The organism is Sulfurivirga caldicuralii (assembly GCF_900141795.1).
GTDB classification, from domain to species: Bacteria; Pseudomonadota; Gammaproteobacteria; order Thiomicrospirales; family Thiomicrospiraceae; genus Sulfurivirga; species Sulfurivirga caldicuralii.
Genome location: NZ_FSRE01000002.1, coordinates 339,820 through 519,028, shown reverse-complemented (window position 1 = coordinate 519,028; position 179,209 = coordinate 339,820). Strand labels below are relative to the sequence as shown.

Sequence of the window (179,209 nt, the reverse complement as noted above, 5' to 3'; positions counted from 1 at the left end):
ATAACAAGGTCATTCGCCAGATCCCAAGCGAAGAAGCTTTGGCCAGGCTGGAGATGATCCAGCGCTATCTGGAGCAGAGTGATTATGGGGATGGTGAAGTTCGCGAGGCCATTACAGGCATCTTGCTTAATCAACACTCCTAAACAAGCCCCCAGCCCTTGGGGGCTTTTCCTTTCTGCGAAAAGTGAACATTTTTCTCAAAATTGTCCTAAAGAATCCCGGTGTGATGACGATAACCTAAGTGAGGGCGACGGAGAGCGACCTTCAATAAAAATAAATACTTGCAATCACACAAGGGAGAGATCATCATGGCTATGGTCATCAACACCAATATGGCGTCTGAAAACGCCGTTCGTCTTCTGGACGTAGTTTCTCGTTCACAGAAAGTTTCCATGGAGCGCCTGACATCGGGCCTCCGAATCAACCACACTGCTGATGATGCCGCAGGCAAGGCTGTCGTTACCAAGATGGACTCCCAGATCCGCGGTACCGATATGGCCATTCGCAATGCGCAGGATGGTATCGGCGTTGTCCAGACCCTGGATGGTGCGGTAGAGGAAGTGGTCAATATGCTGCAACGCATTCGTGAGCTTGCGGTGCAGATGGCCAACGATACATACACTTCCGCACAGCGTTTGGATGCGCAATATGAAGTTTCACAGTTGAAGATTGAGATCAGCCGGATTGGGCAGACGTTGAAGTTTAATGGTATAGCACTTCTGAATGGTTCCAATGCTGGGTTGAGTATCCATGCGGGATGGGAGGCAGACAAAGCTAATGAAATTTCGATTCCGCTGGTTTCCATTGCGGCGGCCAATGCAAATATGAGCTTTGGCGGGGCAAATGTCTCCACTCAGGCCAGTGCCCTGAAAACGCTCAGCCGAATGGATCGCGATATTTCCTATCTGAATCTCGTGCGCGCGCAGTGGGGTGCAATTCAGAACCGCTTTGAACATACCATTACCAACCTGCAGAACGTCAATGAAAACATCAAGGCGTCTCGCAGCCGAATTCAGGATGCCGACTTCGCTCGCGAATCGGCCAACCTGGCACGGACTCAGGTGCTGCAGCAGGCAGGCATGGCCATGCTGTCACAGGCAAACCAGCAATCACAGCAGGTCGTGCAGCTGCTTAAATAATCCATAAACATAACAACAGAATAGTGTGATAATTTAAGGGACAAAACAGCCAGGGCTGGGCCCGGAAAGCGGCGCAAAGTTCCCTTGTGTGTTGGCGGCACCTCATCCTTTGTGATGACGGCCGCTTTTTTTGTTGGCGCACGGGTGAAAAAAGTCTTAAAATCAATAAGAAAGGAGGGGCGTATGCTGCCGGAACGCATTACACCATCCGTTTCTTATCCTTCAGAACCTGGCCGCCTTGTACCTCAGAAAGAGAGGGGTGGGGACTCTGCCGGCTTGTCGGATGCAGCGAACCATCTGGCTGAAGGCGCCGCCCGTTCTTCATCCGAGCAAGCGCTTCCTGAGTTCTTGTCAGATCTGGCGCGTGCGTCGGCAGATTCCAGATCTCATGATCATCAGGTGCGACCTGACGAAATTTCCGAATCCACTCGCCAAGCCTTTGCCAGCCGCAATATACGCATCGCGTTTGAAATCGACAAGGAAACCCAGCGCATGTTCATTGCCCTGCGTGACATGCAGACCGGTGAGCTTATCCGCCAGATTCCACCGGAAGAACAGCTGCGCTGGGCCGAACGTATTGATGCCTACCTGCAGTCTCTCCAACTGGCGCGTGAAACCGATACAAGCGGTGAGAAGGGCCTGTTGCTCTCTACTCGCGCCTGAGTGGCGCATATCTTGCTAAGCCCGCTGCGGCAGGAAACACCTCAACTTATTGCTGTTGCTGTCGATAAAGTCAGTATAAAGAGACATACACAGCGACCAGAGTAAAGGAATTACCCCATGGCAAGTGGAACCAGTGATATCGGACTTGCACTGCTGAACAGCATGGGCGCCAGTCAGTTTGACGTGAAAACCATGGCGCAGGTGCTGGCGAATGCCGACGTGGCGGCGCAGCGCACTAATCTGGAAACCAAACAGCAGAAGCTCAACTACAAACTGAGCGGCTATGACCTGCTCAACCAGGCGCTTAACGGTTTCAACAGTCAGGTGCAGTCGCTGCTGTCGCTGGATACCTTCAATAAGAAGACCATCTCATCATCGGACGAGAGTGTTATCAGCGCTGAAGCCACTGGCAAGCTGGTGCCGGGGACCTATCAGGTCGAGGTACAGCAGTTGGCGACGCACCATACCTTGGCGACCAATACGGACTTTTCCTCCACAGCCGATGTGGTCGGCGAGGGCACATTGAGTATCACCGTAGCCGGCGTGCAGCACGACATTACCATTGACAGCAGCAACAATACCCTTGAGGGCATTCGTTCGGCCGTAAATAGCGCCAATATTGGCGTTTCAGCCACGATTGTGAATACCGGAAGCGGCTACAAGTTGATGTTCACTGCCAGTAATTCCGGTGCAGCCAATGCGATCAATATTTCCGTTACGGATAGCGATGGCAACAATACCGATGCGGTCGGTCTGTCTCAGCTTATCAATGCAAACATGCTGGAAACTGTTGCTGCCCAGGATGCGCAGATTAACGTCAATGGCCTCACCATTACCCGCAGCACCAATGTGGTAGAGGACGTCATTGATGGCGTACGCCTCAATCTCAAATCGGCCGCGCCCGGGCAGGTCAAGACGCTCACCGTGGCATCGGACACGTCCGGCGCCAAACAGGCGGTGCAGGATTTTGTCGATCTCTACAACAGCCTGCAGGACGTGTTCAAGATATTGAGCTCCTATGACAACACGCCCAGCGAAGAAGATCCCACATCGGGCGCATTGAAAGGCGATTCTACCCTGCGCATGCTCAAGGATCAGGTGCGCAATATGATCGCGCAGCCCATTTCGGGCAGTGGGCCATTCAGTAGTCTGGCCGATCTGGGCATTCTCACCAACCGGGATGGCACGCTGGAATTTGATGCAGCCAAGCTGGATCAGGCCTTGAGTGCCAATCCTGAAGCTGTGGGCAAGCTGTTTGCTGCCAGTCTGGACGCGACGGATCCTCTGGTTCAGTATGTGGGCTCCAACGACAAGACGCCGGAAGGAACCTGGGACCTGTTTGTATCCCAGGCGGCGCAGCAGGCAACCTTGACAGGTGCAAATCTGGGGACGGGTGCGGGCGCTAACATTACGCTGGATGGCACCAACAATACCCTACAGGTGACTGTGGACGGCACCCAGACCGCTGTGCTCAATCTGGCTGCCGGCACCTACAGCAAGGACCAGCTGGCCAGCCTGATTCAGAATGCCATTAACAATGATGCCAATGTGGCCGCCAAGGGCAGCAAGGTGCAGGTTCGCTACGATGGCACCAATGATGCGTTTGTCATTCTGTCCGAAAAATATGGCAGTGCTTCCAAAATCTCGCTGGACGCCGGCACGCTGCTGGACAGTGGTGTGGTGGGCTGGACCAGCGGCAGCAGTGCCACCGGTCAGGATGTGGGCGGTCAGATTACGGACCCTGTCACGGGCAACTCCTACACCTTTACCGGACAGGGCAAAACTGTAAAAGTCAGCGACTATGCGCTGGACGGTCTGCCCAAGGGGCTGGAGCTTACCATTGACGGCTCGGCCACCGGTTCGCGCGGTACCATTACCTTTCAGCGAGGCATAGCTGATCAGATGGTGACGCAGTTCAAGCAATGGATGAGCAGCGACGGCGTGGTCGGTCAGAAGCTGGACAACCTGCACAAGAAAGAGCAGGAATATGCCGAGCAGCAGGAAAAGATCGATGCTCGTTATGAGCGCCTGGAGCTCAAATATCGTATTCAGTTTGGACAGCTGCAGTCGGTGCTCAGCAGCATGAAGCAGACTCAGGCCTCGCTGGCCGCTCAGCTGGCGGCCCTACAGCCCAAGAATGATCAGTAATTAACAGACCGCACAAGGGAGAACAGGGATGTACAACAAACAGAAAATCCTGCAGCAGTACAAGAACACGGACGTAGAGAGTCTGGTCTTCAGTGCCACGCCGCACAAGCGGGTATCCTTGCTGTATGAGGCGGCCATCCGCCATGCACGACTGGCAAAAATTGCTGCTGAAAAGAAACAGATCGAGCCGCGGGCGCTGAATACCGGCAAGCTGATGGATATTGTCAGCAGCCTGCGCGCCAGTCTTGATCATGGCAAGGGAGGGGAGCTGGCCCAGCAGCTGGACGCACTGTACGACTTTATACTGCGCCACGCACTGGAAGCCAGCAAAACCTCCAGTCCGGAAAAATACGATGTCATCGTGGAGCTGCTGAGCACGCTCAAGGATGGCTGGGACAATATGCCCGAAAAATACCGTGTACTGGATGATGGGGCGCTGGAGAAGTTGCGCGCAGAAGCCGGCTGACATGAGCAACTGTTATCTCACCTGCCTGAATCTTTCTGCACTGATGGAACAGGCCATTCAAAAGAGGGCGTGGGATCAGCTCCAGTACCTTCAGGCGCGCTGGCAGCACGAAGTGGCGTCCTGCATTCAGACAATGGAGGCGGAAATGGAACGGGATGATGTGTTGGAAAAGCTGATGCGCCTGCTGGAAGATGTGCAGCAGAAAACACAGCTGCTTGAGGCTGCCATGCAGGCCCTGTCCCGCGAACATCAGCAACAGTTGGCCGGGCTGCAGAAAACACGCACCTATTTACGTGCCGAATCTTAATGCCAAAATTTTGACATTTGGCTTTTGCGTCTGTATAAATGGCCTGAAATCATTTCAGGCCATTTTTTATGCATCCTGCTCTGGACAGTTTGATTGGTCGCAGCCCCGCCATGGTGCGGGTCAAAAAACTCATTCTTCAAGTGGCGCCCACCGATGCCACGGTCCTTATTCTCGGTGAATCCGGTACGGGCAAGGAAGTAATCGCCCAGGCGATTCATCGCGCTTCCAACCGCTGCGAAAAACCCTTTGTCCCCATTAATTGCGGTGCCATTCCAGGTGAACTGCTGGAATCTGAACTGTTCGGTCACGAAAAAGGTGCCTTTACCGGTGCCATTACCGCCCGCAAGGGCCGCTTCGAGATGGCTGAGAAGGGCACGCTGTTTCTGGACGAAATCGGTGACATGCCACTGCCCATGCAGGTGAAATTGCTGCGAGTGCTGCAGGAACGCACCTTCGAGCGCATTGGCTCCAACAAGAGCATTACCTGCGATGTGCGCGTGATCGCTGCCACCCATCAGAATCTGGAAGAGCGCATTGAAGAAGGCGAGTTTCGCGAAGACCTGTTTTATCGCCTCAATGTATTTCCCATCGAAGTGCCGCCGCTGCGGGAGCGAAAGGAAGACATTCCGCTGCTGCTGGAACATCTTTTTTTCCGCATTGAGGCACGTGGCTTTGAAACCCCCACGCTGGATGAGGATGCCATGCGTGCGCTGCAGTACTACGCCTGGCCGGGCAATGTGCGCGAATTAAGCAATCTGGCCGAGCGCCTTTCCATTCTCTATCCGGGCGAAACGGTGGGCTATGACCAGTTGCCCCCCAGGTACCAGATCGAATTGAGCGATGAAATGGTGCTGCTGCACCCACCCGAAGTGCCCGGCCTTGAAGCGTCCGATACGGACACCGCCTTGAAAGAGGAAGCCGATGCAGCAGAGCAGGCGACAGCAGACCCTCAAAAGGCCGATACGCAAGAGGGGGGTCCCCGACTTTTTACAGAACCCGAAAATCTCGATTTGAACGCAGGGCTGGATTTGAAGTCCTATCTGGTGGAAATGGAGAAAACACTCATTCAGAAGGCCCTGGCAACGACCCAGGGCAATGTTTCACAGGCGGCCAAACTGCTGAAGATGAACCGCACCACGCTGGTAGAGAAAATCAAGAAATATGGCCTCTGAAACTTCGTCTGCCGTTCGTGATGAACAGGCTCGCATCCGTGAGCTGGAGGAAGCCTTTGCGCTGTTCAATCAGACCTCGCTGCAGCTGACACAGGCTTACGAGGGCCTGCAGAAACAGCTGGCCTCGGTTCAGGTCGAGCTGGCGGAGGCCAACCAGGCACGTCGTGAATTGAGCGAGCGTCTGGAGCGCCTGCTCGATCTCCTCCCGGCGGGTGTGCTGCTGCTCAACGCGCGTGATGAAATTGTGGAAATGAACCCCGCTGCAGAGGCGATACTGGGCAAGGATGCCCAGGGGCGCCTGTGGGAAGTGGTGGTGCGCAACGTCTTTCTGCATGTGACCGATGTGGGTGAACTCATCACCCATGATGGCCGCGTCTATCAGCTCTCGTCGCGCACCCTGGATCAGCCCGCTGGACGTCTGCTGCTGATTCAGGACGTGACCGCCGCGCACCATCTTCAGCAGCACCGCAGCCGCCATCAGCGCCTCAACTCCATGGGGGAGATGGCTGCTTCACTGGCGCATCAGATCCGTACACCACTTTCCACCGCGTTGCTGTACATGAGCCAGCTCAATAACGACATGGACCCGGACAAGCGTCAGCGCTTTGTGGAACGTTCCCTTGGCAGTCTGCGCCATATAGAAGGGCTGGTCAACGACATGCTCCAGTACGCCCGCGGCGGCCGTAGCGCCAGCAAGCCGGTTGAAATCGAAACCCTGTTGACACGACTGCAGCAGGCACTCAAGCCCCAACTGGATGCCACCCACAGTACGCTGGCCATCCGCAATGACAGCGAACGCACACATCTCGTCGGCGATGAAGAAGCCCTGTTGACCGCCCTGCACAACCTGGGGGCCAATGCGCTGGAAGCCGGCAAGGAGGGTGTGCACGTGTCGATCGATGTGTGGGATCAGGAGCAGGCAGTCATGCTGAGCGTGACCGATGATGGCCCCGGCATTCCAGAGGAAAACCAAGAGCGCATCTTTGAACCCTTTTTCACCAGTCGCGCCCAGGGTACGGGGCTTGGGCTGGCGGTTGTGCGCGCCGTTGTAGAAGCGCATAATGGCACCGTATGGGTGCACTCCCGAGAAGGGCAGGGCAGCACCTTTTATATCAAACTTCCATTGCAGCAGAGTGAGCGAGACGGGTGACACTGGCCAAGATACTAGTCGTGGAGGATGACCAGCAGCTGCAGGAAGCGCTGGCTGAGACCCTCAGTCTGCACGGCTACGAAGTGGAGACCGCCAACAGCGCCGAAGAGGCACTCAAGGCGTTGCGCGGGGATATTGGCATGGTGTTTTCCGATATCCGCATGGATGGCATGGACGGTGTCACCCTGCTGCGGCGCATCCGCAGCCACAAGCCCTGGCTGCCGGTGGTGCTCATGACCGCGTATGGATCCGTGGATCAGGCTGTGGAGGCCATGAAACTGGGCGCGGTGGATTACCTGACCAAGCCCTTTGAGGCGAACGCGCTGGTGGAGAAGGCAGAGCGCTTTTTCAACCGGGTTGCCGCGAGTGAAGACGATTTCATTGCAGCGGACCCCACCACGCAGCAGATCAAGGCCATGGCGCGCAAGGTGGCCCAGAGCGACGCCAGTGTCTATATCAGCGGCGAAAGTGGCACCGGCAAGGAGGTGCTGGCACGGTATATCCACGCCAACTCGCCTCGCAAGGAGGCGCCGTTTGTCGCCATCAACTGTGCCGCCATTCCGGAAAACATGCTCGAGGCCGTGCTGTTCGGCTATGAAAAGGGGGCCTTTACCGGCGCGGTTAAATCCATGCCGGGCAAGTTCGAACAGGCGCAGGGGGGGACGCTTTTTCTGGACGAAATCGGCGAAATGCGTCCGGATCTGCAGACCAAGCTGCTGCGCGTGTTGCAGGAAAGGGAGGTGGAGCGGCTGGGCAGTCACGAGGTGATCCCGCTGGATGTACGCATTCTCAGCGCATCCAATATCGATATTCAGGCCGCCATTGAGCGGGGTGACTTCCGCGAGGACCTGTTCTATCGCCTCAATGTCTTTCCCATCCACCTGCCGCCGTTGCGCGAACGCAAGAAGGATATTCCCTACCTGGCCGAATACCTCATTCAACGCCACTGCGGGCGCAAGCGTGTCTGTCCGGTGCTGAGTGCGCCGGCGATGAAAAAGCTGCTGGAATATGACTGGCCGGGCAACATTCGCGAACTGGACAATGTGATTCAGCGTGCACTGGTGCTTGCTGAAAGTGAAACCATCCAACCGGAAGACATTCTGCTGGACAGTCAGAAGTGGCTCAGCGAGCTGGCGGGGCCAGCAAGCCTGATGCGGGATGTGGACGTTGTTCCAGCGTCAGCTGTGCCTGCTAAAAGCGCCAATGTCAAAATGGCCAATGAGCTCAAGGCACACGAGACGCAGGTGATTCTTGATACGCTGCAGCGCTTTGATGGTCATCGGCAGAAAACCGCCGAAGCGCTTGGGATCAGCCCGCGCACGCTGCGCTACAAACTGGCCAAACTGAAAGAGGCGGGCTACGATATTCCCTGATGTTGGGATCTTGACAGTGGCACAACCTTTGCTTTAACGGCCGTAACAGAGAAAACTTGAGAGTGCACCATGAGTCCAGTCAATACCCAGAATCTGTTGATGCAAATGCGCGCCCTTGCGGCTCAGGCCGAGCAGATCAAGCCGGATGCCGTTCAGCAGACTGAAGCACCGCAGGGTGCGGAAGCTTTTGCCGATCTGCTCAAGCAGGGCATTGAGGGCGTCAACGCCGAGCAGCACAAGGCCTCCGAGCTGAAACAGGCCTTCGAGTTGGGTGAGCCCGGCGTTGAGCTTTCGCAGGTGATGCTGCAGGCGCAGAAGGCGTCGTTGTCCTTTGAGGCAATGACCCAGGTGCGCAACAAGCTTGTGGAAGCCTACAAGGAAGTGATGAACATGCCGATCTGATCGGCCTACAGGAAACCATTGAATGGCAGAACAGCCTGAAGTCCAAGCCACGACCGCCTCGCCCGATCCGCTGGGAACGCTGATCGGGCGTCTTTCATCTCTGTCCGTCGCCAAACAGATCAGCCTGCTGGTTTCCATTGCAGCGGTGGTGGCGATGACCGTCGGTCTGCTGCTGTGGAGCGGCAAGAGTGACTACACCCTGCTGTTCGGCAGCATGGATGCCAAGGAGATGCAGACTGTGGTCGAGTATCTCGAGCAGAACAAGGTGGACTACAAGATCGATCCGAGCAGCGGTGCGGTGCTGGTGCCGAAGGATGAGGTTTACAAGCTGCGTCTCAAGCTGGCTGCTGCAGGCTTGCCCAAAAGCGCCCCAACCGGCTATCAGCTGCTGGACAAGGATCAGGGCTTTGGCGTTTCCCAATTTCGTGAAACCACGCAATACAAGCGCGCCCTAGAGGGCGAGTTGGCCCGCTCCATTGAGTCGATCGATGCCATCGCTTCGGCCAAGGTCATGCTGGGCCTGCCGAAGCGTTCCGTATTCGTGCGCAAGCAGGAGCCGGCCAAGGCCTCCGTGGTGGTGCGGCTGCGTCCCGGGCGTCAGCTGACACCCGAGCAGGTCAACGCCATCGTCTATCTGGTGGCCGCTAGCGTGCCTAACCTGAGTCCGAAAAATGTCACCGTGGTGGATCAGTACGGCAATCTGCTGTCCGACAACCAGGCGGGGCAGATGCGCGTCAGTCTCAAGCAGCTGGATTACACCCGGACCGTGGAGCAGACGCTGTCGCGGCGCATTATCGATGTGCTGGCGCCGGTGGTCGGCGGTGCATCGCGGGTGCGCGCACAGGTGACCGCGGATATCGACTTCACTCAACAGGAACAGACACGCGAGAACTATGAACCCGACCCCATGGCGATTCGTTCCGAGCAGGTTATCAAGGAGCTGGATCGCGACAAGGGGCCCCAAGGCATTCCGGGCGCGCTGACCAACCAGCCGCCCCGCGCCGGCATCGCACCGGAAACCGGCTATACAGGTACGGATGTCGCAGAAGCCAATGCGAAGCGCCTCAAGGAGAAAACCACGCGCAACTATGAGATCGATCGCACAGTCAGCCATGTCAAGAGCCAGATTGGCACCATCCGCCGTCTCTCCGTCGCCGTGGTGCTGGATGACAAGACCCAGGTGGATGAACAAAGCGGCGAAGTGAAGCGCGTGCCTTGGGCACCAGAAGAGCTGGATCGCTTCAAGAAGCTGGTCAGTGACGCCGTGGCGCTGGAGCCGGCGCGTGGGGACACCTTGAGTGTGCTTAATGCGTCATTTGTGAAACAGGAAGCACTGGAAGAGGTTCCCATCTGGCAGGAGCCGTGGTTTATCGACCTGGTCAAGCAGGGGCTGGCGGTGCTGGGCGTGCTGGTCGTCCTCTTCGGCGTGATCCGACCCATGATTAAGGATCTCACTAAGCCGGATGAAACCCTGCAGATCGAGTATCCGGAAGAGCTGGAAGCTGAAGAAGCCGAAGAGACGCTGGAAAACCTTGAAGAAATTCACAAGGCGCTGGAGCAGATTGACGAAAGCGTCGAACAGACCGTGGAAGAGATTGCCCACGGTACGGATGAAGAACAGCAACTGATGGAAAAAGTGCGCAGCATCGTGCAGAACGACCCGAAAGGCGTGGCTCATATCCTGAAACAGTGGCTGCAGGAGGACTGAGATGGCCGAAGAACTGGCGCCGGAAGAATTGGAAGAAGGCCTGTCCGGACTGGACAAGGCGGCCATTTTCCTCCTCGCAATCGGCAAGGATAATGCCGCGCGGGTGCTCAAGCACATGAACCCGCGCGAGGTGCAGATGATCGGCACCACCATGGCGCAGCTGGAAAATATTACCCGCGAAGAGATCAAGGCTGTCTTTGAAGAGTTCCTCGATGAAGTGGGTGAGGACGTGCTGGGCATTGACCCGAGCGAATATGCGCAGGAGCTGATGGCTGAAGCCCTGGGCGAGGGAGGCGCCATCCTCGATGCACACATGCTGGCCGATCAGCTTAAGGGGCTGGAAGCCCTCAAGTGGATGCACCCCTCAACAGTGGCCAATATGTTGCGCAATGAGCACCCGCAGGTTATCGCCGTGATTCTTTCCTACTTCGAGCCGGATCAGGCAGCAGAAGTGCTAAAGGGCATTCCGCAGCGGTTCCATGCCGAGGTCATCTACCGCATCGCTACGCTTGAGGCCGTTCAGCCCAATGCGCTGTTCGACCTTAACGATGTGATTGAAAATGCTTCCAAGGACGGGCGCGGAGGCAAGCTGGCAGCCATTGGGGGGACCAAGCAGGCAGCGGAAATCATCAACATGCTTGGCAGCACCGGCATCGAAATTCTCGAAGAGGTGGCCTCCGAACACGAAGACATTGCCCAGAAGATTCAGGATCAGCTGTTTACCTTTGAAGACATCAAGGGGCTGGATGACCGCGCCATTCAGACCGCGCTGGCCGAAATTCCCAACGATGTGCTGGTGCTGGCGCTCAAGGCGGCGGACGACGAATTGCGCAACAAGTTCCTCAACAACATGTCCAAGCGCCAGGCCGATATTATGCGTGATGACCTGGAAAATGCGCCGCCTGCCAAGCTCAGCGAGGTGGAAGATGCCCAGCGCACCATTATTCAGGTGATTCGTCGCCTCGCGGACGAAGGCAAGATCACCATGCCGGGTGGCGGCGAGGAGATGCTGTAAATGACGCTGAAGAAGCCACAGCCTCAACCAACACGACCGCTGCGCGCACCGGCTGATGCCGTCAAGCCGGTGGATCAGGCAGACTGGGGTCTGGAGCGTTTTGCACAAACCGAAGCCCGGCTTCAGGCTCAATTGGACGCGCAGCTGCTTGAGCAGATGCGCGCCGAACTTAAGCCCCGCCTTGACAAGGAATTGGCACAGCTGAAGGGCAAAGCGCGGGAGGAAGGCTACCGGGCCGGTTTTGAGGCGGGTCGGAAAGCTGGCTATGAAAAGGGCTATGCGCAAGGGCGGGCTGCGGCCGCGGAAGAAGCCGCTGTGCAGCAGGCAAGCTGGCAGCGGGAGACTGAAGCCCTGTTGACTGCCTTGAACCAGCCGCTGTCCGATCTGGATGAGCGCCTTGCCGATACGCTTGCAGAGGTGGTCACACGCAGCGTAGCCACTTTCTTGCAGAGTGATCCTCAGCTTGAGCAGACCTGGCTGCGGACGACCCTGCAGAAGGTGGTGCATACCCTGCAGCAGCAGCGCGCCGGCGTGGAGATTTATGTGCCGGCCGGGGCACAAACACGCATCGCCGAGCTGCTGGGACCTCTGGCGGATCATTGCACCCTGTACGAAGATCCGGAACTGCCATCCGATCACTATCGCGTGACACAGGATGCCAGCGAAGTGACGCTCAATCTGGCCACTGCGCTGGATGGCTACCTCGAAGCGCTTCGTTCGCAGTTGGCACACCATGTCAAAGATACTGTCGCACACACTGCAGACTAGTCTGCAGCAATTCATCCCGCCCGAGCCTGCTCCGCCGCAGATTACCGGCAAGCTGGTCCGCGTGTCGGGTCTGACGCTTGAGATGGCCGGTCTGCAGGCGCCCTTGGGCGCCCGCTGTCTGGTGGCGCGGGGCGAGGGTGCACCGATCGAGGCCGAGGTGGTGGGCTTTGAGGCAGGGCGGCTGTTTCTCATGCCCATTGAGCTGGTTTCCGATCTGGTGCCCGGTGCCAGGGTGTGGCAGCGCCAGCAGATGGCACACTTTCCGGCAGGGCGCGCCCTGCTTGGGCGGGTGGTGGATGCCCTCGGACGTCCGCTGGATGACCAGCCGCTGCAAACTGTCGAAAGTGTTGTGCTCAATGCGCCACCCCACAATCCGCTCAGCCGAAAGCCGATTACGGAGCCTCTCGATGTGGGCGTGCGCGCCATCAATGGCCTGTTGACGCTGGGGCAGGGGCAGCGCGTTGGCCTGATCGCCGGCACGGGGGTGGGCAAGAGCGTGCTGCTGGGCATGATCACACGCTTTACCGAAGCAGATATCGTCATCGTCGGGCTGATCGGTGAACGGGGGCGCGAGGTCGGGGACTTCATCCGTTCCAATCTGGGTGCCGAGGGCCTGGCCAAAAGTGTTGTGGTAGCCGCGCCGGCCGATACGTCGCCATTGATGCGTCTTCAGGGCGCCCTGTACGCCACCGCGCTGGCGGAATATTTCCGTGATCAGGGACATCGGGTTCTGTTGTTGATGGATTCTTTGACGCGTTATGCTCAGGCGCAGCGGGAAATCGCCCTCGCTGCAGGTGAACCGCCGGTGACCAAGGGGTATCCACCCTCCGTGTTTACCCGCATTCCGCAGCTGGTCGAGCGTGCCGGTAACGCTGGTGAAAGCGGCGGCACCCTGACTGCCATCTACACGCTGCTGGCTGAAGGGGATGACACGCAGGATCCGGTGGTGGATGCAGGACGCGGTGTGCTGGATGGGCACATTGTGCTGTCGCGGGCGCTGGCGGATAGCGGCCACTATCCGGCCATCGATGTGGCGGCGTCCGTCAGCCGCTTGATGGTGGAGATCACCACGCCACAGCATCAGCAGCTGGCGCGGCGCTTCAAGCAGCTATACAGTGCCTATGAAACCAATCGGGACATGATCAGCCTCGGCATGTATCGCCAGGGGAGTGACCCGCTCGTGGATGAAGCCATTCGCCGTCGCGAGGGCATGAATGCCTTTCTGACCCAGGCCATCCAGGAACGCGTGCCTTTCGAACAGAGTGTGCAGCAGCTCGCACAGGTGCTGCGATGAAAACCCTTCTTCAGCAGCGGGATCGCTACCGCAAGGTTCGGGATCATGCACAGGCCCAGCTGGATCAGCTTGCCCAGCAGATTTCCATGCTGCAGCAGCAGCAAGTGCTGCTGCAGCAACAGCTGGAAGACCTCAGTCAGTACACGCTCAGTGTGGATCAGCTTGCCGGATCCTTGTCCGCGCAGCAGGTCATGCAGCGCAAGGCGTTCGTCCAGCAGCTTTTGCAGGCACGGATGCATCAGCAGCAGCAATGTAAGCAACTTGCCGAGCAGATCGAAGCCCTGCAGCAGGCGTGGCAGCAACAGTATCGCCAGGTCAGCGCTCTGGAAAAACTGCTGCAGCGTACCGAGCAGGCGCTGGCGCAGGCTGAAGCGCGCCAGCTGCAGAAAGAAACGGACGCGCTTGCAGCTCGAATGCCCTCCCGCTAAAAACGGCACAGTTGTTGCTCATCTCTTGGCAGACTCAATGACAGGACAATGTTATGGCCTTGAATCCAATTGCAAGCATGACAGCTGTTAATCCCTCCGATGGCTTGGTCGCCAGCAGTTTGAATAAGGAAGCGTCGTCGCAGTCTGCGGTGGCGGATTTTGCCCAGTTGTTTCAGCGCGCCTTTGCCCAAATGGATGGCAAGGGTGAGGTTTCTGTACCGGTGGAAGCCAATACGCTGACGGATGATCAGCAGGCCGCTCTTGAGAACTTGATGGATGCAATGAGCGGTTTTCTTGAGACCTTGGAAAATCGTTCGGTATCGCTGGGGGGAAAAAACCTGCAAGCCGATGCACTGCATGAAGCGGTCCAGAGTCTTGCTGATGCACTGCAGGCCTTTTTTGCCTCGCTTCCCGAAGGGCAGAAACGATTGGCTGAAGAGCGTGACATTACGGTGGATGGGGATCAGCGAGAGGCCCTTGAGGCGCTGTTTGGTACCGATCTGCTAAAGGAAAATCGATTGTATGGTGGTGATGACCAGGTTGAGATGGCCTCACTGCAAGGCAAGGGTCATGCAGCTGAGCGCACCCTGTCTGATGAAGAAAAAAAAGGTGGACAAGGCATCGACCTGGGCTCGTTGGTGCAGGGGCTGGCACGGCTGGGGGCATTGCTGGCTCATCAGAACGTGGCAGACAGGCATGCTTCGAAAATCGACGAGGATTACCGTCCGGCGGGTGATGGGGCGGCAATTCTTGCCGCGCCAGCATCCCAGGCTGCCGGTTTGAGGCAGCTGGATACAGACCCTGAAACAGAGTATGCACTTGCCAATTCTGACAAAACAGGCGCAGGACAGACTGACGTGCTGAAAAGCGAAGCCGGTACACAGAGGAATGCCTCGGATGTGCTGATGAAGCGTCTTGCGACATTGCACGCGCGCCTGCAGCAGCTGGCTGCACACGCCTCTGTTGCCGCAGCGGATGATAAGCCGAACAAAACCGCCCCGGCTGAAACCTTGGTCACCTTTTCCTCAATAGTGGATGAACAGCGAGTGGTTAGTCAGGAGATTCCCTTGCTGGCCCATGCCGTGCGCAATCTTTTGAACCCGCGCATGGATCAGAGCGTCTCCTTGCGCGAGGGGCTGATTCAGCGCTTTGAGCAGCTTTCCGAGCGTCCCGTCTCTGCACAGATGACCCAGGGCGACACTGGAAATGGTGCGATGAATCAGGGACAGGGACAGCCATCCTCCACGCTGGGCATGCTCCGTACGGATGCCGGTCAGTTGCCTTCGCCAGCCCAGTCAGCCATTGCGCTGCCCCTGCGTCACCCGGACTGGGGCAAGGCCTTGGCGCAGCGGGTGATGGTGCTGGCGCAGAACAATCAGCAGCTGGCACAGGTACGCCTGCACCCGGCACACCTGGGGCCGATCCAGATCAAGATGAAACTGGACAAGGATCAGTCCGTTCAGGTCAGTCTGCACGCCCATCATGCACTGACGCGCGAGGCGATCGAGCAGGCGTTGCCGCGACTGCGGGAGATGTTTGACCAGCAGGGACTCAACCTTGCCGGTGTGACAGTGTCGCCGGATGAACAGAGCCATGCGCAGGCGTTTGCCGATGCCCGCCGTGAAGGGCAGGCTGAAGGTCGTGGCGGTGCGGCTCCCCATGCGCAGGCAGATATTGGGGCCGAAGAAGAACTTGCCGTGCGCCAGTGGACCCGCGTCGATGCGCTGGTGGACCATTTTGTTTAGACTATGCCGCGTTTTTAACGCACAGCCTTTGAGAGCCTAATTCATGAAAGCGATTGTCGGCACAATCATCGTAATCGGGTGTGTACTGGGGGGCTACCTGCCTCACGGTTCAATCGGAATTTTGATCCAGCCCCTTGAGCTGGTCATCATCTGTGGTGGTGCATTCGGCGCTTATGTTATTGCCACGCCGGGCTGGGCGATCAAGCAGGGCTTCTCCAAAGCCGTGGGACTTGCCAAGCCCAATCCCTACAACAAGGAAATGTACCTCGAACTGCTGGGGCTGATGTTCAAGATCTTCAACAAGGCACGTCGCGAAGGGCTGATGGCCATTGAGGCGGATGTGGAAGATCCTCACTCCAGCGAGCTGTTCAACTCGGCCCCCAAGGTGGCGGCGGATCACCATGTGGTGGACTTTATCTGTGACTACCTGCGTCTGATGATTTCAGGTGCCAGCAACCCCTATCAGCTGGAGGATCTGATGATTCTCGAGCTGGATCTGCATCACCATGAAGCGGCACTGCCCGGCTATGCCATCGGGGAGGTGGCGCAGGCGCTGCCGGCCTTTGGTATCGTGGCGGCAGTTATGGGGATCATTATTACCATGGGCTATCTGGATGCCGGCCCGATGGAGATCGCCCACCACATGTCCGTGGCACTGGTGGGAACCTTCCTCGGTATTCTGGCGGCCTATGGCTTCGTGGCGCCCATCGGCAACGACATCGTCAACCGCGCCAATGACGAGGGCCATTTTTACGGGGTAATCAAGACTTGCCTGATGGCCAACCTCAATGGGTATGCACCGCAGGTGGCGGTGGAGTTCGGCCGCAAGGCGGTGCCCCATGTGGAGCGGCCTTCCTTCCAGGAACTGGATGAATACCTTCAGTCCATTAAGTAATCAGTAGCGGAAGCGCGCCATGAGCGATGAACAGTCCATAATTATCAAACGGGTCAATAAATGTCCCCATGCGGCGCATGGCGGGGCATGGAAGATCGCGTTTGCGGACTTCATGACCGCCACCATGGCGTTTTTCCTGCTGCTGTGGGTCATGGGGGGCACCAATGACGAGGAAATGAAGGCGATCGCCGAATACTTCCGCAACCCCACGGTGATCGATGCCTCGCCGGAAGTGCTGGTGGAAAGCAAGTCGCAGGGGCGTCAGACCAACACCATTATCGATGCGGGCGGTTTTCAGGACATGCCCACCGGCAAGGAAGGGGATGAAAGCGGCTCCGGCAAGGCCAAGGAAGAGGCCGAGATGGAGCAGCTGAAGCTGGAGATCCAGAAAAAGATTGCTGCTGACCCTGAACTGAGCAAGCTCAAGGATCAGTTGAAACTGGATGTGACGCCCAATGGCCTGCAGATCCAGATTCTGGATGACCGCAAGCGCCCCATGTTTGAAGCTGGGGTGGATGTGCCACGGGACTATGCTGCGAAACTGATCAAGGAAGTGGGTCAGATTCTGGCGCATACGGATCGACCCATCAGTATTGCCGGTCATACCGACTCATCCCGCTATGCCAGCCAGGATTACACCAACTGGGAGCTGTCGGCGGATCGCGCCAATGCTGCCCGTCGCCTGCTCATTCGTGGCGGCGTGCCGGAGAAGCGCATCGCGCAGGTAGTCGGTCTGGCGGACACCGTGCCGTTCGATAAACAAAACCCGTATAATCCTCGAAATCGGCGTATCAGCATTATCGTGCTGAGCCAGGATGCGCAGCAGCGGCTCAAGAGCTTGAGCGAGGCGCCGGGTGTGGAAGACCTGAGCAAGGAACTGAAACTGGGTACCCCGGTGCAACGGGCGCCCGCACCCGCTGCGCCTGCACATCATTGATTCAATACTCTGAGGAGAGAACACCATGGCTGAAGAAGAGGACAAGAAAGAAAAATCTGGTGGCGGCAGCAGTACACTCTTGCTCGTCCTGATCATTCTGCTGTTTATCATCGTGCTGGGCCTGGGGGGCCTGGTGGCGTGGCTGCTGTTGAGCCAGAACCACGACAAGGGCGGTGACAAGAAGGAGCATGTTGCCGAAGCGTCAGCCGAGCATGGCGAAGGTGGCCACGGCGATGGGGAAAACCCGCATGCCAAGCACTATTCGCCCAAATTCAAACAGTTCGATCCGCCACCCCCGGATGCACCGCCGCTGTATTTCGAGATGAAGCCTTTCGTGGTCAATTTCCATGGCGAAGGCAAGGCCAAGTTCCTGGCGGTCACGCTCAAGCTGATGACCTATTACCCGCAGCTGGTGGGTGAGCACGGCGAGCTGGAGCATCTGCGCCCCGTATTGCGCAACGACATCACCATGCTGCTGCGCAAGCAGCACTACTCTGAGCTGGCCACGGACGATGGCCCCGAAAAGCTGCGCAAGGAGATTCTCGAGCTGGTTCGCAAGGATCTTGAAAAGCATGGTATCTACCCGGATCTGGTGGAAGACGTGCTGTTCGAGCGTTTTGTGATGCAATAAGGCAAACTGAACCAATTCCATGGATGATATTCTCAGTCAAGATGAAGTCGATGCGTTGCTCCGCGGCATGGATGAGGGCGACGTCGAGACGGAGACGGATCAGCCCGAAGACGGGCTGCCCATCCGTCCGTACGACTTCTCCAATCAGGAGCGTATCGTCCGTGGGCGCCTGCCGGCGCTGGATATCATCAATGAGCGTTTCACGCGAGGATTCCAGCGCCAGTTCAACGAGTTGATCATGACTTCCATCGAGGTGGCGGCGGGTGAGGTCAAGATCATCAAGATGATCGACTATCAGCGCAATCTCTTTTTCCCCACTAGTCTCAACCTCTATCGCCTCAATCCGCTGAATACCGTGTCGCTGTTCACGCTGGATTCCAAACTGATCTTTACGGCGGTGGACCTCTATTTCGGCGGTACGGGGCTGCTGCCCTTCAAGATCGAGGGGCGGGAATACAGCCCGGTGGAAACCAGCATGATCCGCAGCATTCTCGATATTGCAGTGGAAAACATGCGCAAGGCCTGGGCACCGGTGATGGATCTGGAAATCGAGTACATGCACTCGGAGATGAACCCCAAGTTCGCTTCCATTGTCGATCCTACCGACATGCTGGTGGTCAGCCCGGTGCATGTGCGTTTCGAGGCTACGGAAGGGCGCATCGATATCGTGATTCCCTACGCGGCGCTGGAGCCCATCCGTGACAAGCTGGAAGAGGGTCTGCAGAATCTGCAGGGTGACAGCGACAATACCTGGGCACGCACCATGCGTGACGAAGTCAAGAATATTGAGGTTGAGCTCAGCAGCACCCTGGCAGAATTGCAGCTGGGCGTGGATGACCTGGTTAACCTGAAGGAAGGGGATATCCTGCCGTTTGACATGCCGGATCTGGTGACGCTAATGGCGGAAGATATCCCCATCGCCCGCGGCAAGCTGGGTATCAGTGAGCGCAACAAGAAGGCCATCAAGATCGAATCGATCATACGCCACCCGGCGTACAAGGAGCCTCCCATAAATCCTGTCAGAGGACTGGACGATGAGTGAAGAAAACAATACGCCTGAAGACGACGATAACGCGGATTGGGGCGATGCCCTCAAGGAACAGGCCAAAGCCGAACAGAGCGAAGGTAACGGTCAAGGCGAGGAGGGGGCTGCGGACGATTGGGCCGCTGCCCTGACTGAGCAGGCCGAAGCCACCGATGATGCAGTCAGTACCGAGGAAGCTGCAGACATTTTCAACGCCCTGCGTGCGGACAGCGATGGTAACAAGCTCGATCTGGATGTGCTGCTGGATATTCCGGTGACGGTTTCCCTGGAGATCGGCCGCACCAGGGCAACCATCCGTAATCTGTTGGCGTATTCACAAGGCTCGGTGGTCGAGCTGGATCGACTCGCCGGTGAGCCGCTGGATGTGCTGGTCAATGGTACGCTCATTGCCCACGGGGAAGTGGTGGTCATCAACGACAAGTTCGGTGTGCGCCTGACGGATGTGATCAGTCCACAGGAACGCATTAAAAAGCTTAAGTGATGAACCCCAGGTATTTGTTTTGTAAGGAATTTTTCGGGTCCCAAAAACGGCTTTTCAAAAAAGTCGGGGACCCCCTCCTTGGGTTTGGGCTGATGGCATGCGTTCCGGCGCTGCAGGCTGCCGAGAGCCCGGCCAGAGTGGGCGAGCACGCCTTTTCTGCCAGCGGTTATGCTGGACAGGTGGTGTTGTCGCTGCTGTTTATTCTGGCGCTGATCTTTGTCGCCGCATGGCTGCTGAAGCGATTTGCCGCCATTCCCGGGGGCAATCCGAATGCCCTGCGCGTCATCAGTGCGCTCTCCGTGGGGCGGCAGGAAAAGATCGTACTGCTCGAAGTCGGGAAACAGCAGCTGCTGGTGGGGGTGACGCCGAGCCGCATCTCCCTGCTGCATACCCTTGCGGAGCCTGTGGAAGTGGCCGATAATGGCAGCAACGTACCACAGGGCGCCTTTGCGAAACGGTTGCACGATGCACTACACGGCCAAGCCGATCGTCACGACAACGGCTCGAAAGCTGATTAGAATCCTGCCGTTTCTGTTGCTGTTCTGGCCCTGGCTGGCCCAGGCCGCACCCGGCATTCCCGCCTTTACCGTCAGTGTGGATGAACAGGGCAATCAGGATTACACCCTGACCATCCAGATACTGCTGATCATGACCGGGCTGACGCTGCTGCCCGCCGCCTTGATCGCCACCACTTCATTTCTGCGCATCATTATCGTGCTGGCCCTGCTGCGGCAGGCGCTGGGTACCATGCAGACGCCGTCGAATCAGGTGCTGATCGGGCTGGCGCTGTTTCTCACGCTGTTCATCATGGCACCGGTGCTGGACAAGATCTATACCCAGGCCGTTTCCCCCTACATGGAAGAAACCATCACCTTCAAGGAGGCGGTGGAGCGGGCATCGAAGCCCATGCACACCTTCATGCTACAGCAGACGCGCGAGGATGATCTGGGCATGTTCGCGGAGATGGCGGGTGTGACCTTGGAGCAGCCGGAAACGGTGCCGTTCAAGGTGCTTATCCCTGCGTTCATGACTTCCGAGCTGAAGACCGCATTCCAGATCGGCTTCATGATCTTTATTCCCTTTCTGATCATTGACCTGGTCATTGCCAGTCTGCTCATGTCCATGGGGATGATGATGCTCTCGCCCATGATCATCTCGCTACCGTTCAAGATCATGCTGTTCGTGCTGGTGGATGGCTGGGAGCTGATTCTGGGCACGCTGGTCAACAGCTTTATTGTGCCGGGCAGTGGGGTGTAAGCCATGAACGAATCGACGGTATTGCAACTGGGGCAGCAGATGATGGAAATCGTGGCCATGCTCTCGGCGCCGCTGTTGCTGCCGGCGCTGATCGTGGGGCTGCTGGTGGGCATGTTTCAGGCTGCCACACAAATAAACGAAATGACACTCAGCTTTATCCCCAAGCTGGCGATTGTTGCCCTCTCCACAGTACTGTTCGGCCCATGGATGCTCGATGTCTGGACCAGCTTTACCGTGGAACTGATCCGCAACATTCCTGCGACGCTGGGGCTGTCGCACTGATTGGGCATGGTCTTTAGCTTCGATCAGTTTCTGCAGCTGCTGGGGCAGTATTTCTGGCCTCTGGTGCGCCTCGGTGCCGCTATGGCCATGATTCCCATCTTTTCCATGGCCGCTGTGCCGGTCAGGGTGCGGCTGCTTACGGTCGTGTTCATCGTGCTGGCCGCCGCCCCCCAAATTCCGCTTCCGCCGCCCATCGACCCCTTTAGTGCCGAGGGCCTGCTGGTGGTGATGCAGCAGGTGGTCATCGGCTTGGCCATGGGCTTGATCTGGTTGGTGGTGTTTCAGGCCTTTGTGTTGGCCGGGCACTTCATCTCCATGGGCATGGGTCTGGCTTTCGCATCCATGGCTGACCCCATCAATGGGGTCAGTGTGCCCATACTCAGCCAGTTTTTCACCATTCTGGCCACGCTGTTTTTTCTGGTGCTCAACGGGCACCTGCTGGTGATTCAGGTAGTGGTGGACAGCTTCAACACCCTGCCGGTGGGTGTGGATATGCTCAGCCCCGAGAGCATTAGGCGGGTGGTGGCCTTTGGGGCCTACATCTTCAGTGCCGGGGTGGTGATGGCGTTGCCGGTGGTGACCAGCCTGCTGCTGGTGAACCTGGCGTTTGGCATCATGTCCCGTGCGGCACCGGCTATGAATATCTTTGCGGTTGGCTTTCCGATCACCCTGTTGTCCGGTCTGGTGCTGCTTTCACTGATGGGGCCGATGATTCTGGAGCATCTGCGTACGCTGGTGCATCTGGCCATGGAGCAGACACAGGCGCTGCAGTTGAGGTAAGGCATGGCAGAAAACGCAGACGGTCAGGAAAAGTCGGAACAGCCAACGGAGAAAAAACTCCGTGAGGCCCGTGAAAAGGGACAGGTGCCGCGCTCGAAAGAGCTGGCCACCGTGCTGATGCTGCTGGGGGCCGGGGTCTATTTTCTCGTGCTGGGTCCTTATACGGTGCAGCAGTTCGAGGCGCTGATGCGCGAAGGGCTGTCGCTGGATCGCGCCCACGCTTTCGACTTGAAAAAGGATCTGGAGCTGATCATCGGCCTGTTTGTGCAGGCGTGGGCTATTGTGTGGCCGTTTCTTGCTGTCATGGTGGTCATTGCCGTGGCCTCGCCGCTGCTGATTGGCGGTTGGAACTTTGCGCCCAAGGCGCTGGCGCCCAATTTCGCCAAGCTGAACCCCATTACTGGCTTTGCCAAGCTGTTTTCCCTGCGCAATCTGCTGGAGCTGGTGAAAGCGCTGCTCAAGGTTTCGCTGGTGGCGCTGGTGGCGGTGCTGGTGATCGGTCAGATGCTGGATCAGCTGCTGGGACTGGCCAAATTGAGCCTACTTAACGCCATGGGCGAGGCCGCCAGCATCGTGGTGTGGTCGTTCATCCTGATCAGTCTGTCGCTCATCGTGGTGGCACTGATTGACGTGCCCTATCAGCTGTGGGAGCATACTCGGCAGATGATGATGACCCGTCAGGAGGTCAAGGAAGAGTTCAAGCAGCAGGAAGGGGATCCGCAGGTCAAGGGGCGCATTCGCCAGCTGCAGCATGAGATGGCGCAGCGGCGCATGCTGCAGAAGGTGCCTGAGGCCGACGTGGTCATCACCAACCCCACGCACTTTGCCGTGGCGCTCAAGTACGACCCGGCCACCATGCGCGAACCCATTGTACTGGCGATGGGGGCGGACCTGATGGCGAGCCAGATCCGCACCCTGGCGAAAAAGCATCATGTGCCCGTGGTGGAGGCGCCCGCGCTGGCGCGAGCCCTGTACTATAATGCCCAGGAAGGGGCGCCGATTCCCTATCAGCTGTTCCGCGCCGTGGCGGCCGTACTGGCCTATGTCTATCAGCTGCGGGATGGCCAGGCGGCCACACCGCCGGATTTCGAGCATCTGCCCGTGCCGGAAGAGATGACCCAACCCCCGCCATGAGGATTGAGAACGACACCCTATGACATTGACGGCTGTGTGGGAAAAGATCAAGCAGGGCGCTGGCAGTGGCCTTGGGGTGCCGATCGCCGTTCTGGCACTGCTGGGGCTGATTACCATCCCGCTGCCGCCGTTCCTGCTCGATGTCTTTTTTACTTTTAACATTGCCCTGTCGCTGGTTGTTCTGGTTGTCACGCTTTACGTCAAGCGCCCGCTCGAATTCGCCATCTTTCCCACCATTATTCTGGTCACCACGCTTTTCCGTCTTGCACTCAACATCGCTTCGACACGGGTTATTCTGCTGGAAGGGCATAACGGCCCGGATGCCGCCGGCAAGGTGATCGAATCCTTCGGTGAGTTTGTCATCGGTGGCAACTATGCGGTGGGTCTGGTGGTGTTCGCCATTCTGGTGGTGATTAACTTTGTCGTGGTCACCAAGGGTGCGACTCGTGTGGCTGAAGTGAGCGCTCGCTTCACGCTGGATTCCATGCCCGGCAAGCAGATGGCCATCGATGCGGATTTGAACGCGGGGTTGATCACGCAGGAAGAGGCTCAGCAGCGCCGCAAGGAGATCGCCATGGAGGCGGACTTCTACGGTGCCATGGATGGTGCCAGCAAGTTCGTGCGCGGCGATGCAGTGGCCGGCATTGTCATTCTGTTTATCAACATCGTCGGTGGTCTTTTTATCGGTCTGCTGCAGCACAACATGAGTTTCAGCGACGCCATTCAGACCTATACGCTGCTGACCATCGGTGACGGCCTGGTAGCGCAGATTCCCTCCATCCTGCTCTCCACAGCCACCGCCATCATCATTACCCGTGTCAACAGCGACAGCAATGACATGAGCCGGCAGGTGCAGAAACAGCTGTTTGCCAATCCGAAAGTGCTGGCGGTGACGGCGGGCATTATGGCCATCATCGGCGTCATTCCGGGCATGCCCAATTTTGCGTTTCTCTCTCTGGCGGCAGCCCTGGCCGCATTGGCATGGTATGTGTCCCGGGAGGCAGCGCAGGTCAGTGACGAGGCCGCGCTGGAAGAGGTTGAAGAAGAGGAGACGCAGGCACCGCAGGACGTGGGCTGGGATGATGTGGGGCAGGTGGATCCGCTGGGACTGGAAGTGGGGTATCGTCTCATTCCGCTGGTGGACAAGAATCAGGGCGGCGAACTGCTGGATCGTATCAAAGGGGTGCGGCGCAAGCTGTCGCAGGAACTGGGTTTCCTCATTCCCCCGGTGCATATTCGTGACAACCTGGAGCTCAAGCCGACCCAGTATCGCATTCAGGTCATGGGGGTTACCGCCGGCGAGGGTGAGGTCTATCCGGACCGGGAGCTCGCCATCAATCCGGGCCAGGTATATGGCGAGGTGGAGGGCATCCCAACCAAGGATCCCGCTTTCGGGCTGGATGCGCTGTGGATCAGTCCATCGGAGCGGGATCATGCCCAGGCCATGGGCTACACCGTGGTGGATGCCAGCACGGTCATAGCGACCCACCTGAGTCAGATCATTCAGGAGTATGCCTGGCAGCTGCTCGGTCCTGATGAAGTGCAGAAGCTGCTGGACCGCGTGCGCGAGCACTCGCCAAAACTGGTGGAGGAGCTGGTACCGGACAAACTGCCGCTGGCAACTGTGGTGAAGGTATTGCAGAACCTGCTGCGTGAAAAGGTGCCGATTCGCGATCTGCGCACCATCCTGCAGACGCTTAATGAATACGCCACGCAGACACAGGATCCCGAGCAACTCACCCAATACGTGCGTGCGGCTCTGGGGCGTGCCATCGTTGACATGCTGGCGCCGGGGGATGCGCCACTGCACGTGATTACGCTGGATCCGTCTCTGGAGCAGCTGCTGCTGCAGGCGGCACAGAACTCCCCGCCGGGACAGATCACCATCGATCCGGGACTGGCCGAACGGCTCTATACCGCGCTGGCAGAGCAGGTGCAGCAGCTGGAAACTCAGGGACACACGCCGGTCCTGCTGGTGGCACCGCAGATCCGTGCCGCACTGGCGCGGCTGTTCCGCTACAGCCTGCCCAATCTGCACGTGCTCGCCTATACGGAAGTGCCGGAAAACCGCCAGATCAATGTGGTGGCATCCGTTGGCCAGCAGCACAACGCTGAAGGGGCATCCCCATGAAAATGCGTCGTTTTGTTGCCCCCACGCTCAAGGCGGCGCTGGCGGAAGTCAAGGCAACCCTGGGGCCGGATGCGGTCATCCTCTCCTCGCGGCAGGAAAACGGTCAGTACGAAGTGGTGGCTGCCATGGATGATGTCGAGGCCCCGGTTTCGCTGGAGCGCCCTGCTGCCCCTCGGGCACCTGCCAACAGTGCTGAGCTGGAACGACTCTCGTCCGAGCTGCAGTACATGCGTCAATTGCTGGAGCAGCAGATGGCCGGATTGGCGTGGGGTCAGGCCGAGCAGCAGGCACCCCAGCGCGTTTTTCTTTTGAAAAAACTGCTGAATATGGGCATCGGCTGGGAGCTGGCCCAAAGCTTGCTTCAGCAGGTTGAGCCGATTACAGATGAAGATGCGGCGTGGTCGCAACTGCTTGGGCTGGTTGCTCAAGGGCTGAAGCCCAGCGAGCGGGACATTAGCCGGCAGGGCGGTATCGTTGCGCTGGTGGGACCAACCGGTGTAGGCAAGACCACCACCATCGCCAAGCTGGCAGGCCGTTTCGTCATGCGACAGGGCGCGAGCCAGCTGGCGCTGGTGACCACCGATTGCTATAAAATAGGGGCGCAGGCGCAATTGCAGACCTTTGCGGACCTGATGGGCGTGCCGGTGCATGTGGCTCGGGATCAGAGTGAACTGGTCACGCTGCTGATGGGTCTGCGCGGCAAGAAACTGGTGCTGATCGATACGGCAGGCATGAGCCAGAGGGACATTCGCATTGCCCAGCAGGCGACCAACCGACAGGGAGGGGGCTTGCCGGTGCGCAATCTGCTCGTGCTCTCGGCAGCCACGCCGCTGAAGGTGATGCGCGAAGTGGTTGAGGCCTTCGGGCAGTTGAAGCTGGATGGCCTTCTGTTCACCAAGCTTGATGAAGCCACCCAGCTGGGCAGTGCGCTGACGCTGGCGACGGAAACCGGCCTGCCGCTGACCTACTTTTCCGAAGGGCAGCGGGTGCCGGAAGATCTGCAGGTCGCGGATCCGCAGGAATTGATCGATCGCGCCATCGTATTGGGGGCGCAGCAGACGGACGAACGCGCCGACATGGCGTTCAAACTGGGATTGGGCAAGGAGTATTTCGATGCACACTGATCAGGCGGCAGGACTGCGCGCCATGCAGAAAAAGCCGGCAGGAAGCACGTCGAATCCCACTGCAGCGGCGGCGAAAAAAACGGCCCCCGAAAAAGTCGGGGACCCCCCCTCTGGCAAGCCGGTGCGTGTGATTGCCGTCACCAGCGGCAAGGGCGGTGTGGGTAAGACAAATGTCTCCGTCAATCTTGGTGTGGCCCTGAGCGCGAAGGGCAACCGGGTTCTGCTCATGGACGCAGACATGGGGCTGGCCAATGTGGACATCATGCTGGGGTTGAGCCCGCAATATAACCTGTCTCACGTGCTGGATGGCCAGAAAAGCCTGCGCGAGGTGATTGTAGAGGGGCCGGGCGGCCTCAAGGTCATTCCGGCCGCGTCGGGCGTCAAGCGTATGGCGGAGCTGAGTGCACTGGAGAATGCAGGCATCGTGCACGCCTTTTCCGAGCTTGCCAACGATCTGGATGTGCTCATTGTGGATACGGCGGCAGGCATTGCCAGCAGTGTGGCAACCTTTTGCCAGGCAGCGCAGGAAGTGGTGGTGGTCGTGTGCGACGAACCGGCTTCACTGACTGACGCCTACGCACTGATCAAGGTGCTCAACCGGGATTATCAGCTTAATCATTTCCGCGTGCTGGCCAATATGGCCCAGAGCGAGCAGCATGGGCGCAAACTGTTTCTGAAGCTGGCGACCGTAACCGAGCGTTTTCTGGACAACGTGCAGCTGGAGTATCTGGGTACGGTTCCGTTTGACCCGGCGCTGAAAGAAGCCGTGCAGAAACAGGTGCCCGTTACCCTTTATAATCCCACCAGCGTATCTGCCGGCGCCTTCCGGCAGATTGCCGAACAGGTCAATCGCTGGCCGGTGCCACAGGGGGCCACCGGGTATATTCAGTTTTTCGTGGAAAACCTGTTTCAGGGATAGGAGAGCCAGTAGCGGATGAAGGGCGCAAGCGCATACGAAAAAGTGGCTCGAAGTAGCTCACCTGAACTGGGTGATGTGGAGAGTTATCTGCCGTTGGTTAAACGCATTGCCTGGCACTTGAAAGGACGCCTTCCGGAAAGTGTGCTGGTGGATGATCTGATCCAAGCAGGAGTGCTGGGGCTGATCGAGGCCATGCAAAATTTCCGCAACGATCAGGGCGCCACCTTCGAAACCTATGCCGGTATCCGCATTCGTGGTGCCATGCTCGACGAAATTCGTCGCGGCGACTGGACGCCCCGCTCCGTGCACAAGAAGGCCCGAGAGGTCAGTGAGGCCATTGCAGTGGTCGAAGCACGGGAGGGGCGTGAAGCGCGGGACGAAGAAGTGGCCGAGGTGCTGGGGCTGACCCTGACCGAGTATCATAAGATCCTTCAGGATACCAATTCGGCCCAGCTGCTTTCCATAGATGAGCCGGATCACGACGAGTTGAACGAAGATCAGCTGGTGTCCCACGGTCCAACCCCCTTGCGGGAAGTGATGGATGATGCCTTTCAGAATGCGCTGGCGGAAGAAATTGGCCGCCTGCCTGAAAAGGAAAAGCTGGTGATGGCACTGTATTACGACGAAGAACTGAACCTGAAGGAAATTGGCGAAGTGCTGGGTGTGAGCGAGTCGCGCGTCAGCCAGCTGCACAGCCAGGCCATCAAGCGTCTGCGGGCGCGCCTGAAGAACTGGATATAACAGACGGGAGAATCGAATGAATATCGATCGCGATATCAACATTTTGGTGGTGGATGACTTTTCCACCATGCGTCGAATCGTGAAGAACCTGCTCAAGGAGTTGGGCTTCAAAAACTTTGACGAGGCCGATGATGGCGCCACCGCATGGCCCATGGTGCAGAGCGGCAAGTATCAGTTAATCGTCAGCGACTGGAACATGCCAAAAATGACCGGCATCGAGCTGCTCAAGCGTGTGCGTGCGGACGAAAAACTGAAGGATACCGCCTTCCTGCTGATTACCGCCGAAGCCAAGAAGAGCCAGATTCTGGAAGCAGCACAGGCCGGGGTGGATGGCTATATCGTCAAGCCCTTTACTGCCGCGACACTGGCTGAGAAATTGGAAAAGGTGTTTGAACGCTACAACGCCCGCATGGCGAAGAAAAAGCAGGCTGGTGCCGCCAAATAAAAAGATTATAAAAAGATTAAAGATTAAAGATTAAAGATTAAAGATTAAAGATTAAAGATTAAAGATTAAGGCATCACGCGTCCGACCAGAAAACGAAAGGATCCCCCATGGACACCAAACTGACCGCCAAAATGAAGGATCGGCTCAACCAGTTGTGCAAAGCGGTTGCAGCCAATGACATGGAACAGATCGAGCACCATCTGGACTGGCTGACCGTCCTTCACGAAATCAAAGTGGCCGAACAGCTGAAAGATTTGAAGCAGATGCTTGATGTGGCCGGCTCTGAAGATGAGCAGGGCAATATTATCGAAGCCAGCGCCCAATTGAGCGATGCGGCGGAACGCCTGAAATACATTCTGGAAGAAACGGAAAAGTCCGCCAACACCAGTCTTGATATTGCGGATGAGCTCAGCGAAGGCCTGCACACCCTGCTGGAGAAGGCAGACAGTGATGAAGACAGGGCGCTGATTCAGATCATGCTCAAGCGCACCCAGGACCTGGTGATGGCGCAGGAATATCAGGATCTGACCGGCCAGATTCTCAAGCGCATGATTCCTGCGTTGGCGGAAATGAACCAGATTCTTGACACGCTAGTGAAGGCAACCGGGACAGAAAAGCCCTCCCGAAACGAGGACATCATGAAAGGGGTAGGGCCCAATGTTACAGCCAAGAGCAAACAGGACAGTGTGTCCTCTCAGGATGAGGTGGATGATCTGCTTGATTCGCTCGGGATTTGATCGTTTTCGTCAAAAGGGGCTTCGGCCCCTTTTTCGTTATATGGCATGAGCCTTGCTTTATTCCCCGCGTCCAACGTCAAAAATTACACAGGGAGCAAGCCGTGGACGAAGACATTTTGCAGGACTTTCTCGCCGAAGCGCAGGATCTTCTGGAGCAGTTGAACGAACAGCTGGTGGACCTTGAACAGGTCCCGGATGATATCGAGCTGCTCAACGCCATCTTTCGTGCGTTCCATACCATCAAGGGGGGAGCCGGGTTTATCGGCATCAAGCCGCTGGTAGAGGTGTGCCATCGCGCGGAAAATGTGTTCGACAAGATTCGCAACAGCGAGATGACCTATACGCCTGAGGTGGCGGACATCATCCTGCAGGTGTACGACACCATTACCGACATGATCAATCGCCTGCAGGAGGGGGAGCGCGAATTTGAAGACGTGGATCCCGACCTGCTTGCCCGGCTGGATGCCCTGGTCAAGGGCGGTTCGGCGACGCCTTCCGAAAGCACAGAGTCGTCATCCGCATCGGATACCACCATGAGCGAAACGGCTGCTGTGGCCGAGGTACCGCTGGAATTGCCGGAAGACTGGGATCCGGATGATGACATTACCGATGAAGAATTTGAATTGCTGCTGCAGATGCGCGAGCAAAAGCTGGCGGCCGGAGAAGTCGGCGCAGACGACGACAACAAGGCGCTCGCCGAAGTGCCGCTGGAGTTGCCGGAAGGGTGGGATCCCGACGAAGACATTACCGATGAAGAATTCGAGCAGCTGCTGCAGATGCGTGAAGAGAAGCTTTCACAGGTGGAAAGCGCTGCCGAGTCGGATGGGGCAGACCACGTTGAACCCGAGCCGGCCCCAGCTGAAACGGGTACTTCTTCTCAGCCAGCTGCCGTTGCTGAACATTCACAAATCAGGCAAGTGAACGAGGAACCTGCCATGCCTGCGGATAAAACAAAGGCGGCCGAGCCAAAGGCCGAATCGACTGCACCGGCTGCCAAGTCTGAAAGTACGGTGCGCGTGGACACCAAGCGGCTGGATGAGATCATGAACCTGGTGGGTGAGCTGGTATTGGTGCGCAACCGCCTGCTCACGCTGCGCAATGGTCAGGAAGTGGATCTGGAAGAGATTTCCAATGCGGTGTCAAATCTGGATCATGTCACCACCGACCTGCAGGCCGCCGTGATGAAAACGCGCATGCAGCCGGTCAAGAAAGTATTTGGTCGCTTCCCGCGCGTGGTGCGTGACCTGGCCCGCAAGCTGGGTAAGCAGATCGAGCTGGAACTGCGCGGTGAAGATACCGATCTGGACAAGAACCTGGTGGAAGCCTTGGCAGATCCCCTGGTGCACCTGGTGCGCAACTCCGTTGACCATGGCATCGAGCCGCCTGAAGAGCGTATCAAGGCGGGCAAACCGCCTGTGGGACATATCATTCTCGCGGCGGAACAGGAGGGGGATCATATCCTCCTATCCATCACCGACGATGGCCGCGGCATGGACCCTGAAAAGCTCAAGCGCAAGGCGATTGAAAAGGGGCTGATCGACGAGATGACCGCTGCGCAGATGAGCGACAAGGAAGCATTTGAGCTGATCATGGCGCCCGGTTTCTCTACTGCGGAAACCATCAGCGATATTTCTGGCCGGGGTGTGGGTATGGATGTGGTCAAGAGCATGATTACCCGCCTGAACGGCAGTATCGAGATCGATTCCGTGCAAGGTCAGGGAACGCAGATCAAGATTCGCGTGCCGCTGACGCTGGCGATTCTGCCGACGCTGATGGTGGCCTTCGGCGAGGACAGCTATTCCATTCCTCTGACCAGTGTGCAGGAGATCTTCGACTACAACCCCGATGAAACCAACCGCATAGATGGACAGATGATGGTGCAGCTGCGCGAACGCAGCATTCCTCTGTATTTCCTGCAGGAGTGGCTGGCGCCGGATATCGAACCGCAGCCCGAGGGCAATGAAGCCGAGCGGGACAAGGTGGTGATCGTCAACGTAGGCGGCCAGCGTGTTGGGCTGGTGGTGCAGCAGGTCAAGGGCCAGGAAGAGGTGGTTATCAAGCCGCTGGGCGTCATGCTGCAGAAAGTGGCCGGCTATGCAGGCGCCACCATCACCGGCAATGGCAGTATTGCCCTGATTCTGGATCTGCCGGGCGTGCTGCAACGCTACAATCAAATGCATTGAGGGACAGACAATGGAAGTGACAGAAGCCATGCAGAACGAACCTTACCTGACCCCCGCGGAAGCGGCAGAAGAAGAAGCCATCGGACCCATGCAGCGGTGCGTGCTGTTTAATCTGGACCGGGAAACCTACGGCATCGACGTGTCCAACATCCGTGAAGTGCTGCGTGTGGGTCGCATCCGCAAGGTGCCGGGCGCTGATCCGCGCCTGCTGGGCGTGATCAACGTGCGCGGTGTGATTGTGACTGTGGCGGACATGCGCCGCATGATTGACGTGCCGGTATCGGACCTGACCCACGAAAGCCGCATCATCATTGTAGAACTGGAAGAAGATTGCCCGGTAGGGCTGCTGGTGGATCGTGTGCAGGAAGTGCGCGATATTCCGGAAAAGCGCATTGAGCCGCTGGGATCCAGTCAGGAAGACAATAGTCGCTACATCCAGGGTATCGCCCACTATCGCGATCAGGTCATTATCCTGGTGGATGTGCCCAGCCTGTTCGAATCCTAGGCGGAGATGGCCGAATAATTACTTGAAAACCCTGGTGCGAGCCAGATCCAGCGCATGGCAGATAATCGCCGTGCCGGCGATCAGGCGGGGCCCAGGTCGTTGGGTCAGATCGGCCGGGACAGGAAAAAGAGCCCCCCGCTTAACCACGTCCATAAAAGCGCGCTTGCGCTGCCATGTTTTCAGCCAGCGCTGTTGCAATGTCGGTTCTCCCCCCAATAGCACCACCTGTGGATTGCGAGCCAGCAGACTCTCTTCCATAACGGTAATGCTGGGGCGGCTGACATCGTCGTAAATGTTGATGCCGCCGCACAGGTGAATGGCCTGGTCGATAAAATGACCATGGCCAATGGTCATCAGGGGCGGTTCCCAGATTTCGTAAAAGACGCGAATAGGCGGACGCCTGCCAAAAGTGTGCAGTAATGCCTTTAGCTGATTTGTCAGGACACGCGCCACGTTTTTAGCCTGCGCCTGTGTTCCCAGCCGAATTCCCAGTTGTCGAATGATTTGAGGAATATCTTCCAGTCGCTTTGGGGAGACATCCAGCAGCGGCAGGTTGAGCATCCGCAGTTTTTGGAGCACCCTGGCAGACAGACCCCCTGACCAGTAGACCACCAGATCCGGCCGCAGCTGTATCAGCCGTTCGATATTTACCGCTGCGTAGCTACCCACATGAGGCAGTTTTTTCAATTGCGCTGGAAAGTCGGTATGGTCTACCACAGCGATAATGCGATCGCAACCACCCGCCGCACAGACCAGCTCACCGGCATGGGGGGCCAGCACCACGATCCGTTGAGGTGGTGCGCCCAGCACTGCAGTGGTGCAGAGAAGCCATAAAAAAAGCCCCGCAAGGGGGGCTTTAACTCCTCGTTTTATCATCAGAACTTCCCGCGCAGGCCAACGCGCCATTGGAAGCCGCCAGTGTTGTAGCCGTATTGAGGTGGTGTCTGCTGATCGGCAGCAGTGTAGTAATCCACGTCGAATAGATTGATGGCTTTGGCATAGAGGCTGAAATGACGATTAAGGGCATAGTCGGCCTTGACGTTGACCAATGTATAGTTACCCAGGTTCTTGCCGCTGGAGCCGTCGGTGTCATGGTAATCACCCATGTGCTGGACTTCCGTACCCAGATGCCATTTGCTGAAGCCATAGTAATCGAGAGTCAGCGTGCCTTTGTCATGAGGGACCCGGGCCAGGAAAGTATCGTTTTTATCTCGTGCATCCAGCCAGGCATAATTCAGCCCCACATCCCAGTCGCCCCAGCCACCGCTGTAGCTGAATTCCCAGCCGCTGAAGCGGTTTTTACCCTTGGCGTTGGTGTAGTAGTCATTTGGCCAGGTGCCTGCATAGATAATGGCATCTTCAATGGACTGATCATAATAAGTTAATGTGGCACCAAAAGCGCTAATGCCCAGATCCCAGCCTTTGCCAGCTTCAGGTTTCAGATTCTGTGTGGCACCATAGCTGACCTGGAAAGGGGTTGGGGCGTTGTAACTGGTGCCGTAATTGCCCTGTAGGCTGAATGTCTCAAAGGGAAGCTTGAAGCCAAGTTTACCGGTGGTGGCGTCCTTGAACTTGTCAAAGTGATCCGTGCGTAATGCTTCGGTCAATTGCAGACGACCCAGTGTGTGCACGTGGGTGATGCCGGCATAGTCGTGCCAATAGGCATCTTTGTTACCTTGCAGACGCTCGTTGCCTGCGGTCAACTGGAGGGTGCTGTGTGGTGTATAGGTATAACCGGCCAGCCCGCTCCAGCGGGTGAGATTGCCGTGGGATGAATAGGGACCCCAGCTGGAGTAGCTGGTGCGCTCAATGGTGTATTCGGACACGCTCAGCTTCAGATTCAGACCGCCGTGTTGAAAGGCATACCAGGCACGTTTATTCAGCAGGTCGCGTTCGTTATGCGTGGCTGTCTGTTCAGGATTGTTGCTGTCATCAAATTCGGCATTGGCCGTCGTGTGCTGCAGCGATACACCCAATGCATGTCCTTTGCGGGGTGACACGCTTGCCTTGAACAGCACATCATCCTGCCGGAAGCCGTCCTTTTCATTGTGCTTGCCGGCGCTGCCGTATTTCTTGACTGCCGTATAACCTTCTGTATTGACACTGGAGAGGCTGGCCAACAGGCTGTAGCGTTCTGTTTTCTTACTGGCTGTGGCACTGATACGGCGCGTGTTTTCGCTGCCACCTTCCACGAGAAGCGTTTGATGACCTGCTTGGCGGGTAATGATATTGATGACCCCGGCCGAGGCGTTGCTGCCCCAGATGCCCGATTGGGGTCCCAGCACTACTTCGATGCGTTCTACCTGATCCAGGGAAAGGTTCTCGATTGTGGGGGACAGGGTTGTTCCACCCGGATCGGCAACCATCTGGCCGTCGATCATGAAAAGAATGCCTTTCCCGTCTTGCCCACGCATGCGCACGGTTGTCAGAGTGCCAGGGCCCCCGGCGCGGTTGAAGCTCACACTGGGTAAACTGGTCAGTGCATCGGTCAGTGTTTCCCAGCCGCGCGTGTCGATTTCCTCACGGGTAATCACGTAGGTGGGACTGGTGACACTGGATATGGGCTGTTCCAGGTTATTGGCCGTGACCACAATCGGGTCCAGCTGTTCAGCGTATGCCGGCGTATACAGGATGCTCGCAATCGTTGCAGAAAGCAGATGTCTTTTCATGTTTCGGGTCCTTTGTTGTCACGCAACAAAGGCAAGGGGAGGCCTGCACGTCATGACCGTGCCGTACCCACCATTGCCCGCCGCAATGTGGTTGATGTGCTTGCATCAGGCCGGTCTCCGGGCTGAGGAGCCATTCCGCTGCGCCTTCCCGGCGGTTGGCCAGTGGCGTTGTGCAGCGTCTTCTCCATCACCGTTGCGGGGGCAGCGTCGGACTTGCACCGAACTTCCCGATTATCCCGTACAGGGCACCTGATGCGCTTTTGAGGGCGCGTATTGTACAGCGTTTCGTGTTGAATGCAAAATCAAGGGGTTAGCAGGCTTTTGAGGCAGGCGAGATAAGCCTGTTCATCAGGTGGTCGTTGGCTGCGCTGCGCCTGCCAGAGCGCTTCGCCCAGGCAGTCCATCATGCGATGTTCGGCTTCGTGGGATCCGCCGGACTGTAGCGCCAGCCGGTTGAAAACATGGCGGATGCCCTGCGGGCGATCGGTGGCGATCTGTTCGCGCAGGGCCAGGTGCATGCCCATGTGCAAAAACGGGTTTACCTCGCCGCTTTCCGGCAGGAATTCGCGCTGCATGGCTTTTTCCGTCAACAGGGCTTGGTACTCAGGGTGCTCTGAAATAATCTCCACCACCTGCTGTGACAATGGGTCCAGTGGCTCGCCGCGTTGGCTTTTCTGCCAGGCATCCACCCAGAATTTGCGCAGTTGATCACGGTCTTGTGTAAACACGGTTACTCCACGTACTTGCTTTTGTCGGGGAATTCGCACAGGTCGTAAATGCAGCATTTGCCGCATTTTGGCTTGCGCGCCGTGCAGGTATAGCGGCCATGCAGGATAAGCAGGTGGTGTGCATCCTTCAGGTGGCGCTTGGGCGTGACCTTCATGAGCCTGTCTTCCACTTCACGCACCGTCTTGCCGGGTGCCAGCCCGGTTCGATTGGCTACACGGAAGATATGGGTGTCCACGGCGATCACCGCTTCGCCAAATGCCGTATTGAGTATCACATTGGCGGTCTTGCGGCCTACACCCGGCAGGGCTTCCAGTTCCTTGCGTGTGCGCGGGATCTGCCCGCCGTAGCGTTCCACAAGAATGCGGCTGGTTTCAATAATGTTTTTTGCCTTGGTGTTATACAGCCCGATGGTCTTAATGTATTCCTTCAGGCCTTCCTCGCCAAGCTCAAGCATCTTTTCAGGCGTACTGGCCACCTTGAACAGCTTTTCCGTCGCCTTGTTAACGCCCTTGTCGGTAGCCTGGGCAGAGAGGATGACGGCTACCAGCAGTTCGAACGGGTTGCTGTAGTTGAGCTCAGTAGTAGGGTTGGGAATGCATTCCGCCAGGCGGTCAAAGATGGCTTCACGCTTTTTCTGGTTCATGGGAAGGCATGTTTTCCGCTTGAGGCTGGGCGTGCAGTCGTTCTTCACGGCGTAGCTCAATCCATTGCTTGATGGCAACGAGGATGCCCAAGCCAAGGAATGCGCCGGGGGGCAGGGCGGCGAGCAGGACACCGTGCGGATTGTCCGTAAGATGCAGCGTCCATGCCTTTGCGGTTGGGCCAAAGAGCAGCTCTGCCTGATCCAGCAGGGTGCCTTGCGCCAGCAGTTCGCGCATGCCGCCGAGCACGACCAATACAATCAGAAACCCGATCCCCATGGCCAGGCCATCCACGGCGGATTCGAGCACCGGGTTGCGCGAGGCAAAGGCTTCGGCGCGGCCAAGAATGACGCAGTTGGTCACGATCAGCGGAATAAAGATGCCGAGGATGCCGTGCAGGGTGTGCATATAGGCGTCCATGACCATGTCAATAATGGTGACGGCTGTGGCGATAATCCCGATGAAGATGGGGATGCGCACTTCACGGGGCACATGGGCACGGATCAGCGAGACCAGCACATTGGAAACCACCAGCACCACGAGCGTGGCAATGCCCAGTCCAAGGCCGTTGATGGCGTTATTGGTGACCGCCAGCATGGGACAGAGCCCCAGCAGGGCAACCAGCGCCTGGTTATTGTTCCACAGCCCTTCGTAAACGATTTCGCGCAAGCGTTCCAAGGTCATGGCTGCCAGATCCTGTCTTGATACTGTTGATAAAACGCAAGTGCCTTTTTCACCGCCTTGACCACGGCGCGTGGAGTGATCGTGGCACCGGTAAACTGATCAAAGATGCCGCCGTCCTTTTTAACGTGCCACTGTGCTTCATTTTCTGGCGTGAGCCGTTTGCCGTCAAAGGAAAGGATCCACGGTGATTTTTTAAGTTCGATTTTATCGCCCAGACCCGGGGTTTCACGATGTTCAAGCACACGCACCCCCGCAATGCGTCCATCAGCGTAGATGCCAACCAAGAGGTGTATGTCGCCGCTATAGCCGTCAGGGGCAATGGTTTCAAACACAACGCCCACCGGCTTTCCATTCTTGCGGGCACGGTAGAGGGTAACGGGCTTGTCGGTACCCAGCAATTCCGGTGCCCTAATCATTACCGTATCCTGCAGGAGATCGTTGTCGTAGGCCGTCTGCGGAATAGTCTCGTTGAGTTGGCTTTTCAAAGTCTCCACGCGTGCCTGCTCAATTTTGGGTTCCAGCCAAGCGCGCACTGCCACCAGCACAATAATGGCCAGGCCAATGAACAGCACCATTTTTCCAGTGGCCTGGCGGATATGGCGGAGGAGCTCTTCCCGTGGCGTACTCATTTGCTGTACCCCTTGACGCGTGGTTGCGTGTACTGGTCGATCAGCGGGACAAAGATATTCATCAGCAGTACGGCAAAGGCAATGCCGTCCGGGTAGCCACCCCAGGTGCGAATCACATAGACCAGCACACCGATGCCCATGGCATAGATCAGTCGTCCCTTGGGCGTGGCGGCCGCCGTGACCGGATCGGTAATGATAAAGAAGGCCGCCAGCATTGTGCCACCGGAGAGCAGATGGAACAGGGGCGGGGCATAGTGAGCGGGGTCGATGGTGTGGAAGATCCACGCCAGCAGCGCCAGCGTGCCAAGAAAACCGACCGGATACTGCCAGCGAATGGTGCGCGTCCACAACAGATAAAGACCACCGAGCATGAAGGCAATATTGACCTGGATCCAGCCGTGTCCGGCAATGCCGTTCCATATGGTCTGGCTGTGGCTCAGCACATCGTGAACCGTGCCGCCGTTATGCAGACCGGTTTTGACATGATCCAGCGGGGTGGCGCCAGTCACCTGATCGATGAGTCCCTGTGGAAGATGACCGGTAAAGATTTTGATCATGGAATCCATGATGCTGAGCGTGTGGCCGCTGACAGCGCTGGGCAGGGTCCACTGGGTCATTTCCGCAGGGAAGGAGACCAGCAGGAAGGCATAGCCAAGCATGGCCGGGTTGAATGGGTTGTAGCCCAGCCCGCCATACAGGTGCTTGCCAAAAATCAGGGCGAAGGAGACGCCCACCACAATCAGCCACCAGGGACTTTCGGGTGGAATACAGAAGGTGAGGCCCGTCACGGTGATGACGGCACTGCCGTCCAGCAGGAAGGGTTTCACAGGACGGCCGCGCAGGTGCAGCATGGCGTACTCCACCACTAGCCCGGTCATCATGGCCAGCATCCACTGTACGGCAATGCCCCAGCCAAAATAGTAGATATGGACCAGCAGAGGCAGGATGGATGCTATCTGCACCTGCATCATCACCTTGCCGACAGACGCATCGGCATGGGTAAAGGGGGCGCCGGCCGGCGGCCAGAGATTACCGTTGTTGCTCATGTGTCGTTATGCTCACTGTTCTGTTGGGCCTTGCGGGCTCGCAGTGCGGCTGCCCGTTTGCGCGCAGCCTCCATGGCGGCCTTGCGTTTGGAGTCGCGAGAAGGGGGGTCCCCGACTTTTTCGGTGTCGCGTTTTTCGGTGGCTGAAGGCGTGGCTGCAGAAGTGGGGTTTTGAGCCGTTTGAGCATTTTCAACGGGTGTTTGGTCCTTGCCGGCTGGTGTTTCCTCTCCAGTCTCCTGTTTCTGTTGGCGAAGAGCCGCTGCACGGCGCCTGGCCGCTTCCATGGCGGCCAGGCGGCGATCTGCCTGTGCAGTTTCCTCTGTTGCCTGATCGGAACCGGGGGGCGTGCTGGTATCAGTAGAGGATGCGGCTTCCTGTGCCTTTTTGGCGCGTTGTGCCGCGGCGCGCTTGCGTGCAGCCTCCATGGCGGCCTTGCGTTTCGCGTCGGCGCAGAGGGGGTCCCCGACTTTTTCGGAAGGCGTTTTTTCGGTTGCCGAGTCGGTGGACGCCTTTTGGGCTTTCAGGGCTTCGGCACGGCGTTTTGCCGCTTCCATGGCAGCCTTGCGCTTCTCTTCCGGGCTTTGGGCCGGTTCGTCTGATGTATCAGCTTTTCGTTTGGCGGCAGCGCGCTTGCGTGCAGCCTCCATGGCGGCTTTGCGCTTGGCTGCGGTATCATCCGTTGCGGTCGGACCGGATTCCTTCGCAGCACGGGCCTTTGCCGCTGCGATGGCGCGTTCGCGGGCGGACAGTCCCGCTGACTGGGCATCCACGGACGGTGTGCTTTGGGCGGCCTGCTTCTTGACGGCTTCCTTCTTCGCCTTGAGGCGTGCTTCCTTTTCCGCTTTTTCTCGTTCCAGTCGAGCCAGATGGGCTTCATGGCGTCGGCGGGCGTGTTCCTGAAATGCCTGCTCTTCGCGCAGCTTGCGAATCTCGCCCTTAGCGTGACGATAATACTGCACCAGTGGAATATGGCTGGGGCAGACAAAACTGCAGCAGCCGCATTCGATACAGTCAAACAGGTGCAGCTTTTCCACCTTGTCCCATTCGTGAGCATGGGCGTGCCAGTACATCTGCTGGGGCAGCAGGTTGACCGGGCAGGCATCCATGCATTCCCCGCAACGGATGCAAGGCATGGCCGGGGTGATCGGTTGCGGCGGATTGGCAAGGATGCAGTTGGTGGTCTTGATCACCGGCACCTGCGTATTGACCACTTCGTGTCCCATCATGGGGCCGCCCATGATGAGGGGGTAGTCAAGTGGCTGTTTGGGTTTGGCGACGTTGGCCAGGGCTTCGAAGGGGGTGCCCAGCAGCGCTTCGATATTCATGGGCTCAGCCAGCCCTTCGCCGCTGACGGTCACCAGGCGGCTGACAAGCGGCTCGTGGTACTCGGCTGCGCGATAAATGGCGGCCGCTGTGGCCACGTTGAACATCAGCAGCCCCACATCCACGGCATGGGCCTTGGCTGGCACCTCGATACCGGTGAGCTGTTCGGTGAGCTGCTTTTGTCCTCCCATGGGATACACCGTGGGCACGGCCTGAATGTCGACGCCGGTGCCCTCAGCTGCCTGGCGCATGGCCTTGAGGGCAAATGGCTTGTTGTCCTCGATCCCAACGATGATTTTTTCTGCTCCAATGCACTCGGCCACTTTTAGCGCACCCTGAATGATGTCGTGCGGGCGTGTCTGCATGAGCAGATCGTCGCAGGTGATGTAGGGCTCACATTCGGCGCCATTGATCAGCAGGGTATGAATCTGCCCCTGCTTTGTGGGCAGTTTGCGCCATGAGGGGAAGCCGGCGCCACCCATCCCCACGATGCCAGCCTGCAGGATCATCTTCTTGAGCGAGGCCGGGCAGGTGGGCGTTTGAATGGCAACGGGCATGTCGCCCGCTTCGTCCTGACCATCAGGTTCGATCACGATGCACCAGTCCGGCAGGCCGGAGGGATGAGGCAGTGGGCGCTTTTCAATGGCCTTGACCGTGCCTGACGTCGGCGCATGCACGGGTACGGACAGTCCCGGTGCCGGTTTGGCGATCTGCTGGAATTTGCGCACACGTTCTCCCACTTTGACAGTGGGGATGGCCGGAACGCCCACATGCTGCTGCAGTGGTAGAATCAGTTCGTCCGGCAGGATGGGCGCGTGCAGGGGATGACGCGCGGAAAGTTCTTTCTTGTACTGTGGGTAAACGCCACCGGGAAAGCGCTTGAGCCAGCGCCTGGCCATGGGGTACAGATAGGCAAGGCCACGAATAAGCGTTTCTTTCAGGCTCATGGGTGTGCCCCCTTGACCGGTGGGGTGACGGTCGGTACCAGTTTTTCCGGATCGGGCCAGATCCAGTCGCGAGGTGTGACCGGCTCCGGTCGCATTTCAATGCAGTCGGTCGGGCACACGGGCACGCACAGCTCGCAACCGGTGCATTCCTTGAGAATGACGGTATGTACGGCCTTGGTGGTGCCGACAATGGCATCGACCGGGCACGCCTTGATACAGTGCATGCAGCCGATGCAGTCGTCCTCGTGGATAAAGGCCACCTTGTGACCCACGATTTCTTCACCGTCTTCGGCGGCCTTCAGCGGTTTGGGATCCACATGCATGATTTCGGCGATCTTGAGCATGACCGCCTCGCCCCCGGGTGTGCACTGGTTGATATCCGCTTCACCGTTGGCAACGGCTTCGGCATAGGGGCGGCAGCCAGGATAGCCACACTGGCCGCACTGGATCTGCGGCAGTACACTGTCGATTTCTTCCACAATGGGGGGCTCTTCCACCTTGAAGCGCACTGCCGCATAACCGAGCAGGGCACCGATAACCAGAGCAAGGGCGAGGAAGATGAGAATGGCTGAAAGCATGGGCTATTTCACCAGTCCGCTGAAGCCCATGAACGCCAGCGACATCAGTCCGGCGGTAATCAGCGCGATGGGGGCACCTTGGAATGGACGCGGGACGTCGGCCACGGCGATGCGTTCACGCATGGCGGCAAAGGCAACCAGCACCAAGGTAAAGCCCAGCGAGGCGCCGAGACCGTAAAAGGCCGATTCAATGAAATTGTTCTGCTCGCCCACGTTCAACAGCGCCACCCCCAGCACGGCGCAGTTGGTGGTGATCAGCGGCAGGTAGATCCCCAGCACCTGATAGAGCGCAGGACTGGTCTTGTGGATCGCCATTTCGGTAAAGCCGACCACGGCCGCGATGGCAATGATGAAGGCGATGGTTTTCAGGTAGGCAAGATCAAAGGGGATGAGAAGATACTGATAAATCAGGTAGCTGAGCACGGAACTTAACGTCAGCACGAAGGTCGTTGCCAGCCCCATGCCCAGTGCGGCATCGGTTTTTTTGGAAACGCCCATGAAGGGACACAGGCCGAGGAATTTCACCAGCACGAAGTTGTTGACCAGAATGGTGCTCAACAAAATCAATGCATATTCGGTCATGGCAGTGTCCTGTGTCGATTCATGCAGATTGTAGCCTGCAAAGCCCCATGGGGGATAAGCCTTTTTAATCTCTCCCCATCAGTGGATGCGGTCGCCCGGTCTGGCCCCTTCATCGGGGGAGAGAATATGGATCTCCTTGCCGCCCGGGCCCGCTGCCAGCACCATGCCTTCCGATACGCCAAAGCGCATCTTGCGCGGTTTGAGGTTGGCGACCATGACGGTAAGTCGGCCCTCCAGCTCTTCCGGCGCATACGCGGACTTGATACCGGCAAAAACGGTGCGCGTTTCAAAGCCAATGTCCAGTGTCAGCTTCAGCAGCTTGTTCGCCTCCGGCACGGCCTCTGCCTTGACGATGCGCGCAACGCGCATGTCCACCTTCATGAAGTCGTCGATGGTGATTTGCGGCACCAGTGGTTCAAAATCGGCTTCTTCAGACGAGGCTTCTTTCTGGGGTGCGGCTTTTGCCGAAGACGACTGTTGCAGGGTTGCCTTTGAGGCTTCAACCATTTTTTCGATGCGATCCATCTCAACCCTCGTCATCAGCGGCTTGAACTTGTTGATGGTGTGGTCCATCAGGGGTGCATCGAGTGAGCTCCAGTCCCAGCCATTAATATTGAGGAAGCCAGCAGCCTTGTCGGCCATGACGGGCACAACCGGGGCCAGGTAGGTCATCAGTGCCCGGAACAGGTTCAGGCTGACGGAGACCACTTCGTGCAGTTCGTCCTTTCTACTGTCGTCCTTTGCCAGCACCCAGGGCGCCTTGGCGTCTACATATTCATTGGCTCGATCGGCCAGCGCCATGATGTCGCGCATGGCGGCATTGAAGTCGCGGGCTTCGTATTTGGCGGCAATGGCTTCGCGCGCGTCCACGAACTGCTGATAGAGGGCGCGGCCCTCTTCGGACCACTCCGCTGCGAGGGTGCCGCCGAAGCGCTTGTTGACGAAACCGGCGTTGCGACTGGCCAGATTGACCACCTTGTTGACCAGATCTGCATTGACGCGCTGGGCAAAGTCTTCCAGGTTCAGGTCAATGTCGTCCACACGGCTGGTGAGCTTGGCGGCGTAGTAGTAGCGCAGATACTCAGGATCCAGATGCTCCAGGTAGGTGCGCGCCATGATGAAGGTGCCGCGGGATTTGGACATCTTCTGGCCGTCCACGGTGAGGAAACCGTGTGCATTGACGAACGTGGGGGTGCGATGGTCGCTGCCGTGCAGCATTGCCGGCCAGAACAGCGCGTGGAAATAGATGATGTCCTTGCCGATGAAGTGATACAGCTCGGTATCGCTGTCCGCTTTCCACCAGGCATCGAAATCCAGACCGATGCGCTCGCACAGATTCTTGAAACTGGCCATGTAGCCGATGGGGGCATCGAGCCAGACGTAAAAGTACTTGTCCTTTTCGCCGGGGATCTGGAAGCCAAAATAGGGGGCGTCGCGTGTGATATCCCAGGGCTGCAGACCGGCCTCGAACCACTCCTTCAGCTTGTTGGCCACTTCCGGCTGCAGATGGCCGGCCTGAATCCACTCCTGCAGGAAGTCGGCAAACTGGGGAAGATCAAAGAAATAGTGTTCTGTCTCTTTTTCCACCGGTTTCGCGCCGCTGACGGCCGAGTAGGGGTCGATCAGCTCGGTGGGGCTGTAGGTGGCACCGCAGACTTCGCAGTTATCACCATACTGATCAGTGGCCTTGCACTTCGGACAGGTGCCTTTGATGAAGCGATCCGGCAGAAACATCTCCCGTTCGGGGTCGTAGAGCTGACGAATGGTCTTCTTGAAGATGGCGCCCTTTTCCTTGAGACGCAGGAAAATGGCCCTGGCCAGTTCGCGGTTTTCAGGCGAGTGGGTGGTGTAATAGTTGTCGAAGCCGATGTTGAAGCCGTCAAAATCGGCCTTGTGTTCGGCATGAACGCGCTCGATGAGCGCTTGCGGCGTAATGCCCTCGTTCTGTGCTCGCAGCATGATGGGGGTGCCATGGGCGTCGTCCGCGCAGACGTAATAGCATTCATGTCCCTGCAGTTTTTGAAAACGCACCCAGATGTCGGTCTGAATGTATTCCACCAAGTGCCCCAGATGGATGGGGCCATTGGCATACGGAAGGGCGGATGTCACAAGGATTTTGCGCGTTTTCTGGCTCATGGGGCTTTGACAGGATCGTTAAAATAAGCGCAATATTATAAACGGAACCCAGGCTATGAACCTGTTCAAGAAACTTTTTGGCAACGGTATCGATGAAACGCAACAGCAGGCGATTGAAACGGCACTGAAAAAGGTGGTGGTGCCTCATGCAGCCCGTTCGCTGGCCGATCTGGATGCGCTGCAGGACGCAAGGCTGAAAAAGGGTGTGCTGACGCTGACGCTGGCGCTGCCCTTTCCGGCTCGGAGCCTGTGGCAGCAACTGACCGAGCAGCTGGAAGCGGCCCTGCGTGAGGCTGGCTTTGAGCAGGTAAAGATTACGTGGCAGACCGCCGTAGAAATCCGCGAGGTACAGGCGGGGGTCAAGCCGCTTGAAGGGGTCAAGAACATCATTGCCGTGGGTTCCGGCAAGGGGGGGGTGGGCAAGTCCACCACGGCAGTCAATCTGGCGCTGGCCCTTGCACAGGAAGGTGCACAGGTGGGCATTCTGGATGCGGATATTTATGGTCCCAGCCTGCCTACCATGCTAGGGGTGCATCAGCGACCCCAGTCGGAAGATGGCCAGCACATGCAACCGATTGAGGTGATGGGCATCAAGGCCATGTCCATCGGTTTTCTCATTGAAGAAGACACGCCGATGATCTGGCGTGGGCCGCTGGTCACGCAGACACTGGTGCAGCTGCTCAACGAAACCCGCTGGGGAGGGCTGGACTATCTGGTCATCGACCTCCCGCCCGGCACAGGCGACGTGCAACTGACGCTGGCACAGCAGATCCCGGTCTCTGGCGCGATTGCGGTTACCACGCCGCAAAAGGTGGCCGTGGTGGATGCTAAAAAGGCCATCGCCATGTTTGACAAGGTGAAGATCACCACGCTGGGCATTATCGAAAACATGAGCACGCACATCTGCTCATGCTGCGGCTGTGAGGAGGCGATTTTTGGCGAATCGGGTGGGGAGGTGCTGGCGCAGGAAAATGGTGTGCCCTTGCTGGGCAAGTTGCCGCTGGATAAGCGCATCTGCGCCGACATGGATGCGGGCAAACCCACCGTGGTTGCTGAACCGGACAGTCCACTGGCACGCCGTTATCATGAGATCGCCATCAAGGTGGGGGGCCGACTGGCGGAGAAGAAGAAGGAGTACCGTCAGCTCTTTCCGGAAATCGTGGTCAAGTGAGTGCCTCCGCCTTTTGGCGGGACCTTTGGCACCTCCACAGAACCTCTGAACGGTCGCGACAGTGGCGACTCTGGTTCAAGGCAAGGCGTGGCGAGCGCAGCATGGTCTTTCCATGTAAGCGAGCTACAGCGAAGCATGGAAGCCAGAATTACCCTGTCCCTTCGGGTTGCGGTGGGATGGCGGCATCTGCAGCGTTGCTCGCCTTGGATTTGCCCCCGCCAGACCCTGCGGCTTGCGCCTTGCATCTGCCGCCATCACGTCTGCAACGCGAGTGTATTCAGAGGTTTTTTGCGTAGATACCTTTATTTCTGCTTGGCCTTTTCGATCTGCGCCTGCTCCAGTTCCTTTTTCTGAATAAAGAAAATGAGCTTGCGGCGATCGTTTTCCGTCAGGTTTTCAAACTCCACGGCGATCCGTTTTGCCTGTGGGCTCTTTTCCGGCGCAGGCTGAATATTGACCACATGACCGCGCACCAGGATGGGGTCTTCCTCCGGGAGGGGTTGCATGAGCAGGTCGATCTTGTCGGTCGGGTGAATGGCATCTTCGATAATGAAGGCAAGACCGCCACCGCTGATATTGACACGACGTAGCGGCATCAGATGCGCCAGTTGGCGCTTGTCCACTGTCTGTAGCGCCAGATTGATCTTGCTGTTGAGCGCATGCAGTGCGCTGGCGAGCAGGTCGCTCTTGCTGGCAATCTTTTCTACTGCGGTGTGCAGCTCGTGTTCGATTTTCTGCAGCGTATCGAGAAAGTGACGCTCGATATAGGCGCTGTTCGCTTCCTCTTTCGGCAGGGGTTCGGCCTTGGCTTCTTCCTCGCTGAGGATGCGATAGCTCAAGGGAATCATGACGTTGAGACGATAAAAACCCCGTTTGTTCTGGCTCATGTGACGTGCCTCTGATTCGCGTTTGCTGGTTGAGATAATCAGGATGCAAGCACAAAGCGCGCCAGTTCAGACGGCCTTGAGCTTCTGTTCGGGGATTTGGTTCTTGATGGCGGTGATGCGATTTCGCTCATCCACATACACCAGCGTGGGCTGGAAATTTTCGGCTTCGGCCTCATCCATCTGTGCGTAGCTGGCGATAATCAGCAGATCGCCCACCCGGGCCTTGTGTGCTGCTGCGCCATTGACGCTGATGGTGCCGCTATGGGCTTCGGCGCGAATGGCATAGGTGGTGAAGCGTTCGCCATTGGTGATGTTGTAGATCTGGATCTGCTCGTATTCACGAATGCCAGCCCGGTCGAGCAGGTGACCATCAATGGCACAGGAGCCTTCGTAGTCCAGCTCCACCTGTGTGGCGGTTACGCGATGCAGTTTGGCCTTGAGCAGCGTTACAAACATAGGTCTGAGTCACTGAAGTTTAATGCTTGAATTATAGCAGATATGGGGATAACTGCCGCGAACCCAAGAGGGCTGGCGGCAGATAGCGTGCACGTGGGGCCGGTCAGCCGGTGTTGCGCATGCCGGCGGCGATGGCATTGATGGAGCGCAATAGCGGCGTCAGCCACTTTTCCCGCTCTTCTTCCGGCAGGCTTTCATTGTGATAGCGGCGCAACAGCACCACCTGGATATGGTTGAGGGGATCCAGGTAGGGGTTGCGGCGCTGCAGCGAGAGGGCAATGGTGGGGACATCGGCCATCAGATAAGGGTTGCCCGAGACGTCCAGTACGCGATCCACCGTGCGGGTATGCTCTTGTGCAATCATGTTGTAGATTTTCTGTGCGGTCTGTTGGTCCTTTGCCAACTTGCTGTATTCCTTGCCGATCTTCAGGTCCGTCTTGGCTAGTGCCATCTGGATATTGCTGATGATGGCGCGGAAGAAGGGCCAGCGCTCGTACATGTCCTTGAGTTCAGCATTCAGCCCGGCTTCATGCTTTTTCTGCAGGGCATAGCCGGTGCCATACCAGGCCGGGAAGGTTAGGCGTGCCTGTGCCCAGCCGAATACCCACGGAATGGCGCGGATGGAGCTCTTGCCCAATACCGTCTTCTTGCGATGGGAGGGGCGAGAGCCGATATTGAGCAGTCCAATTTCATTCACAGGGGTGATCTCGTAAAACACTTCGAAGAACCCGGGTGTGTGATCGGTTAGCTCACGGTAGTGGCGCTCGCCATCCTTGGCCAGTTTCTTCATCATCTCCAGGTGTTTCGGATCATCTTCCGGTACAGGACGAATCAGACCCAGGCTGGCTTTCATCAGGCCGGTGACACCCAAGGACAGCTCGTAGGCAGCGGTTTCCTCGTTGCTGTACTTGTAGGACAGTACTTCACCCTGTTCGGTGAACTTGATCTCGCCACGGACGGTGCCCGCTGGCTGGGACATGATCGCCAGGTGCGTCGGGCCGCCGCCGCGACCGATTGTGCCACCCCGGCCGTGGAACAGGCGGCAGTCCACGTTGTAGCGGTCAGCCAGGGCGATGATCTCCTTCTGCGCCTGATACAGGCTCCAGGCCGACGCCAGATTGCCACCATCCTTGGCAGAATCGGAGTAGCCCAGCATGATTTCCTGCTGATTGCCGCTGGCCTTGAGCAGGGCCATGTAGGTCTCATTCTGGAACAGGGCTTCGGTGACCGGTACGATGTGCTCCAGATCCTCAATGGTTTCAAACAGCGGGCTGACGTTGACGAAACAGTAGGGCGTCTTGCCATGGTAGCCGGCCAGCCCCGCCTGGTGGGCGAGGAAGAGCACTTCCAGTACGTGGCTGGCCTGATGCGTCATGGAGATGACGTAGTTATTGAATGCCTTGGGGCTGATCTCGTCGCGCATGCGGCGCATGACGTGGAAAACCTCAAGCACTTCGCGCGTCATGGGCTCCAGCTCGAGGTGCTGCGTATCGATAATGGTGGCCGAGGCGATATGCTCGGCCAGCAGTTTTTGCCGCTCGGTTTCGTCGAGGCTCAGATAATCCACATTGACGTTCTTGAGCAGGTCAGCAACGGCGTCCGTGTGTACAGTGGATTCCTGGCGAATGTCGAGGCGCATGAGGTAAAAACCAAAGGTTTCTACCAGACGGATCAGGTCGCGCAGGTCGGCATTGGCCAGATCCTCGTCGCCGTGTTCACACAGGGAGTCGTAGATGATGCGCAGATCATCCAGCAGCTCCTCTTCATTCTGATAGGCAAAACGGCTTTTCTGGATGGGCTGGTCGTTGAGCTTGCCTTCCACATAGTTGAGGTTGCACTGCAGTCGCCCGTGAATCAGGTAAAGGAAGCGGCGGTAGGGCTCATCACGGAAACGGTCAGCCCGTTTCTTGAACACCATGCTGATCAGATCGGCATCCACGATGGTGACGCGGTTAAGCACGTCCTGCTTGATGTTGCACAGATAGCGGGAATGGGTCAGTTGCCCGGCCAGCTGGAAGATGCGGCGCTGGTATTCATACAGGGCGGCACGCGCATGCATGTACAGCGCATGCTCGGTGGTTTCATGGGTGACGTAGGGGTTGCCGTCGCGGTCGCCACCAATCCAGGAACCGAAGGTCATGAAGTTGGGGATAGTAAAGATTTTCTCCCCGTAGTTGCGCGCCACGGCCCGTTCCATATAGCGATACACTGCTGGAATGGCCTTGAACAGAGACAGGCGAAAATAGTAGATGCCGTTACGAATCTCGTCTTCCACGGTGGGCTTATGGCGGCGAATTTCATCGGTCTTCCACAAGGTCTGAATCTGATACTTCAGCTTGTGAATGATCTCTTCCTGCAAGTAGGTGTTCTGGTACAGCTCGGCTTCATTCAGCTCACCGATGGTTTCAAAAATGCGGCGTTGGTTTTCCATGGTGACGCGGCGCTTGGATTCGGTGGGGTGTGCCGTGAAGACCGGAATGTAGTTGAGTCGGTTGAGCAGAAGCTCCAGCTCTTCGCGGGTAATGCCTTCCTTCTTGAATTCGTTCAGGGTGCTGAGCACGGAGCCGAACCACAGGGGGCCGTCGGACTTGACCTGAGTCTGGCGCTCATGGAACTGATGCTCTTCCTCGGCCAGGTTGACCAGGCCGAAATAGATATTGAAGGCACGAATGATGAGGATGAGGGAGTCGGGGTCCAGCGATTCGATAAAGTGAATCAGTTCTTCGCGCAGGGCGGGGTCGTCCTCTTGCCGCAACTGGATGAAGCCCTTGCGCAGTTTCTCGATGGCATTGAGAATTTCGTCGCCGTGCTCCTTGCGGATGATCTCGCCCAGCAGGTTGCCCAGAAGCTTGACGCGCGCGCGCAGTCGCTGATCTCGAAGTTCTTCGCTGGCCATGCCAACTCCCATTGTTAAGTTCAAAACCGATACATTATACCGGGTGAAGCGTGCGGCTTCATGCCGGTAAAAACGAAAAGCCCCGCAGAGCGGGGCTTGAATGGCTGGCGAAAGGAAGCGTTATTTTCCGCTGCAGAAGTTTTCGTGGGCCTCGAGGATTTCCTTCTTGGCCATGTTGACGTCTTCCCAGCCTTCTATCTTGACCCACTTGCCTTTCTCCAGGTCCTTGTAATGGCTGAAGAAGTGTTCGGTCTGCTCCTTGATCAGCGGCAGGTCTTCCACCTTTTCCACATGATCATAGATGGTGGTCATCTTGCTGGTGGGGACAGCGATGATCTTGCTGTCTTCACCGCCGTCGTCGGTCATGCGCAGCATGCCGATGGGACGGGCGGGAATGACACAGCCAACCATCAGTGGATGGGGGGTGACCACCAGTACGTCAACCGGGTCGCCGTCGTTGGCGAGGGTCTGGTTGATGTAGCCGTAGTTGGCCGGATAGGCCATGGTGGTGGCCTGCAGGCGGTCTACCCACACAACCTGGGTGTCCTTGTCGATTTCGTACTTGATCGGCGGGGCAAACGCCGGAATTTCAATGATGACATTGATTTCGTGGGGAATGTTCTTGCCAGCGGGTACGTCTGCAAAACTCATGCTCAGCTCCTTGTGCCTTGAGGAAATGAAAAACACCCGCTTGCGCGGGTGTGAATGTCATGGAATACCGGTTGGCGTTCAGCCCTCCTGGTGGTAGCGCATGACGGTTTCAACTTCGTTCTTCGAGCCCAGAACCACCGGTACACGCTGGTGAATTTCCGTAGGCTGAATATCCATGATGTCTTCGCGCCCCGTTGTGGAGCGGCCGCAGGCCTGCTCGACGATGAAGCTCATGGGGTTGCCTTCGTACATCAGGCGCAGCTTGCCGGCCTTGCCGGGATCGCGGCTGTCCCAGGGGTACATGAAGATACCGCCACGCACCAGGATGCGGTGCACTTCGGCCACCATGGAGGCAACCCAGCGCATGTTGTAGCGCTTGCCCAGGGGGCCTTCTTCACCCTGCAGGCAGTGGCTGATGTAATCCTGCATGGGCTTTTCCCAGAAGCGCTGGTTGGACATGTTGATGGCGAATTCCTTGGTGTCTTCGGGGATGCACACCTTTTCCTTGGTCAGCACGAATTCACCGATGTGGCGATCCAGCGTAAAGAAGTTCACGCCCTTGCCGGTAGTCAGCACCAGAATGGCGGAGGGGCCGTACAGGACGTAACCGGCAGCAACCTGGTTGCGGCCGGACTGCAGGAACAGCTCCATGTTGTCACCGGAGCCTTCGCCCTGAGCTTCCAGAATGGAGAAGATGGTGCCGACAGACAGGTTTACATCGATATTGGATGAGCCATCCAGCGGATCGAAGGTCACCAGATACTTGCCATCATCGTTGGCGGCAACGGTGTTGTCTTCCTCTTCGGATGCAATGCCGCGCACGTTGGGGTCCTGCTTGAGGATATGCTTGAGAACGTCGTTGGAGATGACGTCCAGCTTTTTCTGCGTTTCACCCTGTACGTTTTCGGTTTCGGTAGAGCCGAGGATGCCGGCCAGCTCGCCCTGGCTCAGTTTGTGCGCAATTTCCTTGCAACCGACCAGAATGTGGTTGATAACAGAGCGCAGTTCATCGGATGCACCATCGCGGCGCAGGATTTCGTCGACACGCAACATAGGGAACTTCTCCTGGATTTAGCTAAAATGATTCTGCAAAGCATAGCCGAAAAAGCCGCAAAATAAAAGGTGATCGACCTTGGGTCGATGTATTCCCGCTGCAAGGCGACCGACGGCAGATGTGCTATCTCTCCCTAATAACCTTTGAGACACCCATGCGATATATCGTCAAACTCTTTCCGGAAATCATGATCAAGGGCGCCAGCGTCAAAAAGAAAATGACCGCGCAGCTGGCAGACAATCTGAAGCGCATGCTGCTACAGCGCAACATGGCGCCACAGGTCAAGCGCTTTCTCGACAAGATTGAAGTGGAGGTGGATGACGCACATGCCAATGATGCCGAGGATCTGCTGACCCATACACCAGGTATCGAGCAGGTTCTGCGGGTACGGCAGTTTCGTCTTGATCCGGTTTCCCTTGAGGAAATTGCACGCATTGTCGTGGAGCAGGCCGCCGACCGGGTGCGTGCCAAGACTTTTGTGGTGCGGGTGAAGCGCAAGGGGCAGCATGTCTTTACCTCACAGGAAATCGAGCGCCATGTGGGTGGTGCGCTGCTGCGGACCGGGGAAACGGCAGGCGTCGATCTGCACCACCCGGACGTGCGTGTGGAGCTGGAGGTGGAAAACAATACCCTGAGTCTGATCGACGCGCGTCTCCCCGGCCTGGGCGGCTACCCGCTGGGCTCCCAGGGCGAGGCGTTGTCGCTGGTATCGGGCGGGTTTGATTCTACGGTGGCGTCCTACCTGAGCATGCGCCGTGGCATCAAGACCCACTTCCTGTTTTTCAATCTGGGGGGTATTGCCCATGATATTGGTGTGAAGCAGGTGAGCTATTACCTGTGGCAGCGCTTTGGCAGTTCCCATCGGGTCAGGTTCATTTCCGTCCCCTTTGAAGGTGTGGTGGAGGGGCTGCTGACGCAGGTTCCCGACAGCTACATGGGGGTGATGCTCAAGCGTCTGATGCTGATGGCAGCCGAACGGGTGGCAGACGAGATGGGGCTGGACGCACTAGTGACCGGCGAAAGCGTTGCACAGGTGTCAAGTCAGACGTTGCGCAACCTGGCCCTGATCGATCAGGCCACGGACAAGCTGGTGCTGCGTCCACTCGCCATGATGGACAAGCCGGACATCATCCGTCTGGCGGACCAAATTGGCACCCGTGAATTTGCCGAGACCATGCCGGAATACTGTGGCGTGATTTCACGCAATCCGGTGACCCATGGGTCCTTCAAGAAACTGGCTGAGGCGGAAAAACGCTTCGATTTTTCCCTCCTGGAGGATGCGGTCGCACGGCGCGAGCGTTTCAATGTGGATGAGCTGGTGGCCAATATCAATGCACAGCAGGCGGTTCCGGTGGTCAATGCGGTGGCAGACGGGGATGTGGTGGTGGATATCCGCATGCCGGAGCAGGCACAGGCGCGTCCATTGCCCGAAGCTTCGCTGCAGATCTCGTTTCATCAACTCAACCGCCGCTTTGCAGAGCTGGATCCGAGCAAGCGTTATCTGCTTTATTGCGACAAGGGCGTGCTCAGTCAGCTGCACGGGCAGCATCTGCTGACGCAGGGGTTTGATGTGCGGGTGTATCGTCCTGACGGGCGAGAAGGTTCAGCTTGACGCGGCGCTGGTGTTCTTCAAGGGCCTCCATCAACCGTAGCGCGGTTTCGGTCTTGCGTACGCGGGCCACATAATTGACGGTTTCGTGCCCAATACGCTGACGTGCGACGATTTCCACGTTGTAAAACCACTTGTAGGGATCGAGTCCGCGTGCAGCGGCTTCCTTTTGCAGTTTGCGAACGCGGGTAGGGCCGGCATTATAGGCGGCTAGCACAAAATTGAGACGTTCTTCGGGCGTGTAGCCGGGTTCATCAAAATAGATATCCCGTAGCCAGGCCAGATAGGCGCTGCCGGCAAACAGGTTGTCATAGGGGTCGTACAGATTGCGGATGCCAAACTGACGGGCAATGACCGGCTTGATCTGCATCAACCCCACCGCCCCGGCACTGCTCCTCTTGCGAGGGTTCAGGTGTGATTCCGTATAGGCGACAGCAGCCAGCAGATGCCAGGGAAAATCGAAGAAATCTGCAAAAGTATGCAGCCACGGCTTGTAGCACCGGAAGCCTTTCCGGGCGCTTTGCGTGAAGTCCTGATTCAGCCAGCGCGTGTTTTCAAAGTAGCGTTTGTAGAGAATGTTGCTGAGCAGTTTGCCCGGCCTGGCATAGCGCTCAATGAAGTCATTGAGTGAGCGAAGCAACTTGGGGTTGGTCTTGCGCACTGCCCAGCCGATTTCGCCACCATAGTGAAACACGAAATTCTCGTGCACGCGGATATTGGGCAGGACCTTTTCCCACAGCGCAGCGATATGGCTGTCCACAACGGTGTAGTCCACGAGTCCCTCGTTGACCAGCTCAAGAATATCCTCTGCCTCCAGGGTGGGGTCGGCCTGAACCACCTCCATGGGCTGCAGGCCAGCCTGTCCCAGTGCCAGATTGAAGAGCTGCAGATGGGCGGCATAGCTGCTGTGACGCACCACAACCACCACCTTGTTAGATAGGTCTTCCAGCCGCCTGGGCTGCGGTACATCAGCAGCAGTGACAAGTACCTCATTGATGCCTGTGAGATAGGGCTTGGTAAAGGCTACCAGATTGGCGCGTTCAGGGGTGATGGTCAGCCCGGCCGCACCGATGTCACCCTTGCCGGTTATCACCCCATCCAGCACGACACTGAAAGGGGTGGGCAGATAGATAAGGTGAATGCGGTAGCGCTGTTTTCGCGGGCCGCGATTGAGAAATTGTTCGTAGCGGCTCAGCAGTTCATGCTCGATGCCGCGAATGCGATCGCCTTCGAAAAAAAAGTTGGTGCGTGATGGATTGACGAGTACGCGAATCAGGCGGCGCTGCTGCATTTCGGGCAGGTCCCCTTGAAAAGGCAGCAACAGGCGCCCATTAAATGAATACGCTTCGTCTTCCTGCGCCAGGCCACCCGCAAGCCACCCTGAAAGGAGGCAGGCGAATAGCCAGCGCCATTTACGGAAATTCATCATCCGGCATCCATGCTCCTCCACAAGGCACCTTCAGCAGTCTACCACGCACTGGAAAGTGTGTAAGGTAAAGATAGGGCACCTCCGCAAAACCTCTGAACGGTCGCTACAGTGGCGATTCTGGTTCAAGGTAAGGCGTGGGGAGCGCAGCATGGTCATTCCATGTCAGCGATCCACATCGCAGCACTGGCTCAGAATCGCCCCCTTCGGATTGCGGCGGGATGGCGGCATTTGCTGTGTTGCTCGCCTTGGATTTGGAGCCACCAAACCCTGCGGCTCGCGCCTTGCATCTACCCCATCGCGCCTGCACCGCGAGCGCACTCAGAGGTTTTGCGCAGATGCCAAAGGTGTTCTGCCGTTTTATGCCGTGGTGCATAAAGTATAATCGCGACCACACCCTGCAAAACCTGTGTTTTTTTGCAGCATGTTGCAAGAATTGACAGGTTTTGGAGGGTGTGACAAATCGGTGCAGACCGCGTCTGGCCAAGACGTGTGGCGCACTCGCTGACTTCGGTCAGCATTGAATCATCCTGCAACAAGAAAAGGTTAAGAATCAAAATGCAAGATCAGGAAAACAACAAGCGCAGCAAGGTTGATCCCATTGCTGCAGATCCGCACGCCGAGCGCGAAGCGGAAAAGTATGAAAACCCTGTCCCCAGCCGTGAATTCATTCTCAAGTTTCTCGAGGAAGAAGGAAAGCCGCTTCCATTCAAGGTGATTGCGGCCCGTCTCGGTATTGAGGACGAAGAGCGTCTGGAAGGCCTGTCACGTCGGCTCAAGGCGATGGTGCGCGATGGCCAGCTGCTGCGCAATCGCCGCGGTGCCTACGGCATCGTCAAGCGCATGCATCTGGTCAAGGGCCGCATCATTGGCCATCCGGACGGCTTCGGCTTTCTGGTGCCGGAAGATCCGGAGGTGAGTGCAGAGGACATTTACATCCCCGCCCATGAAATGCACAAGGTGCTGCACGGCGACGAAGTGCTGGTTTCTGTCGTCGGCGAGGACAAGCGAGGCCGCAAGGAAGGTGTCATCGTCGAAGTCATTCGTCGCCATACACAGAAGATTCTCGGCCGTCTGCATCTGGATGAATACGGACTGGCCTGGGTGCAGCCCAGCAATCCGCGCATTACGCAGGACCTTTTCATCCCCGGCGACGGCCTGGGGGGTGCGAAGGAAGGCCAGGTTGTTCTGGCAGAAATCATTCGCCAGCCCACACGCCGTTCAGGTCCCGTAGGTCGTGTCATCAAGGTGCTGGGTGATTATCTGGATCCCGGTCTTGAAATCGAGTCGGCCATCTACGCCTATGACATCCCCAATGAGTGGTCTGCCGAAGCTCTGGCCGAGCTGGATGAGATTCCGGATACGGTGCTTGAGGAGGAGAAGAAGGGGCGCAAGGATTTGCGTCATCTGCCACTGGTGACCATTGACGGGGTGGATTCCAAGGACTTTGATGATGCCGTATTTGCCAAGCGACGCAAGAACGGCTGGCGGCTGGTGGTGGCCATCGCTGACGTATCCCACTATGTGCAGCCTGGCAGCGCGCTGGATGAAGATGCCTATCGGCGGGGCAACAGTGTCTATTTCCCGCAACTGACCGTACCCATGCTGCCTGAAAAGCTTTCCAATGGGCTGTGCTCCCTGAACCCGCACGTGGATCGTCTGTGCATGGTGGCGGACATGGAAATTTCCGAAGAGGGCAAACTGCGCCGCAGCCAGTTTTACCCGGCGGTGATGCATTCCCATGCACGTCTGACCTATGACGAGGTTTATCAGGCGCTGACGAACGAAAATTACGCCTGTTCCGAAGATCTGAAAGCGGTTTTGCCGCACGTCAAGGAACTGTACGAACTGTATCAGGTGCTGCGCAAGCAGCGTGAACAGCGCGGCGTATTGGACTTTGATACGGTGGAAACCCGCATCGAGTTTGATGAAAACCGCAAGATCAAGGAGATCGTGCCGGTTATCCGCAACGATGCGCACAAGTTGATCGAGGAGTGCATGCTGATGGCCAATGTGGCCGCGGCCAAGCATCTCGCCAAATTTGATTTCCCAATCCTGTACCGCGTGCACGAGCCGCCCAAGCCGGAGCGTCTGCAGGAATTGCGTACCTTCCTGGCCGACTTTGGCCTGACGCTGCGGGGTGGTGATGCGCCCACTGCAGCCGATTTTGCGGCAGTGCTCAAGCAGGTGGAAGGCAAGCCCTATGCGAACCTGGTGCAGACGGTCATGCTGCGTAGCATGAATCAGGCAGTGTACCAGCCGGAGAACAAGGGGCACTTCGGTCTGAATTTCGACTGCTATACCCACTTTACCTCACCCATCCGTCGCTACCCGGACCTGATTATTCACCGTGCCCTGCGCCATGTGCTTGAGAAGGAACTGTATCCCTATGACCTGCCGCGTATGGAAGAGATCGGCGGCCACTGCTCCGAAACGGAGCGCCGCGCCGATGAAGCAACACGCGATGCGGTGAACTTCCTCAAGTGCGAATACCTCTCCCACCATTTAGGCAACGAGTATGACGGCATCATTTCGGCGGTAACCAATTTCGGCATATTTGTGGAACTGCAGCCGCTGTATGTGGAAGGTCTGGTCCATGTAACCGAGCTGGGTGACGACTATTTTGTCTATGACCGGGCCCGTCACTGTCTGGTCGGTGAGCGCACCAGGCGCCGCTTCCGTATCGGCGATCCGGTGCGGGTTCAGGTGGCGCAGGTCAATCTGGACGAGCGCAAGGTGGAGTTGCGCCTGCTCAAGGCGCCTGATGAGCTGGGGGTGGACAATGAAGCCGGTGATGTGACTGAGGCTCAGGCCGAAGCCGGTCGCGATGAGGAGGCGAAAAAGCGCAAGCCTCGTCGTCGCGGCGGGCGCGGGCGTGGTAGCAAGAAAGCGGCCGCTCAGGTCGGCGGCGCGGATGCGGATAAAAAGGCGACGGATGCACCCAAGCGCAAGCCGCGTCGCAAGCGGACACGGAAGCCCAGGGCACAGGCATGAGCGACTGGGTTTACGGCCTGCATGCTGTTGAAAAGCTGCTCAAGCAGGGCGGACAGGGGGTTTGCCGCCTGGTCATGGGGCGTGGGCGGCTCAATACCCGTCAGCAGAAACTGCAGCAGCTGGCGCAAAAGCAGGGCATCACTGTCGATTTTGCCGACCGCCGCTTTTTCGAACGCTTCGAAGGGGTTCACCAGGGTGTGGTGGCGGAGCTGGCCAAAAGCGCTTCTCCCCGCTTCACTGAGACCGACTTGCCCGAGTTGATCGGTTCCGTTGAACAGCCCCTCATCGTTTTTCTCGATGAAGTGCAGGATCCCCACAATCTGGGCGCCATTTTGCGCACGTGTGATGCCACAGGTGCTCAGGCCATCGTCATCCCCAAGCATCAGTCTGTCGGGGTGACACCGGTGGTGCGCAAGGTGGCCAGCGGTGCGGCCGAAACCATACCCGTCATTGCGGTCAACAACTTGGCCCGCGCCATGGAAGCCGCCAAGGAGGCTGGTCTATGGCTGGTGGGCCTGGCGGGCGAGACGGATACGGTGTTGTTTCAGCAGGATCTCACCGGTCCCGTGGGCCTGGTGTTGGGTGCGGAAGGAAAGGGGCTGCGCCGCCTGACGCGAGAGCAGTGTGACTTTATCTGTGCGCTGCCCATGGTGGGCAGCGTGGAAAGCCTCAATGTTTCCGTTGCTGCCGGGGTTGCGCTCTATGAAACCCTGCGGCAGCGTCGCTATGCCTGAAAGGGCCATTTTTGCCTTCTGAGCAGCCCGCTTCTTGCAGCGGGCTTTTTTTGTGCTTTCAAAAAAGTCGGGGACCCCCTTTGTAATTCACGCTTTCAGTCGCTTTCGGACGTATCGGCATAGATATTGCCGTCCTCATCAATGCGGATAGGGAAGGGCGTCAGGTGATCGCCGTAACAGGGGCCTTCGACACATTCCCCATCATCCACCTTGAACCAGGCATCGTGCACTGAGCATTTCATGGTTTGGGTAAAGGGATTGACGTCCACCTTGTAGGCTTCGTTGAGCGGAACATGCTGATGCGGGCAGTTGTTGACCCACGCGCGGATTTTCCCTTCACCATCCTTGATGAGAATGACGCTGAACTCCTTGCCAGGGACGCGCGCAATGGTGGCGCGGGCGTTGGTGACATTGTCCACATGCGTCAGTGGCTGGTCATCCGCTAAAGGAGCGAGCAGATTATCAAAACCCTGCTGGCGAATCTTGCGTGCCGCCAGCTCTGCGGCAAAGCGGACGGCCTCATCAATGGGGGCGCCTTCTGCCAGTTTATGCAAAAGTCCGGCATTAAAGGTGTCGCCGGCCCCCAGTGTGTCCACAACGCGGGGAACAGGAATGGCTGGCTGGTGCCGAATGGGATTCCCCGGTGAGGCAAACCAGGCGCCATCACTGCCCCAGGTGCAGACGAGTGTGGCTTGAGGCGCAAAGGTGCGCACATGCTCGATAGCCGCTTCTGCATCCGCCAATCCCGTATCGTTAGCATAGTGTCGCGCGATAATAATAAGATTGGGCACGCCAAAGAGCGCTTCGATACCATCGCGCGGCTTTTCCAGCTCGAGGCTGATAGGCGTATTCGGGCAGAATGTGCGGGCGATATTGAGCATGCCTTTGAGGTTGTCCACATTGCGACCTTCAAAGTGGAGCCAGTCAAAACGCTCGATTTCTTGCCTGGCGAAGTGCTCGAAGTCCAGTTCGGCCAGATCGCGGTAGTGCACGATGGTGCGGCTGCCGTTTTCCTTGTTGACCAGTACGTAGCTGGTTGGCGTAGCCCCCTTGAGGCGTTTCTGACACAGCGATGTATCAATACCGCGGTCACTGACGGCCTTGAGCAGCTTGCGTCCGCTGTCGTCCACGGCAATAGCGCTGGCAAGGGCGCACTCATGTCCAAGTTGCTTGAGAACATAGAGGGTGTTGGCCGCATTGCCGCCGGGCTGCAGCTGGCGCGCCTCTGCCCGCATTTCCTCGTTTTCAGCTGGAAAGTGGCTGGTCGTCAGAATGGTGTCCAGTACCAGGTTGCCTACACCAAGAAAGCTGCTCATCGCCTGTGATCCTGAAGTGTTAAAGGGACTGTATTTTAAGTGATGGTCGAACCTGTCTGAACGGCTGTTTGCTGGGGGCGTTCTGGCTGGCGATGAAGCAGCGTTTTTATTGATGCGGCAGGATGCTGCCATGGTTGCGATTCGAGCTTGCAGTGGTGATAGGTTGTGTCAATCAGGCGCAGGGATCAACCCTGATCCACCTCGTGCATGTTACGGGGGCTCGGTCAGGGATAAGATTCCATAAATAACTTTTGCCCCTTTTATAAAAAATCCGGTGAATAACTTTGCTTTGACGGGTTGACAAAGCACAAATCTCACCAACGTTAACTTTTTAAAGCTGTTTGTTAATAGTTGTGCAAGCGATTGAAATTAAAGAGATAATGGCGTTATTCTGCGCCTAAGGCATTGATATTTTTTGAGGTGTGCATTATCCACAGAATCTGTGGATAACTTTGTGCATTGTTTGCAACAAGCTTGCCGCAATCGCCAATGATTCCAACGCTTGGCGTTAAACTGATTAAAAAATAGACAGTGGATTGGTTGCATGGGAATGTATCATTTCCATTGAAAAAAACGGCGCAACAACCTACCATGATCACAAGCGAGGCGAGGTTGATCCGATGCTTCTCCATGGCGTTGTGTCCATGGCGCGAGCGCAACGGGTGATGCACCGATCTCGCCACATAAAAATATAAGTACACTCCATCCAAGCGGGCTTGAATCAATGCATATTTCCTGTGCGCACTGTGGACTGCAGCGGATCTGTTTCCCCAAGAGTCTGTCCAGTAACGAAATCGCACAGCTGGATCAGATTGTTTCCTCTCATCCGGCTATCCCCCGTGGCAGTCAGCTGTTCAGCGCCGGAGACGCTGCAGACTTCCTCTATGCACTCAAATCGGGTGTGGTCAAGCTGAGTCGTTTCGACCAGGCAGGCAATGAGATCATTCATGCCTTTTATCTGCCCGGTGATGTCCTGGGCATGGAAGCGCTTGATAGCCCGGTGTATCCCTTCGACGCCATTACGCTGGACAATTGCACCTTCTGTCGTATCCACCGCGATGATCTGGAAACCCTGGCGCAGAAAATTCCCACCCTCAATCGCCAGATCCTCAGCATGTTGGCCCAGGATCTGCGCCTGGAGCGGGAGCACTTTGACCAGTTGCTCAACAAGACCGCTGAAGAACGTGTTGCCGCCTTTGTGCTCAGCATTGCCAATCGCTTTCATGCACGGGGACTGGATTCAACCTCTTTCCGACTGCCCATTCTGCACCGGGAAGTGGCCACTTATCTCGGTCTGACACCGGAAACCTTCTCCCGCGTATTAAATCGTTTTCAGAACAATGGCTGGCTCAGCTGGCGACGCAAGCAGGTGGATATTCTCGATGCCGAGGCCTTGCAGGCTCTGGCAGAAGGGTGCGCCCAGCCGGAATGTCACTATCGCGCGCGAAAACGTGGCTGAAAATTGATCTGGGTCAAGTATTCCCTATCTTAAATAGGGTTTAATGGGAACTGCTGATGGAAATCGATTTGATCGGTTCCTCCATAATGTAGCCCGCTTGACCCGGACAGATGTCCGGGTTTTTTTGTTGGTGGGGTTGAAAATGATTGCCTGATCCATATATCCTGCACAGTATCCAACTGATCATTCTTACCTTTTGAAGGAGCGTGGCATGAAAAAACTTCATATGCTGTTTGCGGCAGGTTTTCTGGGACTGGCCCTGACAGGGTGTAGCAGTACACCGAAACAGGAAGCAACGCCAGCAGAAGCAGCGAAAACAGAAGCGGCTCAGGACGCAGCCAAGACAAACGTCGCAGCAGAAGAAGCGGTGGAGTCTCGCGAGGTGCTGCAACAGCAGATGGTGGCTCTGCGCGAAAAGCGTGTTCATTTCGATTTTGACAAGTCAGCCATCAAGCCTGAATACTTCTCCGTCATTCAGGAACATGCCAAGTTCATGGCGGCGCATCCTGAAGTGAAAGTCACCATTGCCGGTTACTGTGATGAGCGTGGCAGTGATGAATACAACCTGGCACTGGGTGAGCGCCGTGCCAATGCAGCCTACAATGCGCTGGTAGCTGAAGGTGTCAGCCCCAGTCGCATTCAGACCGTAAGTTACGGTGAGGCCTATCCGCTGGATCCGGCGCACAATGAAGAGGCGTGGGCGAAAAACCGCCGTGCAACATTCGTGTATGGCATTAACGCCTTCGTCCGTCCGCACTGATCATTACTGAATCGATTCAACCGAAAGCCTTTCGTTGCACTGCAACGAAAGGCTTTGTCATTTCTGGAGACTGAATAGCCAATGCGTGCACCTGTTGAACACCGCCTTGAAGATTATCAATCCCCCGCTTTTGCCATTGATGACGTCCACCTGCTTTTCCAGCTGGACCCGGTTGCCACCCGAGTCACCAGTACACTTGCCATGCGGCGGCAACGGGCGGAGGAACCCCTGCAGCTGAATCTGGAAAACCTGGTTGTCGAGTCTGTTGCACTGGATGGCATTGAACTTGGCGAGTCAGCCTGGCGGATCGAGGACGGTAGGCTGATCATTGAGGACGTGCCCGAACGCTTTACCCTGCGGATTCGCAATCGCATCAACCCAAAGGAAAACACGGCGCTGGAAGGGCTGTATCTTTCCAGTGGCAATTTTTGCACCCAGTGTGAGGCTGAAGGGTTTCGCCGCATTACGCCGTTTCTGGATCGTCCGGATGTACTGGCCACCTACACTGTGCGAATCGAAGCGGACAAGTCTGCGTATCCGGTACTCCTATCCAACGGCAATCTCATTGAGCAGGGGGATTTGCCTGATGGGCAGCACTATGCGCTCTGGCACGATCCGTGGAAAAAGCCCTGCTACCTGTTTGCGCTGGTGGCGGGCGATCTGCAGTTCATCGAAGATCACTACACCACGGCGGGAGAGCGTGACGTGACGCTGCGCATCTACGTGGAGCCCCACAATATCGACCGCTGCGAGTTTGCCATGCAGGCACTCAAGCGCGCCATGCGCTGGGATGAGGAGCGTTTCGGGCTTAGTTACGACCTGGACGTGTTCAATATTGTCGCCGTGGATGACTTCAACATGGGGGCGATGGAGAACAAGAGTCTCAATATCTTCAACTCCAAGTACATTCTCGCCAGGCCGGAGACGGCTACGGATACTGACTATGAAGGCATCGAGTCGGTGGTGGCGCACGAATACTTCCATAACTGGACGGGCAATCGGGTGACCTGCCGCGACTGGTTCCAGCTGACGCTGAAGGAAGGCTTGACCGTTTTCCGGGATCAGGAATTTACTGCGGATATGCTGCTGCCGTCCATCAAGCGCATTCAGGATGTGATTCATTTGCGTCGCTATCAGTTCCCGGAAGATGCGGGACCCATGGCGCACCCCATCCAGCCCAAGTCCTATATCAAGATGGACAATTTCTACACCATGACGGTATACGAAAAGGGCGCCGAGGTGGTGCGTATTTACCAGACGCTGCTGGGACGCGAAGGCTTCCGCAAAGGTATGGATCTGTACTTCCAGCGCCACGATGGTCAGGCTGTCACCGTGGATGACTTTCGTCAGGCCATGGCGGATGCCAACGGGGTAGACCTGTCGTCCATGCGAGCCTGGTACGATCAGCCTGGGACGCCTCATGTTAAGGTGCGGCGTCACTATGATGCGGACTCGCAACGCCTGACGCTGGATTTGACGCAGTCGTTGCCAAAAGTGGGCGAGGGCTTTACGCCATTGCCCATTCCAATTCGCTTGGGATTGCTGGATGCCTCAGGCAATCCTCTACCGTTGGTGGTAGGGGGTGAAGAACTGGGCATGGAGTATGTCCATCTGTTCGATACCCGCCATCAGCAACTGGTGCTCGAGCAGGTGCCGGAGGGTGCAGTGCCGGCGCTGTTGCGGGACTTCTCTGCGCCGGTGATTCTGGAGACAGATCTTGATGACGCGGAATGGGCCCTGCTGGCAGCGCACGACCCCGACGACTTCCTGCGCTGGGATGCACTCAATACTCTTGCCCTCAAGGCGCTGATGGAGGCGGTCACTGCAATCGAGCGGGGCGAGGCGCCTGCATGGCCACAAACCTATCTCGATGCCGTCGGCGTGCGCCTGCAGGCTGCCCTGGAAGATCCGGCCTGGCATGCACTGGCGCTGACACTGCCTGATGAGGTCACCTTGGGCGAGCAGTTCGAGACCATTGCGGTGGAGGCGATTCATCAGGCTCGAAAAGCGCTACAGAGCGAGCTTGCGCAGCGTTTTGAAGTTCAATGGGCGAGCATTTACGACACACTGTCTGCTGAACTTGATCAGCCCTATACCTTCAATGCCGAGCAGTATGGAAAGCGCAGCCTGCGAACCCTGGCACTGCACTATCTGGTGCAGACCGGTAAGGCCAAGTGGATCGAACAGGCGCTGTACCACTATCAGCATGCCAATAACATGACCGACCGCTTCGGAGCCTTGCGTGCCCTGACAGGGGTGGAACATGCGGCGCGCAAGACGGCGCTGGACGACTTCTACTATCGTTTCCGCAACGATCCGCTGGTTATCGACAAGTGGTTCGCGCTGCAGGCGGGCAGTGATCACCCGCACACCCTGGAGCATGTGCGCATGCTGACGCGCCACCCTGATTTCACCTATACCAATCCCAACCGTGTGCGTAGTCTGCTGGGCGTATTCGGGCAGAATCGCGCTGCCTTTCACCGTGCAGACGGGTCAGGCTATGTATTCCTGGCGGACGAAATCCTCAAGGTGGACAAGCTCAATCCGCAGATTGCTGCGCGGCTGCTGTCGCCCTTTACCCAGTGGCGTCGTTTCGACACGGCACGACAGGCGCTGATGAAGGCACAGTTGGAACGCATCTTGCAGGTACCCAGTCTGTCGAGCAACAGCTATGAGATTGTGGAGAAATCCCTCACTCTGTCATGAAGACGCCTACTGCTGAACACTTCAACATGAACTGGCTGAAAGCGGCAATTTTTGCCGCTTTCTGCTTTCTGGCAACTGCAAGTCAGGGGCAGTCAGTCGAGGCGCCTGTCCAGTTGGACCAGGTGGAAGTGGAAGTCAAGATTCTTCGTGCGGAAATGGCATTGATCGATGGCCGTCTCCAGGTTGCTCGCGAACTGTTGCAGACGGTCGAACCACAGTTGCGCTTTTACCCGCTGTATCGTCCCCGCTGGACGCGACTGATGCAGCAGTTGAAGGACGTGCCAGCCGTCGCCCATGGCAGTGTATCGGCGCATGGGCCGACACCCTTTTCCTGTGCCAGGACCTTTGTGGCCCTGCTGCCGCTGTCCGGCCCCCTCGCCAGCGCGGGGCAGGCCATTGTGAATGCCCTGAAAGCGGCAGACTGTGCACCAGTGGATGTGCTGGATACGGAACTTTTCGATGCCGAAGCATTGCAGCAGATGGTGGCGCTTTATCGACCCGAGTGGGTGCTGGGGCCCCTGCGACCGAACAGGGTCGATGAATGGGTGGAACAGGCACCGGAATGGCCGACACTTCTGCTGGGACGGAGCCGGCGTGGCATGCCGTGTCCTGCCTGCTTCAGCCTCACGCTGCGTCCGCAGGACCAATTGCCTGGGGTTATGGATGATATTGTCGGCAAGTCAGGCATCAATCTGGTTGTGGTGCCGGACAGTCTGCGTGGGCAGCTGCCACCGCTCGAGCAGCTTTCCGCCCAGAACACCTGGCTTTTTTTCCGCCATCGGCTGGGTGATGCACTGCAATCGCGTCTGGGTATTCAAGCCAGCCGCAACCGTAGCCGCTATCTGCAGCATGTCCTGAGTCATCCCGTCAAAACCGTTCCCCGGGCCCGGGCGGATTTGTTCAGTGTGGTGATGATGGGTTCATTGGCGCAGGCACAGCAGATGAGTGCATTGCTGGGTTTCTGGCAGGTTTCCACCCGATTTGTTTGGTTGCCTTCACGGTTGCAACGCACGTTGCCGCGTGCACTGCGAGCGCAAACCTGGCCTGCCATGGTGGCTATGCTGCCGCCGTTTGTATGGCAAACCGACGTGGATACTTTTGAAACTGGCATGTTCCGTGCTTTGGGTGAGAGTGTGGCCAAGCGCCTTCAGGTAGAGCCTTCCCAGGCGGTGATGACGCCACTGGGGCGATTGGACTGGGCTGACGGGCAATTGAAGGTGACCTTCGTGCCCTATGTGCATGAACGCGGTCCGCAGTGGCAGCCGTTGATGAAGACGTTATCCGACGAATAATCAGGACAGCTTGTGGCTCGAGATACGAAAGACGAACTCAGCGAACTGGATAGCATTGATGCGCTGCTCGAAGAGGCAGAGCAGGCCGCTGCTGCAGCGGAAGAGGCTGTAGAAACGGATGTGGCAGATGCCACGGAAGCAGACGCGCCATCTGAAGAAACATCAGAGGCGGCGCAGTCAGAGGGAGAGGCGGAGGCTTCGGAAGCGGACATGGATGAGACCCCCGCTGAAGCCGAAACAGCGCCTGAAGTGGCCGAAGAGAGTGAAGAGGATCCGTTCGCCGCGCTGGCTGATGCCGTGCCGGAGCAGGCGGAACCTGAACAGGATGAGGCAATAGAAGACTTTATTCCCGAGCCGGAGAAGGAAGATGAGGACGAACCGGTAGAGGCTGGCCCGCCAGTGGAAAAACCGCAAGCAGAGGCGCAGGAGCAGCCCCCACCGGCCGAGGAAGAGGCAGAACCCATACCGGAACATTTCAAACAGCCTCTGGCTGAAAAATTCGAAACCAAAGACGAACTGACGGCGGAAGAAATGGATACCTTGAAGAAACTCATACTCATATTCGGCATAACGCTCACCACGCTGGTGGTTATAGGGCTCGGGTTGACGACCTGGGCAGCGGTGTCGGCCTCCAATCATCATCTGGATGAAGAGAGTCATGCGCTGCTGGAGGATGTGAAGGCGGGCGTCGAGCACGTGGTGGTCAAAACGAGTCAGCAGGACAAGGCGCTGGAGGCCATCGAGAAAAAAATCGATGCGCTCAGCTACCAGCTGGAACAGATCAATAGCGATCTGGGCAAGCTGGAAGAAGCCAATCCGGGATTGGCGGCGCAAGCCGCAGCCCATGCAGCACCAATGCACGGCCCGGCGGCTGCTGCAGCACATGGCGGCGACACCCATGGCGCAACGCATGGCGCAACGCATGGCGGGCATGAAACGGTCGCTACGGCAGGCCATGCTGCCGCCCCGGTTCAGACCGCTGCCGCCCCGACAACGGTGGCAGTGGATCCGGATGTGAAGAAAACGCTGGGCAGCGTAAACAGTCGTCTGACCCGCACGCACAAGAAAGTGGAGGCTATTTACAGCCGTCTGGTGCGTCTGCAGGAGGACTACCGCACACTGCTGGTGCAGCTGAAAAGGATGCAGATCCTGCTGAAAAAACAGGCTGAAGCCAAAAAGAAAGCGGCCGATAAGACGAAAAAGGCACAGGAGGGCCGTGAAGACTACTTCTACCGCGCCACGCCCTTCGACCCGGCACATGTGAATTCATACCCATGAGACAGGCAGTGCTCATGTCATCCCAAAACAAGAAACTCGGCAAAAGAAGGAGTACTATCATGATAAAGACAACAATCCGCGCCCTGGCTCTTGGCATCATTGCGGCGACGCTGGTTCTGAGCGGCTGTGCCATGCAGCAGACGCAACCGGCTGAACCCCAGCAGGTGGTCATTAAGGTAGCGCCGAAGAAGGTTCAGTCTGCTCAGCAACGCAAGAAGCCGGAGCTGATCAAGATTGTCGGCATCGGTTACGGTTCAGAAAGCACCTATGAAGTTTATACGCCCGGTCAGCGCCGCCTGATGGCGATCCGTGCTTCCAAGCTGGATGCCTATCGTTCACTGGCCGAGCAGATCTATGGCATCAAGATCGACTCCAACACCACTGTTTCCGCCATGATGGCCAAAAACGACAGCTTCCGTGCGCGAGTGAACGCCGTGGTGCGCGGTGCACGTATCGTCAGTGTGACCCCCATGGCGGATCATAACTACGAGACCGTGCTGGAGGTCTATGTTGACAAGAATTTCTTCCGCCAGAACTTCGTTTACACCGGCGACTGCCCGGATGGCGGGTGCTACCCGGAAGAGGCGTATCAACCCATTGAATTGAACTGTGATGCGCGCATGAACTGCATCGAAGCCGGCCAGCAGCATTGAGGAGGTGCGCATGAAAGCGCCAAACTGGATTTTGTGGCTGGGGGTTGTGCTGATTTTCGCTGTGCAGAGTGTGCAGGCTGCCAGTATCAGCACGCGGGTACGCATTCTGGAAAGCAAGGTCAAGAAGCACGACCGCCAGATTCGCGCCAACACCAAGGCGATTGCCGTGCAGCGCAATGCGGTGAAAAAACAGGGCGAACGCATCGATAAGCTGGAAGGGCGGGTTGGGCACCTGGAAAGCTTTATGAAAAAGCGCCGCGGCGCCGTGGACAAGCGTTACTTCTATCCCTGATTTTCCTTCTTTCCTGCCGAGTGGAAGGGGGGTCCCCGATTTTTTACGGGCCGATTTTTTCGGCCCGTTTTTTGTGCCCGCAAAAAGCGCGGAAAACGGCTTAGCGGCTCAAAATGCTATCCCGACGCATCCAGCCGGCAATACTGACTCGGGGTTGGTGGGTGGGGCGCACTTCGTGGGGAATCTGTGCGCTCATGAAGGTGACTAGCATGCCCGGTTGCGGCACGATCGTCTCCCGCACGGTTTTTTCATCCTCTGCGTACAGCACCAGCTCGCCACCGCAGTCGGATGACCAATGGGGGTTCAGGTAAAGCACGGTGGTCACGAGGCGGTTGCTGCGGCCGCGGAAATTGTCCCAGTGGGTGCGGTAGTAGCGCCCCGGCGGATAGTAGGCGAAATGGGCTTCGTAGTTATTGATGCCCAGATAGAGGGACCGGTTGAGCAGGGCGCGATAGGCGTCCATTCTTTCCAGAAAGTCGCGCTGGGCAGGCGTGCTGCCGTCTAGCCACACAATGCTGTCGCCGCGGATGGACGTGTTTATCTGGTTGTCCCGTCCCTGCCCGATGCTGGCCCGATGCATGCCGTCGCTCTGGTACGACTGCACGGCCTGCTGATACAGCGCATTGCGCAGGGATTCGGGTAGAAAGTCTGGAACGACGGCATAGCCCTGCTCGGTGAGTCCATCGAGCACATCTTCCATTGCGGCGCGGGGCGCAGCCTCTACAATACTGTTCATGTTTCCTCCCAATGGACAGCCAACATGAGCGAGTTTGCAAGGGTACGTTTGCGCAAGAATGAAGAGCGGCGCATCCGCCAGGGTCATTTATGGATCTATTCTAATGAAATCGACACCTCGATTTCACCGCTGAAGGCGTATGAGCCGGGTCAGCCGGTGGTGGTGGAAGCGGCTAATGGCAAGCCGCTGGGCATTGGTACCATCAATCCTCATTCACTGATTGCGATTCGTCTGCTCAGCCGCAATCTCGATACCCAATTGGGGGCGCGCTGGTTCAAGAAACGCATCAGCCATGCGCAGGCGTTGCGAGAGCGCTTTTTCGGCAAGCCCTATTACCGTCTCGTGTATGGCGAAAGCGATCTGCTGCCGGGGCTGGTGATCGACCGGCACGGCGATGTGTTCGTCCTGCAGATTACCACCGCAGGCATGGAACGCCTCAAACCGCAGATTATCACCGCGCTGGAAGCGTTGTATTCTCCCCGTGCCATGGTGTTCCGCAACGATCTGGACAGCCGCAAACTGGAAGGGCTGCCGCTGGAAAACGAAGTGGTTGGCGTTCTGGATGAACCGGTTTGGATTGAGGAGAACGGCACCTGGTTTGAGTTGCCAGTGGAAAGCGGCCAGAAAACGGGCTGGTTCTACGACCATCGCATGGGGCGGCGCAAGCTGCAGGCGCTGTGCAAGGGACAGCGGGTGCTGGATGTGTTCAGCTATCTGGGCGGCTGGGGCGTGGAAGCCGCTGTGGCCGGCGCAAGCGAAGTGGTATGCGTGGACAGTTCCGCGCAGGCGCTGGACTATCTGGAACGGGCGGCCGTGCGCAATGGGGTTATCGACCGCGTCACCACCTATCAGGGCAATGCGTTCGAAGTGCTGCCGCACTTGCTGAACGAGGGGGAACGCTTTGACATTGTCGTGGTGGATCCGCCGGCGTTCATCAAGCGCAAGAAGGATTACCGCAACGGGATGGAAGGCTACAAGCGCGTCAATGCGCTGGCCATGCGCCTGCTGCGCAGCGATGGCATTCTGGTCAGCGCCTCCTGTTCCCATCATCTGCCGCGGGAGGCGCTGCGAGAGCAGATCCAGCGCGCGGCGCGCGAAGTGGATCGCATGGCGCAGATTTTCGATCAGGACGGGCAGGGGCCCGATCATCCAATCCATCCGGCCATGCCCGAGACCGAATATCTGAAAACCTACTTTGCCCGCATCTGGCTGGAGCGTTGAGCAGGATGAGAAATCCTCTTGGACGCAGCGGCATCAAGGTGTCGGAAATCTGTCTCGGCACCCTGAAAGGGTGCATCAGCGGTAAAAGGCCCGTCTGCTGTAAGGCGTATGCGGGCCTTTTCCTTTTACAACGTCTTCTATCCCGGTCCCGGGTCGAAAAGGGCAAGAGCGCTGACACTTTTCTGGCACGTGAGGTTTTGCGGGTTGCCACACGTGCCATTTTCGTCACAGGCGCCGTTCAGTCGCCTTCCACTACCGGGTAGGGCAGCGGCTCGATGGTCAACGCCTCGCCGCTTTCCAGTTTCAGATCGCCCTGAGCGTTGGCGAGGGTTTTCAGGTTGCCCACCGCCTGAATCATGACGCCTTCGATGGGGTCAGGACGGCTATAGAGCACCTCGAATTCGATGCGCTTGCCGCTTTCATCGTGCACCTCAAGCGTCTCGCCAGGAGCCGGCACAATGTCAGCATCGGTGTGCAGCTTGAGCATGCGCTTGGGTACGGTGGCGCGGAAGTGCAGGCGAGCGATGATTTCCTGCCCCGGGAAGCAGCCCTTCTTGAAATTGATGGCGTTGAGCTTGTCCAGGTTGAGCATCTGCGCCACGAATTTGCCGCTGACCGCTGCGGTCACCACCGGCACGCCGGCGGCAATGTCCATCAGGTGCCAGTCGTACTGATTGGTCCTGTCGCCGTTAATGAGCAGGGTGTTCCATGCGGTTTCCATTTCGGCTTCGGGACCGACCAGCAGATAACGATGATACGGCCCCGGAATCTTAATCGCCTTGATCTTGCGCACGCCCTCCTTGGGCAGCATGCCGCATTCCCACGTTTCCTTGACCTTGGCGTCAAAGGCGCGCTGCAGATCCAGATCGCCGAAACTGCCGCCAAAGCCGACCTGAACCAGTTCGTCGGTGCGGTCAACCAGCTCCACCTTGCTGCGCAGGATAAACATCTGCAACCGCTTGAGAATGGCGTCCTTGAGGCTGGCATCGAAGCTGAGGTAGTAGTCGCGCTGATACATGAATACGACAAAGGTGGCGAGTACGTTGCCCTTGGGGTCGCACCAGGCGGACAGCTGCGCCCGCTTGTTGCTGACCTCTTCGATGTCGTTTGTCAGCTGCGCCTGCAAAAAAGCCTTGGCATCGTCGCCTGCGACCTGAACCAGCGCCTGATTGGCGAGAGAGGTAATGACAGGGCCGTGCTTCACCAGCACCCGCTCCAGTTCAGGTTCGCCAAAGGTGATGACATTGTCCAGCTCGTCGAACTGGGCACCCTGACCGCTGAGAAAGGTTTTCCACTGTGCGTTCATGCTGCCGCTCCTGTATTCATGCGTGTGGGCAAATTATACGCCTGCCTTTCCGTTCAGCTCAGCAAATCCCATGTGGACACCTGCTGCCAGTCGGGGAAATGGTGCAGCATGGCGATAAACAGCTCTGCCGTGGCGATGGCATCTTCCAGGGCGTGATGAGGGGGCCTGTCAGGCAGATGGAAGCGTCGGCGCAGGTTATAGAGTCGATAGGGATTGGGATCCCCCTGCTGACTGGCCTGGGGCAGGCGCCGTTGTGCCAGCGCCAGGGTATCGACCATGGGCAGCGGCGGTGCCCAGTGCCACAGGTGTTGACAGGCCTGGGCGAGGAAGCGGCGCTCGATAGGCGCGAAGTGCACCAGCGCCACCCGTCCGGCCAGCGCCTCAAACAGCTGCGGCAACACCCTTTCAAGGGACTGACCGGCGGCCATGCGCTGGTGGGTAATGCCGTGGATCTTGATGCTCTCTTCAGAAAGGGGCTGGTCGATGCGGATAATGTGATGGTCGCCCTGGCCCGCAAGGACGCGCCCGTTTTCAATGGGCACCCAGCCGATGGACAGAATGGCATCCCGCTTCGGATTGAGGCCGGTGGTTTCAAAATCCACGGCCAGATAGCGCTGCTGCTGGGCCGGCGTGGTGAAATCCGGCAGGCTCTTCAGAGCAACGCAGGGTGGTATGTCTTGGCAGGTCCTGCGCGCACGCTTCAGACGCCAGATCCAGAGGAGCTTTGCCAGCAGATCCATCTAGCCTCCGAACCGCTGTGCCATGGCGTCCTGCATCTCGCTGATCACCGCAAAGCTGTCGCGCAGGTGGCGTCGTTCCAGATGAGACAGCTGGCGCGGATCGATCAGGTTGTCGGGTTCCAGCCCGGCGTCGATCTGATTCAGCTGATGGCGCAGACGCGTGGTGGCAATGAAATCCAGTGCATCGCGCAGGTCCTCGAAACCCTGTCGGCTCAATGCACCGACCGCCTGAGCCTGCTGCAGCCGCTCCCAGGTGTTCAGCGCAGGCAAGCCCTCGGACAGGGCATAAACCCGCGCCATTTCCACCACAGGGGCGATGCCGCGCTTTTTCAGGTCCAGCACCTTGCGATGGTCACCGGTGCGCTCGAGAATCAGGTTGCGGAAAAACCCAAGCGGGGGACGAAACGAGAGCGCATTGGCGGCCATGTGGTGCAGAAACAGGCCACTGTCAGGCGCCCACTTGAGGAACTGGCTGCGCAGGTGGTCAAACAGTGCCGTATCGCCATGAACGGCCTGCATGTCGAAAAAGATGCTCGCCTGCAACAGGGCTTCGGCGGTGGGCGCCTCGATCCACTGCCGGAAATCCTTGAGCCACCGATGCAGCGGCTGCCGCCAGCGCGGATTACTGGCCATGATCCCGCCGGGGCAGTACGCGTAGCCGGCGGCATTGAGCTGATCGCTGACCGTCTGGGCAAGGGTGGCAAACCAGTTGTCGTGCAGCGCCTTGTCGAACGCGTCCGCCTGGATGAGGCCGGAGTCCTGATCGGTATGCAGCGTCTGTTCGCCCCGGGCCATGGAGCCGGTGATGAAAAAACAGTAGCTGACCGGCGCTTCTCCCTGTTGTGCTTCGGCCAGTGCCACCAGACGTGCGGTCAGCGCTTCGCCCAGGCTACTGATCAGCAGGCCCACCTCATAGGGCGGAGTATGGGCACGCACCAGATGGGCAAACAGCTGGCTGAAATGCTGGCTCAGTTGGATAAGTTGCTCGGTACTTTCGGCTGCGGGGATGGCACTGGCAAGTGCCTGGGGCGAGTCCGGACTGTCGTGAAAGTGGCGGATATCCAGTACGCCAACAGGTTCATTTGCGTTATCGACAACAATCCCGGCCGTCTGCCCCGCCCGCAGCAGCATCACCAGCGCGTCCGCCAATGGCCTGCCGGCAGGCAATAGAACCGCGGAGCGCTTGCGTATGCAGGTCGCCACGGCATCATCCGGCCCGCCGCCTGCAGCGAGGTGGCTTGCGAGCACCTCCGGAGTCAGCAGGGCGTGAAGTGTCTGCGTGCGTGCGTCGCGTACGATCAGCGGGGTGCGCAGGGTTTGCCACTGCCTTGCAGCGGCTTGCACCGGGGTATCGAGGTCGATAATGGCGGTGGTCTGGGCCAGCGTGCTGATGGCCTGATCCAGTGGAATGGCGAGCGTATCGTGGCGCAGCTGTTGCAGCGCCTGGCGCAGCCGCGAAGGCTTGTGCTGGGCGAAAAACTGCTGAAAGGATGGGTGCTGTGCGTAATATTTCAGAAACAGCTCAGCCGGAAAGCAGTAGAGCAGGGTGTCCTCTGCCGCTCGAATGGTCAGACTGACCTGGCCGTCATTCAATACGGATCGGTAGCCAAGCCAGTCGCCTTCGGCCAGTGCGTTCACCAGTTCGCCGTTGGCATCGAACACGTCAACGGCACCGCTGCGGATTAGACAGACTTCGCGATTGGGCTGTTCGGGCGAGAGAATGGTTTCGCCTGTTCGGAAGTAGGCGATCTGTACGGCTTCCACCCAGCGCCGCAGGGTGGCGTCATCCAGCGTGGACAGGGGCGGTGTCTGCTTCAGGAAGCGAAAGAGCTCCCGCTGTTCAATTTCCATGACGGCTCCTTACGGGGCAGCAGTCAGCTCACCCAGATAGTTTTGCCAGTGGCCGGCAATGACAAAGTGCAACGTGGCTTTTTCCGGCAGGGATTTGGGCAGGGTCCATTGCCAGATATAGCCGTCTGCATCAGCTTGGATGCCCTTGCTAGGTGGCAGGATATCCACCGCCTCGAGCATGGCGTCTTTGATGCGCTGATTGCCCTTGATGATAATGCGATTGTCTTCGGCACGGAGGGTGATCACAAAGTCCTTGGCATGCAGCTGGCATCCGTTTTGCAGCGTACAGCCCGGGGTGTCCAGTCTCAGCGGCAGCAGGGCAGACTTTTGCTGATCACGCTTCAGATACCAGTCGGTGAGGGCATAGCCCACAAAGATCATGAACGGCACCATGATGGTGGCGATCAGAAAGTGCTTTTTCATAGGGGGGTCCCCGACTTTTTGGAAGACACTTTTCCGGCCGCGGGATTGCAATACCGGAAAAGGGCCCTCTGGGCAGAAAAAGCCCCGCAAAAGCGGGGCTGTGCAGTTATACCAGGTGTTCAGGCTCAGTGTGCGCCTTTTACCACACTGCTGGAGCCTTTGGGGATGCGAATGTCATCCACCAGGTCCTGAATGTGAACCGGTGTCGGCGAGGTGTACTTGGTCACCAGGAAGGCCACGACAAAGTTCACGATCGCACCCACGGCGCCGAAGGCGTTGGGCGAGATGCCGAAGAACCAGTTAGGCGACATGTCACCCAGGAAGGATGTGCCTGGAATGAACATGATGCCCTTGTGCTGGAATACATACAGCAGCGTCACGGTCATGCCGGCGATCATGCCCCACATGGCGCCTTCACGGTTAATGTGCTTGAAGAACACACCCATGATCAGCGCCGGGAAGAGCGAGGCCGCGGCAAGACCGAAGGCGATCGCCACGGTGCCGGCGGCAAAGTCAGGTGGATTCAGGCCAAGATAGCCTGCCCCCAGTACGGCCAGTGACATGGCGATACGCGAGGCGCGCAGTTCAGCCCGTTCGGACATGTCCTTGAAGAAAATGCCCTTGAGCAGGTCGTGGGAGACGGCTGAAGCGATTGCCAGCAACAGCCCGGCTGCGGTGGAGAGCGCCGCGGCCAGACCACCGGCCACCACCAGCGCGATCACCCAGTTGGGCAGGCCAGCAATTTCCGGGTTGGCCAGTACCATGATGTCGCGGTCAACCTTCAGCTCTGAGCCCTTCCAGCCCCACTGTTCGGCCTTCTTGGCGAACTCCGGGTTCTTGTCGTTGTAGTACTGAATGCGGCCGTCACCGTTCTTGTCCTCAAATTTCAGCAGGCCGGTGGTTTCCCACTTCTTGAACCACTCGGGACGTTCGCTGTAGTTGAGGTTGCCGCTGGGGTCGCCCACCGGACCCACCTGGACGGTGTTGGTCAGGTTCAGACGGGCCATGCCGCCAACAGCTGGTGCAACAGTGTAGAGCGCAGCAATAAAGACCAGTGCCCAGCCGGCAGAGATACGGGCATCCTTTACCGTCGGCACGGTAAAGAAGCGCATGATCACGTGTGGCAGACCGGCGGTACCGATCATCAGCGTCAGGGTGTAGAAGAACATGTTGAGATCATTGCCCATGCGCTGGGTGGTGTACTGGGCAAAGCCCAGATCGGTCAGCAGCTGATCCAGCTTGTCCAGCACATAGGTGCCGTCGCTCAGCAGGCGGTCCCCCAGGCCCAGCTGCGGCAGCGGGTTGCCGGTCAGGTGCAGGGAGATGAAGACTGCAGGCACGGTATAGGCGAAGATGAGAATCACATACTGCGCAATCTGTGTGTAGGTGATTCCCTTCATGCCCCCCAGTACCGCATAGAAGAACACGATCGCCATGCCCACATACAGGCCGGTATCATAATCGGTCTCCAGGAAGCGCGAGAAGGCCACACCGATTCCTTTCATCTGCCCGATAACGTAGGTTACGGAGGCAAGAATCAGACAGATGACCGCAATGATGCGCGCGGTATCGGAGTAGTAGCGCTCACCGATGAACTCGGGCACAGTGTACTTGCCGAACTTGCGCAGGTACGGTGCCAGCAGCATCGCCAGCAGCACGTAGCCGCCGGTCCAGCCCATCAGGAACACGGATGCGCCATAGCCGTTGAAGGCGATCAGACCCGCCATGGAGATGAAGGAGGCGGCAGACATCCAGTCGGCGGCGGTCGCCATGCCGTTGGCAATGGGGTGCACGTTCCCGCCCGCCACATAGAAATCACCGGTGGACTGGGCGCGGGCCCAGATGGCAATGCCGATGTACAGCGCAAAGGTGGCGCCGACGACAAGATACGTTAGGGTTTGCAGATCCATGTATTCGGCTCCTTATTGTTCGTGGACGTCATGGTGACGGTCAATCTTGTTCATGCGTGATGCATAGCAGAACACGAGGAAGATGAACACATAGATGGATCCCTGCTGGGCAAACCAGAAGCCCAGAGGATAGCCGCCGATGCGAACCTGGTTCAGCACATCCACCAGGATGATGCCGAACAGGTAGGACACCGTAAACCAGATGGCCAGACAGGTCACCAGCAAACGCAGGGTATCGCGCCAGTGCCCGTCATTGCGTGTAGGGGTATTGGTTTCTTCGGTCATGTGACCTCCTTTTTTTATTGCTTTTTTGTTGGGATGATCAACAGCAGTCTCCAGGCTTGCTGCAGCCCGAATTGTGCGCATGCTACCACTTAATGAGGTCTGCTTGGATAAGCCCTCTTTATGCCCTGTAATATTTGCTTATTTCAGCAAAATGCGAAAGAAAGTTAAGCTGTTGAATGCCTTGACTTCGCGTGCTTTGACCCTATAATTTGCCTGTATTGAAATTGGTGTGCGCGTGCAGTGCACACGCCCTGTTTGGTCGTCTGACCGGGCAGGGTGGTGAAAACCCCGCCGTGTCGGGGTTTTTTGTTAATGGAGAAAAAGAAACACGCATGAGTCGCATTGAAGACAGGATTGAACAACTGGTGCGCCCGACCATTGAAGAGATGGGCATGGAATTCTGGGGGTGCGAGTATGTCCCCGTCGGAGGGCGCGCCACCCTGCGCATTTATATCGACAAGCCGGGCGGTGTCACCGTGGACGACTGCGCGGATGTCAGCTACGAAGTCAGCGGCATTCTCGATGTGGAAGACCCCATTGCCAATGCCTACAACCTGGAGATTTCATCGCCAGGGCTGGACCGTCCGCTATTCAATCGCGAGCAGTTCGAGCGCTTTCGCGACGAAACCGTTGCGGTACGCACCCACGACCCGGTGATGGGCCGCCGCAAGTTCAAGGGGCCGATCACGGATGTGAATGAAGACGGCATCGCCATGGAAGTGGATGGCGAAACCTACGAAATTGATTACGACAACATCGACAAGGCCAACGTCGTTCCCAAGTTTTAACGAGGACCCACCATGAGCAAGAACAAGGAAATTTTGCAGATCGTCGAAATCATGTCCAACGAGAAGGGCGTGGATGAAGAGGTTATTTTCGACGCCATCGAAACGGCGCTGGCAACCGCGACGCGCAAGAAGCATCACGACGAGATCAATGCCCGCGTGAAGATCGACCGTGAAACCGGCGATTATGAAACCTTCCGCGTGTGGGAAGTGGTGGACGACGACGCCGAAATCGAAGAGAACGAAGGCTGGTACATGCGTCTGAGCGAAGCGCAGAAGCGTGATCCGCACGCGCAGGTGGGCGATATCATCGAGGAACCGATTGAGTCGGTGGACTTCGGCCGCATCGGTGCACAGACGGCCAAACAGGTCATCATCCAGAAGGTGCGCGAAGCTGAGCGCAAGAAAATTGTGGAAGACTACAGGGACCGTGTCGGTGAACTGGTGTCCGGCCAGGTTAAGCGGGTGGACCGTGGCGATATCATTCTCGACCTGGGCGATAATGTGGAGGCGGTGATACCCCGGTCAGACGTTATTCCCCGCGAGCATTTCCGCCTGGGCGAGCGCGCCCGCGCCTATCTGAAGGAAGTGGAATACCGCCCCCGCGGGCCGCTGCTGGTCTGTTCGCGCACCTGCAACGAATTTTTGATCGAGCTGTTCAAGATCGAAGTGCCGGAGATCAACGAAGGCCTGATCGACATCATGGGCGCGGCACGCGATCCGGGATCCCGCGCCAAGGTGGCGGTGCGCTCCAATGACCCGCGTCTGGACCCCGTCGGTGCCTGTATCGGCATGCGTGGTGGCCGCGTCAATGCGGTGAGTAACGAGCTCAATGGCGAGCGCATCGACATTATCAAGTGGGATGAAAATGATGCCCAGTACGTCATCAACGCCATGGCACCGGCTGAGATCGTTGCCATTACCGTGGACGAAGACAAGCACGAAATGGATCTGGCGGTCGAGGACGAGCAACTGTCGCTGGCCATTGGTAAGAACGGCCAGAACGTGCGCCTGGCCTCTCAGCTGACCGGCTGGGAGCTCAACGTCATGAGCGCTTCCGAAATGGAGGCCAAGCACGCCTCCGAAGCGCAGAAGATCATCGAGATGTTCAAGGAGAGTCTCGGCATCGACGACGATCTGGCGCGTGTACTGGCCGAAGAAGGCTTCACTACGCTGGAAGAAGTAGCGTACGTCCCCGCTATTGAAATGCTGGAGATCGACGGCTTTGATGAAGAGCTGGTCAGCGAGCTCAAGCAGCGCGCCAAGGATGCGCTGCTGACCAAGGCGATTGCCGAAGAAGAAAAGATCGAAACCGCCAAGCCGGCCGAGGACCTGTTGAACCTTGAAGGCATGACAGAGGAGCTGGCCAACAAGCTGGCTGCAGCCGGCGTGGTCACGCAGGAAGATCTGGCCGAACTCAGCACCGATGAGCTGATGGATATTGCCGGTATCGACGAGGAAACCGCTGCCGAGCTGATCATGAAAGCCCGCGCACCGTGGTTCGAGTAAACAGAAAGGAGGTGCCGCATGGCAGGAACAACGATTGACAAATTTGCACAGCTACTGGACCTTTCTGTTGAAAAACTGATTAGCCAGCTGGAAGAGGCGGGCATCAAGGGCAAGCAGCCGACCGATCCGCTGACCGATGAAGAAAAGCAGCAGCTGCTGTCGCATCTGAAGAGCAAACACGGTCAGGACGCCGAAGCGCCCGAAAAGGTGACCCTGCGCCGCAAACAGGTGAAAACGCTCAATGTGGACGGCAAGCGCAAGGTCAGCATTGAGGTGCGCAAGAAGCGTACCTATGTAAAGCGCAGTGTCATTGAAGAACAGCGTGCCGAAGAAGAGGCGAAGCGCAAGGCGGAAGAGGAAGCCAAGCGCAAGGCCGAGGAAGAAGCCCGCAAGCAGCGTGAAGCGGAACTGGAAGCGAAGCGCAAGGCGGAAGAGGCCAAGCGCATCGCCGAGGAGCAGGCCAAGGCGGCCAAGGCCACCGAGACGGCACCCAAGCCCAAGGCAGAGCCTAAACCCAAAACCAAGGCTGAAGCGGACGAAAAGGCGATCAAGAAAGAGCTAGAAGCCGACGCCAAGGCGCTGGAAAAGCTGGAACAGCTCAAGAAGCTGAAAGAAAAGCCCAAACCGGCGAAGAAAAAGCCGGGCAAGAAGAAAAAGGGGCTGCTGGATGATGCCGTGGAGGAAGACGATACCACTGCCAAGGTGGTCAATCCGCTGCTGAAGAAGGACAAGCCCAAACCGTTCGAACCGAAGAAGGAAATCAAGATCAACAACAGGCACGGCTTCAAGAAACCCGCAGGACCGGTGGTGCGCGAAGTGCGCATTCCGGAAACCATCACCGTAGCGGAGCTGGCCGACCGCATGGCGGTCAAGGCCACCGAGGTGATCAAGAAATTGATGATGATGGGCGAAATGGCCACCATCAACCAGTCCATCGATCAGGAAACCGCCGTGCTGGTGGTGGAAGAGTTCGGTCACAAGCCGGTCACCGTGAGTGAAACCGAGCTGGAAGAGAAGGTGATCGAGCAAGTGGAAGGCCAGTACAGTGATGTGCGTCCGCGCCCACCGGTGGTCACCATCATGGGCCACGTGGATCATGGCAAGACCTCGCTGCTGGACTACATCCGCAACTCCCGCGTTACCGCGAAAGAGGCGGGCGGCATTACCCAGCACATCGGTGCCTATAGCGTGGAGCTGCCCTCCGGCAGGATCACCTTCATTGATACCCCGGGGCACGAGGCCTTTACCGCCATGCGTGCCCGCGGCGCGAAGGCAACAGATGTGGCCATTATCGTGGTGGCGGCGGACGATGGCGTCATGCCGCAGACCATTGAGGCCATCCAGCACGCCAAGTCGGCGGGCGTGGCCATGATCGTGGCCATTAATAAGATCGACAAGGAAACCGCCAATCCTGACCGCGTCATGCAGGAGCTGGTGCAGCACGAAGTGGTGCCGGAAGAATGGGGTGGTGACGTACCTTTCGTCAAGGTTTCGGCCAAGACGGGCCAGGGCGTGGACGAGCTGCTGGAAACCATCCTGCTGGTCTCCGAAATTCTCGAGCTCAAGGCGCCTTACAAGGGGCCTGCGAAAGGGGTCATTCTGGAGTCCCGTCTCGATAAGGGACGTGGTCCGGTGGCGACCGTGCTGGTGCAGGCCGGTACCCTGCACAAGGGGGACATGATGCTGGCGGGCACCGAATACGGGCGTGTGCGCAGCATGATCAACGACCTGGGCAAGCAGGTGAAGGAAGCCACACCGTCCACGCCGGTAGAGGTGATCGGCCTGTCTGGCGTGCCGGCAGCCGGTGACGAGATGCTGGTGGTGCCCAACGAACGCAAGGCCAAGGAAGTGGCCGAGCAGCGCAAGGAGCGCATTCGTCAGGAGCAGCTCAAGCGCCAGCAGAAGACCAAGCTGGAAGCCATGTTCAACCGCATGGGTGAAGCCGAGCTGGAAGAGGTCAATGTCATTATCAAGGCAGACGTGCAGGGCTCGCTGGAAGCGCTGCGCGAGTCGCTGACCAAGCTCTCCACCGACGAGGTAAAGGTCAATGTGGTTTCCGCCGGAGTGGGTGCCATTACCGAAACCGACGTCAACCTGGCCATGGCCACCCACGCCATCATCATCGGCTTTAACGTGCGTGCCGATGCCACCGCCCGCAAGCTGATCGAGCAGGAAGGCGTGGACGTGCACTACTTCTCGGTCATCTACGATGCCGTGGACACCATCAAGCGCGCCATCGAAGGCAAGATGGCACCGGAGTTCAAGGAAGAGATCATCGGTGTCGCCGAAGTGCGCGACGTGTTCCGCTCGCCCAAGTTTGGCGCGGTAGCGGGCTGCATGGTCACCGAGGGCGTGGTCAAGCGCAACAACCCGATCCGCGTGCTGCGCGACAACACCGTCATCTACACGGGCGAACTGGAATCCCTGCGCCGCTTCAAGGAAGACGTGCAGGAAGTGCGCCAGGGCATGGAGTGCGGTATCGGCGTGAAGGACTACAACGATGTGCGCGTTGGAGACCAGATCGAGGTGTTCGAGCGTGTGGAAACCAAACGGACGCTTGACTGATGGAACGGGACTACAGCCGCACCGACCGCGTCGAAAGCGAGATTCAGCGCATTCTCGCCACCCTGCTGCAGCGCGAGGTCAAGGATCCGCGCCTGCAGGGCGTGACCATCACCGAATGCAAGGTCTCCAAGGACCTGAGCATTTGCAAGGTCTATTTCGACGTGCTCGGCGCCAACCGGGACGACCCGCAGGTGCAGGACGCTCTGGCCGGATTTGAGAAGGCGAGGGGCTTTCTGCGCAGCAGCCTCGGCAAGCAGCTGCTCCTGCGCATCACGCCGGAGCTGCGCTTCTATTACGATGAAGTACCGGAAAAGGCCAGCGAGATCGAAGCGCTTATTGCCAAGGCACTGCACAAGCGGTAGGCGCCCCGAAAGGGGGGTCCCCGACTTTTTTGAAATGAATTTTTTCGCCCTGGATTCCAGGGCGTTTTTGTATGGGGTATGAGCAGCGTTATGGCTAAAAAACGACGTGGCAAGCCGATTTCCGGCGTCGTGCTGGTGGACAAGCCTGCAGGCATGACATCCAATGCTGTGGTGCAGCGGATCAAGCGCATCTACGACGCACAGAAGGCCGGGCATACCGGCACGCTTGATCCGTTTGCGACCGGCTTGCTGCCCGTGTGTCTTGGCGAGGCCACCAAGGCGAGTGCCTTTTTGCTGGATGCGGACAAGACCTATGAGGCGACTCTCAAGCTGGGGGCACGCACGGACACGGCGGACTGCGAGGGTGAGGTGATCGAAACGGCGCCACTGCCCCTGCTGACGCGGGATGGCATTGTGGCGGCCATGTACAGCCTTACCGGCGAGATCGAGCAGATTCCACCTGTCTATTCAGCGCTGAAAAAGGACGGCAAGCCGCTGTATCACTATGCCCGCAAGGGCGAGGCTGTCGAGGTGGCGCCGCGGCGGGTGCAGGTGCACCGTTTCGAACTGCTGGATTTCGACGACGCCCACATTCGTTTCCGGGCCACGGTGGGCAAGGGTACCTACATTCGCACGCTCGGCGAGGATCTGGCGGTGCAGCTGGGCACGGTAGGCCATCTCACTCAGCTGCGACGCACGGAAACCGGTGGTTTCAAGGTGGACATGGCGCTGCCGCTGGAGGTTATCGAAGCCTTTCCCGAAACGGCGCTGCTGCCGGTGGATCGCCTGCTGAGCCATCTGCCTGAAAGGTTGCTCAGTCCCGAGCAGGCTGAGCGTTTTCAGCATGGCAATCCAGTGGCGGCCTCCAGCCAGACAGTGGAACGTTGGCGGGTGTATGACGGGGAAGGTCGTCTGCTGGGCATCGGCGTTCAGCGTGACGGACAGCTGTGGCCGCAGCGTATTTTCAACCTGCCTTCTCCATCGGCGGGTTGAGGGGCGTTCCGCCATGGCAGGCCGGTATCTGACGGGCCAGGCCCTTTCCCCATGAAGCCTTGCTGGCTCGATTTTCGGTCCGAGGCCGCTTTTGCGGCTGGGCATGTGCCGGGCAGCGCCCATTTTTCCTGGCCGGCACTGCGGCTGTTGCAGAATGCGTTGCCGGCGCCGCATGTTGGTACGCTCCACCTGATGGAGCCGCCCTCCGATGCGGTGGACTGGCTTCGGGCCAAGGGTTATGCGGTACAGCTGCACGACTGGTCAGCATGGACGGGCCCGGTGGAAATGGGTTCTGACTCGGCACGCCTGTGGCAACCCACTCCGGCGTTGCAGCAGTGGCTGGAAGAGGGAACCTTGCCCGTGGGACGGGCACTCGATCTGGGGTGCGGCGGCGGACGGGATGCGGTCTGGCTGGCCATGCAGGGTTGGTCGGTCACGGCCATTGATCGCGAAGCGCGGGCCCTGGCACGGGCCGAGGCGCTGGCCCGGCATGAAGGCGTAGTGGTGGATTTCAGGGCGTGCAATCTGCGTCAGCCTGACTGTATGCCCACGGACCCGTTTGATTTGGTTCTGATGGTGCGCATGCACCTGCCCGAGCTGTTCGAAACCATGGCGTCGCGTCTTGCATCGGGCGGCCACGTATTTGTACTCTGCTTTCATCCGGATGCCAGTAAGCCGGCCGCTGCAGCTCACAAGGCCACGCCCGAGCAGTTGCAGCGCGGATTTGCCGCACTGACGCCAATCACTGCTAAAATAATTCAATCGTCAGACGGGCGGCCCATGTCGCTCTACATTGGGAGGAAACCATGAAAGAAATCACCCCGGAACAGCTTTACGACTTTTTCCAGCAGTACAAGATCTGTGAATCCCTGACCCGGGACGAGGTCAAGCGACTGAGCAATTACCTGCATGAGCGCCACTACAAGCAGGGCGACATCATTTCCGACATGGGCGAAGTGGGCGAAGCGCTCTATTACGTTTACGAGGGCAAGGTGGGTTTCTACAGCAAGAATGGTCACGAAGTGGTGGAAGTCGGCACCCAGCCGGAAGGCACGCTGATTGGTGAAATGTCCTTTTTTGACCGCAAGCCGCGCAATCTGCGCATGCAGGCCGACAGCCGCGAAGTCATTCTGCTGGAGCTGACCCGCCCCATGTACGACCGCCTCAAGGTGGAAGAGCCCTATATTGCGGTAAACATTCTGGAAAACGCTATCGTGAGTCTCGATCATCTAGTGCGCACCATGAGTCAGGACATTTCCGCCATGGAGCACTATCTGATGGGCACTGGCAAGCGTTAAGCGACACCGTATCAACCCTGTTTAAAAAGGAAGGCCGCGCTTTGCGGCCTTTCTAGTGTGCACTGTTGCGGCGCTGCAGCCAGCTGTCCAGCACCTGGGCGAACTGGCGTCGATCCCGCTCGCTGAAAGTGGCCTTGCCGCCAGTCTGCACGCCGCTGTTTCTCAGTTCTTCCATGAAATTGCGCATGGAGAGGCGCTGGCGCACACTCTGGGCGTCGTAGCGCTCGCCCCGCGGGCTGACAGACAGCGCCCCTTTCTCCACCACGATGGCTGCCAGGGGAATATCCTGCGTGACCACCAGATCATTCGTGCTGACCTGGTGCGCGATGACGCCATCGGCCACATCGAAGCCGGCGGGCACCTGCTGAAAGGACACCCAGCTGCGTTGCGGCAGGGGCAGGGGATGGTTGGCAACGAAAGTGACTGGGCACTGCGTGCGCTGGCAGGCACGCAGAATCATCTCGCGCACCGGCACCGGGCAGGCGTCGGCATCCACCCAGATCCGCCCGCTCATGAGGCTGCCACGAAGCGCCCGGCGGTGCGATCCTTGCGCACGCCGTGCCAGGGGAACAGCTCACCCTGCATGCTGATCCATACGCCCGGTGTTGCCAGCTGGACAGCCATCAGGGCGGCACCGAGATTGAAGAGGGCGTCGCTCTTTCCGAGACGGAAAGGGCGCATGGCGCCGGTGAGGACGAGGGTCTTGTCGTGCAGGCGCACATCCTGCGCCAGCACGCGCGCCGTTTCTACCATGGTGTCGGTTCCGTGGGTGATGACCAGCTGCCGGGCGGGATGCTTGGCGCAGGCATCTGCAATGCGCTGACGATCCATATCGGTGAGTTCGAGCGAATCCTTCTGAAGAATAACCTGGAGTTGCACGGGGTGGCTGACGCGACCCTGCTGCAGCATGTCGGGCACGCAGGTGCCCGGGAAGACCAGCTCGCCGGAAACAGCGTCGTAATCCTTGTCGAGGGTGCCGCCGGTGATGATCAGGCCGATCATGGCTGGCGTACAATGGCGCGCACGATGCCGAGGATTTCCACATCCTCGTTCTTGAGGAAGATGGGTTCCATGGTGGGATTGGCGGGCTGCAGACGCACGCCGCCCTTTTCGATATAGAGCTTCTTCATGGTGACGGTTTCGTTGTTGATGCGCACGATGACCGACTCGCCGGTGGCCGCACTGGAAGAGCGCTCGATCACGACCAGGTCGCCGTCCCGAATGCCTTCCTCGATCATGGAGTCGCCCTTGACTCGCAGGGCAAACGTCTCCTTTTTCACCAGCGATGCCGGCACCTGTACCGTATCGTAGTCCAGCTCCATCTGGATGGGTTCGCCCGCAGAGGTCCAGCCCAGCACGGGAACGGCCACCATGGGCTCATCCAGTGCTTCAAAGGCATCTCCCCAGTCAGACTGGGACTTTTGCGCCCGACGGGGCAGGAGAATATGCACATTACTCATTTGGGGAACACCTTCTTGAAGGGCTTGACGGTCACATTGGCATACACGCCGGCTTCCACGTAGGGGTCGGCATTGGCCCAGCGCTGCGCTTCTTCAAGATCTGCAAATTCTGCCACGATCAGGCTGCCGGTAAAGCCGGCTTCGCCCGGGTCTTCGCCATCCACCGCCGGAAAGGGGCCGGCCAGAAGCAGACGGCCTTCGTTCTGCAGGGCGACCAGTCGCGCCAGATGCTGCTCGCGCACACTGCGGCGCAACGGCAGTGAGTTTGGGACGTCTTCGGCACAGATCATGTAGAGCATCAACTGTTCTCCCTGTTATCGGTACTGTCCTTCTCTTCCATGTATTTTGCCAGATAGAGACCCTGCAGCAGAATGAATATCATCGTCAACCCCAACAGGCCGAACAACTTGAAGTTGACCCAGGTATCGGTATCAAAGGTATAGGCCACGAACAGATTGGCAAAGCCGGCAAAGAAGAAGAAGGTGATCCAGAGCATGCTCAGGCGCGTCCACACATGCTCGGGCAGCGTAAGCGCCTCGCCCAGCATGCGGCGGATAATCGGCTTGTCGCCGATGTAATGGCTGCCCCAGAACACGAGCGCAAAGCCCCAGTTCACCAGCGTCGGCTTCCACTTGATGAAGGTTTCGTCGTGAAAGGCCAGTGTCATGCCGCCCAGCACCAGAATCAGTGCGGCAGTAATCAGGTGCATTTTCTCCACGCGGCGGTGTTTCACATAGCTGTAGAACACCTGCACCATAGTAGCGGCAATGGCCACGGCGGTGGCGGTGTAGATATCGTAGAGCTTGTAGGCGATAAAGAATAGAATGACCGGAAAGAGGTCGAACAGAAATTTCATGACAGACTCGCTATTACAGGAATCCACGCATTATAGTGTGGACCTGCACAGTCACTCCACCGCATCCGACGGGGGACTGGCGCCCGATGAACTGGTGTGGCATGCGCACAACCAAGGGGTAACTCATCTGGCGCTGACCGATCACGATACCTGCGCTGGTATCGAAGCAGCGCGCCAGGCCGCCAAGTCGGCGGGTATCACCCTCATTCCAGGCATTGAACTGTCCGTCAGCTGGGCAGGACGCACCATTCATGTTGTAGGCCTAGGCATTGATCCGGCCGCACCGGCACTGCAGGCTTTTATCAAGCAGGTGCAGGCGGCACGGCAGGCGCGGGCGGAGGCCATTTGCGACCGCCTGCAGAAGATCGGTCTCACCCTGGACTGGCGCAGTATCGAAACCCACAGCATCGGCCGTAGCCATCTGGCCATGGCCATGGTGGCGGCGGGCTGGGTCAAGGATCATCAGAAGGCGTTCGATTACTATCTCAAGCAGGGCAAGAAGGGCTGGGTGCGTGCCGAGTGGCCGGCGCTTGAAGACGGCGTTGCGGCCATCACCGCCGCAGGCGGCATTGCCGTGCTGGCCCATCCCGGCGTCTATACATTGAGTCATGCGAAGATGCGCGCCCTGATCGAAGACTTCATGGCTGCCGGCGGTGAAGGCATTGAGGTTTCCACCCGTGCGCAGGTGGACAAGGCGCTGCAGTCCGCCGCAGAGCGGGCACGCCAGTACGGGCTGTATGCCTCCCAGGGCTCGGACTTTCACCATCTAGCATGGCGCTGGCGTTCGCTGGGGCGACTGGCCGCCCTGCCACCCGAGCTCACGCCTATAATGAGCGCATCCCAATTGAGACCCTATTTCAAAGATCATGGCTAAGATCGTATCCATTCATCCCGAAAATCCACAGGACCGCCTCATCAATCAGGTGGTGGACGTACTCAACGGCCGCGGCGTGATCGCCTATCCCACGGAGTCCGGCTATGCGCTGGGCTGCCTGCTGGACAACAAGCAGGGTGCGGAGCGCATTCGCCAGCTGCGCCGCCTGCCGGAGGATCACGATTTCACCCTCATGTGCCGGGACCTGAAAAATCTGGCCGAATACGCTATCGTGGACAACAGCGCGTTTCGTTATCTGAAAACCCATGTGCCGGGCCCGTTTACCTTTATTCTGCCCGCCACCAAGGAGGTGCCCCGTCGGCTGCAGAACCCGAAGCGCAAGACCATCGGTCTGCGTGTCTCGCCCAACCATATCGTGCAGGCGCTGCTGGAAAAGCTGCCCGAGCCGCTGATGAGCGTAAGCCTGATTCTGCCTGGCGAAGACCTGCCCATGACGGACGCATGGTCCATCGATGAGGAACTGGGCCATGGTCTCGACCTGATCGTTGATGGCGGCTACAGCGGGCATGAACCCACCACCGTGATCGACCTGACCAATGAGGAACCGGTCGTCGTGCGTCAGGGACAGGGAGAGCCGGCGGCATGAACGAACTGACCATCGCGCAGAAGATCGCCATCTGGACACTGCCCATCCTGCTGGCCATTATCCTGCACGAAGTGGCCCATGGCTGGGTCGCCTACAAGCTGGGTGATCCCACCGCGAAGGCACAGGGGCGACTGACCCTGAATCCGCTGGTGCACATCGATCCCATTGGTACCGTGGTGGTGCCACTGGTGCTGCTGGTGCTGGGCGGATTCATCTTCGGCTGGGCACGTCCCGTACCGGTAGACCTCCGCTATTTCAAGGATCCCTACAAGGACATGGCCAAAGTGGCCATCGCCGGCCCCATGGCCAATATGCTCATGGCCATCGGCTGGGGCTTACTCATGGTCTGGGGCGTGCGCCTGCAGGTGGATATGCCGGATATCGGCAAGTTTCTCATGTATTCGGGTCTTGCCGGGGTGCAGATCAACCTGATTCTTGCGGCACTGAATCTGATCCCCATTCCGCCGCTGGACGGATCGCGCATCGTGGCAGCCTTCCTGCCAGGTAACCTTCGTAATAGCTACTATCGCCTTGAGCCCTATGGTTTTTTCATTCTGCTGGCGCTGATTTTTACTGGTCTGCTCAACCCCATTCTCATGCCCATCTATGTGGCGCTGAAGTCGGTGGTGCAGAGCATTATCGGAGTGGCCTGAATGACGACGATGCTGGCGCGGATCGGTGAGGAAACGCTTGAAACGTTGCCGGAGGATCTTTATATCCCGCCGCATGCGTTGCGCGTCATGCTTTCCGAATTCGAAGGGCCGCTGGATCTGCTCCTGTGGCTGATTCGACGCCACAAGTTCGATATCCTTGATATCCCCATCGCCGAAGTGGCGCGTCAATATGAGCACTATATTTCGCTGATGCAGCAGCTGGATATCGAGCTGGCGGCGGAGTATCTGTTCATGGCCGCCTGGCTGGCGGAGATCAAGTCGCGCATGCTGTTGCCAAAGCCGGATCTGGGCGAGTTGACCAGCGAGGACGAAGAGGACCCTCGCGAAGCATTGATGGCGCGCCTGCTGGAGTATGAAGGCTATCGGCAGGCGGCGCAGTGGCTCGACAGTCTGCAGCGCGCGGGACGGGATGTCTGGCCGGTGCAGGTGGCTTTCGAGCTGGACGAGGCGCCCCGACCGTCGCTGGAGATGCAGGCCCTTTTGCAGGCGCTGGGGGAGATTGCGCAACGGCAGCAGTGGCAGAAACACCACGAAGTGGTGCAGGAGCCGCTGGCGCTGCAAGACAAGCTCGACATGTTGTTGCAGACCCTGCCCCTGCACGAGCCGCTACCGTTGCAACGCATTCTGGTGCCGGAAGAAGGACGCGTCGGCGTGCTGGTCACTTTCATGGCATTGCTGGAGATGCTGCGACAGGGGGTACTGCGACTGTATCAGTCGGCGCCTTTTGCAGAGATTCAGCTGGAGCGTGTCGCATGAGCGAGTCCAGTCCGTTATCCATCGTGTCGGCATTGCTGTTTGCGGCCGAGCAGCCGTTGAGCCTGCAGCAGCTTCGCGAAGCGGCAGACTTGAGCGAAGACGCGGTAAACGAGATGCTTTCGCTGCTGCCACAACACCTGCAGCCGCTGGGCATGGAGCTGGTCAATGTGCGCGAGGGGTGGCGGATTCAGGTGGATGGGGCGCACACGCCGTGGGTGCACCGACTGTATCAGGACGGGAAACAACTCAAACTGAGCCGTGCCCAGCTGGAAATTCTGGCGATCATCGCACATCGTCAGCCGGTGACGCGGGCGGAGATTGAACAGATCCGCGGCGTCTCCGTTTCATCCCAGGTGATGCAGGCGCTGCAGGCCTATGGCTGGATCCGCACGCATGGCCACAAGGATGTGCCCGGCAAGCCTGCCCTGTGGGTGACTACGCCGCAGCTGCTGGAGGATCTGGGACTACATGACCGCAGGCAGCTGCAGGCGACGATCGATGACTATTTGCAACAGGCGATATTGGAATTGAAACATGACGACACCCCCTAAGGAACGCATTCAGAAATTGTTGGCACAGGCCGGCATTGCATCCCGACGCGAGGCGGAACGGTTGATCGAAGCCGGGCACGTCAAGGTCAATGGGCGCGTCGTGAGCCTGGGAGATCGTGCCACGCCGCAGGACCGCATCGAAGTGGATGGGCGCCCTGTCAAGGCGAGTCGCATGGAACAGGCGCCGACCCAAGTGCTGCTTTATCACAAGCCCGAGGGGGTGGTGTGTTCGCGTAAGGATGACAAGGGGCGTGCAACCATTTTTGAACAGCTGCCCCCATTGCATCAGGGGCGCTGGATCAACGTGGGGCGTCTCGATGTAAATACCAGCGGCTTGCTGCTGGTCACCAATAATGGTGAACTGGCCAATCGGCTCATGCATCCGCGCTATGAAGTGGTTCGGGAATACGCTGTGCGGGTTTTCGGGGAACTGACGCCCGAGCAGCTGAAACAGCTGCGTGAAGGGGTCGCGCTGGAGGATGGGCCGGCCCGTTTCGATCGCATAACGCCCATGCCAGGGGAGAGCGAAGGGCGCAACCACTGGTACAAGGTCAGTCTGAAAGAGGGCCGCAACCGGGAAGTGCGGCGCCTGTTTGAAGCAGTTGGCCTGACGGTAAACCGGCTGATTCGCACCCGCTACGGTGAGTTTACGCTGCCACGCAATCTGCGTCGTGGCAAGACTCAGCCGCTGAGCTGGCGTCAGGTCAATCAGCTGCTGCGCAGTGTTGGCTTGCCGGAGGAGCCGCGACCCGATTTGCGCCCGACCAAGGCGGACAGGGTGAAAAAGCCATCGGCGCGCAAGCGCCGCTGAATAGAGGGCTTAAAGGGTACGTCCGTGCTGGATGCGCAGTTGAAACTGCTGCCGGCCGGCGAAAGAGCTAAGCGTGGGGCGATAGACGGCATGAATTTTCATGCCGGGGCACAGGTGGCACGTTTCACCGCCGTGCGGCTGACCATTGAACCAGATGGCATTATGAACTCGACCGTCGCTGCTACGTACCTGTGCACTGATGTGGGTCTTGTCTGCGCCCACGGTACGGGCGTTGACCACTTCAAACACATCGTCGAACAGGGGTGCAGGCCAGCCCTGACCATAGGGTGCGAGCACGTTGATTTCCCGCAATACGCCCGGATACAGGCCGTGTTCGGCCAGACTGCCGTCGCTCCATAGACGCAGGGTGGGCGCCTGGTGATTCAGCGCTTCGCGCACCCTCTCCTCCAGCAATTCGGCAAAGGTGTCCAGCTTGTTCTTGTGAATCATGCAGCCAGCCGCACCGGCGTGCCCGCCCTGCGAGATGAATAGATCAGGTGCCTGCAGCGCCATGCTTTCAAACAGTTCCTTCAGGTCCAGCGTCTCCACGATGGTACGACCACTGCCAGCAAGGGTGCCATCTTCCAGATCGGTGAAGGCAACGGTGGGTCGCCCCCAGGCTTCGCCCATGCGCTGGGCGACAATGCCCTGCATGCCCGGTTGCCCCTGCAGACAAAGCGTGAGGCTGTATTTGCCGGCTTCAGCCTGTGCCTGGGCCTGAATCTTGCCTTGCTCCAGTAGGGACTGCTGAGCCGCCTTGCGGTTGCGATTGTCTTCATCCAGCCTTTTGAAGGCCGCAAGCGCCTCTTCCGGGGTGGTGGCGGATAAAAACGCCAGGGCCAGCTCGACATCGTTGATGCGGCTGGCTGCATTGATGCGGGTGGCCACTTCAAAGGCAAGGAACTCCGCATCCATCCAGGAGCGGGTGCGCGTGAACTGGCGCACGGCATCCCATACCGGGTTGCCGGGGGTGTTGATCTGTTGCAGGCCGGCCTGCACGATGGCACGGTTGTTGGGACTTTTGAGGCTGACGGAATCGGCGATGGTGCCCAGCGCCACAGGGCCGAGAAGGTCCTTGAGGGAAGGCGCATCTTCCGGCAGATGCCCCCGTGCAATCAGTTCACGGCGTAACTGGTTCATCACCAGAAAGGCCACGGTGCAGCCGGCCACGGTGGTGTCGTAGCGGCACGCTTCCTGTTGAGGGTTCACCACGCAGTGGGCTGAAGCCGGTACGCCGGCTTCCGGCAGCTGATGGTGGTCTGTGACGATGACGGTAATGCCGGCATCTCGCAAGCGACGAATGCGCGCTTCATCGCTGCTGCCCTGATCGGCGGTCATCACCACGCCAAAGGGGGTACGTCCATGTTCGGCAAGAATCTGATCCACCAATGTATCGTTAAGCCCATAACCATGGGCACGCGCATTGAGAAAAATCTTCAGCTGTGCGGGGATAACACCAAAGTGTCTCTGCATCGCGGTCTGCACCACCCAGGCGGAGGTGACACCGTCCGCATCATAGTCGCTCGCCAGGGCAATGCGTTCTCCCCGTTCCAGCGCGTCTGCCAGCAGGCGGGCAGCGGTATCGGACCCGTGCAGGTGCTCCAGCGGCTGCAGTGCGCGCAGGCGTGGCTGCAGAATGGCATCGAACGGATCCTCGGCAGTAAGGCGTGCGGCGGCAATACGTGCCTGAAGCGGGGTCAGACCGCGGCGAAGAAGCGCATCCAGCAGATCTGGATCAATGGGGCGGTGACAGATTTCGGGTTGTGGCATCATGGGGTGCGTATTGTAAGCAAAGCAGAGTGATGACGTATGGCTAACACGCAGGCGCGGCCGTTGCTGGTGTATGTGCATGGTTTCATGAGTAGTGGCAGTACCCTGAAGGGACAGGCGCTCAGACGCCATTTCGGCGATCGTTTTGAACCTTGCACGCCCACCTACCCGCAAACATCTCCATCGGCCAGCATCGAGGCGCTGGAAAAGGAAATCTCAGCTGCCGGGGCGCAAAAGGGTGTGATTGTCGGTTCATCACTGGGGGGATTTTATGGCCAGTATCTGGCCGCCCGGCATGGATGGCCGCTGGTGATGATCAACCCTGCGCTGGACATGGCCTGTGTGCCGTCCTCCCTGACCGGCACGCACGTCAATCCTTACACGGGAGAGAAAGTGGTTGTGGACGAAACTTGGCTGGCGCAGTTGGCCCCATTGCACACTGAACCGGTTTCACCGTCGCAGCTGATCGTCTGTGCGGATGACACCACGGTGCTGCCGCGATGTGCGCTGGAGCGGTACGATAGCATCGCCGAGGTGGTTTTTCAGCCGCAAGGCGGACATGCCTGCTGGCCGCTGACGCCAGTCTTGCCCCAGTTGGATGCCTTTATGCGCTGTCAGTTTGGCATTTGATCAGGCGAGGATATCCAGCAGTCGTCCGATATTTTCGTTCCACGACTTCACGGCCTTCAACTGGACCTGGGCCGCAATGGTGTGCTGATTAAGGTCCACTAGCGGCTTTTCAAAACCCTCTGGATTGTTGGGCGTCATGCGTAGCGCATCTTCGTTCAGCGAAGCAAACTGGCGATTGAGCCCGTTCATGGCCGTGTGTAGCATGTCAGTTGTCGGGATATTCATGGCTGCTGACCTTTTTCGGCGTATTGGTAATTGAACTGATTGAGTCGATAGAGCACAAATACCGGTTGGGTAGGATCACCATCGACCCGGTCCACGCGGATGGTCATGATGTCGTCCTTCCATTCATAGGCGTAATAACCGGGCATGCCGCCCCACTGCCGGTAGATGGTACGGTTGGGCGGGCCCAGCTGTTCCTCCAGTGTCAGCGCCACTTCTTTGGTGGTGATGGGATCCATGCTGTTGTGGGTGAGCACCTGCTTGTGGGGACTGAATCGGTACACGCGCTTGAGCCACTGAAACTTGCCGTTGGGGTCGTAATGGAATTCCAGCAGGTAGCTGTCGCGCATGCGTGACCAGGGATAAAAGATATCCACATTGATCTGTCTGACGGTGGTGGGCGCCTGCATAAAGCCGCCATTGCGCCACAGGTGCTTGCGGATCTGGTTGAGGTCCGTCTTGGCCAGCTCAAGCCCCATGAAGGTGACTTCAGACGGTTTGACGGCCGCTGCAGTGGGGGCTGCCAGTATGAGCAGAAGCAATAAGGAAATCAGTCGGTTCATGCCGACTGTATCGGCAGGCCGAGGCGTTCCTTGATGGTTTGCAGCGGCAGGGGCGCACTGCCGTCGAGGATGAGGTGGGGTTCGTCGTCCGTGGGGCGCTCCAGCGCTTCGGCCTGATGATGCATGACGGTTTCAGAGGCATCGGAGGGGTCATTGTCTGCACGCATGCGTTGGCGAATGCGCTGCGCACAGGTGTCTGTGCCCACCTCGATGCTGAGCACCAGCGCGGGGCAGTTGTATTCGCCAGCCAGTGCCAGTGCCGGTGCGCGGTGACTTTTGCGCAGGTAGGTGGCATCCAGAATGACCGGACGTCCGGCTTCGAGCACGTGCCGTGCCTGCTTCAGCAGCTGGGCGTAGGTGCGCCGACTCATCTCTGCACTGTAAAGGCGCTGCTGTGCGGTTTCATTCTGTGGTCGCTCGGTCAGGGCCATACCGGCAAGGCGCTTGCGTTCCACATCGGAGCTGATCACCACCGCATCCAGCCCCTGTGCCAACTGATGCGCCAGCGTACTTTTGCCACTGCCGGAGATACCTTGCATGATGATGACGGCAGGATGTGCCCTGACATAGGCATAGTGCTCTGCCAGTGCAATGTAGTCGAGCACACGCGCCCACTGCTGTTCAGCCGCCTCATCATTCAGTTGCAGGGCACGCAGGCCGCCAATCTTGGCGCGAACCAGTGCCCGGTAGGTCTTGTAAAAGTTCAATAGCGGGACACCTGCGTAGTCGCCTGTGACCTGCAGCCAGCGGTTGAGGATTCGGTTGGCCTGTGGCCGCAGATCGCGTGCATCCAGATCCATCAGCAGAAAGCTCATGTCGCTGATGGGGTCGATCCAGCGAAACTGGTCATTGAACTCGATGCCGTCAAAGGGCACCGGTTCGCCGTCGATCAAGGTGATGTTATCCAGATGCAGGTCGCCATGACAGGCGCGAATATCCCCGTGATTCCGCCGCCATTGCAGCAGATCGGCCAGCCGGTCGCGCTGTGTCCAGGTCCAGTTTTCCAGCCTCTGCAGGCGTTCGCGCTGCTTTGGCAGCTGGCCATAGAGTGTGGGAAAGTTGTCCGTCATGGGTTCAATCACGTTGTCCGGCTGTCCCCAGGGCGCATCCTCTGCCACATTTTCAGCCTCAAGGTGAAACGCGCCCAGCTTGTCGGCCAGCTTCAACAGCAGTTCGTTCGGCAGCGCGCCGCGCGCACTCAGCCGGCTCAAGACCTGTTCCGGATCAAACTGCCGCATGCGCACGGCACACTCCTGCCAGGCATACTGTCCGGTGCCGGAAAAGAGGGGCAGTGTCTCCGCACTGGCGAGACTGATGACACCCTGATCGGTCAGAAGAACCGTGTCCAGATACAGTTCAGGGGCGAAGCGGCGGTTGAGGCGCAGCTCCTCATTGCAAAAAAAGCAGCGCTGTTCCAGGGTAGAGAAGTCGAGGAAACCAAAATTGACCGCTTTTTTTACCTTGTAGGCGTATTTGCCGGTCAGATAGACGCTGGAGATATGCGTTTCGATCTTGCGCACCGGCTGTTCGATGGGGTGGTCGAAGTGCTCCGGTCGATTGAAAAACTCATCGAGGTGCGCAGTCATGGGCGGGTATGGCCTGCTGTTGAGGAATCAGCTGGCGATTATAGTGGGCTTTGCCCCATTCCCAAAGTGTGGAGACGGTTTCATTTTCAAGTTCTTTGGGAACATCCAATCCCAAATGCCTGAAGACGCAGGCTAAAACGGGTGAGGGCGCCTTTAATGGCAGTGCGCGGCTGCGCGCCCGCTTGGAAAACTTGATCCCTTCGGGTGTCGTAATTACGGGATGGTGGCCATAGTGTGGAGAGGGTCGCTCGAGCGCAAACAGAACCTGCCGCTGCGCAAAACTGCTGCGCAGCAGATCGGCGCCGCGGATGACGTGAGTGATGCCCATGTCAGCTTCGTCCACCGCGCAGACGAAATGGTAGCCCCAGATGCCATCGGCGCGTTTGATCACAAACTCGCCGACTTCGCCGGGGCAATCACAGGTCTGATGACCTTGAATCAGATCATCGAAGGCGTCCTGTTCCCGCACACCCTGCAGGCGCCAGGCAGGGGGCTTGTCAAAGGCCTGCGGAGGATTCAGGCGGCAGTGACCGCTATAGAGTCCACGTGGATGACGGGCAAACACCATCTTGCGGCTGCAGGTGCAGGGGTAGATGTATCCCGATCGCTGCAGGGCGTCGAAGTGGGCAGCATACAGATCATGGCGTTGCGATTGATACACTACGCCTTCCCAGGCAAAGCCATAGGTTCCCAGCGTGTCAAGAATGCTGTCGGTGGCGCCGGGGACGACACGGGGGGGGTCGATGTCATCGATGCGCAGCCACCATTCGCCATTGTGTACAAGGGCGTCGAGAAAGGAGGCGGTGGCGGCGATAAGTGAGCCGAAATGCAGCGGCCCGTTAGGAGAGGGGGCAAAGCGCCCCCGATAAAAAGAGGTATCAGGCGATGCCTTGCTTTTCACGCATTTCCTGCTTGCGCTTGGCTTCCACGGTCATGGTGGCGGTGGGGCGGGCTTCCAGACGCTCAAGGCCGATTTCTTCTCCGGTCATCTTGCAGTAGCCGTATTCGCCGTTTTCGATATCCTTCAGGCTGGCTTCGATCTTGGCCAGCAGCTTGCGTTCGCGGTCGCGGGTGCGCAGTTCGATGGCGAACTCTTCTTCCAGCGTGGCGCGGTCATTCGGATCGGCGGGCGCTTCGCTGTCGGATTTCAGGTGCTCGACCGTTTCTTCCGCCTCGCGCAGAATCTGCTCCTTCCATGCCAGCAGCTTGTTGCGGAAGTGCTCCAGCATGCGCGGGCTCATGTACTCTTCGCCCGGTTCCGGCACATATTTGGGATAGTCTTCGATGAACTGAAAGTCCTTGTCTTCAAATCCTGGCATGTTTGTGTCCTCTGATTATGATCCAGCGCAATGGTGCTTTATACCAATTTAATCCTGCTTGCGCAAGCAGGGTAAGTGATGGACATTTACGAGGGCTGTGGTAGGATTTGCGCCATTCGATTGAAACATGGAGAAATTACATGGCACTGGAAGCATTGCTGTTTGACGTGGATGGTACTCTGGCCGATACCGAAAAGGACGGGCACCGTGTTGCCTTTAATCTGGCATTCGAGGAAGCAGGCCTGGACTGGCACTGGGACGAAGAGCTTTATGGTGAACTGTTGGCGGTGACCGGCGGCAAGGAACGCATCAAGTACTATCTGGATCAGTTCAATACGGATTTTGAAAAGCCGGAGAATTTCGATGATTTCGTCAAGGGCCTGCATGCCGCCAAGACCGCCCATTACACGCGTCTGCTGGGCGAGGGGCGCATTCCCTTGCGTCCGGGCGTGGAGCGTCTGATCAACGAGGCCCGCGAGGCCGGCCTGCGCCTGGCGATCGCCACCACCACTACGCCGGAAAACGTGACCGCTCTGCTCGAAAATACCCTGGGTTCGGAAAGCATCGAATGGTTTGAGGTGATCGCAGCGGGCGATATCGTGCCGGCCAAGAAACCGGCACCCGATATCTACACCTGGGCAATGGAACAGATGGCCGTGGCGCCCGAGCAGTGCCTGGCGTTTGAGGATTCCGAGAATGGCATTCGCTCATCCTCTGCTGCGAACCTGGCCACGCTGGTCACCATTAACGACTACACCCGCGAGCATGACTTCAGCGATGCCGCGCTGGTATTGGATCATCTCGGTGAGCCGGATCAGCCGTTTACCGTGCTGGCTGGGGATGCCGGTGACCACACCTATGTTACCGTGGATCTGCTCAAGGACCTTCATCAGCGAGCAGTCGGGTAACCCCCCAGGCAGGCGGTCGTTCGACCGTCTGCGCGACAACATGTGGCAGCTGTGCGCTACGGAGACGCTGCCACATTGCATTTCGGCATCCGCCACCGACACAGAAAATCCTCTGCGGCGCGGGGGCGCCCAGCGCGTGCAGGCGTTCATAGCCTTTCTTTTCGATGGCGACTAATGCCTCCACAATCGCCTGAAAGCGAACCGCTTCCGGCAGGTGTTTATCCGGCCAGAGTCCCGCCTTTTTCGCATCGGCTTCGGGAAAGCGTTCCCCGACGCCACGCAATGGATAACAGGCAATGCCCCTTTTGGGTCCCGGTTGTCGCTTGCTTAATGCACGCACCTGCTCCAGTGAAAACATTTCCAGCAGGCTGCCGCCGCCCACGTTTGACGCGCCGCCGGCAAGCCAACGGCGACCCAGCCGATGGCTGTATATGCCGTGAGACGGCGAAAAGATGGGGCGTTCGCTGACGATTTTCAGCGCCAGGGTGGTTCCCAGACTGGAGACGGCATCGCCAAGCGCCTGGGCGCCCGCTGCCAGAAAACCGGCAATGCTGTCGGTGGTGCCGGCGTGGACCGTGCATTGGTGGGGAAATCCCCAGGTATCCTGCACAGCCTCCTGCACCGAGCCCAGTGGGGTTCCCGATGGCACGACCTTCGGCGGGGACAGAGGCGACAGTAGTTGTTCAATGACGTCAGGCCACTGTTCCCGTATCGGGTCATAGCCCAATTTCAGGGCGTTGTTCCAGTCGGTTGGCGGTGGAAACCCCAGAAACTGGGCGTTAAGCCAGTCGACCTGATGGGCGATGCGGGTACCTGATGAAACCGGGCAGTGATTGCGCAGCCACAGGACCTTGCTGAGCGTACTGGTCGCACCATGGGCGGCGCTGTCTGCGGGCAGTTGGTCACGTATGGCTGCATATTCCTGTGTGGCGCGGCCATCGTCATACATCAATACGGGTGAGCTGACTCCGTTGTCCCATAGCATCACCGTGGAAGAGGTGGCATCGGCAATAATGTGATGTACCCTGGACAGATGAGGTTTGAGCTCAAGGAGCACGCCGCTGAGCGCGGCCGACCAGGTTGTGGGCGACTGATCCGTCAGGGGGGCAGCGGCTTCCGCATGGATCTCTCCCGTTTCATCCGTGATCACACCCCGCAGCCCTGAGGTGCCGAGATCCAGCCCCAGAATCCAGCCGTCGCTCATGCTATGATGCCTCATCATCTCGAACCGTCGTCGTTATGCGCCTGAAGTATATCAAGCTGGCTGGCTTCAAATCCTTTGCAGAGCCTACACGCCTCGACTTTCCTGGCAATATCGTCTGTATTGTCGGTCCCAACGGCTGTGGCAAGTCCAACACACTGGATGCCATACGCTGGGTCATGGGCGAAAGTGCTGCCAAGGAGCTGCGTGGCGGCGAACTCAACGACGTCCTGTTCAACGGCACCGATCGTCGCAAGCCTGTCAGCCAGTGCAGCGTGGAGCTGGTGTTCGATAACAGCGATCATGGTCTCAAGGGTCCATGGAATCGCTACGAGGCCCTCTCTGTCAAGCGTGTGCACCATCGCGAGCAGGGTTCTCACTTTCTGCTCAATCAGCAGCGCTGTCGCCGCCGTGATATACAGGCGCTGTTCGATGGCACGGGCCTCGGGCCGCGCAGCTATGCGCTGATCGGTCAGGGCAGTATCAATCGCATTATCGAATCCCGCCCCGAGCAGTTGCGGCAGATGCTGGAGGAACTGGCTGGCATTGGCCACTACCGTCAGCGCCGCCGTGAAACCCTCAACCGCCTGGAAGCCACGCGGGAAAACCTCGCCCAGCTCACCATCCAGCTCACCACCTGGCAGGAACAGGCCGAGGCGCTTGCAGCCCAGTGCGAGACGGCACGGCGTCATCAGCAGCTGAGCGAAGCCCTCGAAAACCTGACCCGCACGGTATTTCGCGGTCGCTATGCAAAGCTGATGCAGCGCCTGCAGCAGGACGAGGCCGCTCTGCAGGCACAGCAGGCAGCCTTCGTGCGGGCGCAGCAGGCGGTGGAGACGGTTGAAAAGGATCTTGTGCTGAAACAGCAGCAGTTGCCCCAGGTGAGCGAAGCCGTCGCCAATGCCCGTGCGCAGTGGCACCGGCTGGACAAGGCCTGTGATCTTACCCAGGCGCAGGCCGCTCAGTGGGAACGGCGCAAGGAACAGTTGACACAGCAGCGAACCGAGCTGATGCAGCGTCTGCAGACGCTGGAAGCACGGCGTTCGGCGCTTGAGGCACAGCTCGATGAAATGGAAGCTGTGCGTGCCCAGCTCAACAGGGAAAAGGCGGCGCTGGCACCCGAGCAGGCTGCACTGAAAGAACGGGTCAGGATGCTCACTGAAGCCGTTCAGGCCGCTGAGCGCGATGAGCGGCAGTTGCACTGGCAGCTGGATGGCATCAAACAGCGATTACGCACGGCGCAGGCAGAACATGAGCGTCTGCAACGGGAACAGGCCCGTTTGCAGCAGCAGCGGGATGCCTTGCAGCAGCGCTTGACATCCCTGACAGCCCCCCCCGAAACGGCGCCACTGGAGGAGGCGGTCGCGCAACAGGAAGCAACGATTGAGGCGCAGGCCTATGAAATCGAGCGCTTGCAGGATACGCTTGAGAGACTGCGAGGGCAGCTCAGCTATCAGGAAGCCGCTGTACTGGAAAAGCGCGATGCCGTGCAGCGAAGCGAAGCGGAGCTGGCCGGCCTGCAAGCTGTGCAGGCCAGTCTGCTGGAAGATGGTGGCGAGGCCGAAACGAGTGTGGGCAAGCCCCTGGTGGAGTTGGTGCACGTCACGGACCCCGCGTGGCAGCAGGCCGTTGAGCGCTGGTTGGGCAACCGGCTGGTAAAGGGGCGCATTGTCGAGGCATGGTCGGAACACCTTCCAGACGCGCCTTGGGTGGGGATTGATGCGCCTGCGGTATTGATAGATGATGGCGTCCCCCGATTGCACCAGATTCTGCAGGCACCCTGGCCTATCCTGCGGCAGGCGCAGTTTGTTCGGCTGACGGAAAAGGAGGGGGTCCCCGACTTTTTGGAAAGCCTCGCCGAACACGAGTCCGTATTGAGCCCTGCTGGGGTGCTGTATCGCCGCTTTGAACGCATTTTGCCCGTTGCAGGGAGCGGGGAAGGGGCTTTGGCACGCCAGCGCCGCATTGAAACACTTCAAAGCGAACTTGATACGTTACGGCCCAAGCTGTCGGACGCTGAAGAAACCCTCCAGCACCTGCAGGCTGAGCGAGCCGAAATGGAACAGGCACTGCGTGCGGCTCATCAGGCGCGTGAAGCCACTCAGCGCGGCCTGCAACAGGTGCAGAAGCAGCTGCTGCAGGCGCGGGAAGCAGAAGCCCGGTATCAGCAGCAGCGGGTTGAACTTAACCGTCAGTTGGCCGACATTGTCCAGCAACTGGATAAGCTGGCGCCGCAGCTGCTGGAAGTGAATGAACAGTGTCAGCAACTCGAGGCGGAGAAGGCAGGGTTGCAGGCTCAATGGCGGGAGGCCGAGACCGCCGCGTTGCAGCAACGACAGCATTTGCGCACGGTGCGTCAGCAGCTCGAAGCGCTGACATCGAAACAGGCCGCCCTGATGCAGCGCGAACAACAGTTGGCCGTGGATGAGGCCCGTCTGTCGGCTGAGCGGGATCAGCTGCAGACCCGTGCCCATGAAATCAACGGCATGCTGGAGCAGGCCGCTGCTGATCTTGAACAATTGCTGCAAACGTCGCCGCCATCGGTTGATGAGGCGTTTCAGGCGCGTGATAAGGCCAGGACGTTGCTGGCGCAGGCCGAATCGGAGCTGCAGGCAGCCCAGAAGCAGGTAGAGGCCCTGCATCAGCAGCGTCACGAGGCGGAGCAGGCACGCAACCGTGTGGAGCAGACGCTGGCCAAGCTGGAAGTGGCCATTGCGCAGGCGCAGCAGCAGCTGCAGGCGCTGGCACAGAGTGCACAGGAGGAAGCGGGGCTGTCACCTGCCCAGTTGCGACAGCTTGCTTTGCAGGAACCTGTGGATTTGGCGGATGCCGAGCGACAGCTCAAGCAGGTCAAGCGGGAACTGGCACAGTTGGGCCCGGTAAACATGACGGCAGTGAGTGCCTGGGAAACCCTGCAGAAAAAGATAGAGGATCTGCAGGCACAGAAGGCGGATGTGGAGGCAGCCGTGGAGCAGCTGGAAGCCAGCATCCGCACGATTGACCGGGACTCGCGCAAGCGCCTGCGCGAGACCTGGCGCGAGGCACGCACGCGTTTTCAGGCGATGTTTCCGCGCATGTTTCGAGGCGGTGAAGCCGATCTGGTCTGGGTGGATCCCGATGCGGATCCGCTGGAAGGGGGGCTGCTGGTGATGGCGCGTCCGCCTGGCAAGCGCAATACACGCATTCAGATGCTCTCCGGCGGGGAAAAGACGCTCACGGCCCTGGCACTGATTTTTGCCTTCTTCGAAATGCAGCCTGCGCCCTTCTGTGTGCTCGATGAGGTGGATGCGCCGCTGGACGATGCCAATGTGTTGCGTTTCTGCGAGCTGGTCAAGGGAATGGCAAAGCGATTACAATTCATTTTAATTACGCACAATAAAACCACCATGCAGATGGCAGAGCAGCTGCTGGGTGTCACCATGAATGAACCGGGCGTATCGCGCGTGGTGTCCGTGGATCTTGATGCTGCCATGGAAATGATTGGAGAAGAGGCCTCATGAATGAATTGCAACTGACGCTGCTGGTTTTGGCGCTGGCCTTTGTGGGCGGGCTGTACTGGATGAGTCAGAAAAAGAAGTCCGCAACGGCTGCCGATGCCAAAACCGCTCACTCCGAGCAGGCGCCTTCCCAGCAACCGCAGCAGCACAGTCCGCTCATGGACCCGCCCGCCGAACCATCGGCTCAGACTGAGGGGGTGCCACCGGAGCAGGCCTCCCTGTTCGACGAACCGGCCCCGGTCTTCGAGGAAAACGGTAAGAAAGTTTTGCAGGTGGATGATGCGCCGGACGAGGATATCTTGCCTGTGGAGGTCCAGCCCAGCTTTGGCAAGCCGCAGCATCAAACCGAAGCGGAAGCACCTCAGCAGGATGTGGCGCGCTCCGAACCCCAGGTTTTCTCCATCATGCTGTTGGGTACGCACGAATACACCCTGCAGGAGATTCACTCCGCGCTGCGCAGCTTCAATGTTGCCTACGATGCCGCTACCGGTTTCTACTGCCTGGTGGATGAAGACGGCCATGATTACGTGCGCATCGTCAATGCCCTCAATCCGGGCGTCATTCCGCCACTGGAAGAGGATGATGGCAGTTTCCGCACGCCGGGTATTGCGCTTGTTCTTGGTCTGCCCACCACCATTCACGCGCCGCGCGCCATGGAAGAAATGCTGACACTGGCGCGCAAGCTGTCGCAGAAGCTGGATGCCACCATGTATGACATCAACCGTACCCGCCTGCGCGAACCTGACCTGCAGCGCATGCGTTCCGCCGCACTGGATTACGTCTCCAAGCCTGTGGGTAACATGGAATGACCCGAGAGCAAGCAGCGCAGCGAATCGAAGAACTGCGCAAGCTGATTCGGCACTATGACTATGCCTACTATGTGCTGGACAATCCCGAAATATCCGACGCCGAGTACGATCAGCTGTTCAATGAGCTCAAGCAGCTTGAGGCGCAGTTTCCCGACCTGATCACGCCTGACTCTCCCACACAGCGGGTGGGTGGACAGCCGCTGAATGCCTTTGAAAAGGTCCGTCACCGCGTACCCATGCTGTCGTTGGACAATGCTTTCAGCGACGAGGAGCTGGCCGCATTCGAACAGCGCATTCTTGAGCGCACGCCGGATATTCCTCAGCCAATCGAATACAGTGCCGAACCCAAGATGGATGGCCTGGCCATCAATTTGCGCTATGAAAACGGCGTTCTGGTGTCCGCCTCCACACGGGGTGATGGTGAAGTGGGTGAAGATGTCACCCAGAACGCCATGACGGTGCGCGCCATTCCGCTGCGACTGATGACGGATGCCCCCTTTGAGGTGGTCGAGGTACGCGGCGAGGTCTTCATGACCAAACAGGCCTTTGAAGAACTCAACCGACGCCAGCTGGAAAAGGGTGAGAAGGCGTTTGCCAACCCGCGTAACGCGGCGGCCGGCAGCTTGCGCCAGCTGGATCCCAAAGTGACTGCAGAGCGCAAGCTCAGCTTCTATTCCTATGGCTGGGGCGAGGTCAGCGACGGTGTGGTGCTGGAGACCTATACCGCCACCCTGAACCGATTCCGCGAATGGGGCGTGCCTGTCAACCCGTTGATGGAGGTGGTGCACGGCCTCAATGGTATGACGGCCTATTTCCAGCGCATGACACAGTTGCGTCCCGAACTGGACTATGACATTGACGGCGTCGTCTTCAAGGTAAATCTTATTGAATATCAGCAGCGGCTGGGCTTTACCGCACGGGCGCCTCGCTGGGCGATTGCGCGTAAGTTCCCGCCGCAGGAAGCCTGGACCAAACTGCTGGACATCATCGTGCAGGTGGGGCGCACAGGCGTGTTGACGCCGGTGGCCAAGCTGGAGCCGGTGCGGGTGGGTGGCGTCACCGTCTCCAGTGCGACACTGCACAATATGGACGAAATCGAACGCAAGGATATTCGCATCGGCGATTACGTCATTGTGCGCCGTGCGGGGGATGTCATTCCGGAGATCGTGGGACCGGTGCTTTCCAAGCGGGACCCCACCAGGGTGAGCAAGTTCGTCATGCCGAAGAAATGCCCGGTTTGCGGCTCGGATGTGATCAAGGAGCCGGACAAGTCCATCTACCGCTGTTCCGGCGGGCTGGCGTGTCCGGCCCAGCGGCAGCGCACGCTGGAGCATTTCGCCTCGCGCAAGGCGATGGATATTCGGGGCATGGGGCCGAAGGTGATTGCCAAGCTGATGGAAAAGGGCTGGGTACAGCACCCTGATGATTTTTACCATTTGACCTTCGAGCAGCTGATTCAGCTGGAAGGGTTCAAGGAAAAATCCGCCCGCAAGCTTCTGGCAGCCATCGAAGCCTCCAAAAATACCACTCTGCCGCGTTTCCTGTATGCGCTGGGGATTCCCGAAGTGGGTGAGGTGACCGCTGAGGCGCTGGCCGAGCATTTTGGTGATTTCGACGCCATTCGCAATGCCACACCCGAACAGCTGATGGAAGTGGAAGGCATTGGCGAGATTGTCGCCCAGAACATTCAGACCTTTTTCCAGCAGCCCATTAACAAAAAGGTTATCGACGGCCTGCTGGCAGCGGGGATTCACTGGCCGAAACCGCAGAAACCGGCCGAGCATGTGGACAGCCCGTTCGCCGGCAGGACAGTGGTGCTCACCGGCACGCTGCACAGCATGACGCGCGAAGAGGCGAAAGCGAAGCTGCAAAGCCTCGGCGCCCATGTCACCAACAGTGTGTCGCGCAAAACCGACTACGTTATTGCCGGTGAAAACCCTGGCTCCAAGTACACCAAGGCCCAGCAGCTGGGCGTCACCATTCTGGACGAAAACGCCTTCCTGGAGATGCTCAATGGTTCGACCGCGTAACGTCAACAAGAAACGCAGTGCACGCAGCGCGCCCAAGTGGGAAACGGAAGACGTTTTCGAAAGCCGTACGCAGCTCAAGCTGGCGGCACAGGAAGTGACCGAGCTGGGCGAGCGCCTTGCCAGCATGAAACCCAGTGAGCTGGCACGCTACCCCTTGCCGGACGATATTCTTGCTGCCATCGAACAGCTGCGCCAGTGCAAGCCAGGACCGGGCTATAAGCGTCAGAAGCAGTACCTGGGCAAACTGTTGCGCGGTGATGATGAATTGCTCGCTGCCATCCGTGCCACGGACGAAGCACTCGTGCTGGAAGGCAAGCGTGCCGAAGTCAGGGTACGTGAGCTGGAACAGTGGCGTGCACGCCTCCTCGACGAAGGGGATGCGGCGCTGGCGGATTTCATGGCGGCCTATCCGCGTGCCGACCGGGCGCGCCTGCGGCAGCGGCTACGCATGGCTCAGAAGCATGCGCCGGAGAGTGATGCTGCCAAAAAAGCCTATCGTGATCTGTTTCAGGCGCTGAAGGACGAGACGGAGCTTGCCTGAAAGAATATTCCACCCTATAATTATTTTTTTGGTTTTCACCCTTACTGCTATCGGTTGGCGGTCAGGGCGTGTTGATGACAACCGATTCAAGGAGAATGCATTATGCTGACTGCAGAAGACAAGGCAAAAATCGTTGCCGAATACGCCACCCACGAAGGTGACACCGGTTCCCCCGAAGTGCAGGTTGCTCTGCTGACCGCACGCATCAAGTACCTGACTGACCACTTCAAGACCCACAAGAAGGACAAGCATTCCCGTACCGGTCTGCTGAAGCTGGTTGCGCGTCGTCGCAAGCTGCTGGACTACCTGCACCGCAAGGATGCTGATCGCTACTTCAATCTGATCAAGCGACTGGGTCTGCGCAAGTAATCCAGCGCTGTTCAGCGATCGAAAAAGCCCCGCTATTGAGCGGGGCTTTTTGTATCCGTACGCTGGCTGTGGAGCCTGCAATGTTTGCAGGTATAATCCCAACAATTAGTGCGAGGCCGAACCAGCCTGAATCCCGCAGCTGTGTACGCACGGTTACGGGATTCAGGTTTTGCCTCGCTGACATTCTGGCAAGTAAACGTAGCATAAAGGAACACCATGGATAACTACGCACGACCTGAACCGAAGACACAAACCTTTCAATATGGCGACCTGCTCGTCAAGCTGGAAACCGGTCGCATGGCGCGCCAGGCCGACGGCGCCGTTGTGGTGCAGATGGGTGATACCACCGTGCTGGCCACAGTAGTGGCAGCGAAGGATGTCCGCGAAGGGCAGGATTTCTTTCCGCTGACCGTCAACTATCAGGAAAAGGCCTATGCTGCAGGCAAGATCCCCGGCGGTTTTCTCAAGCGGGAAGGGCGCCCGAGCGAATTTGAAACGCTGACGTCACGCCTGATCGACCGCCCGCTTCGTCCGCTGTTCCCGGAAGGATTCATGAATGAAGTTCAGATCGTGATTACCGTACTGGCGCTGGACCCTGAAGTGGGCACCGAAGTGCCGGCCATGCTGGGGGCTTCGGCCGCACTGGCCATTTCCGGCATTCCTTTCGATGGGCCGATCGGTGCTGCCATCGTGGGATATCGCGACGGGCAGTATCTGCTGAACCCAAGTCCATTCGATCTGGAAGAGAGCGCGCTGGAGCTGGCCGTGGCCGGTACCAAGGATGCCGTGTTGATGGTGGAGTCTGAAGCAGCCGAATTGCCGGAAGAAGTCATGCTGGGCGCGGTCATGTATGGTCATCAGCAGATGCAGGTGGCGATCGAGGCCATTGAAGCGTTTGCCGCAGCCTATGGCAAGCCCAAGTGGGACTGGCAGCCGCCAAAAGAAAATGCCGAATTGAAGCAGAAGGTGGCCGAGCTGGTGCGTGCCGATCTGGAAGCGGCCTTCTCCATTCCGCAGAAGCTGGCGCGTCAGGAAGCCATTGCCGTTGCCAGGCAGAAACTGCTGGACGCTCTGGCCAAGAGCGACGAGAACCCGGACGGGTATGACGAGAAGGCGCTGCTGGACGCGTTCAAGAAGCTGGAAAAGGAGATCGTACGTGGCCGCATTCTGGCCGGTCAACCCCGTATAGATGGGCGCGATACCAAAACCGTTCGCCCCATTACTACGGAAGTGGGGCTGTTGCCTCAGGTACACGGTTCCGCGCTGTTTACCCGTGGCGAAACCCAGGCACTGGTCATCACCACGCTGGGTACCGAGCAGGATGCCAAGGTGGTGGACGAGCTGGGCGGCGTGTACAAGGATCGTTTCATGCTCCATTACAACTTCCCGCCGTTCTCCGTGGGCGAAACCGGTCGCATGGGCAGCCCGGGCCGTCGTGAAATCGGCCACGGCATGCTTGCCCGCCGCGGCGTGACTGCAGTGCTGCCGTCGGAAGAGGAGTTCCCATACACCATCCGTGTGGTATCCGAGATTACCGAGTCCAACGGTTCCAGCTCCATGGCAACCGTGTGTGGTACCAGCATGTCCCTGATGGATGCCGGCGTGCCCATCAAGGCGCCCGTTGCCGGGATTGCCATGGGTCTGATCAAGGAAGGCGATCGCTTTGCCGTGTTGACGGACATCCTTGGCGACGAGGATCACCTGGGTGACATGGACTTCAAGGTGGCCGGTACCGAGCGCGGCGTGACAGCGCTACAGATGGATATCAAGATCAATGGCATTACCCAAGAGATCATGAAGATCGCGCTGGATCAGGCCAAGGATGGGCGTCTGCACATTCTGGGCGAAATGGCCAAGACCATTGCAGCACCGCGTGAGCAGGTGGCACCGACCGCGCCGCGCTTCACCACCCTCAAGATCAAGCCGGAGAAGATCCGCGAGGTGATCGGCAAGGGCGGGGCGGTCATCAAGGCATTGACTGAGGAAACCGGCACGCAGATCGACATCAAGGAGGACGGTACGCTCACCATTGCTGCCATTGATCAGGAGTCGGCCGACGAGGTCATCCGCCGCATCAACGAGATCGTAGCAGAGCCGGAAATTGGCACTACTTACGACGGCACCGTGAAGAAAATCGTCGACTTTGGTGCGTTCGTTGAATACATGCCGGGCCGCGAAGGGCTGGTGCATATTTCCCAGATCGCTGAAGAGCGGGTGGAAAATGTCAGTGACTATCTCAAGGAAGGCCAGCAGGTGCGCGTCAAGGTGATTGATATCGATCGTCAGGGCCGCGTGAAGCTGTCCACCAAGGAAGCAGACAAGTAAACGTATGCCATGGGGTGCTTTTTGCACGCCATGGACACCTCCACAGATCCTCTGTTGCGGGATTGCAGCCTCAATGACCGCATCGGTGCGGTTGATGCAGTGTTCAGTCCCCGGACTGGCTCCAGATGAACTGACTACGCTCGGTAAGTTTGCCTGGAATCTCGGTGCGGCCATCACTCAGGGAATGTGCGGAGGTGTCATACAGGCCAGTGTCTGCGCCCGTGTGGCGTAAAAGCAAGGCATTGTTCCATGTTCAAGGACAACAGCAATTAAACGGGAAATTATGAGCAGCACACATCCAGCGTTTGAAGTCATTGGGTCACATCATATCGACGCGCTTAACCTGACTGTCGAGCACTACCGCCATAGAAAAACCGGTGCGCCGCATTTCCATCTCAGCAACGATGATCCGCAGAATGTGTTCATGGTGGCATTTCGCACCCTGCCCATGGACAGCACGGGAGTGGCACATATTCTTGAACATACCGTCTTGTGCGGTTCGGAAAAATACCCCGTGCGCGATCCGTTCTTCATGATGATCCGCCGCTCGCTCAACTCCTTCATGAACGCCTTTACCAGCAGCGACTGGACGGCTTATCCGTTTGCGACAGAAAACAGAAAGGACTTTCAGAACTTGCTGCAAGTTTATCTGGATGCAGCCTTTTTTCCGAATCTGCATCCGCTTGATTTTGCCCAGGAAGGCCACCGTCTTGAGTTCGAACCCTGGAATGATCCGGATGGTGAGCTGGTGCGCAAGGGCGTTGTGTATAACGAGATGAAGGGCGCCATGAGTTCGCCAACGGCCACACTGTGGCAGGCGCTGTCCAGTGCCCTGTACCCCACAACGACCTATCACTACAACAGCGGCGGCGATCCCAGAGAGATTCCAAAGCTTACGCACAAGCAGTTGGTGGAGTTTCATCGCGATCACTACCATCCGAGCAACAGCATCTTCTTTACCTACGGAGATATTCCGGCTGTCGAGCATCACGCCAACTTTGAAACCCTCGCGCTGCACCGTTTCAACGATACGGTACCGGTCAAGCGGGTTGGCCGTGAGAAGCGATACATTGCGCCGGTGCGCACTCAGACCACTTATGCGCTGGAAGAGCAGGACCTGCAGAACAAGACGCATATCGTCATCGGCTGGCTGCTGGGCGAAAACCGTGATCCCATGGAAGTACTCACAGCCAATCTGGTCACCATGGTGTTACTGGACAACTCTGCATCACCGCTACGCAAGGCGCTGGAGGAGACGGACCTGGCGGCGGCCCCATCGCCCCTGTGCGGTCTGGAGGACGGTACCCGGGAAATGGCGTTCGTGGCCGGTGTTGAAGGTTCCGAAGCGGTGCATGCCGATGCCATTGAGGCCCTGATTGATGGTGTGCTCAAGGCCATCGTCGAACATGGCGTGGATCGTGACATGGTGGAAGCCATGCTGCACCAGATGGAACTGGCCCAGCGGGAGATTACTGGCGATACCTATCCGTACGGTTTGCAGCTCATGCTCGCCAGCATGGCTGCCCCTCTGCACGGTGGTGACTTGGTAAAACTGCTGGATCTCGAGCCGGCTTTGGCAACACTGCGCGAAAGGATTGCCGATCCTCACTTCATTCCAGGCTGGATCGAACGCTGGCTGGTTAACAATCCTCACAAGGTGCGTGTGGTGATGACGCCCGACCCTGAGCAGCGTGCCCGCGAGGAAGCGGAAGAGGCGGCGGAACTGGTTGCGCTGAAGGTCGCCATGAGCGCAGAGGAAAAGAATGCCATCGTCGTTCAGGCCGAAGCGCTGCAGATGCGCCAGGCGCAGGAGGACGACCCGGATCTTCTGCCCAAGGTCACCAAGGAAGACATTGAGCGTGCAGTCAAGGTGATTCACGGGGAGCGGGATACGCTCGCAGACCTGCCGCTGACCCAGTATGAGCGTGGCACCAACGGCATCGTCTATGAGAGTCTGATACTGGATCTGCCCATGCTCGATGAGGCCGCGCAGCAGGCACTGCCGGTGTTTAACGTCGCCCTCACCGAGGTAGGTTCGGCAGATCGCGACTACCTGGAAACACAGGCATTGCAGGCGGCTGTCACCGGCGGGTTGAGTGCGCGCTCGCAGGTGCGCGAGGATTTGCGGGACCCCCGTCGGGTTCACGGTCATTTCATTCTCTCCGGCAAGGCACTGAACCGCAACCATGCGCCTCTGGCTCAGCTGATGGAAGAGACGCTGCTGGTGCCGCGCTTTGACGAATACAGCCGCATCAGGGATCTGGTCAGTCAGATGCGGGTTTCAGCCGAGCGCGGTGTCACCCGCGCTGGCCACAGCTATGCCATGGGTGCGGCGGTTCAGGAATTCACGCCAGCCAGTCGCTGGGCCTTCGAACGCGGTGGTCTGCGCGGTATTCAGACCCTCAAGCAGCTGGATGATCGTCTCAAGCAGAACGATGCGGCCGTCAAATCCCTGAGCGAAACGCTGGAAGGCATCCAGCAGCAGCTGATCAAGGCACCCAAGCAGGCACTGCTGGTGGCGGATGCGCAGGGCCTGCCGCAGGCAAAACAGTCCATGGCCGAAAAGTGGCAGCCGTTCCAGCAGGGGCCGATCGAAGAAAACGATCTGCAACTGTCTGCCTCGGCGCGGGCCGTCCAGCAGGCGTGGGTGACCAGTACCCAGGTTAATTTCTGTGCCGAAGCCTTTCCGGCCGTGATGCCTGGGCACGAAGATGCCCCCCTGCTGCAGCTGTTGGCGCACATGCTGCGCAACGGCTTCCTGCATACCCGCATCCGTGAGCAGGGCGGTGCCTACGGCGGTGGCGCCACATACAACGCAGGCGCCGGTGCGCTGGTGTTCTATTCCTATCGCGATCCGCGCCTGCTGGAAACCTTTGCGGACTTTGAGGCATCGCTCGACTGGGTGATGAGCAAGGACGCCACCGAACAGCATGTTGAAGAAGCGATTCTGAATGTGATTGCCGCCATGGACAAGCCGGGTTCGCCGGCCGGTGAGGCAAAGAAAGCGTTCTATCAGCTGCTGTATGGCTACACGCCCGAGGTGCGCCAGCGCATTCGTGATACCATTCTGGGCGCGGATCTGGCGCAGATTCGCAGTGTGGCCGAGCGTTATCTGGATGTGTCCAGGGCATCCCGTGCGGTGATTACCCACAGCGGAACCCGTGAAACCCTGGAAGAAGCCGGATTTGAGCTGATTACGCTGTAATTGGCTGTAATTGCGAGTTTTCTGCGTAAAAACCGTAGCCTTTCCGGCTGCGGTTTTTTTTGTGCCGTGAAAAAAGTGGGGGACCCCCCCTGTCAGCCAGTATCCAGGCCGGTTTGGTCCAGTTTGTTCAGCAGCCAGCGCAGCCGTTCTGCGGTGTCGCGATCATCTCTGACAACCGCCAGCAACAACCTGGCTTCCCTGCGGCGGCGCAGACCTGGCGCATGCTGGCTTGCGTGCACCCAACGGCGTTCCATCAGGCTCCATGCTTCGGCACGTGTGAGCTGGCCCTGACCCAGTGCCCATATCAAGCAGGCGATGAAACAGGGCATGTGGAAAGCGTTCCGGTGCGCTTTTCAGGCGCGCCAGTGTTGCGCTGAAAGCCTGTTAATGGCTTAATCCTTGATGGCCGCCGTCTCCAGCCAACCCTCACGGTTGAAGGTGAGCGTGCAGCGCATGAATTCTGTCAGCGCCTGTTGCGGGGTAGGGTCGTCATCGCAGGCGCAGCCCGCCATCTGACTCTGAAATTGAATATCCAGTCGCAGCGTAAAGCCGCTTTCGTCTTCCTCGCAGCGCAAAGGCATCACGTGCGCGCTGGTCTTGTCGGCAAAATAGCCGTTGACCATGCCGGCCTGCAGCAGCGGAAACAGCAGTCCGGACGTGTCCAACGCTTCGGCAAGTGCCGCGCCATCGAGCGGCTCGCTGCGCAGCAGCGTGATGGAAAGGGGTTGCGTCTGTTTACGGTTCATCGGGAACAATCCATTGTTGATTGATGGCATGCAGCAGGGCCTGAGCATCCTGCGGATTGGTCAGCACCGCTTCCAGCTCTTCATACAGGATGGAATTGGCCAGTATGCGCTTGAAGGCTGCAGATGCCGCTGTCTCCCACGCCATGCCGTTGATAAAGAGGGTGCCCTGCGGCGTCAGCGCCATGCGCGTCACGGAATCCCGCAGCCAGACGGGTGAAGACTGCAGCTTCTCCGGCAGCATCTCCAGCGACAGGGGCGGGTCCAGCGGCTCCGGCAGGAGCTCGGCGGCAGCCTGATCAGGTAGTGTCACCAGCTGTGCCCAGGCTTCATCCAGCCCCGGGCTGCTCAGTGCGGGCGCAAGCGCAGACAGAATCGGCGCATGCACGCGTTCGGGAATTTCGCCGGGAGGTGTGCCCGTATAGTCGGGGTCGGCAAACAGGGTATTACCTGCCGGATTTTCTGCCAGCCAGTCTGCCAGCGCTTCGGCGATTTCGCGAGCGCGCAGGCTACGGTACCCAATGGAAGCGGTCATGCAGTCGTCATCCAACGCAACACCATGGTGGCCCCACAAGGGCGGAATGTAGAGCACATCGCCCGGCTCGACTATCCAGTCCAGCATGATCGGAAATTCGCGCATCAGGCGCAGCGGTACGTTTTCAAGATAGTTGTCCAGCGTGCAGTGTTGATTGGTGAGCGTCCAGCGACGCGTACCGGCCACCTGGTACAGAAACACGTGGTAATGATCGAAGTGGGGGCCTACATTGCCGCCTGTGACGGCATAGCTGATCATGATGTCGTCTAGGCGCCAGTAGGGAATGAAGTCAAAGGCGGTAAGCAGCTTCTGCACGGACGGCACCAGTCGATCCACCCCCTGTACCAGCAGCGTCCAGTCACGCTGTGGCAGGGCGGCGAAATCGTCCTCGTGGAAAGGACCGTTTTTCAGGGTGTAATCCTGTTCGCCGCTCTGAATCACAATGCGGCTTTCCACCTGCTCTTCTAGCGCCAGCCCCGCCAGTTCTTCCGGGGTGATGCCGTCAAAGTCGTCGGGCAGGGCGCTACGAATCAGGCAAGGTTTCCGGTTCCAGTATTCACGAAAAAACTGCTCGAGGGTGAGGTCGGTCCAGTTGAATTTATAGGGCATCAGGTTTCGTTATCCAGTAGGTGACAGGTTTGCTGAATGACACGTCTGTGAATATCCGGCTTTAAGGTTGCTATCTTCTTGATGATGAGTGATGCGGATAAGGTGAATAACTTATCCGTCCGCAGGTGTCTTTGTTTCGGCAGTTTGCCTTCAGCAAGGTCAGACTCATCTATTGGGTAGGCATTAATGTTTTGAACCTGCGATGTGATTGCCATGGCAATCACATCGCCGTGTCGATCCTGGGGCGTCAATAGTAGAACCGGCCACTTTTTCATAGTGGCTAGATCGGAAAAGGGAAAGGGAGTCAGAACAATGTCCCCCTTTTCACAAGGCATCCCACACCTCATTGTCGGGGTTGTCCCAGATTTTTTCCATAATGGGCAGTTGTGCCTGTTTCAGCGATTCCACTTCTGGCGTGCGAAGTTGATACTTGAACTCCAGGTACTCAATGAAGTCGAGCACTTCCTTTGCCAGCTCTTCTGGCATATTCTGCACTTCCTGGGTAATACGCTGGATGGTGTTCATACAACCTCCTATCGAGCGCGCAGCTGGACGACGGCCAGCTTGATGGCCTGTGCCTGTTGGGCCGCATTGCCGGTGTAGCTGGCGGGTGTCATCTCACGCAGGCGCTGCTTGGCTTCTTCCGGTAGGTCAAGGTCATCCACAAAGGCCTGCATGATGGCCTTGTCAACGCGGCGTCCGCGGGTCAGTTCCTTTAGCTTTTCATAGGGCTGCTCGATACCGTAGCGACGCATGACGGTCTGGATCGGCTCGGCCAGCACTTCCCAGTTCTCATCCAGATCGGCCAGCAGGCGTTCCTCGTTCACCTCCAGCTTGCTCAGGCCCTTCATGGTGGCCGAGAGGGCAATGATCATGTGTCCAACGCCGACACCCAGGTTGCGCAACACGGTCGAGTCGGTCAGGTCCCGCTGCCAGCGGCTGATGGGCAGTTTCTGCGCCAGATGGTCGAACAGGGCATTGGCCAGCCCCAGGTTGCCTTCGGAGTTTTCGAAGTCGATGGGGTTGACCTTATGCGGCATGGTGGAGGAGCCGATTTCGCCGGCAACGGTCTTCTGCTTGAAGAAACCGAGGGAAATGTAGCCCCACACGTCGCGGTCGAAGTCGATCAGTACGGTATTGAAGCGCATGAGCACGTGGAAGTATTCGGCCATCCAGTCGTGGGGCTCAATCTGGATGGTGTAGGGATTCCACGCCAGCCCCAGCGAGCGCACGAACTGCTCGGAGAGCTCGTACCAGTTGATGTCAGGGTAGGCTGACAGGTGGGCGTTGTAGTTGCCCACCGCACCATTGATCTTGCCCATGATCTGCACGTCGCGCAGCTGTTTGGCCTGGCGTGCCAGCCGGTAGGCTACATTGGCGAATTCCTTGCCCACGGTGGTGGGTGAGGCCGGCTGTCCGTGGGTACGCGACAGCATGGGGATGGTGGCCATGGACTCGGCCATATCGGCCAGGGTGTCTACCAGCTTGTCCATCTGCGGCACCAGCACCTGTTCGCGCGCTTCCTTCATCATCAGCGCGTAGGAGAGGTTGTTGATGTCTTCACTGGTGCAGGCGAAGTGAACGAATTCCTTGATCTTGTCCAGTTCGGGATGCTTTTCAAGGTGGGACTTGATGAAGTATTCCACCGCCTTGACGTCGTGATTGGTGGTGCGCTCGATCTCTTTGACCTGTTCGGCCATCTCCAGGGTGAAGTTGTCCACCAACTGATTCAGATGGTTGAGGGCCTCGGCGGACAGCTTGGGCACTTCCGGAATGCCGGGATGGTTAGCCAGCATCTTCAGCCAGCTGACTTCCACGCGGACGCGGTATTTGATCAGGCCGTATTCACTGAAAATGCTGCGCAGCGGCTCGGTGCGGCTGCCATAGCGGCCATCCACCGGCGAAATGGCGGTCAAGGGCGTCAGTTCCATAAAGCATCCTTTGGGGTGTAATAAATGATCGTGGTATTATAACCGGGTCTAAAGGCACCTCCGCAAAACCCCTGAACGGTCGCGACAGTGGCGATTCTGGTTCAAGGGTTTTGCGGAGGTGCCCGAACATATCTTTATTCAGACAAGGAGTCGCCATGTCGTTTCTGCAAGCCTATCGTCAACACGTGGAAGAGCGCGCAAAAGAGGGGCTGCCCCCCTTGCCCCTGAATGCGGAGCAGACCGCGCAGCTGGTGGAATTGATCAAGAACCCGCCCGCCGGCGAGGAGGCCTTTTTGATCGATCTGCTGGAAAATCGCGTGCCCCCGGGTGTGGACGAAGCTTCCTACGTCAAGGCGGCTTTTTTGGCGGACGTGGCCAAGGGCAATGTCAGCACCCCGCTGATCACGCCGGAACGGGCCACCTTCCTGTTGGGCACCATGCTGGGTGGCTATAACGTTCAGCCGCTGATCGAACTGCTGGACAGCGACAACGAAGCGGTTGCAGAGGAAGCGGTCAATGCCCTCGGCAAGACGCTGCTGGTGTACGACGCATATCACGATGTGAAGCAGAAGGCTGATCAGGGCAACGCCCGTGCGCAGGAAGTAATGCAGCGCTGGGCTGATGCGGAATGGTTCAAGAACAAGGATCCGCTGCCCGAGAAGCTCACCGTGACCGTCTTCAAGGTGGATGGCGAAACCAATACGGATGATCTCTCTCCTGCACCGGCTGCGTGGTCACGCCCGGATATTCCGCTGCACGCCAAGGAAATGCTCAGGGCCAAGATGCCGGACGTGGAAGAGAAAATTGCCGAAATGAAGGCCAAGGGCCATCCGGTCGCCTTTGTGGGGGACGTGGTGGGTACCGGCTCCTCGCGCAAGTCTGCCATGAACTCCATCATGTGGCATTTTGGCAAAGACATTCCCTATGTGCCCAACAAGCGTCAGGGTGGCGTCATCCTGGGCGGAAAGATTGCCCCCATTTTCTTTAATACCGCGGAAGACTCCGGTGCGCTGCCCATCGAGTGCGATGTCACCAAGATGCAGATGGGTGATGTGATCACCATCTATCCGTACGAAGGCAAGATCGAAAACGAGGCGGGCGAGGTGATCAGCACCTTTGAGCTCAAGCCTGTGACCATGCCGGACGAAGTGCGTGCCGGCGGGCGTATTCCGCTGATTATCGGTCGCGGCCTGACCGACCGAGCGCGTCGCGACATGGGTCTGGATGTGTCTGACGTGTTTATCCGTCCCCGTGACGAATCCGGCTCCACCAAGGGCTATACGCTGGCGCAGAAGATGGTCGGCAAGGCATGCGGTATCGAAGGCGTGCGCCCCGGCATGTACTGCGAACCGCACATGACCACAGTGGGTTCACAGGACACCACTGGCGCCATGACCCGTGACGAGCTGAAGGAGCTGGCCTGTCTGGGCTTCAGCGCAGACTTCGTGCTGCAGTCCTTCTGCCACACCGCAGCCTATCCTAAGCCGGTGGACGTTAAGCTGCAGCACGAGCTGCCGGACTTCATTATCAGCCGTGGCGGTGTATCGCTGCGTCCGGGCGATGGCGTCATCCACTCCTGGCTGAATCGTATGCTGCTGCCCGACACCGTGGGCACCGGCGGTGACTCCCACACCCGTTTCCCCATCGGCATTTCCTTCCCGGCTGGCTCCGGACTGGTTGCGTTTGCCGCTACGCTGGGCGTGATGCCGCTGACCATGCCGGAATCCGTGCTGGTGCGTTTCAAGGGCGAAATGCAGCCGGGCATTACGCTGCGCGACCTGGTGAATGCCATTCCGTACGTGGCCATTCAGAAAGGGCTGCTGACCGTTGAGAAGAAGGGCAAGAAAAACGTCTTCAACGGCCGCGTGCTGGAGATCGAAGGGCTGGAGAACCTCACCGTTGAACAGGCGTTTGAGCTGTCTGACGCATCCGCGGAACGTTCCGCCAACGGCTGTACCGTCAAGCTGAACAAGGAGCCGATCATCGAGTTTCTCAAGTCCAATATCGCCCTGATCGACTGGATGATCGAAAACGGCTATCAGGATGCGCGCACGCTGGCACGCCGCCGCGACGCCATGAAGGCGTGGATCGAGAATCCGGAGCTGCTGGAAGCGGACAAGGATGCCGAATACGCCGAAGTGATTGAAATCGACCTGAACGAGATCACCGAGCCTCTGCTGGCATGCCCGAACGATCCGGACGACATCAAGCCCCTGTCCGAGGTGCAGAATACGAGCATCGATGAGGTGTTCATCGGCTCGTGTATGACCAATATCGGCCACTACCGCGCCGCAGGCAAGGTGCTGGAGAAGTTCAACGGCCAGCTGCCGGTGCGTCTGTGGATCGCACCGCCGACCAAGATGGACGAGCACCAGCTCATCGAAGAGGGCTATTACGCCATCTTCGGCCGCGTGGGCGCGCGTACCGAAATGCCGGGCTGCTCCCTATGTATGGGCAACCAGGCGCGCGTGGCGGACGGCGCGACTGTCATGTCCACCTCGACGCGCAACTTCCCCAACCGCATGGGCAAGGATGCAAACGTCTTCCTGGGATCGGCCGAGCTGTCGGCGATTACGGCCATTCTGGGCCGTCTGCCCACGGTGGAGGAGTATCACCAGTACATGCAGGACATCAATGCCATGGCGGGCGAGATCTACCGCTACCTGCAGTTTGATGAACTGCCCGAGTACAAGGTGTGCCAGCCCAAGTCCATCGACGAGATTCAGGTGGTGACCTACGGTCAGCAGCACGCCTGCGCCTGATGGCTTGAAAGGGGTGCTCCGCGGGAGCGCCAAAAGCAAAAAGCCACGCAATTGCGTGGCTTTTTTTTATTGAGCGCGTGAAAAAATCGTTATTGCATCAATAGCTTGGGCAGCAGATTTTTTAGGCTGCTTTCAGTGCCGAGGTTCTTCATCAGCTGCTGAATAAGCGGTTTCTGCGGTTCGTAAATCCGGGTTTTCTCCACCTTGACCACTTCACGCGCCACGTAGCCCGTGTCGCCCAGCCCATCGATCAGTCCCTTTTCAATCGCTTCAAGCCCCAGCCAGACCATGCCGGTATAGAGCATGGGATCACCCTTGTGCAGGCGTTCGCCACGACCCTTTTCCACCGCGGCGATGAATTGCTGGTGTGTCTTTTCCAGCACGTGCTGGCGGAAGTATTCCCGGCCTTCATCATCCTTTGGGCCAAAGGGGTTGATGAAAGCCTTGTGTTCGCCGGCATACATGGAGCGGTTTTCGATGCCCAGCTTGTCCATCAGGCCCACAAAGCCGAACGTATCCAGGCGGACGCCAATGGAGCCGACGATGGAGTTTTCATTGGCGTAGATTTTGTCGGCAGCCACCGCGGCATAATAGCAGCCGGAGGCGCACAGGTCCTGCACCGTGACATAGACCGGCTTGTCGTACTTTTTCTTGAGGCGGGTGATTTCATTGTTTATCAGTGCGGCCTGCACCGGCGAACCGCCGGGGGAATTGGCTTCTATGATGACTGCCTTCGCCTGCTTGTCGCGAAAGGCCTCGCGCAACAGCGGCATGATGGCATTGGCGCTGGCGGTGTCACTGTCCGGCATGATGGTGCCGGTCAGGCGGACCACGGCTGCGTAGGGCTTGCCGTCCGCGAGCTCATCCACGCTGAGTTCGTTGGCACCCTTGATCATGAAAATGATCAGCACCACGATGTAGGCACTGATGGCGAACAGCAGCAGATTGCGCCAGCGGCGGCTGGCACGATCCTGCTTCAGCCACTTTTCCAGTGCACTGACAAGGCGTTCTTCGGTGGTAGGCGTCATTGCAAGGGATTCCTTCTGTTAGAGCAAAAAAGGCGCCGGATGGCGCCTTTGAAAACGAGATGAAGCGGCTTACTTGGACGCGGTGATGTTATAGCCGCCATCCACATAGGTGATTTCGCCAGTGATGCCGGACGCCAGATCCGAACACAGGAAGGCGGCCGCATTGCCCACCTCCTCAATGGTGACATTGCGGCGCAGCGGGGTTGCCTTGGCCGCTTCTTCCAGCATGTTGCGGAAATCCTTGATGCCCGATGCAGCCAGCGTGCGGATGGGACCAGCGGATACGGCGTTTACGCGGATACCGTCCTGGCCCAGATCCGCGGCAAGGTAACGCACGCAGGCTTCCAGCGAAGCCTTCGCCACCCCCATGACATTGTAGTTGGGCACGGCGCGTTCTGCCCCCAGGTAAGAGACGGTAATGAGCGCGCCATTGCGGCCTTTCATCATTTCATAGCCGCCTTTGGCAAGTGCAACGAATGAATAAGCGCTCACATCGTGTGCAATCATGAAGCCTTCGCGGGTAGAGGCTTCGATAAAGCGGCCTTCCAGCTCGCTGCGGGGTGCAAAGGCGACGGAGTGGACGATGATGTCCAGCCCGTCCGGCCAGTGTTCCTTCAGCTGGGTAAAGACGGCGTCAATCTCGTCATCATTGCGCACATTCAGCGGCAGCACAATGTCGGAGCCCAGTTCTTCTGCAATCTTGCGAACGCGCGGCTCGAACTTGTCCGCGAAGTCGCTCTGGTAGGTGAAAGCCAGTTCCGCGCCCTGTTCCCGCATCTGCTTGGCGATGCCATAGGCGATGGATTTGTTGTTGGCGACCCCGACGATCAGCGCACGCTTGCCTTGCAGAAATCCCATGATTTGAACTCCTTCTTTTGATGAATTAGATTCCCTGCATTATACAAATGTGCGCCTATAATTGCGGGCATGATACATACGCTCCGAAGGGTATTCCTGCTTGTAATTGCCATGGGGCTGGCCGGGTGCCACATACCGTGGAATGACCCCTATCCGGCGGGCACGACGGCCAAGCCGATTCTGCTGCGGGCGTTTTCCGCGCCGCCCAAGCATCTTGACCCGGTGATGTCCTACTCCTCCAATGAATGGGGCATTATTAGCCAGATTTACGAACCGCCCCTGCAGTATGCCTACCTGAAACAGCCCTATACGCTGGAGCCCTTGACGCTGACGCGCATGCCTGATGTGCGGTATCTGAATGAAAAGGGGCAGGAAACGACGCGAGACAGGGCTGCCTTCAGCGAATACACCCTGCATCTGCGTGGTGACGTGCGCTATCAACCCCATCCGGCCTTTCTGGCGCCAAACCGCGAACTTTCTGCCGAACGCATCGCACAGTTGACGACGCCCTATGAGCTGCCCACTGGCAGCCGTGCCCTGACGGCAGACGATTATGCCTATGCCATCAAGCGAATGGGCGTGCGCGCCTACCAGTCGCCCATTCTGGATACCATGATGGCGCACATTGTGGGGTTGAAAAAGTACAGTGAGAATGTTTCGCAGGCTTATGAAAAATTGAAGGAAACCCGTTCCGGCGGTGGCTTTTTCGACCTGCGCCCATATGCCATTGAGGGCGTTCAGGTCGTTGATACGCAGACCCTGAAAATTCGCATCAAGGGGGTCTATCCGCAGTTTCTCTACTGGCTCAGCATGAACTTTTTTGCCCCCATTGCGTGGGAGGTGGATGCGTTTTACAGCCAGCCGGGCATGAAGGAAAAGAACCTCTCGCTGGATACCTGGCCGGTGGGGACGGGCCCTTACATGCTGGTGGAGAACAATCCCAATTTTCGCATGCGCCTGATGCCCAACCCGAACTTCCATGCGGAAAGTTATCCGTGTGAGGCCAGTGAAGGCGTTTCCAGGGCGCTGCTGGACGACTGTGATCAGCCGCTGCCCCGCAATGGCGGCGTGCTGTATACGCTGGAGAAGGAAAGCGTGCCCTACTGGAACAAGTTCATGCAGGGCTACTACGATGCCTCCGGCGTCTCGTCCGATGCATTCGATCAGGCGGTGCAGTTGTCTTCCAGCGGCAATATCGGTCTGACGCCAATCATGCAGGAGAAGGGCATCCGTTTTCTGGGCGGGGTGCAACCGACTATCATGTACTTTGGCTTCAATATGGTCGACCCCGTCATTGGCGGGCTGGGAGAGAACCAGCGCGCGTTGCGGCAGGCGGTTTCCATTGCGCTGAACATGGAGGAGTACATTTCCATCTTCCTCAATGGACGCGGTGTGGCGGCACAGGGACCATTGCCGCCGGGGATATTCGGTTATGAGCCGCCGCCCGTAGGCATCAATCCGTTCGTCTACCGCTGGGAGAATGGCCAGCTGGTGCGCCGCAGTCTTGACGAAGCCCGTGCTCTGCTGGAAAAGGCCGGCTATGCCAACGGCATCGATCCGGCGACGGGCAAGCCTCTCAAGCTCTATTTTGAAGCGGTGGGCGCCAGCCCCGACGACCAGGCGCGCCTGGCCTGGCTGCGCAAGCAGTTTGCCAAGCTGGGCATCGATCTGGTCATCCGTGCCACCGATTACAATCGCTTTCAGGACAAGATGCGCCAGGGCAAGGGGCAGATCTTCATGTGGGGCTGGAACGCCGATTATCCCGATCCAGAGAACTTTCTCTTTCTGCTGTATGGCAAGAACGGTGTGGTCGCCACCGGCGGCAACGGCGTAAACTATGCCAACTATGCAAATCCTGAATTTGATCGCCTGTTCGAGCAGATGCAGACGCTGCCCAATGGGCCTGAGCGCCTGCGCATGATCCGCACAATGGTGCACATCGTGCAGCAGGACGCGCCGTGGGTGTTCGGTTTTTATCCGCGTGCGCTGGCGCTCTATCACCACTGGTATCACAACGCCTGGCCGAACATGATGGCCAACAACACCACCAAATATCTGCGCGTGGATGCAGCAGAGCGGGTCGAGCGCATTCGACAGTGGAATGAACCCAATCGCAGTGCCCTGTGGATCGGATTAGCCGCCCTGCTCGGGATGGGAGCCGGTGCCATCTGGCTCTACCGCCGCCGCCAGCAGCAGCGGGCGCGGGAGGAAGGTGGCTCATGCTGAAATATCTGATACGCCGACTGCTGTACGCCATCCCCATTCTCATCGGGGTGAATCTGATCACGTTTGCGCTCTTTTTCATGGTCAATACCCCGGATGACATGGCGCGGATTCACCTGGGCGCCAAGCAGACCACACCGGAGATGATCGCCGCGTGGAAGCAGGCGCACGGCTACGACAAGCCCCTGTTTTTCAATGGCAATGCCGAGGGACTTGACACCTTGACGGATACGCTGTTCTTTCAGCAGAGCGTGCGCCTGTTTACCTTTGACTTTGGCCTCTCCGACAGTGGCCGTGATATAGGCGCGGACATCCAGCAGCGCATGTGGCCGTCGCTGGCGCTGGCGCTGCCCACCTTTCTGCTGGGGCTGTGGGTCAACATTACCCTGGCGTTGGTGGCGGTGCTGTTTCGCTATTCCCGCGTGGACAAGACCGCACTGGTGGCTGCGGTGCTGCTCATGTCCATTTCCGGCCTGTTCTACATCATCGGCGGCCAGGTGCTGTTCAGCAAGGTGCTGCACTGGGTGCCTATTTCCGGCTATCAGCCCGGCGCCGATGCCTGGCGCTTTCTCATCCTGCCGGTGCTGATCGGTGTGTTCGCCGGATTGGGCGCCGGATTGCGCTGGTATCGCACCCTGTTTCTCGAGGAGGTGAACAAGGACTATGTGCGCACCGCGCGCGCCAAGGGACTGAGTGAGTGGCGTACCCTGAGCCGCCATGTATTGCGCAATGGCCTGCTGCCCATTCTGACCGGTGTGGTGGTGGTTATCCCCACGCTGTTCATGGGCTCGCTGGTGATGGAGAGCTTCTTCGGTATTCCGGGACTGGGAAGCTATACCATTGAAGCGATTCAGGGGCAGGACTTCGCCATCGTCAAGGCCATGGTCTTCCTCGGAGCGGTGCTCTATATTGCCGGGCTGATCCTGACGGATATCGCCTATGCCTGGGCAGATCCGAGGGTGCGGTTCAAATGATCGCGCTGCTGTGGACCGATGTGCTTGTCTGGCTGCTGGTGATCATGCTGGCGCTGTGGGGGCGGCTGGCCATGCGGGATGCCCTGGTGCGCGCCCGTTGGCAGCAGGTGTTTGCAAGTCCGCTGGCAACCATCAGTGCCATCATTCTGATCACCTATCTCAAGCTGGCGCTGCTCGATTCTATTCATCTGCGCATGGATGACGGACAGTTGCGCAGTCTGCTGGATCTGATCTTTTATCACCTGCTGGATGCGAGCGAGCGCACCTACTCGGCCCCCTTTGCCACCCATGAATTCGTCAAGTCTGTGGTGCAGCAGGACGGGCAGGTGCTGCAGGTTCATCTGCCATTGCGGCACGTGCAGCCCGGCATGGTGTGGTGGGATCTTTTGCTCGCGGCAGCTCTGGCGTCGCTTGTGGTCTGGTTGACGCGCAGGGGGGTCCCCGACTTTTTCAAGAACGGCATTTTTGCCCGCTCGCCCCGGGGCGTGTTCTGGGGGACTGCATGGGGCGTGTGGTTCGTTTTGATCGCCCTGTGGCTGCTGAGTCATCACTACCATGTGTTTGGCACCGACAAGGTGGGCAATGATGTTCTCTATCAGGCCATCAAGTCCATCCGCACTGGTGTGCTGATTGGTACGCTGACAACGCTGCTGATGCTGCCGCTGGCCATCGGTCTGGGCGTTGCAGCGGGCTATTTCAAGGGCTGGGTGGATGACATAATCCAGTATCTTTACACTACGCTCAATTCCATCCCGGGCGTGTTGCTGATCGCCGCTGCGGTGCTGGTGATGCAGGGCATGCTGGAGACTCATCCCGACTGGTTTGGTTCGGTGGCGGAACGCGCCGATCTGCGCCTGCTGTTTCTGACGCTGATTCTGGGACTGACCAGCTGGACCGGGCTGTGTCGCCTGCTGCGGGCGGAAACCCTGAAGCTTTCGGCGGTGGAGTATGTCACCGCGGCTCGCGCCCTGGGGGCGGGGCACGGGCGTATTCTGTTGCGGCATATTGTGCCCAATCTGATGCATCTGGTATTGATCTCCATCGTATTGGACTTCAGCGGTCTGGTGCTGGCCGAGGCGGTGCTCACCTATGTGGGCGTGGGCGTGGATCCCACCATGAACAGCTGGGGCAACATGATTAACGCAGCCCGACTGGAAATGGCGCGCGAGCCCATGGTGTGGTGGACGCTGGCGGCGGCGTTCGTGTTCATGTCGCTGGTGGTGCTGGCAGCCAATCTGCTGTCGGATCGTATTCAACAGGTATTCAACCCGAGGAACGCCTGAATGGCACAACAGGATGACACCCAATCCATCTTGAAGGTAGAACGGCTGGCGGTTTCGCTGCCGGATGGTACGCCGATACTCAAGGGCATCGATTTCGAGCTGCGCAGAGGCGAAGTCTTTGCGCTGGTTGGCGAATCGGGCTCCGGCAAGTCGATGACGGCACTGGCCATCATGCGCCTGCTGCCGGAGGGACTGCGTTATGACCGCGGCTGCATTTATCTACAGGACACCGAGTTGCTCAGCCTGCCGGAAGCGGCCATGCAGCGGATCCGTGGTCGACGCATCGCCATGATTTTTCAGGAGCCCATGAGCGCGCTCAACCCGGTCATGACCATTGGCGAGCAGATTGGCGAAGCGTTGAAGCTCCATCTGGGGCTGCGTGGGCGCAAGCAGCGCGAGCGGGTTATCCAGCTGCTGCAGGAGGTGGGCATTCCGGAGCCGGAAACCCGTCTTGACTGGTACCCCCATCAGCTCTCCGGTGGGCAGCGGCAGCGCGTCATGATTGCCATGGCGTTGGCCTGTGAGCCGGACGTGCTCATTGCCGACGAACCCACCACCGCGCTGGATGTGACCATCCAGGCACAGATTCTGGATCTGTTGAAGTCGCTGCAGCGCAAGCGGGGACTGGCGGTGCTGTTCATTACCCATGACATGGGCGTGGTCGCGGAGATCGCCGACCGCGTGGCGGTGATGTATCACGGAGAAATTGTCGAACAGGCGGATACGCGACATTTCCTGATCGATCCCGAGCATCCCTATACCCAGCAATTGCTCAAAAATGCCTTGCCGTTGCGCGCGCTGAAGCCGGCGCCCAAAAATCAGTCCCTGCTGGAAGCGAAAGGGATCAAGGTCTGGTTCCAGCAGGGTGGCGGCTGGTTCAGTCGTAAAAAGCGCATTACCCGGGCTGTGGACGGTGTGGACCTGACCATTCGTCCCGGCGAAACGCTGGCCCTGGTTGGCGAATCCGGCTCCGGAAAGAGCACACTGGGCATGGCGCTGTTGCGTCTTAATGAACTCACGGAAGGCCAGATTCTGTTTGATGAGCAGGTAGATCTTGCCACACTGAATGAGCGCGCGCTGCGCCCGTGGCGACGACACATTCAGGTGATCTTTCAGGACCCCTTTGCCGCTTTCAATCCGCGCATGACCGTGGGAGAGAGTATCCGCGAGGGCATGATTACGCTGAAGGTAGGGCCGCAGGACAAGGCTTCCCAACGTGAGCGCGTCGCGGAGCTGCTGCAAAAGGTTGGGCTGCAGCCGGAGCATATGGACCGGTATCCCCATGAGTTCTCTGGGGGGCAGCGTCAGCGTCTGGGCATTGCCCGTGCATTGGCGGTGGAGCCGCGTCTGATCATCTGTGACGAACCCACCAGCGCACTCGATGTCACTGTCCGCGCGCAGATCATCGACCTGTTGAACACACTGCAGGAAGAGCAGGGCGTAAGCTATCTGTTTATCACCCATGACTTGTCCATTCTGCCGCGCATCGCGCATCGCGTTGCCGTGATGCAACAGGGAAAGATCGTCGAAGAGGGTAGGGTGGAGCAGATCCTGCGCGTGCCTCAACATCCCTACACGCAGCAGTTGCTTGAGGCGGCACCCAAGCTGGTGCGCACCGCAGTATCAGACTTGTGGTGATTTGGTTCAGTTGTGATAACGACACTGCAGGATAATCAGGATAATAAGGTCTGAATCGGTCACCTTGTACACCAGCCGGTGCTCATGATCTATCCGTCTTGACTAGTATCCTGCCAGTGCGTGTTTCATCCTTTTTGGTAATGATGACCGGGTCGTGATTTTCGCACACGCTCTCAATGGTTTTGGCCAGATTGGCGCGGGGGAATAGCTGATTGCTTTTATGGTAAGCTCCTGACACGTTTCTAATGTACAGGATGCTGTACATTGTTTTTGAGAGCTTAGAACTGAAATGTCTGTTCGACAATCTGGCTTGCGGTGGGCAGCGTGCTGTTGTCCGCCCCCGGAAACAGGCGCTGACGCATGGGGCTCTGAAAGGGGGGCAGGCGTTCGATGTGCACTGCAATATCGTCCCGCTCCGCGGCCAGCTGCTTGCCCAGCATTTCCAGCCCTGCCTTGGCGACGGCGTAGGCGCCGTGGAAGGGTTTTGGCGTCGCCAGCGCTTCGTCTGAAACGATCCAGACCGCCGCGCCGCTTTTCAGTAATGGCAGGGCGGCCTGCAGAACATGGAAATGGGCATTGAGGTTGACCTGCAACACTTCATACCACTGCAGGGGCTCGAAGTGTTCCAACGGGGTAAAGGCGGGCAGGCTGGCTGCGTTAAGTACCAGCGTGTCCAGTTGCTTAAAGTTTTCCTGCAACGCCTGCGCCAGCTGCTGATATTCGCCTGCACCGGCCAGTTTGAAATTGAGGGGGAACAGATGGGGTCGGCAGTCGGTATTGGCCTCGATCCAGTCGTAAATCGGCTCCAGCAGCGGTAGATCGGTATCGTGGAGTACCATGTCCGTGTGAGTCTTGGCCAGCCTTTTGGCCAGTGCAGCGCCCAGTGCGCCACCGGCGCCGGTGATCAGTCCTGTCTTGTTCATGGGAATACCTTCTGCATATGGTGCAGGATGTCGGCGGGGGCATGATAGCGGTAATCGGCAGGCCAGCTGTCCGGTTCGGCATCCAGCGGCAGGAAGCCATACAGGGCGGCGGCGCTTTGCATGCCCGCGTTTCTGGGGGCTTCGATATCGCGGGGATGGTCGCCAATGTAAAGGCAGCGCTCTGGCGCAACGCCGCACTGTTCGGCGGCGAGCCACATGGGTTCGGGGTGGGGTTTGCGCACGGCAAGGGTATCGCCGGAAACGACCGTCTGTGGCTGCGCCGGTAGATCCAGTTCGCCCAGCAGCTTATCCGTGAGCCAGGCCGGCTTGTTGGTGACAATACCCCACGGTACGGCTTTTTCCTGCAGATGTGTCAGCACCTTCTCGAGGCCTGGAAAAAGGTCAGTGTGCACGCTGATGTTTTCGTGATAGAGGGCAAGAAAGCGCTCGCGTAGCGCTTCAATGGTGGCGTCGTCGGCATCTGGAAAGCCCAGTTTAACCACGGCACGGCCCCCCGATGAGATGGTCTGGCGAATGCGCCAGTAGGGCGTCAGTGGGACGCTTTCCTGTTTCTGCAGGGTGTTCAGCGCCCAGGCAAAATCGTAGCTGGTGTCCAGCAGGGTGCCGTCAAGATCAAACAGCACGCAGTCAAATTCACGCATCTTTCTGAAACGCCATGAGGTAGTTGATGGAAAGGTCGTCGCACAGGTGGGCCTGGTGGGTGAGCGGGTTGTAGCACAACCCCGCTTCGTCTCGCAGGGAAAGGCCGCTGGCACGCGCCCAGTGCTCCAGTTCGTGGGGCTTGATGAACTTTTCGAATTCGTGTGTTCCCTGGGGCACCAGCCCCAAAAGATGCTCGGCGGCGCCAATGGCCAGCAGTCGCGCCTTGAGTGTGCGGTTAAGCGTGGAGAAGAACACCCAGCCGCCCGGTTTGAGCAGCTGTGCACTGGCGCGGACGATTTCTGCCGGTTCCGGGACATGCTCCAGCATGTCGAGGCAGGTGACGACATCGAACTGAGCGGGCGCTTCTGCAGCAAGGCTTTCCGCACTGGTGCATCGATAGTCGATGGCGAGACCGCTTTCCAGTGCATGCAGACGGGCGATCTCAATGGCATCACAGGCCATGTCAATACCCACCACGTCTGCACCGGCACGGGCCATGGCTTCTGCTGCCAGTCCACCTCCACAGCCAATATCGGCCACTTTTTTCCCGTTCAGATCCAAGTGACGTTCGACAAACGCCATGCGCGCGGGGTTAATGTGATGCAGGGTGGCTAACGGGCCATTGGGATCCCACCACTGCTGGGCATGGCGATTGAAGTGTTCAAGCTGCTGAGCGTCTTGATTGCTGGGCATGGCGGGGACTCTGGGAACGGATCAAGCGATTATAGCTTGAGAAAGCACTTGCGCAAAACCTCTGAACGATCGTGACAGTGGCTATTTGGGCTCAAGGCAAAGCGGGACGAGCGTGGCATGGTAACGCCCTGTAAGCGAGACCTGATGCAGTCCTGAGTCCAAATCGCCGGTTGCGGTGGGCGGGGTGCTCCCGGGCGTTTCTTTGTTTGATGGCAGGGTCACCAAAGCTGCGGTTTGCGCCTTGCTGCCGCCTGCAACGCGAGTGCATTAAGAGGCTTGGAGGAGAGGTGCTATAATGCCAGCTTCAAAAACACAGCATCTCAGAGCGCAGTATGAGCGAATTCGCCCGCGAAATCATCCCGGTCTCCCTCGAAGAGGAGATGAAGCAATCCTACCTCAGCTATGCCATGAGCGTCATTATCGGCCGCGCGCTGCCCGACGTGCGCGACGGTCTCAAGCCGGTGCATCGTCGCGTGCTCTACGCCATGCATGAGCTGGGCAACAGCTGGAACCGCCCCTACAAGAAATCGGCCCGTATCGTCGGTGATGTGATTGGTAAGTATCACCCGCACGGTGATTCTGCGGTGTACGACACTATCGTGCGCATGGCGCAACCGTTTTCCATGCGTTACCCGCTTATCGACGGGCAGGGGAACTTCGGTTCCATCGACGGTGATGCGCCGGCGGCCATGCGTTATACCGAGATCCGCATGGCACGTATCGCCCATGAAATGCTGGCGGATATCGAGAAGGAAACGGTGGATTTTGCGCCCAACTACGACGGCTCCGAAAAGGAGCCGGTGGTGCTGCCGACACGTATTCCCAACCTGCTTATCAACGGTTCGGCCGGGATCGCAGTGGGCATGGCTACCAATATCCCGCCTCATAACCTGACCGAAACCGTCAATGCCTGCCTGCATTTGCTGGACAACCCGGATGCGGAAGTTTCAGAGCTGGTCGAGCATTTGCCAGGTCCGGATTTCCCCACCGGCGCAATCATCAACGGCACCCGCGGCATTCGTGAAGCCTATGAAACCGGCCGTGGCCGTGTGCAGATCCGCGCCCGCGCTCATGTGGAGCAACTGGACAAGTCCGGCAAGCAGGCGCTTGTCGTCACGGAAATTCCCTACCAGGTCAACAAGGCCAAGCTGATCGAGCGCATCGCCGAACTGGTCAAGGAGAAAAAGATCGAGGGTATTACCGGCCTGCGTGACGAGTCGGACAAGGAAGGCATGCGCATCGTGATTGAGCTGCGCAAGGATGTGGTGGCCGATGTACTGCTCAATCAGCTGTACAAGCTTACTGCCCTGCAGACCGTCTTCGGCATCAACATGGTGGCGCTCATCGACGGCCAGCCCAAACTGCTGAACCTGAAGGAGATCATTCAGGCCTTCCTGCGTCACCGTCGGGAAGTGGTCACCCGTCGCACCATCTACGATCTGCGCAAGGCACGCGAAAAGGCTCACCTGCTGGAAGGTCTGGCGGTGGCGCTGTCCAATATTGATGAAATGATCGAGCTGATCAAGTCCGCGCCCACACCGGCGGATGCCAAGGAGCGCATGCTGGCCCGCGAGTGGAATGCGGGCCATGTGCTGGCGCTGCTGGAGCGTGTCGAAACCGATGATACCCGCCCGGAGGATCTGCCGGAAAGCTATGGTCTGGTGAGCGAAAGCAGCTATCGCCTGTCGCCGCAGCAGGCCCAGGCCATTCTGGACATGCGCCTGCATCGTCTTACCGGCCTGGAGCAGGACAAGATCCTCGACGAGTACCGCGGCCTAATCGACAAGATTGGCGAATACCTGCACATTCTGCGCAGTCCGCAACGGCTCACCGAGGTCATTCGCGCAGAGCTGGTGGAAATTCGCACCCATTACGGCGACGAGCGCCGCACCGAAATCGACGTCAATCACCAGGATCTGGACGACGAAGACCTGATTGCGGTGGAAGAGCGTATTGTCACCCTGTCACGCGGCGGCTATATCAAGACGCAGCCGCTGAGCGACTATCGTGCCCAGCATCGCGGCGGGCGTGGCAAGTCGGCCACGCAGATGAAGGAAGAGGACGAGGCCAGCGTGCTGGTGGTGGCGAGCAGTCACGACTGGCTGCTGTTCTTCTCCGATCGCGGCAAGGTGTACTGGCAGAAGACCTGGCAGCTGCCCATGGCCGGGCGCAATGCCCGCGGCAAGCCCATCGTGAATGTGTTGCCGTTGGAAGAGGGAGAGCGTATCACCACCATTCTGCCGGTCAGCGATTTCGAAAAGGGCGGTTATGTGGTCATGGCCACACGCAATGGCACCGTCAAGCGCGTGGCGCTGGAAGACTTCTCCCGACCGCGCAGCAACGGCATTATCGCCATCGATCTGGTGGAAGGGGATGCGCTGGTGGACACCGAGCTGACCGACGGCAGCCGTGAAATCATGCTGTTCTCCTCCGGCGGCAAGGCGATACGCTTCGACGAAGACGAGGTGCGCGTCATGGGTCGGACTGCCCGGGGCGTGCGCGGTATGCGCCTACCGGAAGGCCAGCATATCGTGAGCATGGAAATCGTCCAACCCGGCACCCTGATTCTGACCGCGACCGCCAACGGCTATGGCAAGTGCACCCCGGTGGAGGACTACTCCAAGATTCACCGCGGCGGGCAGGGCGTCATCTCCATCAAGACTACCGAGCGCAATGGTTCGGTGGTAGCGGCCGTGACCGTGACCCCGGAAGACGAAGTGGTGCTGATTACCAACCGTGGCACGCTGGTGCGCACGCCGGTCGCCGAAATCTCGGTGGTGGGGCGCAATACGCAGGGTGTCAAGCTGATCAATCTGGGCGAAGGCGAGCAGCTGGTGGATGTGGCCAAGGTTGAAGCAGGCGAAGAAGACGAAGAACCACAAACCGAAACAACAGAACAACAGGAAGCAAGCGAATGACACGCGTATTCAATTTCAGTGCGGGGCCGGCCATGCTCCCGACAGAGGTTATGGAGGAGGCACAGGCAGAGTTTCTCGACTGGCATGGCACAGGCATGTCCATTATGGAAGTCAGTCACCGTGGCAAGGAGTTTTCTGTCGTAGCCGAAGAAGCCGAGCATGATCTGCGCGATCTGATGGGCATTCCCGACAACTACAAGGTGCTGTTTCTGCACGGTGGCGCCTCCATGCAGTTTTCCGCCATCCCGCTCAATCTGACCCAGCCGGGCGACACGGTGGACTATTTCAATACCGGTGTGTGGTCGAAAAAGGCACTAACCGAGGCAGGCCGTTTCGCCAATGTCAATGTGGTGGCCGAACACACCACAGCAATTCCGGATCCAAGCACGTGGCAACTGTCTGATAACGCCAAATATGTGCATTACACGCCCAATGAAACCATTGGCGGCCTGCAGTTCCACTTCATTCCGGAAGTGGGGGACAAGCCGCTGATTGCGGACATGTCCTCCTGCATTCTTTCCGAACCGCTGGATGTAAGCCGTTTCGGCATGATCTACGCCGGTGCGCAGAAGAATATCGGCCCCTCCGGGCTGGGTATCGTGATCGTGCGTGAAGATCTGATCGGCCATGCCCGCCCCGAGACCCCCGTGCTGCTGGACTGGAAAACGCAGGCGGATAACGACTCCATGTACAACACACCGCCCACCTACAGCTGGTATATGGCCGGGCTGGTGTTCAAGTGGCTGAAGCGCAAGGGTGGCCTTGAAGCAATTGGTGAAGTGAACCGCCGCAAGGCGAAGAAGTTGTACGACTTTATCGACAGCTCGGACTTCTACCACAACCCGGTGCGTCCGCAGGATCGCTCCATCATGAATGTGCCCTTTACGCTGGCAAAGCCGGAGCTGGATCAGGCCTTCCTGAAAGAGTCCGATGCGGCCGGCCTGAAATACCTCAAGGGGCATCGCCTCGTTGGCGGCATGCGTGCATCCATCTACAATGCCATGCCGGAAGAGGGTGTGGATGCACTGATTGCCTTCATGAAGGATTTTGAACGCAAATATGGCTGAAAGGCCCTCTGCGGCGCCTTTCCGCGACAGCGCATTTTTTGAGTCTGTAAAAAAGTCGGGGACCCCCCCTTCTGAACGGAGTGTCATGCTGAGCAAATACCGTGTTCTGACGTTGAACACCATCTCGCCCAAGGGGCTGGCGCACCTGCCGCCGGAGAAGTACGAGGTGGGGCCGTCACTGGAAAATCCGGACGCCATTCTGCTGCGCTCCGCTGATCTGCATGACTTCCCCTTCGGCAACCGACTCAAGGTGGTGGCGCGGGCAGGCGCGGGGGTCAACAATATTCCTGTGGAAACGCTGTCGCTGCGGGGCGTGGGCGTTTTCAACACGCCCGGCGCCAATGCCAATGCCGTGAAGGAGCTCACCCTCGCGGGTCTGTTTCTGGCGGCCCGACACATATGCGAAGCGCACCGCTTCGTGGAAAACCTGGACGTGCCTGAAAACGCGTTTTCAGAAACGGTCGAGGCGGCCAAGAAGCAGTTCCGCGGTGTAGAGCTTGCCGGCAAGACACTGGGGGTGATCGGTCTGGGCGCCATTGGTGTGCGCGTGGCCAACGCGGCCGTAGAACTGGGCATGCGTGTGGTGGGCTTTGACCCGGCCATTTCCGTGCGCGCGGCCTGGCAGCTCAACAGTCGGGTGGTGCAGGCGCTGAGTCTGGAAGAACTCCTGCAGCAGAGTGATTTCGTCAGTTTGCATGTGCCGCTGTTGCCGGCGACACATCATCTTATCGACGCAGCCCGACTTGGACTGATGAAGCCTACTGCCAGTCTGCTCAACTTTTCCCGTGGCGAAATCGTGGATGCAGAAGCCGTGCGCGATGCCCTGATGCACGAGCGCCTTGCAGCCTATGTGAACGATTTCCCGACACCTGCGCTTCAGGGTGTGCGCGGGTGCATTTCGCTTCCGCATCTCGGGGCGTCCACACAGGAAGCCGAGGAAAACTGCGCCGTCATGGCGGCTGAAGAAGTGCGCGCCTTTCTGGAACAGGGCACGGTGCACAATTCGGTCAATCTGCCGCCGGTGGAGCTGGGCCCTGTCCCAGCCGGTCTGCAGCGGCTGGCGATTGTCAATGACAACGACGCCGGCATGATCGCGGCCATGACGCAGGTGCTGGGCGAAGCGAAGCTGAATATTGAGGACATGGTCAACAAGTCGCGCAATGCGCTGGCCTACACCCTGATTGATGTGTCTGGAACCGTGGAGCCGGATCATCTGCGGCATCTGCAGGCACTGCAGGGTGTGCGCTCAGTTCGGGTGTGCCATTGAGTCAGCCATGATCATTTTCGAAGCATGCGCTGGAAGCCATTGCGCTCGGAAAACTTTCTTGAGAGTGCATTCTTGATGTCTTCGTGGAAGATGAAGGCGTTTGCAAGGTGATAAGCGATACAGTTATAGAACAACATGACACAGACAACCGAACAACCCCTGCTTGAAATCCGCGACCAGATCGATGCCATTGATGCGCAGATTCAGCAGCTGATCAGTCAGCGTGCCCGCCTGGCCAAGGAGGTGGCACGCATCAAGACCAATGGCGGCCAGGTGGACGCTGTGTTCTATCGACCGGAACGGGAAGCGCAGGTGCTGCGCCGCGTGATTGAGCGCAATGACGGCAGCCTGCCGGCTGAAGACATGGCGCGACTGTTCCGTGAAATCATGTCCGCCTGTCTGGCGCTGGAGCAGCCGCTGCGCATCGCCTACCTCGGGCCGGAAGGCAGCTATTCCCATGCCGCAGTGCTCAAGCAGTTTGGCTCCTTTGTCCATCCCTACGCCGTTTCCAGTATCGAAGACGTGTTCAAGGCGGTAGAACGCAAGGAAGCCAATTACGGCGTCGTGCCAGTGGAAAACTCCACTGAAGGCGTGGTGTCGGCCACGCAGAACTGCCTGATTGATACGCCGCTGCAGGTGTGTGGCGAACTGGATCTGCCCATTCACCACTGCCTGCTCTCCAACGCCGGCAGCTTGGACAAGGTGCGCAAGGTGGTGGCGCATGCACAGGCGCTGGCGCAGTGCCGTACCTGGTTGCAGAACAACCTGCCCCACGCGGAACTGGAAGCGGTGGAATCCAATGCCCGCGCCGCACAGCTGGCGCAGCAGAATCCGCAATGGGCCGCGATTGCATCCGAGCAGGCGGCACAGATCTACACCCTGCGGGTGCTGGAAAAGCATATCGAGGACAACCGTCAGAACACCACCAAGTTCTGGGTGATGGGGCACGAAGCCACCGAACCGAGCGGCGAAGACAAGACCGCGTTGATCATGACCGTACCCAACAAGTCGGGGGCGCTGTTGCACGCTCTTGAGCCTTTCGCCGAACAGGGCATCAGCATGACGCGCATTATTTCGCGCCCGGCCCAGCACAAGACATGGGACTATCTCTTTTTTATCGATGTGCTCGGCCACCAGAAGGACTCGAAGGTGCGTGACACCCTGGAAGCTGTCGCCGAGCGTGCCGCCTGGTTCAAACTGCTGGGCAGCTATCCCATCTCACCGCTGAAGTAGGGGGTTGCATGACAGGTATTCGCCCTCTGCCTCAGGTTGAGCAGCTGATTCCCTATCAGCCCGGCAAGCCCATTGAAGAACTGCAGCGTGAGCTGGGGTTGACGCGGGTTTCGAAACTGGCATCCAACGAAAATCCGCTGGGTGCCAGTCCTCAGGTCATCTCGGCACTGGAAAAGGCATCTCAGGAAATCGCCCGCTATCCCGATGGCAGCGCCTATGCACTAAAGCGACGGCTGGCCGCCTTCCATTCGGTCGAGCCTGAGATGATCGTTGTGGGCAACGGCTCGAACGAAGTGCTCGAGCTGGTGGTACGAGCGTTTGCCGGGCCGGGTGACGAAGTGATCTATGATCAGCATGCCTTTGCCGTCTATCCGCTGAGCACGCGGGCTGCCGGTGCAACGGGTGTGGTCGTGCCATCCAGTGAGGGTTTTGCTCATGACCTGGATGCCATGGCGGCTGCCGTCACCAATCGAACCCGGCTGATCTTCCTGGCCAACCCCAATAACCCCACTGGCACCTATTTCGGCCGTTCAGAATTCGAGCGCTTCATGCAGGCCGTGCCGGAGCGGGTGCTGGTGGTGTTGGACGAGGCCTATTTCGAATTTGTTTCGCACTCCGACAAACTGGATGGCTCACAGCTGCTGGATCGGTATGCCAATCTTGTGGTGACGCGCACCTTTTCCAAGGTGTATGGACTAGCCAGCCTGCGCATTGGCTATCTGCTGGCCCGGCCCGAGATTGCTGATTATCTGAACCGGGTGCGCGAGCCGTTCAATACCAGCCATTTTGCCCAGCTGGCGGCCATGGCCGCACTGGACGATCAGGCGTTCGTGCAGCGCAGCGTGGCTTACAACAGAGAGGCACTGGCTGAGCTGAAAGCGACGGCAGATCGATTTGCTTTAGAGACGCTGCCGGCGTATGGCAATTTCCTTACGGTCCACTTTGGCCCCGAAGCGAATGCGGTAAATAATGCGCTGCTGAAACAGGGCGTTATCGTGCGGCCGCTGGCGGGCTATGGCATGGCACAGTGGCTGCGCATCTCCACGGGAACGCCCGAGGAGCAGGCGCACCTTGCGGAAGCACTGGAGACGATTTTGCATGTTTAAGCGCGTGGTTATCATGGGCGTCGGGCTGATTGGCGGCTCACTTGCGCTGGCGCTCAAGTCCCGCGGACTGGTGAAAGAGATTGTGGGCATCAGTCGCTCACCGGATACGCTGGCGCTGGCGCAGCAGCGCGGTGTCATCGATCATGGCAGCACGGCGCTGGATCAGCAGAGCATTGATCAGGCAGATCTTGTTTTCGTGGCCACACCGCTGGGGGCCTTTCCGGCCGTGTTCAGCCAGCTGGCCACTCTGACGCTGCCGGAAAACCTCATCATTACCGACGGGGGCAGTGCCAAGGGGTATGTCATCGAGCAGGCGCAGAAAGCCTTTGGCGTCGTGCCGCCCCGGCTGGTGCCGGGCCACCCGATTGCGGGCAAGGAATTGAGCGGCGTGGGCGCGGCCGAAGCATCGCTGTACGAGGATCACCGCGTTATCCTGACCCCGGTGGATGAAACCGATACCGCTGCCACGGAAACGGTCGAGCAGATGTGGAAAAGCGTGGGCGCCTGCGTGGAAATCATGAGGCCGCAGTACCACGACGAGGTCTTTGCCGCCACCAGTCATCTGCCTCACCTTTTGGCTTACCTGCTGGTGGATCTGCTTAACGACCATCCGGAGCTGGGCAATGTGTTCAAATACACGGCCGGTGGCTTCCGCGACTTTACCCGTATCGCCTCCAGTGATCCGGTGATGTGGCGCGACATTGCCGAGGCCAATGCGCCCGCCATCGCCAAGTGGTTGAAGAACTACCGGCAGGAGCTGGATCGCATGATTGAGGCGGTGGAACGGCATGATCAGTCGGCCCTGCACGAGCTGTTTAGCGCCGCAAAAACCGCACGGGATCAACATATTGTCAAAAAGAGTTGAGATTGAGTATGAGTAGTAACGTACGCTTTGTCGTCAAACATGGCGGGCGTCTGCACGGCCGCATTCGTGTCCCCGGCGACAAGTCCATTTCCCACCGCAGTATCATGCTGGGCGCCATTGCGGAAGGGACCACCGAAGTGACCGGCTTTCTGGAAGGTGCCGACAGCCTGGCTACATTGCAGGCGTTCCGAGACATGGGCGTTCCCATTGAAGGGCCGGATAACGGTCATGTGGTGATTCATGGCGTGGGCCTGCGCGGGCTCAAGGCACCGGGCAAGCCACTGGACATGGGCAACTCGGGCACGGCCATGCGCCTGATGGCGGGCATTCTTGCCGGTCAGGCGTTTGAAAGCGAGTTGATCGGCGACGCCTCCCTGAGCAAGCGCCCCATGAAACGCGTCACGGATCCGCTGGGGCAGATGGGGGCGCACATTGAAACGGCGCCGGGTGGCACACCGCCGCTGCATATCCATCCGGTAGGCGAGGCCTTGCACGGGATTGACTACACCCTGCCCATGGCGAGCGCCCAGGTAAAGTCGGCCATCCTGTTGGCAGGTCTGTATGCGCAGGGCGAAACTTGTGTCACCGAGCCGGCGCCCACGCGTGATCATACCGAGCGCATGTTGCGTGGTTTCGGTTACGAGGTGCACACCGAAAAGCTGGATGCCATGCGCACGCGCATCTGTCTAAAAGGGGGCGGGACCCTAAGGGGTACCCGTATCGATGTGCCCAGCGATATCTCTTCTGCGGCCTTCTTTATGGTGGGTGCAGCCATTGCCGAGGATGCCGACTTGGTCATCGAGCACGTGGGCATCAACCCGACGCGCACGGGTGTCATCGACATACTCAAGCTGATGGGCGCCGATATCACCCTGGAGAACGAGCAGACCGTAGGTGGTGAGCCGGTGGCAGACATTCGGGTGCGCAGCAGTCAACTGAAAGGCATTGAAATCCCGCCCGAGCTGGTGCCGCTGGCTATTGACGAATTTCCCGTGCTGTTTGTCGCTGCAGCGGTTGCAGAGGGTACAACCGTGCTGCGCGGCGCAGAAGAGCTGCGCGTCAAGGAGTCGGACCGCATTCAGGTCATGGCGGATGCGTTGCATACGCTGGGCGTGGATGCTGAACCCACGGAGGATGGCATGATTATCCGCGGTGGCAAGCCGTTCCAGCCGCAGCAGGGTGTGATCGACTCGCACCATGATCACCGTATCAGCATGGCCAGTGCCATTGCCGCGTTGCGCGCGCCATCGAATGTGGTGATCGATGACTGCGCCAATGTGGCCACCTCCTTCCCCACCTTTGTGGAACTGGTCCGTCAGGCCGGACTGGACATCGAGGTGCAGCATGACTGACATCCCCATCATCGCCATTGACGGTCCAAGCGGCGTGGGCAAGGGAACGCTCGGGCAGGCGCTGGTGCAAAAGCTCGGTTTCCATTTTCTTGACAGCGGCGCCATTTACCGCGCGCTGGCGTGGGGCGTACTGCATGAAGGCGTTGACCCCGGCGATGTGGCTGCGGTTGTCGCCTTGGCGCGTCGCCTGCCGGTGCGCTTTGATGCGGGCCGGGTCTTATATGGCGAGCATGACATTACCCAAGCCATTCGCACCGAAGAAGTGGCGGCGATTGCATCCCGTGTAGCCGCCATTCCCGAAGTGCGCGAGGCACTGTTGCAACGTCAGCGGGATTTTGCGCAGCCGCCCGGCCTGATTGCCGATGGGCGGGATATGGGCACTGTGGTGTTTCCGAACGCGACCGTGAAGCTATTTTTGGATGCCGCACCAGAGATCCGCGCGGAAAGACGCTATAAGCAGTTGAAAGAACAGGGGATCGATGCTAACATTGTTAAAATTATCGAAGAGATTCGAGCGCGGGATGCCCGTGATCGCAATCGACCCGTTGCGCCCTTGCGACCGGCAGGCGATGCCATCGTAATTGACACGGGCTCGATGACGGTCGACGAGGTCATTCACACCGCGTGCGAAATCATCCGCTCTAAGGGGATTTCGTGCGATGATTGATCTCAACCTTCTTCGGTAAGTATTTGAAAGTAAAGAGCTGATCGTCAGCTCTTTTTTGTTTTCTCAATTTCGTGCATGACGAAACTGGGGTGGGCCCGAACGGGGCGGGTCCATATGTTGAACGGAACCGCACGCACGATGCATGCCCCTGTATTGGCTCGGGTGTTGCGGCTGGAAACTGAGTTTAAGAGTTAATTATCCATGAGTGAATCATTTGCTGAACTGTTTGAACAGTCCCTTCAGGAAGACAAATTCAAGACCGGTACGCTGGTTGTAGGCAAGGTTGTTGGTATCGACAAGGATTACGTCTGGGTTGACGCCGGCATGAAGTCCGAGTCGCCCATTCCACGCAAGGAATTCGAAGATGAAAACGGCGAGCTGGACATCCAGGTGGGCGACGAAGTTGAAGTGTACGTCGACATGCTGGAAGACGGCTTCGGGGAAACTCGTCTGTCCCGTGAAAAGGCCAAGCGTGCCAAGACCTGGGACCGCCTGGAAGCGGCGATGGAAAGCAACGAAACCATCCACGGCCGTGTCACAGGCAAGGTCAAGGGTGGCCTGACTGTCGAGATCGACGGTGTGCGCGGCTTCCTGCCCGGTTCACTCGTGGACATCCGCCCGGTACGCGACTTCGGCTTCCTTGAAGGCAAGGATGTTGAGCTGAAGATCGTCAAGCTGGATCGCAAGCGCAACAACGTGGTCGTTTCCCGCCGTGCGGTCATCGAAGAAGAATACAGCGCAGACCGCGAAGAGCTGCTCAAGCAGTTGAAGGAAGGTGCGGTTCTGAAGGGTATCGTGAAGAACCTGACCGACTACGGTGCCTTCATCGATCTGGGCGGCATCGACGGCCTGCTGCATATCACCGACATGGCATGGCGCCGTGTCAACCATCCGTCCGAGCTGCTGAATGTGGGCGATGAAGTGGACGTGATGGTGCTGAAGTACGACGAAGAGCGCAACCGCGTGTCGCTGGGCATGAAGCAGCTGCAGGATGATCCGTGGAAGGACCTGGTTGCGCGCTATCCCATCGGTACCGAAGTGGAAGGCAAGGTTGCCAACATTACCGACTATGGTGCCTTCGTGGAAATCGAAGACGGCATCGAAGGTCTGGTGCACACCTCCGAGCTGGACTGGACCAACCGCAACATTCATCCCTCCAAGGTGGTGAAGCTGGGCGAGCCGGTCAAGGTCAAGGTTCTGGACGTGGATCAGGATCGCCGCCGCATCAGCCTGTCTCTGAAGCAGACACAGCCCAACCCCTGGGAAGAGTTTGCCAAGAACCACGCGAAGGGCGAGCGCATCTCCGGTCAGATCAAGTCCATCACCGACTTCGGTATCTTTATCGGCCTGGAAGGTGGCATCGACGGCCTGATTCACCTGAGCGACATCAGCTGGAACGAGCCGGGTGAAGAGGCGATTCGCAAATTCAAGAAAGGCGACGAGCTGGAAACCGTTATCCTGGCCATTGATCCTGAGCGTGAACGCATCTCCCTGGGCCTGAAGCAGCTGGAGCAGGATCCGTTCTCCACTTACGTGGCCGAACACGGCAAGGGCTCCGTGGTTAGTGGCACCGTCAAGGAAGCCAACGACAAGGGCTTTGTTGTCGAGCTGGCACCGGAAGTGGAAGGTTTCCTGCGCAGCAGCGAACTGACCGACGAGGTGAAGGATCTGAAAGAAGGCGACACGGTTGAAGCGATGATTACCAACATTGATCGCAAGAACCGCTCCATTTCTCTTTCCGTGAAGGCCAAGAACCAGAAGGAAGAGAAAGAAGCCATTCAGAGCTATACCGCTGGTCAGGAAAAGGCAGCCACTACATTGGGTGACCTACTCAAGGATCAGCTGAAGTCCTGATCGTCCTATCGGGCATGCCGTGCGCATGCCCGCCCCCTCAAGGGGGCTGTCAAGGTGCAATGCTGTTGCCGTTGCACATTGTCAGCCTCTTTTTTCATGTCTTACGATCAGGAAGTTCCATGACCAAATCAGAGTTGATTGAATCCCTATCATACAAACTGGACCGTTTCAGCCAAAAAGACATTGAACAGGCGGTCAATACCATGCTCGATACCATGATTCACACCCTGGCACAGGGCAACCGTATCGAAATCCGCGGCTTTGGCAGCTTCACCCTGCACGAGCGCAAGGCCCGCATGGGGCGCAATCCCAAGACTGGTGAGCAGGTGCCGCTCCCGGCGAAGCGCGTCCCGCATTTCAAGCCGGGCAAGGCGCTGCGGGAAAAAGTCAACGCCTCCCGCGAGCACACCGATATAATCCGCTGAAGAAAACCGTAAAGGGCAGGGCACCACCTCATGCGCAATCCAATCCAGCTGTTCGTTCTGATTGTCCTGATTGCGATCGGCGTGGTGCTGGGTGTGATGAATCCGCATGTGGTCACGCTCAACCTGCCCGGCTACCGCTTCGAGTGGCCGCTCTCCGTGGTTGTGGCACTGGCGCTTGTACTGGGAATGCTGCTGGTTGGCCTGTCCATGCTGAGCAGCTGGATCAGCTGGCGCTGGCAACTACGCAAGGCCAATCGTCAGCTTAAGAAGTGTGAAGACGAAAAACTGCGTCTACGCCAGCAGATGCATGAGTTACGCCATGAGCTGACGCTTTCCAAAGCGCCCCTGTCTGATAATGATAAAGCCCTGCCTGATGTCCGATCCTAGACTCATCATCGCCCTCGACTACGCTCAGCCCCAGCTGGCCCTGAATCTTGCCGCCGAACTCGATCCAAATCTGTGTCGGCTCAAGGTGGGAAAGGAGCTGTTTACCCGCGGCGGGCCACATTTGGTGGAAACCTTGCAGCAGCGGGGCTTTGACATCTTTCTGGACCTCAAGTTTCACGACATTCCCAATACAGTGGCCAAGGCACTGGCGGCTGCACAGGATCTGGGGGTGTGGATGGTCAATGTGCATGCACTGGGGGGGCCGCGAATGCTTGCCGCTGCACGAGAGGCGATTACCGGGCCGACAAAGCTGATTGCAGTGACCATCCTGACCAGCATGGGGCCCGACGAGCTGCAGGCGATTGGTCTGCCGCTAGACGCTGAGGAAAATGTGCTGCGCCTCGCCGGACTGGCCCACGAAGCTGGGCTGGACGGCGTTGTCTGCTCCGCCCAGGAGGCCCCCCGCCTGAAAGAGACTTTTGGCAAGGGCTTTCAACTGGTTACCCCGGGCATCCGCCCGGCCTGGGCGGCGAAGGGTGATCAGACGCGCATCATGACACCCGCCGATGCCTTGTCCGCCGGTGCGGATTATCTGGTGGTGGGGCGTCCCATTACTCAGGCGTCCGACCCACTTGCCGCTCTGCAGCGCATTCACGCAGAAATCGCCTGACAAGCCGCAAATTTCCGCCAAAATCCCGCCAAATCGCTATAATTACCTGTTTTCTGGTGCCTTTTCGCTGCTTGCGAAAAAGGGCGCCGTGAAAAAGTCGGGGACCCCCCCTTCGGGCAACCGACATCCTTGCCTTACCCGTGTTCGGCTGCGGCTGACCACTGCGGAAGGCTCATTTAAGTAATGATCCATAAGGAGATACAACTATGCGTCACTATGAAATCGTCCTCATGGTGCACCCTGATCAGAGCGAACAGGTGCCTGCCATGATTGAGCGCTACCGTGCGCTGATCGAGGAAAACGGCGGCAAGATTCACCGTCTGGAAGACTGGGGTCGTCGTCAGCTGGCTTACCTCATCGACAAGGTGCACAAGGCGCACTACATTCTGATGAACATCGAGTGTGACAACGACACGCTCTCCGAGCTGCAAAACCTGTTCTATTACAACGACGCCATCCTGCGTGACATGATCCTGCGTCGTGACGAAGCCATCACCACGCCGTCCGTGATGATGAAAAACAAAGATGCAGAATAAGGAGAGTCAACATGGCAAGAAGCTTTGGTCGTAAAAAATATTGCAAATTCTGTGCGAATGGCGTAACCGAGATCGATTACAAGGATCTGGACACCCTGAAGTCCTACATGACCGAAACCTACAAGATCGTGCCCAGCCGCATTACCGGCACCTGTGCTAAGCATCAGCGCATGCTGGCCAACGCCATCAAGCGTGCACGCTATCTGGCACTGATCCCGTACACCGATCAGCACAAGTAAGACGTAAGCAGGATACGGCATGCTCTTTCTCGCCCGTTATGTACTGCAGGGACCACGCCAGGGCTATCTGGCAACGGCCGGTCTGTCCGCACTGACGCTGTGGTTTGCGCCGGTCGGGTTCCTGCTGGGCGCCGTGATCGCACTGGTTACCATCCGCGTGGGCGTGAAAGAGGGCTTTCAACTGGCATTGGTCGCAAGCGCCATTCAGCTGGTGCTGGCCCAGTTCGTTCTGGGTGCCCCCTGGCCGGGTATGGCAGGGATCGGTGAATTTATCCTGCCTGCCTGGGGGCTGGCCTGGTTTTTCCTGCGTACCCGCGATCTTGCCAGCATCATTCTCGCAGCCGTCTGGCTGATGGGTACGCTGGTCATCGGTTTCCATCTGCTGGTGGCCGATCCGGTGGCGTGGTGGACACAAGTGTTCAATACGCTGCTGACACCGGCCATGGAGCAGGCGAACATGCAGGCCCCGGATCCGCAGGCACTGCAGATCATGGCCAAGATGGCCACCATGCTGATTGCCATGTCGCTGGTCATCGTCTTCGTCAGCATGCTGTTCGTGGCACTGTGGTGGGATGCGGCCCTGTATGCGCAGGGCGCCTTTCAAAAGGCGTTCCATACCCTGTCGCTGCCGCGCTCGCTGGCCTGGTTGGCCGGCCTTGTAGCGCTTGCGGGCCTGCTGACCGGCCCTGATCAGGCCGGGCTGATTGCCGATCTGTTTGGCGTGCTCAGTGCCGGACTGATGTTTCAGGGTCTTGCGGTCGTGCACAGTCTGGTCGAGCAGCGCCAGATGAGCAGCAGCTGGCTGTTCGGGCTCTATGTGCTGTTATTCCTGTTTCCGCAGACGATTATGGTGCTGGCCATGGTCGCGCTGCTTGATATGTGGCTGGACTTTCGCCAGCGCTATGCACCAAACAATAATGAGGATTGAACCATGAATGTGATTCTTCTGGAAAAAGTACAGAATTTGGGCAATCTGGGCGACGTGGTTTCCGTCAAGCCCGGTTTTGCACGCAACTATCTGATCCCTCAGGGCAAGGCCAAGCCGGCTACCCCTGAAAACATGGCCGAGTTCGAAGCGCGCCGCGCCGAGCTGGAGCGTCAGGCTGCCGAGCAACTGGCACAGGCGCAGGCTGCGTATGAGCAGCTCAACGGTCAGGTCATTACCGTTATGGCCGTTGCCGGTGATGAAGGCAAGCTGTTCGGCTCCGTGGGCACCCACGATATCGCCGAAAAGCTGAACGAAGCCGGCTTCGAAGTGGAGCGCAAGCAGGTGCGCATGCCTGAAGGCGCTATCCGTCAGGTGGGTACCTACGAAATCGACATCCAGCTGCATCCGGATGTGGTTGCCACCATCAATGTGGATGTGCAGGCGGAAGAAAAGTCTGCCTGATCAAAGGTTTGAAAACACCTTTTGAACCAGAAAGCGGCCCTTGTGGCCGCTTTTTTATTTGTCAAGATTTCGCCGTGTGCAACATTTGCATACAATGCAGTATATGAGTACAGAAGCCGCCATTCCCTTTCAGCGTGAAGACCCGCTGAAACTTCCGCCCCATTCCATCGAAGCCGAGCAGTCCGTCCTGGGCGGACTCATGCTGGATAACGCCCACTTCGATGAAGTCTCTGCCGTCCTTAACAGCGAGGACTTTTACAGCGAAGCTCACCGCATTCTGTTTAATGCGATCAGTGCGCTGCACCAGTCCGGGCGGCCGTATGACGGTATCAGTGTTATCGACTATCTGAGCAGCACGCGCCAGCTGGAGCAGGTGGGTGGCAAGGCGTTTATCGCCTCGCTGCTCAAGAATGTGCCCGGGTCCGCGAACTTGCTGTACTATGCCCGCGTCGTACGCGACAAGGCCATTCTGCGGCAGCTGATCACGGCCGGGAATGAAATTATCGAAACCTCCTATTTTCCCGATGGCAAGTCCGTGCGTGAAGTACTTGACATGGCGGAAACGCGCATCATGGCCATTGCAGAGCATGGTGCCGACAAGGAGCGCGAATACCGCCCCATCGCAGATCTGTTGGGTGCGGCGGTGGAACGGATCGAAGAGTTGTTCCAATCCGACAGCGCCATTACCGGGCTGGAAACACACTACAAGGATCTGGATGAGATGACTTCCGGCCTGCAGAACGGCGACTTGATCATTGTGGCTGGGCGGCCCTCCATGGGCAAGACCACCTTTTCCATGAATATTGCCGAAAATGTGGCCACCCTTGGAGAAGGCAGCGTTGCCGTGTTCAGTCTGGAGATGCCTGGTGAGCAGCTCGCGATGCGCATGCTCAGTTCTGTCGGCCGCATTCCTTCCAATCGTATCCGTACCGGCAAACTGAAAGAGGAGGACTGGCCCAAGCTCAATCGTGCCATCGCCATGCTCAGCAAGGCCACCATCGTCATTGACGATACACCGGCTCTGACCATTACCGAGCTGCGCGCCCGCGCACGGCGTATCGATAAGGATCTGCGCGAAAAGCAGCGCGAGGCGGCGCTCAAGGCCGGCCTGTCGGAAGAAGAGGCGGAAAAGAAAGCGGTGGGATTAAATCTGATTGTTATCGATTACCTGCAGCTGATGCGCGGTTCCACGCCAACCGACAACCGGGTCAACGAGATTTCCGAGATCTCTCGCGGCCTCAAGGCGTTGGCCAAGGAGCTCAATATTCCTGTGATTGCGCTGTCGCAGTTGAACCGCAGCCTGGAGCAGCGACCAGACAAGCGGCCGAAGATGTCCGATCTGCGTGAATCGGGCGCCATCGAGCAGGATGCCGACCTGATCGTATTTATCTACCGTGACGAAGTGTATAACTCGGATACGGATGCCAAGGGACTGGCCGAGATCATCATCGGCAAGCACCGCAACGGTGCCATCGGCAAGGTCATGCTGACATTCATTGGCGAATATACCCGTTTCGAAAATTACCTCCCGCAGAGTCAAGGGGCTGAAGGAGGGTTCTGATGCGGCCGGCACGTATCAGTCTGGACGGGGCAGCTGCGCGCCACAATCTCAAGCATGCCAAGGCGCTCAACAACCATCAGCCTGTCTGGGCCGTTATCAAGGCCGATGGCTATGGGCACGGTTTGTTGTGGGCCGCCAATGCCTTTAGCGATGCCGATGGTTTTGCGGTTGCCTCGGTAGATGAAGCCATTGCGTTGCGCGAAGGCGGCTTTGACCAGCCCATTCTCTTGCTGGAAGGGCTGTTTTCTGCGGATGAGGCCGAGCTGGCCGATGCCCTTAATCTGCAGCTGGTGGTGCATGACCCCGTCCAGATCGACTGGCTGGCCGCCTTCGCCCCCGAGGCTCCATGGATATTGTGGCTGAAGGTGGACACGGGCATGCATCGGCTGGGCATTTCCTTCGAAGCATGCGCGCGCACCATTGCTCAGCTCCGGCAGCAACTACCCAATGCACAGCTCAATTTGTTGAGTCATTTTGCCTGCGCAGACAGCGATCCGACGTTTACAGCAGAGCAATTGAAGCGTTTTGGCATCTGCCATGACACGGTCAAGAACGAGATCGGTGCAGTCAGCCTGGCCAACTCGGCCGCGTTGATCGGCGTGCCGGCGGCACGTATCGGCTGGACCCGTCCAGGCATTATGCTGTATGGGGCCACTCCGCTTGATTCGCGGCTGCGTCCGGTCATGCATTTCCATTCTGCCCTCATCGCCGTCAAGCTCATCAGACAGGGAGAAGGGGTGGGCTACGACCTCACATGGCGTGCGCAACGGGACAGCATAATCGGCATTGTGGCGGCCGGGTATGGCGATGGCTATCCCCGTCATGCCAGGACTGGAACACCTGTCTGGGTGGAGGGTGCGCGGGTGCCACTGATTGGCCGTGTTTCCATGGACATGCTCTGCGTTGACCTGACGGATCATCCCCGTAAATCGCACCTGCAGATCGGCAGCCCGGTCGAACTGTGGGGTGACAATGTGCCGGTCTGGGAAGTGGCGGAACAGGCGGACACCATTGCCTACGAGCTCATGTGCGGCATAACAGCGAGGGTAAAACGTGAATAAGCGCGTTGAAATTCTGGCGCAGCAGCGAGTCTATGATGGCTTTTACAAGGTGGATCGCCTGAAAGTTCGTTGTACCCGCTTCGATGGCAGCTGGTCGCCGGTGCACGAGCGCGAACTTTATGGGCGGCCGCAGCCTGTGGTGGTCGTCATTCTGTATGACCCGGACCGAAAGGAAACGTTACTGCTGGAGCAGTGTCGCATCGGACCCCTGGCTTATTATCAGGATGAACGCGCCTGGCTGCTGGAACCGGTCGCCGGTCATGTGGATGCAGGTGAAACGTTGGAACAAGCGTGTGTTCGCGAGACGCGGGAAGAAACCACGCTGGAAGTTGATCCTGCCAGGCTTGAGTTCGTCTGTCATTTTTACCCCACGCCCGGGGGTGGTAGGGAGCGTCTGCATGTTTATGCCGCAGCGATTTCACTGGCAGAGATTCCGGAAACCGCCGGTCATGCAGCCGAAGGGGAGGATATTCGCCTCCACCGTCTATCATTCGATGAAGTCAGGCGGAAACTGGAAGCAGGCATGTTTGAGGTTGCCAGCACATGGATCGGCATGCAGTGGCTGGTTTACCGGAAGTGGCCTCAATTGAAAGCCATGCAGGGCGCGTAAAATAAAACGGCCGCCATGGAGGCGGCCAGGAAAAAGCGGGTTAAGGGTAGACGTGATCAGTCGCGGATGCGCAGGTCGTCCAAGGTCAATCCTTTTTCCAGGGCGGCTACAACCCAGCGGGGCTTACGACCACGCCCGCTCCAGGTTTCTGCAGGATTGTCAAGGTTGCGATACTTGGGCGGTACCCGGCCGAGAGTGCCGCCACGCTTGCCCTTAAGGGGATAACGCTCGATGGCTTCACGGACAAGCGACAGCACCTCTTCCGTTTCCATCATGTGATCCTTGGCCAGAGACTGAATGGTACGGGCCACATCCTTGATTTCAGGGGAGGTGACTTTCAGGCGCTTGTTCTTAAGGGCCTCCAGGCGCTCCAGTTCACGTTGCAGGCGGCGGAGCTCCGCCCTTTTCTGTCGTGCCAGTGCTTCAATATCGTTCATAATACAGACCTCGTTTCGGTTCAGGAATTGACCGCTATATTTATAGGTATTGTTTTATCTTGCGGCCTTTATTTCATTTTAATACAAAATTTTTTATGTGACAAAATTATGGCAAATGATTTCCACCGCTTTTTCTACTGTGATTTTACCCCTACCATGCATCGGCGCATTTCCTTGATTGGATGGGGACTTGCATTGGCATGGCTGTATTGGTCACTGGTGGAAAAAGCATATTTCGTGCGCATGATCAACGGCGAGCTGGCGCTGGTGGATATGCTGGTGGGTTTGCCATTGGTTATCGCGTTGGCGCCGGTACTCTATGGACTCTTTTACTGGCTGATGAAATGGATCGCACTGTTTTTTATTCCGGGCTGGCTTGACTGCAGTGCGGCCGATACACCCGAAGAAGATTAAGCGTACCCATGAAGCGCCTGTTTTATCTCGCCTGGCCCATCCTGCTTGCCCAGTTTGCTCTGAACGGCCTTGGGCTGGTGGATACCTGGGTTGCCGGACAGGCGGGCGCGACCGAACTGGCCGGCGTTGCCCTCGGCTCAAACCTGATGCTGATCGTGCTGATGTTTGGAACCGGTGTGCTCATGGTGTTGTCCCCACTTGTTGCGCATAATCTGGCCAGGTCAGACGATCACTCTGAACTTGCGGCGTGGTTGACCAGTGCACGCATATCGGGGCTCGTTTTGGGAGCCCTTGCTGTCCTGATTCTTGGCGGATTGAGTTTGCTGCTGCCACAACTCATTGATGCTCAAACGGACATAGTAAAGGTAGCACAGCACTATCTTTGGGCCATTATCCCGGGCATGGCTATTTTTTTTATATACGATGGCTATCGCTTTTTCTGGGAAGGCTTTGGAAAAACCCAACTTACGCTTGCATTTAGTTTTATTGCATTCTTGTTGAACATTCCTTTGGATTTTTTTCTCGTATTGGGTGTTGGCGATTGGAATGGATTGGGCGGAGCGGGTTGTGGGGTTGCCAGCAGCGTGTTGATGATACTGGTGACAGTGGGCAGTCATTTTTATTTGCGCAAGGACACTGCATTTGCATCGGCCTGGCGGGGAAAGTGGTCAAGGGAGTATTTGCGACGCTTATGGGCGCTAGGGCTGCCCGCTGCGCTGGCACTGATTTTTGAGGTGTCGCTGTTCATGGTGCTATCACTGTTTATCGCACCTTATGGAGCCGTTGCGCTGGCCGCGCATCAAATCGCCATTTCCATTACGGCCACGCTTTATGTCATTCCCTACAGTCTATCCATGGCCGCAGCCATTGAGACAGGACGCCTGCTGGGGGCGGCGCAGCTTGCCGACCTGAAATACTTTGTTCGCCAGAGCCTGTTGCTGGCCGGCATATGCGGGTTGGGGCTGGCCGCCCTGACGTTTATGGGCCATGATCTGTTGCCGCAGTTGTTCAGCCAAGAAAATGAAGTGATCGCAGTGGCATCGGCTTTACTGCTTTATGCGGTGGCGTATCAGTTTTTCGATGCCTTGCAAAGCATGGCGGCCGGACTGTTGCGCGGCATGCAGAAAACGCGCTTTACCTTCATTGCCACACTGATCAGCTACTGGGGAATCGGACTGGGGTCTGGTGTATGGCTGGCGCATCATGGCCATGATGTTCAGGGCTACTGGGCAGGCATTGTGCTGGGTTTGAGCAGTGCGGCGCTTTTACTCATGACGCGTCTGGCGGTGTGGTGGCATCGTCATCCGACTTGAAAAAGCGATACAGGCCATAAACGACAGCGGCAACGACCACAATGACAAGTAGCGTCATGCCGATAGTCATTAAGCTTGCAGTAAGAACGTGATCTGACGTGATGGAGTGCATGTGTCACCTGACTTGTGGCTATAATTGAAAAAACTATTCTATCGAGCACTCATGGCCGAACAACCCGTCAATTTCGAACAGGAAAGACAACGTATTCTTGCAGAGATCGAGGCGCGTGCCAAGGCGCGAGGTGGGGAATTGACCCTCCAGGACTGGCTCAAGGCGGCAGAAGAGGTGATGCCCGATGGTGCAGCGATTTCAGGAGGGCTGATGAGTGAGGCTAACGAACGTCTTTTAGGTGCGGAAGAAGTTGATGAAGATCGCGTTAGCCTGCGTGCTGCGGCACGTCCCAGACGGCGCAGCCGAGCTCAGGGGCGGACTGCACGTATGCAGAACGATACACCGCAGGACATGCCAAAACAACAACCCCGTTCTGAACATGGATCCCGCAATGAAGAGGATGGTACCAACATGGGGCAGAAAAATACTATCTGGATGGGGGTGATCGCCTCTACGGTCCTGGTCGCCATTTTGGGTGCCGGCGGTCTGGCGTTTTATAAGCTGCAGGGTGAGATCAAGACGCTGGGTACAAAGCTTGCCGAGATGGAAGCGCGACTGCAAAAGTTTGAGCAGTCGCAGTCTTCATCTGACACGGCTTCTCTGGCCGCCATTACGGCTCGGCTCGATGCACTGGAGAGGAAGGCACTGCCCGTGGATGCTCAGCAAAAAGTGAGCGACCAGGTCCATTCAGAGCTCACAGAGGCCAATGTGGTGACTGAAGCGGTGCTGGACGCCAAACTGGCCCAATTCAGCCAACGGATCGAGCAGGTGATCGACAAGCGTTTTGCCACATTGCTGGTACAGCTTAAAAGCTTGCGCGCCACGGCTGCGGTTCCCACCGTGAAGGCTCACGCTGAGGAAAAGAGCGCTGTCATCCGGGAGCAAAATGACGAGGCGATGCCCATCCCGGAGCCTGCTCAACCGGATGAGCCACAGGTGCCAGTGGTAGAGCGAGCCGACAAAAAGAAAACGTCACCCGACATAAGCGTCCTGATGGAAAGCGAGCAGTGGGTGGCACAACAACCCGCCGATCACTGGACGCTCCAGCTGGCCAGTGTGCTGGACAAGGCCAGTCTCGATCACATGATCAGAAACAAGCAGTTGAACGAAGCCAAAATCATCCGCCAGATACGTGATGGCCAGACACGCTATGTCCTGATCCAGGGCAGTTTTGCAGAGCGAACCAGCGCGAAGGAAGCGGCTGCGGCCATTCGCCAGCGTACCGGCATCAGCCCGTGGGTACGCACCTTTAAGCCGCTGCAGGCCAACCTGCCGCGCTGATCATCGAAGAATCCAAAAATGCTAAACCTGATCGCAAGGGGTCAGTGGCAGTTTCAGGCCAGCGATGACGGTATTGCCTTCCTGCCTGATATATGCCTCCCCTCCATGAAACTGGGCGACCAGGCGCACAATGTAAAGCCCCAATCCCAAGTGCGGTGTTGAACTCGTCTTTGGACGAACGCTGGTCATGCCGGTAAACAATTGCTCGGGCGACAGTGTTTCTGGCAAAGTGCCGCGGTTTATCACACGTATGTCCACTACGTTATTCTGCTGGATGGCTTCAAACTGGACAGGCGCTTTACCCTGATGAAAGTCGAACGCATTGCTGATCAACTTGTCCAATGCCTGCTCCAGCAGAAATCCATCACCGCACACGCTCGCCGCATCCGAAAGCTGTAGTGTAATTTTTAGTTTGTCTCCATAGTGCTCCTGGAGCGCCTCTGCTAACGCGTGCAACATTTCCGACACGCGATAGGTGTGTGGCGTTTCAGAGAGGACACTCTGCTCAATGCTGCCTGCTTCACCCAGTGCTGTGATAATACGTTGTAATTGCGTAACGCCATGTCGTGCATGCTCAATATAGGGCTCGGTTCGTCCGGTTTCCTCGATGCGCTGCAGGCTCATACTGAGTCGGTTGAGGGGGTTGTGCAGCTCATGACGTAGCGCCTTGGGTAGAGCCTTCAAAAATGTTTCATACTGGCGAATGTGCTGCAGCATCTCAAAAATGCTGTGGCGCAAGTTATCCACTTCGTCCTGCTGCCAGTTGGGTTTGCGGGTATCGGGAAACGCGCCAATCCGGTATCGGGCGGGATCGAAAGCGCGCGAGACATCCAGCTGAAGGCGGCGAATACGACCGGACAGCGTTAGCCCGTAAAAAGCAAAGGCCATCATCAGCAAAACGAGCAGGGAGGTGGCGATGCCCACTACGTGGTAGAAGTTCTGCAATTGCGGGCCGAAAAGGCTTTCCACGCGCTCTTCCACGACGATTCCGCCCAGCTGTTTTCCATTCACAATGAGCGGTGTAGCAGACATAAGCGAAAGGGGCCTGCCTTTCGCGTCAAAGCGGAATCGCTGTGCTGTTTCCCCTTTCAACACTTGCTGAATGAGGGTTTTTTCCGGGTTGGCGTCGTAGGGGATCAAATAGGGCAGGGTGTGCGGAAACAGGGCGTGGATCTGGCGTATGGTCCACTGTCCGATACGGGCGAAAAAATCATCGTATGCGGTTACAGCCTCTTCTTTCGGCAGGTGACCGACCACATAGGTGGTGGTGCCGTTGCGGTTGAATAGCCAGATGCCGGCATTATTGAGATCAAGATGGCGCAATTGCCGCGTTGGATCGCCCTTGAAAATCTGCAGGGCCCACAGGTCGGGCCGGTTCTCAAGAATGGCGGCAAGGTTCTGAACCGTTTGCGACTGCTGGACGATCTGTTGTTCGAGCAGCTTGCGATTGAAATCAAGCGCCATTCGATACATGAGAAAGGGGAAAATCAGCAGTAGCGCCAGCAGGATAAGAAAGCGCTGGCGAATGCTCAGGCGCATCGGAGACATTTCTGATCAGTGTTTGCGTTTCTCATCCTTGTTACGCCAGCTGTAGCCGCGCCCATATTCATTCTGAATCATGTCGAACTCTGGGTCCACCTTGCGAAAGGCATTGCGAATGCGGCAGATGTGGGTATTGATGGTGTTGCGTTCAACCACTCCCTGCGTGGCAGACTGCAGCGCTTCGTAGGTCACAAGGTGACGGGCACCGGCTTGGGCAAATTGCTGCAGCATCTCAAATTCGGTCGCGGTGAGATAGACGGGTTCACCCTTCCATGTGACAGCAAGGTTTTCCGGGTCCACAACCAGGTTTTCCAAGGTGGAATCCGCTGGCTGCGAGGATTGCGTCAATCGGAGAAGATTGCGAATCTTCGCGATCAGAAGCTTCATGTTGTAGGGTTTTGGCAGGTAGTCCACCGCGCCCAGTGTATGGCCAGTAATGATGTCGAATTCATCGTGACGCTCCGACAGGAAAATGATCGGCAGAACAATACCCGTCTGTTGCAGATCGCGTACCAGGTCGAAGCCACCGTCCATTTCATCGCCAAGAATAATGTCTGACACCAGAATGCTGGGACGCGCCTTCTGAATTCCTTCCAGGGCCTCCTGACGTCCCGTGTAGGGCAGGGGGGTAAAGCCTGCCTCCCGAACCGTTTCCTCCAGCAGCGACAGTTGATGCGGGTCGTCCTCAACGATAGCGATCTTATGTTCTGTATTCATGTTTGATGACTATTACTTGAAATAATTGATCTTTTTGCGTTCGGAAGAAGCAGGGATGCCCATGGATTCCCGATATTTTGCGATAGTGCGCCGAGCAACATGGATGCCCTTTTCTTCAAGAAGCTTGACCAGCTTGCTGTCGCTTAATGGCTTTCGAGGGTCTTCTGCGTCAATAAACTCGCGGAGGTAGGACTTGATGGCCGTGGCTGATTGATCATCCTGACCATATTGCGCTACCCCGGACGAAAAGAAATATTTAAGTTCATAAGTTCCGCGGGGTGTCTGAATATATTTCTGATTGGTGGCGCGGGAAATGGTGGATTCATGCAGATCGAGCGCTTCGGCCACTTCGCGCAAGACCATGGGCTGCATCGCCTTTTCACCCTCCTCAAAAAAACGCTGCTGGCGGTCGACGATATAGCGGCCCACGCGCAGGAGGGTTTCGCCTCGGTGCTGCAGGGACTTGATCAACAGACGAGCTTCCTGCTGCTTTTCCTTGAGGGCATTGGCCTGAGATGGGTCCTTGATCTGTTCCGCCAGCTGGATGTATTCAGGATTGAGGCGCAGGCGGGGATAGGCCTCACTGTTGAGTTCCAGCACAAATCGGTCGCCTCGACGGGTCAGAATCAGATCAGGCACCACATAGTCGTTCTCCACCACGGCAAATGCGCGCCCTGGGCGGGGTTCGAGCGACTGAATGAAGTGAATCAGCGCTTCCAGCTGATCATCATTCAGTTTGTAGCGGCGTTTAATACGATTGAACTGGTGGGTTGAAAGCAGTTCGAAATGATTGCTGATGAGATCGCGCGCCTGTTCCAGCAGGGCGGTGGTGGGGCCGTCACGGGTATCGGCATTCAACTGCAGCAGAAGACACTCCTGTAGATCACGTGCAGCGACACCGGCTGGCTCAAATGTCTGCACAACCTTCAGAACAGACTCAACCCTTTCTTCAGTAATGGGAAGCTCGGCATGCTCACTTATGGCTTGCGCAATCGTCTGGAGGGGTTCGTCCACGTAACCATCATCATCCAATGCATCGATGATGTATTGCGCAATGAGCTGGTCAAGGTCGCTATCCCATTCATGAATTTCCGCCTGCCAGAGCAAATGATCATGCAAAGAACGTTGTTCGGCGGTGTAATTTTCAGGCGCTGTCCACTCTTCGGCGTCACCTGAGTGCGTGAGTGCGAGTGAGGGGATGGGGTCATCCTGATAAATGTCCTCCCACGATGCATCGGTTTCCAAGTCATTGCCAAGCGCTGTATCCGTTGTCGCTGAATCTTCCTCGCTTGATAGGGAACCTTCTGTGGTAGCCTCATCCTGAGCATCTAATGCAGCCGAATCATCAGCCAGAACATCCTCTTCGTCCTGATCGAGCTCAAGGAAGATGTTTTCTTCCAGAGTTTGCTCCACCATCGTCTGGATTTCGAGCGCGGACTGCTGAAGAACCTTGATGGATTGCTGCAGCTGCGGGGTCAGCTTGAGTTGCTGACTCTGGCCAATGTTAATCTGCAATCCGGGCATGACTGCCATGAAGGACGTCCTCTTGGTTTTTTCTTATAATGACTTTAATGTATCAAATCACAACCGAAAAGAGGAGGCTATCATGACAATGAAAGAAGAATTGGCACAAATTTTGTCAGAGCTGCCAGACGATGCTACGTGGGATGACCTGTTAAGGGAACTGTATCGCTGGAAGAAGATCACACACGGGATGAGCGAAGAAGAACTCGCCATGCCGGCACCGCTCCCTGAGAACGAATTGAATGCCATTCTGGGCCGCGTTGATTCCGCCAGCAGCCTCCCCGACGACATGCGCAACACCAAAAAGTACAATCCAGGCAACTATGTCACGCTGGGCATGGTTGCCGGAGCAGTGGCAATCTTCTTTGCCATGGTCTTCCCACCCTTGTCATGGGCCGCAGCAGCCGTTGCCGCAATTACGGGGGTGATTGGTGTCATCCACAAGGAAGAAAAGGCCTGGGTTCCAATCCTGCTTGCCATGGTTTCTCTCGTACCCATGATCTTTATCTTTGGCGGCGCACCATCCTGAAGCACAACAAAGCTCAAGTATGCTCAAGAGCCGGCTCTTATGCCGGTTTTCTTAGGTTACTTCTAGTTCGCATAATTTATATTATGTTAAATTGCAGGAATTGGTACAATTTTTCGCTCGCCACTCCACCACGGGTTGCAACAAACCCTTGTCAGTCAAGAAGCTCCAGGACGTTTTTCGGTGGCCGTGCCACTACCGCACGGTTATCAATGATCACAATCGGCCGTTCGATCAGCTTGGGGTGCCTGCTCAGAATTTCCATCCATGCATCTCGCGTCAGCGTACTTTCATTCAGGTGCAATGCCTTAAACAGCGCTTCTTTTCTGCGTACTATGGCTTCTGGCATCATACCCAGCATGGTCAGAACAGCATCCAGTTCTTCAGGGCTAGGTGGGTTGTCAAGGTAGCGTCGCTCTTCCACCGCTACCCCATGTTCCTGTAGCAATTTCAGGGCGCCACGGCTTTTGGAACACCGTGGGTTGTGCCAGATGATGGCCTTCTTATTCGCCATGATCATCCTCCAGTTCACCCAGCTTCGCACTCAGAGCTTTTTCAACGGCCTCGATGCGCTGTTTACAGGCCTGATAGGCCTTGGCCGCTTCATCCACAAGCGGCACCAGCTGATCGATATCCAGCTCTTCGGGCTGATTAAGCCGCTCGGCGATGTTGCGCAGTTTGGCATAGTTTTCTTTATAGCTCGTGCTTTTGCTCATGCTTCCACCTTGGCTTTGCGGACACCATCGTCAAATTGTATCTGTATGGGTTGCCCCACTTTCAAATCTGCACCACGCCGTACCACCCTGCCCTGTTCATCACGCACGAGGGCAAAGCCTCGCTGCAGTTGCTTTTGGGGGCCTAGCAGCAGGATATGTCGCATCCAGTTTTCGATCTGCTGCCTGGCGTTGACCGGGGCTTGCCAGGCGTGTTCCAGCACACGCCTGTGCAACTGGTGCAAAAATTGGCGCTGCAGGTTAATAGGTGCCGTGGCGAGATAGCGTATCTGTTGGCCTGTGCTCATAAGCGCCTGTTTTTGCTTTGTCAGTATCTGGTGTGCTGACCACTGGAGCCGTTGACGATATTGATTGACCTTTTGCCAAGCGTGGTGAAGTGAAAGCCGGGCATTGTGATGGATGGTCTGGTTCAGTTGATTCAGCTGCAATGTACTGCGATGCAGCTGTTGGCGTGCCTGCTTCTGGATGGCCAGCCAATTCTGTTGAGCCTGCCGCGCATTGTCTACTATGACCTCTCGGATATGTGCGATGACCTTACTGGGCGTATCGAAGCGCTGGGCGGCTACTTCGTCCAGAAGCGTGTTATCCCGCTCATGGCCAATACCCGTAAAGACCGGTAATGGACATTGGGCAATACGTTGTGCAATGCTCAAGCGGTTCAACTGGTGCAGATCCAGCTGTGCGCCGCCGCCGCGAATAATCACCAAGGCATCGAAGGGTTCATTGACGTGCTGTGCTTCGATGGCGTCAAATGCAGCCATAAATTCGTCTTCCACACGCTCGCCCTGAAAGCTGGCATGAAAATAGGCGAACTGGCATAAGTCAAACTGCTGCAGCCGCTTTGCATCGCGCTGGAAATCGCCCAGCCCAGCCGCCTTGGGCGGTGCGATCACAGCAACGCGGGTAAATTCCTGCGGCAAAGGAAGCTGGCGGTTGCGCCCATAGAGCCCCATGGCCTTCAGTTGTTCGCGAAGCTTGGCGAGCTGCGCCTGAATATCCCCCAGCGTATAACTGGGGTCTATGTCTTCGATATTGAGCGAGAGGCCATAACGTGGATGAAAGCGTACCTGAACCTTCAACAGTACTTTCTGGCCTGGAGCCAAAGAGCTTCCTGTTGCGGCCACGAATTTGCCCACCAAGCTTTCGATCTGACTCTGCCACAGGGTGGCGCGTACCCTGGCAAGCTCCTGACTGTTCGTATCCGTTTCCACCAGGTGCAGGTACAGGTGGCGGCGTTCGCTGAGCTCGGCTATTTCAGCGTGCACCCACACGCTGGTTGGGAAACGCTGCTGCAGCGCAGCTTCGACTTGATGCAATAATTGCGACAGGCTCAAGGGCTTGTTTTCAGACGGCTTGTCAGCCTCCATCTCCAGCAGGTCAGCTTGAGCTGGCAGCCAGCGTTGAAAGGGGCTCAGGTCCTCGGCCAGTTCGCTGGGCACAAACCATTTTTTGCGCACCGCATCCCAGCGGGCGCCGAGCGCCTTGGCCTGATCCTTTTCCCGAAACGGTACCTCAAGATACTGCACGGTCGCGCTCCTCTGCCCGCCTGATTTCAGCCCGTACTGCTTCCAAGGCAGTTTCGACGACTGACCAGCCTGCATCTGCACGATGCCCCTGCTGGCTCAGAATTTGCCGCCACTTGCGCCCGCCAGGATACCCCTTGAACAGGCCAAGCATGTGGCGTATCACATGATGCAGGCGGCCGCCTTGGGCAATATGACGTTCCGTATAGTCTCGCATTACCTCAACCACGGCGAACCGGCCTTGGATGGGATTCTCGCCGCCATAAAAGCGCCGATCCACATTAGCTAGCATCCAGGGATTCTCATATACCGCACGGCCCAGCATGACACCATCCAGAGGGGGGTCCCCGACTTTTTGCGGACGCAATTTTTCGTCGGCCTCGTCGAGTGTCTGGATGCCGCCGTTTAGCACGATTTCCGTGTCTGGAAAGGCTTTTTTAAGGCGATAGACCCACTCGTGGCGCAGTGGCGGGATTTCCCTGTTCTCTTTCGGGCTCAGCCCCTGCAGCCACGCTTTGCGCGCATGCACAATGAGCCCATCGCATCCCGCTTCGATTTGTGCTGCACAGAAATCTTCGAAAGCCTGATAGCTTTCCATCTCATCGATGCCAATGCGGGTCTTGACGGTGACTGGAATGGAGACAGCGCCCTTCATGGCATGTACGCCTTCGGCAACCAGTCTGGGGTGCGCCATCAGGCAGGCACCAATCATATTGTTCTGCACACGGTCGGACGGACAGCCCACGTTCAAATTGATGGCCTGGTAGCCCCAGCTCTCCCCCATGCGGGCGCACTGCGCCAGTTCATCAGGCGCCGAGCCGCCCAGCTGCAGCACCACGGGCATGTCGTCCTCGTGGCCGAGAAAACGCTCCGGATTGCCGCCATGAATGAGTGCCCCGGTGGTGACCATTTCCGTATACAGCAATGCATGCCGCGTCATGCGCCGGTAGAAGTAGCGGCAATGGCGATCAGTCCAGTCGAGCATGGGCGCCACCGAAAAGCGCGGATTGGGCGTTGAAGTCATGAGGATTAAAGCGTGATTGAATTGCGCTTTATTATAAGGCGTGAAGCAATCGATAAATTCAATGAAGCGGAAGATGGATCTGTAGAAATTGGTGGAGCCGACCGGGATCGAACCGGTGACCTCTACAATGCCATTGTAGCGCTCTCCCAGCTGAGCTACGGCCCCACACGATGGGATGGCGGTATTTTACGAATACGCCGGATATTGTCAATGCCTTGATGGAGGCCGGGGCCGGAATCGAACCGACGTCCAAGGATTTGCAATCCTCTGTATAGCCACTCTACCACCCGGCCATATTGGAGCGGGAAACGGGACTCGAACCCGCGACCCCGACCTTGGCAAGGTCGTGCTCTACCAGCTGAGCTATTCCCGCAAGGCGAAGCGTATTCTAACGAACACGCTTCGATTGTCAATGCCTGCTGTCGCAAAAAGTGGTTGTGCAGTGGTTAGCGATGGTCAGGATGGTCTTATCGTCAGATTCTGACATGTGGCTTAACCCTGTGCCTGCGCCCGCTGGGTGACATACTCAATGGCACGATCCAGCCGTGCCAAGGACTTGTCCTTGCCCAGCAAGGCCGCAACCTGGTCTATGGACGGCGACTGCCCCTGGCCGGTCAGCGCCACACGCAGCGGCATGCCCACCTTGCCCATGCCTACTTCCAAGGTTTGCGCCACAGACTGAATCACACCATGTATCGCTTCAGCCGTCCACTCGCCCAGCTCGGCCAGGCGATCACGCAGCAGCTTCAGCGGTTCCAGCGCCACCGGACGCAAGTGCTTTTTCGCGGCAGCTTCATCGTAGGCGTCAAAGTCCTGATAGAAATAGATAGCCTGGTCGGCCATTTCCACCAGGGTTCTGCTGCGCTCCCTGAGCAGCGCTGCCACCTCGGCCAGGTCAGGCCCCTGTTCGAGATCGCAATTGCGCTCGGCCATAAACGGCGCCAAATGACGGGCAAGGTGTGCACCGCTGCTGCGCTGAATATGTTGCTGGTTGACCCACAGGCACTTCTCTTCATTGAAGGTGGAAGGCGCATTATTGACGGCATCCAGCGAGAAGTATTCGATCATCTCGTCAACGGTAAAAATCTCCTGATCACCGTGCGACCAGCCCAGGCGCACCAGGTAATTAAGCAGCGCTTCCGGCAGATACCCCTGTTCCTTGTACTGCAGCACACTCACGGCACCGTGGCGCTTGGACAAACGCTTGCCGTCCGGCCCTAGCACCATGGGGATATGCGCATACTTGGGCAACGGCGCCCCCAGCGCCTTGAGGATATTGATCTGCCGTGGCGTATTGTTGAGGTGGTCATCGCCGCGAATCACATGGGTAATCCCCATGTCCCAGTCATCCACCACCACGGTCAGGTTGTAGGTGGGCGTGCCGTCGGAACGGGCGATGATCAGATCGTCCAGCTCCTCATTTCTGATGACCACCCGCCCCTTGACCAGATCGTCGATGACCACTTCGCCATCCAGCGGGTTCTTGAAACGCACCACCGGATCGACTCCTTGCGGCGGGGTACCAGTAAAATCGCGGTAGCGGCGGTCGTAGCGCGGCTTTTCGCCGCGGGCTTCCTGTTTAGCACGCAGCTGATCCAACTCCTCCTTGGTGGCGTAGCAGTAATAGGCGTGGCCGCTGTCGAGCAGCTGCTGTATGACTTCCTGATAGCGTGCAAAGCGGTGCGTCTGGTAAAACGGTCCTTCATCATAATCCAGTCCCAGCCAGGCCATGCCCTCGAGGATGGCGTTCACTGACTCTTCTGTGGAGCGCTCGCGGTCGGTGTCTTCGATACGCAGCACGAACTGACCGCCATGCCTGCGGGCGAACAGCCAGGAATACAGCGCGGTGCGCACACCGCCAATATGCAGATAGCCGGTGGGACTGGGGGCAAAACGGGTCTTAATCACTGAAAATCGTCTCCTATCCTCGAAAGCCAGAACTGTTTCAACAGCCATGCGGTAATCAGGGAAGCAAATAATACCATCAGCCAGCTGATGCTCATGAGCGGAAAAAAGGAAAACTGAAACAGATGACGCCACTCCTTGATCAGCGCCTCGCGGCCGCGGCTGAAAAAGTGCTGGAAATAAACGGTACTGAGGATGAGCAGCGCCAGCAGACCACAGGCCACTACCCAGCGTGCCACATCATCTCGCCAGTTCAGCAGATGCTGCAGGTGATGAATATTCATCCCCATGGCCAGCAGCGCCATGGGCATGGCGAAATAGGTAATGCTGGGAAAAAAGAGTGCGCGGCGCTCACTGACACTGCCCTGCCTGAAGCCCGTTCAAATCCCGCTTATGATAGCATTATCTCATTTACCAACCATCTTCCGAGGAACCAACATGAGCGAACAGGCATCAACACCTCAAGTCGGACGTCTGGTCTTTTTTCCTGTCAATCTGTTTGGCGCGGTCATGGGCTATATGGGCATGACGCTGGGCTATTACCTCACCGCCCAGCTGTTCGCCTTCCCGGCGACGGTTTTCAGTGCGTTGCTGGCTGTCTCCACGGCCCTGTTCGCCCTACTGAGCGTTATCTACCTGATCAAGATCATCAAGTATCCGCAGTTCATGGTGAAGGAGTTCAATCATCCCATCGCCATCAACTTTTTCCCCACCATCAGCATCAGCCTGATTCTGCTGGGCAGTGGCTACATGCATCTTGCCCCCGAGGTGGGCTACTGGTTCTGGCTCATTGGCACCAGCATGCAGCTCATCCTGACGCTGGTGATCATGAACCTGTGGATCCACCACGAAAAATGGCAGATCGAGCACCTTAACCCCGCCTGGTTCATTCCCGTGGTGGGGAACGTGATCGTGCCCATGGCCGCACCGGAATACGCCGGCGCGGAAATCGGCTGGTTCTTCTTCTCCATCGGCGTGGTGTTCTGGATCATTCTGCAGGCCGTCATCTTCTACCGCCTTTTCTTTCATCCGCCGGTGGACCGGGTGCTGATGCCGACCCTGTTCATCATGATCGCACCGCCGGCCATGGCGTTCCTATCCTACGTGCACCTCACCGGTCAGGTGGACGCACTGGCACGTATCTTCTATTATGTCGCCCTGTTCATCAGCCTGTTGCTGCTGGTGCAGGCGCCTCGTTTCTTCAGGATTCCGTTCGCCATCAGTTGGTGGGCCTACACATTCCCCGTGGCCGCCATCGCCAATGCCAGCTTCGTCATGTTTGCACAGACGGCTGAAGTCACATTCGCCTATATCGGCGCCTTCTTCCTCTCGCTGGTGACTGTGCTAATTGCGCATCTGACCGCCAAGACATTGTGGGCGGCGAAAAACCGCAAGCTGTGCGTGCCGCCTCCGCAGCCTGTCGTTGAGGAGCCGAGCGCATGATCCGCTATGACCTCATTCCCGCCGATCCGGCCGGGCACATTATTGAAGTCAAACTCACCGTGCCCGAGCCGGTAGCGGAAGGGCAGGTGTTGCGGCTGCCGGCGTGGATTCCGGGCAGCTACCTCATTCGTGACTTTGCCCGCCACGTGGTGCAGCTGGAAGCCCACTGCAACGGCACCCCCATCACCATCGGTCCACTAGACAAGGACCGCTGGCAGTGCGCTCCCTGCGAGGGCCCGCTGGAAATCTACTATCAGGTCTATGCCAATGACCTTTCCGTGCGCGACGCCCATTTCGATCAGCACCACTGCTTTTTCAACGGCACTTCGGTGTTTATCCTGCCGGAAGGCTTTGAAAGCGACTCCTTTGAGGTGGTGCTACATGCCACACCGCACATGCGTGCCGACGACTGGCAGGTGGCCACTACCCTGCCGCCCGTGGCGGTGGACGACAAGGGTTTCGGCGGCTATCGCGCGGAAAGCTACTGGCAGTTAATCGACCATCCGGTGGAGATGGGCGAATTGCAGACCGTTACCTTTGAGGCTAACGGCATTCCACACAAGGTAGCCATTTATGGTCAAGGACGTTTTGACCTGCAGCGGGTCGCAACGGATCTGAAAGCCATCTGCGAACAGGAAATCGCCCTGTTTGGCGAGGCGCCCTTCGAGCAATACCTCTTTCTGGTGACGGTCACGCGCGATGGTTACGGCGGCCTGGAGCACGCCGACTCCACCGCCCTGCTGTGTAGCCGCGACATGATGCCCTGGCCCGGCATGGACAAGCCCTCAGAAGGTTACCTGCGCTTTCTGGAGCTGTGCAGCCACGAATACTTCCATGCCTGGAATGTCAAGCGTATCCAGCCCGCCTGCTTCCAACGCTGCGACCTCAGTGCCCCGGTCTATACCACCCAATTGTGGTGGTTCGAGGGTGCCACCAGCTACTACGACAGCCAGTTTCTCTATCGGGCGGGGTTGATGGATTTCGACACCTATCTGGATACGCTGGCCAAGGAGCTCACCCGTGTCTGGCGCATGCCAGGGCGCCACGTGCAGAGCGTGGCCGAATCCAGCTGGCTCGCCTGGAGCAAGTTCTACCAGCAGGACGAAAATGCCCCCAACGCCATCACCAGCTACTACAGCAAGGGCGCTGCCATCGTGCTGGGGCTTGACCTGCTTATCCGCAAGCATACCCGCGGCCAAAAGACGCTGGACGAGCTCACCCGTCTGCTGTGGCAGCGGCATGGACGTACCGGCACCGGCCTGGAAGATGGTGAAATTGAAACCCTTGCCAGCGAAGTGGCCGGAACGGATCTGAGCGACTACTTTCAGCGGGTGCTACACGACGTGGAAGATGTGCCACTACACGAGCTCTTCCCCGCCTTTGGTGTCGAGTTTGCCTTGCGCCCTCCCACCGACCTGAAGGATCCGGGCGGCAGGACGGAGCAGACGCACTTCCCGCCCAATCTGGGCATCAATGCCCAGACCACGCCGCAACAGACGGTGCGCCTGACGCATGTGTGGCAGGATCGTCCTGCCTATCATGGCGGGCTGAGCGCCGGCGACGAGCTGGTTGCGCTGGATGGATTGCGGCTGACCGGCATGGAGGATCTGGAGAACATGCTCAAGCAGTATGCACCGGGCGAGCCGGTCACGCTCACCTATTTCCGCCGCGATGAGCTGACCACGACCGAAACCGTGCTGGACGAACCGCCTGCCGATCGCGTCGTGCTCACAAAGCGCGAAGGCCATCCCCATCTCGACTGGCCCTGATCAACACACTAAACCACGCCAAAACCCGCCCTGCAGCACGCTGTGGGGCATTTTTTTGCACGGGCAAAAAATCAAAACGTGAAAAAGTCGGGGACCCCCGTCTGGGCGACGGTCAAATAACAGTTGGAGAGGAAAAGAGATTGGGAAAGAATGGCGTCCCGTAGGGGAGTCGAACCCCTGTTACCGCCGTGAAAGGGCGGTGTCCTAGGCCTCTAGACGAACGGGACGGAGTGGAAAATTGGAGCGGGAAACGGGACTCGAACCCGCGACCCCAACCTTGGCAAGGTTGTGCTCTACCAGCTGAGCTATTCCCGCGTGGTGGCGTCCCGTAGGGGAGTCGAACCCCTGTTACCGCCGTGAAAGGGCGGTGTCCTAGGCCTCTAGACGAACGGGACGCAGTTCCAATTTTTGCGCTGCCGCGTTACAGTGGCAACGAGGCGGTATTATAGAGATTGGGCCTGCGCTGTCAACAATCCGCAATAAAAAAATGCATGCTCAAGCCTGTCGGCGCGTTCGCGTCACCTGCAGCTCGATCACACCGGGCAGGAACTCCAGCCGATCCAGCAGCAGGCCCAGCGGACGGCGTTGCGGCAGCAGCACGGTCAGACTGATGCGCACGGTCCCTTCTGCCTCAGTGTGGCTATTGATGGCTTTCACCTGGGCATCCATTTCCCGACAACGGGCCAGTAGATCCATCAGCAGCGTATCCGCTGCATGGGCAACGATTTTCAGCTGCACTTCCAGATGTCCTTCGCCCTCGTTCGCCCAGTAGACATCAATCAGACGCTTGCGTTCGCTGTCGCTCAGATTGAGGATGTTCGGGCAGGTTGCTGCATGCACGGTAATGCCGCTGCCGCGGGTTACATAGCCGACGATCGGTTCACCCGGTTTGGGCTGGCAGCATTTGGCCGCATGCCACGGCAAGGGACCGGCCGCCGTCACCACCTGCGCCCCTTCCGTATCGTTGTGCGCCACATCACTGGTGTGCGCCTGCGCAGGAGGCATTTCAGCCTGGCGGATGACCCACTTCTGCAACGCAGCAGCCAGCTGGACTTCATTGATGGCGCCCTTGCCCAGCTGCTCCAGCAGGCTCTCCTCCTCCTTCAGGCGAAAACGCTCGAGCAGATGCGGCAACACCTCACGGCGCTTCACATTCAGACGCTGCAATGTATTGTGCAGCAGCTGACGACCCTGTTCGATATTGAGACTGCGGTCCTGCTTGTTGAACCAGCTGCGGATCTTTGCGCGTGTACGCGGACTGCGTGTATACCCCAGCGATGGGTTGAGCCAGTTTCGATTGGGGCGCGGCTCCCGCGCCGTGAGCACTTCGACTTGCTCGCCGTTTTTGAGCGCATAAGTCAGTGGCACGATGCGCCCGTTGACCAGTGCGCCACGGGTGCGATGGCCCAGCTCGGTATGAATGGCGTAGGCAAAGTCCAGCACCGTAGCGCCCGCCGGCAGATGAATCACCTCCCCTTTGGGGGTGAGCACGTAGATGCGGTCACTCTGCACCGACACATCCAGCGCACCCAGGTCAGCTAGGGAGGCGGTTTCCAGGTGCTGGCGCACCGCCAGCAGGCTCTGCTCCAGCCGCTCATCGATGCGGGCATCGCCCTCCTTGTAGCGCCAGTGAGTGGCCACGCCGAACTCGGCATGCTGGTGCATGGCATGGGTGCGAATTTGAATTTCCACCATCTTGCCGTTGGGGCCAATGACGACCGTATGCAACGACTGATAGCCGTTTTCCTTGGGGTGGGCGATGTAGTCGTCGAATTCGTCCGGTACCGGTTCCCAGTGGGTATGCACCAGTCCGAGCACTTCATAACAGGTGCCCACGTCATCCACAAAAACGCGCACGGCGCGCAAATCGTTGAGCTCATCCACATGGGCGTGGCCCTTGCGCTGCATCTTTTTCCAGATGCTGTACAGATGTTTGGGACGTCCGGTAATGTCGGCCTCAATGCCTGCTTCCTCCAACAGGGACTTCAGCTGTTGCTTGAAGGCCTCCACATAGGCTTCGCGCTCGCTGCGTTTGCTCGCCATCTCCCGCGCCAGGCGGTAATAGATTTCCGGCTGCAGATAACGGAAGGAGAGGTCCTCCAGCTCCCACTTGAGCTGTCCCAGACCGAGCCGGTTGGCCAGCGGTGCGAAGATATGCAGGGTTTCTGCGGCCACGTGTCGCTGCACATCAACGGGATCCTCCTTGAGGTGGCGCAGGCGTACGATGCGGTAGGCCAGCTTGACCAGCAGCATGCGCAGGTCACTGGTCATCACCAGCAACATCTGACGCAGATTCTCCAGCTGATCCTCGTTTTGCAGCAGTTCTGGATCGAAATCCCGATATTGGTTCAGCTGACGCACACCGGCCAGTAGCCGTCCAATTTCCTCGCCAAACTGCTCGGCGATCACCTCGTTGCTGTAGAGCGGCTCCAGCGTGCGATCCGACAGCAGCGCTGTTATCAGGGTTGCCTCGTCCACCCCCAGTGGATGAAGAACCTGCGCCACCTCCACACTGCGCACATGGCCGACTTGCGGAAGATTGAGCGCCTCATGCGCCAGCGCGGCAGCCTGGGCCAGCAAGGGCTGTTTCTTGGGATCAATCTCCAGGGCTTTCAGCAAGGCGTTCAAGGTCCACTGCCTCTTGCGAGTTCAATATATTGCGGTAACGGGGTGCCCCCCAGCACCGCCAGAAGCGGCGCAGCATGGCCGGCTTCAATGACAATACCGACTCACCGCCCACATCGAGCACACAGCCTGACAGACGGCGCTGTTTCAACTGCTGTGAAACCGCCTCCAACTGTGTCAGCACCCAGTCAAGCGGCTGCGCCTGCCAGTCCAGCAGTATATTGCCAGATGACGCAACCCCAAGGTTCTCCACACAGGGCTGCGCCAATACGCTAGCTCCCACCTGCCGCGCCAGCGCCTCAATGTCAGCAAAGGGGCTGTACACCGCTGCGCCATTGCGGGGAATGCGATGCCACTGTGAATAAACCCCTTCACCCCACGGCCACAGGCTGTTGATTTCAGGCAGATTCTGTGCGCGTCGCCTTTCGTTGAGGGGGTGTTGATAAAACAGCATCTGCGCCTCGGTCAGCAGCCGGTTCCAGTGAGAAGTGGCCTCCCCCTGCATGGGCACCGCGTGCAGATTGGCATGCTCGGCATCCGGCAAGGGAACGGTCCTGAGATCGATGGCCTGTGGCAGGGATACATACCAGCGATCCTCCGCCCCCCACTGCAACTGCACACCCTCCTCGGCAAAGTGCGCATTGAAGGCGTCAAACAGCTCACGGGCCTCTGCCTCTGTCATGCCGACCGCTTCGGCACGAAACAGCACCAGCGTATCCCTATCGGGATGCAGATGCACCGGGTCCATGCGCAGATAGAAACGTTCCGGATCAAAGTCCTGCAGATCCTCTGCTGCAGTGATGGCGGCCCAGGGCACAGGCGGCGTCTGGTGCAGCCAGTAGGCGCTACGGGCAAGCCCCTGCGGCGCCTTGGCCGGCAGGCGGTCTGCATAGCGCAGCCATGGCGCCAGCGCGGGCGCATCCGTATGTTCGCGGGTGAGTTGTGGTGCGTAGATAACCAGTTGCGTCATGACAGGTTCCGCAGACAAAAAAGGCCGGGTTAACCGGCCTTTGGATAAGACAGAATGCGCGTTTACATGTTATCCAGAATGGCGCGGCGAACCTCATCCATTTCCGCCGCCACCGTTACCACCTTGGTGTCGGCACTCTGGGCAATCGCCGTATCCGGATCCTTGAGTCCGTGGCCGGTCAGCGTACACACGACCGTGCTGCCTTCCGGAATCTTGCCGTTCTGGATATCACGCATGGCGCCCGCCACCGATGTGGCCGATGCCGGCTCACAGAAGACACCCTCGGCCTGCGCCAGCAGTTTCTGCGCAGCCAGAATTTCCTCATCGCTGCAGGCATCGAACCAGCCGTTGGATTCCTTCTGCAGGTTCCACGCCAGCTCCCAGCTTTGCGGGTGGCCGATGCGAATGGCCGTGGCCACGGTTTCCGGGTTGTCCACCATTTCACCTTTTACAAAGGGTGCCGAACCGCTCGCCTGATAGCCCACCATTCTCGGGCGCGTACCGACGATGCCGTCACGGTAGTATTCGTCGTAGCCCATCCAGTGCGCGGTGATGTTGCCTGCGTTGCCCACCGGCAGACAGTGGTAATCCGGGGCGCGGCCCAGCTCCTCGATAATTTCAAACGCCGCGGTTTTCTGCCCCTGCAGGCGGTTTGGGTTGATGGAGTTGACGATGGTGACGGGCGCATGATCGGCCACTTCCTTGACCAGACGCATGCCGTCGTCAAAGTTGCCCTTGATCTGAATCACCACAGCCCCGTGCATCAGCGCCTGCGCCAGCTTGCCCATGGCGATCTTGCCGTCCGGAATCAACACGAAGGCACGGATGCCGGCGCGTGCCGCATAGGCTGCTGCCGCAGCGGAGGTGTTGCCGGTAGATGCACAGATAATGGCCTTCGCGCCCTCGTCCACCGCCTTGGTCACCGCCATGGTCATGCCGCGGTCCTTGAAGGAACCGGTGGGGTTCAGGCCTTCATACTTGACGTAGATATCCACATCCTTGCCCAGCTGGCGGGGAATGTGGTTCAGACGGATCAGCGGTGTGTTGCCTTCACCGAGGCTGATGATGCGGGTATCGTCGTGGACCGGCAGGCGGTCGCGGTATTTTTCGATCAGACCGGTATAACGGGGACGAAATGGCATGATTCGGTTCCTTTTTCGACTGCGGTTATGAAAGGGATTCTATGCGAATGCGCTGCACGGTGCCATCGATCTCTGGCAGCGCTTCCAGTGCGGCAATGGCGGTATTCATGGCCGACTCCGGCACCTCATTGGTGATCAGCACCACCAGCGCATCGCCGCTGCCGTCGTCACAGGGCTCCTGATGCATGTGCTCGATACTGATGCCCTGCTCCGCCAGTACGGTCGAGAAGCGGGCCAGCACCCCCGGCGCATCCTTGGCCAGAAAACGCAGGTAGGCTGCACACTGCACGGCCTCCATATCCATGACCGGCAGGTCGCGCGTGGTACGGAAGCCCAGCGCAGGAACCCGGGCATCCGGCGCACAATCCAGTGCGCGAACCACATCCACGATATCGGCCACCACGGCACTGGCCGTGGGCCCGGCGCCGGCACCCGGACCATAGTACAGCGTCGGCCCCACGTGGTCGCCGTGGGTCATTACGGCGTTCATGACCCCACTGACGTTGGCCAGCAGCACAGACTTTGGAATCAGCGTGGGATGCACGCGCATGGAGACGCCGTCGTCCGTCCTGCGCGCAATACCCAGATGCTTGATTTCGTAACCGAGCATGTCGGCAAAGCGCATGTCATCCGCACTGATACGGCTGATGCCTTCGGTATAGACCTTTTCAAACTGCAGCGGAATACCAAAGGCGAGCGAGGCCAGAATGGTGAGCTTGTGGGCGGCATCGATGCCTTCCACGTCAAAGGTGGGATCGGCTTCCGCATAACCCAGTTCCTGCGCACGCTTGAGCACGGCATTGAAATCGGCTCCCGGCTGTTTCATCTCGGTGAGAATGTAGTTGCCGGTGCCGTTGATGATGCCGGCCACCCAATCGATGTTATTGGCAGACAGGCCTTCACGCAGCGCCTTGATTATCGGAATGCCACCGGCTGCGGCCGCTTCGTAGGCTACCTGCACGCCCTGCTTCTCGGCAGCAGCAAAGACTTCATCACCATGCTCGGCCAACAGCGCCTTGTTGGCCGTGACCACATGCTTGCCGTTGTCGATGGCCCGGAGCACCAGTTCGCGCGCCAGCCCGGTCCCGCCCATCAGCTCAACAACAATGTCCACATCAGGGTGGTTGACCACTTGTGTCGGATCATCGGTGAGCTGAATCGAACCGGTGTCCACCGCACGGGGCTTGTTGAGATCGCGTACTGCGATGATGCTCACCTCAATGTTCGCATTCACGCGCTGCTGCAACAGGTCGGCGCTATCTCGCAGAATGGCCAGTGTGCCGCCACCAACGGTGCCGAGGCCGATCAATCCGAGCTTAATGGTTTTCATCGAGTACTCCATCCTTGCGGAACATGTCGCGAATGCCACGAATGGCCTGACGGGTGCGGTGTTCGTTTTCGATCAGACTGAAGCGCACGTGGTCGTCGCCATATTCGCCAAAACCGATGCCGGGGGAAACCGCCACCTTGGCGTCCTTGAGCAGCTTTTTGGAAAACTCCAGCGAACCCATTTCACGGTATGGCTCCGGAATGGGCGCCCACACGAACATGGTGGCTTTCGGCGGCGTTACCGTCCAGCCAATGCTGTTCAGACCACTGCACAGCACATCACGACGCTGCTTGTACATGTCGCGAATTTCCTCCACGCAATCCTGCGGCCCTTCCAGCGCCGTAATCGCGGCCACCTGAATCGGCGTAAACATGCCGTAGTCCAGGTAGGATTTCATGCGCTTGAGGGCATGCACCAGCGTCGGATTGCCCACCATGAAACCCACACGCCAACCCGGCATGTTGTAGCTTTTCGAGAGGGTGTAGAACTCAACCGCAATATCCTTGGCACCCGGTACCTGCATGATGGACGGTGCCTGATAGCCGTCGAAAACGATGTCTGCATAGGCCAGATCGTGGATCACCCAGATATTGTGCTCCCTGGCGATGGCCACCACCTTCTCGAAAAAGGCCAGGTCCGCCACGTCGGTGGTCGGGTTGCTGGGGAAGTTGAGCAGCAGCACCTTCGGTTTGGGCCAGGAATCGCGGATCGCCTTTTCCAGCTCGGCAAAGAAATCCACATCCGGTGTAATGGGCACATGACGGATATCAGCCCCTGCAATCACAAAGCCATAAGGGTGAATGGGATAGGCGGGATTGGGTACCAGCACTGTATCGCCCTGATCGCAGATCGCCATGGCCAGATGCGCCAGGCCTTCCTTGGAGCCGATGGTGACCACCGCTTCGGTTTCGTAATCCAGTTCCACATCGAACTTGTCACGATACCAGTTGCAGATCGCCTTGCGCAGACGCGGAATCCCCTGGGAAACCGAGTAGCGATACACGCCGGGCCGCTGGGCCACTTCCACCAGTTTGTCCACGATGTGTTTGGGTGTATCCTGATCTGGATTACCCATGCCAAAGTCGATGATGTCTTCGCCGCGGCGACGGGCTGCCTGCTTCAGCTCGCCGACAATATTGAACACATAGGGCGGCAGGCGCTTGATTCTCTGAAACTCTTCCACAGATGTTTCCCTAAACAAGAAGGATGTGAGCCACAAAAAGGCTTGCCATTGCAAGCCACCTTTTTGCAGCGCATTGATGCCGTTTATTCTGCTTGTGCCGCCACGGCGCAGGCGTACAACCTGCCGTCAGTCGGCATTTTACGAAAGCAATGAATAATACTCTAAAATGTCCAAAAATTCAGCTACTGCGGGGGGATTTGCGATGAAATTCACAGAACACAAGGATCGCAGCATCAACAGCGTGCGCAGGATCGATGCCGACGGCATCTGGGTCAACGACACATGCCTGCGCAGCAGCTTTTACATGACGCAGAAGCACCTGTGTCCGGATTGGGGTGTCAGCGCGTTTTCAGACCTGTCCGAGCAGGACATTGACGCCCTGCTCGCACTCAAGCCGGATGTCATCCTACTGGGCACAGGCGAGCACCAGCAGTTTCTGCCCCCACAGCTACTGCAACGCTGTCATGCAGCGGGGGTGGGGGTGGAAGTGATGGACAGTGCCGCCGCCTGCCGCACCTTTAACGTCATGACCACGGAAGACCGGCCTGTTTTGCTGGCCGTCATTCAGTCCGCTCGCTAGCGCTCCGTCCAGTTCTTCCAGCGGCGCAGATCGAGCAGACGACGCGCTTCCCGCAGCTCTACATAGCAGACACTGGCATCACGCCCTTCGGGGGCACAGCGTCCAATCGCCTGCCCTGCCGCCACCGATTGACCAGGTGTCACTTCGATCTGCTGCAGGCGCGCATAGACCCCATAAAGCCCCCTGCCATGGTCGATCACTACCACCGGTCCATAGGTGGGCAGACGCGTCAGGGTGACAACCTTCCCGGTGGTCATGGCTCTCACTGGCAGGGGCTTGCGGCTACGCAGCAACATGCCGGCACCACCCTTGGGGTCAGGTTTCCACTCGACTGTTGCGCCAGCCAGGGGCCAGACTAACGGGCGTTGTGATGCGCGTTTAGGAACCGAACGTTGGGGCGCAATACCCTGTTGTTGCGCTGCAATCGCGCGTGCATCCGGAATACGCAGGCGCTGTCCGATGCGGATCATGTAAGGTGGATCAATCCCATTAAACCGGGCCAGCGTCCGCAGGGACACATGGCAGCGCTGGGCGATTTCTCCAAGGGTGTCGCCACTGCGGACCACCACCACGCTACCGCATTCACTGTGCGAACCGTAAGAGGACGGTGTGCTGCTGCAGCCAGCCAGTAGAAAGGGAAAGATCAGCGCCAGCAACCACCTCATGACAAGCGATATCCGATAAACAGTGCAATCAGGATCAGCGTCAGCCAACCGAGCCACTCGATCCAGCGACGGATGGTTTCCTGGTGATATTCCCCGCTCCAGCGGCTGATGGCAGCCACCAGAAAGAATCGAGCGCCCCGTCCCACCACCGAGGCCAGCACGAAGGGCAGCAACGGCATGGCCATGGCGCCCGCCGTCAGGGTAAATAGCTTGTAAGGGATGGGGGAAAAGCCGGCAGCGAATACGATCCAGACGCCATAATCACGAAAGAAGCTGCGCACCTGCGCCAGCGTTTCGCCATAGCCCAGCGACAGCAGCCAGGGCTCAATCAATTCGAACAGAAAATAGCCAATGGCGTAACCGAATACCCCTCCCACTGCAGATGCAAGGGTCGCCAGGAGTGCGTAGTACCAGGCCCGTTGCGGCCGTCGGAAGATCATGGGAATCATCAGCACGTCCGGCGGCACCGGAAAGAACGATGCTTCGGCAAAACTGACGCCGGCCAACGCTGCCGGGGCACGGCGATGGCCTGCCAGCGCCAGCGTGCGATCATAGAGATAGGTAAACAGTTTCATGTTGCCTGCCCCATGGCCTCGACCCCGTTGCGCATGGGCACAAAGCGCGCAGGCCCGAGATCGTGCTCAACCAGTCCGGCCGGTGTTTTTTCGATCCCGATCAGGCGCTGCGCGTCCTCACCCACCGGCATCACCAGACGGCCACCAACCGCAAGCTGATCAAGGAGCGCTTCCGGCACGCGTGCGGGCGATGCGGCACTGAGGATGGCATCGTAGGGCCCCGCCTTCGGCCAGCCCCACTGCCCATCGCTGAGGTGGGCGTTGATGCCAGACAGGCCGAGGCGAGACAGTGTATGCAGGGCACGCTCGAGCAAGGGTTGGATGCGTTCCACCGTATGCAGTTCCGCCACCAGCTGCGCAAGGATGGCGGTCTGATAGCCTGAACCGGTCCCCACCTCCAGAACCCGTTGCGGCGTTCCTTTCTCAAGCAGAAATTGCGTCATGTAGGCAACCATCCAGGGCTGGGAGATAGTCTGACCATAGCCAATGGGCAGGGCCGTGTTTTCATAGGCTCTGCTTTGCAGCGCCTCTTCCACAAAAAGATGGCGCGGCGTGACGCGCATGGCCTGCAATACTCTGGCGTCGCGAATCCCGGCCGTGTACAGTTGCACCACCAATCGGTCGCGGGTGCGCTGGGAGGTCATACCCACGCCCTGGTAGTGCTCGAATGCCGGCGTCGGCCAGCGAATGGGGGCGATGTCGTCCAGATTCAGAGCCGATTGAGCCACGTCTGCAGATGCTCCAGCATGCGGTGGTGGGTCAGATCGATCTGCAATGGGGTCACCGACACATAGCCTTGGGCAACCGCATGAAAGTCGGTGCCTTCCGCATCATCAGCGGCTTCGCCCGCAGGGCCGATCCAGTAGATGGGCAGACCACGGGGGTCGCGGTCACACACCACCGGCTCGGACTTGTGCCGCCGCCCCAGGCGGGTAACGCGCACGCCGCGGATCGCGTCCTGCGGCAGATCCGGCACATTAATGTTGAGGATCGTGCTCGCCTCCATCGGGATTCGGTCCATCTGCTCGAGGATGCGAATCAGCCAGTCGGCAGCGGTTTCGAAATGCTGATCACCGCACAGCGATACCGCAATGGCCGGTTTGCCCAGAAAGCGCCCTTCCGTCGCAGCGGCCACGGTGCCGGAATAGAGTACATCGTCACCCATATTGGCCCCTGCGTTAATGCCGGAGATGACCATGTCCGCCTGAAAGTCTATGGCACCATTGATGCCCAGATGCACGCAGTCCGTCGGTGTTCCATTGACACTGTAAATCCCTGGCTCAACCTGATGAGTGCGCAGGGGATTTTCAAGGGTGAGCGAGTTGCTGGCTGCGCTGCGGTTGCGATCCGGCGCCATCATGACGATTTCCCGCTGGCCCTGCCAGCGTTTCAGCGCCGCAAAAAGCGTGCGGATACCGGGCGCCAGATAGCCGTCATCATTGGAAAGCAGTATGCGCATGGACACCTCGTATAATGATTGCAGCTATTCTAACCCTGAAGCCCGACCATGACCACGGATAACGACAAGGCGCTGTTTCGCAAGGCCATGGCCGATGTGGCGCCTCTCAAGCAGCCAGCGCGCGTGACACCGCAAACGCCCCGTCCGCGCCCTCGCCGCAAGGTGCAGCCGCCCATCGAAGACGACATGCCCTTGCAGCACCTGCCCGAAGCAGATCCGCTGAAAGCGTGGGAGACACCATCCGGACACGTTTTCTGGCAGCGCAGCAGCCTGCGCCCGCAGGAGGTTCGCCGCCTCAAACGCGGGGACTTCAGCAAGGCGTGGCGGATCGACCTGCATGGCCTCACGCGGGACGACGCGGCGCATGCACTGCGCCAGTTCGTTGTGCAGGCGCATCATGCCGGGGCTCGGCATCTGCTCATCATTACCGGCAAGGGCTACCGTTCCGAGGGGGGCGAGTCCATCGTCCGTAAAGTTGCCCAGCAGACGCTGCAGCAGTTGCAGCAAGTGCTGGCCTACACGTCGGCTCAACCGGCTGACGGTGGGACCGGGGCACTCTATGTGTTCCTGCGGGGGCTGTCTCCGTAGGGGGGTCTCCGACTTTTTCAACGTCCCAAAAATCCGCACTTGTTCGATTCACCGCGCAAATAGCTGAAATGGCCTTTTTGCCTGCTTTCAGGCGCAAAAGGCGACATTCAGGGGGGATGAGGTGCTCCCGTCTCCCAGAGAGAGCATCTGCCATCGGCCATAGAAGAAGGATTCCGTCTTAAAGAAAAAGAACCGTGTTTAATCCAGAAGGCGCACAGCTGGCATCGAAAATTCAGGGCTGGCTTTCTGGAGAAGATGTGACAGGTGTATCCGATTGCGGTGTGGAGGGTTGTGTTGCGGGCAGAACAATCAGACGAATAAAGCGTTCATCCGCTTTGAGCATGCCTAGCTCCTGGCGAGCCAAAGCTTCAAGCGCACGAGGATCGTTGCGAATGGCGAGAATCTTTTCTTCCAGCGTGCGGTTGGTTGCCTTCTGCTGCTCAACCTGCTGTTGAAGGCTGTTCACCTTTTTTTCCAGCTGATTGAGTTCGGCAAGGCCATCGTCCCCGGACCACAGGCGCACCTGCAACAGCAGGATCAGCGCCAGGGCCGCAAAAACGATCAGCCGATACGCCATCACTTCAGGTTGTAAAAGGCGTCTTTACCGGGATAGATGGCCGCATCGCCAAGCTGTTCACTGATGCGCAGCAGCTGGTTGTACTTGGCAACGCGATCGGTGCGGCTCATGGAGCCAGTCTTGATCTGGCCGGCGCCCGTGGCAACAGCCAGGTCGGCAATGGTCACGTCTTCGGTTTCGCCGGAACGGTGGGAAATGACCGCGGTATAGCCCGCCGCCTTCGCCATGGCAATGGCCTCCAGTGTTTCGGACAGGGTACCGATCTGGTTGACCTTGATCAGAATGGAGTTGGCAATGCCCTTGTCGATGCCTTCCTTGAAGATTTTGGGGTTGGTTACGAACAGGTCATCACCCACCAGCTGAATGCGCTTGCCAAGGCGTTCGGTCATCAGCTTGAAGCCATCCCAGTCGTCTTCGGCAAGGCCATCTTCGATGGAGATGATGGGATAACGATTGACCCAGTCTTCCAGAAAATCGACCATTTCGGCACTGGTAAGGCGCTTGTCTTCGGATGCCAGATAGTAGGTTTTGCTGGCTTCGTCATACAGCTCGGATGACGCCGCATCGATGGCGATCATGATTTGCTCGCCCGGCACGTAACCGGCCTTTTCCACCGCTTCCAGAATCACCTGAATGGCTTCTTCGTTGGACTTGAGATCCGGTGCAAAACCGCCCTCGTCACCCACGGCAGTGTTATAGCCCTTGTCGTGCAGCACCTTTTTCAGCGTGTGGAAGATTTCACTGCCGTAGCGGATAGCCTCTTCGATGGAGGGGGCACCCACCGGCATGATCATGAATTCCTGAAAGTCCACGCTGTTGTCGGCGTGCTCACCACCGTTGATGATGTTCATCATCGGCACAGGCATCCGGAAGGTGTCGGTCTTTAGGTACTCGAACAGGCCTTGGCCGTTGTCAGCCGCTGCCGCCTTGGCTGCAGCCATGGAGACGGCCAGAATGGCGTTGGCCCCCAGACGGCCCTTGTTTTCGGTGCCATCCAGTTCGATCATGATGCGATCGATGCCTGACTGATCGGCAGCATCGTGGCCCTTCAGCGCGTCGGCGATCTCGCCGTTTACATTGGCGACGGCCTTGTAAACACTCTTGCCTCCAAACTTGCTGGGATCGCCGTCACGCAGCTCAATGGCTTCGCGAGCGCCTGTAGAGGCACCGGAGGGAACCGCTGCGCGCCCCATAACGCCGTTTTCCAGGATGACATCCGCTTCTACGGTCGGGTTGCCACGGGAGTCGATAATCTGACGGGCCTTAATGTTCTTGATCGCTGTCATGTTGTTTACTTTCCTTTACTTTTCAGATTCTTGCTTTCGTTAATTGTAGTGTGGCCTTATGACAACCGGATGACATTACACCTCAAGCAGCGGGTTTTCGATAAAGCCGTGCTGCTTGACGGTGTCGTCGAGCGCCTTCAGTGTTTCCAGCAGCGGGCGCAGCTCGTCCAGCGGCCACATGTTCGGACCATCGGACAGGGCGTTGTCCGGATCGGGATGGGTTTCCATGAACAGCCCTGAAATGCCGGCCGCCACGGCAGATCGTGCCAGCACCGGCACGAACTCTCGCTGACCGCCGGAGCGTGTGCCCTGCCCGCCCGGCTGCTGCACCGAATGGGTCGCGTCGAACACCACCGGGCAACCGGTGCGGCGCATAATGGCCAAGCCGCGCATGTCGGAAATCAACGTGTTGTAGCCGAAGCTGGTGCCGCGGTCGCACACTATGATCTGCTCGTTGCCGGTTTCCTTGGCCTTGGCCACCACCTGGTCCATGTCCCAGGGGGCCTGAAACTGGCCCTTCTTGATATTGACCGGCTTGCCCTGGCGGCACACATTCTGAATAAAGTCGGTCTGACGCACCAGAAAGGCCGGCGTCTGCAGCACATCCACCACATCGGCCACTTCGGCCAGCGGGGTGTATTCGTGCACATCGGTGAGCACGGGCACGCCAATTTCATCTTTCACCTTCTGCAGGATCTGCAGACCCTTGTCGATGCCCAGGCCACGGAAGCTCTTGCTGGAGGAACGATTCGCCTTATCGTAGGACGACTTGAAAATAAATGGGATATCCAGTTCATCCGTCAGTTCCTTCAACTGACCAGCCGTATCCAGTGTCAGTTGTTCAGACTCGATCACGCAGGGGCCGGCAATCAGAAAAAAGGGCTGGTCCAGCCCCACTTCAAAGCCACACAGTTGCATCAGTTTGCTGCTCCCTGTTTTTGCGCCAGCGCTGCTTCGACAAACGCCTTGAACAACGGATGCCCGCCGCGCGGCGTCGAGGTAAATTCGGGGTGGAACTGACAGGCAACGAACCACGGATGATCCGGCAGCTCGACCGTTTCCACCAGGTCGCCATCTTCACTGCGACCTGAGATGATCAGCCCCGCTGCTTCCAGTTGGGGCACATAGAGGTCGTTGACTTCGTAGCGATGACGATGACGCTCGCGAATCATTTCATCGCCGTAGATGGCGTGAATGCGCGTGCCCGGCTCCAGCTTGCAATTCTGTCCGCCCAGACGCATTGTACCGCCCAGGTCCACGCTCTCGTCGCGTTGAATCAGATTGCCATGCTCGTCACGCCACTCGGTAATCAATGCCACCACGGGGTAGGGGGTGTCAGGATTCAGTTCGGTACTGTGCGCGCCTTCCATGCCGGCAACATGGCGGGCATACTCCACCACCGCCATCTGCATGCCGAGGCAGATCCCCAGATAGGGGATCCTGTTTTCACGCGCATGACGGATCGCGGCAATCTTGCCTTCCACGCCCCGTTCGCCAAAGCCCCCCGGGACGAGAATGGCATCCATGTCGTCAAGACAATCGGTGCCGCTCTTTTCAATCTCCTCGGAATCGATATAGTGGATATTGACGCGGGTACGGGTATGAATACCTGCATGGATGAGTGCTTCGATCAGGGACTTGTACGCTTCGGTAAGGTCCACATACTTGCCCACCATGGCGATATCGACGCTGTGGTGCGGGTTGAGCTGCGCGTCCACAACCGCATCCCAGTCGGACATATCCGCTTGGGGAACGTCCAGCCGAAAACGGTCCACCACCAGCTGATCCAGCCCCTGCATGTGTAACATGCGCGGCACTTCGTAGATGGTGCGGGCATCCAGCGAGTTGATGACCGCACGCTCTTCCACATTGGTAAACAGGGCGATCTTGCGGCGTTCTCCTTCCCCAACGGGGCGCTCGGAGCGGCAGATGAGAATATCGGGCTGGATACCGATGGAGCGCAGCTCCTTGACGGAATGCTGTGTCGGCTTGGTCTTCACCTCGCCGGCCACAGCGATATAAGGCAGCAGCGTCAGGTGGATGAATGCCGCACGCTCGCGCCCCTCTTCCACGCCCATCTGACGAATGGCTTCCAGAAACGGCAGGGATTCGATATCGCCCACGGTACCGCCCACCTCGACAATGGCCACGTCGTGACCTGCAGAGGCCTCACGAATGCGGCGCTTGATTTCGTCGGTGATGTGCGGAATGACCTGTACGGTGCCACCCAGATAGTCCCCACGGCGCTCGTTGCGGATGACGGTTTCGTACACCTGACCGGTAGAAAAACTGTTCTTGCGCGTCAGCCAGCGCTGGATAAAGCGCTCATAATGCCCCAGATCAAGGTCCGTTTCCGCACCGTCATCGGTCACAAACACCTCCCCATGCTGGAAGGGGCTCATGGTGCCGGGGTCGACGTTGATATAGGGGTCCATCTTGATCATGGTGACGCGCAAACCGCGTGCTTCCAGAAGCGCGCCAAGGGAGGCCGCGGCGATGCCCTTCCCGAGGGAAGAAACCACACCGCCGGTAACGAACACATAGTGGGTCATAAATTAGGATGCCTGGGTGAAAGCGTTCAAGATGGGCGCATATTTTAGCCCATCCCCCCACACTCAGCAATGAAATCCACCCGGCAAGGTGTCGCAGGATCCAGACCCAGCAACACTTTATCACCCGCTGCTGTGACGACTACGGGCCACCAGGGTCGCAGCCATGGTGGGACGCCCAATGCCTGAAAACG

Annotated in this window: 173 protein-coding genes, 6 tRNA genes and 1 riboswitch (1 of these 180 cut by a window edge); of the genes, 99 read left to right on the top strand and 80 right to left on the bottom strand. The window is 58.1% G+C overall.

The window, feature by feature from the left end:
- Positions 1-308 precede the first annotated feature (308 nt).
- The 33 genes from BUQ81_RS05705 to BUQ81_RS05545 all read left to right on the top strand — a co-directional run bounded on the left by BUQ81_RS05705 (position 309) and on the right by BUQ81_RS05545 (position 32,005).
- Positions 309-1,139, top strand: coding sequence for a flagellin N-terminal helical domain-containing protein (locus BUQ81_RS05705; protein ID WP_074201404.1), 831 nt, complete (start codon positions 309-311; stop codon positions 1,137-1,139).
- Positions 1,140-1,322: 183 nt separating this feature from the next.
- Complete coding sequence (locus BUQ81_RS05700) at positions 1,323-1,802, top strand: flagellar protein FlaG (RefSeq protein WP_074201403.1); 480 nt, start codon at positions 1,323-1,325, stop codon at positions 1,800-1,802.
- A 117-nt stretch (positions 1,803-1,919) separates the two neighbouring features.
- Positions 1,920-3,950: a flagellar filament capping protein FliD gene (gene fliD, locus BUQ81_RS05695; RefSeq protein ID WP_074201402.1), complete on the top strand. Its 2,031-nt coding sequence runs from the start codon at positions 1,920-1,922 to the stop codon at positions 3,948-3,950.
- A gap of 28 nt (positions 3,951-3,978) precedes the next feature.
- Positions 3,979-4,416, top strand: coding sequence for a flagellar export chaperone FliS (gene fliS / locus BUQ81_RS05690; protein WP_074201401.1), 438 nt, complete (start codon positions 3,979-3,981; stop codon positions 4,414-4,416).
- A gap of 1 nt (position 4,417) precedes the next feature.
- Entirely contained in the window at positions 4,418-4,723 is a 306-nt protein-coding gene (locus BUQ81_RS05685; RefSeq protein WP_074201400.1) for a hypothetical protein, read from the top strand.
- A gap of 68 nt (positions 4,724-4,791) precedes the next feature.
- Positions 4,792-5,895 (top strand): sigma-54 interaction domain-containing protein, encoded by a 1,104-nt coding sequence (locus tag BUQ81_RS05680; RefSeq protein WP_074201399.1) that lies wholly within the window; start codon positions 4,792-4,794, stop codon positions 5,893-5,895.
- Positions 5,885-7,045, top strand: coding sequence for a sensor histidine kinase (locus BUQ81_RS05675; protein WP_074201398.1), 1,161 nt, complete (start codon positions 5,885-5,887; stop codon positions 7,043-7,045). The genes BUQ81_RS05680 and BUQ81_RS05675 overlap by 11 nt, the downstream gene beginning before the upstream one ends.
- Positions 7,042-8,418 carry a sigma-54-dependent transcriptional regulator gene (locus BUQ81_RS05670; RefSeq protein ID WP_074201397.1) on the top strand — a complete coding sequence of 459 codons (1,377 nt, stop codon included), beginning with the start codon at positions 7,042-7,044 and terminating at the stop codon, positions 8,416-8,418. The genes BUQ81_RS05675 and BUQ81_RS05670 overlap by 4 nt, the downstream gene beginning before the upstream one ends.
- 69 nt (positions 8,419-8,487) lie before the next feature.
- Positions 8,488-8,820, top strand: a complete 333-nt coding sequence (gene fliE, locus BUQ81_RS05665; RefSeq protein WP_074201396.1) for a flagellar hook-basal body complex protein FliE — start codon at positions 8,488-8,490, stop codon at positions 8,818-8,820.
- Between the two features lie 22 nt (positions 8,821-8,842).
- Entirely contained in the window at positions 8,843-10,528 is a 1,686-nt protein-coding gene (gene fliF, locus BUQ81_RS05660) for a flagellar basal-body MS-ring/collar protein FliF (protein WP_074201395.1), read from the top strand.
- 1 nt (position 10,529) lies between these two features.
- On the top strand, positions 10,530-11,543 hold the full coding sequence (gene fliG, locus BUQ81_RS05655) for a flagellar motor switch protein FliG (RefSeq protein WP_074201394.1): 1,014 nt from the start codon (positions 10,530-10,532) through the stop codon (positions 11,541-11,543).
- Positions 11,544-12,311: a FliH/SctL family protein gene (locus BUQ81_RS05650; protein WP_074201393.1), complete on the top strand. Its 768-nt coding sequence runs from the start codon at positions 11,544-11,546 to the stop codon at positions 12,309-12,311.
- Positions 12,277-13,605 (top strand): flagellar protein export ATPase FliI, encoded by a 1,329-nt coding sequence (gene fliI, locus BUQ81_RS05645; protein ID WP_074201392.1) that lies wholly within the window; start codon positions 12,277-12,279, stop codon positions 13,603-13,605. The genes BUQ81_RS05650 and fliI overlap by 35 nt, the downstream gene beginning before the upstream one ends.
- A complete protein-coding gene (gene fliJ, locus BUQ81_RS05640) occupies positions 13,602-14,033 on the top strand; it encodes a flagellar export protein FliJ (RefSeq protein ID WP_074201391.1) in 432 nt (143 codons plus the stop codon). The genes fliI and fliJ overlap by 4 nt, the downstream gene beginning before the upstream one ends.
- A 53-nt stretch (positions 14,034-14,086) precedes the next feature.
- A complete protein-coding gene (locus tag BUQ81_RS05635) occupies positions 14,087-15,778 on the top strand; it encodes a flagellar hook-length control protein FliK (protein WP_074201390.1) in 1,692 nt (563 codons plus the stop codon).
- Between the two features lie 43 nt (positions 15,779-15,821).
- Positions 15,822-16,673, top strand: a complete 852-nt coding sequence (gene motA / locus BUQ81_RS05630; RefSeq protein WP_074201389.1) for a flagellar motor stator protein MotA — start codon at positions 15,822-15,824, stop codon at positions 16,671-16,673.
- Positions 16,674-16,692: 19 nt separating this feature from the next.
- Positions 16,693-17,610 (top strand): flagellar motor protein MotB, encoded by a 918-nt coding sequence (gene motB / locus BUQ81_RS05625; RefSeq protein ID WP_074201388.1) that lies wholly within the window; start codon positions 16,693-16,695, stop codon positions 17,608-17,610.
- A 25-nt stretch (positions 17,611-17,635) separates the two neighbouring features.
- Positions 17,636-18,241, top strand: coding sequence for a flagellar basal body-associated FliL family protein (locus BUQ81_RS05620; RefSeq protein WP_074201387.1), 606 nt, complete (start codon positions 17,636-17,638; stop codon positions 18,239-18,241).
- Between the two features lie 19 nt (positions 18,242-18,260).
- The gene (fliM, locus tag BUQ81_RS05615; RefSeq protein WP_074201386.1) at positions 18,261-19,283 is read left to right on the top strand and encodes a flagellar motor switch protein FliM; all 1,023 of its coding nucleotides are present in this window, start codon (positions 18,261-18,263) and stop codon (positions 19,281-19,283) included.
- Complete coding sequence (gene fliN / locus BUQ81_RS05610) at positions 19,276-19,767, top strand: flagellar motor switch protein FliN (protein ID WP_074201385.1); 492 nt, start codon at positions 19,276-19,278, stop codon at positions 19,765-19,767. The genes fliM and fliN overlap by 8 nt, the downstream gene beginning before the upstream one ends.
- 92 nt (positions 19,768-19,859) lie before the next feature.
- Positions 19,860-20,285 carry a flagellar biosynthetic protein FliO gene (fliO, locus tag BUQ81_RS05605; RefSeq protein WP_074201447.1) on the top strand — a complete coding sequence of 142 codons (426 nt, stop codon included), beginning with the start codon at positions 19,860-19,862 and terminating at the stop codon, positions 20,283-20,285.
- The gene (gene fliP / locus BUQ81_RS05600) at positions 20,233-21,024 is read left to right on the top strand and encodes a flagellar type III secretion system pore protein FliP (protein WP_200770553.1); all 792 of its coding nucleotides are present in this window, start codon (positions 20,233-20,235) and stop codon (positions 21,022-21,024) included. Before fliO ends, fliP begins: the two co-directional genes overlap by 53 nt.
- 3 nt (positions 21,025-21,027) lie before the next feature.
- Positions 21,028-21,306, top strand: a complete 279-nt coding sequence (gene fliQ, locus BUQ81_RS05595; RefSeq protein ID WP_074201384.1) for a flagellar biosynthesis protein FliQ — start codon at positions 21,028-21,030, stop codon at positions 21,304-21,306.
- A 6-nt stretch (positions 21,307-21,312) separates the two neighbouring features.
- The gene (fliR, locus tag BUQ81_RS05590; protein WP_074201445.1) at positions 21,313-22,086 is read left to right on the top strand and encodes a flagellar biosynthetic protein FliR; all 774 of its coding nucleotides are present in this window, start codon (positions 21,313-21,315) and stop codon (positions 22,084-22,086) included.
- A gap of 3 nt (positions 22,087-22,089) precedes the next feature.
- Entirely contained in the window at positions 22,090-23,220 is a 1,131-nt protein-coding gene (gene flhB / locus BUQ81_RS05585; RefSeq protein WP_074201383.1) for a flagellar biosynthesis protein FlhB, read from the top strand.
- Between the two features lie 19 nt (positions 23,221-23,239).
- Positions 23,240-25,351, top strand: a complete 2,112-nt coding sequence (gene flhA, locus BUQ81_RS05580; protein WP_074201382.1) for a flagellar biosynthesis protein FlhA — start codon at positions 23,240-23,242, stop codon at positions 25,349-25,351.
- The gene (gene flhF, locus BUQ81_RS05575; protein WP_074201381.1) at positions 25,348-26,475 is read left to right on the top strand and encodes a flagellar biosynthesis GTPase FlhF; all 1,128 of its coding nucleotides are present in this window, start codon (positions 25,348-25,350) and stop codon (positions 26,473-26,475) included. The genes flhA and flhF overlap by 4 nt, the downstream gene beginning before the upstream one ends.
- Positions 26,465-27,394, top strand: a complete 930-nt coding sequence (locus tag BUQ81_RS05570; RefSeq protein ID WP_074201380.1) for a MinD/ParA family protein — start codon at positions 26,465-26,467, stop codon at positions 27,392-27,394. Before flhF ends, BUQ81_RS05570 begins: the two co-directional genes overlap by 11 nt.
- A gap of 15 nt (positions 27,395-27,409) precedes the next feature.
- Entirely contained in the window at positions 27,410-28,135 is a 726-nt protein-coding gene (locus tag BUQ81_RS05565; RefSeq protein WP_074201379.1) for an RNA polymerase sigma factor FliA, read from the top strand.
- 16 nt (positions 28,136-28,151) lie between these two features.
- Complete coding sequence (locus BUQ81_RS05560; protein ID WP_407702706.1) at positions 28,152-28,580, top strand: chemotaxis response regulator CheY; 429 nt, start codon at positions 28,152-28,154, stop codon at positions 28,578-28,580.
- A gap of 107 nt (positions 28,581-28,687) precedes the next feature.
- Entirely contained in the window at positions 28,688-29,317 is a 630-nt protein-coding gene (locus BUQ81_RS05555; RefSeq protein ID WP_074201378.1) for a protein phosphatase CheZ, read from the top strand.
- A gap of 101 nt (positions 29,318-29,418) precedes the next feature.
- Complete coding sequence (locus tag BUQ81_RS05550; RefSeq protein ID WP_074201377.1) at positions 29,419-31,500, top strand: chemotaxis protein CheA; 2,082 nt, start codon at positions 29,419-29,421, stop codon at positions 31,498-31,500.
- 10 nt (positions 31,501-31,510) lie between these two features.
- Entirely contained in the window at positions 31,511-32,005 is a 495-nt protein-coding gene (locus BUQ81_RS05545; protein WP_084188255.1) for a chemotaxis protein CheW, read from the top strand.
- 18 nt (positions 32,006-32,023) lie between these two features.
- Here BUQ81_RS05545 and BUQ81_RS05540 read toward each other — a convergent pair whose 3' ends face one another.
- From BUQ81_RS05540 to metG, 11 genes are all read right to left on the bottom strand, one after another.
- Positions 32,024-32,881, bottom strand: a complete 858-nt coding sequence (locus tag BUQ81_RS05540; protein ID WP_074201442.1) for a cobalamin-binding protein — start codon at positions 32,879-32,881, stop codon at positions 32,024-32,026.
- Entirely contained in the window at positions 32,881-34,674 is a 1,794-nt protein-coding gene (locus BUQ81_RS05535) for a TonB-dependent receptor plug domain-containing protein (protein ID WP_074201376.1), read from the bottom strand. The genes BUQ81_RS05540 and BUQ81_RS05535 overlap by 1 nt, the downstream gene beginning before the upstream one ends.
- A gap of 91 nt (positions 34,675-34,765) precedes the next feature.
- Positions 34,766-34,942, bottom strand: a riboswitch (cobalamin riboswitch).
- A gap of 34 nt (positions 34,943-34,976) precedes the next feature.
- Positions 34,977-35,402, bottom strand: coding sequence for a DUF1841 family protein (locus tag BUQ81_RS05530; protein ID WP_074201375.1), 426 nt, complete (start codon positions 35,400-35,402; stop codon positions 34,977-34,979).
- 2 nt (positions 35,403-35,404) lie between these two features.
- Positions 35,405-36,046 carry an endonuclease III gene (nth, locus tag BUQ81_RS05525; RefSeq protein ID WP_074201374.1) on the bottom strand — a complete coding sequence of 214 codons (642 nt, stop codon included), beginning with the start codon at positions 36,044-36,046 and terminating at the stop codon, positions 35,405-35,407.
- Positions 36,027-36,728 (bottom strand): electron transport complex subunit E, encoded by a 702-nt coding sequence (locus BUQ81_RS05520; RefSeq protein ID WP_074201373.1) that lies wholly within the window; start codon positions 36,726-36,728, stop codon positions 36,027-36,029. Before BUQ81_RS05520 ends, nth begins: the two co-directional genes overlap by 20 nt.
- A complete protein-coding gene (rsxG, locus tag BUQ81_RS05515; RefSeq protein WP_084188253.1) occupies positions 36,725-37,357 on the bottom strand; it encodes an electron transport complex subunit RsxG in 633 nt (210 codons plus the stop codon). Before rsxG ends, BUQ81_RS05520 begins: the two co-directional genes overlap by 4 nt.
- Positions 37,354-38,403, bottom strand: coding sequence for an electron transport complex subunit RsxD (gene rsxD / locus BUQ81_RS05510; protein WP_074201372.1), 1,050 nt, complete (start codon positions 38,401-38,403; stop codon positions 37,354-37,356). Before rsxD ends, rsxG begins: the two co-directional genes overlap by 4 nt.
- On the bottom strand, positions 38,400-40,673 hold the full coding sequence (rsxC, locus tag BUQ81_RS05505) for an electron transport complex subunit RsxC (RefSeq protein ID WP_084188252.1): 2,274 nt from the start codon (positions 40,671-40,673) through the stop codon (positions 38,400-38,402). The genes rsxD and rsxC overlap by 4 nt, the downstream gene beginning before the upstream one ends.
- Positions 40,670-41,251 carry an electron transport complex subunit RsxB gene (gene rsxB / locus BUQ81_RS05500; RefSeq protein ID WP_074201371.1) on the bottom strand — a complete coding sequence of 194 codons (582 nt, stop codon included), beginning with the start codon at positions 41,249-41,251 and terminating at the stop codon, positions 40,670-40,672. The genes rsxC and rsxB overlap by 4 nt, the downstream gene beginning before the upstream one ends.
- A 3-nt stretch (positions 41,252-41,254) precedes the next feature.
- Complete coding sequence (gene rsxA, locus BUQ81_RS05495; RefSeq protein ID WP_074201370.1) at positions 41,255-41,833, bottom strand: electron transport complex subunit RsxA; 579 nt, start codon at positions 41,831-41,833, stop codon at positions 41,255-41,257.
- A gap of 78 nt (positions 41,834-41,911) precedes the next feature.
- Positions 41,912-43,969 (bottom strand): methionine--tRNA ligase, encoded by a 2,058-nt coding sequence (gene metG / locus BUQ81_RS05490; RefSeq protein WP_074201369.1) that lies wholly within the window; start codon positions 43,967-43,969, stop codon positions 41,912-41,914.
- Between the two features lie 55 nt (positions 43,970-44,024).
- On the opposite strand from metG, the gene apbC reads away from it, so the two are divergent.
- Complete coding sequence (gene apbC, locus BUQ81_RS05485) at positions 44,025-45,140, top strand: iron-sulfur cluster carrier protein ApbC (protein ID WP_143598464.1); 1,116 nt, start codon at positions 44,025-44,027, stop codon at positions 45,138-45,140.
- 302 nt (positions 45,141-45,442) lie between these two features.
- On the opposite strand, the gene BUQ81_RS05480 is transcribed toward apbC, so the two are convergent.
- From BUQ81_RS05480 to BUQ81_RS05460, 5 genes are all read right to left on the bottom strand, one after another.
- A complete protein-coding gene (locus tag BUQ81_RS05480; protein WP_074201368.1) occupies positions 45,443-46,027 on the bottom strand; it encodes a PilZ domain-containing protein in 585 nt (194 codons plus the stop codon).
- Between the two features lie 66 nt (positions 46,028-46,093).
- Positions 46,094-46,483 carry an aspartate 1-decarboxylase gene (panD, locus tag BUQ81_RS05475; RefSeq protein ID WP_074201367.1) on the bottom strand — a complete coding sequence of 130 codons (390 nt, stop codon included), beginning with the start codon at positions 46,481-46,483 and terminating at the stop codon, positions 46,094-46,096.
- A 103-nt stretch (positions 46,484-46,586) separates the two neighbouring features.
- Positions 46,587-49,379, bottom strand: a complete 2,793-nt coding sequence (gene ppc / locus BUQ81_RS05470; protein ID WP_074201366.1) for a phosphoenolpyruvate carboxylase — start codon at positions 49,377-49,379, stop codon at positions 46,587-46,589.
- 120 nt (positions 49,380-49,499) lie between these two features.
- The gene (ppa, locus tag BUQ81_RS05465; protein ID WP_074201365.1) at positions 49,500-50,030 is read right to left on the bottom strand and encodes an inorganic diphosphatase; all 531 of its coding nucleotides are present in this window, start codon (positions 50,028-50,030) and stop codon (positions 49,500-49,502) included.
- A gap of 78 nt (positions 50,031-50,108) precedes the next feature.
- Positions 50,109-51,083, bottom strand: coding sequence for a class 1 fructose-bisphosphatase (locus BUQ81_RS05460; RefSeq protein ID WP_074201364.1), 975 nt, complete (start codon positions 51,081-51,083; stop codon positions 50,109-50,111).
- Between the two features lie 155 nt (positions 51,084-51,238).
- Between BUQ81_RS05460 and thiI the strand changes: the two genes are divergently transcribed.
- Positions 51,239-52,696 carry a tRNA uracil 4-sulfurtransferase ThiI gene (thiI, locus tag BUQ81_RS05455; protein ID WP_084188251.1) on the top strand — a complete coding sequence of 486 codons (1,458 nt, stop codon included), beginning with the start codon at positions 51,239-51,241 and terminating at the stop codon, positions 52,694-52,696.
- On the opposite strand, the gene BUQ81_RS05450 is transcribed toward thiI, so the two are convergent.
- Complete coding sequence (locus BUQ81_RS05450; protein ID WP_084188266.1) at positions 52,611-54,119, bottom strand: MltF family protein; 1,509 nt, start codon at positions 54,117-54,119, stop codon at positions 52,611-52,613. The genes thiI and BUQ81_RS05450 overlap by 86 nt on opposite strands.
- A 558-nt stretch (positions 54,120-54,677) precedes the next feature.
- Between BUQ81_RS05450 and rnr the strand changes: the two genes are divergently transcribed.
- Both rnr and rlmB read left to right on the top strand, forming a co-directional pair.
- A complete protein-coding gene (rnr, locus tag BUQ81_RS05445) occupies positions 54,678-57,113 on the top strand; it encodes a ribonuclease R (protein ID WP_074201361.1) in 2,436 nt (811 codons plus the stop codon).
- Complete coding sequence (gene rlmB, locus BUQ81_RS05440; protein WP_074201360.1) at positions 57,110-57,847, top strand: 23S rRNA (guanosine(2251)-2'-O)-methyltransferase RlmB; 738 nt, start codon at positions 57,110-57,112, stop codon at positions 57,845-57,847. The genes rnr and rlmB overlap by 4 nt, the downstream gene beginning before the upstream one ends.
- A 95-nt stretch (positions 57,848-57,942) precedes the next feature.
- Here rlmB and BUQ81_RS05435 read toward each other — a convergent pair whose 3' ends face one another.
- Entirely contained in the window at positions 57,943-59,163 is a 1,221-nt protein-coding gene (locus BUQ81_RS05435; protein WP_074201359.1) for a PfkB family carbohydrate kinase, read from the bottom strand.
- A gap of 386 nt (positions 59,164-59,549) precedes the next feature.
- A complete protein-coding gene (locus BUQ81_RS08620; protein ID WP_143598463.1) occupies positions 59,550-59,888 on the bottom strand; it encodes a hypothetical protein in 339 nt (112 codons plus the stop codon).
- Between BUQ81_RS08620 and BUQ81_RS05430 the strand changes: the two genes are divergently transcribed.
- From BUQ81_RS05430 to BUQ81_RS05400, 7 genes are all read left to right on the top strand, one after another.
- The gene (locus BUQ81_RS05430; protein ID WP_074201358.1) at positions 59,888-60,622 is read left to right on the top strand and encodes a helix-turn-helix domain-containing protein; all 735 of its coding nucleotides are present in this window, start codon (positions 59,888-59,890) and stop codon (positions 60,620-60,622) included. The genes BUQ81_RS08620 and BUQ81_RS05430 overlap by 1 nt on opposite strands.
- A 211-nt stretch (positions 60,623-60,833) precedes the next feature.
- On the top strand, positions 60,834-61,382 hold the full coding sequence (gene pal, locus BUQ81_RS05425) for a peptidoglycan-associated lipoprotein Pal (RefSeq protein WP_074201357.1): 549 nt from the start codon (positions 60,834-60,836) through the stop codon (positions 61,380-61,382).
- Positions 61,383-61,463: 81 nt separating this feature from the next.
- On the top strand, positions 61,464-64,088 hold the full coding sequence (pepN, locus tag BUQ81_RS05420; protein WP_074201356.1) for an aminopeptidase N: 2,625 nt from the start codon (positions 61,464-61,466) through the stop codon (positions 64,086-64,088).
- On the top strand, positions 64,085-65,380 hold the full coding sequence (locus tag BUQ81_RS05415; protein ID WP_074201355.1) for a type 1 periplasmic-binding domain-containing protein: 1,296 nt from the start codon (positions 64,085-64,087) through the stop codon (positions 65,378-65,380). The genes pepN and BUQ81_RS05415 overlap by 4 nt, the downstream gene beginning before the upstream one ends.
- A 12-nt stretch (positions 65,381-65,392) precedes the next feature.
- Entirely contained in the window at positions 65,393-66,658 is a 1,266-nt protein-coding gene (locus BUQ81_RS05410) for a prolipoprotein diacylglyceryl transferase (protein ID WP_074201354.1), read from the top strand.
- A gap of 59 nt (positions 66,659-66,717) precedes the next feature.
- Positions 66,718-67,311, top strand: a complete 594-nt coding sequence (locus tag BUQ81_RS08565; RefSeq protein ID WP_084188250.1) for an LPP20 family lipoprotein — start codon at positions 66,718-66,720, stop codon at positions 67,309-67,311.
- 10 nt (positions 67,312-67,321) lie between these two features.
- The gene (locus BUQ81_RS05400; protein ID WP_074201353.1) at positions 67,322-67,603 is read left to right on the top strand and encodes a hypothetical protein; all 282 of its coding nucleotides are present in this window, start codon (positions 67,322-67,324) and stop codon (positions 67,601-67,603) included.
- A 100-nt stretch (positions 67,604-67,703) separates the two neighbouring features.
- Here the strand turns inward: BUQ81_RS05400 and BUQ81_RS05395 are convergent, their stop codons facing one another.
- On the bottom strand, positions 67,704-68,339 hold the full coding sequence (locus BUQ81_RS05395) for a 2OG-Fe(II) oxygenase (RefSeq protein WP_074201352.1): 636 nt from the start codon (positions 68,337-68,339) through the stop codon (positions 67,704-67,706).
- Positions 68,340-68,363: 24 nt separating this feature from the next.
- Here BUQ81_RS05395 and BUQ81_RS05390 point away from each other — a divergent pair, with 24 nt between their 5' ends.
- On the top strand, positions 68,364-69,560 hold the full coding sequence (locus tag BUQ81_RS05390; protein WP_074201351.1) for a class I SAM-dependent rRNA methyltransferase: 1,197 nt from the start codon (positions 68,364-68,366) through the stop codon (positions 69,558-69,560).
- Positions 69,561-69,798: 238 nt separating this feature from the next.
- Here the strand turns inward: BUQ81_RS05390 and ygfZ are convergent, their stop codons facing one another.
- The 6 genes from ygfZ to BUQ81_RS05360 all read right to left on the bottom strand — a co-directional run bounded on the left by ygfZ (position 69,799) and on the right by BUQ81_RS05360 (position 76,075).
- Positions 69,799-70,866, bottom strand: coding sequence for a CAF17-like 4Fe-4S cluster assembly/insertion protein YgfZ (gene ygfZ / locus BUQ81_RS05385; RefSeq protein ID WP_074201350.1), 1,068 nt, complete (start codon positions 70,864-70,866; stop codon positions 69,799-69,801).
- A 53-nt stretch (positions 70,867-70,919) separates the two neighbouring features.
- Positions 70,920-71,606 (bottom strand): exonuclease domain-containing protein, encoded by a 687-nt coding sequence (locus tag BUQ81_RS05380; protein WP_074201349.1) that lies wholly within the window; start codon positions 71,604-71,606, stop codon positions 70,920-70,922.
- Positions 71,607-73,457: a putative nucleotidyltransferase substrate binding domain-containing protein gene (locus BUQ81_RS05375; protein WP_074201348.1), complete on the bottom strand. Its 1,851-nt coding sequence runs from the start codon at positions 73,455-73,457 to the stop codon at positions 71,607-71,609.
- A gap of 9 nt (positions 73,458-73,466) precedes the next feature.
- Entirely contained in the window at positions 73,467-73,880 is a 414-nt protein-coding gene (locus BUQ81_RS05370; RefSeq protein ID WP_074201347.1) for a hypothetical protein, read from the bottom strand.
- A 125-nt stretch (positions 73,881-74,005) separates the two neighbouring features.
- On the bottom strand, positions 74,006-75,790 hold the full coding sequence (locus BUQ81_RS05365) for a sodium:solute symporter family protein (protein ID WP_074201346.1): 1,785 nt from the start codon (positions 75,788-75,790) through the stop codon (positions 74,006-74,008).
- 12 nt (positions 75,791-75,802) lie between these two features.
- The gene (locus tag BUQ81_RS05360) at positions 75,803-76,075 is read right to left on the bottom strand and encodes a DUF4212 domain-containing protein (RefSeq protein ID WP_074201345.1); all 273 of its coding nucleotides are present in this window, start codon (positions 76,073-76,075) and stop codon (positions 75,803-75,805) included.
- A gap of 332 nt (positions 76,076-76,407) precedes the next feature.
- Between BUQ81_RS05360 and rimP the strand changes: the two genes are divergently transcribed.
- The 7 genes from rimP (at position 76,408) to BUQ81_RS05325 (ending at position 83,587) form a co-directional block, all read left to right on the top strand.
- Positions 76,408-76,863 carry a ribosome maturation factor RimP gene (rimP, locus tag BUQ81_RS05355; RefSeq protein ID WP_074201344.1) on the top strand — a complete coding sequence of 152 codons (456 nt, stop codon included), beginning with the start codon at positions 76,408-76,410 and terminating at the stop codon, positions 76,861-76,863.
- Between the two features lie 12 nt (positions 76,864-76,875).
- Positions 76,876-78,369, top strand: coding sequence for a transcription termination factor NusA (nusA, locus tag BUQ81_RS05350; RefSeq protein WP_074201343.1), 1,494 nt, complete (start codon positions 76,876-76,878; stop codon positions 78,367-78,369).
- A gap of 18 nt (positions 78,370-78,387) precedes the next feature.
- Entirely contained in the window at positions 78,388-80,934 is a 2,547-nt protein-coding gene (gene infB, locus BUQ81_RS05345; RefSeq protein ID WP_074201342.1) for a translation initiation factor IF-2, read from the top strand.
- Positions 80,934-81,296 (top strand): 30S ribosome-binding factor RbfA, encoded by a 363-nt coding sequence (gene rbfA, locus BUQ81_RS05340; RefSeq protein ID WP_074201341.1) that lies wholly within the window; start codon positions 80,934-80,936, stop codon positions 81,294-81,296. Before infB ends, rbfA begins: the two co-directional genes overlap by 1 nt.
- 90 nt (positions 81,297-81,386) lie before the next feature.
- On the top strand, positions 81,387-82,289 hold the full coding sequence (gene truB, locus BUQ81_RS05335) for a tRNA pseudouridine(55) synthase TruB (RefSeq protein WP_074201340.1): 903 nt from the start codon (positions 81,387-81,389) through the stop codon (positions 82,287-82,289).
- Between the two features lie 51 nt (positions 82,290-82,340).
- Positions 82,341-83,099, top strand: coding sequence for a methyltransferase domain-containing protein (locus tag BUQ81_RS05330; RefSeq protein WP_074201339.1), 759 nt, complete (start codon positions 82,341-82,343; stop codon positions 83,097-83,099).
- Positions 83,096-83,587: a Crp/Fnr family transcriptional regulator gene (locus BUQ81_RS05325; RefSeq protein WP_200770552.1), complete on the top strand. Its 492-nt coding sequence runs from the start codon at positions 83,096-83,098 to the stop codon at positions 83,585-83,587. Before BUQ81_RS05330 ends, BUQ81_RS05325 begins: the two co-directional genes overlap by 4 nt.
- Before the next feature lie 52 nt (positions 83,588-83,639).
- On the opposite strand, the gene BUQ81_RS05320 is transcribed toward BUQ81_RS05325, so the two are convergent.
- Genes BUQ81_RS05320 through BUQ81_RS05300 form a run of 5 tightly spaced genes read right to left on the bottom strand, consistent with a single transcriptional unit; the run spans position 83,640 to position 85,903 of the window.
- Positions 83,640-84,101, bottom strand: a complete 462-nt coding sequence (locus BUQ81_RS05320) for a YaiI/YqxD family protein (protein ID WP_074201338.1) — start codon at positions 84,099-84,101, stop codon at positions 83,640-83,642.
- Positions 84,098-84,589 (bottom strand): asparaginase domain-containing protein, encoded by a 492-nt coding sequence (locus BUQ81_RS05315; protein WP_074201337.1) that lies wholly within the window; start codon positions 84,587-84,589, stop codon positions 84,098-84,100. The genes BUQ81_RS05320 and BUQ81_RS05315 overlap by 4 nt, the downstream gene beginning before the upstream one ends.
- Complete coding sequence (locus BUQ81_RS05310) at positions 84,586-85,047, bottom strand: LexA family protein (protein ID WP_074201336.1); 462 nt, start codon at positions 85,045-85,047, stop codon at positions 84,586-84,588. The genes BUQ81_RS05315 and BUQ81_RS05310 overlap by 4 nt, the downstream gene beginning before the upstream one ends.
- Positions 85,044-85,346, bottom strand: coding sequence for a YciI family protein (locus tag BUQ81_RS05305; RefSeq protein WP_074201335.1), 303 nt, complete (start codon positions 85,344-85,346; stop codon positions 85,044-85,046). The genes BUQ81_RS05310 and BUQ81_RS05305 overlap by 4 nt, the downstream gene beginning before the upstream one ends.
- Positions 85,346-85,903 (bottom strand): septation protein A, encoded by a 558-nt coding sequence (locus BUQ81_RS05300; protein WP_074201334.1) that lies wholly within the window; start codon positions 85,901-85,903, stop codon positions 85,346-85,348. Before BUQ81_RS05300 ends, BUQ81_RS05305 begins: the two co-directional genes overlap by 1 nt.
- A gap of 37 nt (positions 85,904-85,940) precedes the next feature.
- On the opposite strand from BUQ81_RS05300, the gene BUQ81_RS05295 reads away from it, so the two are divergent.
- From BUQ81_RS05295 to rluB, 6 genes are read left to right on the top strand one after another with little or no spacing between them, the layout of a single operon-like run.
- Complete coding sequence (locus BUQ81_RS05295) at positions 85,941-86,777, top strand: PHP domain-containing protein (protein ID WP_159432266.1); 837 nt, start codon at positions 85,941-85,943, stop codon at positions 86,775-86,777.
- On the top strand, positions 86,770-87,384 hold the full coding sequence (locus BUQ81_RS05290) for an L-threonylcarbamoyladenylate synthase (protein WP_074201332.1): 615 nt from the start codon (positions 86,770-86,772) through the stop codon (positions 87,382-87,384). The genes BUQ81_RS05295 and BUQ81_RS05290 overlap by 8 nt, the downstream gene beginning before the upstream one ends.
- Positions 87,381-88,037, top strand: coding sequence for a site-2 protease family protein (locus BUQ81_RS05285; RefSeq protein WP_074201331.1), 657 nt, complete (start codon positions 87,381-87,383; stop codon positions 88,035-88,037). The genes BUQ81_RS05290 and BUQ81_RS05285 overlap by 4 nt, the downstream gene beginning before the upstream one ends.
- Positions 88,038-88,814: a segregation and condensation protein A gene (locus BUQ81_RS05280; RefSeq protein WP_074201330.1), complete on the top strand. Its 777-nt coding sequence runs from the start codon at positions 88,038-88,040 to the stop codon at positions 88,812-88,814.
- On the top strand, positions 88,811-89,365 hold the full coding sequence (gene scpB, locus BUQ81_RS05275; RefSeq protein ID WP_074201329.1) for an SMC-Scp complex subunit ScpB: 555 nt from the start codon (positions 88,811-88,813) through the stop codon (positions 89,363-89,365). The genes BUQ81_RS05280 and scpB overlap by 4 nt, the downstream gene beginning before the upstream one ends.
- On the top strand, positions 89,349-90,176 hold the full coding sequence (gene rluB, locus BUQ81_RS05270) for a 23S rRNA pseudouridine(2605) synthase RluB (protein WP_074201328.1): 828 nt from the start codon (positions 89,349-89,351) through the stop codon (positions 90,174-90,176). The genes scpB and rluB overlap by 17 nt, the downstream gene beginning before the upstream one ends.
- A gap of 9 nt (positions 90,177-90,185) precedes the next feature.
- Here rluB and BUQ81_RS05265 read toward each other — a convergent pair whose 3' ends face one another.
- A complete protein-coding gene (locus BUQ81_RS05265) occupies positions 90,186-91,949 on the bottom strand; it encodes a single-stranded-DNA-specific exonuclease RecJ (protein WP_074201327.1) in 1,764 nt (587 codons plus the stop codon).
- Between the two features lie 36 nt (positions 91,950-91,985).
- On the opposite strand from BUQ81_RS05265, the gene BUQ81_RS05260 reads away from it, so the two are divergent.
- On the top strand, positions 91,986-92,576 hold the full coding sequence (locus BUQ81_RS05260; RefSeq protein WP_074201326.1) for a YqiA/YcfP family alpha/beta fold hydrolase: 591 nt from the start codon (positions 91,986-91,988) through the stop codon (positions 92,574-92,576).
- On the opposite strand, the gene BUQ81_RS05255 is transcribed toward BUQ81_RS05260, so the two are convergent.
- Genes BUQ81_RS05255 through dksA form a run of 5 tightly spaced genes read right to left on the bottom strand, consistent with a single transcriptional unit; the run spans position 92,577 to position 96,266 of the window.
- The gene (locus tag BUQ81_RS05255; protein ID WP_143598462.1) at positions 92,577-92,801 is read right to left on the bottom strand and encodes a hypothetical protein; all 225 of its coding nucleotides are present in this window, start codon (positions 92,799-92,801) and stop codon (positions 92,577-92,579) included.
- The gene (locus BUQ81_RS05250; RefSeq protein WP_074201324.1) at positions 92,798-93,361 is read right to left on the bottom strand and encodes a hypothetical protein; all 564 of its coding nucleotides are present in this window, start codon (positions 93,359-93,361) and stop codon (positions 92,798-92,800) included. The genes BUQ81_RS05255 and BUQ81_RS05250 overlap by 4 nt, the downstream gene beginning before the upstream one ends.
- Positions 93,358-94,947, bottom strand: a complete 1,590-nt coding sequence (locus BUQ81_RS05245; protein WP_074201323.1) for a bifunctional aminoglycoside phosphotransferase/ATP-binding protein — start codon at positions 94,945-94,947, stop codon at positions 93,358-93,360. The genes BUQ81_RS05250 and BUQ81_RS05245 overlap by 4 nt, the downstream gene beginning before the upstream one ends.
- Complete coding sequence (gene gluQRS, locus BUQ81_RS05240) at positions 94,928-95,848, bottom strand: tRNA glutamyl-Q(34) synthetase GluQRS (protein ID WP_074201322.1); 921 nt, start codon at positions 95,846-95,848, stop codon at positions 94,928-94,930. Before gluQRS ends, BUQ81_RS05245 begins: the two co-directional genes overlap by 20 nt.
- Positions 95,826-96,266: an RNA polymerase-binding protein DksA gene (dksA, locus tag BUQ81_RS05235; protein WP_074201321.1), complete on the bottom strand. Its 441-nt coding sequence runs from the start codon at positions 96,264-96,266 to the stop codon at positions 95,826-95,828. Before dksA ends, gluQRS begins: the two co-directional genes overlap by 23 nt.
- A gap of 140 nt (positions 96,267-96,406) precedes the next feature.
- On the opposite strand from dksA, the gene BUQ81_RS05230 reads away from it, so the two are divergent.
- On the top strand, positions 96,407-97,174 hold the full coding sequence (locus BUQ81_RS05230; RefSeq protein WP_074201320.1) for an HAD family hydrolase: 768 nt from the start codon (positions 96,407-96,409) through the stop codon (positions 97,172-97,174).
- Here BUQ81_RS05230 and BUQ81_RS05225 read toward each other — a convergent pair.
- Positions 97,143-98,378: an FGGY-family carbohydrate kinase gene (locus BUQ81_RS05225; protein WP_074201319.1), complete on the bottom strand. Its 1,236-nt coding sequence runs from the start codon at positions 98,376-98,378 to the stop codon at positions 97,143-97,145. The two genes, BUQ81_RS05230 and BUQ81_RS05225, sit on opposite strands and share 32 nt — an antisense overlap.
- Before the next feature lie 35 nt (positions 98,379-98,413).
- Here BUQ81_RS05225 and BUQ81_RS05220 point away from each other — a divergent pair, with 35 nt between their 5' ends.
- The 7 genes from BUQ81_RS05220 to BUQ81_RS05190 all read left to right on the top strand — a co-directional run bounded on the left by BUQ81_RS05220 (position 98,414) and on the right by BUQ81_RS05190 (position 111,151).
- A complete protein-coding gene (locus tag BUQ81_RS05220; protein WP_074201318.1) occupies positions 98,414-101,875 on the top strand; it encodes an AAA family ATPase in 3,462 nt (1,153 codons plus the stop codon).
- Positions 101,872-102,681, top strand: coding sequence for a cell division protein ZipA C-terminal FtsZ-binding domain-containing protein (locus tag BUQ81_RS05215; protein ID WP_074201317.1), 810 nt, complete (start codon positions 101,872-101,874; stop codon positions 102,679-102,681). Before BUQ81_RS05220 ends, BUQ81_RS05215 begins: the two co-directional genes overlap by 4 nt.
- Positions 102,678-104,711, top strand: coding sequence for an NAD-dependent DNA ligase LigA (ligA, locus tag BUQ81_RS05210; protein ID WP_074201316.1), 2,034 nt, complete (start codon positions 102,678-102,680; stop codon positions 104,709-104,711). The genes BUQ81_RS05215 and ligA overlap by 4 nt, the downstream gene beginning before the upstream one ends.
- Positions 104,695-105,252 (top strand): ribosome biogenesis factor YjgA, encoded by a 558-nt coding sequence (gene yjgA, locus BUQ81_RS05205; RefSeq protein WP_074201315.1) that lies wholly within the window; start codon positions 104,695-104,697, stop codon positions 105,250-105,252. Before ligA ends, yjgA begins: the two co-directional genes overlap by 17 nt.
- Before the next feature lie 102 nt (positions 105,253-105,354).
- The gene (gene rpsO / locus BUQ81_RS05200) at positions 105,355-105,621 is read left to right on the top strand and encodes a 30S ribosomal protein S15 (protein ID WP_074201314.1); all 267 of its coding nucleotides are present in this window, start codon (positions 105,355-105,357) and stop codon (positions 105,619-105,621) included.
- A 216-nt stretch (positions 105,622-105,837) separates the two neighbouring features.
- Complete coding sequence (pnp, locus tag BUQ81_RS05195) at positions 105,838-107,946, top strand: polyribonucleotide nucleotidyltransferase (protein ID WP_074201313.1); 2,109 nt, start codon at positions 105,838-105,840, stop codon at positions 107,944-107,946.
- Between the two features lie 283 nt (positions 107,947-108,229).
- A complete protein-coding gene (locus BUQ81_RS05190) occupies positions 108,230-111,151 on the top strand; it encodes an insulinase family protein (protein WP_074201312.1) in 2,922 nt (973 codons plus the stop codon).
- 92 nt (positions 111,152-111,243) lie between these two features.
- Here BUQ81_RS05190 and BUQ81_RS05185 read toward each other — a convergent pair whose 3' ends face one another.
- From BUQ81_RS05185 to purB, 6 genes are all read right to left on the bottom strand, one after another.
- Positions 111,244-111,480: a hypothetical protein gene (locus tag BUQ81_RS05185; RefSeq protein ID WP_074201311.1), complete on the bottom strand. Its 237-nt coding sequence runs from the start codon at positions 111,478-111,480 to the stop codon at positions 111,244-111,246.
- A gap of 63 nt (positions 111,481-111,543) precedes the next feature.
- Positions 111,544-111,897 (bottom strand): hypothetical protein, encoded by a 354-nt coding sequence (locus tag BUQ81_RS05180; protein WP_074201310.1) that lies wholly within the window; start codon positions 111,895-111,897, stop codon positions 111,544-111,546.
- Positions 111,887-113,038 (bottom strand): cupin domain-containing protein, encoded by a 1,152-nt coding sequence (locus BUQ81_RS05175; protein ID WP_074201309.1) that lies wholly within the window; start codon positions 113,036-113,038, stop codon positions 111,887-111,889. Before BUQ81_RS05175 ends, BUQ81_RS05180 begins: the two co-directional genes overlap by 11 nt.
- Positions 113,038-113,373: a type II toxin-antitoxin system PemK/MazF family toxin gene (locus BUQ81_RS05170; RefSeq protein ID WP_074201308.1), complete on the bottom strand. Its 336-nt coding sequence runs from the start codon at positions 113,371-113,373 to the stop codon at positions 113,038-113,040. Before BUQ81_RS05170 ends, BUQ81_RS05175 begins: the two co-directional genes overlap by 1 nt.
- Entirely contained in the window at positions 113,363-113,563 is a 201-nt protein-coding gene (locus BUQ81_RS05165; protein ID WP_074201307.1) for a DUF2281 domain-containing protein, read from the bottom strand. The genes BUQ81_RS05170 and BUQ81_RS05165 overlap by 11 nt, the downstream gene beginning before the upstream one ends.
- A gap of 8 nt (positions 113,564-113,571) precedes the next feature.
- Positions 113,572-114,969: an adenylosuccinate lyase gene (gene purB / locus BUQ81_RS05160; RefSeq protein ID WP_074201306.1), complete on the bottom strand. Its 1,398-nt coding sequence runs from the start codon at positions 114,967-114,969 to the stop codon at positions 113,572-113,574.
- Between the two features lie 155 nt (positions 114,970-115,124).
- Between purB and acnB the strand changes: the two genes are divergently transcribed.
- Complete coding sequence (acnB, locus tag BUQ81_RS05155; protein WP_074201305.1) at positions 115,125-117,731, top strand: bifunctional aconitate hydratase 2/2-methylisocitrate dehydratase; 2,607 nt, start codon at positions 115,125-115,127, stop codon at positions 117,729-117,731.
- A gap of 89 nt (positions 117,732-117,820) precedes the next feature.
- Here acnB and BUQ81_RS05150 read toward each other — a convergent pair whose 3' ends face one another.
- Together BUQ81_RS05150 and BUQ81_RS05145 are read right to left on the bottom strand one after the other, a co-directional pair.
- Positions 117,821-118,759 carry a S49 family peptidase gene (locus tag BUQ81_RS05150; protein WP_074201304.1) on the bottom strand — a complete coding sequence of 313 codons (939 nt, stop codon included), beginning with the start codon at positions 118,757-118,759 and terminating at the stop codon, positions 117,821-117,823.
- 69 nt (positions 118,760-118,828) lie between these two features.
- Positions 118,829-119,617, bottom strand: coding sequence for an enoyl-ACP reductase FabI (locus BUQ81_RS05145; protein WP_074201303.1), 789 nt, complete (start codon positions 119,615-119,617; stop codon positions 118,829-118,831).
- 111 nt (positions 119,618-119,728) lie between these two features.
- Between BUQ81_RS05145 and BUQ81_RS05140 the strand changes: the two genes are divergently transcribed.
- The 4 genes from BUQ81_RS05140 to BUQ81_RS05125 are packed head-to-tail and all read left to right on the top strand — an operon-like array spanning position 119,729 to position 125,735.
- Positions 119,729-121,843, top strand: a complete 2,115-nt coding sequence (locus BUQ81_RS05140) for an ABC transporter substrate-binding protein (RefSeq protein WP_143598461.1) — start codon at positions 119,729-119,731, stop codon at positions 121,841-121,843.
- A complete protein-coding gene (locus BUQ81_RS05135; protein ID WP_074201301.1) occupies positions 121,837-122,814 on the top strand; it encodes an ABC transporter permease in 978 nt (325 codons plus the stop codon). Before BUQ81_RS05140 ends, BUQ81_RS05135 begins: the two co-directional genes overlap by 7 nt.
- Positions 122,811-124,097 (top strand): ABC transporter permease, encoded by a 1,287-nt coding sequence (locus BUQ81_RS05130; RefSeq protein WP_074201300.1) that lies wholly within the window; start codon positions 122,811-122,813, stop codon positions 124,095-124,097. Before BUQ81_RS05135 ends, BUQ81_RS05130 begins: the two co-directional genes overlap by 4 nt.
- The gene (locus BUQ81_RS05125; protein ID WP_074201299.1) at positions 124,098-125,735 is read left to right on the top strand and encodes an ABC transporter ATP-binding protein; all 1,638 of its coding nucleotides are present in this window, start codon (positions 124,098-124,100) and stop codon (positions 125,733-125,735) included.
- 6 nt (positions 125,736-125,741) lie between these two features.
- Here the strand turns inward: BUQ81_RS05125 and BUQ81_RS08985 are convergent, their stop codons facing one another.
- The 4 genes from BUQ81_RS08985 to ubiG form a co-directional block, all read right to left on the bottom strand.
- Positions 125,742-125,828: a type II toxin-antitoxin system YoeB family toxin gene (locus BUQ81_RS08985; RefSeq protein ID WP_074201437.1), complete on the bottom strand. Its 87-nt coding sequence runs from the start codon at positions 125,826-125,828 to the stop codon at positions 125,742-125,744.
- A 185-nt stretch (positions 125,829-126,013) separates the two neighbouring features.
- Positions 126,014-126,658, bottom strand: coding sequence for an SDR family NAD(P)-dependent oxidoreductase (locus BUQ81_RS05115; protein ID WP_074201298.1), 645 nt, complete (start codon positions 126,656-126,658; stop codon positions 126,014-126,016).
- Positions 126,655-127,320, bottom strand: a complete 666-nt coding sequence (locus BUQ81_RS05110; RefSeq protein ID WP_074201297.1) for an HAD family hydrolase — start codon at positions 127,318-127,320, stop codon at positions 126,655-126,657. Before BUQ81_RS05110 ends, BUQ81_RS05115 begins: the two co-directional genes overlap by 4 nt.
- The gene (gene ubiG / locus BUQ81_RS05105) at positions 127,313-128,014 is read right to left on the bottom strand and encodes a bifunctional 2-polyprenyl-6-hydroxyphenol methylase/3-demethylubiquinol 3-O-methyltransferase UbiG (RefSeq protein ID WP_074201296.1); all 702 of its coding nucleotides are present in this window, start codon (positions 128,012-128,014) and stop codon (positions 127,313-127,315) included. The genes BUQ81_RS05110 and ubiG overlap by 8 nt, the downstream gene beginning before the upstream one ends.
- Positions 128,015-128,346: 332 nt before the next feature.
- Here ubiG and gyrA point away from each other — a divergent pair, with 332 nt between their 5' ends.
- The 19 genes from gyrA (at position 128,347) to BUQ81_RS05010 (ending at position 147,222) form a co-directional block, all read left to right on the top strand.
- Positions 128,347-130,932 carry a DNA gyrase subunit A gene (gyrA, locus tag BUQ81_RS05100; protein ID WP_074201295.1) on the top strand — a complete coding sequence of 862 codons (2,586 nt, stop codon included), beginning with the start codon at positions 128,347-128,349 and terminating at the stop codon, positions 130,930-130,932.
- Positions 130,929-131,999, top strand: a complete 1,071-nt coding sequence (gene serC / locus BUQ81_RS05095) for a 3-phosphoserine/phosphohydroxythreonine transaminase (RefSeq protein ID WP_074201294.1) — start codon at positions 130,929-130,931, stop codon at positions 131,997-131,999. The genes gyrA and serC overlap by 4 nt, the downstream gene beginning before the upstream one ends.
- Positions 132,000-132,084: 85 nt before the next feature.
- The gene (locus tag BUQ81_RS05090) at positions 132,085-133,266 is read left to right on the top strand and encodes a 3-phosphoglycerate dehydrogenase family protein (protein ID WP_074201293.1); all 1,182 of its coding nucleotides are present in this window, start codon (positions 132,085-132,087) and stop codon (positions 133,264-133,266) included.
- A gap of 135 nt (positions 133,267-133,401) precedes the next feature.
- Complete coding sequence (gene pheA, locus BUQ81_RS05085) at positions 133,402-134,499, top strand: prephenate dehydratase (protein WP_200770551.1); 1,098 nt, start codon at positions 133,402-133,404, stop codon at positions 134,497-134,499.
- A gap of 8 nt (positions 134,500-134,507) precedes the next feature.
- Positions 134,508-135,605: a histidinol-phosphate transaminase gene (hisC, locus tag BUQ81_RS05080; RefSeq protein WP_074201292.1), complete on the top strand. Its 1,098-nt coding sequence runs from the start codon at positions 134,508-134,510 to the stop codon at positions 135,603-135,605.
- Positions 135,598-136,470: a prephenate dehydrogenase gene (locus tag BUQ81_RS05075; RefSeq protein WP_074201291.1), complete on the top strand. Its 873-nt coding sequence runs from the start codon at positions 135,598-135,600 to the stop codon at positions 136,468-136,470. The genes hisC and BUQ81_RS05075 overlap by 8 nt, the downstream gene beginning before the upstream one ends.
- 8 nt (positions 136,471-136,478) lie before the next feature.
- On the top strand, positions 136,479-137,822 hold the full coding sequence (gene aroA / locus BUQ81_RS05070; protein ID WP_074201290.1) for a 3-phosphoshikimate 1-carboxyvinyltransferase: 1,344 nt from the start codon (positions 136,479-136,481) through the stop codon (positions 137,820-137,822).
- Positions 137,815-138,489, top strand: coding sequence for a (d)CMP kinase (cmk, locus tag BUQ81_RS05065; protein ID WP_074201289.1), 675 nt, complete (start codon positions 137,815-137,817; stop codon positions 138,487-138,489). The genes aroA and cmk overlap by 8 nt, the downstream gene beginning before the upstream one ends.
- Before the next feature lie 201 nt (positions 138,490-138,690).
- A complete protein-coding gene (rpsA, locus tag BUQ81_RS05060) occupies positions 138,691-140,343 on the top strand; it encodes a 30S ribosomal protein S1 (RefSeq protein ID WP_074201288.1) in 1,653 nt (550 codons plus the stop codon).
- A gap of 119 nt (positions 140,344-140,462) precedes the next feature.
- Positions 140,463-140,768: an integration host factor subunit beta gene (locus BUQ81_RS05055; protein WP_074201287.1), complete on the top strand. Its 306-nt coding sequence runs from the start codon at positions 140,463-140,465 to the stop codon at positions 140,766-140,768.
- A 30-nt stretch (positions 140,769-140,798) separates the two neighbouring features.
- Positions 140,799-141,155, top strand: coding sequence for a lipopolysaccharide assembly protein LapA domain-containing protein (locus BUQ81_RS05050; RefSeq protein WP_074201286.1), 357 nt, complete (start codon positions 140,799-140,801; stop codon positions 141,153-141,155).
- Positions 141,142-141,825 (top strand): orotidine-5'-phosphate decarboxylase, encoded by a 684-nt coding sequence (gene pyrF, locus BUQ81_RS05045; RefSeq protein WP_074201285.1) that lies wholly within the window; start codon positions 141,142-141,144, stop codon positions 141,823-141,825. The genes BUQ81_RS05050 and pyrF overlap by 14 nt, the downstream gene beginning before the upstream one ends.
- A gap of 206 nt (positions 141,826-142,031) precedes the next feature.
- Complete coding sequence (gene rpsF, locus BUQ81_RS05040) at positions 142,032-142,361, top strand: 30S ribosomal protein S6 (RefSeq protein WP_074201284.1); 330 nt, start codon at positions 142,032-142,034, stop codon at positions 142,359-142,361.
- 11 nt (positions 142,362-142,372) lie between these two features.
- Positions 142,373-142,600 carry a 30S ribosomal protein S18 gene (gene rpsR / locus BUQ81_RS05035; RefSeq protein WP_074201283.1) on the top strand — a complete coding sequence of 76 codons (228 nt, stop codon included), beginning with the start codon at positions 142,373-142,375 and terminating at the stop codon, positions 142,598-142,600.
- Positions 142,601-142,619: 19 nt separating this feature from the next.
- A complete protein-coding gene (locus BUQ81_RS05030) occupies positions 142,620-143,528 on the top strand; it encodes a DUF2232 domain-containing protein (RefSeq protein ID WP_074201282.1) in 909 nt (302 codons plus the stop codon).
- A 3-nt stretch (positions 143,529-143,531) separates the two neighbouring features.
- Positions 143,532-143,990, top strand: a complete 459-nt coding sequence (gene rplI, locus BUQ81_RS05025; protein WP_074201281.1) for a 50S ribosomal protein L9 — start codon at positions 143,532-143,534, stop codon at positions 143,988-143,990.
- A gap of 94 nt (positions 143,991-144,084) precedes the next feature.
- Positions 144,085-145,551: a replicative DNA helicase gene (dnaB, locus tag BUQ81_RS05020; protein ID WP_407702705.1), complete on the top strand. Its 1,467-nt coding sequence runs from the start codon at positions 144,085-144,087 to the stop codon at positions 145,549-145,551.
- Positions 145,551-146,612 carry an alanine racemase gene (alr, locus tag BUQ81_RS05015; RefSeq protein ID WP_074201279.1) on the top strand — a complete coding sequence of 354 codons (1,062 nt, stop codon included), beginning with the start codon at positions 145,551-145,553 and terminating at the stop codon, positions 146,610-146,612. Before dnaB ends, alr begins: the two co-directional genes overlap by 1 nt.
- Complete coding sequence (locus BUQ81_RS05010) at positions 146,605-147,222, top strand: NUDIX domain-containing protein (protein ID WP_074201278.1); 618 nt, start codon at positions 146,605-146,607, stop codon at positions 147,220-147,222. Before alr ends, BUQ81_RS05010 begins: the two co-directional genes overlap by 8 nt.
- A 56-nt stretch (positions 147,223-147,278) precedes the next feature.
- Here BUQ81_RS05010 and BUQ81_RS05005 read toward each other — a convergent pair whose 3' ends face one another.
- The gene (locus BUQ81_RS05005; protein WP_074201277.1) at positions 147,279-147,659 is read right to left on the bottom strand and encodes an H-NS histone family protein; all 381 of its coding nucleotides are present in this window, start codon (positions 147,657-147,659) and stop codon (positions 147,279-147,281) included.
- A 108-nt stretch (positions 147,660-147,767) separates the two neighbouring features.
- On the opposite strand from BUQ81_RS05005, the gene BUQ81_RS05000 reads away from it, so the two are divergent.
- From BUQ81_RS05000 to BUQ81_RS04990, 3 genes are all read left to right on the top strand, one after another.
- A complete protein-coding gene (locus BUQ81_RS05000) occupies positions 147,768-148,073 on the top strand; it encodes a hypothetical protein (RefSeq protein WP_074201276.1) in 306 nt (101 codons plus the stop codon).
- Between the two features lie 8 nt (positions 148,074-148,081).
- Entirely contained in the window at positions 148,082-149,386 is a 1,305-nt protein-coding gene (locus BUQ81_RS04995; RefSeq protein ID WP_074201275.1) for an MATE family efflux transporter, read from the top strand.
- A 163-nt stretch (positions 149,387-149,549) separates the two neighbouring features.
- Positions 149,550-150,779 carry an SPOR domain-containing protein gene (locus BUQ81_RS04990; protein WP_074201274.1) on the top strand — a complete coding sequence of 410 codons (1,230 nt, stop codon included), beginning with the start codon at positions 149,550-149,552 and terminating at the stop codon, positions 150,777-150,779.
- Between the two features lie 21 nt (positions 150,780-150,800).
- Here the strand turns inward: BUQ81_RS04990 and BUQ81_RS04985 are convergent, their stop codons facing one another.
- The 3 genes from BUQ81_RS04985 to BUQ81_RS04975 form a co-directional block, all read right to left on the bottom strand.
- Entirely contained in the window at positions 150,801-152,243 is a 1,443-nt protein-coding gene (locus BUQ81_RS04985; RefSeq protein WP_234947349.1) for an ATP-binding protein, read from the bottom strand.
- A 90-nt stretch (positions 152,244-152,333) separates the two neighbouring features.
- Entirely contained in the window at positions 152,334-153,038 is a 705-nt protein-coding gene (locus tag BUQ81_RS04980) for a response regulator transcription factor (protein ID WP_074201272.1), read from the bottom strand.
- Between the two features lie 12 nt (positions 153,039-153,050).
- On the bottom strand, positions 153,051-154,571 hold the full coding sequence (locus BUQ81_RS04975) for an RNA polymerase factor sigma-54 (protein WP_074201271.1): 1,521 nt from the start codon (positions 154,569-154,571) through the stop codon (positions 153,051-153,053).
- A gap of 73 nt (positions 154,572-154,644) precedes the next feature.
- On the opposite strand from BUQ81_RS04975, the gene BUQ81_RS04970 reads away from it, so the two are divergent.
- Entirely contained in the window at positions 154,645-155,091 is a 447-nt protein-coding gene (locus BUQ81_RS04970) for a hypothetical protein (RefSeq protein WP_074201435.1), read from the top strand.
- Positions 155,092-155,242: 151 nt separating this feature from the next.
- Here BUQ81_RS04970 and arsC read toward each other — a convergent pair whose 3' ends face one another.
- The 9 genes from arsC to BUQ81_RS04925 form a co-directional block, all read right to left on the bottom strand.
- Positions 155,243-155,602 (bottom strand): arsenate reductase (glutaredoxin), encoded by a 360-nt coding sequence (arsC, locus tag BUQ81_RS04965; protein WP_074201270.1) that lies wholly within the window; start codon positions 155,600-155,602, stop codon positions 155,243-155,245.
- Positions 155,592-155,804 (bottom strand): exodeoxyribonuclease VII small subunit, encoded by a 213-nt coding sequence (gene xseB, locus BUQ81_RS04960; RefSeq protein ID WP_074201269.1) that lies wholly within the window; start codon positions 155,802-155,804, stop codon positions 155,592-155,594. Before xseB ends, arsC begins: the two co-directional genes overlap by 11 nt.
- Positions 155,801-157,348 carry an exodeoxyribonuclease VII large subunit gene (xseA, locus tag BUQ81_RS04955; RefSeq protein ID WP_074201268.1) on the bottom strand — a complete coding sequence of 516 codons (1,548 nt, stop codon included), beginning with the start codon at positions 157,346-157,348 and terminating at the stop codon, positions 155,801-155,803. Before xseA ends, xseB begins: the two co-directional genes overlap by 4 nt.
- Positions 157,335-158,369 (bottom strand): tRNA dihydrouridine(20/20a) synthase DusA, encoded by a 1,035-nt coding sequence (gene dusA, locus BUQ81_RS04950; RefSeq protein ID WP_074201267.1) that lies wholly within the window; start codon positions 158,367-158,369, stop codon positions 157,335-157,337. The genes xseA and dusA overlap by 14 nt, the downstream gene beginning before the upstream one ends.
- 89 nt (positions 158,370-158,458) lie before the next feature.
- Positions 158,459-158,534, bottom strand: a tRNA-Ala gene (locus BUQ81_RS04945).
- A 54-nt stretch (positions 158,535-158,588) separates the two neighbouring features.
- A tRNA-Cys gene (locus BUQ81_RS04940) sits at positions 158,589-158,662 on the bottom strand.
- 4 nt (positions 158,663-158,666) lie between these two features.
- A tRNA-Gly gene (locus BUQ81_RS04935) sits at positions 158,667-158,742 on the bottom strand.
- Positions 158,743-158,861: 119 nt separating this feature from the next.
- The gene (gltX, locus tag BUQ81_RS04930) at positions 158,862-160,277 is read right to left on the bottom strand and encodes a glutamate--tRNA ligase (protein ID WP_084188242.1); all 1,416 of its coding nucleotides are present in this window, start codon (positions 160,275-160,277) and stop codon (positions 158,862-158,864) included.
- The gene (locus BUQ81_RS04925) at positions 160,274-160,600 is read right to left on the bottom strand and encodes a TDT family transporter (RefSeq protein WP_327192029.1); all 327 of its coding nucleotides are present in this window, start codon (positions 160,598-160,600) and stop codon (positions 160,274-160,276) included. Before BUQ81_RS04925 ends, gltX begins: the two co-directional genes overlap by 4 nt.
- A gap of 112 nt (positions 160,601-160,712) precedes the next feature.
- On the opposite strand from BUQ81_RS04925, the gene BUQ81_RS04920 reads away from it, so the two are divergent.
- Both BUQ81_RS04920 and BUQ81_RS04915 read left to right on the top strand, forming a co-directional pair.
- Complete coding sequence (locus tag BUQ81_RS04920; RefSeq protein WP_074201264.1) at positions 160,713-161,717, top strand: SLAC1 anion channel family protein; 1,005 nt, start codon at positions 160,713-160,715, stop codon at positions 161,715-161,717.
- Positions 161,714-163,486: a M61 family metallopeptidase gene (locus tag BUQ81_RS04915; protein ID WP_074201263.1), complete on the top strand. Its 1,773-nt coding sequence runs from the start codon at positions 161,714-161,716 to the stop codon at positions 163,484-163,486. Before BUQ81_RS04920 ends, BUQ81_RS04915 begins: the two co-directional genes overlap by 4 nt.
- A gap of 151 nt (positions 163,487-163,637) precedes the next feature.
- Here the strand turns inward: BUQ81_RS04915 and BUQ81_RS04910 are convergent.
- The 8 genes from BUQ81_RS04910 to alaC all read right to left on the bottom strand — a co-directional run bounded on the left by BUQ81_RS04910 (position 163,638) and on the right by alaC (position 170,736).
- Positions 163,638-163,713 (bottom strand) — tRNA-Glu (locus tag BUQ81_RS04910).
- Positions 163,714-163,725: 12 nt separating this feature from the next.
- A tRNA-Gly gene (locus BUQ81_RS04905) sits at positions 163,726-163,801 on the bottom strand.
- 4 nt (positions 163,802-163,805) lie between these two features.
- Positions 163,806-163,881 (bottom strand) — tRNA-Glu (locus BUQ81_RS04900).
- A gap of 100 nt (positions 163,882-163,981) precedes the next feature.
- Positions 163,982-166,114: a RelA/SpoT family protein gene (locus tag BUQ81_RS04895; protein ID WP_074201262.1), complete on the bottom strand. Its 2,133-nt coding sequence runs from the start codon at positions 166,112-166,114 to the stop codon at positions 163,982-163,984.
- Positions 166,083-167,081 (bottom strand): hypothetical protein, encoded by a 999-nt coding sequence (locus BUQ81_RS04890; RefSeq protein WP_074201261.1) that lies wholly within the window; start codon positions 167,079-167,081, stop codon positions 166,083-166,085. Before BUQ81_RS04890 ends, BUQ81_RS04895 begins: the two co-directional genes overlap by 32 nt.
- A gap of 62 nt (positions 167,082-167,143) precedes the next feature.
- On the bottom strand, positions 167,144-168,223 hold the full coding sequence (gene thrC / locus BUQ81_RS04885) for a threonine synthase (RefSeq protein ID WP_074201260.1): 1,080 nt from the start codon (positions 168,221-168,223) through the stop codon (positions 167,144-167,146).
- A 25-nt stretch (positions 168,224-168,248) separates the two neighbouring features.
- Positions 168,249-169,553: a homoserine dehydrogenase gene (locus tag BUQ81_RS04880; protein WP_074201259.1), complete on the bottom strand. Its 1,305-nt coding sequence runs from the start codon at positions 169,551-169,553 to the stop codon at positions 168,249-168,251.
- A complete protein-coding gene (gene alaC / locus BUQ81_RS04875) occupies positions 169,540-170,736 on the bottom strand; it encodes an alanine transaminase (protein ID WP_074201258.1) in 1,197 nt (398 codons plus the stop codon). Before alaC ends, BUQ81_RS04880 begins: the two co-directional genes overlap by 14 nt.
- Before the next feature lie 202 nt (positions 170,737-170,938).
- On the opposite strand from alaC, the gene BUQ81_RS04870 reads away from it, so the two are divergent.
- A complete protein-coding gene (locus BUQ81_RS04870) occupies positions 170,939-171,316 on the top strand; it encodes an Mth938-like domain-containing protein (RefSeq protein ID WP_074201257.1) in 378 nt (125 codons plus the stop codon).
- On the opposite strand, the gene BUQ81_RS04865 is transcribed toward BUQ81_RS04870, so the two are convergent.
- Genes BUQ81_RS04865 through surE form a run of 4 tightly spaced genes read right to left on the bottom strand, consistent with a single transcriptional unit; the run spans position 171,313 to position 174,015 of the window.
- Positions 171,313-171,981: a peptidoglycan DD-metalloendopeptidase family protein gene (locus BUQ81_RS04865; RefSeq protein WP_084188240.1), complete on the bottom strand. Its 669-nt coding sequence runs from the start codon at positions 171,979-171,981 to the stop codon at positions 171,313-171,315. The two genes, BUQ81_RS04870 and BUQ81_RS04865, sit on opposite strands and share 4 nt — an antisense overlap.
- Positions 171,978-172,556, bottom strand: a complete 579-nt coding sequence (locus BUQ81_RS04860) for a YqaA family protein (RefSeq protein ID WP_074201255.1) — start codon at positions 172,554-172,556, stop codon at positions 171,978-171,980. Before BUQ81_RS04860 ends, BUQ81_RS04865 begins: the two co-directional genes overlap by 4 nt.
- Complete coding sequence (locus BUQ81_RS04855; RefSeq protein WP_456119728.1) at positions 172,553-173,284, bottom strand: protein-L-isoaspartate(D-aspartate) O-methyltransferase; 732 nt, start codon at positions 173,282-173,284, stop codon at positions 172,553-172,555. Before BUQ81_RS04855 ends, BUQ81_RS04860 begins: the two co-directional genes overlap by 4 nt.
- Entirely contained in the window at positions 173,266-174,015 is a 750-nt protein-coding gene (gene surE, locus BUQ81_RS04850) for a 5'/3'-nucleotidase SurE (protein WP_074201254.1), read from the bottom strand. Before surE ends, BUQ81_RS04855 begins: the two co-directional genes overlap by 19 nt.
- Positions 174,016-174,063: 48 nt before the next feature.
- On the opposite strand from surE, the gene BUQ81_RS04845 reads away from it, so the two are divergent.
- The gene (locus tag BUQ81_RS04845) at positions 174,064-174,603 is read left to right on the top strand and encodes a Smr/MutS family protein (protein ID WP_074201253.1); all 540 of its coding nucleotides are present in this window, start codon (positions 174,064-174,066) and stop codon (positions 174,601-174,603) included.
- A gap of 232 nt (positions 174,604-174,835) precedes the next feature.
- Here the strand turns inward: BUQ81_RS04845 and BUQ81_RS04840 are convergent, their stop codons facing one another.
- The 5 genes from BUQ81_RS04840 to tilS all read right to left on the bottom strand — a co-directional run.
- Positions 174,836-175,180 carry an FtsB family cell division protein gene (locus BUQ81_RS04840; RefSeq protein WP_074201252.1) on the bottom strand — a complete coding sequence of 115 codons (345 nt, stop codon included), beginning with the start codon at positions 175,178-175,180 and terminating at the stop codon, positions 174,836-174,838.
- Positions 175,180-176,466 carry a phosphopyruvate hydratase gene (gene eno / locus BUQ81_RS04835; RefSeq protein ID WP_074201251.1) on the bottom strand — a complete coding sequence of 429 codons (1,287 nt, stop codon included), beginning with the start codon at positions 176,464-176,466 and terminating at the stop codon, positions 175,180-175,182. The genes BUQ81_RS04840 and eno overlap by 1 nt, the downstream gene beginning before the upstream one ends.
- 75 nt (positions 176,467-176,541) lie before the next feature.
- A complete protein-coding gene (kdsA, locus tag BUQ81_RS04830; protein ID WP_074201250.1) occupies positions 176,542-177,384 on the bottom strand; it encodes a 3-deoxy-8-phosphooctulonate synthase in 843 nt (280 codons plus the stop codon).
- Positions 177,384-179,018: a CTP synthase gene (locus BUQ81_RS04825; RefSeq protein WP_074201249.1), complete on the bottom strand. Its 1,635-nt coding sequence runs from the start codon at positions 179,016-179,018 to the stop codon at positions 177,384-177,386. The genes kdsA and BUQ81_RS04825 overlap by 1 nt, the downstream gene beginning before the upstream one ends.
- 44 nt (positions 179,019-179,062) lie before the next feature.
- Positions 179,063-179,209, bottom strand: the end of a protein-coding gene (tilS, locus tag BUQ81_RS04820; protein WP_074201248.1) for a tRNA lysidine(34) synthetase TilS. 1,134 nt of this gene lie beyond the right edge of the window; only the last 147 of its 1,281 coding nucleotides appear in the window; the start codon falls outside the window, past its right edge; its stop codon occupies positions 179,063-179,065.

What these genes read in the sequence shown, in the direction of transcription:
- BUQ81_RS05705 (WP_074201404.1), top strand. Translation starts at nt 309, where the DNA reads ATGGCTATGGTCATCAACACCAATATGGCGTCTGAAAACGCCGTTCGT.
- BUQ81_RS05700 (WP_074201403.1), top strand. Translation starts at nt 1,323, where the DNA reads ATGCTGCCGGAACGCATTACACCATCCGTTTCTTATCCTTCAGAACCT.
- fliD (WP_074201402.1), top strand. Translation starts at nt 1,920, where the DNA reads ATGGCAAGTGGAACCAGTGATATCGGACTTGCACTGCTGAACAGCATG.
- fliS (WP_074201401.1), top strand. Translation starts at nt 3,979, where the DNA reads ATGTACAACAAACAGAAAATCCTGCAGCAGTACAAGAACACGGACGTA.
- BUQ81_RS05685 (WP_074201400.1), top strand. Translation starts at nt 4,418, where the DNA reads ATGAGCAACTGTTATCTCACCTGCCTGAATCTTTCTGCACTGATGGAA.
- BUQ81_RS05680 (WP_074201399.1), top strand. Translation starts at nt 4,792, where the DNA reads ATGCATCCTGCTCTGGACAGTTTGATTGGTCGCAGCCCCGCCATGGTG.
- BUQ81_RS05675 (WP_074201398.1), top strand. Translation starts at nt 5,885, where the DNA reads ATGGCCTCTGAAACTTCGTCTGCCGTTCGTGATGAACAGGCTCGCATC.
- fliE (WP_074201396.1), top strand. Translation starts at nt 8,488, where the DNA reads ATGAGTCCAGTCAATACCCAGAATCTGTTGATGCAAATGCGCGCCCTT.
- fliF (WP_074201395.1), top strand. Translation starts at nt 8,843, where the DNA reads ATGGCAGAACAGCCTGAAGTCCAAGCCACGACCGCCTCGCCCGATCCG.
- fliG (WP_074201394.1), top strand. Translation starts at nt 10,530, where the DNA reads ATGGCCGAAGAACTGGCGCCGGAAGAATTGGAAGAAGGCCTGTCCGGA.
- BUQ81_RS05650 (WP_074201393.1), top strand. Translation starts at nt 11,544, where the DNA reads ATGACGCTGAAGAAGCCACAGCCTCAACCAACACGACCGCTGCGCGCA.
- fliI (WP_074201392.1), top strand. Translation starts at nt 12,277, where the DNA reads ATGTCAAAGATACTGTCGCACACACTGCAGACTAGTCTGCAGCAATTC.
- fliJ (WP_074201391.1), top strand. Translation starts at nt 13,602, where the DNA reads ATGAAAACCCTTCTTCAGCAGCGGGATCGCTACCGCAAGGTTCGGGAT.
- BUQ81_RS05635 (WP_074201390.1), top strand. Translation starts at nt 14,087, where the DNA reads ATGGCCTTGAATCCAATTGCAAGCATGACAGCTGTTAATCCCTCCGAT.
- motA (WP_074201389.1), top strand. Translation starts at nt 15,822, where the DNA reads ATGAAAGCGATTGTCGGCACAATCATCGTAATCGGGTGTGTACTGGGG.
- motB (WP_074201388.1), top strand. Translation starts at nt 16,693, where the DNA reads ATGAGCGATGAACAGTCCATAATTATCAAACGGGTCAATAAATGTCCC.
- BUQ81_RS05620 (WP_074201387.1), top strand. Translation starts at nt 17,636, where the DNA reads ATGGCTGAAGAAGAGGACAAGAAAGAAAAATCTGGTGGCGGCAGCAGT.
- fliM (WP_074201386.1), top strand. Translation starts at nt 18,261, where the DNA reads ATGGATGATATTCTCAGTCAAGATGAAGTCGATGCGTTGCTCCGCGGC.
- fliN (WP_074201385.1), top strand. Translation starts at nt 19,276, where the DNA reads ATGAGTGAAGAAAACAATACGCCTGAAGACGACGATAACGCGGATTGG.
- fliO (WP_074201447.1), top strand. Translation starts at nt 19,860, where the DNA reads ATGGCATGCGTTCCGGCGCTGCAGGCTGCCGAGAGCCCGGCCAGAGTG.
- fliP (WP_200770553.1), top strand. Translation starts at nt 20,233, where the DNA reads ATGCACTACACGGCCAAGCCGATCGTCACGACAACGGCTCGAAAGCTG.
- fliQ (WP_074201384.1), top strand. Translation starts at nt 21,028, where the DNA reads ATGAACGAATCGACGGTATTGCAACTGGGGCAGCAGATGATGGAAATC.
- fliR (WP_074201445.1), top strand. Translation starts at nt 21,313, where the DNA reads ATGGTCTTTAGCTTCGATCAGTTTCTGCAGCTGCTGGGGCAGTATTTC.
- flhB (WP_074201383.1), top strand. Translation starts at nt 22,090, where the DNA reads ATGGCAGAAAACGCAGACGGTCAGGAAAAGTCGGAACAGCCAACGGAG.
- flhA (WP_074201382.1), top strand. Translation starts at nt 23,240, where the DNA reads ATGACATTGACGGCTGTGTGGGAAAAGATCAAGCAGGGCGCTGGCAGT.
- flhF (WP_074201381.1), top strand. Translation starts at nt 25,348, where the DNA reads ATGAAAATGCGTCGTTTTGTTGCCCCCACGCTCAAGGCGGCGCTGGCG.
- BUQ81_RS05570 (WP_074201380.1), top strand. Translation starts at nt 26,465, where the DNA reads ATGCACACTGATCAGGCGGCAGGACTGCGCGCCATGCAGAAAAAGCCG.
- BUQ81_RS05565 (WP_074201379.1), top strand. Translation starts at nt 27,410, where the DNA reads ATGAAGGGCGCAAGCGCATACGAAAAAGTGGCTCGAAGTAGCTCACCT.
- BUQ81_RS05560 (WP_407702706.1), top strand. Translation starts at nt 28,152, where the DNA reads ATGAATATCGATCGCGATATCAACATTTTGGTGGTGGATGACTTTTCC.
- BUQ81_RS05555 (WP_074201378.1), top strand. Translation starts at nt 28,688, where the DNA reads ATGGACACCAAACTGACCGCCAAAATGAAGGATCGGCTCAACCAGTTG.
- BUQ81_RS05545 (WP_084188255.1), top strand. Translation starts at nt 31,511, where the DNA reads ATGGAAGTGACAGAAGCCATGCAGAACGAACCTTACCTGACCCCCGCG.
- BUQ81_RS05540 (WP_074201442.1), bottom strand. Translation starts at nt 32,881, where the DNA reads ATGATAAAACGAGGAGTTAAAGCCCCCCTTGCGGGGCTTTTTTTATGG.
- BUQ81_RS05535 (WP_074201376.1), bottom strand. Translation starts at nt 34,674, where the DNA reads ATGAAAAGACATCTGCTTTCTGCAACGATTGCGAGCATCCTGTATACG.
- nth (WP_074201374.1), bottom strand. Translation starts at nt 36,046, where the DNA reads ATGAACCAGAAAAAGCGTGAAGCCATCTTTGACCGCCTGGCGGAATGC.
- BUQ81_RS05520 (WP_074201373.1), bottom strand. Translation starts at nt 36,728, where the DNA reads ATGACCTTGGAACGCTTGCGCGAAATCGTTTACGAAGGGCTGTGGAAC.
- rsxG (WP_084188253.1), bottom strand. Translation starts at nt 37,357, where the DNA reads ATGAGTACGCCACGGGAAGAGCTCCTCCGCCATATCCGCCAGGCCACT.
- rsxD (WP_074201372.1), bottom strand. Translation starts at nt 38,403, where the DNA reads ATGAGCAACAACGGTAATCTCTGGCCGCCGGCCGGCGCCCCCTTTACC.
- rsxC (WP_084188252.1), bottom strand. Translation starts at nt 40,673, where the DNA reads ATGAGCCTGAAAGAAACGCTTATTCGTGGCCTTGCCTATCTGTACCCC.
- rsxB (WP_074201371.1), bottom strand. Translation starts at nt 41,251, where the DNA reads ATGCTTTCAGCCATTCTCATCTTCCTCGCCCTTGCTCTGGTTATCGGT.
- rsxA (WP_074201370.1), bottom strand. Translation starts at nt 41,833, where the DNA reads ATGACCGAATATGCATTGATTTTGTTGAGCACCATTCTGGTCAACAAC.
- metG (WP_074201369.1), bottom strand. Translation starts at nt 43,969, where the DNA reads ATGAGCCAGAAAACGCGCAAAATCCTTGTGACATCCGCCCTTCCGTAT.
- apbC (WP_143598464.1), top strand. Translation starts at nt 44,025, where the DNA reads ATGAACCTGTTCAAGAAACTTTTTGGCAACGGTATCGATGAAACGCAA.
- BUQ81_RS05480 (WP_074201368.1), bottom strand. Translation starts at nt 46,027, where the DNA reads ATGAGCCAGAACAAACGGGGTTTTTATCGTCTCAACGTCATGATTCCC.
- panD (WP_074201367.1), bottom strand. Translation starts at nt 46,483, where the DNA reads ATGTTTGTAACGCTGCTCAAGGCCAAACTGCATCGCGTAACCGCCACA.
- ppc (WP_074201366.1), bottom strand. Translation starts at nt 49,379, where the DNA reads ATGGCCAGCGAAGAACTTCGAGATCAGCGACTGCGCGCGCGCGTCAAG.
- ppa (WP_074201365.1), bottom strand. Translation starts at nt 50,030, where the DNA reads ATGAGTTTTGCAGACGTACCCGCTGGCAAGAACATTCCCCACGAAATC.
- BUQ81_RS05460 (WP_074201364.1), bottom strand. Translation starts at nt 51,083, where the DNA reads ATGTTGCGTGTCGACGAAATCCTGCGCCGCGATGGTGCATCCGATGAA.
- thiI (WP_084188251.1), top strand. Translation starts at nt 51,239, where the DNA reads ATGCGATATATCGTCAAACTCTTTCCGGAAATCATGATCAAGGGCGCC.
- BUQ81_RS05450 (WP_084188266.1), bottom strand. Translation starts at nt 54,119, where the DNA reads ATGAATTTCCGTAAATGGCGCTGGCTATTCGCCTGCCTCCTTTCAGGG.
- rnr (WP_074201361.1), top strand. Translation starts at nt 54,678, where the DNA reads ATGCAAGATCAGGAAAACAACAAGCGCAGCAAGGTTGATCCCATTGCT.
- rlmB (WP_074201360.1), top strand. Translation starts at nt 57,110, where the DNA reads ATGAGCGACTGGGTTTACGGCCTGCATGCTGTTGAAAAGCTGCTCAAG.
- BUQ81_RS05435 (WP_074201359.1), bottom strand. Translation starts at nt 59,163, where the DNA reads ATGAGCAGCTTTCTTGGTGTAGGCAACCTGGTACTGGACACCATTCTG.
- BUQ81_RS05430 (WP_074201358.1), top strand. Translation starts at nt 59,888, where the DNA reads ATGCATATTTCCTGTGCGCACTGTGGACTGCAGCGGATCTGTTTCCCC.
- pal (WP_074201357.1), top strand. Translation starts at nt 60,834, where the DNA reads ATGAAAAAACTTCATATGCTGTTTGCGGCAGGTTTTCTGGGACTGGCC.
- pepN (WP_074201356.1), top strand. Translation starts at nt 61,464, where the DNA reads ATGCGTGCACCTGTTGAACACCGCCTTGAAGATTATCAATCCCCCGCT.
- BUQ81_RS05415 (WP_074201355.1), top strand. Translation starts at nt 64,085, where the DNA reads ATGAAGACGCCTACTGCTGAACACTTCAACATGAACTGGCTGAAAGCG.
- BUQ81_RS08565 (WP_084188250.1), top strand. Translation starts at nt 66,718, where the DNA reads ATGATAAAGACAACAATCCGCGCCCTGGCTCTTGGCATCATTGCGGCG.
- BUQ81_RS05400 (WP_074201353.1), top strand. Translation starts at nt 67,322, where the DNA reads ATGAAAGCGCCAAACTGGATTTTGTGGCTGGGGGTTGTGCTGATTTTC.
- BUQ81_RS05395 (WP_074201352.1), bottom strand. Translation starts at nt 68,339, where the DNA reads ATGAACAGTATTGTAGAGGCTGCGCCCCGCGCCGCAATGGAAGATGTG.
- BUQ81_RS05390 (WP_074201351.1), top strand. Translation starts at nt 68,364, where the DNA reads ATGAGCGAGTTTGCAAGGGTACGTTTGCGCAAGAATGAAGAGCGGCGC.
- ygfZ (WP_074201350.1), bottom strand. Translation starts at nt 70,866, where the DNA reads ATGAACGCACAGTGGAAAACCTTTCTCAGCGGTCAGGGTGCCCAGTTC.
- BUQ81_RS05380 (WP_074201349.1), bottom strand. Translation starts at nt 71,606, where the DNA reads ATGGATCTGCTGGCAAAGCTCCTCTGGATCTGGCGTCTGAAGCGTGCG.
- BUQ81_RS05375 (WP_074201348.1), bottom strand. Translation starts at nt 73,457, where the DNA reads ATGGAAATTGAACAGCGGGAGCTCTTTCGCTTCCTGAAGCAGACACCG.
- BUQ81_RS05370 (WP_074201347.1), bottom strand. Translation starts at nt 73,880, where the DNA reads ATGAAAAAGCACTTTCTGATCGCCACCATCATGGTGCCGTTCATGATC.
- BUQ81_RS05365 (WP_074201346.1), bottom strand. Translation starts at nt 75,790, where the DNA reads ATGGATCTGCAAACCCTAACGTATCTTGTCGTCGGCGCCACCTTTGCG.
- BUQ81_RS05360 (WP_074201345.1), bottom strand. Translation starts at nt 76,075, where the DNA reads ATGACCGAAGAAACCAATACCCCTACACGCAATGACGGGCACTGGCGC.
- rimP (WP_074201344.1), top strand. Translation starts at nt 76,408, where the DNA reads ATGAGTCGCATTGAAGACAGGATTGAACAACTGGTGCGCCCGACCATT.
- nusA (WP_074201343.1), top strand. Translation starts at nt 76,876, where the DNA reads ATGAGCAAGAACAAGGAAATTTTGCAGATCGTCGAAATCATGTCCAAC.
- infB (WP_074201342.1), top strand. Translation starts at nt 78,388, where the DNA reads ATGGCAGGAACAACGATTGACAAATTTGCACAGCTACTGGACCTTTCT.
- rbfA (WP_074201341.1), top strand. Translation starts at nt 80,934, where the DNA reads ATGGAACGGGACTACAGCCGCACCGACCGCGTCGAAAGCGAGATTCAG.
- truB (WP_074201340.1), top strand. Translation starts at nt 81,387, where the DNA reads ATGGCTAAAAAACGACGTGGCAAGCCGATTTCCGGCGTCGTGCTGGTG.
- BUQ81_RS05330 (WP_074201339.1), top strand. Translation starts at nt 82,341, where the DNA reads ATGAAGCCTTGCTGGCTCGATTTTCGGTCCGAGGCCGCTTTTGCGGCT.
- BUQ81_RS05325 (WP_200770552.1), top strand. Translation starts at nt 83,096, where the DNA reads ATGAAAGAAATCACCCCGGAACAGCTTTACGACTTTTTCCAGCAGTAC.
- BUQ81_RS05320 (WP_074201338.1), bottom strand. Translation starts at nt 84,101, where the DNA reads ATGAGCGGGCGGATCTGGGTGGATGCCGACGCCTGCCCGGTGCCGGTG.
- BUQ81_RS05315 (WP_074201337.1), bottom strand. Translation starts at nt 84,589, where the DNA reads ATGATCGGCCTGATCATCACCGGCGGCACCCTCGACAAGGATTACGAC.
- BUQ81_RS05310 (WP_074201336.1), bottom strand. Translation starts at nt 85,047, where the DNA reads ATGAGTAATGTGCATATTCTCCTGCCCCGTCGGGCGCAAAAGTCCCAG.
- BUQ81_RS05305 (WP_074201335.1), bottom strand. Translation starts at nt 85,346, where the DNA reads ATGCTCTACATGATCTGTGCCGAAGACGTCCCAAACTCACTGCCGTTG.
- BUQ81_RS05300 (WP_074201334.1), bottom strand. Translation starts at nt 85,903, where the DNA reads ATGAAATTTCTGTTCGACCTCTTTCCGGTCATTCTATTCTTTATCGCC.
- BUQ81_RS05290 (WP_074201332.1), top strand. Translation starts at nt 86,770, where the DNA reads ATGGCTAAGATCGTATCCATTCATCCCGAAAATCCACAGGACCGCCTC.
- BUQ81_RS05285 (WP_074201331.1), top strand. Translation starts at nt 87,381, where the DNA reads ATGAACGAACTGACCATCGCGCAGAAGATCGCCATCTGGACACTGCCC.
- BUQ81_RS05280 (WP_074201330.1), top strand. Translation starts at nt 88,038, where the DNA reads ATGACGACGATGCTGGCGCGGATCGGTGAGGAAACGCTTGAAACGTTG.
- scpB (WP_074201329.1), top strand. Translation starts at nt 88,811, where the DNA reads ATGAGCGAGTCCAGTCCGTTATCCATCGTGTCGGCATTGCTGTTTGCG.
- rluB (WP_074201328.1), top strand. Translation starts at nt 89,349, where the DNA reads ATGACGACACCCCCTAAGGAACGCATTCAGAAATTGTTGGCACAGGCC.
- BUQ81_RS05265 (WP_074201327.1), bottom strand. Translation starts at nt 91,949, where the DNA reads ATGATGCCACAACCCGAAATCTGTCACCGCCCCATTGATCCAGATCTG.
- BUQ81_RS05260 (WP_074201326.1), top strand. Translation starts at nt 91,986, where the DNA reads ATGGCTAACACGCAGGCGCGGCCGTTGCTGGTGTATGTGCATGGTTTC.
- BUQ81_RS05255 (WP_143598462.1), bottom strand. Translation starts at nt 92,801, where the DNA reads ATGAATATCCCGACAACTGACATGCTACACACGGCCATGAACGGGCTC.
- BUQ81_RS05250 (WP_074201324.1), bottom strand. Translation starts at nt 93,361, where the DNA reads ATGAACCGACTGATTTCCTTATTGCTTCTGCTCATACTGGCAGCCCCC.
- BUQ81_RS05245 (WP_074201323.1), bottom strand. Translation starts at nt 94,947, where the DNA reads ATGACTGCGCACCTCGATGAGTTTTTCAATCGACCGGAGCACTTCGAC.
- dksA (WP_074201321.1), bottom strand. Translation starts at nt 96,266, where the DNA reads ATGCCAGGATTTGAAGACAAGGACTTTCAGTTCATCGAAGACTATCCC.
- BUQ81_RS05230 (WP_074201320.1), top strand. Translation starts at nt 96,407, where the DNA reads ATGGCACTGGAAGCATTGCTGTTTGACGTGGATGGTACTCTGGCCGAT.
- BUQ81_RS05225 (WP_074201319.1), bottom strand. Translation starts at nt 98,378, where the DNA reads ATGAGCGACGGCTGGATTCTGGGGCTGGATCTCGGCACCTCAGGGCTG.
- BUQ81_RS05220 (WP_074201318.1), top strand. Translation starts at nt 98,414, where the DNA reads ATGCGCCTGAAGTATATCAAGCTGGCTGGCTTCAAATCCTTTGCAGAG.
- BUQ81_RS05215 (WP_074201317.1), top strand. Translation starts at nt 101,872, where the DNA reads ATGAATGAATTGCAACTGACGCTGCTGGTTTTGGCGCTGGCCTTTGTG.
- ligA (WP_074201316.1), top strand. Translation starts at nt 102,678, where the DNA reads ATGACCCGAGAGCAAGCAGCGCAGCGAATCGAAGAACTGCGCAAGCTG.
- yjgA (WP_074201315.1), top strand. Translation starts at nt 104,695, where the DNA reads ATGGTTCGACCGCGTAACGTCAACAAGAAACGCAGTGCACGCAGCGCG.
- rpsO (WP_074201314.1), top strand. Translation starts at nt 105,355, where the DNA reads ATGCTGACTGCAGAAGACAAGGCAAAAATCGTTGCCGAATACGCCACC.
- pnp (WP_074201313.1), top strand. Translation starts at nt 105,838, where the DNA reads ATGGATAACTACGCACGACCTGAACCGAAGACACAAACCTTTCAATAT.
- BUQ81_RS05190 (WP_074201312.1), top strand. Translation starts at nt 108,230, where the DNA reads ATGAGCAGCACACATCCAGCGTTTGAAGTCATTGGGTCACATCATATC.
- BUQ81_RS05185 (WP_074201311.1), bottom strand. Translation starts at nt 111,480, where the DNA reads ATGCCCTGTTTCATCGCCTGCTTGATATGGGCACTGGGTCAGGGCCAG.
- BUQ81_RS05180 (WP_074201310.1), bottom strand. Translation starts at nt 111,897, where the DNA reads ATGAACCGTAAACAGACGCAACCCCTTTCCATCACGCTGCTGCGCAGC.
- BUQ81_RS05175 (WP_074201309.1), bottom strand. Translation starts at nt 113,038, where the DNA reads ATGCCCTATAAATTCAACTGGACCGACCTCACCCTCGAGCAGTTTTTT.
- BUQ81_RS05170 (WP_074201308.1), bottom strand. Translation starts at nt 113,373, where the DNA reads ATGCCTTGTGAAAAGGGGGACATTGTTCTGACTCCCTTTCCCTTTTCC.
- BUQ81_RS05165 (WP_074201307.1), bottom strand. Translation starts at nt 113,563, where the DNA reads ATGAACACCATCCAGCGTATTACCCAGGAAGTGCAGAATATGCCAGAA.
- purB (WP_074201306.1), bottom strand. Translation starts at nt 114,969, where the DNA reads ATGGAACTGACGCCCTTGACCGCCATTTCGCCGGTGGATGGCCGCTAT.
- acnB (WP_074201305.1), top strand. Translation starts at nt 115,125, where the DNA reads ATGTCGTTTCTGCAAGCCTATCGTCAACACGTGGAAGAGCGCGCAAAA.
- BUQ81_RS05150 (WP_074201304.1), bottom strand. Translation starts at nt 118,759, where the DNA reads ATGACGCCTACCACCGAAGAACGCCTTGTCAGTGCACTGGAAAAGTGG.
- BUQ81_RS05145 (WP_074201303.1), bottom strand. Translation starts at nt 119,617, where the DNA reads ATGGGATTTCTGCAAGGCAAGCGTGCGCTGATCGTCGGGGTCGCCAAC.
- BUQ81_RS05140 (WP_143598461.1), top strand. Translation starts at nt 119,729, where the DNA reads ATGGGGCTGGCCGGGTGCCACATACCGTGGAATGACCCCTATCCGGCG.
- BUQ81_RS05135 (WP_074201301.1), top strand. Translation starts at nt 121,837, where the DNA reads ATGCTGAAATATCTGATACGCCGACTGCTGTACGCCATCCCCATTCTC.
- BUQ81_RS05130 (WP_074201300.1), top strand. Translation starts at nt 122,811, where the DNA reads ATGATCGCGCTGCTGTGGACCGATGTGCTTGTCTGGCTGCTGGTGATC.
- BUQ81_RS05125 (WP_074201299.1), top strand. Translation starts at nt 124,098, where the DNA reads ATGGCACAACAGGATGACACCCAATCCATCTTGAAGGTAGAACGGCTG.
- BUQ81_RS05115 (WP_074201298.1), bottom strand. Translation starts at nt 126,658, where the DNA reads ATGAACAAGACAGGACTGATCACCGGCGCCGGTGGCGCACTGGGCGCT.
- BUQ81_RS05110 (WP_074201297.1), bottom strand. Translation starts at nt 127,320, where the DNA reads ATGCGTGAATTTGACTGCGTGCTGTTTGATCTTGACGGCACCCTGCTG.
- ubiG (WP_074201296.1), bottom strand. Translation starts at nt 128,014, where the DNA reads ATGCCCAGCAATCAAGACGCTCAGCAGCTTGAACACTTCAATCGCCAT.
- gyrA (WP_074201295.1), top strand. Translation starts at nt 128,347, where the DNA reads ATGAGCGAATTCGCCCGCGAAATCATCCCGGTCTCCCTCGAAGAGGAG.
- serC (WP_074201294.1), top strand. Translation starts at nt 130,929, where the DNA reads ATGACACGCGTATTCAATTTCAGTGCGGGGCCGGCCATGCTCCCGACA.
- BUQ81_RS05090 (WP_074201293.1), top strand. Translation starts at nt 132,085, where the DNA reads ATGCTGAGCAAATACCGTGTTCTGACGTTGAACACCATCTCGCCCAAG.
- pheA (WP_200770551.1), top strand. Translation starts at nt 133,402, where the DNA reads ATGACACAGACAACCGAACAACCCCTGCTTGAAATCCGCGACCAGATC.
- hisC (WP_074201292.1), top strand. Translation starts at nt 134,508, where the DNA reads ATGACAGGTATTCGCCCTCTGCCTCAGGTTGAGCAGCTGATTCCCTAT.
- BUQ81_RS05075 (WP_074201291.1), top strand. Translation starts at nt 135,598, where the DNA reads ATGTTTAAGCGCGTGGTTATCATGGGCGTCGGGCTGATTGGCGGCTCA.
- aroA (WP_074201290.1), top strand. Translation starts at nt 136,479, where the DNA reads ATGAGTAGTAACGTACGCTTTGTCGTCAAACATGGCGGGCGTCTGCAC.
- cmk (WP_074201289.1), top strand. Translation starts at nt 137,815, where the DNA reads ATGACTGACATCCCCATCATCGCCATTGACGGTCCAAGCGGCGTGGGC.
- rpsA (WP_074201288.1), top strand. Translation starts at nt 138,691, where the DNA reads ATGAGTGAATCATTTGCTGAACTGTTTGAACAGTCCCTTCAGGAAGAC.
- BUQ81_RS05055 (WP_074201287.1), top strand. Translation starts at nt 140,463, where the DNA reads ATGACCAAATCAGAGTTGATTGAATCCCTATCATACAAACTGGACCGT.
- BUQ81_RS05050 (WP_074201286.1), top strand. Translation starts at nt 140,799, where the DNA reads ATGCGCAATCCAATCCAGCTGTTCGTTCTGATTGTCCTGATTGCGATC.
- pyrF (WP_074201285.1), top strand. Translation starts at nt 141,142, where the DNA reads ATGTCCGATCCTAGACTCATCATCGCCCTCGACTACGCTCAGCCCCAG.
- rpsF (WP_074201284.1), top strand. Translation starts at nt 142,032, where the DNA reads ATGCGTCACTATGAAATCGTCCTCATGGTGCACCCTGATCAGAGCGAA.
- rpsR (WP_074201283.1), top strand. Translation starts at nt 142,373, where the DNA reads ATGGCAAGAAGCTTTGGTCGTAAAAAATATTGCAAATTCTGTGCGAAT.
- BUQ81_RS05030 (WP_074201282.1), top strand. Translation starts at nt 142,620, where the DNA reads ATGCTCTTTCTCGCCCGTTATGTACTGCAGGGACCACGCCAGGGCTAT.
- rplI (WP_074201281.1), top strand. Translation starts at nt 143,532, where the DNA reads ATGAATGTGATTCTTCTGGAAAAAGTACAGAATTTGGGCAATCTGGGC.
- dnaB (WP_407702705.1), top strand. Translation starts at nt 144,085, where the DNA reads ATGCAGTATATGAGTACAGAAGCCGCCATTCCCTTTCAGCGTGAAGAC.
- alr (WP_074201279.1), top strand. Translation starts at nt 145,551, where the DNA reads ATGCGGCCGGCACGTATCAGTCTGGACGGGGCAGCTGCGCGCCACAAT.
- BUQ81_RS05005 (WP_074201277.1), bottom strand. Translation starts at nt 147,659, where the DNA reads ATGAACGATATTGAAGCACTGGCACGACAGAAAAGGGCGGAGCTCCGC.
- BUQ81_RS05000 (WP_074201276.1), top strand. Translation starts at nt 147,768, where the DNA reads ATGGCAAATGATTTCCACCGCTTTTTCTACTGTGATTTTACCCCTACC.
- BUQ81_RS04995 (WP_074201275.1), top strand. Translation starts at nt 148,082, where the DNA reads ATGAAGCGCCTGTTTTATCTCGCCTGGCCCATCCTGCTTGCCCAGTTT.
- BUQ81_RS04990 (WP_074201274.1), top strand. Translation starts at nt 149,550, where the DNA reads ATGGCCGAACAACCCGTCAATTTCGAACAGGAAAGACAACGTATTCTT.
- BUQ81_RS04985 (WP_234947349.1), bottom strand. Translation starts at nt 152,243, where the DNA reads ATGGCGCTTGATTTCAATCGCAAGCTGCTCGAACAACAGATCGTCCAG.
- BUQ81_RS04980 (WP_074201272.1), bottom strand. Translation starts at nt 153,038, where the DNA reads ATGAATACAGAACATAAGATCGCTATCGTTGAGGACGACCCGCATCAA.
- BUQ81_RS04975 (WP_074201271.1), bottom strand. Translation starts at nt 154,571, where the DNA reads ATGGCAGTCATGCCCGGATTGCAGATTAACATTGGCCAGAGTCAGCAA.
- BUQ81_RS04970 (WP_074201435.1), top strand. Translation starts at nt 154,645, where the DNA reads ATGACAATGAAAGAAGAATTGGCACAAATTTTGTCAGAGCTGCCAGAC.
- arsC (WP_074201270.1), bottom strand. Translation starts at nt 155,602, where the DNA reads ATGGCGAATAAGAAGGCCATCATCTGGCACAACCCACGGTGTTCCAAA.
- xseB (WP_074201269.1), bottom strand. Translation starts at nt 155,804, where the DNA reads ATGAGCAAAAGCACGAGCTATAAAGAAAACTATGCCAAACTGCGCAAC.
- dusA (WP_074201267.1), bottom strand. Translation starts at nt 158,369, where the DNA reads ATGACTTCAACGCCCAATCCGCGCTTTTCGGTGGCGCCCATGCTCGAC.
- BUQ81_RS04920 (WP_074201264.1), top strand. Translation starts at nt 160,713, where the DNA reads ATGAGCGAACAGGCATCAACACCTCAAGTCGGACGTCTGGTCTTTTTT.
- BUQ81_RS04915 (WP_074201263.1), top strand. Translation starts at nt 161,714, where the DNA reads ATGATCCGCTATGACCTCATTCCCGCCGATCCGGCCGGGCACATTATT.
- BUQ81_RS04890 (WP_074201261.1), bottom strand. Translation starts at nt 167,081, where the DNA reads ATGACGCAACTGGTTATCTACGCACCACAACTCACCCGCGAACATACG.
- thrC (WP_074201260.1), bottom strand. Translation starts at nt 168,223, where the DNA reads ATGCCATTTCGTCCCCGTTATACCGGTCTGATCGAAAAATACCGCGAC.
- BUQ81_RS04880 (WP_074201259.1), bottom strand. Translation starts at nt 169,553, where the DNA reads ATGAAAACCATTAAGCTCGGATTGATCGGCCTCGGCACCGTTGGTGGC.
- BUQ81_RS04870 (WP_074201257.1), top strand. Translation starts at nt 170,939, where the DNA reads ATGAAATTCACAGAACACAAGGATCGCAGCATCAACAGCGTGCGCAGG.
- BUQ81_RS04865 (WP_084188240.1), bottom strand. Translation starts at nt 171,981, where the DNA reads ATGAGGTGGTTGCTGGCGCTGATCTTTCCCTTTCTACTGGCTGGCTGC.
- BUQ81_RS04860 (WP_074201255.1), bottom strand. Translation starts at nt 172,556, where the DNA reads ATGAAACTGTTTACCTATCTCTATGATCGCACGCTGGCGCTGGCAGGC.
- surE (WP_074201254.1), bottom strand. Translation starts at nt 174,015, where the DNA reads ATGCGCATACTGCTTTCCAATGATGACGGCTATCTGGCGCCCGGTATC.
- BUQ81_RS04845 (WP_074201253.1), top strand. Translation starts at nt 174,064, where the DNA reads ATGACCACGGATAACGACAAGGCGCTGTTTCGCAAGGCCATGGCCGAT.
- BUQ81_RS04840 (WP_074201252.1), bottom strand. Translation starts at nt 175,180, where the DNA reads ATGGCGTATCGGCTGATCGTTTTTGCGGCCCTGGCGCTGATCCTGCTG.
- eno (WP_074201251.1), bottom strand. Translation starts at nt 176,466, where the DNA reads ATGACAGCGATCAAGAACATTAAGGCCCGTCAGATTATCGACTCCCGT.
- kdsA (WP_074201250.1), bottom strand. Translation starts at nt 177,384, where the DNA reads ATGCAACTGTGTGGCTTTGAAGTGGGGCTGGACCAGCCCTTTTTTCTG.
- BUQ81_RS04825 (WP_074201249.1), bottom strand. Translation starts at nt 179,018, where the DNA reads ATGACCCACTATGTGTTCGTTACCGGCGGTGTGGTTTCTTCCCTCGGG.